The organism is Chitinophaga sp. LS1 (genome assembly GCF_034274695.1).
GTDB lineage: Bacteria > Bacteroidota > Bacteroidia > Chitinophagales > Chitinophagaceae > Chitinophaga.
The window spans coordinates 5,041,327-5,272,012 of record NZ_CP128362.1; the positions used below are offsets into that span (position 1 = coordinate 5,041,327).

Below are 230,686 nucleotides of genomic sequence, written 5' to 3' on the forward strand. Positions count from 1 at the left end.
CTCCGCACTCGTGGCCGTCTGCCTTTCTCTCGCCCCCTTGATCTTACTATTCCCAAAACTATACGTCGCACTCAACGTCGCCGTCCGGTTCTGCCACTGATTATGGATATGAAAATCTACATTCCCATACACCGCTGCTCCCCTGAACTGATCCCCATTCGTTACATCCGTAAAGTTCAACTTCATGTTTAGTTTTTTATCAAACAGCGTCTTCTGCACGCCGCCACCGATTGCATAATACGCTTTGCCTCTCCATACTCCCCACTGAAAAGGCGTACCTCCATACGCATTCACTTCTATCTTCCAGTCCCCCGGCAATGTAAACGTAGATGTCGTTTCAAAATGTGCCCCGACAGCTGAATTCACAATATTCATCCCCGAATCCTTCAGTGCATAGTAATTATAGTTCATGTTCAGGTTATTATTGATACTCCACCACTTTGTTGGATTGACCGGCACTGTCAGGGATACATGCCACCCTTGCCTGTAATCATAGTTCTTGTCATAACTCGTCGTCACTTTGGTGGAATCGTTCTGCTCTAAAAACTCCGATATAAAATTCTCTGTCCTGTCATAACTCAAACTCAATATATACTTCTGCTTAAATGAATACGTCAGCTCCACGATATTCGTAAACTCAGGTTGCAGATAAGGATTGCCCCTGCCATACGTATACCTGTCAGAATAAAATATAAACGGATTCAGATCCTCATACTCCGGCCTGTTGATTCTCCTTGCATACGTCACCCCCAGCTTATGGTCCTTACTAAAAGTATGATCCGCCGAAAAGTTCGGGAAGAAACTCACATAACGCCGCTTCACAACAGAATTGTAAGTCACCGAATTCCCTGCTGACGATGTCCCTTCTACCCGCAAGCCCAGTTGCGCATCTGTACCGTTCTTAAATGATTTCTTAATCAACCCATATGCCGCCAGCACATTCTCCGTATAAATAAAATGATTGCTTTGCGAGAGCGCCGGTATATACTTGCCCCCATATAATGAGTCGTACAGCAGTACGTTGTCTGTCGTGACAAAACTGCCCTTCACACCCGTTTCCAATCTGGTCGTTTTGTTGAAAGGCAGTACTAAATCCCCCTTAATACTTTTGATCGTAATATTGGTCGTCGTGAAGTTCCTGATCGCATGGGGATTCTTATTGAGCGGATCTTCAGGATAGTACATGCTATCATTCAAATACACCCTGCGGTGGTAACCGAATTTCGCATAATCCGCATCTATACTCACTTCTGTACCGAGTGTATCCAACTGACCTTTATAATTTACATTGATGGTATTGGTGTTAAAGTTGTGGTCATTGTTCGTTACCGAATAAAGGGCAGAATCCAATGAGGAATGACCCAATTGATAAATATTCGTTGTATTGAAAATATTACTGCGAAAGAAATTGTTATTTCCATTCAGCAATACTCCCACCGTATGTTTAGGGGTAATGAAATAATCAAACCCTAATTTATACCCGTTACTGATAAAGTTCCTTTTCCCGAACTGGGGGGCCGAAAAGTACTGTGCTTCCTCCTTATTATCTCCATTCACCACCCGTGTGGCCAGGCGCTGGTTATAAAAATGCCTGTCTCCATGATTGTAATTTCCAAAGGCATTGAACTTTTCAGTTCGCCAGTTTAGGTTTAAGCCGGTATTCCAGAATCCATACCGGCCAAAACCTCCACTACCGTTTACGGAGCCGTTGATACCTGTTGCGACTCCTTTTTTTGTTTTAATATTAATAATCCCACTGTTGCCGGCAGCATCATATTTGGCGGAAGGAGAAGTCATGATCTCAATTTGTGAGACCGTTTCTGCCGGCAAACTTTTCAGCAGGTTGGCGAGTTGTTCGCCGCTCAGGTAGGTGAGTTTTCCGTCGAGCATGACGGTGACCCCACCATTTCCTTTTAAGAGTATATTATCATCTTTATCAATCTGTACACCCGGTGCACGGCGCAGTACATCCAATACAGTACTGCCTGCGGCGGCCACGCTGCTTTCTACATTCAATACAGTCGCTCCTTCTTTTCTCTCAATAAAAGGTTTCTGAGCTGTGACGGTCACGCCCTGTAAATTTTTGGAAGAGCTGGACAATGTCATATTTGCAAACTGTATAGCTGTATGTTGGGGATCAATGGAGAAAGCCGGTGTATAAGCTGTTTGGTAACCTACCAGGGAGGACTGTACAAAGTAGTGACCTGTATTGATTTTCTCAAAACTGGCGCTGCCATCTGCTGCACTCAGCTCCCCCTTTACGAGGGTGGAATCTTTCGATTGCCGCAATACGACACTGGCAAATGGCAGGGGTTGCCCTTTCCCGTCAATCACTTTGACGGTGATTTTCCCATTCACATTCTGGGCAAAGCATTCCCTGTTGCCTACGTAGGTAAGCAGAATAAGCAAAATGAGTTTTTTCATAAACAATCAGATCTCTAGTTGATGGCTGTGGTCGTGACCTATGGGTTTAGTCCATTCGTATCCAAAGTTTAGCAGGAACACCGGTAAGATCTTTTGGTCATAACAGTGATCCCTTAGTTGTTGGTCATGTAGGGAACGGCCTTCCAGCGCGATGATGGTAAGCATACCCAGGGTTATAATGGTGAATATGAATACCTTTTTCATATAGGTTGTTTTATAGAAAGACGACGGGGGTGAAAAAAGGTTGCAGGAAGGTCCTTCTTTTTTTTAAAATATCCGGGAGTAAAATGGGCAAAACATCAATTTTCACACAGAATGCCATTTTGTAAGGAATTATTAAAAATTTTAATAAATTTGTATTATTAAAATGTTCAATATATCCTTGAAAACCTATACCCTTATGAATAGATGTCTGATTATTAGCCTGTTAGTGTTCGTAATGGCTTCTTGCAAGAAAGATACGCCGTTTGTAATTGAGGATAACCATTCTTTTGCCAAGGAAAGCCTCGATGTAATTCAAAAGTATTCAACCGGTTCTTTTAAGGTGGCACAAACAATTTATGGTCCCGGGTCAATGCCTTCTTTGCAGGATACTACATTGTATACCAACTTTTACATTCGTATTACGGCTGATTCTCTGATCTGGTCAAAGAATGACACGGTATCTAATTATGCGATGCAATGGATATATGATGTTGAGAAACAGACACAAATTTATTATAGGATGAATTTGAGTGGTGTGGCAGGAGGTGAGTCAGATGATTTTGACTTGCGTCCGTTGGAAACAAAGAATGGTTATCTGGTTTTGTATAACTCCTGGTATAGTGGTACCTGGTATTATCTGGAAAGATTGGATTAATAATATTATCAATAACGAAGGAGCCGTCTCATAAATGATATGAGGCGGCTTTTTATATTAGGCAGATTCCTGTGCCCATAGGCCAGTTTAGCCTTTTCTAATTTTTTATAAAATCGTTCGCTAAACTTCAAATCCTGCATTAATTCTCCGCTCTTACCCGCCTTTTCCATCAAACTCCAGGAGAGGTGATTCGTTTCCCGAATATTGGCTGACGCCCATTTATAAGCTACTTTTGCAACAGAATCATCAGGATTATTGATCAGCAGGATCAGATCGAAATACGCTTCCAGAAAAAAGTTTCCAAAATTAGCAGTTTTCCATTCAGGTATCTTTTCCAGGTACACCGGCAACTGTTGCAGCTTTGACCATGCATTGTCACGGTCATTCAATGCTAAATATAACTTTGCTAATTCATGTAATATAGAAGCCTTTTCCCAGTCAGTTTTCTTAAAATGAAATAATCGCTCATTGGCCCAGATTTGCCCGGCTACATCTCCAGTTTGTTCTTTATAATATTCCAGTTGCTGTAGGTTCTTTTCCGTCCAGTCAGTGATACCGGCCTCCCATTGATCTATTAATGGGACCATGCGTTCCTTCTCATTCATTTCAATGGCCAGCAGGATCTCGTCTTTTATCTCTCTTGTCTCTAATTGATCCGGAAAATATTCACTCCTCCACCTTCTCCATTCCTGCAAATCTTCTTTAGTATACTTGCATTCAGATTCAGTACCAAACCATTCATAAAAGTCATTGGAAAATGCAGGCTGCACTTTTTTTACATATTCATAAGTTTCCCGTATACCGGCTGAAATAATATACTCGCTGTCATACCCACAATACGTATCAAAGTCGGCAAACTTGGCCTGGTAAAATAGTTCCGCATACGCCGGCTGCCGGTAAGTAGAAAGCAAATACGAACACAAATTCAATGACTCGCCAACACCTCCTCCGAAATTTTTCCGGGCTTCAATCTCTGCCTTAAATAACTCCAACAATATAGGTTCGTCTGTTGCCAACCGGTTACTATACTGCATCGCTAATAAGATCTGGTATCGCCTGAAAGAATTCACATCACACGATTTTCCGGCAGCATCATCATCCTTCCCCTCCAGATACAAAAACTCCCCCAAGCCGATCTCATTCGACCTAAGGGAGTTTAATATCTCAATATATTTTCTGATCATTTCAATAATGCCTGTATCGTTACCGGAGACCTTTGCTCCAGCAATACTGTTCTGTTACCAATCAACTCATTCATCACCCCATCCTTATTATACCTCACCGTCAGCAACTCCAACCCCTCATTATAATCAATCTTATACCCCTCATGCAGTGCCTTTATCAACGTTTCTATCTTCTCCGGACTATTATCTATACAACAACTAAAACTAATCGCCGCATTCTGCATCAGGTTAATCTTGATCTTCAATTTATGAAAAAGCTCATAAATATCACTGATCCTATCCTCTGTCACAAACCCAAAATCCTTGGACGTGATTGTCAGCAACACCTGGTTTTTCTTCACCACAATAATAGGAGGGAGCTGTTTCACATCAATATCTTCCCTGATCACCGTGCCCACCAGGTCCTTATTCAAAAAGCTTTTCACATACAAAGGGATCTGCTTATTCTGTAAAGGCTTGATCGTCTTTGGGTGAATCACCTGCGCACCATAATATGCCATTTCAATCACCTCACTAAAGCTAATTTCAGGAATATTGATCGTATTCGGGAATAACTTTGGATCTGCATTTTTCAGTCCTTCCACATCCTTCCAGATCGTTTCACTCTCCGCATTCAGCAGGTTCGCAAACACGGCTGCGGAGTAATCACTCCCCTCACGACCTAATGTCACGCTTTCATTTTCATCCGTACTGCCAATGAAACCCTGTGTTACCACAATATTGGTTTTTTTGAACAGGGGCAGTACCTTTTGCTCTACCTGACGCGCCGTTACTTCCCAGTCGATATTCGCCTCGCGGAAAGTATCGTCTGTTCTGAACACATCGCGCACATCCATCCAGATATTAGGTACTCCTGCCAGGTTGAAGTAAGCGCTTACGATGGCAGTACTGAGCAGTTCACCCAGACTTACCAGCTGGTCGTAATAATAGTCATAAGGGCGGCCAGGTTTCTCGCCCAGCGTCCATTCGGCCTCTGTAAAGAACGTTTGCAGCTGATCAAAAACAGGGTGAGTCCTGTTGCCCAGCAGCTTTTCTGCCACTTCTGTGTGCGACTTTTCGATATTGAAAAGCAACTGTGCCGCAATTTCGCGCTTACGGAGATAAAAGTTTTCGGCTACCTTTTCCAGTTCGTTCGTCGTCTTGCCCATGGCAGAAATAACGATCAGGATCTGTTGATCAGGAAATGACTGAACAATCGCAGCTACTTGTTGGATTCGTTCAATACTTTCTAAACTTGCACCGCCAAATTTGAAAACCTTCATATGTGAGTTTATCTTCCGTTAAAAAAATTCGGGGCAAAGTAAATCAACTTTGAATATGTTTTAAAATTTGTTTCGATGAAAATGACAGTTCCATTAAAATAGGGCGAAATCTGTTACATTAGTGTAACCTTATGCAATGAATATTCACTAATCCATTATAGAATGAGTATCAACAGAAAAGTAATGACACTGGACGAGTTTACAATCCAGGAATTGAGGAATTACCCCGGCGCAACAGGACAGTTATCAGGTTTATTGCGCGATATCGGGTTGGCAGCAAAGCGCGTAAATGTGGAGGTGAATAAGGCTGGAATAGCCGATATCCTGGGCGAGGCCGGCAAGGTTAACATCCAGGGTGAAGATGTGAAAAAGCTGGATGTGTTTGCTAACGACCAGTTTATCAACGCCTTGGGAGGCAGTATTTACTGTGCCGGCGTGGCATCTGAAGAAAATGAAGACTTCATTGCCTTTACCGACGAGTTTTCTAAAGCTTCCAAGTACGTGGTATTGATAGACCCCCTGGATGGTTCCGGCAATATCGACGTAAATGTATCCATCGGTACTATTTTTTCTGTATATCGCCGTCTGACCCCCGTGGGTAGCGTGTGCGAGCTGGAAGACTTCTTACAGCCCGGCTACGAGCAGATCGCGGCAGGTTATATTATCTACGGTTCCTCCACCATGCTGGTTTATGCTACCCGCAGAAGCGTACAGGGCTTTACCCTCGATCCAAGCATCGGCGAGTTCTGCCTGTCACACCCGAACCTGAAATGTCCAACCGAAAGTGACATTTTTTCCGTTAATATCGGTTACTACCACCTTTACGAAACCGGCGTTCGCAAGGCTATCGACTACTGGCTGGCCAAAGACGAGCATGGCAAGATCTACCGCCACCGCTTTGTAGGTTGTATGGTGGCAGAGGTACACAGAACCCTGATCCAGGGCGGTATCTTTATGTATCCGGCCTTTGGAAAATATGCAGGGGGGCGTTTACGTTTATGTTATGAGTGCAACCCGATGTCATTCATTATGGAAAAGGCAGGAGGGGTAGCGATGGCTACTGGCAGACAGCGGTTGCTGGAGCTGAAGCCATCCAAACTGCACCAGCGGGTACCAGTGTTCCTGGGCTCTAAGAACATGATGGAGGTTTGGCAAAGAATAGTGAATAGTTAAAAAAATACTAACATGTAAGTTTTTGGTATAACTATTGCTAAACCAGCATCAGTTATTTTAGTCTAATTACGAATTTCTTTTATTTATTCGAAAACATATGACACGCAAACTTACATTACTGACGCTATTCGGTATCCTGTCGTTGAACCTGTTGGCCTGTACACGTAGTATAACACCGGGAGATTCTACCCGGGTGGATGAGAACAATAAGGATATGCAGCAGGAGATCCTTTACTACACCAACAAATTCAGGGCTTCTCAGGGTAAACCACCGTTATTGCTGGATGCCACGTGTAGCGGGCAGGCGTACAAGCATAGTAAAGCTATGGCAACAGGTGCGACCGCCTTTGGCCACGACGGTTTTGAGCAGCGTGTGGACAACCTGACCACTGTGTTTGGCCGTATACCTGGTGCAGCTGAAAATGTAGCTTATGGTAACCTGGATGCGCAGCAGGTAGTGGATGGCTGGATCAAGAGTCCCGGGCATAGAAAAAATATGCTGGGTGATTTTGACCGGATCGGGATTGGATCCGCACATTCAAGTAGAGATCCAAGGATTATATTCTTTACGCAAGTGTTTATAGTACATAAGGAGGCGCCGGCGCCAAAGAAATAGAGCCGGGTGCAGGCCCTTAGAAATAAAGGCGGCCGCAGGCTATTCACAAAAAAACGCTCTTGCCATAGGCAAGAGCGTTTTTTTTGGTGGTTTGTAGAAAATGAAGGCAGCGAAAGGGAATGCAGATTTTCTCTTTCACAGCAATTTTTTTATCCTAATTTAGTCCTATGGAAAAGAGGAAGATCATAGAAGTAAAGGACCTTGTCAAGAAATACGGTGATTTTACAGCAGTAAATGGTATCAGTTTCGACGTATACGAAAATGAAATATTCGGTCTGCTGGGTACCAACGGTGCCGGAAAATCTACCACCCTCGAGATCATCGAAACCCTCCGCGAAAAGACTTCCGGAAAGGTATTCGTAGATGGAATTGACCTTGACAAAGACCCTGAGAGGATTAAAAAACTCATCGGTGTGCAGCTGCAAAGCTCCGGTTATTACCCCGGTTTAAACCTGGTAGAACTCATCGACCTGTTCTGCGGTCTCTATAACCAGCAAGCCGACGCCAAAGAACTACTCAAACTCTTCAATCTCGAAGATAAAGCGAAAAATAAGTTTAAAGAGCTCTCCGGTGGCCAGAAACAACGTTTCTCCATCGCGACTACGCTCATCAATAAACCCAAGATCATCTTCCTTGACGAACCGACTACCGGTCTCGATCCGCAGGCACGTCGTAATCTGTGGGACCTGATCCTGCAGGTACGCGAACAGGGTACTACCGTGGTGATCACCACGCACTACATGGACGAAGCAGAGATACTCTGTGATCGTTGTGCGATTGTAGACCATGGCCGTATTATTGCACTGGAATCGCCTGATGCGCTGATTGATAAATTAGTTGCGGGCGGATTTGAAAAGAAAAAAGAAGTGAAGAAAGCAAACCTCGAAGATGTGTTTATTCATCTGACAGGAGAGGCGCTGAGAGAGGCGTAATTTAACAAAGGAAATCTTTAATAAGGGGGCTTTAAACAAGGGAAGTCTTTTAATAAAGTAAGCCCTTTAAACAAGGGAAGTCTTTTAATGAAGAAAGTCTTTTAACAAGGGAAGTCTTTTGATAATGAAGTTGTTTAGTCTTTTAATTTTTTACAAAAGAGGACTAAGATTGCGATCCATTGTAATGCTCTCCAGTTAGCCGCTTTTGTTTCAAATCTAATTATTAATGCTTTGAAGCTATCCATCCAGGCATTTGCTTGTTCGATCTTGTAGCGTCTTTTATATAATTGATCATCAAAGTATTGATATGACTCACTGGTTTGCTTGCTATTACGGGAATTGGTAGCGATATTAGCTTCCAATTCCTTTTCCATACAGTATTCTCTGAATTCTCCTCCATCAAATCCTGCATCTGCATTTAAGAACAATCCTTTCGTATTTATTGTAGCCTCTTCGAGGGTGGTTAGCATTTCTTCAAAAGTTGAAACAATATTATAAAGATCATTGTGATTGCCGGATTGTGGCTCGCTTACACTAAGTATCTGGCCTTGATTGTCACTCAAAAACAAACTATTACTCGTTTTGCATGATTTTCGACCCTGATAGCCTACTGCATAGCCTCCTCGCTTCGATGGTGTATGACTTCCATCTAATTGAATCGAAGACAAATCAAGGATTTGGCGATTTTCCTTTAAAAGATTTATCCAGATAAGTTTCCACGATCCATCGCTGCTCCATTTATTAAAGTAGTAATACACGCCTTGCCACGTAATTTCACCATTGGGGAAATATTCTTTAATACTTAATTCTCGCCACTGACAGCCCGTTTTTAACCGTTTTAATATCAAGCTTACTACTTTCACCAAATCCACTTTTGACTTATATCCTCGCTTTCCTATACTTAAATGCGGCAATATCCATTTTCTTATTATACCTTCGCTTATGATTCCCAGGGTAGTATCTTTTGGTTCGCAAAACAAAGATCAACTATTCCTGGGTTTCGTGTTTGTATAAAGACAATTCAATAAAGACTAAACAACTTCAATGAAAGCCTTTTAAACAAGGGAAGCCTTTTAATAAAGTAAGCCCTTTAACAAGGGAAGCCCTTTAATAATGAAAGTCTTTTAATAATCTAAGTATCGCCAACCTTCATCGTCGAAACATCATCATGGAAGATCTCAAATACCCAATCGGCCGGTTCCAGGCCCCATCGCACATCTCTGACCTCCAGTTAAAGAGCTATATCAATGATATCCGCTTTCTGCCATCACTGGTAGAAATAGCTGTGCAGACGCTCGATGCACCCCAACTCTCCACGCCTTACCGCCCCGGTGGCTGGACAGTGGTACAGGTCGTGCATCACCTGGCAGATAGTCATATGAATGCCTACACCCGCTTCAAACTGGCCTTGACAGAAGACAACCCTGTCATCAAGCCATACGACGAAGCCGCCTGGGCCGAACTCCCGGATGTTACAAAAACACCCATCAATATCTCCCTCACCCTGCTCCATTCCCTGCATACCCGCTGGGTTTCCCTGATGGATAACATGACCCCTGAACAATGGGAACGCGTGTTTACCCACCCGGAACATGGTGAAACTTTCTTCCTGAAAAAAGTAGCAGGTACCTATTCCTGGCATGGAAAACACCACCTGGCTCACATCGAAAGGCTGAAAGAACGGAATAACTGGCAATAAACTATAAACTGAATATATGTCTGCATTAGATTGGAAACTGCTTGAATCAAAGTATCTTTTTAAAAGTAACTGGTTAACAGCCCGCGAAGATAAATGCGAGACACCACAAGGCAAGATTGTAACTCCGTACTATGTACTGGAATACAATGACTGGGTGAATTGCGTAGCCCTGGATGATCAGGGGCGGGTGATTATGGTGAAACAATATCGTCATGGTATCCGACAGACTTTGCTGGAAATACCCGGTGGTACCATGGATAACGACGATCCTTCTCCTGAATATGCCATGCGTCGTGAACTGCTGGAAGAAACAGGCTACGGGTTTGATCAGTTGATCAGCTTAGGCAAGATCGCGCCGAACCCTGCGAGTAGTAATAATCTCACGCATATGTTCCTGGCAACAGGAGGGAAGAAGGTACAGGAACAGGATCTGGATGAGAATGAGGAAATTGAAATCGTGCTGCTTGAAATGGAGGAACTGGAAGCGATGCTGAAAGATAATCAATTGCTGCAAAGTCTGCATGTGACCTGCATATTCTATGCATTGTTAAAGTTGAAAGAACTGGCTTTTGTATAATAGAAAGCGCATTGAAATGAAAAGAGCGTGTATCTTCAAAAACAGATACACGCTCTTTTCATTTGAAAATGCTTTTCATTCCCCGTTGGTGAATTCTCTCTTTCATGAATGCTTCCAGAACTCATTTCATAATTATCATTTAAGTATTGATTATCAATTACAAATGCCTATTTGTGAAATGAGTTCTAATTACATTGCTTCGCCGACTATAAAGAAACTACCACATACCAATATCACATCTTCCTCATGCGCATGCTGCTTTGCCGCTGAAAAAGCCTGTTGTACATTCGCATACACCTTGCCTCTCAAACCCGCTGCTGCACCCATCTCTGCCAGCTCATGTTCATCCAGTGCCCTGGGTATCTGTGCCCTTGTAAAATAATAGGTTGCTGCCGGTGGAAACAGTTTTAATACCTTACTCACTTCCTTGTCTTTCACAAAACCTGTCACTATATGCAGGTGTCTGTATGTCATATGTTCCAGCTGACCCATGACCTCACCAATGCCTGCCTCATTATGTCCTACATCAAATACGGTGAGCGGGTTGTGTGCCACCACATCCCATCTGCCTCTCAGGCCGGTTAATTTTTTCACATGGCTCAGGGCGGTTTTTACGCCTTCATCCGGTAGTTCCCAACCTGCCTGTTGCAATACTTTCACGGCACTCAGTACTCCCATGATATTTTTCACCTGGTATTGGCCGCTCAGATCTGGTTTGATATCCCATACCTGTTCACTCTGATGTGGTCTTAATTGCAGATGCAAATGTCCGTTGTGCAAGTCATTATCCTGCACCAGCCAATACTGGTCTGCAAAGGTAATGGGGGCTTCCATGGCTTTTGCCTTATCAATAAATACCTGCTCTACTTCAGTTTGTGTCTGCGCGATTACCACCGGTATATTCGGTTTGATAATGCCTGCTTTTTCACTGGCTATTTCAGGCAGGGTATTGCCCAGCAGGTTCATGTGATCATAGCTGATATTGGTGATCACTGACAATTCGGGCGTGATAATATTTGTGCTATCTAACCGGCCACCAAGGCCTACTTCAATAATGGCGATATCGACCTGTTCCAGTGCAAAATACTGAAATGCCATGGCCACTGTCAGCTCGAAAAAGGAAGGATCAAGTTGTTCAATAGATGGTTGTGTTTGTTGTACAAACTCTACGACAAACTCCTGGTCAATCATCTCACCATTGATACGGATCCGCTCCCTGAAATCCTTCAGGTGCGGAGAGGTATACAATCCGGTCTTGTATCCCGCCTGCTGAAAAATAGCTGCCAGCATATGGCTGGTAGAGCCTTTGCCGTTAGTACCGGCTACGTGAACTGTTTTGAACAGGCGTTGGGGATTGCCCAGTTGTTCGCATAAAGCGATGGTATTATGCAGGTCTTTTCTGAAAGCGCTAGCCCCCACACGGGTGAACATGGGCAGGCGCTCATAAAGGTAGTCCAGAGTTTGTTGGTAGTTCATGCCCAAAATTAAATGAAATTCACATTTCCGAAAAAGTAAAAAAGAGGGCGTATCACAAATAAATGAAACTTCTTAGAACCGCATAAATGGAAACAAGGCTCCATCAGGTGTCAGAATTAAAAAGAGCGTGTACCATTTAAGATACACGCTCTTTTAATTCGGAAATAGATTTCATGCCCGTTGGAGAGTCCCCGTTTTCATGAATTTTTTATTTTGGAAAAATTAACCTTTACTTAGAACTGTGTAGCAGGACAACCCAGCAGTGTCTTACCAAAGTTCATTGGTATCAACCGGATGGCTACGAAACCATCCAGCCTGTTCTTATTCTTCTGGAACAGGTTAGACAACACGGTATTAGAACCAATCGTGAGCGGACCCAGACGGAACCCAGCACCCATATCAAACTGGCTGTGGTTATTGACATCGATTGGAATATACACCCCAAAATTACGGGCATCATATCTTGGCGTCAATGTAAAGTGAGATACCATGTATGTCTTGCTCGCATCGTAGCGACCGCTGTTCAGCGACATTACTGCATTACCATTGATAAAGAAGCGGGCATCGATATTGTAATCGAACGCTACGTTCAATGCAGTTGGCAGGTTCATACGGAACTTTTCGTCGCTGGCAATTGGTGTAAAGTAGTTCTGCAGGCGGCGGTAGTAAGCCTGCCAGCCTTCACCTCTTCTCATTTTGATCTCATTCGGGTTGATATTCGAAGCCACCAGATTGAGGTCTGTATTGGAAGCTACTTTTTTATAAGAGATACCACCGATATCAGTGATACTCACACCCAGTCTCATTTTATAATCATCGCCTTCAGGGTTCCAGTCATTATCACCATAGCCCTGCAATCCATCCATTTCGGCTCTCCACTCATATACCACGCCGAGGTCCATACCTACGCCCCAGTTGCCGGTAAACGGTCTGTAGTTGCTGGTATTGGGCTTTTTCCAGTTGTTGATACCATCATTGTAACCCATTTTCAGGGTACCACTGGTAATATTAGCATCGGTCGTGGAGTTCATATAGAAACTCGCATCTTCTACCTGCACATAACCAGCAGCGATACCATTCAGTACTTTCAGGGTCACACCACCTTTCAGGAGGTGCATGCCATCGTCTTTAATGATCTGAGCGTAGGTAAAGTCATATTCGTTCCACATATGAAAACTCGCATTTGCCAGTTGCATATCAAAACGTTGGCTATTATAACTTGCATTCGGGAAGTTGTTTGCAAAGAAGTTTGCCACGTCGGTACTCATATTACCACCGTTTGCCTGTGCACGCACACGCCATACGAAAGCAATGGATCTCGACTCGTCGATAGAGTAGAGTACGGATGGCATCATGATATCCATATTACCCCATCCAAATTGTTTTCCTGTAGACATGGTATCCAGGAAGTAGTCCCTGTTACGTTTCAGCCTTTCCAGGGAATCTGGTGGATGGAAGATCAGTGACTTTGGAAAGCGTGCATAAGTGTTTCCTAAAGCGGCGCTTACGCCAGCCACATTTACGTCCCATTTGTAGTGCGTACCGGCAGCCATTCCAGGGTTGGATGGTACGCCATAAATCCCGGCATAATGACTATTTGCATACCCGCCCATGTTCATATTCATCTGGGCCTTTGCCTTGTACGGCTCGATTAAAGATATGGCAATGACAGTTGCAAGGCTTAAGACTCGAATTACTCTAAACAGCATATATCTAATTAGTTGGCAGATGGGTTTTTCTCCCTTATAACGCAAAACATACCTATATATTGGCAAGCGCTACAAAAGAATTTCCCATGCAAATATATCTAAATATATTATTGTTATTAAATTATGTTATTATAAATGACGATGAAATGAGCTATTAATAGGCATGCACAAAAAAATCCCTTCCCGGGTATGGGAAGGGATTCATTTTCTATATATAATCTCTTGTTACTGTACTTTAAAGTAGAAGCGGATCACTGCATATTGTACTTCAGGTGCATCGGAATTGGTATTGTATTTCAATTCTTTGGCTGCTCTTTTCGCAATTTCAATCAATCTTGGGTTGTTCAGGGTGGATCCTTTCAGTGAGTGAGATGCATCGATCACATTGCCATTTCTATCAACTTTAATATTGACAGCTACATAACCAGATTCGTCTCCATCGTAAGTGAGGGATGGTTTGCTGATCAGGCTACGACCATTCAGCCGGAAATCAGACTTACCGCCACCTAAACCACCGCCGGTATAACCGCTGGCATTCGGGTCACCATTGATCTGGCCACGATCACCGGGTTTGCCGGTATTACCTTCGCCGGTAGAGTTGTTAGAACCGTTGGCGTTGTTACCACTGTTCTTGCCGGTGAAAGTACCACCACCAAATACGGCTTTCGCTTTTTGTGGTTTTTCTACTGCAACCGGGTTATTTTCAGAAGTTTTCTTGGTCGTTTTAGTAGGCTTGGTATCCAGGTTTTTGGCTACTTCCTTTGGTTTTTCAACCGGTTTTTCCGGTTTGTTCACCTCAGGAGCGTCTTCATTGTCCTGAGTAGCAATATCTTCCTGGGTAGAATTGTCCTGAGTTGGTACCGGCTCGTTCTGAGGGGTAGAAGCATTGGCAGCGTCGGCGCTGGGTGGGTTGGGGTTGAGTGGTTGCTCATCGCCCATACCATCGTCGGAGGTACCGAGGTTCACTTCCATACCCAGGTCCTGGTTAGGGAGTGGGGGTGGTGCGTTGAAACCGCCCAGGATCAATGCTAATAAAACTAATGCATGCACAGCAATAGTGACACCTACTGCTTTTATATTTTTATCGGTATTATTATCGTTCTGTTTTTGCTGCATAGGTCAAAAATAAGATATTTTCTAATACGTATGGGAGGCATTACTTTAAAAACTTCCCCGGTGTAATCCCAAACTTCTTCTTAAATGCCGTATTGAAATGTGCCGGATGCTTATAGCCGATCAGCTCACTGATCTCCGTCACATTTTTCTCCCCACTCAATAACAAGGCTTTCGCCTCTTCCATTCTAATATCAGAAACCATTCCAAATACCGTAGTACCGAATACTTCCTTAAATCCTTTCTTCAGGGTAAACTCATTTGTACCTATCTGCCGGGCCAGATCTATCAGTGAACAGGGGTTGTATAACTGCTTTAAGATGATCTCCTTTGCATGATGCATCTTGTCGATATCTGCTTTTTTTAATGAGCAAAAGTCCTTGCAGTCATGCGTAGAGAACTGCTCCAATTGCATTAATAATAACTCAATCACCTTCGCTTCGAGGTACATTCGTTTAAACAACCCTATCTTCGGACAATCCAGTATCCCCTTAATAATATGCATCATGGCAGGGGGAATAGGCAAATTATGTTTTCCTAACAAAGCCGGCGATTGGTTATGTACCATTTTCATAAACTGCTCAAACGCCTCCTCATCTTCTATGTATTTTTTAAACAGAGACGGCATAAGGTTGATCTCCAGTATCCGCACATTTTCTTTTGCAAATTGAATCTGTCCTTTTATACCCGGTACATAAATGAGGTTATGGCGGTTGTCGCTGAATGTGTAGGTCTGCCCGCCTGATATATCCGTGAACGTGGTGCCGCAGAGATCAAAATGCATCTCGACGGTTTCATAATTACTCTCGAAGAATAACTTTGTATGTTGTTTGAAACGCATATCGCCATAGGCAATATGCATCCCCTCAAAGAAGATCTCTTCGAACACCCCTTCTCCAAATGACTGTGAAATTTTTGTGGTGCGCGATGAAATGGTTGTATTAATATCAAAATAATTTTCGGGGAAATTACTTTCTAAAACCATTTCTGAAAGATCGCCGGCGTTGATGCTGAATTGCATATTTATGAAACTCCGTTAAGTGTAATTTTTATTCCTTCTGGCGTATAAGGCTCTACAGCTGACAAAGCTACTTTTGTTTCCCACAAGTATTCATTCAATTTAGTTAATTAATGTCATAAAATGGTCAGAATTGTATCGTTAGGGCTTTGCCTGTTGCTATTTTCTAATACCTATGCACAAGAGAAAGACACGATGAACCGTGTTGAATTAAAACCAGTCATTATAACGGCAGAAAAGCGTGAAGGCTCTCTGCAAAAAACACCTATATCTGTATCAGCGCTGACGGGGGCGCAGTTAGAAAGATCTAAGACAGTTGAGATGGGAGACCTGCTGCTACAGGTGCCGAATCTGATGGCAATGAATGTAGGGGCACCTACCCTGAGTACGATTTCGATCAGGGGGATTATGACATTCTCTGTAGATCCTGCTGTAGGCGTGTATATCGATGGTATTCCAATGTTTGATGGGTATTCCAGTTCTATCCGGTTGAACGACATCGAACGGATCGAAGTACTACGTGGGCCGCAAAGTACGCTTTATGGTCGTAATGCGCTCGGTGGTATCATCAATATCTTTACCCGTCAGCCGGGCGATACCCTTCGTGGTTTTGCAGAAGCAGGTTTTGGTAAGTATGCCAGTCAGCACTACGGACTAAGTATATCTGGTCCTATTGTAAAACACAAACTGCTTGCAGGGTTCTCTGGTATGTATGATACCCGCAATGGTTATTTTACCAACCTTTATACAAACTCCAAATACGACCGTCCGGAGATATTCGGTGGCAATGCTTATCTGAAGTACCTGGTCAGTGATCGCCTCACATTTACTTTCAATCTGAAAGGGGAGCAGGATAATGTAAGCGGTGCCTTTCCATACGTGTTAGGTGCAGAGAATGCATTGGCCAATCCGTATAAAATAAACCAGAATGGCACTAATCAGGAGACAAGGAAATTGTATACCGGCTCCCTGCTGGCAGAGTATAAAACGCGTGGCGCTACCTTCTCTTCTATTACTGGTTATACTTACCTGCGTGATACTTATAGAAACTACGATGCGGATTATTCTGTCTATGATATGATCACCTATTCAGCCCCGATGAATGACCAAATGACCTGGACGGAGGAACTGAAAGTTGTGACTGCGGCTGACAGAAAACTGCAATTCACCGGTGGACTCTTTGGTTTTATTGACCGTAAACATTCACAGACGGTGTATACTTATGGGGATGACTATGCACTATATGATCCTAATGCACCTTATACGACCAACATTTACGGCGATAAACATATTTATGGTGCTGCTGCATATGCTCACCTCACTTATGCGATTTCTCCAAAGTGGAAGGTATCAGGTGGTTTGCGTTATGATATAGAAAAGAGAGATTTGGTGACCAGTACCGATTATGTAAAAGATGGTAGTGCACCTGTGGTGATCAGTCCTGAGCAAAAACTGAAGGGGGATAATAATGCGTTTTCTCCGAAACTGAGTTTGTCTTATATGCCTGCGAATGATGTGCTGGTGTATGCAACATATTCGAAAGGGTATCGTACAGGTGGTTTTAACCAGTATACAACGGATGTAACGAAGTTAAATTACAAACCAGAGTATACTGACAATTTTGAACTGGGTTTTAAATCAGAATGGTTCCATCACAGGTTGCGTGCGAATGTGGCGGTGTTCTATACTAACTGGCGCGATCAGCAGCAGACGCTGAATCTGCCGGAAACAGCAATTCAGAATGTAGGCAAGATGGAGAATAAAGGTGCTGAGATTGAGTTGACAGGTATTCCTGTGAAAGGGCTGGAAGTGAGTTACAATCTTGGGGTGGTGAGTAGTGAGTTCAAAGCGCTGATACTGCCTGATGAGAATCGTGAGAACAAAGATTATAAGGGGAATAAACAGGTGTTCACGCCTGCATTTACATCCTCACTGGCATTTACTTATACCTATGATTTCGGGCATCGGTGGAGCCTGTTTGTACGTCCTGAGTGGAAGTGGTTAGGTAAACAATATATGACGTATTATAATGACCTGGTGCAAGATCCGTTTAGTCTGGTCAATGCCACGGTGGGCGTGAAGTATGCACAGTTTGAATTGAGTGGATGGGGGAAGAACCTGGGGAATGTAAAATACATTTCTTATGCGTATGCAACGCAGACGAAGGAGAATACGCCGTTGTTGCCGGGGACTCCGCTTACTTACGGTGTGTCACTGAAAACAAGGTTCTAACATGAAGATCGTGTACTACATCCTCAGAGGCTTGCTGGCCCTGCAATTTATTTATGCGGGTATTGAAAAATTATGGTTGCCTTTTCATGCAGACGGCATTCATGGCAGTGCGGATTTTCTGGCGTTTTATTTACTACTGCATCGTACAGGTTATCTCTACTTTGTCGGTTTCTTTCAATTACTATGCGGGTTGTTGTTGGTATTTAAAAAGACATACCTGTTGGCTGCCGTCATGCTGATTCCCTTATTGCTTTGTCTGCTGGCCACGCATGTATTTATATCCGGCAATACCGGTTATATGTGCTACGATACCGTATTACTTGGATTTGATCTATTGTTATTATTTAGCTGCTACAGGCGGCTGCTAAACATCTTTATATAAATTATGCAACTCGAAATAAAAGATCTTCATAAGACGTATGCCAATGGCAAACAGGCTTTGAAAGGCATCTCCCTGACCATTGGTAGGGGAATGTTTGGTCTGCTGGGGCAAAATGGTGCAGGCAAGTCTACACTCATGCGCACCATTGCCACTTTGCAGGAACCGGATAAAGGCAGCATTATGCTGGATGGAATCGATGTTCTGCGAAACCCTGCTGACATGCGAAAAATACTGGGTTATCTGCCACAGGATTTTGGTGTGTACCAGCATATATCTGCTATAGAAATGCTGGATCATATTGCAGAGATGAAAGGCATTTTGCATGCGGGCGACAGGGCAGATATCGTGAATGAATTACTCCTGCGTGTGAACCTGCATCATGTACGTAGAAAAAAACTCGGTACTTATTCCGGAGGGATGAAGCAACGTTTCGGTATCGCGCAGGCGTTGCTTGGCAGTCCGAAAGTGATCATCGTAGATGAACCTACTGCCGGCCTTGATCCATTGGAGCGGAACCGTTTTTATAATTTACTGAGTGAGATAGGGGAGAACACCATCGTCATTCTCTCCACACATATTGTAGAAGATGTGTCAACGCTATGCAATGACATGGCTATTATTGGAGATGGACAGGTGTTGCTGTATGGCAAGCCGGAAGAGATAGAACAGGCGTTGTCTGGTAAGTTGTGGGAGAAGGTGGTGAGCAAAGAGACCTTGCAGGAATATCGTTATGAAGGGATGCAGATCATTTCCAGTCGTTTTCATGCAGGCCGTCTGATCATTACCGTATTGGCAGATGCATCGCCAAATGAAGGTTTTGTCGCAAAGACACCATCGCTGGAAGATGCTTACTTCGAACAGTTAAAATGTTAATTATGTTTAGTACAGTGTTTAAATTCGAAGTCAGGCAGCAGTTCCGCAAGGCGTTTACGTGGATCTTTTTGTTGTTGATGGTGTTGCAGGGCGTATATTATATGCATCATGCGGGGGAGTATTTCAGTGCGGACAAGACTTTTGCAAATGCACCGGCGATATTGTATACCGTGATGGCAGGATTGGGATATATTGGTTTTATTGTCACCGCAATATTAGGTGGGGCGGCTTTGGGCAAGGATCTGGATAGCAGGACTACAGCGTTGTTGTATACGACAGGTGTACGCCAGTCCTCATTTTTTTGGGGTAGATATACGGGGGCGTTGCTGACGTTGTTGTTGTTATATGGAGGGTACCTGGCCGGGATCTTATTGTATAATCTATTGCCGATACCGAATTTGGGTCCTTTTTCGGGAGGGGCTTTTTTGAAAGCGTTGGTATTGATCTTTTTGCCGAATGTGATTGTGTTGTATAGTTTGTGTTTTGCGGTGACTGTGTTTATGCGGAGTAGCAGGGCGGCTTATGGTGTGGCAATGGCAGGGATGCTGCTGATGATATTTGGAGAGACGACTTTTGATAGTGAGCCTAAGGGGACATTGCTGGATCCTACCGGGTTTTCAGTGTTGCATTATCAGTTATTGCATTTATCGCCTGAGGAGAAGAATATGTTTTCACCTGAGTTTGCGGGATTGTTGTTGTATAACCGGTTGATTTGGGGAGGGGTGAGTTTGGTGGCGGTGTTGTTGGGGTATAGGGTGTTTGCATTCAGGAGGTTTGGGGTAGTGAGGCAGGAGAAAGAGAAGAGGGAGCATGAAGGGCTTTCACCACAGTCAGTTTCGATGCATGCACCTGTCAGACATGTAACCACTTCCTTCTCATTAGCGACCGATTGGAAACATACCTTTACCCTTTCATGGCTGGCATTTAAAAGCGTGGTGCGTCCTATTGGATTTAGATTATTTCTCTTCCTCATATTTGTTATTTACATAGGTTATATGGCGGTATGGCAAGAGCAGTATTATTCCGCTGCCCCTACATTGCCCGTGACGGTAGTGATTACCGGTGTAACGGTTCCTTTATCCTTTTACCTGCTGTTGTTTATCATTATTAATACAACAGAATTATTGTTCCGGCAACAGGTTTCCGGTTTCTGGCAGATTGGAGATGCCTTGCCGATCCCTTCATGGGTGAATATTTTATCAAATGTATTTGCTATGTTGGGTGTGGTGATCCTGATGACGTTGTCTCTCCTGCTTTTTGGGATCATTGTACAGGTTTGTAAAGGATATTATCATTTTGAACTGGGTGTATATTTTGATGATCTATTTATCAGGTGGCTGCCTAAATACATTGGTTACATCCTGTTGACAGTCTTTGTAGCAGGTGTAACATCGAACCGGTATGCCACGCACTGGATCTGTATTTTATTTTTGGTGATCAGTACTGTACTCAATGAGATGGAGGTGATAGAACAGAGTCGTTTTAATTTCATCTTCTCACCGGGTAGTGGTATGCATACGGATATGAATGGGATGAGTTTCTTTGGTTTGGCGCATGGTTGGTATATGTTATACTGGTGTGCGTTGGCATTGGCATTGTTTACGATAGGGATGTGGGTATGGCAGCGGGGTACACCGGTATCATTGATTACAAGAATGAGAAGACGTAGACCATCTCCGGTGTTTTTATCCTTGTTTGTAATTGGGATTGGGTTATTCTTTTTTAGCGGAAATAAAATTTATGAAACGGTGAATGTGCAGAATAAGTTTCAGGCAAAATCCGTTTCACGGGCAGAGCAGGCATTTTATGAGAGGATGTATAAAAAATACGAGCATATAGTACAGCCGGAGGTAGAGGAGGTACAACTGGATTTGAACATTTATCCTGCTGATCGCAAACTGGATTATAGTGCGGTGTTGTTATTACGCAATCCATCTAATAGTATGATTGATACACTGCATTTGGAATGGATGGATTTTTCTGCGATAGATGTCATCAGGGGGGCGCGTTTAGTGCAGATGGATAGGGTATTGCGGCATGCGAAGTATGTTTTAGATGTGCCCTTGCAGCCTCATGATTCATTTACATTGGTGGTTAGCGGGCATCAGCAATATGCCGGTTTTACAAATAGTGATCCACAGGCGGGGCTGACGTTTAATGGTAGTTTTATAACAGAGAAGGTGATTCCGCATATTGGTTATGACAAAGATCGTGAATTGATAGCCAATAATTATCGTGAACAATTAGGGTTGGCGAAAATGGTTTCCCGCATTCCGCCGGTGACGGATACTTTTGCGGCAAAGCAGCGTTTTGCATCTACACAGGGTGGTGATATCAGGTATGTGTTCAATATTAGTACAGCGGAAAATCAAACCATTGTTGCACCGGGGGTTTTAGAAAAACAGTGGACTGAAGAGGGGCGAAATCATTATCGTTTTGTATCGGAAGGAATGGCGGTGTATGATTTCAGGATTTTGTCGGCGGCGTATGCGATGGAAAAGGATACCATGAGGATGCAGCAAATGCATCCGCAGAGCCAGCAAATGGATCCAGGGAGTTTGCAAACGCATCCGGTGAACCAGCAAAGAGATACAGTGAAGGTAAGCGGCCATCCGGTAGTGATTGAAGTCTATTATCACCCGGGGCATAGTTACAATATAAGATCTTTGCTGGCCGTAGCCCGTGAAGCATTAGGTACACTGGATACTATTTTAGGCCCTTACCCTTATACCACTTTACGCATCGCCGAAAAACCACATTATAATGAAGAAGCGTATGCTGCAGGTAATATCATGGTATTGCCAGAAAATCATGGCTGGATAGCAGATATTCGCAGACAGGATGATTTGGATTACCTTCGTTTTATTACAACAAAACTGATTGCGGAGCAATATATGCAGCAAGGGAATATCAGTCATACTGCCGGGTATCCTGTGTTGACGCATTCAGTGCCTGGGTATCTGGCATTACAGCAGTTGGCGAAGTATAATGGGAAAGCTTCCTTGCAGCGGCATTTGGGAAAAGATAGAGATAATTACCTGAAAGGCCGTGCGGCAGATCATAATGAAGAACCGTCTTTGTTGGATGCAGATGAAGAAGCGGCGTATGTGTATGATGAGAAAGGAGGCGCGGTGTTGTACCAATTGAGTGAAGTGGTGGGGCCGGATGTGATGAATAGTGTGGTAGCAGAGTTTTTGCAGCTGGCAAAGGGGGCAGGGAAAACGGTGAATGTAATGGATTTTTACCAGTTGTTGGAGGGGAAGGTGTCGGAGAAGGATCGTTCTTTCCTGGATAGAGGTTTTAGGGGGAAAGGAAACTTTAATATGCAATAGGTCATGTAAGGTTTTTATCAGGATAGCAAAGGATCATTCAGTGACCTTTGGATAGCAATAGGTCATGTAGCCATTTTTTGGATAAAAAACTATTAGCAGGTTTCAGCGTAACTCCGCCTTCGCTGGAACCTGCTTTTTTTTTGAAGCAGAACCATTAAAATTCTGATTACCTTTGCGCAGAATTTTGCCCTTTAAAACCGCATTCTCTTGTTCTCTCTTTATAAAAAAGCCTACGCTGGCCTTTCGACCTCCACCTGGATACTGGCTGTTGTACTCCTGATCAATCGCTGTGGTGCGATGGTTATCCCATTTATGACTGTGTACCTCACACAGCAGCTACACTTTTCCGTTCAACAGGCCGGTTTGGTCATGACCTGTTATGGTATAGGTGGCATTGTTGGTGCTTTTAGCGGCGGGCGGTTATCTGACCGGTATGGCTTTTATCCGGTGCAGTTCTGGAGTTTGTTGTTGCAGGGCTTGATCTTTTTAGTTTTGGGGCAGATGCATACACTCCTTCAATTCTGTATTTGTATATTTATCCTGAGTGCGGTGGGCGATGGATTTCGTCCGGCCAACACAGCTGCTACTGCTCATTACAGCAGTCCGGAAAACAGGACAAGGTCTTACTCCCTGAACAGGCTGGCTTCTAACCTGGGTTGGTCCATAGGGCCGGCAGTGGGAGGGATAGTGGCAAGTTATAGTTATCACCTGCTTTTTTGGGTAGATGGGTTGACTTGTGTGGTTGCTATAATCGTGATGCGGTTGATGATTCCGCCGGTACATGTGGCGGTAAAAAGACACGATGGCGAGTCTGCTGGTGCTGAAGGCGAAAGTGTAAACAATGGTAAATCCGGTAGTGTAAACAATGGCAAAATTGACAGTGTTGACAATGGTGAAACTGGACGCATAAACAAAGGTAAACGGGCCCGCGTAAACCAACCTAAACGTGATAGCGTTTACAAAGACAAAATTTACCTTGCTTTTATCGCCCTCAGTATTTTATTTACCACCGGTTTTTTACAACTCTCGACCATGGTGGCTTTATATTTTAAAGAAGTCCTCCACCTGGAAGAAGCACAGATCGGGATGGTCTTAGGCCTCAACGGTCTGCTTGTCGCTGCTATTGAAATGGTGTTGATCTATAAAATTGAAAATATGAAGCACCCACTGGAATTCATGACCCGTGGGGTGGCACTTGCCAGCCTTGCATACCTGAGTTTTAATATCCTGCCTGCAGCAGGTTTTGTAAGCATTGTATTCATCGTTTTATTTACCGCAGGCGAGATGCTGAGTATTCCGTTTATGACAGCCTTCTTTATCAGCAGGAGTGGAGAGCATAACCGCGGACAATATGCGGCATTGTATACCGTATCATTTGCGGTATCCACGATCCTGTCGCCGACTATCGGGTCTGCTACGATCGCCCATTTCGGGTTTAAGGTATGGTGGTATGTAGCAGCAGGTTTTTGTTTGATAGCAGCGGTAGGGTTTAATTTTTTATACCAGAAGGTGACTGCGAAAAAGGGCAGTTATGCGGTGTGAGAGCCTTACATTTTTCATACTTGTTTTGGGTACAAAAAATATAAAAAAAGTTGCTCTTTCCAGGGCAAATCAGACTACTCAAAATTCAAATTTATTTTGAGTGTAGAAAGCAATATTATCGCTTCGGCATAAGCAAAAATCTGCGCTATTCTAACTTTACTTCTCTCACTGTTTCATTCCCGGGCAGATCAACCGCCACGACTATAATTTTACCACCCGGCGGCCGGCTGGCCACCTTGTAATACCAATCCACGCCGTTCCTGCCTACAACAGCGGCGCCTCTTTCCAGTATTTCACCATCCGCATCGAGTACCCGCACGGTCACTTCTGCTACCCTGAATTCATCTTTTGCAGTTACCACTACAGTATCATCTTCGAACCGGATATTCTGCACTTCAGGAGATTTGTAAGCATCCTTTACAGCCATATTATAGGCATTCTGCCCCGGCCCTGCCAATGACTTATAATAAGCCTTAATCTCCGGATCAAGCAGGATCGCCTTTGCATAAGCTGCGGCTACTTTCATCTTATACCGGGCTTCCAGTTGCTTTTTCGTTGGCTTATTCTTTGACGGGCCGCGTTTTTTGGCAATGATAATCTGGTCATTCCGTTCGTAAATCGTGAATTGATTGCCGAGGGTGCCCCGCACGGCATGAAGGAGTAAATTGTCTTTTACAAGCGCCATAACAAACATTTTGAGGTTACAGTAACAAAGGTAAAATCTTCTTCCGGATTATAGTACTACTATAGCACTAATTGAGTACTAATACATCACTAAAAGGGCACTTCAATATCGATTCGATATTGAAGTGCCCTTTTAATGTACTTATGATGTACTTATAGAATTATAGTCATGGTATAGCTTCATTAACTATTTGGAGTAATGCTGATTGACTATGTAGGGTGCAACGCTATTCAGTAAAATTTAGAGTTCATTACTTATCATAGCCGGGAATTGGTAGAAACCACGAATACCCTGTTTACTACTTATTCTGAAAATAAATAATTGAAAGAAATTAACTATCTGATAATTAATCAATTATCACATCAACGTGTTATATGCTGTCAATTTTTTCTACTCTATATTTACATCGTAACCTTGAGTATTGTTGTTGACGTTATATCCCGTTACTGTGAGTAAATACCCGTGAGCGTCAGAATGCGAAAATTTTAATAATCCCGTAATAAAGTAATCAAATACCCATATGTGTGAACTTATTATTCCGTAGCAGTACTGAATAAAATATTCTGTATTCAGTCATTTCATTTATCCATTTAAGAGGGACTAATTAGCTCCTGCATAGCAGGGGGAAGGGGTTTTATTGTTTAAAAATTTAAACATGGGACATTATTTAGTATTTGCATGCCTGCTTGTGTCTGCACACCAGGTCATGGCGCAATCTCCTATGCGCGTAACACCAGATTCCATAAAAGTAACAAATGCAGAAGTCGTTGTTCGTAATGCAACTAAGGATATTCCCGGATATCTGTATAATAACGGAAATGGTACTACGGCTTTTAAAATAACAGGGAAAGCTATTCAGTTTACAGTCGGTAATGCCGGATTCCCTGCTGCGGGCGATTCTATTTATATCAGCAGTGAGCTTGTTAAAAGAAACGTCAAAGTATGGCGTTATGGCCTGTTACAACCTGCCAATAGCTCAAGTGGCGTCAGCATCGATACGCTGGCAGGAAAGGTCATTTTCCGTCCTGCGCTTACGCTAAAGGAAAGAATATATATAGAAGCCTTAAATAGTGTAGATCTCTCTTTATAACATTTGTCATGTGTATGCGAAATAAATTGCTGATAATCCCGTTCCTGCTGCTTTCTATTGCAGCTCTTGCCCAGACTTCACTTAAAGTAGATCCTGACTCTGTCAAGTTTGTTAATACTGAACTTGTATTAAGAAACAATACAAAGGATATAAACGGTTTCCTGTATAATACTGGCAATGGAAAAACCGTATTCCGAAAATTAGGGAAAGGAATACAGTTCCGGGTTGGCGCTACAGGCTTCCCGGTAGCTGGTGACAGTATTTATCAGAATACCGTATTGTCCAACTATTTCCTGAAAGTTTTACGCAACGGGTTACTCCAATACAGAGATACTGCGCAAGGCGTAAAAGTAGATGAAAATACGGGTAAGATTACATTTTACCCCGTACTGCAAACCAATGATGTTATTTATATAGAAGCGCTAACCGGTATAGATTTCTCTCTCAATGGCAGCGCTGCAAATGGTAGTGTAAGTAACACTGACTCGTTAAAATTGAATGCAGGAATATTCGATAACGGGAATAAAACTTTCACGCTTCGCTGGCTTACAAATGCCAAGTCATTATATATTGGGCCAAGAATAGTAGGCATAGGTTCTTCCACTTTGGCCGGATATGGATTGACTGCACCAGACAGGTTAGGCGATAAAATATTAGCATGGCTGACAAACAATACATATGGCGCTGTATGGGAAAACCTCTCTGTAGCAGGCTATTCCAGTACTGATGTGCTGCCTGTTGCTAATGGCGGAGTACTGGGGCATAATATTGAATCCGCTTTAACCTCAAACCCGGATTTTATATTTGTTTCATTGCCTACAAATGATCCATCTGCCGGCATATCTGTTAATCAGAGTATTGCTAATCTGAAGAAAGTAGATTCGCTGGCTATTGCAAAGGGTGTTCCTGTATTCTTTGAAACAACCCAGCCAAGAACTACCTACAACGAAGCCCAGCAGCTCATGCTTAAACAACTGGCCGACAGTATCAGGGCCATCTGGCCCAAGCGTTATGTTGAAGGGTTTAAAGATGTCGTAGACCCTGCTACCACCGCAGCTATTTTGCCACAATATAACAATGGCGATGGTGTACACCTGACAAGCGCCGGTAATCAGTTTATTGCCAATAGCCTATTCGATAGATGGCTGGAATATTTTCAGCCGGTAAAAACTGTAAAAAGATATCTCGTAGATTCATCGTTGGACAAGTCTGCCTGGTCCCAGTTTAAAATAGAAACAGAACCCAATATTGTAAAAAACAACTACGCCCGTTTTAATGATAACAAACAGTATTTCCGGGTCAGGGCTGAGCTAAAGGATGGCACCTATACCTCATATTCCAATGTTGCCACTTTGGATCAGATTAATAATCCTACACTACCCGGTGTGAACGATTACACCTACAGGTTATTGATAGACCTGGGAGGTGATGGTCTGACTACCCTCAATGGCTCTAACCAGGTGGATGGTAAACCAACACCATCACCTGATAATGCCGGCAAATACTGGAATAACTGGTATGGCGTAGGCGGCGTAGCCGGGTTTGCTGATAAATCCGCATTCAATGCATTGAGAACTACTACCAATGAGGCTACTGCCATGAGCGTGCAGATCATTGGATTACCGCAGGGTACATTTGGAACCTCTGATACTAAATCCATCAACTATAACGGTTTCAATGTCGCAGTTGGAGATTATCCATCTCAGGCTGTTTATGACAATATGTTTATTCATTCTTCCGTCAATCCGGATGGGATTATTATGAGAATAAAGGGGCTTGCAAAAAACAATACCTATTATATAAAATTATGGGGTGCCAGACTGGATGATGCGTCTACACCAAGAACATTGCAGGCGAAACTGGGATCCGAAACATGGACCACTGCTCAATCTGTTGATACTAAATATGCCACTACCGGTACAGGTGAATACAGCCGGGCAGTCACCTTTAATTACATCTCCGATCTGGATTCATTAGATATCAATCTCCGCACAGGTGGCACCAGTACATTTGCACACGTTAGTATCGTTGATATTGGCGTAGTTGGCCCATTGCCACTGATTCCCCAGATAAAACTGAGAGATACCAGTACAACCGCCAGTACACTCACTCTTACAGCGAATCCTATTAATGGAGCAAGCATCGCTTCGTTTAACTGGAGCCAGATATCAGGACCTAATACTTCTACAATTGCAGCCACTACCAGCGCTACCGCCAGTATCTCTGGTCTGACCAACGGCACCTTTATTTATAGGGTTACCGGTACTGATACCTCAGGAAAAGTATTGAGCACAGACGCTACTGTGAAAGTATACCCTGATAATGGTGGCAAAAAGACGCTTAGAGTACACTTCAGTAAAACTGCCGTATCCAGCATTCCCGGCTGGTTTAATGTGTATGGCCAGGTGGCTGGTACCCATATCATAGCTACCGATACTGTCACTAACTGGACGATTGATAACGTCAGTGATGCCACCACTTATTGGGCACCATACGCCGGCAATAGCTCATCGAATACAGATGGTTCTACCACAGGCAATAATAGCGGTGTCGTTCCGGATATCGTATTACAGGGCTTATGGTATAACTACAGCCTGAAGTATGCAGCAGGCATGGACAACCTGCTCATTAAAGGTCTGAACCCCAGCAAAACTTATACGATCAAATTGTATGCTTCCCGCAATACCACTGCTTCTGCTCCAAGATATGGTGCATGGAGAGTAAACGGAGGTTCTGAAATACTACAGAACGCTCTTGGAAATACAACAGGAGAAACGACCGTGTCAAGTGTTTCGCCTGATGCCAGTGGTGTGATCAAATTGTCTGTGCATGCACCAACCAGTACCACCTATGGTTCTTTTTCTTACATCAATGGTTTAATCGTTCAGGAGAATTAAATCTTTTCTTATGCATGTGATCCCTAAAGTGGTCAGTCTGCTGGTACTTTTTATTAGTACCTGTGCTATTGCTGCGGATACCTTACCCGATCCATTGAAAGGGGTCGTATTAAAGCAGGCAGTGATGGACTCATTGAATACGAGATATGCTGGTATACATAATCAGTTTGTTCCTGGTAGCCTGCCCTTTAGCCGGTTGGGATTGGACAATCTTCAACCAGGTGCACGTCAGGAATTTATGCAATATCTGAATGCCGGCAATGGGAAGGCTGGCATTAACCGGATGCAACGAATGTTCACTGGTTTTCATGACAGCCTGAAGCTGGCCGGATTTATTGATAATAAACTAAGAGGATTCTATGCCCTCAAACCCCAATCACCCGTACATCTGCCGGGTATACCCCAGAATACACTCAAGGGCATCAGCTGGCAAACGATCTATAGCGATACGACTGCTCTGTTATCTCCCTGGTGGAATGAAGGGATCATCCAGGATCAGGTGACTATAGGAAGTATCCCGGTGCAATTTAATTATTCTACAATTTCTGGTTATAACGACGGACTAAAAGATGCGCAGTTTTTGAAACTGAATTTTGACAAACAGGCCTACCTGGATAAAGTCAATCAACAACTACAGCAATCTTATGACCTCAACAAATATTTCCTTGATGATATCGACATCAAAAGCAGCATTCAATCTTACCTGACCACTCAGCTCTCTGCCTATGATAGTCTGAAAGGGCATATATCTCCTGATCAGGTGATGTTTTTGGATAGTTCACAATTAGTGAATGCATTACAGCATACCCCACAGGCATATCAGGAAAAAGTGATGGCATTGAAACAGCAACTGGGAAATGTGAAAGAAATGAACCAGCTGGCAGGTGCACAAAAAGCAGCACAGCAGCGTATTGCATCTGTATTACAGCATCCTGAAAATGCATCCCGCATAGCACCTGATCTACTTAATATGAGTTCGCTTCAGCGATTTATGATGAGTGTGAAAGAATTGAAAGCGGGAAGCATAGGCACCTTGTCAGATGTATTTATGACAGGGGCAGCCGGTTCCTACCTTAAAAATAACAGGTTTATTATGCTGGCGGCTGGTAAAGCTAACGAATTAGGTATTCAGGATGTGGGCATGCAATCATCTACCGGGAATAGTTCATATGCGATGCAATACCTGCGAATGGGGCGTGGTGATGTTGGCGCTAAACAAACCCATGTCTCCGTACTGAATGCAAATGCAAAAGCCCAGTCGAATAATGGATTTAACACGGCTGTTATCAGCAGGAATGTATTCGTTGGATCCATTTCTAAACAATGTGATCTCGGCAGCCTGGGTAAAATTGATATTGACGTTTCAAAATCCTCCAGCAGTTTTAATGATGCTGCGGCTGTATCAAAATCGGCTGCTTCACATTTTATGGATGACCTCTGGGCAACCGCTTCTATCGGATTGGCATACTCCGGAGATGTGAGCAAATGGGGGCTTTCACAAAAAGTATATATGAACTATTCAGGGTTAGGCTATGTAAATCCCGGTAGCCCCTTTGGCAGCCGGGGCGTACTGCAATATGGTTTGATGTTGCGCCGCAACTGGCTAAAAAACAAAGCCGCCGCCACCATAAGAATGGATATGAGAAACCAGGCAGTTTCGCCCCTGACAGATGACAGGCGCAGGAGTCTGCAATTCTCTGCTGACGCCCGTTATCGTTTTACCCGCAAACTGACTATCAGTATGAACCTGCTACAAAATACACTGCGGGAAAATGGAGTGACCGCATTTCTCAATAGAAAACTTTCCGTCATGTCTCAGGCAAATGGCAAAATAGGCGGCATACCATTTACAAATAATTCTTCTTTAGGCATCCAGCAAATGAATTACCAGGATTTAAAGAGCCTGTTTATAAACCTATCCAGCATGCACACCTTTATGGCAGGACCGGGTATGGTAATAACGAATATCTATTACAACAGAGATGTACATGATGCTGCTATTTATAATAACCTTTTAAATATAGATGCAGGTTATCAATATATACTATGGAAAAAAATCTCCTGTGGCAGTGCGCTTATTTACATGGATAGTAAGGATGTAGTCCGGCAAATAGGATTGCGTCAGCAGGTATCTGCACAGTTATTCAAACGGTGGAGTCTTGCCCTGTCCGCAGATGGCAGAAAGAACCTGACGAATACGCCTGCCAATTTCTACTATGGCAGATTTAATACGACCACCTCTTTGCATTACCAGATAAACTAGCACCATGAAAAGAGTAATATTCACCGCATTGTTTACCTGCTTATGTATAGTCGTAAAGGCACAGCTGACTATTGCCTTTATGCCGGAGGTGCAGGGGCGCACGATCGATGGTGTCTGGAAGGCACGCATTGGCAATAATGGCGCCCGGCAAACAGTTAATCTCAAAATAATAATCACAGAGGCATCCACAGGTACTGTGCTCACCATTCAAACACCACCTTTTGAACTATTACCAGGTGTCAACAATATACCTGCCAGTGCAGCCTATAATGCATCGGTAGCATTCGCCAATAATAAACTGGCTACTGTCATTAGTCAGAGTGGTTTTTTCCCGGCAGGAGACTATGATTATTGTTTTCAGTTATACGAAGGTGTATCTCATAATGGTTCCTTATCAGGCGATCAATGCTTTAACTATAACCTGGAGCCATTCAGCAGTCTGCAACTCATTCAGCCCTATGATGGTGATAAGATATGTGACAAACGCCCGGCCTTTTCCTGGCAACCTCTTATACCAGCTATAAACGGTGTGCAATACAGAATGATCCTTGTAGAAGTGAAAGATGGTCAGCAACCCGTAGAAGCTATCAGGAGCAACCTCGCAATAATTAATCAACGGAACATTCCCATGCCCCTGCAATTATATCCTTCTATAACGAATGAACTGGTGGAAGGAAAGAAATATGCATGGCAGGTAGCCGCTTATAGGAATGATCTAATCCTTGCTGAATCTGAAATATGGGATTTCAATATTGACTGCGAAAAAGATTCTACAAGTACATCCAGAGAAGCATTCAGAAACATAGAAGATTTAGCCAAAGGCAATTTTTATATAGCAAGAGGGGAGTTGCTATTTGCATTTAACAATACTTATGAAGCGACCACTCTTCAATACACTATTCGTTGCCTGACTAAGCCAGAACAACAGGTAACAAAACTGCCAAAGGTAAAAGTAACAAGAGGTAGAAACCAGGTGGTGATTGATCTTTCTGATAATAAATCATTCACTGATAGCTATTTCTACATCATGAATGTGAAGTTGCCTGATGGAGAGGAAAAACAATTAAGGTTTATCTACAAAAATGCAGAATGAGAAATAAAGTGATCATCACAGCCTTGTTGCTGATATGTTGTGCCTGTAAAAAAGGAAAGAAGGAGCTGTTGGTTCAGGAAAAAAATATTAATGGCTTTTCACTGAGCCTGCAGTATTTGCCATCTGATGACAAAGACCTGCTTCGTTTCAGGTTGAATATTAACAACAGTAACGGTTCTCCATTGAAAAATACAGATCATCTCAGGTTCAATTATGGCCTGGATACCCTATTCTCTTTTGTTAATGTAAAAGATACCCTGCACCCGGTAGACGTGATCAGGGTGGCCAATGGGAATATGAACGGGATTGAATACCTGCTGTTATTTAACCGCCCCAATGCTTTTTCCCAGGTAAACTGTGAGTTGGTATTTAAAGACTGGCTTTTTACCAATCAGTTAATGAGTTTCCCATTAGAGGGTAGCGCTATTGCACATGTAGATTCATTCAATCAGCAGATATGATTATCAGCAATACTAGTAGCCGTACGAGAATCGCCTGTTTTTTCCTCGCTTTGCTTTTCATACAGAGCATATACCCCTCTGTTGCATGGGCATTGACCTCTGGTCCTGCACAGCCGGAAGCCAAACAATTTATGCAGGCAGGTACCAGTGATATGGTAGACCTTTCAACAGGTAACTTCAAATATAATATCCCGCTGCTGGACGTTGAGGGGTATCCAATCAATCTCAATTACCAGTCTGGCATTGGGATGGATGACGAAGCCAGCTGGGTGGGTCTGGGGTGGAACCTGAACACAGGAGCGGTGAACAGACAGCTGCGCGGTCTGCCTGATGATAGCTATGGAGACAGTGTGTTGACTTCAAATTATATGAAGCCCAAGATCACGGTGGGTGCGCGGCTGACGGTGCGGGGAGAGCTCTTTGGTAACTCTTCTGTAGGCCTGGAAGGCTCCTTATCTGTCGGTATCTTCAGTGATAACTATACAGGGATAGGCGCAGAAGTGGGTGCTAACGCTGGTCTCAGCCTATCATTGACAAATTCTTCTGCTTATACCCCCGGAATTGGCCTTGGACTGGGTGTGAATTCCAATACATCCGATGGGGTATCGGTAACTCCTTCCGTATCCTTATCATTATCCCACAGAATGGCAGGATATGGTTCCACATCCTCCTCGCTTTCCATGAACCTGGGATATAATACCCGGGAAGGACTGAAATCATTGACATTAGGTTCTTCCTTTTCGTTTAAAGGAAGCAAAGAAGATCAGGACGAGGATGGAAAAGGTCAAAGTGCCAGTATGTATGTAGGAGGTGTTACCAAAAATTATAATACTCCTCCTTTTTATCCTAAATCTGAAATCTCTTTTAAATCCGCCAATTATACATTCAGTGGTGATATTGGTGGCACGGCATGGGGAGTATACGGCGGTGTAGGTGTGACTGGCTACAAAACAAAAAGGGAAGTTAAAAACCAGTTACAATACAACCCGACATATGGGTTTTTATACGCAGAAAAAGGAAAAGATGTACCAGCAGCCATGATGGATTTTATGCGTGAAAAAGATAATCCAGTGGACACATCTATGCATAACCTGGCTTTACCCGTGGCTACTCCTGATCTTTTCTCTTATACCAGTCAGGCTGGTGGTGGACAGATCCGGCTGTACCGGAACCACAGCGGGGTATTCTTTGATAACCGCACGCAGGACGTAACAGACAATACATCTGCCAGTGTGGAATACGGTGCCGGGGCCTATTTTCATGGAGGTGTTTCTATTTATAACCAGGACATCAGCAGCACCAATGGTAAATGGCAGGCAGCAAATGACTTTTTGGCGAAGGGTGACTTTGTACAAAGAAGTAATGTAGGAGAGGAGGAAGCATATTTCAAACATACCGGTGAACAGCAGTTGGAGGATCCGGCATTTTTTAACCGTATCCTGGGAGAAAGAGCTGTCAGCGTACCACTGGATGGGAAGAGTGCACAGGGAAAACTGAGGGACAGTGCAGGGATAGTTACTCCTTCCGCACCTTATAAACGTTCCGGCAGGCAGATCAGAAATGCACCGGTGATGTACCTGACTGCCGGGGAAGCTGCGCAGGCTGCATTGGATAAGAAGATCAGGAATTACGCTTTTAACGTTTATAATAGTTTCGCCACCGCGTCCTGTAGTGAGCTATCGTATACTGAAGAAGAAAGAGTGAACTCATTCAGAAAGGATCATCATATTTCTGAAATGATGATTACCGGTGGTGATGGAAAACGAATGGTATATGGCTTGCCGGTTTATAACAAACAACAGGTGGAATACTCATTTGCCACCAATAAAGATTCACTGCAGGCAGACAAAAATATTGTGAAATTCCCTGTTGAAAAGGGAGAACCAGGTCATGTACCAAAATCCGGAGGGTCATCGCTTACCAATGAATATTTCCATAAAGAAGTGCAGCCCGCTTATGCAACATCCTATTTGTTGACGGCTATCCTGTCTCCTGATTATGTAGATGTAACAGGTGATGGTGTGAGTGAGGATGACAGGGGCACTGCTATAAAGTTTAACTATTCAAAGGTCAATAAGGACTTTCACTGGCGTACCCCCTACGGCACGAGAACGGCCAACTACAACCGTTCGCTCAATGCGGATCCTGATGATGATAAGGCATCTTTTGTATATGGAGAAAAAGAACTGAGATACCTGCACTCCATTGAAACAAAAAATATGATCGCCTATTTTATCACAGCGGACAGAATGGATGCCCTGGGCTGCGATCTGTATGGAAATATGGATACGACTGTCAAACAGAAATACCTGAAAGAGATCAGGCTGTATGCGAGGAGTAATTTGAAAACCCCCGTAAAAACGGTCGTGTTTGAATATGATTCATCTCTGTGTCAGGGCATACCGAATAGTATACATGGCTGGGGAAAACTGACGCTTAAAAAAGTTTATTTCAAATATGCCAGCTCAGGGAAAGGAGAACAGAATGCATATTCCTTTAACTACAACGATGGCCAGACATATGCCTACCTGTCGTCAGACCGCTGGGGAACCTTAAAACCTTCTAACACGAACAGCCTGGATAATTTTTCCGGGTTAGCGAATGATGAATTCCCCTATACTACCCGGGATTCTGCCAGGGCAGCACAAAATGCTTCCATGTGGCATTTGTCTGAAATCAAACTACCATCAGGAGGGGTGATTAAGGTCACTTATGAATCAGATGATTATGCTTATGTACAGAACCGGCGTGCGATGGAAATGGTGAAAATAGCCGGTATGCTGGATGGTGATAATAATGCTACCACCTCACTCCGGGATGCTAAGTTGTTTCAATTAACTGTTCCAAAGATACCGGATGTATCAGTAGCGAATGATCCGGATCTATTAAAGCAGTGGTTTATCAACACATACCTGAATGGTTCTGGTTATCTCTATGCGAAGGTATATGTTAACCTGACAGATGATGTAAATGCAACAACAGAAAATAAGTTTGAGTTCGTACCTGTATATGGAAAGATAGCTTCTGTAAAATTTGACGGAAATACCGCTATCATCGGGATGGAAAATGATACAGAAGGCAACCCTGGTGTTAATCCTTTTATCAGTGCTGCCTGGCAGCGCATGCGGCTGGAGCTGCCGCGTTATGCCTATCCAGGTTATAATAATCGTATCAATGATGACAGACCCGTCACTGCCGCAGTAAAAGCCTTGGGTAATTCCATTAAAAACCTTTCTGAACTATGGGAGAATTTTAATAAGAAAGCTTACCGGAAAAAGTTTGCTGCTAAAATAAACCTGAATAAAAGTTTTGTAAGAATTGCAAAACAGGATAAACCGAAACTGGGAGGTGGTGTTCGTGTAAAGCGGATTAAACTGCAGGACGAATGGGCAGAACAAGCTGCTGCTTATGGGCAGGAATATGAATATACGACTATACAGAATGGTCAGCGCATCAGTAGTGGTGTAGCCTCTTATGAACCGGCTGTGGGGGGTGATGAAAACCCTATGCGTCTGCCGGTAGCATATACCCAGGATGTAAAGTGGGGACTTAATAATTATTTCTACCTGGAAGAACCGATGGGGGAATCTTTCTTCCCGGCGCCCCAGGTGGTATACCGCGAAGTGAAGGTGAAAAGCCTCGGGGCGAATGGTGTGGCAGACGAAGCGAATAAAACCGGTTGGCTAACTTATGAATTCTATACAGCAAAAGAATTCCCGGTTAGAATAGAGCAGACCATGCCGGAACAGGTGCTGAATAATCCTAAAACCTGGGCCAATTTCTTTGGTGGTAAATCTATTTATGAACTGACTATGTCACAGGGCTATGCCATTTTCCTGAATGACATGCATGGGAGGGCTAAGGCAGAAAGAGTGTTCAACCAATCCGGTCAGGAGATCTCCGCTACTGAATATTATTATAATGCTACTGAGGAAGGTGGAACTATGCGCTTATCAAACGTGGTAGATGTTGTTGATGAAACAGGTAAGATCACCAAAGATCAGGTGATTGGACGGGAGATAGAAATGTTTGCAGATATGCGTCAGTCAGAAATGAACAATACAGGTAAGAGTATTAATCTTGGTATAGATGTGATCCCTTTTGGGCCGTGGGTAGTTCCACTTCCGCATTTCCCCTGGTCTAAGAATGATGATTACAGGTTGTTCCGGTCTGCATCCATCGTAAAAACGATCGAGTATACTGGAGTGGTATCAAAAGTAGTGAAGCGAATAAATGGATCAAGTATTACATCAGTGAATGTTTTGTTCGATAAGAATACGGGTGGTCCGGTGGTTACGCAAAGTGAAAATGAGTTCAATGATCCTGTGTATACTACCAATATTCCGGCTTATTGGATGTATAAGCAGATGGGGATGGCTTACCAGAACCTCGGTTTGCTGATGGATAGTTTTACAACCGATGAAAATGCGCTCCCGGGTTCTTCTTATTTGAATTATTTGTCTCCCGGCGATGAACTGATCGATGTAATGACAGGAATGCGTATGTGGGTAGTGAATTCACCAACAAATACTTCCACCGTAAATAAGCTGCGTGTAATAGAGGCTTCCGGCAGAATTGTGAAATACTACCAGGGAACAGTGAAGATATGCCGGTCCGGCTATCGTAACCTGCTGGGGGCATCGGCTGCAGGCATGACCACCTTACAAAACCCGGTTTCAGGGAATGTGTTGAAGATGGTAAGTAATGAAGACCTGTCTGCCTACAAGGTATTAAATGCCTCTGCCATGCTGTATGCAGAGGCGTGGGGACAGGCGGCGGATTGTAATATAAAGAGTTGTCCGGAAGGGTATATAGAGGGACCGAACGGGGATTGTATGTTGCCAGCTACGCCTGCGGCAAGTGGGTTTGATTTTATACCTGGTGATTATTATAAAACCTATGGTATTAAAGGGGCTTATTGGTATGATAGCACCAGTAATAATCAGAAATTGATCCTTAGCGATACCACCTGGAAAAATCGTCTTAAAACGGCTGGTGTGTGGCTAAAACAGGCAAAGGATAATACCTGGTGGGGAATTGAAAAGTGCATTGATGTACCGGTCACAAAGAATTATTACATCGGTCATGCCGGGGATGACCTGATGCGTATTTATGTGGACGGCAGGTTGATCAAGGTGTTTACAGGCGAGGATCAGAATAACCAGCAGATCTGGAATATCCGTCAGGTAAAGTTGCCCGCCGGTAAGCATGTGATCCGCATGGATGCGTTGAACCTGTACTACCAGAAGGCTGCTGCCATGGAGATCTATAATACTGATTCGGCTACATTGCGGGCAGTCAACTCTGCCGCAGCGCTCAATAATATTACTCTTTTCTCTACTAAAAATGCTGCGACTGACAATAACCTGCTGGCATTTTACCTGGATGCTTCAGGCGGAAAAATATCAGTCAATTACAGGTGTTCGAATGGTGCAACGCCTGCCATGTGCGATGGTACGCCCAACTGTGGATTCAAACCTAAGGGTGCATGTCCGGATGGTTATACCAATACGGCAGATGGACAGGCATGTATACCTAACTCCACCACCGTAAGTGCCGATACAGGTTTGCTGGTAGCAGAAGGTAACCAGACGGGTGTTTATTCGAAGGAAGGAGCTGTATTTTATAACGTAGCGGGGACAGAAGATACCCGGCGAAAAAGTTCTATGTGGGGTACCGATAGCTGTCAGATCTATACTTTTTCGAGGGTAGGTCAGGTGACCGGTGCATCGGCAATAGAAGACTCTGTAGAGACCAGTGCTGCGAGATCATCCGGTTATTGTGGTATGTTGAATGCGACAGGTATCTGGTTAAGTAAAGCTTATGACCTGAAGTGGATAGGTGTTGAAGCATGTCTGAAAGTACCGGAAAGCAAATGGTACTATATAGGATATGGGGCGGATAATATGGTGAGGATATATATTGATGGAATGTTGTGGCGGGAAGAGCTGATGGAAAGTGCTACAGATTCAAAACCATTTGTATTGTGGAATGTACGGCCTGTATATCTTTCGGAGGGGCAACATATCATCACCATCGAAGCCTATAATTCGGCTGCTCAGCATGCAGTAGGTGTAGAAGTATATAATAATACGCTGGCGCAGTTGAATACAGACTATCCCAATTTAAACAGGATCTTCTCCACCAATGATCTGCTGACCGGCAAGCCATATAACTCCTATGTGAAAAATGTGAACGGTGTCATCGAAGCCCAGCGGTTCACCTGCTCAGGCGGACCTGTGAGCTTATGTGATAGTGTGGCTGGTTGTCCTGCTATTCCTAATGGCCAGGTACTGAATCCTTATGTAACCGGTTACCTGGGCAACTGGCTTCCCTGGAAGGAAATGGTATGGCTCACCTCCCGCACCGGGCAGGAGTTACCTGCAAATAATGCCGTGAAGGCAGATATACGGAATAATGGGGCCTATCAGCAGTTTAGTGCCTACTGGTTCTATAACAATGGCTGGGGGATGTCTACCAATAATGGGTGGGTCGTATCCAATACAATAGGTTTATATGATGAATACGCACAGGAGCAGGAAACGAAGAATGCACTTGGGATATATAGTGCCGTACGTTTTGGATTTAAATCTTCCCTGCCAGTGGCTGTAGGTGCCAATATGCGACAGCGAGAGATATTTTACGATGGGTTTGATGATTATAAATTCAACGCATCCTGTGTGAATGTGCTGCCCTGTAAGCCGGATGAATTTGATATCCGCAAGGCCCTGGGCGATAATTACGTGAGCCGGCTGGATAGTGTCAATGCGCATAGTGGTAATTATAGCCTGAAATTAAGCAGCCCGATTAACCTGAAAACATATGTATATGCCTACGAGCATACGCCAGGTATTTACCTGAACAATAACCAGTGGGGAGAGTATTTCCGTAAACCAGACGGATGGCTGGGCCTGCGCGGGTTCTGCCCTGTGACCAATCGCCGGTATATTTTCACAGCATGGGTAAGAGATGGACAACCGGCAAGTGCCAGTGCGGGCATTACGCTTACAGTGAATAACAATACAGTCGTCTTTAAAAAGAAAGCTGTAGTGGAAGGCTGGAAACTGGTAGAAGGTAATCTGGAGATTCCCACCTGGGTAGGTACGGGTGATATGGCTGCTGTAGATGTAACACTGAGCGGTGGAGCTAATGTGTCGATAGATGACATCCGCATATTTCCTTATGACGGACAGCTGAAGACTTTCACTTACGATGATAAAAATATGCGGGTGATGGCAGAGTTAGATGAGAATAACTATGCCACCTTCTATGAGTATGATGATGAAGGATCATTGATACGCGTGAAGAAGGAAACCGAGCGTGGTATTATGACTATTAAAGAAAACCGTTCTGCATTAAGAAAAAATTAATTGCTGGATTATGAAGGTAAAAATATTGCTGGTGATTCCTGTATTGATATTGGGGGCTGTTGGTTATGCGGTAATCAGACCGGGTGGTTATGGTATGATTAAACCTGCTACATATGCAGAAAGCAAACCTGTTGCTTCTGATCAGACAGGTGTTTTGCAGGAGCTGAGTACTGTATTACATAAAATGGACACATTGACCGTGCTCACGATAGAGGGAACTATTACGGCGAGGGATCTGGCAGACAGTACGCGGAATATGGAGACGACTTTTTGTTATACCAGAAATGGGCAGGAAGCATATTACCGGGTTGGCCGGCAGGAGATGATCTCATTGCAGAACGCCTATATCGTAGTGGCACATGATATACATAAGGTATTCCTTTCACCACCGAGGGAGGTAGTGAACCCGATGAAATTATCAGTGGGGAAGGAAGCTACCTTACTGGCGGAGGAGGGGTATGCAATCACGCGTAGTGTGAATGAAGCGGGCGTACATATTTCCTTATTAAACCACAGGCATCCTACCTGCCGTGCTTATGATATCACATTTGACAGTACAGGGTGGATAAAGCAGACTTATATGAGAGTGACGGATGAAGCTCATCCTATCGATACCACCAGAGATAAATTTATCGGTATCCGCATCAGTAGTTGTAAACCGGGTGTAGTGCGCAAGGAGTTGCTGAACAGCAACCGTTATATTAAAATCAGCAATGGCCTGGCTGTGGCGCTTTCCGGGTATGAATTAATTAAAGATCGTTAATCTTTTTATATGGGTTCCGCTTTTAAGAAGATCATGTTACTGGCAGTCATGTTATGCACTTTGCACACAGCAAAGGCTTTTACTGCGATTGAATCTTATCAGAACCAGCTGCAGGGAGGTTTAAAGCAGGGAGATGTACTGGAAATAAAAGATGAGAAGTTTTTGAATAGTAATGTTGACTGGACAAAGATACATAACCGTACAGTCACCAATATCATCACCTTTGGATTGTATAGAGAGGGAGGAACTATGCCTGTTTCAGCCTTCAAATGTGAGATAGATCTGAAGGTGGAATATTGGTCGCAGCCCAGTCAGGTGGATCCAATTACGAATGACCATGTGAAATTGCAGGTTACATATACGCCGACGGAGGGAGTTGCTTACAGGGCGACAGATACGTATAAATTCCTGAACGGGTATAAGGTAAGACTTACGGTCAACAGCATCACCAGTGCGGAGTTAGGGACGACATTGCCAACCATATTCCGGTTGATGGGGCAGGTAGTGGTGGAGCGCTCTTACGATTGGGATCTCACCAAAACAATTGTGCCGGTTGCTACAGTAGATACTGCTGCCGTGATGCTTACCTGGGAGAAATATACAGGAGCGGAGGAGTATGACCTGGAATGGACTTTTATCGATGAGTTATCAGATAATGGCAGGTTGCTGGCGCAGCAGGGAAGTAATGTGACTGCTGCTACACTGGCTGGTTTGTTCCGCAATAATGCCACGCGGGTAACGATTCCGCGGGAGTATTTTGAGATTTCACTTATCCATATATCCCAGTATTTACCAGTGAGGATAAGGCCTGTTCAGTATACTGATGACGGATTCAGGCAGGAAGGAGACTGGTTTTACCAGTTGAAACAAGGTGGGGTTGCAGGACCGTCGGTAATATTACTGGATTCTGCCAGGCACCGGTCTGATTTGAACTGGCAGTATAGTGCTGTGTATGCAGAGGGCGGAATGAAGAAGGAGGTGGTCAGTTATTTTGATGGTACGCTTCGTACCCGGCAGACAGTAACGGTCAATAATTCCGATCAGCGGGCAATGATCCAGGAGACCCTGTATGATGAATTTGGGCGTCCGCTGGTGAATATATTGCCGGCACCAATTACACAGAGCAGGTTGAATTATTACCCGGGCATGCATCATGCATTAGGGGGTGGAAACTATACTTATGCAAATGTGTATGGAAATACGACAGACTGTATTCCTGTTCCGGGCAAGATGAGTAATGATTCGGGTGCGGCACGTTATTATTCTCCTTTGAATCCGTTTTTAAGTGACAGTACAAATAAATTTATTCCGGATGCGAATGGGTATCCATTTGCTGTAAATCTTTATACGCCTGATAATACAGGAAGGATGAGTGTGCAGGGGGGAGTAGGAGAGTTGTTTCAGCCGGGCAATAAAGCTACGAAATTATATTATGGGAAACCTGCACAATGGGAATTAGACAGGATGTTTGGCAATGATGTAGGTTATGCATCTCATTACCTGAAAAACATGGTAATGGATGGAAATGGACAGGTAAGTGTCAGTTACCTGAACGCAGCGGGTAAGACGATAGCGACGGCACTGGCGGGTGGGGCGCCTGCTAATTTGGATGGATTACCTTCGAAGCCTGATTCTACCGAAGAGACATTTTCATTAATAGAATCCAGTCAGTATACATTTGATCCTGCAAAGCTGAAGCTGAGTGCAACCACGACCTATTCATCGGCAGTACCTGGTCCTGCTACGCTCAGGTATAATATAGACAAGCTGATAAAAACCTATAGTGAGAGTGGCGTTACAATATGTAGTAACTGTTATTATGACTTAAAGATCCGGGTTACGGACAACTGTAACAGGATCTTGTATGATAGTGCAGGGGCAAGGCCTGTTGGAAGTCTGGTCAGTAATTGTAATGATGTGAATGCTTTGACAGGGGTAATCAATTTGAATTTTGACCAGATCGGCGAGTATTACGTGTCTTTTGAATTAGGGCTGAATGATTCAGCTATCGCTAATTATACGGCTGATTTTATAAAGAGGAATACCAATCTGAAGACGCAGTGGCAGTTTGTACAGCAGGCCTTGCAAAGTCAGGACTTTTCAGGATGTTTTAGCGATTGCAGTACCTGCCTGACATCATTGGGTGCAAAGACAGATTTTACGGCTGCTGTGGTGTCCAGATTAGCACAGAATGGGGTGACGGGTACTGCGATTAATACCTGGTCCAATACATTGTATGATTCGTTGTTGGCACAATGTCAGCGTTTGCAGGTTTCTTGTCAATCATCGCCGTGTGAAGATCTGGAAAATACGTTAAAACTGGATGTAAGTCCGGGAGGGCAGTATGCATTATTTGATGGAGATTCTGCATTGGAAAGAACCATAAATGTATTGTATAATCACTGGCGGGATGAGTTCCCTATAAAGAGTGCGACCAGTAGTGAATATATTGAAGAGCAGTTTGAGATGGAGGATGGTTCGGTGATGTCTCCCTATGATGCGCATTTTACGCTGACGATGTTATTGCGGTATTGGAAGACGGAATGGGCGGCACGGTTTATTAAATATCATCCGGAGTATTGTGCGTTGCGGTTTTGTTATGATAACAGTACGGCGTATCAGTGGGATGATAAGATAAAGCAGGTGCAGACGGTAGCAGGTATTACGGGTGTATTGCCAGCTGCTGTTTATAATAAGAGTAATATCAGTTGGCTGGTAGCGCAGGATACCGCATTTAGTGGTGTGTTAAGTAGTTATAAGACCAGTTTTATAGCAGATCTTACCAATTATAGTAAAAATGTGGTTGGTTTTAATGCCTCGGGATATGCTGTTAAAAATTTACCTGATTATGTAGATTACCTGTTGTATTGTGCGGATAATACAGGGAGTACGAACACAAATAATAACCCGTTACCGAATGCAAATAACTGGTCTTCCTGTTCTCCTGTAACCAGTTGCCGGATAGCAGACCTGGAGTGGCGGATGTATCGTGATAAGTATCTTGAGTTGAAGGAAAGATATTACGCAACAGCGCGGAGCACTTCGGCTTATTGTGGAGGAGTATGTGTGGTAGGCGATACATTGAGTTATGCCATAACCACCTGTCCGGAGTTGTCTGCTTTTAATGTAGAGGCAGGAACTGCTACCTGTGGCACTGATTTACAATCCCTGAAAATTACATACAGTGGTGCGGGGTTGACGAGTGCAGTTACCTTGTCTTTGTATTATCCTGACGAATATGCTGGATTGACACAGGTCGATTCGGTGGCATTTGCAGCTGGTCAGACGGAAGCAGCTATCTGTATTTCGAGTGCCATCAACACGGGTTCCGTTCAGGTGAAGGGAATTTCCTGTCGTCCTGATGACAGTGGAAGTACATTTGATTGTGATGTGGCGAAGAGTTTGTCAAACTTCACGCTGAGCATTCAACGGGATAATACTACCTATGATCCGGCCACAGGTATTGCCAACTGGAATTGTATCATGCATTATTCCGGGCCTGATATTCCGACGGGGGCGAGTGTAACAGCGGGCGTGGAGTTTTCATTTCATGAGAATCCGGGTGCGAAGATTTACAGTTATGTCTTTACAGGTAGTACAAAATCGCTGACGTATGTATTGCAGAGTGTAAGTGATGCGGGAGGAACGATAGAAGGTTCGGGCTGTAGTAATCCTAACCCTGCTACACCTGTCACAAACGATTGTGCGGCTGCCTTAAAAAATAAAGTTTCCCGTATCAACAGTGTTTCTTACAGTACAGCAGGAGTATCAACAGATACGACCGCATTAGCGGCGCAGGTATCAGCAGCGGTTACGCAGTCTGTGAGTGAAAATTGTGAAGCACAGGCGGATTACTGGATGCAACAGTTGGCGGGTTGTTTAAACAACAATGCAGCTTATGCTGTAAAGGCGGATTTGCTGCGTACAAAATTATTGCAGGTATGTAAGGCGGGTGGTGATGTGGATCATCCGAATGGAGCGAGTACAGTACCTGGTGCAGCGCCTTCCGGAGGTTATGTATCCTTTAAAGAGGCGATCAAAGGGGTATTGGGTATTACTTCGCTGGATATGCTTTGTAACCCGTGGTTACTGGATGCACCTTATCCATACAATGTAAAGTTACAGGCGACGAATGTCTCTGTTCAAAAGACAGATAGTAGTATCTGTGCAAGGCTGGCAGCACTGACGCAGGAATATAATAACGCAGCGGGCGGATTTTATCAGTTCCTTGTAAATAAGTTTGGTGCTGCGATGACGCTGACAGAGGCAGAACTTACGAGTTTGCAGAATAGCTGTAACAATTGTCGTTACTTACTGGCGGATGAGATACAGTTGCCCGTGTTTATGGACCCTGGAGCACAGGGTTATGTTAGCGGCTTTGGTTACCAGCAGGGAGTAGCGGCCATGCAATCTGAGATGTCCCTTGATACGACCAGTGCTAATTATGAAAGCATTTATGCCACTTACCTGAATCACCGTTGGGGCTTCACTTTGTCTTATTCAGATTATAAGGATTTTGAGGCAAAGCTGCTGGTGAATTCATCGGCTGTATTAACGAATCAGCCTGTATTTTCTACCGTGAGTCAGGATCCATATAGCTGTATGAAGCAGCTGATCAATCATGCGGCATTAAGTGGGATTGTACTTTATAAAGAATATATAGCAGAAGAAGAGCGGCAGTTCAGGAAAGGGTACATCGCTTATTGCAGCAGTGTGAAGCCCAGGTTGGAACTGACGGCTTTACAGCAATTGTACCATTTTACATTATACTATTATGATCAGGCAGGTAACCTTGTGCGCACGATACCACCGGAGGGAGTACACCTGCTGGATGCGTCTTATCAGCAACAGGTATGGGATGCACGGGATAATGTAGCATCTGCCTGTACGTATAGTGGTCCTGTAGTAGCGGCCAATAAGGATACGATTTTAAACAGGTTAAGTACGGTATTGCAGGCGGGTACCAATTCGGCAATGGAGTGGTGGTTGTATAATCCTGCTATGGACAATAACCAGGTACTGGCAACGACGGGGGGTAATAAATACCTGTTTAATACCTGTATCAGTGGTCGTTATTTGTATATGTCCATTTATACGATGGCACCGGCGGTGGATGGTGCGACTATAGATTTTGCTATATCAAAGCATCTGGTAGCAGATCTGCAGGCGATATTACCGTTACGGCAGTGGACCCATGTGGTATTGCAGGGTCAGGGGTTGAACAGTGGAGACCTGGCGGTGTATGTGAATGGGGTATTGTGTCCATTGAGTGCAGGGCCCCCTGCAGGTGGTTGTGGGTGGACGTTGACGAATACGGGGTCAGGGTTTATCTATCCTGAGAATTTGAGTACGCTGAAGCATTTTCGGTTATACAACAGGTTATTGTCGGGGGCAGAGATAGCGGCGAATGCGGCGGTACCTTGTCTGGGGTTAAGTCCGGCGTATGATACGGTGCTTACAAAGTCGTTAAGTTATTGGGGTCGTTATAATCTGCCTGCTGTTGGAGCAGGGGGCAGTACGGTAGAGATGCAGTTTTCGGCGGTGTATCCGGGGCATACGCTGGCGACGTCTTATGGTTACCAGTCGTTGAATGGTATCACGCAACAGCGTACGCCGGATGCGGGAGTGAGTAGTTACTGGTATGATAGGTTAGGTAGGTTGGTGACGTCGCAGAATGCGGAGCAGGTGGTGGCTGTGAATGGTGGGGCTACAGGGAGGTATAGTTATACAAAGTATGATGCACAGGGGAGAGTGATAGAGGTAGGAGAGAAGAGTGGAGCTAGCCTTACAGGATCAGAGATATTTATGTCTTCTCCGGAGGTATTTTTGGGTGCGGGAAGTGATGCACAGATAACGAGAACATTTTATGATGAGGCGTATGCAGCAGCGGGGTTGAACCAGGAGAACCTGCGTAAGCGTGTGGCGGCCACTACTTACCAGGATGCGGGAAGTACGCCATTGCAGGCGAGCTATTATAGTTACGACCAGATAGGGAATGTAAAGACGTTGTGGCAGCAGGTGCAGGATCTGGGGGTGAAACGGGTAGATTATCAATATGACCTTGTAAGTGGCAAGGTGAATAAGGTTCGTTATCAGCGTGGTGGGGCAGATCGGTTTTATTATAATTATCAGTATGATGCGGAGAACCGGTTGACGAAGGCGGGTAGTGGAATAGATAGTGTATCGGCAGATGGCTGGGAGATTATGAATCCGAAGACAGATGCGGGGTATCGTTATTATCTGCATGGGCCATTGGCAAGGATGGAATTAGGGGATATGGAGCTGGTGCAGGGGGTAGATTATGCGTATACCTTGCAGGGGTGGTTAAAGGGTGTGAATGGGAACTATCTGACAGCAGGTACTGATATGGGTCGTGATGGGGTGATAGGGGGCATAAGAGGGGCAATAGCGCGGGATGCGTATGCATATAGCCTGGATTATTATGCGGGGGATTATAAGGCGATTGTTGATACGAATTCATTAGGTTTGAAATGGGTTGGACAGACGGGGGATGTGATGGGGCGTAATTTGTATAATGGGAATATCAGCAGGAGTACATTAGCACTTTCAAAAATCAATTCCGGGAATCCTGTTGGGTATTCTTACCGGTATGATCAGTTGAACCGTTTGACGGCGATGCGTCAGCATTCGCTGGTTAATGGAGCTGCCAGCTGGAATGTTTTATCTGTTGGTAATGCTTATAAGGAGGATATCAGTTATGACGGGAATGGGAATATATTGCGGTATACGCGGTATGGGAGTGGAGCTGGCGGCAAGCAGTTGCAGATGGATAGTTTGAAGTATGTGTATGCGCGGGATGGTCAGGGGTATTTGAGTAGTAACAGATTAACGCAGGTGTTGGATAGTATTGCGGGTGATCCATATACGGAGGATGTTTCAAGTCAGGGGGTAAATAATTATATTTATGATAATGTTGGTAACCTGATTGCTAATGTTAGGGATAGTGTAGTTACTATAAAGTGGACGGTGTATGGGAAGATAAGTGGGATTACGAAGGGGGATGGGAGTTCTTTGGAATATAGGTATGATGCGGGCGGGAATAGGGTGTATAAGGGTTATACGCATGGCGGAGTGACGGATAAGACATGGTATGTGCGTGATGCGGCGGGGAATGTGCTGGCAGTGTATGGGAATGTTGGAGGAGGGAGTGATCAGTACTGGAAGGAGCAGCATTTGTATGGGAGTAGTAGATTGGGATTGTGGGAGCCGGGATTGGTAGTAGGTGGAGAGGTGGATTCGACATGGAATAAGGTGGGGGTGAGGAGGTATGAGTTGGTGAATCATTTGGGGAATGTGTTGGTGACGGTGAGTGATAAGGGTCTTCCGGAAGGGGATCATTATGTTGCGGAGGTGATGAGTGCGGGGGATTATTATCCTTTTGGAATGGGGATGGGGGATAGGAAGTGGAGTTTAGGAGGGTATAGGTATGGGTTTAATGGGAAGGAGAATGATAATGAGGTGAAGGGGGAAGGGAATCAGATCGATTTTGGTGCGAGAATTTATGATCCTAGGATTGGTAAGTTTTCCTCGTTAGATCCTTACATGAACAAATTTGCGTGGCTCAGTCCCTATTCATATGCGTCAAACAATCCTATTAGGTTCATAGATGAGAATGGCGCCTCTACAGGCACGCCTCCCGGTAGTAAGAAGTATATTTATAATAAGTTGAAGGTTGATCTGACAAAGATGCCAAAGGAGCATACATTAGCTAATGGTAAAATAAAGTATACGCAAACTAGGGCAAATGGTATACTTGATAATCCTTCCTGGTATTGGGATCAGGTTCGTAATAATGATCCATCAATCATCTGGAGTAATTCAAACAAATATGCTTTGGATAATGGTTTATCACCGGTTGCTGATAAAATATTTGTGGACCAGTTTACAGCGTTCAGAGATTTTAAGGGACAAATACTACATATGCACCACCTGAATCAGGAGAACAAGATAGGCATTGCGTTGCCGCAACAATTACATACTGGAAAAGGCTTTACATCTCTTTGGCATAAATTTGGGGCTGCAACCAGTATTTTAGGAATGATGTTAACCGTTTACCAGCAAACATATGGACAGGATCCTTTATTGGTAGGTGATTTAACTGATGCGAAATGGCAAGAAGATGAAATGATGATGGTTGAGGCAGGGCTTGGTCAGAAGGATTATCAACAGGTAGTTCGTTTTGCTCGTGGGAATAATTCCAGAACGGGATCAATGCGTCCAGGGACCGTTGGGATTTATTACGCATCAGAGAGTGAGATGGCCAATTTTCAGTTTTTCAACCTCTCAAAAGCTGATCCAGCAACATTTGTTGTAGGGGGATGGAATGCTTACTATCAGGATGCTTCACAGGCGTCCGCAAAACTTAATAAGACGGTGACACATGCAGTGATATTTTTCCAGCAAAATGGATCAAAAGGGTTTACTCCGGTAAACGTTATCGAAATGGTAAAACCGGAGGAAATGCCGACAAACAAAGTACACAACACATTTACAAATAAATTACAATAGATGGATGCTTTAGCTATAAAAGAGTTTATTTCTATTTATCAGTATGCAGTATTTTCCCAAGTAAGGGCAATATTTGATTCGCTTGAGCCGTCGGACAAGGACGATTTTCCTGAAACATTGATTCGGTATAAGAGGTCGCTTAAAGGAGAAAACAGGGAATGGGGAATGTTTGCCGAACTGGTAGAAAATAGCAACTTTGCAGATTTAATTCAGGTGTTAAGCCATTTTTACTTTATTAAGCCATTATATTTAGAAGACAGGTTTGTATTATTTGGACGTGATAATAATGGAGGGTTTTACATTGGTGCTGATTTATCAAACCGCAAGGTAATTTTAGCTGAAGATATTGATGGAGCATATACATACATTGCTGATAGTGAGAGCGGATTTCTTAATTATCTTCGGATTTATTTGGAATATAAGATTATTCCAAATGAAATAACAAATGATTTTAAGGTTAATAGTATGTTCCTAGGGAAAGTTATTGCCGCAGTTGGAGGAAATGAATATGCCGATTATTACAGATTCGTCTTTCCTACTCAGCGTGAGCCAGAAAGTACTCTTATAAAGCTCCCATTTAAGTTGTGAGGTTTATTAAATTAGATGAATAGATTTGGGATATAATAAATCTACCTTGCCAAAGCCTTATGGGGGGGAGAGTTAGGTTACCGGTGGAAGATGCCCGGTGTTACTATTGCTGTTGCTGATACAGAGACTTTAGACGGGAAGCACTTTAGATTAATTGGTATTAATTCTAGTGTCAAGTCAATATAAAATTGTCGGATAAAGTTTCTTTAGTTTAATACGGGCTTCTTTTGTCGTAAACTGCCAGTTAATGACTGCCTTTTTGCCGTTTCTATATAATTGCCAGGCTTGCACTTCCTCTTTAATTGTTTCTATGTTATCAATTCTCCTGTTTAGACATTGTTTAGTTAAAATATTCAACTCAATTTCAGCCATATTCAGCCAACTGCCATGTTTATGTGTATATATAAATTCGAAACGATCCCATATTCGCTTGGCTTCTGCAGGAGAAAAGGTTTCGTACAAGGCTCCTGGTGAATGCGTAGCCAGGTTATCCATAACTAAAGTTATTTTGGCTGCCTTGGGGTACCACTCGTCGGCTATCTCCTTTATTAATTCAGCCCAATCCTGCTTGGTTTTTCTATCCGTTATCTTTACATATCGTTTGCCTACCAGAGGTTCATTAACCATAAAAATATTGCATACTCCACACCGCTCATATTCATAATCATGTCGTGGAGCCTGGCCTGTTCGCATTTTGACTGGTGTCCTTGTTTCACGAATAAGCTGCTTGGGTGACTCGTCCATACAAACAACGGGATACTTTTCCTATAAGGACGGGTGTATACATCAAGTACTTGTTCCATAGCTGCCACAAACTGACCATTAGCAGTGGGTGGTATTACCCATCCCTTTACTTTCCATGGTTTTAATTCGTTTTTTTTAGCACTTTACGTACTATTTCATAAGATATACTATCCACATACTCCAATTCGACTAACTTATCACCTAATAATCTGAGAGTCCATTTTGCATGGCCCTTCGGTGGTTTGCTGCAACTTAATGCATTTTATCTACTTTGCAACGGGAGATAGGATGTGCTGGCAGTGGAGCAGTCACCTTTTTAGCATATAATCCATCTTCAGAAGGAATGATATAAACAGGTCGCCTGGTTACTTTGATATACCACCGCAAAGGAGAGCAGGCCAGTTGTCGCTGCTCATCTATCCTTACTAATCTGGCGCCTGCAGGTAAAGGATTTACATCCAGCGTGATAATTTCTTCTTCTAACCCTTTAGGCAGATCGTTGCGACCACCTCTTGTTTTAGGGCTAATGACAACAGTATTTCTGATATGTTCGGCAATTACTTTACGGGAACTGATTTGACATACACCATATTCATCTGCATCTAAAATCAGCGTGCCCTGTACAACTTCACCCGGTGTTTCAGTGCTTGTTAGTAGTGGTCTCTTTTCACTTCTTATACCATGGACCCATTTTTTAAGGGCTTTCAGCTCATGTCGACTTCTCTGTAAACTATTTATCAGCTTATGTTGGTTTGTAACATCCTGTTCTAAAGAAACTATTTTCTGCTCCTGGTTTTTAATCAGGTGATCATATTGAGCTAGTTGTTCTCCCTGTTGAAAGATAGTCTGTTCGCCAGCTTCCAGTTGCTCATCTTTCTGTTTCAGTAATTGATGCTGATGACAGATTAGCTGATTCTGTTCAAAAAGGATGGCATCTTTCGTTTCACGATCCTGTTGTAAAAGCAGTAATTGTTCCTGCTGAAAAAGTATCTGCTCCTGTTGCATTGATATCGTATCCTGTAACCCTGCCTGCTGTCTCAGGCAGGCAGTATACAAGGCTTTATATGAAGTGGCAGATTTTTTCATCGCAATATTTACTATAACGAAAAAAGCAGATCATTGTTTTGATCTGCTTCGTGTAATTTCGAAAATAATTCTGTCTATTCTGCAGGAGGGTTTTTATTACCATTATGTCGGTAAAATGTGAGTCCCTTTATCAACGCTATTACTTCTGCTGCACTTAATTTCAGCGGTCCGGAAATAATACCTGGATCAGGAACTTTAAAGCGTCCTTTATCAAGTCTTCGACATAATAAGGTAAATCCGGCTGATTCATGCAACAACAACTTCAGATGCGTAAAATCACGATTCAAAAATACAAACACGTCATTATCTGATATCGGAAGTTGCATAATGTTATTTACAATTCCACAAAGTCCCGCAAATGATTTTCGCATATCTGCAGGCTGGGTATATAAAAAATAACGATGTCGATCTGTCAAAACAATAATAGCACTCATGATATCAACGCTTTTAAATAAGCCGCGCTTACCGGTTGATAAATACGGATACCCCTGAATTCGGCAAATAAACAACCTGTACTTTGCGGAACCTCAACATCCGGAGCAGAAGGGATGAGTTCTATAAAACTACTATTATTTACTCTCCTGTTTAAATATCGCTTGCGCCAATTAAAAAATGTAGCCTGACTGATGCCTTTATCAGCACAAAATGTCTTCATACTAACATTATTCCGATCAAATTGCTCCAACAAAATGATGATCTCCTCAGATGAGTATCTGGAATGGGAAGTCTTTTTCGTTTTACTGTTCATCTTTTTTAGGGCCAAGGTATATCAGTATCGAATCATGGCAGCGACTCCCCTCGTTAGAGGTTTACGATTTTGCTATATCAAAGCATTTGGTGGCAGATCTGCAGGCGATATTACCGTTACGGCAGTGGACCCATGTGGTATTGCAGGGTCAGGGTTTGAACAGTGGAGACCTGGCGGTGTATGTGAATGGGGTATTGTGTCCATTGAGTGCAGGGGCCCCGGCAGGTGGTTGTGGGTGGACGTTGACGAATACGGGGTCAGGGTTTATCTATCCTGAGAATTTGAGTACGCTGAAGCATTTTCGGTTATACAACAGGTTGTTGTCGGGGGCGGAGATAGCGGCGAATGCGGCAGTACCTTGTCTGGGGTTAAGTCCGGCGTATGATACGGTGCTTACAAAGTCGTTAAGTTATTGGGGGCGTTATAATCTGCCTGCTGTTACGGGGGATGGCAGTACGGTAGAGATGCAGTTTTCGGCGGTGTATCCGGGGCATACGTTGGCGACGTCTTATGGTTACCAGTCGTTGAATGGAATAACGCAACAGCGTACGCCGGATGCGGGAGTGAGTAGTTACTGGTATGATAGGTTAGGTAGGTTGGTGACGTCGCAGAATGCGGAGCAGGTGGTGCCTGTGAATGGTGGGGCTACAGGAAGGTATAGTTATACAAAGTATGATGCACAGGGGAGAGTGATAGAGGTAGGAGAGAAGAGTGGAGCTAGCCTTACAGGATCAGAGATATTTATGTCTTCTCCGGAGGTATTTTTGGGTGCGGGAAGTGATGCACAGATAACGAGAACATTTTATGATGAGGCGTATGCAGCAGCGGGGTTGAACCAGGAGAACCTGCGTAAGCGTGTGGCGGCCACTACTTACCAGGATGCGGGAAGTACGCCATTGCAGGCGAGCTATTATAGTTACGACCAGATAGGGAATGTAAAGACGTTGTGGCAGCAGGTGCAGGATCTGGGGGTGAAACGGGTGGATTATCAATATGACCTTGTAAGTGGCAAGGTGAATAAGGTTCGTTATCAGCGTGGTGGGGCAGATCGGTTTTATTATAATTATCAATATGATGCGGAGAACCGGTTGACGAAGGCGGGTAGTGGAATAGATAGTGTATCGGCAGATGGCTGGGAGATTATGAATCCGAAGACAGATGCGGGGTATCGTTATTATCTGCATGGACCGTTGGCAAGGATGGAATTAGGGGATATGGAGCTGGTGCAGGGAGTAGATTATGCGTATACCTTGCAGGGGTGGTTAAAGGGTGTGAATGGGAACTATCTGACAGCAGGTACTGATATGGGTCGTGATGGGGTGATAGGGGGCATAAGAGGGGCAATAGCGCGGGATGCGTATGCATATAGCCTGGATTATTATGCGGGGGATTATAAGGCGATTGTTGATACGAATTCATTAGGTTTGAAATGGGTTGGACAGACGGGGGATGTGATGGGGCGGAATTTGTATAATGGGAATATCAGCAGGAGCACATTAGCGCTTTCAAAAATCAATTCCGGGAATCCTGTTGGGTATTCTTACCGGTATGATCAGTTGAACCGTTTGACGGCGATGCGTCAGCATTCGCTGGTTAATGGGGCTGCCAGCTGGAATGTTTTATCGGTTGGTAATGCTTATAAGGAGGATATCAGTTATGATGGGAATGGGAATATATTGCGGTATACGCGGTATGGGAGTGGGGCGGATGGCAAGCAGTTGCAGATGGATAGTTTGAAGTATGTGTATGCGCGGGATGGTCAGGGGTATTTGAGTAGTAACAGGTTAACACAGGTGTTGGATAGTATTGCGGGTGATCCTTATACGGAGGATGTTTCAAGTCAGGGGGTAAATAATTATATTTATGATAATATTGGTAATTTGATTGCTAATGTTAGGGATAGTATAGTTAATATAAAGTGGACGGTGTATGGGAAGATAAGTGGGATTATGAAGGGGGATGGAAGTTCTTTGGAATATAGGTATGATGCGGGCGGGAATAGGGTGTATAAAGGTTATACGCATGGCGGAGTGACGGATAAGACGTGGTATGTACGTGATGCGGCGGGGAATGTGCTGGCGGTATATGGGAATGTTGGAGGCGGGAGTGATCAGTACTGGAAGGAGCAGCATTTGTATGGGAGTAGTAGATTGGGATTGTGGGAGCCTGGATTGGTAGTAGGTGGAGAAGTGGATTCGACATGGAATAAGGTGGGAGTGAGGAGGTATGAGTTGGTGAATCATTTGGGGAATGTGTTGGTGACGGTGAGTGATAAGGGTCTTCCGGAAGGTGATCATTATGTTGCGGAGGTGATGAGTGCTGGGGATTATTATCCTTTTGGGATGGGGATGGGGGATAGGAAGTGGAGTTTGGGAGGGTATAGGTATGGGTTTAATGGGAAGGAGAATGATAATGAGGTGAAGGGAGAGGGGAATGAGATTGCGTTTGAAGCTCGGGCATATGATTCTCGAGTAGGGAAATTTTTGTCTATTGACCCATTAACCAAGAACTATCCAAATAATTCTCCTTATATTTTTGGGGCTAATAACCCAGTTACTTTTATAGATGCGCTTGGAATGTGGCCTGATTGGCCTGGTTGGCTTAGTTTGCCAGATCATGCTCCTACGAATACGTGGGAATATATGCAAGCCGCATTTTGCGATGCATGCCAATTTGTACAGGAAGGTAGACTTACTGGTTGGACAGAGGCCGGAAGATATAGGCAAGGCGTGGCATATAATGCAACGATGTCCACATTAGCAGGTTCTATAAATGGAAATCTTAGCAATTATAGTTTTGGCCTTTTGAATAGATCAGCGGAGAGCATTGGAATAAATGATGATTACGCTGGTTATTACGATAATGCGACCCTAATAACAACATTATTACATGGTGTATCTGGTGGTACAGGTGCAGCACCCCGAGGAGCCTTTGCTAGTAGCGGAGAGGCTGTTGCTGTCAATGCGGTAAACCTTAAACTTAATTCTTCAACAATTGTATTAGCGGCAGCAATAAAAAATAAGGTGGATGGTACAGCAAGAGAAGAAGCTGAATTTGAGAGCCTGGTAGAACAAAATCCTGATGCACAAATTTGGAGGGAACGATATTTGCGTGATGCAAATGGAAAAATTGTTAAAGATCCTGTTACGGGAACAGGAAGGAGAATTGATTTTAGTGTTGTGATGAAAGATAAAGTGAGTAATTTAGTGGAAGTAACCAGTCTGACAGCTGACAAAACTCTTCAGACGCAAAAAGAAGGACGTATTAGAGCGGTAGGCGGTACATATATTAAAGCACCTGGTAAAAAAGGTATATTATATCCGGTTCAAGATATTGTAACACAATTTAGTAGACGTAAATAATGAAAGATTTTCCAATTGATAAAGCTAGTTGGCACACTCAGAAACCTAGAAATTATGAGTTTGATAGTACCATAATTTATAAGTATTTCCGAAGTATTATTGATTATATGTTTGCAAATGGATTGTTAAATAATCCAATTCTTGTAGCTGATCAGGAGGTTACTGATGATACCCAAATAATGGCGTCTGATTTGACGCCAGAAGGGTTTCAATTTGTAAAGGCAGTTTATGGAAAATGGACAGACAAGGTAGTTGATGGAAAAATTTCTCCGGATGATTATAAATTATTAGATAAGGCATTGAAGAAGATTAGGAAGCCAAAATAGCCGAAGGGTTGACCTGAAAGTTTACAAAACTATTAAACGGTCCCTTTTCCTTAAAATATAAAAAGGGACCGTTTAATAGTTTTGAGACCGTAAAAATTCCTGTGCTAACGGCCTATAATGGTGACTTATCATAATAGGACCCAAACCGGGAAGGCGCTGCTGCCGCACCATTCCCCATCCCGGCAGGGTTTCAAACAATGGGAAGGAGCTTACTAAAAAAAAATCACACTGCCGCTTATCTAAATCGCACCCGTAGTACAACATTAACAGCGTTTCAGCTGGATCCATTATTGTCTGCCTGTGATCCTGACAACGCAGCTTGTACCTATGTGACACCCGCGATCACTATCCCTGCGATCATTCAATGTAATACAAAGGCTGCATGTGCATCCTGTACAACTATCAATGATCTTTATACCAGTTTTAAATCAACCTATCCTTCACTAAAACCAACAAAAGAAGAAGGGGATAGCACCATGCAACAACAGGTGAATTCCCTATTCGCTGCTTACATGAATAACCATACCGGCTTCTCCAAACAGGCATGGGAGTACCTGACATTTATCGGGGATACCTGTACATTATATAGTTCCAAAGACAGCACAGTTTGTGTGAATAATGGCATGTTGCATACGTATGGCAACGATGATAAAGATATGATCCTCGATATGCAGCGGACCCAGGATGACGGGTACATCATGGCTGGTTATACCACTACCGGTAGCGATCAGGAATCTACTCAAAGCGGATTCTGTAGGTAATGTAGTGTGGGCGAAGACATATAAGGCCAATGGCAATGAGTACTTTAACAGGATGAAGCCCACCTTTGACGGTGGTTATATTGCTGTAGGTACGGTTACCAATACGGAAACTGCAGCAAGAGATATGTGGCTTGTGAAGACCAATGATACCGGAAAGGTGGTATGGAGTAAGCGTTTAGGATTTAACACAGCAAATGGAGAAGTAGGTCAGGATGTGATACAGCAAACGGATAGCTCTTATGCCTTTATCGGGAAAACTAATTTTTATGGTAGTTTTACTGATGGAATGATCGGTGTTGTTTCAGCTGAGGGTAGCACTCAATGGATAAAGCAGTTTGGTTATAACAATGGAGACGATGGCTATTCCCTTGTACAGAATGGAGATAAATTAGTAGCTTTTGGGTGTACTTGCTATTTGTCTTATTTCAACAGCGTCCACAAAACTCAACAAGAAGGTGACACATGCTGTAATCTTTTTCCAGCAAAATGGCTCAAAGGGATTTATGCTAGTAAATGTCATAGAAATGGTAAATCCAGAGGAAGTACCTGCTAACAAAGCACACAATACATTTACAAATAAATTACAATAGATGGAGACTTTAGCTAAAACAATAGTCCGGTAAGTTTTCCACAGCGATGCTGTGGAAAATAGATGTAGATAAATAAAAGAGCTTTCCAGCTGATACCAAAATAAAAAAAAGGCAATGAGGAAGTATGACTAGTACCAATCTCAAAGCCTTTGGCAAGGTGAAACACCTTGTTAGTGCAATTTTAAATGAATTGCCCCTAATAACCAAACCTCAATACAAATTTATGATTTCGCTATTTGAGGTCTGGCTATGTTTGCCTGTTCGATATACCATCTCCAATCTTAGCCGTTTTGGTACTTATTGTGAGAAAAGCATCCGATTGCAAATGGAAAAGGAATTTGATTTCGGAGGCTTTAATAGTTCTTTGATTAAGGATAACAGTGGTAAGCATCTCATTGCTGCTTATGACCCAACTTATTTGCCAAAGTCTGGAAAGCATACTCCTGGTCTGGGTAAATTTTGGAGTGGTAAAGATCAAAAAGCTGTTAAAGGTCTTGAGATAGGATGTCTGGCAATAATAGATGTCGATGCCAGAACTGCTTTCCCATTAAAGGTAGTTCAAACTCCTGATAAGACTACACTTGATGAGAAGGGAATGAGTAGGGTTGATCACTACGTGGATGTTATAAAATCAGAAGTGCTGACCTTAAAAAGTATGGTCGATTATTTAGCAGTCGATTCATATTTCATGAAACAAGAGTTTATTTTACCAATATTGAAGGAAGGATTGCATATTGTAACAAAGATGAGATCCGATGCCAATCTGATTTATGTATACAATGGGCCAAGGTCTACAGGACCTGGACGTCCCAGGATACATGGAGATAAAGTTAGTTGTGGCAGTATTGATAAGCGAAAAATCAGGGAATTTGCTGTAGATAATGACGCTGTTTATTATAGTGGTGTAGTTTGGTCTGCTATTCTTAAATGCAAGGTTAGAATTGTATACATAGAAGAAAAGGTCACGGGTAAATATGAAATACTTCTTTGTACGGATATCGAACTAAAACCAGAGTTGATACTCAACTATTATCAACTGCGCTTCCAGATTGAATTTCTTATCCGTGATGCAAAGCAACATGGGGGCTTGGAGGAATGCCAGGCAAGAAGTGAGAAAAAGTTACACTTCCATTTCAATATGGCATTTGCTACTGTGGGTCTGGCCAAAGTGTTATTTTGGATGAAACTACCAGATCAACATAGAGGTGCTTTTTCTATGAGAAATATTAAAATGGCATGGTACAACAGATTTTTAACTGACCGAATTTTCTCAAACTTGCCACTGGACTTGAATTGTAATAAAATAAAAAAGCTATATCAAAAGTGCCTGGATATAGGAAATTTGGCCGCTTAAAACTACCTAACTATTGATAGTAATGACCTGTTTAATTTATTTTCAAAGGAAAATGAGATTACAGGTATTAGAATTAAAGAAAAATTATGGGAACCGGGCGCTCCAGGAAATTGGTTGAATCTTTCAATTAATGCGGACCCTGACTCAATTCTGAATATAGGGTATGTTTGTTCTATAGAGTGGTGTAATAATAATATAAATTTTTTATTGAATAGTGAATTTTTGAATAAGATGAGATATGATGCTAGTCTGATATACTGTTTTTGTTATAATCCAGATGAAGTGAATTGGCTTTCCACAGATGGAACATCCGGAAAAGGTTCAGATGCTCGGAAAATTAGGGGGGTAACCTTTATGGCTGCGCCTAAAATGTGGTTTGGGGAGGGGTATAATCCAATTCTTGAATTAAAAACTATAATGGGCTTTAAGTACTCGAAACCTATTCAATATGATAAAAATGTTTATGTTGAGTTATTTGAATTATATGACTCTTCTTCATTAAAAGAAAATAGAAAAAAGCAAGATGAGTTTTGGAGATTTTTGACTGCCAATAGGGTGCTAAGTAGTTACGAAAAAAATAATTCATTTAATTTTCTAGAATGGGTAAGAAAAAAGAATAAATAAGTAGTATCCTAATGAAGAGACTGTAAAATTTCCTGTGTTAATGGCCTATGGTGGTGAATTATCTCAATAGGTCCCAAAACCGGGGAAGGCGCTGCTGCCGCGACATTCCCCCTTCCCCATCCCGGCAGGGTTTCAAACAATGGGGAAGGAGTTTACACAAAATATTTTACACTCCCCTAATGAACTATTGAATGTCTTTTCAATATCCGGGTTTCTTCAGGGTTGGTGATGAATTTCTCTTAATCAACCTTTAAAATTTAAGATATGAATATGTAACTCAGGAGCCGTGAACTTAGACTGTGTCACAATTGTGATCTCTGGCTTTATTACTACAGAGATGCTGATGTTTTTGTTATGTCCGTTATCTCAACTTTTACAGCACTCTGATCTCTCCCGTTGATGAATATTACACTATAGCAATAACTTTATAATTCTGTGTATTAAACCCACAGTCAAATCCATCCCATCTTTACCTTTTACTATCCCCGGTAGCTCAGGTACTTGATACTACAAGGGGAATAAGTACCTGTTTAATACTTGGATCAGTAGGCGGTATTTGTATATGTCTATTTATACGATGGCACCGGCGGAGGATGGGGCTAATAACTTGGTTACCAATGTCAGGGATAGTATAGTTAATATTAAGTGGACGGTGTATGGGAAGATCAACCGTTTTAACTGGCCCAATATCACCGTATTAGACACTGAATATTGAATATTCTTCACCTTCTATACTTTGGAATGCACAATGCCTTAAAAAGGCATATTGTACAGCATGAGAGAGATTCAAATAAAAATCCCTCGAATCCTTTTTCCGTACGGCAAATCATTAAATTTTTAATTAAATAGTTCGTTTTCTTTAAAATAACGTTCGTTGACGTGGGGCACAAATGCACCCTTTAGTTCTTTACTAGTAGGACAACATATACCCAACATCTTAAGATCAATACGTTTACCCGCTATGAAATCTTTAAGACCCAGACTCATGAGTTTTATATTAACCTAAATACTATTAATTATGAAGAAAAAGTACCTGGCATTTGCATTTGTTATGGCAACATTTGCAGCATGTAAAAAGGATGCCAGCAATCCTGCCCCACAAACCTTAAATTCGTCTACCATTGCCACTCTTGCTAAGAATTTCGACATTGCCGATCCAACAAGGGAAAGTTTGGTGAGTATTGTAAATTTCCTGGATACAGCCTCTGCTGAAGATAGAAAGATATTATATGATCAAATTTATCCAGCGACTGAAACAAATGAAAATAGTAAAATTGCCGATGAAACTGGACCAACTGCCTATGACATAGCAGGAAGCATGCAGCCTCTTGCTAATCCTAATGATGATCCGGATGCATTTTACACAACCGGCCCCGGCCCTTATGGATTTTCAATGCTTTATAACTGGACAGTATTGTCAAGTTCTATATCTACTTATATTATTATGGCAACAGAAAGATGTGAACTCAGTGATGGCGGGCCAACTGTGGACTTATCTATAAGATATGCATTTAATGCCCTGACGCATGCAGGGTCACATATCGTAGGAATTTCAGTCGGCACAAGTTGGACCGAAATTGCATGTGACCAATATAAAGGTAGTTATACAGCTTATTCGACTGTACAAGGAGTTCTCTCAGGCGCTATCTTTGACGTACAAGGTATAGGAACCAGAATTTTCAATGCTGGCGCTGTGATTGTGTCAAATGGTCGTAATTCAGTATTTTATTAATTTCTATGAATACTATTCAATTATTCTTATCCTTAATCTTGTTCTTTCCTTTGTTAGCCAAGGGACAACAGAAGGCCGATAATGGTGTATTTGTTTATACAGTATGGAACAAACACACTGTTACTGGTAAGATGAGTGTATTACTTAGAGATTCGATATTTGTTTATAACAGAATAGGTATTGAAAAGGTAATGAAAAGTGAAGATCTTATTGTCGACAATCGAGTGACAACTTCTTATAGCCTTGAAACATACTACCGAATCAATTTTGACAAACATCAATTTCAAGATATTGGAAAAGATTTAGTCTATAAAAAAGAAGCAGATCTTCCATTCACCGCCCCCAAAATGGGGCTTAATTTCAGACGTAAGCTTTACAATGGTGAAAAGTACACAGCAACTGATACAACTATTAACCACAAACCATGCAAAGTAATCAGGTATGTAGGCAATTCAAATAGTTCGTTGAAAGGTGCCCGTATAACCGTTGTTCTTTCCGATGTAAATAGTAAGGTCGTACACATAATCCCTAACCTTGAAGACACCTTCAATGGCAGACTTATAGGATTTGAAGCTACTGACGATAAGGATGGAAGAATTGTTATAGTTCTGGAACATATACCACAGTTAAGTAACTATTGGAAAAAAGTCATAAGCCAATAGAAAAGTTTTTCACGGGAAGAGTACTTATCGTCTTTGTCATCAAACAAGCTGCGAGATAAAGAAGAGGGGCTGACCAAAAAGGTCGGCCCTTCTCTTTGAAATACCTGTTTAATACCTGTATCAGTGGTCGTTATTTGTATATGTCCATTTATACGATGGCACCGGCGGTGGATGGTGCGACTATAGATTTTGCTATATCAAAGCATTTGGTGGCAGATCTGCAGGCGATATTACCGTTACGGCAGTGGACCCATGTGGTATTGCAGGGTCAGGGGTTGAACAGTGGAGACCTGGCGGTGTATGTGAATGGGGTATTGTGTCCATTGAGTGCAGGGGCCCCGGCAGGTGGTTGTGGGTGGACGTTGACGAATACAGTGTCGGGGGTTATCTATCCTGAGAATTTGAGTACGCTAAAACATTTTCGGTTATACAACAGGCTATTGTCGGGGGCGGAGATAGCGGCGAATGCGGCGGTACTTTGTCTGGGGTTAAGTCCGGCGTATGATTCAGTGTTGAATGGAGCATTGAGTTATTGGGGGCGGTATAATCTACCTACTGGTGGAGCAGCGGGGAGTACGGTGGAGATGCAGTTTACATCTGTGTATCCTTCCCATACGCTGGCGACGTCATATGGTTATCAGTCGTTGAATGGAATAACGCAACAGCGTACGCCGGATGCGGGGGTAAGTAGCTACTATGGTGGTCTAAGGGTATAGGGATTAAATCGACTAATTAAAAGAGAATGCTCCATGGTGCTGGGATCAGATACGTAATAATAACCCATCAATCACTTGGAGTAATTCAAACAAATATGCTATGGATAATGGTTTCTCACCTAAAGCTGATGCCGAATTTGTAAGGCAGTTTCCAGCATTCGAAGCTTTTAAGGGACAAACGTTGGACATACACCATCTAAATCAGGAAAACAAAGTAGGGCTTGCGTTACCACAACAATTACATTGAGGGAAAGGATTTACTTCTCTTTGGCATAAGTTTGGAGGAGCAGTAAGTATTTTAGGCATGATGCTAACAGTTTACCAGCAAACATACGGTCAAGATCCTTTATTGGTAGGTGATTTTACTGATGCTAAATGGCATGAAGATGAGTTGATGATGGTGGAGGTCGGACTTGGTCAGAAGGATTATCAACAAGTGGTTCGTTTCGCTCGTGGTAATAATTCCAGAACTGGATCTATGCGTCCAGGAACTGTCGGAATTTATTACGCATCGGAAAATGAGATGGCAAATTTTCAGTTTTTCAACCTCTCACAAGCTGGTCCAGGGACATTTGTGGTAGGAGGGTGGAATGCCTACTATCAGGATGCCGCGCAGGCGTCCGCAAGACTCAATAAGACAGTGACTCATGCAGTAATATTTTTTCAGCAAAATGGATCAAAAGGGTTTACTCCGGTAAACGTTATCGAAATGATAAAACCGGAGGAAATGCCGACAAACAAAGTACACAACACATTTACAAATAAATTACAATAGATGGATGCATTAGAATTAAAGGAGTTTATTAGTATTTATCAGTATGCAGTATTTTATCAGGTACGAGCAATATTTGATTCGCTTGTGCCTGATGAAAGCGATTTTGGTGAAATTTTAGTTAAGTATAAGATGGAGGGAATGGAAAGAAATGATACTAAAGGAATGTTTGTCCAACTGTTGGAAAATAGCAATTTAGTAGAGGTAATTCAGGTGTTACCACAATTTAGCTTTGAGCAACCATTTTATGTAGAGGACAGGTTTGTATTGTTTGGTCGCGATAGTAATTATAATTTGGATATTGGTTTTGATTTGGTTAGCCGAAAAGTAATTTTGTTCGATGATATGGACAAGTTGTATACCTACATTGCTGATAGTGAGAGCGGATTTCTTAGTTATCTTCGGATTTATCTGGAATATAGGATTATGCCAAATGAAATAAAAAATAAGTATGGAGTTGGCTTGATGTTTAGGGAGAGTGTGGTTACGGCAGTTGGAGGTAATGAATATGCTGATTATTACAGATTTGTATTTCAAAATGATGATCATCCTGAAACGAGTTCAATAAAGTTCCCTTTTAAATTGTAGCATTGCTTCGTTCCAAATTACCACAGTCTGTAAGGCGGGTGATGATATCAATCTTTCCATTGGAGTGAGCACTTGATGCAAAAGGCAAGTATGCTTTCTTGTTTGAAAAAGGTTGGGCACAAACGAAACTATTGGAGCAGGCAGAAAGACAAGTAGCTGCGGCAAAAGGGTTAAGAATTGAATGGCATTTCGCAGAGGAAGATTCAATAGAGATGAACCAATAATATTTAATGACCCTAACACACGAACTTTCATAGTTACAAATTATCATGAAACTGTCCATCGAAGCCATAAATATATAATGTTGGTATTGGAACTATTTTTACATTACTATCAAATTTTTGAAGCTTGGGCTATTGTTTTTTTAAATGAAAATTATAAGAAGATAATTAACCATCCTGAATTTTAATGGACAAGATGAATAACATCTTTATAGAGCTATGGATCTTTAAAATACATCTTGGTAATGTGAGAGACAGCCAACTCAATAAGTAACGGTTTTAGAAATCTATCTATTACAATAGGATTTTTCTTTAACAATAAAGATATATAGGATTCAGATTTAACAATCATGTTCCAGATTATTATTCAATGCCGTTTTTAGCTCCTTTTACCTGGGGTGAAGATATTTCTTTATAATTTTGTATTACGCCCCGTAGTAAGCCGTTTTTAACCTGGTGTATTAAGCCCGGCGTTTAGCATGGCTGTGGAATGAGACGCAAATATATCGGTGAGTTGGGGTTTGTCCCATCAACATCCCGCATGTGAGTATATATAGTCTTTAGCCATCCTGCCCAAAGGCGTATTTATATTATTGTCTCACTTTTAAACCACTATTATGAAAAAGGGTGGAAATCAAAGGAAACTTACCGATCAAAATGTTTTAATGCCTGTAATAGCCCAAGAAATTTGGCATGGATTGCTAATGGAAAGGCGCCAGAAGTTGACGATGTATGGATTGAACAAATCCCACCCATAAAGCATTTTATCAGGATGCTTCAACAGCGTCCGCAAAAATCAACAAGAAGGTGACACATGCTGTAATCTTTCTCCAGCAAAATGGCTCAAAGGGATTTATGCCAGTAAATGTCATAGAAATGGTGAAACCAGAGGAAGCACCTGCTAACAAAGCACACAACACATTTACAAATAAATTACAATAGATGGATGCTTTAGCTATAAAAGAGTTTATTTCTATTTATCAGTATGCAGTATTTTCCCAGGTAAGGGCAATATATGATTCGCTTGTGCCGGATGAAAGCGATTTTGGTGAAATTTTAGTTAAGTATAAGATGGAGGAAATGGAAAGAAATGATACTAAAGGAATATTTGTCGAACTATTGGGAAATAGCAACTTAGTGGATGTAATTCAGGTATTACCCCATTTTCGATTTATAATGCCATTGTATGTGGAGGAACGGTTTGTATTGTTTGGAAGTGATGATAGTTATAATTTTGATATTGGTGTTGATTTGGTTAACCGCAAAGTGATTTTGTTTGATGATATTGAGGGTGAGTATACCTATATAGCTGATAGTGAGATTGGATTCCTTAGTTATCTTAGGATTTACTTGGAATATACGATAATACCTAATGAAATAACAAATGATTTTGGGGTCAATAAGATGTTCAAGGAGAAAGTTATTGCAGCAGTTGGAGGAAATGAATATGCTGACTATTATAGATTCGTTTTTCCTACTCATCGTGAGCCAGAAAGTACTCATATAGAATTACCCTTTAAATTGTAGGCATCTTTAAGCCATACTCAGTTAAGTATATGCAGTTTCAGGAATATATGCATCAAAGGCGGATTTGCTGCGTACAAAATTATTGCAGGTATGTAAGGCGGGTGGTGATGTGGATCATCCGAATGGAGCGAGTACAGTACCTGGTGCAGCGCCTTCCGGCGGTTATGTATCCTTTAAAGAGGCGATCAAAGGGGGATTGGGTATTACTTCGCTGGATATGCTTTGTAACCCGTGGTTAATGGATGCACCTTATCCATACAATGTAAAGTTACAGGCGACGAATGTCTCTGTTCAAAAGACAGATAGTAGTATCTGTGCAAGGCTGGCAGCACTGACGCAGGAATATAATAACGCAGCGGGCGGATTTTATCAGTTCCTTGTAAATAAGTTTGGTGCTGCGATGACGCTGACAGAGGCAGAACTTACGAGTTTGCAGAATAGCTGTAACAATTGTCGTTACTTACTGGCGGATGAGATACAGTTGCCCGTGTTTATGGACCCTGGAGCACAGGGTTATGTTAGCGGTTTTGGTTACCAGCAGGGAGTAGCGGCCATGCAATACACAACGTATTATTATAGATATTCGTGGTCAATTTGTTAGTAAAATTCAACAGATGGCCTTTAAAAGCCAGGTTCTAACTCAAACCAGAACGCCAGGCGTTACAATCGAATTTAAAACTAATTAAATATGAATGCAGAATTTTTAAATATATATTCATTAGATTGGGGCTTTCCGTATTTGGATTATTATAATATTAAAAACAGGAATGCGACAATAATTTTAAATTTTTCATTCTTACAAAATGATTTAGAAGATATATTTCGTTACACATTGAGCCAGGTTTTATGGGCCTTTAAGGATATACCTAAAGGTACGTTGGTTACTGTGCTGTTTGATGTTAGGGGGCAAAATGAAACTAAAGTTGATTTTAAAAAATTGGAGAAGAGATTAATAGAATCTTTATATCTATTGATAGGCAAAGTCAGGTTTTTTATCGTATTTAAATCTTAGTATATGGCAATGTTCAATATTATAGCAAGCATTGATGATACGGCTGATTTTTATGAAATTTTAAGGTCTATTAGTGAAATGCCAAGACGTTTTGTAAACATTTTTCCTGTAGTATCCTCAAATTTGCAAAGTTTTGATGGGGTAGGGATAACTGTTAGTGGTAAGGAATTGGATAATTTATTTAAGATTAAGGAAGAATTGTTTCAAGTTTTGGTTTTTCTTTGGGAAAAGAAATTTATTGTTCGCGAGTTATATAATGGGAAGGTACTTACAAGTGAAACCTATAAAGTTGATTTAGATTATTTTTGGAATTTACCTCACCAATTATAGGTCAATTTTTTCTTTTTTAATAAACGCGAATTGGGTAGAAGTATACCTAAGTTGTTTTTTAAAATATACGGCCTAGTCATCGGGTAGCTACTCCCATTGGTATAGGGAAATATCTGAAGGCTCGTGTCAAAGATGGCATATCACCTTTATGGCACCTGCCGGGACATCCTGATGTATCTTTATTACACACCGCATCAGGTGCGCTTGTAAGGCATGCCGGCCAGGGTGCGGTAAAGGCGAGACATTTTTAATTGCAGTTTTGAATTTCCCCAATTCTGTTGTTCCGATGGTTAATATGAGATTAATAAAAGGAGATATAATTTATTTAATTAAGGGTGTACAATTTGAGAGTCCAAGACAGAATGAAGCTATGGGTGGTAGACAATTTAGTTGTTTACTTTCTGACAATGCTTGCAATCTTGCTTTTGGAGATGTATTGAATCTAGCTAATGACGAATGATGCGCAGATCACGAGGACTTATTATGATGGAGCTGTTGAAAAAAGTATGAAAGCAAATAATATTATGGCGTTCAGAAACATTAAAGACTTAATTGAGTATATAACTTCTAAAAAAATCATGAAGGATGCGATTATAATAACAGATTCAACGTTTGAATTGTCCGACTTTAAAGCCTATGCAAAGAGCTTATTTGAGTTTAAGGAGGCAAATGAATCTGGAATTGAATATTATATTCCCAATGAACAGGAAAGTTATTTTTCCAATGCAGGTTATACAAGATCCTTTAAACAAATATTTCCGAGTTCTTGATACTAAGAACATGTTTAAAATTCCAAACGACTCATTTTAGAAGTATATTAATGAAAGCTACCTGGATGAATGCAACAGATGATTCAGGTAGCCTTTCATGATCCTTATCTAACCTTCTGAAAAAATTCAGCCACGCGAATGATCGTTCAACCTGCCACCTACCGGTTTGTGGAACAAAACCTTTTACTGTCGGCGGTTTCTGAGTTATTTCTATATTCCATTTATAGTACTTTTCAACAGTGTCACTAAATTCACCCCTGTAGGCCATGTCAGTACGAATAAGCTTCATTCTTGAACTATTTTTTTCTATTCTCCACAATAAGTCAAATCCACCTACTGAGTCATGAATATCTGCTGCACTGACACTGATCGCTATTGGTAAGCCCAGACTATCCACCGCCAGGTGCCTTTTTCGTCCATTAATATGCTTTCCGCCATCAATGCCTGTTTCAATATTTATAAATGGACTTTTTTATACTCTGGCTATCAATCGCTGCTGCAGAAGGTGCATAATTTCGGCCCTGCATCATTCGTTCTTTTCTTACAACCTTACTCATAACCTTTTCAAAGAATCCATTTTTCTTCCACTTGTTAAAATAATAGTAAACAATCTGCCAGTAAGGGAATTCGCTGCTTAAATTGCGCCATTGACAACCCGTTCTGCAGATCCATAGAATAGCATTAAATATCTTTCGAAGACAATATTTACGCTTTCTTTTGTCTGTTAATAATTTTTCTATACTTTGCCATTGCGAATCGGTCAATAATGTGTACTTCGGTCTCATAGTTTGTTTCTGGTAAATCCAAACTAATTGATCGATTCGTTTTCAACTAATTTCCCGCCGATTTATTTTTAAACATGTTCTTAGAATATACGATAATTTCAAAAGAAATTAATAGTGACTATTCAGTAAGTTTAATGTTTAGAAACAAAGTTATAGAAGCAGTTGGTGGTAAGAATTATGCTTCTTATTATCGGTTTATTTTTACAGGACCTCCCGGTACCGAGAGCACTCTTATAGAACTACCCTTTAAATTGTAAGTTTCTTAAGCCAAACTCAGTTAAGATATAAAATTTCAGGAATATAGTATTGCTCGAATTACTGGACTATTTTATAAACCAGCAAGAGATAAAAACAGCCTTTTATAAAGCTGAGTATAAATTTTTGTAGGGTTGCTAATATAACTACATATATGGAGCTGTTTTGGCACAGCCGTGTGAGGGTTGTTTAAACAGCACAGCTTATGTTGCAAAGGCGCATTCGCTGCGTACAAAATTATTGCAGGTATGTAAGGCGGGTGGTGATTTGGATCATCCGAATGGAGCGAGTACAGTACCTGGTGCAGCGCCTTCCGGAGGTTATGTATCCTTTAAAGAGGCCATTATAGGCTGTAACAATTGCCGTTACTTACTGGCGGATGAGATACAGTTGCCCGTGTTTATGGATTCTGGAGCACAGGGGTATGTTAGCGGCTTTGTAATCCAATTTCGTATATTGATCCTAAAGGTGATACAGCTGGTTTAGGAGGCTCGAGTACGAGAGATGAGCCAACAGCGGTTGGAAGGCAGGACCCTTTAGGAAGGGCACAGATAATTTGGTCTACCTTCCTATTCCTCCTGATGGGTTACAACTTTTTTCTAATGATTATAGTTATTTATTTAGTTATTATATTACCAATCCTGCGACCGGGCTATGTATCACACGGCAAAACAATTAAGACCTGTTCCTGTACCTTCAGGTACTCGTACACACGATCCATCAAGGGACTTGCCGAAAAAGCCATTTTCTGTTCCTGAAGTATTGCCTCAAATTTTGCCAGAATTTCCGGAATTTTTTCCTGAAGGTATACCACTTTAAATTTTTACGTAAACTATTAATCATGAACTTTGTAAGTTTTATAAATGAATTTATCAATCCAGCTATTCCGAAGTATCATGAACTTCTGATTGAGGATTTTAAAAAGTCATTGCCATATACCGGAATAGTTAATAGATTATTTTATAAAGGTAATTCCCTTGAAGAATTTCTAGATTGGCACAAAAATATGCGACCATTAGGTTTTGATTATATAAAAATAAATAGTAAGGGAAGCTCAATAGGTAGATTTTGCAGAATCGAAGAATTAGATAATATTCAGCATGTATTCAGATATATTAAAGAAGAAGACATTAATAGATTTAATTTCTTTTTAGAAGATGAATATTCTTCATTTGAAGATGCTAAGGCTTCTTTTCCTCGTCCTTATTACTATATAAGAGGTAATTTCGTTGAAATACTTGATGGTATTTTATTTTCTTCCTTATCTGGTTTTACCAGGGATAAACGTCAGTCTTCCTTATTTGAAAAGGTTCTTTTTGAGAATGTTTCACTAATTTTTGATACCAATAGAAACGATATGTATTATAAGGGAATTGAAAGCTATATTTTCCCCGACTTAATTTTTAAAATCAACGGAAAGAAAATTAAAATTAATCTACAAACGGACCTTAAATCCTTAATTTTTCTTAGTAATAAATCATTTATGTTTTTTTATGACCAGATTGCTATTATTAGTAAGGCACTGAATGGTGTTGTTATTGGTGATTTCAATAGAGATGAACCAATAATATTTAATGATCCTAACACACGAACTTTCATAGTTACAAATTATCATGAAACTGTCCATCGAAGCCATAAATATATAATGTTGGTATTGGAACTATTTTTACATTACTATCAAATTTTTGAAGCTTGGGCTTTTGTTTTTTTAAATGAAAATTATAAGAAGATAATTAACCATCCGGAATTTTAATGGACAAGATGAATAACATCTTTATAGAGCTATGTTTGCCGTAAACGATAAACATTCCTGAAATACAGGTTGCAGACCCGCATTCTACAATAAAAGAGCAACTTTTTAGTAACATATTATACCCTTTGCAAACTCTATTTCCATACAAGGCATATCTATATTCTAAAGAATTCATCATTCTAATAATAAAAACATCCCCGTATCATAATTTTGCAAATGGTAGCTCATTCAACATATCATATACTTTATAAGATGTTGTATATTTTGTTAAATACTTAAAATTCCAACTTACGGAAGATATTTTAGTCCCAATATCATCATCTAGCCCCTCAAATAAAAAATCAAAATTATCAGGCCATTTGATTGATCTTAATAATTCAACATGCAACGCAGGATCAAACAAAGTGAAATTCGGCCATTCCGGGAATCTATTACTTTCTGCACTGCTATCCAAAATACGACAAGAAGCCAAATCACATTTTGAAAAATCACAATTAACAATATCACCTATTCTCTTCTCGTCATCCCGAACAAAATAGGATGGCCAATTTCCAAAATCATTGCCTGATAACTGCCCCTCAAAAGAACAGCTATCAAAGAAACAGTCAGCCCAGCAATAATTTGTGAATCTTTTTTTGAATATTAATTTTGAATTAATAAAGGAAAGATTGCGCGTGACTAAGAATTTGGAGGTTACATTAATAGTAATATTACAATTTTTAAAAATAGTTTCTCTTAGATACTCCCCATTTATTAGACAGCAATAGGTGGGTTATTAATTAAAGAATCAAATCTATTACTACTATTATAAACTTTCTCTTTTTTTGTTACTTTTTTTCTCTTTGTGAATTGCTGTGAATATGTGGATAACTTATCAGCAGCGCCATAAACATCAGCAGGAGTAACATATCCAAGGCTTTGATGTTTTCGTTCCCAATTATAGAATTCCACATACCTGTGAATTCCTTTGTATAATTCCAGCGTGCTGTCGTAAGCATTGAGATAGATGTTCTCGTATTTGATGCTACGCCAAAACCTTTCAATACAAATATTATCTGTAGCTCTTCCAACACCGTCCATGCTGAATTTGATCTCAGCATTTAATACCGCTGAGGTGAATTCCTCACTGGTAAACTATAATACTCCCCAAAAATCGGACAGTAAGTTTAAGTGGAAAAACATCTTAAATTTACGATATGAACAAGGGAAGAAGAAAGTTCAATGCAGCATTTAAAGCGAAGGTAGCAGTAGAAGCCTTAAAAGAACAACTCACACTTGCAGAGCTGGCTGAGAAGTATGATTTACATCCCACTCAGATAACGGAGTGGAAGAAACAGCTGTTATCAGGCTCTGAACAGGTATTTGATCAGGGTAAGAAAGCTGATTCTGAAGCAACAGATCACCAGGAAGAAAAGGATGAACTATATAAGCAAATCGGTCAACTCAAGGTAGAGAATGACTGGTTGAAAAAAAAATCTGAACAGGTCTATGGGAAGAACTGGAAGGATGGCTATAGTAAGCAAGGATGATACGGAGCTTAGCATTGTACGTCAATGTCAATTGCTTGAAGTATCCCGTAGCAGTCATTATCATGAGCCTAAAGGAGAGAGCAAACAAAATCTGGAGCTGATGGCTCAGATTGATCGTCTCCACCTTGAACATCCTTATTTCGGGGCTGTTCGGATGGCCAAACATTTGAGTACAGATGATCTGGTTGTCAATGTGAAGCGGATTAGGCGCCTGATGCGAAAAATGGATATTTCGGCCATATATCCGGTTCCCAATACGAGCGAGGCATATAAATACCACCAAAATGTAATCGGCAGATAACAATGCAGAGTTTTCGGCAGATATAAATACAGAGTTTTCGGCAACAATGGTACATTATTTTCGGCAGCAATGATACCTAAAAAACGGCAGCAATACTGCAGAGTGAGGTAAATGTATTATTTATTTGTTTGTAAGCTCAAAAATTGTTTTCCTATTTTCCAGTCTGAAGCTTTTTCCTGTTAGATTTATTACTTCACACTGGAATAATAATCTGTCCAGTAAGGCGGTTGCCAGTACCTCATCATTGAGCATAGTAGCCCATTCTGCGGGGTTCTTATTGGTAGTGATGATAAAGGCTGTTTTTTCATAGGTACTGTTGAAAAAATTAAAAAATGAGACAGCATGATTTTTTTCAATAGGAAACGACATCAGGTCATCTATAACGATTAAATGGGCTTTGGATAATCTCTTATATTCAATCTTAGCGGAAGCAGAAAAATCTTTCATTTTGAACATGTTGATAAGTCCCTCCATATCCCTGAAGTAGGCTTTGTATCCCTTTTGCACCGCATCTGCACAAAGACCTGCGGCCAGCATGGATTTACCCGTTCCAGAGGGCCCCGTAAGAAGAATATTATAAACCTGATCAAGCCAGTTAAGCTCTCTAAGCTGATTTAAGCGAGCCTTAGACAATCCGCTATCATTCTTGCACTGGAACAGGTTTAAGTCGCTGGATCGGGGTAATTGTGCTGTTTTAAGACGTTTTTGAGTATCATTATAATCGCGGTGTACCGCTTCGGTTTTTAACAGGTTAACGGTGTATTCCAGATAACCAATACCAGCTGCTTCCGCAGCTGATACCAGTTGATCGATTTGGTTATAAATCCCGCCCAACCTAAACTGGTGGCAATACTGTTTAATTGTTTGTTTCTTTTCCATGATTGATTTTTATTTTGTGTATACATAAAATATGCTTGCGTAAGTCGTCCGGACAGAGATTCAAGATTGTTTGCTAAAAAGATCTATGTAATCTTCGATTGAACTTTTAGCAGGTTCTGCTAAAGCTACAGGGGGTAATTCTCCATTTAATGGATTCATCTGGATAGACTGATAATTAAGGATGGATGTTGCTCTTCTTACTTTCAACTGCTGTTCTACGATAGATTTGAAGTCGTTGGCACTTTGAATATTATTGTTCAAACAATATGTCAATGCTTCGCCAACACTCACTTTGTCCGAAATATCAATAGTGTCCCTGAACAACAGCACCTGGTCTCTTATATAACGTGGTTTCACTTCTCGTATGGTCTCTAAAAATTGTCTACCCCGATTTGCATCGTCTTCCAAAAAACCGCAGACTTCATTAATCAACTTGTCAATCTTAACGGTTTTATCTCTTCTGTGGTCAGTATTTAGTACTTTCTGTCCTTTGCCAACAGCGATCATATGTTTGCATAATATATCCCCCTGTAAGTTGGATATAATCAGGTAAATATGCATATCAACACCCACTACTACGGCAGTTCCTTTTCCTTTAAAAGTACCCAGTGGTAACGAATAAAAATTACTTTTATAAGAGATGGTGTTATCCTTACGGACCATGTAAATTTCAGGACTGGTAGTTTGTATAAACTCTGGTAAAGCGCTCAGGTATGGTTGTTCTTTCAGCCATTCTTCATTAGGAAGTAACTTTGTTGTTCCATGAGGCATATTGTTTCCTGTGCGGTTTAGCCACTGTAAAGCCTCTTCATTTAAATTTTCTATATCGATAAAGCATCTGTTATACAGAAAATTTCTTTTAACGTATTTGACAACGCTTTCAATTTTCCCCTTACTTTCCGGGTCGGATTTTCGACAGAAATGTAGCTCAAAAGGTCTTTCTCTGGTATATGCCCGGAATGCATCTGTAAGAAGGATATCTCCTATGTTTTCATCTGCTATGAAGACCTTATCCTGATCGTAGACTAGTTGTTCCGGGATGCCCTTAAAGAAGGAAAATGCCTGTTCATGGCCCATAATAGCCAATTCAGTCGTGAAAGGCCTACCAATAAACCAGATATATTTATAACGGGATCGGGATAGTTGAATGGCGATAAAATATATCTTTACCCTTTTACCAGTTCCATTGCGGAGATTATATTCTCCAAAGTCAGCCTGGGCCTGCTTCCCATAAGGAGACTCTTCCAACATTTCATATTCTCTAAGCGGTTTGATATAAGGCAGATTATATTTGCGACGTACCCACATTACAAAATCAAACATGGTCCTAATGGCTGTCTTAGGAAACTCAGGGAAGTTCTCTTTGAGCCAGTCATGCATTTGAGCGGATGATGTATCCTGGTATTTCTCCAGCTTTTCCCTAACAAAAGATTCGTAAACAGACAATCCTCTTTGACGTTGTGCTCTTTTCTCTATAAACAGGTTGTATTCTTCCAGGGTCATGGACAGATAAGACTTTACCGTCCGCCAGTTAATACCAATAGTACTGCTAATTTTGGCTATTGAAAAGCCTTGTTCGTGTAGTTCTTTAATACTCTGATACATCATAATTTTCTTTAAATAAGCATTCATCATGACAGGAAACTTAAGTTCCCTGCTAATGTGGCATTCTTCTCCGGGAAGGATGAGAAAACCTCTGCATTATTGCTGCCGAAAATTATGTATCGTTGTTGCCGTTTCTTCGGCAGCATTGCTGCCGAAAACTCTGCAGGCTTATTCGCCGAAAATTGTGTAGTTGTAATTGCCGATTACACAAAAGTATCCATACCTGCTAAAGGGGCTTAATATTGACAGGAACAACCAGGTTTGGAGCATGGATATCACTTACATTCCGATGGCGAAAGGTTTTATGTATCTGTGTGCGATTATAGACTGGCATAGCCGGTATTTGCTATCCTGACGCTAGTGGCATCCTGACGCTAAGTAATACCATGACTGTTGATTTCTGCCTGGAAGCCCTTCAAAAGGCCGTTTCCATCTATGGCACTCCTGAGATCCTAAACACAGATCAGGGAAGCCAGTTTACCAGTGAGGAATTCACCTCAGCGGTATTAAATGCTGAGATCAAATTCAGCATGGACGGTGTTGGAAGAGCTACAGATAATATTTGTATTGAAAGGTTTTGGCGTAGCATCAAATACGAGAACATCTATCTCAATGCTTACGACAGCACGCTGGAATTATACAAAGGAATTCACAGGTATGTGGAATTCTATAATTGGGAACGAAAACATCAAAGCCTTGGATATGTTACTCCTGCTGATGTTTATGGCGCTGCTGATAAGTTATCCACATATTCACAGCAATTCACAAAGAGAAAAAAAGTAACAAAAAAAGAGAAAGTTTATAATAGTAGTAATAGATTTGATTCTTTAATTAATAACCCACCTATTGCTGTCTAATAAATGGGGAGTATCTAAAACTGGCTTCCCTGATCTGTGTTTAGGATCTCAGGAGTGCCATAGATGGAAACGGCCTTTTGAAGGGCTTCCAGGCAGAAATCAACAGTCATGGTATTACTTAGCGTCCAGGATAGCAAATACCGGCTATGCCAGTCTATAATCGCACACAGATACATAAAACCTTTCGCCATCGGAATGTAAGTGATATCCATGCTCCAAACCTGGTTGTTCCTGTCAATATTAAGCCCCTTTAGCAGGTATGGATACTTTTGGTGGTATTTATATGCCTCGCTCGTATTGGGAACCGGATATATGGCCGAAATATCCATTTTTCGCATCAGGCGCCTAATCCGCTTCACATTGACAACCAGATCATCTGTACTCAAATGTTTGGCCATCCGAACAGCCCCGAAATAAGGATGTTCAAGGTGGAGACGATCAATCTGAGCCATCAGCTCCAGATTTTGTTTGCTCTCTCCTTTAGGCTCATGATAATGACTGCTACGGGATACTTCAAGCAATTGACATTGACGTACAATGCTAAGCTCCGTATCATCCTTGCTTACTATAGCCATCCTTCCAGTTCTTCCCATAGACCTGTTCAGATTTTTTTTTCAACCAGTCATTCTCTACCTTGAGTTGACCGATTTGCTTATATAGTTCATCCTTTTCTTCCTGGTGATCTGTTGCTTCAGAATCAGCTTTCTTACCCTGATCAAATACCTGTTCAGAGCCTGATAACAGCTGTTTCTTCCACTCCGTTATCTGAGTGGGATGTAAATCATACTTCTCAGCCAGCTCTGCAAGTGTGAGTTGTTCTTTTAAGGCTTCTACTGCTACCTTCGCTTTAAATGCTGCATTGAACTTTCTTCTTCCCTTGTTCATATCGTAAATTTAAGATGTTTTTCCACTTAAACTTACTGTCCGATTTTTGGGGAGTATTATACTCCCCAATAGGAGCTATTGTCTATAATAATCTTTTCCCCCTCAACTAAAGTATAATCAAATGGCACCATAATTTATTAAAAAAGTAATTAAACGCTCCCAATTTAAGAATAAATCCCGTGGCCTCCACTTTAAAGTAACATCAAAGATTACCTATTCAATAACAAGTAATTGTATCTCCTCTTTCAATTATAATATTAATAATGTCATTTGATAGTGTATAATTGTCAGGCAACTTAAGACCCAGCATTTTACTCGTTATGTATTCTATATATCTTTTTTCGCCTTTACTTATGATAAATATCTTTCCCGCATTTAAACCAATGTGAAATTGTAAGTCATCTGGTATTAATATTTGAGGATACTTTTTCAAATAAAAAGAGTAATAACTCGGCCATATCCAAAGCCCATCTGTATAAATAATATTAGGGCCGATTAATTCCCCATCTTCATCGTATAAATTGGATATATAACGAACTATCGAAACTCCACTTTCTAGATAATTACAAATTTCAAATAACTTTTCTTTATCAAGCAAACTATCAGAAAAAAGAGAATTTATTTTTCTAGAGCATGCAATATGCGGATCATGAATTTGCAAAAAACCGACAGCATTCATATTTCATATTAAGGTTTAAATATTTTAAAAACACCTCGTGGAACTATAGGTTTACCTAACTGAAACCAAGAACCAGGATACCCTACAAACATCGGCCTTGTAGGTGCCACAACCATTCCTTGAGACATTGTAGACAATCGTTGAGCAGCTCCCCCTTCTAATGAACCGGACCAACAGGACATCAACCGAATACGAGTACCTGGTTGATAGCCATCAGCAAGCATTTTCGAATACAACTCTTCAACACTCATTCGTTGACCATTAAAAATTAACTCTTCTCAATTCTTAGCTCCATGTACTACGACATCGAACCATCCTTTTCTAGATGGCAAATTAGCCATACTTTCCAAAACTATTTCATCATTTCCGTAACCTGCTAACAATTTACTGCTAGTAGAAAAATCGACCTCCGAAGCAACTTGAACCGATGCAGTGCCTGTCAAATCTAAATATTTTGTTGCACGATATGCTTTGAAAATTTTTAAAACCGGAGGCAAAAGGAACAAAATAAGATTTAAGAGGAAAATATTCCGCTCTACCAGAAGCCTTAAGTTCTTGAGTCTTCCCTGCTTGATCTACATAATGAGAATTTCAATAATTGGATGTTTCGTCTAAAGTATGATTGCCAATAATTGAACCTGTTTCAAGACGACCATCTGGTCTAAAAGACTGATTTGTATTATTAATTACGTATTCGCCATTTTCTCCCCGTGTAGCATAATTATAGTTAACATGTAATTTCCCAAACCACATATTTCTAACCTCTCCACCATATTCTTTAGTATAAGCTTGAGCAGGCCTTCTTTCTGCAGCAGTGGGACCCCAAAGTCCAAAAAACAACGCCCCATTTGGATCGACATTGATAAGAGGATTATATCCAACGATGCTATAATCACTAATGAATGGTCTGGACACTGGATCTGGATTTCATTGCCTACCTATCCTAGAATCATATTCCCAAAACTGTATAACTATTACCCTCTATGTTAACTTCTTTACTTTTTTCCTGTCCATTATTAATGTTGATATGCACTATGTAGCTATGAATCCTTTAACACCATTACTTGGAAGATTTGGAGCTGGGCTTAAAATTGATTTAAAAAGTTATTTTGTTATTATTGGAGGGGAAAAGGAGATACTAAGGTCCGTTTTACCGGCGTCGTAAAAGGAGATGATTATCCTAACACCGAATTCTTTGTTAAGGATGTTAAGGGAAACCCTTTGGCATTAGGTTTTGATGTTCGCGGTGATTCACCATTTAACCTCGGAGGAGGGCCAAGTGAAACACTATTCCGTTTTGATATAGAAGTGGATCTAAATAAAGACGGCTCATTAGGGAATACTGTCAGATTTAAAGATGAGAAAGGAACATCACATTCAATGACTTTGAAAGAATGGAATGATAAATACTTAAATGCTGATGTAAATCGAAAAAAAGAATAACTATGCGACAATTGCGTACCTTAATTTTATTTTTTCTATTAAGTTCCTGCCGTACGGAAAAAGAAATGCATATCATTCCGCGTGGATATGTTGGTTGGGTTGTTATCGCTTTTAAACAAAAGGTTGGCGTAAATATTGCACTAAAAAATGGATTTAGAGTGTATGAAATACCTGAGAACGGAGTTTTAAAGGTGAAAGAAGACTCAAATGATGGTGTATTTGAAGAGTCAGATATATTGTTTCTTCAATGTAAAGGAGATAATTCTTATGACACTTTGAAGTTTTTTACAGGGTGGATAACGGAAAACAGGTTTAAGAAACAACGTATTGAATTGGAGCCATCTAAAGTAATAGTTCAGGCTCCAGGTGTATTGGGGGGTGAGGCAGTAAACAACTCAGGAGGGTACTTTTATTTTGTTGGCCAAATCAAAGATTCTATGTTCGCCGAGAAAAGCTATGAAGCATTCCTGATTAAAGCAAATAATATAATCAAATAGCATGATGAAAAATTGCTGGCTGGAAGTTAGATAAAAAGAAGCCAACCAATTAATTGAAATAGATAGAAAAGTCTAAGTTTTGTGCTATTGGTTTTTGTTTTAATAAAAATACTGACACGGATGATTTCTTTAGCATTGGATTTCGTGATTCAGATTCTGTTTGTATTGATAAGATAATAGGAAAAGTGATAGTTTGTTTCTGAGGATCAACTACTTATTCTTCTGTTCCTAACACGAATTTTAGTGAGGTTACATTAAGTCTTGATTACTTGATGGCAAATAATTTGGTAGAGTGTCAGAGAACTAATAGGGAGCGCAAGCAATGTATATGGAGGGGTTAGGCACTGAGGGAAGTATTCTTGTAGATAATGTCGCATCTCGACCTCAAATATTGGAAGCGGCAATTCATCACATGCAAAGAATCAAATATGTTGGAGAATATGTGCAAGATGTTTTAAGCAAAGCTCGGTTAGAAATTGAATCTCAAGACCATTTGCTTAAAATTGGAAAGAAAGAGGGGGCTGAATCAGAAATGGCTGAAATACAAAAGGTTAAGGAGATTTGGCAGAAATTTTATAATACATTAAAGGGAGCTACAAAAAGTGAATGAAATTATGGAAGTTATAGTTTCGCAGGCTTTTCAAACAAGCCTTGGTCTAATTGCAGTTTTGAACTTCCCCAATTCTGTTGTTCCGATGGTTAATATGAGATTAATAAAAGGAGATATAATTTATTTAATTAAGGGTGTGCAATTTGAAAGTCCAAGACAGAATGAAGCTATGGGTGGTAGACAATTTAGTTGTTTACTTTCTGACAATGCTTGCAATCTTGCTTTTGGAGATGTATTGAATCTAGCTGATGACGAATGATGCGCAGATCACTAGGACTTATTATGATGGAGTTGTTGAAAAAAGTATGAAAGCAAATAATATTATGGCGTTCACAAACATTAAAGACTTAATTGAGCCATAACTCCTAAAAAATAAATAAAAATCATGAAGGATGCGATTATAATAACAGATTCAACGTTTGAATTATCCGACTTTAAGGCCTATGCAAAGCGCTTATTTGAGTTTAAGGAGGCAAATGAATCTAAAATTGAATATTATATTCCCTATGAACAGGAAAGTTATTTTTCCATATCAAAAGATAACAGTATGTTCGATCTGATGGAACCCTATGAAAAAAAAATAATAGCGTCTGAATTTGAAACGTTTAATATTTTTGCATGCCTATTTTACGACTTTCGTTATGTACAAAGTTTAGTGGCATCTATTCCATCTGAAAGAAAGATTTTTATTGATAATGACCACGGAACAATTATGCGAAAGGAAGACTTTTTGAGTCTTAATTCTTATGAGGAGTTTATTAAAGGATTTGAATGAAGGGCTTAGTTTGTATGTTTAATTATGCACAAGACGGTGAATTTGAAATTCTCTTCACAGGTTACTATTCGTATACAGGTTGTGTAACCCCAAAATATAAACTACTGGGGTGTAATTGCCCCTTTTTTATTTTTTAACTCTACGTTTTTCCAGAGCAACTCTGATGAAAAATTAAACTTAGAACATGACATTAAGAGATATCATTATTAATATATCCGACATAGATGGGACTTTAACTATCTATATGTTAGATTTATTCAATCCTGAATCAGATGTAGTTCTCATTGAGCAAGATCAGGCAGATAATAATTTAAAAATAGTTAATGGACAAGAGTATCATTATTTGCTTGAAGTCTTTTTGGCTAAGGAAATTATCGAAGATTTTGTTGTTACACAAGGCCGAGAACCCTCAACGGAAGAAGCTCTTAAATGGGTATATGATTACGGTATTAAGGATGGATGATGTTGTCGTAAGGGAAAATCACACTTGCTTTTTATATTCAAATAAATTTCATTGCATTGCTTGTAGAAGTGCCAACCTTACATAAGCCAGTTATGCAGGGAGGATTATAGCCCTCTGTTAGATACGATTATACCAAGAATGAAATACTAGGGAAGTTTAATTCAAATATTCTTACTTCTGAAAATATACAAAATCCTACGTGCAATCTCCCGTTATCCTCTCCATCGGCAGATTAAACCCCATACTGCCAATCCTTTTAATGTCCTTATGTTGTACTTATGGCAGGATCGTTATAGCTTCACCGGCGTTACCAAAACTCCCTATATACGCACTAATCCGCTTTTCAGTTTTCCTTTTTGCCCCTTTTAAAACAATAACATTTTATTGAAAACCAGCCAATTATATCCCCCGTAGATAAAGGTGTTAACAATCCTAATTAAAAATTTCAATTATGAAAAAACTGGCACTGTTTGCAATGATCGCCTTTGCAACAATCATTACATCTACATCTCAGGCGCAGGAGAAAACAGTTATGGTAGGAGGTGCTGCCATGTATCCTTCTAAAAATATCATCGAAAATGCTGTTAATTCAAAAGATCATACTACGCTGGTCGCCGCTGTAAAAGCTGCTGGTCTTGTACAAACACTGCAGGGTGCAGGTCCTTTCACCGTTTTCGCACCTACTAATAAGGCTTTTGACAAATTGCCAAAAGGTACTGTCGAAACATTGCTTAAACCAGAAAACAAATCCATGCTGCAGGGGGTACTCACTTACCATGTTGTAGCCGGAAATCTGGATAGTAAAGCGATTGCAGAGCTGATTAAAAAAGGGAATGGCAAAGCTGAATTAACAACCGTGCAGGGTGGAAAATTATGGCTCTGGATGGAAGGTGGTAAACTGATGATCAAAGATGAAAAAGGTGATGTGGCAAAAGTAACGATTAAGGATGTTCATCAGAGCAATGGAGTGATTCATGTGGTTGATCAGGTATTGATGCACAAATAATCGCTTCGGACATTTACTCAAAACAAAAGAGCTTGTATCAAAAAAGATACAAGCCCCTTTGTTTTAAATATTCTTAATACACCATATCCATATAATATAAAACATTTTCAAACGGGAAACCAATAATTGAATTTGCCAATTTAGTAAGAAATGATCGTAGTGATAAGGCCGCAGTAACATTTGCCCAATACCTTGCTGCTTTGTCGTGGAATTTAATTTATATTTGTTTACATGAATAAGTATCCAATAGGCTTACAGGATTTTAGAAAAATAAGAAAGGAGGGGTTTATATATATAGATAAAACTCAACCAATCTATAATCTGATAGATTCAGGAAATTATTATTTCCTGAGTCGTCCAAGGCGTTTTGGAAAATCACTATTACTATCTACTATTAAGGAGATCTTCAATGGGAACAAAGAGCTTTTTGAAGGCCTGTGGATACATGATAAATGGAATTGGGAACAAAAGCATCCTGTAATACATCTCAGGTATAGTCAGATTGATTATAAGGGACTCGGGTTGGTAGAAGCGATTAGTAAAGAGCTCGACTTTTTAGCATCAGAATTTGGCATTCAGTTAAGTGAAGAAAGTATTGCATTGAAATTCAGGGAACTGATCAGGAAAGTCGCTAAGAATGGCCGGGTGGTGATCCTGATTGATGAATATGATAAACCCATTACAGACTATCTGGAAGATCTGGAACAAGTGGAGAAGCACAGGGCCGTGTTTAAAAGTTTTTATTCTGTATTAAAAGACGCCGACGAATATATCCGTTTGTTACTTATCACAGGGGTAAGCCGTTTTCCAAAGGTGAGTATTTTCTCTGATTTAAATAATCTTAATGATATTACGATCCATCGTAACTATGCCACTATTGTTGGTATTACTCAGCAGGAACTTGAGAAAGCCTTTGCAGAAGAGATAGCTGATATACAGACACAGCAGCCTGATTTATTAAGCAAATTAAAGCTATGGTACAATGGATATGCCTGGCATCAGGATGCTGATCGGGTTTATAATCCTTTTTCGGTTTTGAAATATATGGATGGCCGTGATTTTAGAAATTACTGGTTTCAAACGGGGACACCTACCTGGTTAGTAAACTTAATGAAGCATAATAGAGAGTTTAACCTTGAAAATATTGAAATTGGGGAAAATGCATTGAGCAATTTTAATGTTGAAAATATTGCTACTGTACCTGTTTTGTTCCAGACAGGTTATCTGACTATTAAAAATTATAATGACACATTTTATGAGTTAAAATATCCCAATAAGGAAGTCGAGGATAGTTTAAATGATGCTTTACTGAGCGCTTACAGAAATGTATATCCTGGTCATGACTCGATGGCGGTTACAAATGATTTGGGCAAAGCATTGAAGAATAATGATATCCCCCGAATGATAAAAGCACTCGATGTACTTTTATCCACCATCCCATATGATCATTGGAAAGCAGAAAGCGAATCTATTTTTCACATCATTGTTCATCTCTCCTTTAAACGCTTAGGTCTTGATGTCCGTAGCGAAGTACATAGCGCTACCGGAAGGTGCGATGTACTGGTTTTTACCGATCAATATATTTTTGCTGTAGAACTGAAGCTGAATGGCAATGCACAGGGTGCAATTGATCAGATTGTAGAGAAGGGATATCTTCGTTCTTACGAGTTGGATCCAAGAAAGAAAATAGCTGTCGGTATTAATTTCTCAGCTGAGAAAAGAGCCGTATCAGAATTTCTTGTTAAAGAATTAAAATAACTAAAAGAGCTTGTATCTTATCCTGATACAAGCTCTTTTAATTCAAATATTCTTCCAACTAAAAATGTGCAAAATCCTGCGTGTAATCTCCCGTTATCCTCTCCATCGGCGGGTTAAAATACCCATACTTCAAATGCGGGAACTCTTCATGTATCAAATCCTGCAATTGCTTCACACCCAAACACTGACCTGGGTCGGTAATTCCTAATCTTCCGAGATACCAATCCGGATCAATATTGAAATTCCTCCACTGTATCATCTTCAGATTCGTATCCCTGATCAGCTTCCGCAGCGCCTCATATTCATCCTCACTATCCGTCATTCCTGGAAACACAAAGTAGTTAATTGAAGTCCATCCATTAAACTCGTTCACCACTTTCAAACTCTCCACGATATCTTCGAACTGATAATTATTTGGTCTGTAATAAGGCGTATAATACTTCTCCTGCGCAGAATTCAAACTCACACGAATACTATTCAACCCCACCTTACACAACTCTCTCACTGCATCCGGCTTACTACCATTCGTATTGATATTGATACTACCCTTCGAAGTATGTTTCCTCATCTCAATGATCGACTCACGGATCGTCTCCCACATCAGCAACGGCTCTCCTTCACAACCCTGTCCGAAAGACACGATCGGGAAAGGCGCTGTTTCCAGGTGCGGTACGGTGAATTCTACAATCTCTTCCGCTGTCGGCTTAAACCGCAAACGATCCTGTGTAGAAACAATCGTTTCCTCTTCCGGCTGGAACGAAATACAACCAATACAATTGGCATTGCAAGCCGGTGATGAAGGAATCGGACATTCCCAACGACCCATAAAATAATTACGCGCCGCAGGACAATGATACGTCAGCGCACAATTATCAGCCAGGTGTTTTACCAGTCTGTTATGCGGATATGCCTGGATCAGGTCTTTTACTCCCTGCTTTACTTTCTTCTCATCAAAACCACCACATTCCTGTCTGATATCATCTTCAATTCTCACTGCCGGTACATAAAACTTCCCATCCAGCCAACCTACTGCTGTATAGCAGAACAATGGCAGGGTAGGAGCATCCGGCATGGTCTCATATGCCGCTATATAAAATCCTGTATGCGCAGGGGGAATAAAGGCAGCTACCGCCCATCCTTTATCGCACAACTGCATCTCGCCGGTTTCGGCATTCAATCCAATTCCACGGCGACCAGGCAATTCATACAATGACCCGCCTTCCGGCAGTTCTATCCATTCGTCCAGTTCTATAGGCCATGCATCCCAGCCACTACGGCCGGTGGTAAGCATGGTTGTATCTTCGAAAATATTCCCCTGACCGTCGGAATATAAAATGTACGGCGACTGTTTTAACATACTGAGTTGTGATTAAAGCCTGCTCTTAAAAAATGCATTCATTTCAGCTTCTTTATCTGCACCGGGTTCATCCAAAACTTCCAGTTGCAGTACTTTGTTGTCTTTAAAGTCTAAAGTGAGCAGGTCGTTGCGCAAAATTAAGTTATTCAGGCGGCTCCAGCTAATCACCTTTTCTGAAAAGGTGGTAGGCAGGATAGCGCCATTGATATCTACTTTAATATAGGAAGGCATGAAAATCTTGTATTCAGCATAACCAATGTACGCTGTGGCAATACCTGTGAGGAACAGGAAACCGGCTACCAGCGGCTGCATATGGGTTAGCACATACAAACACCCTGTCAGACAGGCAAATGCCTGTACAGTACGTGCAAGACTATTGGCAGACTGTATATTCTTAAACCTCCTCATCATAAAAGGGAAGACAAGACTACCAATGCCGAGCAGGAAAAAGAATCCTGCCACCGCCCAGTTGGGATCCGGCCTGTTGTAAATACCGATGGTAATTAATAAGAAAAGTATGCCGATGAGACCATGCATAGCTGGCTGCAACCGCAAGCGGGTCATGGCATTGGGATGTAAGATCCTTATTTTATAAGATTGCATGTGTGAAATTACTTGTTATAAAAGCCCGCTGGTATAAAAGTATGCTGGCATTCCTTGTTATGAAGGCATGCTAGTATTATTTGTTATAAAAGTATGCTGGCATTCCTTGTTATAAAGGCACGCTAACATCACTTATTATGAAGCCCGCTAACATTATTTGTTATAAAAGTATGCTAACATTCCTTGTTATGAAGGCACGCTAACATCACTTATTATGAAGCCCGCTAACATTACTTATGATGAAAACCCCGCTGGCATTACTTATTATCCGGATGCACCATCAAATTACATAATTTAAAAAGCACTCTCGCACCCACATTCGCATCCCACTCTTCATGCGCGCTGCTTACCTCACTCAGATCAAACCCAATCAGCTTACGACCACTCGCCAGGATCTTTGCAAAGAGATAATAAATCTGCTCGCACTCAAAACCTCCCGGCACCGGCGTACCCGTATGCGGACACAACTTAGGATCCAGACCATCTATATCAAAACTGATATACACCTGTTGCGGCAACCGGTCCACCACTTCATTCGCAATCGTCGCCCAGTTCCCCCCTTCGTACTGATGGTGTTTGATATCCCTGTCAAAGAAAGTATTGACCCTTTCTTTATTATTCTCAATGTATTGCAGTTCTTCTTCGCAGTAATCACGTATACCTAGTTGAACGAGTTTCGTCACGGCTGGTACTTCGTTCAGCACATTGTACATAATAGATGCATGGGAGTACTGGAAACCCTCGTAACCATTGCGCAAATCGCAATGCGCATCGATCTGCAGAATACCGAATTCACCTTTCTCTTCCGCCAGCGCTTTAATATAGCCAAGCGGAGTTGAGTGATCTCCACCTACAAGGCCTACGAGCTTGCCTTGTTCCAGTAAGGATTTGGTTTGGCTATATACCCACTCGTTCATGAGCGCAGTACCTTTATTTACGTCTACGAGCGTCTTTTTCAGAAATTCATTTTCGGAAATATCGCCACCTTCTATGAGGAATTTGAGGTAGAGCTCAGCTTCTTTGCGGAGGTAATCGCTACGGAGCAACATATGCTTGTCCGGGTCGCGCATGTAAAAGCCTTTTCTCCACCCTTCTTTTACATCAGGATCCAGGAGGTCGATCTGTAACGACGCTTTACAGATTTGTTCAGGCCCTCTTGCAGTACCGTGACAGTAGGAAACCGTCACCTCCCATGGAATAGGGAGTAAGACGAGTGATGCATCCTCTTCAGTGGTTGGTAAACCAAAGATATTATTGGATACCAGGCTGACAGAATTAGGATCAAAGTTGGATAAATCCGCCATGATTATGAAGTTCTTATACTAATTTTCGGCGCAAAGATAGTACTTTATATATAAAGCGGTATTGCACAGCGTGGCCCCGAAATGAATACACAAAGGCAGAGCCGGCTTTTATGATAAATATCATGTTCCCTTTCATGTAAAAATTCCACTTTCAAACCTCATTTTGCCGTAATTTTGCGCATCGAAGTGTGAATGATGCGCATTGATGGATAAAAAAACACATTAAGGGGAAGCTTAAGATCTATTACGATATGAAGAAGTCTAATATTGTTTTATTGGTGTTGATTGCTGTAGCAATTGGGGTGATTGTAACAGTGGCCGGTGATTTCAGCACCTATGAAACATTCGCCACAGCTCGTCAGAAAGAAGGAAAAGAGTTCCAGGTGATCGGAAAACTGGATACCACCAAAACTATGCTGTATGATCCTGCAAAGGATGCTAACCTGTTTACCTTTTATGTACAGGACAAATCCGGTGAAGTCTGCAAAGTAATTTATTTCGGTACTAAACCCACTGACTTCGAAAAAGCAGAAAGCGTCGTGCTGACTGGCAAAATGATCAAAGATGGTGAATTTCATTGTGGCAAGATCCTTATGAAGTGCCCGTCTAAATATAAAAATGACCAGGTAGCGGTTGGCAACAAAGTATAAGTCATTCGCTTTATAATATTAAAATAGTAGTTAATGGCCCGCACCGTCGGGCTATTTCTTCATTCTAGCACCAATTATCTTGAAGACGACATATATAGGAGAGCATTTATTGCCAGGGCAGTTTGGACATTTTTTTGCAGTTCTGGCGTTCGTAGCCTCGATAGTGGCCACTGCCAGCTATTGGGTGAGCGTACGTACCGACGATGAGGTAAAGAAGCGTTCCTGGAAGCTGCAGGGCCGTTGGGCATTTATCATTCAGGCAGCATCCGTATTTGCCGTATTTGCTTGCCTGTATTATGCATTGTACAACCACTTTTTTGAATATAAATATGTATGGCGCAACTCAAGCCGTGATCTTCCTGTTAGTTTGCTGTTGTCCAGTTTCTGGTCTGACCAGGAAGGTAGTTTTATGCTCTGGTCTATCTGGCAAAGCATACTGGGTCTCGTACTGATCCGTACCACTAAAAAGTGGGAAGCGCCTGTGATGACCATGCTCTCATTTGCACAGGTTTGTCTGGGCAGTATGCTGATCGGTATCTTCATTTTAGATTACAAAGTGGGTAGCAACCCGTTCCTGTTGTTGCGTCATGCAGCGGAAAACCAGGGGCTGCCATGGGTAAGTAGTCCCAACTACCTCAACTTTATCAAAGATGGTAATGGTCTGAACCTGTCCCTGCAGAACTACTGGATGGTGATTCACCCGCCGATATTGTTCCTGGGTTTTGCTTCTACAGTTGTACCTTTTGCTTTTGCCTTTGCAGGTCTGTGGACCCGGGAATACAAAGAATGGATCAAACCTGCCCTGCCATGGGCCTTGTTCAGCGCTGCTGCACTGGGTCTTGGTATTATGATGGGTGCTGCATGGGCGTATGAGTCGCTGACATTTGGTGGTTACTGGGCATGGGATCCGGTAGAAAATGCCTCCCTGGTGCCATGGCTCACGCTGGTAGCGGGTATTCACACCCTGCTGGCCTTTAAGTCATCCGGCCATGCGCTAAAAGCGACCTTCTTTTTCTTCTTTATTACCTTTATTTTAATACTGTACTCTACCTTCCTGACCCGTAGCGGTGTATTGGGCGATACTTCTGTACACTCCTTTACGGACCTGGGTATGAGCGGACAACTGGCCTTCTTCCTCTTTGCGTTCATTCCGGCTTTTGCCATGCTGATCGCGCGCAGGAAAGAGATCCCGACCATTCACAAGGAAGAAAGTACTTATTCCCGCGAGTTCTGGCTCTTTATCGGTTCCCTGATCCTGATGATTGCCGCTATCCAGATCACTTTTACCACTTCGATCCCGGTGTGGAACAAGCTGATTAACAACCTGGGTATCAAGAAACTCCTCCACCTTACAAATGATATTGCACCTCCTGCGGATGGTGTATTCCATTATAATAAGATCCAGATCTGGGTGGCGATCGTGATCGGTATACTCACCGCTGTCGTGCAGTTCCTGAAATACAAGGATACGCCGAGAGGGGAGTTTACCCGTAAACTGATGATCCCGACAGCATTGGCACTGGTTGCGACCGTGCTTTCCGGCTGGCTGGGCAAAGTAAACTACGATGCTTACGGTGCGGGTTTCCTGATGGCGATCTACCTGATGATGTTTGCGAGTTTCTATGCGATCATTGCGAACATCGCTTACATCTGGATCGGTCAGAAAGGTAAGCTGAAGGCGGCAGGTGCTTCTGTGGCACATATCGGTTTTGGTATGGTGCTGCTGGGTATCGTGATCACTTCGTCCAAGAAAGAAACCATTTCAATCGACAGGATGAAAATGCTGGATGGCGGTTTCTTTGGTGCCAACAGTAAGGAGAATCCACGTGAGAACCTGATGCTGCCACGTAATTTCCCTGTGCAGATGGGAGATTACCACGTCACCTACGCAGGCGACTCCTTGCCGGCGGGCGAATCGAAGACATTCTACCTGGTAAGGTACGATCGTAAAGATCCTGCTACCGGTAAAACACTGGAAGCCTTTACCTTACATCCGGATGCGTTCCTGAGCAACAAGGGAGAAGCGACATTGACACCAAACCCGGATTCAAAACATTATTGGAACAAGGATATCTTTACTTATATTACAGCTGTTCCTTTGAAAGAAGATGACAGCGATACGGCGACTTATCAGCCGCATGTGGTAGCACAGGGTGATTCTATCTTCTTCTCCAACGGGTACATGGTGATGGAAGGCCTTGATCCTCAGCCAACCAGCCGTAATTATGCTGCTGAGCCAAATGACCTGGCTGTGGGTGCAACCCTGAAAGTGTATACCAAGAACAATGACCAGTACAACCTGAAGCCGATTTACCTGATCCGCGACAGTAGTTACGAATATAATATCCCGGATACCGTGGCACCACTGTCACTCTATGTTCGCTTTAGTAAGATCCTGCCAAAGGATAAAAAGGTAGAACTGGAAGTAAAAGAATCCACCGTTTTCAGGGATTACATAGTGATGAAAGCCTTCATCTTCCCATTCATCAATGTATTGTGGATAGGGGTGATCGTAACGGTGATCGGATTCATTATGAGTATGTTCCAGCGCTTGCGTCAAAACAAAGAAAAGCCAGCTATAAAGAAACCTTTGACAAAAGAAAAGGTAGTTTAATAGTCTGACGATATAAATGAATTGATACAGGTAATAATCCCGGTTATTACCTGTATTGTTTTTTAATAATAATTCACTCTCCATGAATAGCAGATGGCTGCGCGTTTCTCTTATGATCCTTACGTCTTTGGTGCTGGTATATTACCTGGGGCCAAGGCCTGCTGTGCCGGTGTATGATCCAAAGTTTCCGCAGGTACCGGACAATGTTGCGGAGCTGGACAAATACGTTCGTCAGAAAGAGGCACAGCATAAACTGAAGCCGGATAATGAGGCGAGGATCGTGTGGCGTGATTCCCTGCATGAGAAAACGGAATATGCGGTGGTGTACCTTCATGGTTTTTCGGCCAGTCAGGGAGAGGGGAACCCGGTGCACCTGGATTTTGCAAAGCGATATGGTTGTAATCTATACCTGTCCAGACTGGATGCACATGGACTGGATACGACAGAGCCATTGCTGACCATGACAGCGACGGGGTTATGGAAGGATGCCAAGGAAGCGTTGGCGATAGGGAAGGCATTGGGGGAGAAGGTGATCCTGATGGGTACATCTACAGGTGGTACGCTGGCATTGGAGCTGGCGGCGACGTATCCGAATGATGTGTATGCGGTGATAAATATGTCACCAAATATTGAGATTAATAATGACATGGCTTTTTTGACGAATAATCCGTGGGGATTACAGTTGTCGAGGATTGTGATGAATGGGAATTATAGTGAGTCGAATGATAAAGATTCGCTGCGGGCGCAGTATTGGTATACGCGATACAGGCTGGAAGCGGTAGGGGAGTTGCAGGGATTGCTGGAAACGACGATGGTGCCGGCTACGTTCAGGAAGATAAAGCAGCCGGTATTGAATTTATATTATTATAAGGACCAGAGACACCAGGATCCGACGGTGAAGGTGAGTGCGATATTGAGAATGGAGAATTGGCTGGGTACGGCGGATAGTTTGAAGGAGGCGGTGGCGATACCGGAGGCGGGGAGTCATGTGATTGGGTGTTATATGACATCGCATGATGTGATGGGGGTGGAGAGGGCGATCAATGAGTTTGCGCAGCGGAAGTTGAAGATGGATACAGTGATGCAGAAGGCAGATAATTGAGTTTAACGCAGGGCGGATGATGGAGAAAGTGCTGAGGGTGGATAATTGAGTTTGTTTTGAGATCTGTGGATGCAGGGAATTGAACTTACTGCCGGCCACAGGCCTGTTTTGCGGAAGGAGAAAGCCGGAAATATCATAAAAGATTAATATCAGTTCCTATTGATATTTACCTTAACTTTAGCAAAGTATTAGGAATACTTTAAGAAATGGGTCGTTCAATATCCGCATTCTTCATTGTTATCATGCTTTGCCTCTTTAGTCGTGTAGGGGTCTTTGCTCAGACCAAACACGGTCTGGATAGTATCCCTGTCAGTGCTATTATAGTCAATGGCGACACCATTCCAAGCATTACTCTCCGCATAGTAGAAGTTATCGATAAATTACCGAAGAAGTTCCGTAAACAGCGAGAAGCGTGGACGCGTCTGCGCAACGCGGTGTATGTAACTTATCCCTATGCAGTGCAGGCTTCCAGGATTCTGAAAGATGTGAATAGCAGACTGGCTGCTTTGCATGACAAAAAGGATCGGAAGGCTTACCTGGCAAGTGTAGAGAAACAGATGAAGGCGCAGTTCGGCGATAAGCTGGAGAATTTGTCTATTTATCAGGGGCGTATATTAATGAAGTTGATAAACAGGCAGACTGGTCAGAACTGTTATGAGATCATTAAGGAATTGAAAGGAGGGTTTTCTGCACGGATGTGGCAAACGGTGGCTTTCTTTTTTGGGGGAAATTTGAAGAGTGAGTATGATTTGGATGAAGATAAGGATATAGAGGCGATTGTGCAGGAGATAGAGATTTATAGGGGATCGAGGGCGTCTAATTAAGAGAGCGTAGGGATTATAGCCAGATAGCTTCAATCCGGTATTCCGGGCCTATCATTGATGACTTTAGTGGATTAACCCAATGGCTCTCAGCCTATATTTAACAAGACATTGAAGCGGCGGTTGCCGCTTTTTTTATAACTTTCACACATGCGATTCAAAATTATTTTAGGCGGCCTCCTGCTTTGGAGTGCCGCAACCATGGCCCAGGACAGCGTATTGTACATTGTTGACAGTGTAGAGGCGACGAATGGCCTTGAGCAACTTACACCCGACAAGATCGCCCTTATTAATATTGTGAAAAGCCCGATTTTACAGGCGCAGTATGGCGCTAAAGCGGCGAATGGGATCATGTATATTGAGACCAAGCCATTTGCACGCAGGCGGTATAATCGGTTATTTACCAGTTTGTCACCTGCTTTTGAGGCGGCGATTAAGAAATATGGGGATGATAGTAAATTCCAGTACATACTGGATGGTACTAAGATAGATGACAACTCGGTGAATATGTTGGCGGCGCTGGAAAGGAAAAATATTACCAGCCTGGTAGTGGTGGATGGAGACGCGCTGAAGAAGACGTATGATGTGAAGGATAGGAAAGTGGGGGTGATCATTACATCGAAATAAAACGATATGAAACCTTGTTGTGGGGCGGGTACTCACAAATAATATAAACATCCATAATATGGAAGAGGCAGGTATTTATCTCAGAATGGATGTTTTTCTCTATTTAAAATAAGCATCCTATACGAAAGGAACAGGTGTTCTATTAGAATGGATGTTTTTCTCCATTAAAATATGCATCTTTTATACGAAAGGAACAGGTATTCCTATTAAAATGGATGGTTTTCTCCGTTTAAAATATGCATCTTTTATACGAAAGGATCACATATTCCTCTCAGGAAGGATGTTTTTCTCCATTAGGGTTATATTTGCACCCGAAAGGAAAGAATTCAAGATGAAATTAGACATATTAGCAATAGTTGCGCATCCCGATGATGTGGAGCTGGCTTGTGCAGGTGCCCTCATGGTACACGCGGCACAGGGAATGAAAGTAGGCGTACTGGACCTGACAAAAGGAGAATTGGGTACGCGGGGCACTCCCGAAACCCGTGCCGCAGAGGCGGCAGATTCTTCCAGAATAATGGGACTGGATGTAAGAGAAAACCTGGGATTGCCGGATGGCTTTTTCAGAAATGACACAGAAGAGCAATTGCAGGTGATCGCGATGATCAGGAAATATCGCCCTGAAATAGTGCTGACGAATGCCCGTGAGGACCGTCATCCGGATCATGGACGTGCGGCGGTGCTGGTGGCAGATAGTTGCTTTTTATCTGGTCTGAGGAGAATAGAGACAACATTAGATGGACAAGAGCAGGAAGCCTGGCGCCCAAAACAGGTATTCCATATGCTGCAGAATAAAATAGAAAACCCTGATTTTGTGATAGATATCTCTGCTGTAATAGAGCGGAAGAAGGAAGCGATCAGAAGTTTTAAGACACAGTTTTTAGCCCCGGCGGCGGACAATGAGCCTGCTACTTATATTTCTTCACCTGCGTTTTTTGAGAATATTATCAGCCGTGACAGGTCATTTGGCCAACTGGTTGGGGTAGAATATGCAGAAGGATTTACGACAGATAAAATGCTGGGAATCAAGAGCTTTAATGACCTTATTGGAAATGTAACCTGAAGTAGGGAAGCCTGGAAATGACCAATTTTGAGGAACGTGTTGTAGAACTGGGGTGCATAAAACACACTGTTCCTTTGCCATATATAAATAACGAAGGAACAGCTATTTTATATTATTAAAAAGATTGGAATAATTAAGGGCAATAAAACTCTGTTTCCCGATCTGGGAATAGAAAATGGTATGAGTACGGTACACCGTTGCTCTTCAAACATTAGATGAACAGATCTTGAGTGGCATCAAATTCATCATGTTTACTGAAACTGTTTTTAATGAACGGAATCAGAGCAAGGCCTATCGTAATTATCACTAAGAGTACATTTTTCGCTTTCATATCCTGTCGTTTTATTGTAAATGGATGAGTATACTTATATAACTAAATAACGTGCCAAAAAGTTACGTTTCCTTTCGAAAAACGTTAAGAAAGTATTAAACAGGGGAAAAAGTGAAACAAGAATTGAATTTCATCAATGCTGTACAGGCGCACTGAAGTATATAGACTTTTTCAATAACCTATTAGGAAAAATCTATTTGACTAATTATGAATAGACAGTGACCTTTGCACCGGAAATTTGACCGCAGGTAGAAATAGTAACCAACAATATAAATAATCATCAAGTACATGAAGAATGCAACTTTGTCTCTGGGTGCACAGTTCCCTGAGTTTAAGAAAACGGCAGTAGTATCTATCGAGAAAGGAAAAGAGTTTTACGAACTGAGTTCAGAGGAGCTGAAAGCTTCCGGCAAATGGTTAGTGATGTTCTGGTGGCCTAAAGATTTCACTTTTGTATGTCCTACAGAAATCGCTGAGTTCAACAAAGCTCACCAGGATTTCGTAGACCGTGATGCGATCCTGATCGGTGCTTCTACCGACAGTGAGTTTGTACACGCAGCATGGAGAAGAGATCACGAAGATCTGCGTGGTCTTCAGTTCCCAATGCTTGCTGACACCAGCAAATCTCTGGCTACAGAATTAGGTATCCTGGAAGAAAATGAAAAAGTTGCTTACCGTGCTACTTTCATCGTTGATCCTCAAGGTATTGTACGTTGGGTATCCCTGTATGACCTGAACGTAGGTCGTAATGTGAAGGAAGTACTGCGCGTACTGGATGCACTGCAGACAGACGAGCTGTGCCCTTGTAACTGGGAAAAAGGTCAGGCTACCCTGAACGCATAATTTTTTATTTCGAGGTCCATAGTCAGCGCCTTTAAGGTTGTCCGGCTATGGACTTTTTCTTACCCGTAACTTTGTAATATTATATATATGTTCGCAACATCCAATCAGGATACAGCTGTGCAGTTGCTGCAGGCAGTGGGATTGACCGAGAGTGCATTATCTACCAGTTTACATGCATTAGCCAATTCAGACGCAAGATATCTGAAAGATTTGAAGATAAATGTGACGAATGGTCTGAATTCCATCAACTTAACCAAGAAGGAAGCTTACCTGATCGGTTTGTCAGTAGCGGTAAATGAAAAGAATGCAGCGTTGCATGCAGCATTTGAAAAGCTGGCAGTAGCAGAAGGTGCGAATGATAAAGAGGTGGCAGAAGTGATCAGCTGTACCAGTCTGCTGGTAGCTAATAATGTATATTACCGTTTCCGTCACTTTGTGAAGAAAGAGTTCTATACTACCCAGCCAGCAGGTATCCGTATGAGTATCATGGCGAACCCAATTTTAGGAAAAGAATTCTTCGAATTGATAAGTTTAGTAGTTTCTGCTTTGAACGGATGTGAAATGTGTGTATCTTCGCATGAAGAAGCACTGATAAAACACGGCACCACCCAAAACCGTATCTTAGATGCAGTTAGGCTGGGCGCGGTTTTGAGAAGTTTAATCGTGTTACTGTAAGTGATAGGTTTCTTACCGGGAAAGATCTTACCGAAAGAACAATAATCCTGAAATTCGTCATTGCCATGGGCATTTCGGAGGGATGAATGGCCTGCCGACAGTTGATGTGGATAAATTTTTCAAGGTGCGGAAGTCTGGTTAAATACTGTTGTAAAACAGGACGGGGCTAACCATCGAAGGTAGCAGGTATTGTCCGCCATAAGGCTGTACCCGAATACTGGCTGAAGAGGAAAGCTATTGAAGTACTGCCGAAAGGTGGTCATTTAATCAGGTTTTTAAGGTGTGGATAATTAATATTTATTTGCGCGATGCGCTTGTAAGTAATTGAGGACCACCGCTTAATGTTGAAAAACATTACAATAAAATACTTTTATTCATTAATCACGGAATGTGATAGTTTGCAAATTCAAAATAATTTGCGACTTTTGCAGTCCAAAATTTTTCTATCATGGCAAGAGTATGTCAGGTGACAGGAAAGAAGCCTATTACGGGTCACCATGTTTCCTTCTCTAACATTAAGACTAAGAGAAGATTTCTGCCTAACCTGCAGAAAAAACGTTTTTTCCTGGCGGAAGAGGATCGCTGGATATCTTTGAAAGTTTCTGCTGATGCGTTAAGAACCATCAACAAAAACGGTTTGTATGCAGTAGTTAAAGAATTGCGTGCAGCTGGACAAACAATCTAATCGTAAGCATTCAACTTAATTTGTATACAAAATGGCAAAAAAAGGTAACAGGGTGCAAGTAATACTGGAGTGCACAGAACACAAAACTTCTGGTCAGCCAGGTACTTCCCGCTACATCAGCACCAAGAATAAAAAGAACACTCCTGAGCGTCTGGAGTTGAAAAAGTACAATCCTATTTTAAGGAAAGTAACTGTACACAAAGAAATCAAATAATTGATCGTTAATGTTAGTAGTTAATCGTTTATCCTATTGATGCGATTGGCAATTGACTGGATAGATTTTTGACAATTCACTTAACTTTTAAGTAAAAAATATTATGGCAAAAGCAGCTTCCAAGAACTCGAAAGTAAAAGATGCTAAAGCAGCCGCTGAATCCAAGGTTTGGACTAAGGTAATCAAGGCGGTACGTTCTCCGAAAACTGGTGCATATACCTTTAAAGAGGCTATCGTGCACAAGGATAAGGTTCAGGAGTACATGGCTAAGTAATTCGGCTTTACTAAACTATATTTAAAGCTGTCTCGTTCAAAAACGGGGCAGCTTTTTTTGATTTATATAATATAATAGGACAGGTCTGTACGGATTTAATAAAATAGGACCGTCTGTACTGGCAGAATAGGAGGAGTGAGTTCAATCAGGCACTGAATGATACGAGGGGGAGTTCGGGTTTGAAAGGGGAGATTTACTTCGGGATTGATTCTATAGAAGAGATTTTGGGTTTAAGTTTGATCACTGAAACGGAGGATTCAATTTTGGAGCCGATCGTTCTATTCAATTCAAATGAACCCCGCCAAAACGACCGCTTTCAACGGTTATAATACTATTTTATTACCCAGCTCCACATTTTTCAGTAAATTGGCGCTGTATTTTATATTTCATCCACATTTGTTCAGTCCGTCGCGGTAAAAAACAGACAGCTATGAGTTTTTTCAATAAGCTTTTTTCAAGAGAAAAGAAGGAAAGCCTGGATCAGGGATTACAAAAGACAAAAGAAAGTTTCTTAAACAAGCTTGGTCGTGCCATCGCCGGAAAATCTTCCGTTGATACCGAAGTCCTCGATAACCTCGAGGAAGCCCTCGTATCTGCAGATGTAGGCGTGGATACCACTGTACAGATCATCGATAGGATCGAAAAAAGAGTATCTAAAGATAAATACCTGGGTACCGGAGAACTGAACAAGATCCTGCAGGAAGAAATCGCCAGTCTCCTGGTCGATGCACCTGACAGCGGTTTTCGTGACTTCGATACCCCTGCCGGCAAAAAGCCTTATGTTATTATGGTCGTAGGCGTAAATGGTGTTGGTAAAACTACCACCATCGGTAAACTCGCTTACAACTTCAAGAAAGCCGGCAAAACCGTCATGCTCGGTGCGGCAGATACCTTCCGCGCAGCAGCAGTAGACCAGCTTACGATCTGGAGCGACCGCGTAGGCGTGCAAATCGTAAAGCAGGCCATGGGCTCCGATCCGGGAGCAGTTGCCTTCGATACCGTACAGAGCGGTGCTGCCAAAGATGTAGATGTGATCATTATAGATACAGCCGGCCGTTTGCACAATAAAGCCCACCTGATGGATGAGCTGAGCAAGATCAAACGCGTAATGAAGAAAGTACTGCCTGAAGCCCCCCACGAAGTACTGCTGGTATTGGATGGTTCTACCGGTCAGAATGCACTGGAACAGGCCAAACACTTTACCGCTGCTACCGAAGTAACTGCCCTGGCCATCACCAAACTGGACGGTACTGCTAAAGGTGGGGTGGTACTTGCCATCGCAAACCAGTTTAAAATTCCTGTTAAATATATTGGTATCGGCGAGAAGATGGAAGATCTGCAAGTCTTTAATAAAGTAGAATTTGTAGACTCCCTATTTAACATTTAAACACTGATGCAGCATAGCACTAAATAAACGCCCTGTAACAATTGCGGGGCTTTTTATATATCCAAAAAAAATACAATTTCTGACAATAGGTTCACTAAATAGACGTTTATACGTAAATGAGAATTGACAATTCGTAATTAATTAATTACCTTTGCAATTCTTTGAACAAATATAACCCCCACTAAGGCTCATAGTCACTAAACAGCAAGTCTCGCTGTTCTCTTCAGTTTCGTGTCTGGATGTCTTCGTGGCGGTAATCAGACAAGCCATCTGCTTGTTTGCCCGATAAAAAATTATTCGCGCTTGAAGACAAAAACTTTAAAGAAAGATAAGGTTAATATTATTACGCTTGGATGTTCCAAGAACATGGTAGATTCTGAGGTACTCAGCGGACAGCTGCTTGCCAATGAAATTGATGTGGTACACGAGAGTGCTAAAAAAGATCATAATATCGTAGTGGTGAACACCTGCGGTTTTATCGACAAAGCAAAAGAGGAATCCATCAATACCATTCTTGAACAGGTAGAACTGAAACAAGGCGGTCGTCTCGACAAGGTCTATGTGACCGGTTGTCTCAGTGAACGTTATCGTGGGGATCTTGAATCAGAAATTCCAGGTGTGGATGCCTGGTTCGGTACCATGGAGCTGCCGCTCATCCTCAAGAAATTTGACGCTGATTATAAAGCAGAACTGCTCGGCGAAAGATTGTTGAGTACACCTACACATTATGCCTATCTGAAAATTGCAGAAGGTTGTAACCGTACCTGCTCATTCTGTGCGATTCCTTTAATGCGCGGTGGACACGTGTCCAAGCCTATGGAAGCGATCATTACAGAAGCAGAGAAACTGGTGAACTCCGGTGTGAAGGAGATCATGCTCATTGCACAGGAACTGACTTATTATGGTCTGGATCTGTATAAGCAACGTAAATTGGCAGATTTATTGCGTGCTTTGGCGAATGTAAAAGGATTGGAGTGGATCCGCCTTCACTATGCTTACCCGCACAAATTTCCAATGGAAATATTGGATGTAATGAAGGAGTTCCCGAACATCTGTAATTACATCGATATGCCGCTTCAACACGCTGCTGACAATATGTTGAAATCCATGAAGCGCCAGATCACCCGCGTGGAAATGGAAGAATTGGTAACAGCTATCAGGGAAAAAGTTCCCGGCATTGCACTCCGTACTACACTGATCACCGGCTATCCCGGTGAAACGCTGGAAGATGTGGAAGAACTCAAAGCCTTTCTCGAAAAGATGCGTTTCGACAGGGTAGGGGTCTTTACCTACAGCCATGAAGAAGGTACCAGTGCCTATGACCTGGAAGATGATATCCCGGCAGAAGAAAAAGAACGCAGAGCACAGGAGATCATGGAAGTACAACAGGAAATCTCTCTCGAAAAAAATCAGGAGATGGTTGGAAAGATCTACCGCGTGATTGTCGACAAAAGAGAATCAGGCCGTTATCTGGCACGTACTGAATTCGATTCGGTAGAAGTAGATAATGAAGTAATTATTAACACTAACAAGCGCCTGAAATCCGGTGAATTTGTCAACGTAAGAATTACGAAGGCTTACGATTATGACCTGGAAGGTGAACTTGTATAAGTGTACATCCAACGCAGGTATGAATGCGTAAGTTTTGTTCATAGAAACAACAGGAAAAGTAACCCAGTGCATAGAATTCACTGGGATGATATACCAGGGCTCCCGACGGAGCCTGATCAAAGCAAATCAATGATAACATTTGAAACATTAGGCTTACAAGAGCCCCTTTTAAAAGGAATCCAGGACCTCGGATTCGTAGCGCCTACACCAATACAGGAAAAAGCTATTCCTGTTCTATTGGGCGGAGATAGAGACTTCGTAGGTTTAGCCCAGACGGGCACAGGTAAGACGGCAGCATTTGGCCTGCCTTTGTTACAACAGATAGATATTAAACAGCGTCACCCTCAGGGGCTTATATTATGCCCTACCCGTGAACTATGCCTGCAAATCACCAATGACCTGAAGAACTTCAGCAAGCACCTGGGAGATGTAAGCATCGTAGCGGTATATGGCGGTTCCAGCATTGTACAGCAATTGCGCGACCTGAAGAGAGGCGTACACATCGTGATAGCTACTCCTGGTCGTTTGCTGGATATTATTGACCGTAAAGCGGTTAATTTCACAAACGTACGTTATGTTGTACTGGATGAAGCAGATGAAATGCTGAACATGGGTTTCCAGGAAGACATCAACAGTATTCTTTCCAACACTCCTGAAGGAAAAACCACCTGGTTGTTCTCCGCTACTATGCCACAGGAAGTACGCCGTATCGCTCAGAAATACATGACCGATCCGTTCGAACTGACTGTAGGTAACAAGAACAGCGGTAATGTCAACATCGAGCACGAATACTACATCGTACGTCCCCGCGAAAAATATGCGGCGCTGAAACGTATCGTGGATTTCAACCCTGAGATCTTCGGTATCATCTTCACCCGTACTAAAATAGAATCACAGGAAATCGCAGAATCACTGATTCGTGATGGTTACAACGCCGATGCTCTGCACGGTGACCTGACCCAGCAACAGCGTGATAAAGTGATGAAGCGCTTCCGCGAAAAATCACTGCAGGTACTGGTAGCAACTGACGTTGCTGCACGTGGTATCGACGTTGACAACGTAACACACGTTATCAACTACGAACTGCCTGATGACGTAGAAAACTACACGCACCGTTCCGGTCGTACCGCACGTGCCGGTAAATCAGGTATATCTATCGCTATCATCAGCAGCCGTGACATCGGTAAAATCCGTCAGATCGAACGTGTGATCGGTAAGAAATTTGTGAAGGCAGAAGTGCCAGATGGTTTTGCAGTATGTGAAAAACAACTGTTTGGCCTGGTGCATAAAGTTCACGCCGTAATTGTAAACGAAGAACAGATTGAACCATACCTGGAACGTATATATGAAGAGTTCCAGAACATGAGCAAAGAAGAGATCATCAAACGTTTCGCTTCTCTTGAGTTCAACCAGTTCCTGGAATACTACCAGGATGCACCTGATCTGAACGTGAAGGAAGAAAAACGTACTTTCGAAGCTGGTGCTGAACGTGGTGCACGTGGTACTGGTAAATTCACCCGTCTGTTTATCAACCTGGGTTCAGTAGATGACTTTACCCGTGGCGATATGCTGCGCTACCTGTGCGATACCAGTGGCGTACGTGGTAACAAGATCGGTCGTATTGATCTGAAAGGTGTTTACTCCTTCTTTGAAGTAGAAAACGATGTAGTAGATAAATTCCAGGAGACTTTCAAGAAAGCTGATTACAATGGTCGCAGCGTGAGAATTGAAATGTCACAGGATGGTGATCGTCGCAGAAGCGGTGGCCCGGGTGGCGGAGGTCGTAGCCGTGAAGACGGTGGTGGCAAACGTCGTTGGGAAGGTAGCGGTAGCGGCAGTGGAGCAGGTTCACGCCCAGGATATAAGAAGAGATATTAATCGACTTAAATGAATATTAGAATCCCGTCTCGTTATTACACGAGATGGGATTTTTGTTTTTAGGAAGGAAGCCTTCGCCGGATTTTATTATGGCCGGATAGTTGATGATATGATCACGATTGGGCTTCCAAATTCAAAATTTGAACTATCTTGTATCCACAGTCCTTTCCCGGTTTATGACTAAAGAAAACACGCATCAATTACAGCCCGTAGAGCCCTTTTCACTCTTTTCTGAACAAGATATTACATTGTTTCAGGAGGGCAAACACCCGCATCTTTATGAAAAATTTGGCTCCCATCAAACCACGTTTCAGGGGGTGAATGGTACGTATTTCGCAGTTTGGGCCCCAAATGCGACGTACTTGTCCGTGATAGGAGACTTCAATGACTGGGACCAGCATCGTCACCATTTGTACCCCCGATGGGACAAATCGGGGATTTGGGAAGGATTCATTCCGCAGGTAGAAGCAGGGGTATGCTACAAATATTTTATCCGGTCCAATTCGGGGGAGGAACTCCGCAAAGGGGATCCTTATGCTAACTACTGGGAACTGCGTCCCAAGACGGCATCTATTACCTGGGAGCTGGATTACAAGTGGAACGACAGCAGCTGGATGGAGACACGGAGTCAGCACAATAGTCTGCAGAGTCCATATTCAGTGTACGAATTGCATTTGGGTAGCTGGCAGCGGCCAGATCCGAATGACCACGAGGTATTTTACAATTACGGTGAAATAGCCGCAAAATTGATCCCATATGTACAGGAAATGGGTTTTACCCATGTGGAACTGATGCCGGTAATGGAACACCCTTTTGACGGTTCATGGGGATATCAGGGAACGGGGTATTATGCACCTACTTCCCGATATGGTACACCGCAGGAATTCATGGCATTTATAGATGCGTTTCACCAGGCAGGTATCGGTGTGATCCTGGATTGGGTGCCTTCGCATTTTCCATATGATGAGCATGGGTTGTTCCGTTTTGACGGCAGTCATACGTATGAATATGCTGATATGCGGAAAGGTTTTCATCCTGACTGGAACAGTTACATCTTCAACTATGCGCGCAATGAAGTGCGGTCTTTCTTATTGAGCAATGCCATATTCTGGCTTGATAAATTTCATGCAGACGGATTACGTGTGGATGCTGTTGCGTCTATGATACATTTGAATTATTCACGCGAAGCAGGTGCATGGGAACCCAATGAGCATGGGGGAGAGGGGAACCTGGAAGCGATTTCTTTTCTGAAGAATATGAATGCCACCATTTATTCACTCTTTCCGGATGTGCAGACGATCGCTGAGGAGTCTACTTCTTTTTACGGGGTGTCAAGACCCGTGTTCATGGGTGGATTAGGATTTGGGATGAAGTGGATGATGGGCTGGATGAATGATACGCTGGCGTTTTTTAAACGGGATCCTTACTACAGGAAGTTTCATCAGGATCAGCTTACATTTAGTATCGCCTATGCATTTACGGAGAACTTTATGTTGCCATTGAGTCATGATGAAGTAGTGCATGGAAAATCGCCGATGTTGTATAAGATGCCGGGTGATGACTGGCAGAAATTTGCGAACCTGCGTTTGATGTATAGTTATATGTTTACGCATCCGGGTACGAAGTTGTTGTTTATGGGTGATGAGTTTGGGCAAACATCGGAGTGGAATTATAAATCCCAGCTGGACTGGCATTTGATGGAACATCCGTCACATCAGGGTTTGAAAGGATTTGTAAAGGCATTGAATCATTTGTATAAGACAGAGCCGGCATTGTACATCAAGCAGTTTGAGTATTATGGATTTGAGTGGGTGAATGTGTCGGACTATGATAATAGTGTGTTGTCATATTTAAGAAAAGGCAAAGAGGATTCGGATAATATATTAGTCGTATTAAATATGACGCCGATAGCGAGAGAGAATTATTTGCTGGGGATAAATGAAGGAGGCAGCTGGAAAGAGATATTGAATAGTGATGCGCCAGCGTTTTTTGGCAGTGGAGTCGTTAATACCGCTGTGGTGAAAGCAACAGAGCAGGCGTATAATGGAAAAGATTATACACTGTTGTTACGACTGCCGCCATTGGGGGCTGCCATATTCAAAAAAGTATAGATGTTATTCGTATTGATAAAGTTAGTAGTCCTTTCCATTTGGGAAGGACTTTTTTATGGGTCAATGTTTGCGACAAAATCCCTGAATTCCGCGATGAATCCCCATCAGGAAGAGTACTAAATTGCACACAGAATTAAAAACCACTCTTCGTAAAAAATTGAATGATAGTTTATTGAGAAGTATATGAGCAATAATTATACGCTGTTAAACTTTTGTTTATTTTTTCGATCTAAAGTAAGCTTACTGAAAGCAGTAAATATCGTGCAAGTCTGTAGTAGGAGGCTTTATCTTTATTATTAAAACCAAAAAAAACCATTCTTTTATGAAGACCTATCTCCGCACTTCCGGATGGGGGCTAGCCACGTTAGTATTGTTGGCTGTAGTCGTGTATTCCTGTAAAAAGGATAACTCCAGTTCATCCACAGGCCTCGGCGCAAACCAACAAAGACTGAACATTTTCCTGGCAGATGATCCGGGTAGCCGCTTTGACAATGTATTTCTGGACATCAAATCAATTCAGGTATTAGTAGACACCTGCGACGGTGCAAATGGCAAAGGGAAAGGTGATAACAATGGCGGAGACGACGACTGGGGTAATGATTACAACCGTTGCCACTGGGGAGAAGACAAAAACGACCGTGATGATTCCTGCAAAGTATGGGATTCTCTGGCGATCTCTCCTGGTGTGTACGATATACTCACCCTGCGTAACGGTGCCGATACTTTACTCTCTGAAGGTGTAGTGCCTGTGGGTAAAGTAAGGAGAATTCAGATCAACCTGGGTGCGAACAGCTACGTTGTAAAAGACAGCGTACAGTATCCGCTGAAGGCTGCAAATGGCCAGGTGAAACTGGTAGTGAATATCCGTCCTGAAGAATGGGAAGAATACCAGAGCGGTAACTACCGTCTGTGGCTGGACTTTGATGTAGATCGTTCTATCGTTCAAACTGGTAATGGTAAGTTTGTACTGCGTCCGGTAATCCACGTATTCCTGGTATCTGAAACAGGTAGTATTTCTGGTAAAGTAACTCCTTATGATGCTTATCCGGTACTGACTGTGTACAATGATACAGATACGGCTTATGCTTTACCATGGAAGAGTGGTGAGTGGAAGATCAGGGGGCTGAACACAGGTACTTACAATGTGTATGTAAATGCATCAAATGGATATGCTGATACTACAATCACTGGTGTTAAGATTGAGATCGGTAAGAATACATCAGTAGATGCGATTAAACTGAGTAAGTAGTATAGAAAAAGGATATAAGGACTAAGACACACCATCATAAAATGGGAGGCTATATCGTTATTGATATAGCCTTTCTTTTTTGGGAAAAATTGTAGCTTTCACCTTCTGCGAAAGCTACAATTTTTCGTAGATGGGCCTGTGGTGCTGAAAGGACGGTCGTTTTAAATAAAACAACCCCGACCCCTTGTGCGTAGCAAATGCACTCAAAGACTAGATATATTAAAAATTACTAACTTGTGCAAAATACTTCTGAATGAGAAAACTCCTCGCATTTTCTGTACTACAACTGTTATGCTTTATTGTCTATTCGCAGGGCTTCACTATTAAACTAAACAAAAAAGACGACCAAAAACGTAAGCAGGGCGAATGGTCCGAAGAAGTTGCCGCCACCCGTGGCGAAGACGGCTACACCTGGGAAGGTTCCTATGTAGACGACCGTAAGGAAGGGCTCTGGAAAAAATACGCGCCATCTGGTGCTATTATCGCAGAGGAAACTTTCAAACACAATGCACTGAATGGTCCGGCCCGTTATTTTTATCTGAATGGTCTGGTAAGTGCGGAAGGTAATTTTGTAGCTAAAGACGTGGATGACACGGTAGAAAGCTACAGAGTGATCGATCCTGTTACCCAGGAAGAAAAATTCGAAGAGATCAAAAGGAATGCGACTTCACTGCGCGATGGTCTGTGGAAGATCTATGATGAAGATGGGAATATGGTGAAAGAATATTACAAAAGGGGAGAGCCGGTAAGTGCTGAGGAACTGGATACCATTACGAATAAGGTACCAAAAAAACTCCCGGCGCAACCTTCTCAGTTACCACATCAGTCAGGGAATAAAAAGCACTAAATTTTCCAGTTCATCATACCTTATTGAGCAAAGGGACAAAAAGCACTAATCATCTTTCCTGCTTAGCGCACCTTCCCAACCAGGGTGCCGGAAGAAAGCACGATTATTAAACCAGGCAATCCAACAGGTCACAACTACTACTGCTTCAAACGAACCAGCTGTCACATCTTCAAAGAAATGCTGACTGAGGTACATTCTGGAATAAGCTACCAGTACTGCCAGCAGAAAGTAAATATACCCATACCACTTGCGGGGACTAATGAAAGTCAACACCACTGCTGTGGTGAATGCGCATACTGTATGTCCTGACGGAAAACTGAAATGATTCGAGAGCACTTCTACATCTGGTACATAATAAATAGCATGAGGTGAATCGGTGAAATACAATTTTGGTCGTGGAGCACCCACGATATATTTCAAAGGGAAATTTATCAAACTGGTCAGCAGGTAACTGCTGGCCAGTAATAAACTATATCGGTATCTTACAAATAACAGGATCAATACGATTGAAAAAGCAGTAGTAGCCCCACCCATTTCTGTTACATATTTGAAAAGCACATCTCCAGCCGGGAAGTGCAATCCATTAATGAAAAAGTATATTTCTTCTCTTGTGAAAATTATCTTGAGTGTGAGGGCAATGGTGAATAAAACTGAATAGGGGATGAGGAAGAAGCGTAATTGGCGAATGGTAGATTTCATAATGGGGATAAAAGTAATAAAAATCCTAATAAGAAGGATCCTGCCAATAAGGATACTCTAAGGGATTCAGCTAACAATGGATCTGCTAAAGATATTACGCTACAAAGTAAATCTTCTCAGCTGTCGCAGGCCGCTATATGTAGAACTTCTCCCCCACATAAAAAAGGGATTACCGCAATGTGTGATCCACATTTCAGGCAATCCCTCATTTTGGGAAAAACATCAAGAACTTTCAGGGCAAACCGTTACTCAGCGTTCTGTTGCTGCTGTGCTTTTTTTCTTTTATTGTGCGCTGCTTCTCCGCCTTTCTTACCTATTTCGGCCATATGCTGTCTGTTCCGGCTTACTGCAACACCGCCTTTACGGCCGGCTTCGCGTGCTTCAGCAGAATTAAACTCATGGGCTACCCCCTGCGCATGCGCAGCACGACCGCCTTTACTGGCTATCGCCCGCTGCATGGATGCATCCATAGAGGCAAAACCCCGTTTATCTTTTCGACTTGGAGTTTCTGATTTGGGTTTGTCTTCTGCTTCAGAATTGTGACCCTGGTGAGCATTACTTCCATGTTGCTCATGTCCATGATTGTGCTCGTGCGAATGCTCCCTTTCGAGTTTTTCTTGTTCCTGGGTGAAGTGATTGTTTTGTTCTGCAGCCATAAGAAATGAATTTTGAAAGGTTTAATAATGGGTTCCGTTTAACATCAGATAATAAAACATATTCTCTGTCATAGAAGGCACAACTATTATGCCGCGTATTTATAACCCATTGTAATACAGTGTTACACATACTATTTCAACATATCTCACACCAGAAACCGTGGAGTATGCTTAACAATGTGTAGCAAATGTGCCCTTATTCCAAACAATTTGTTAAGGGAAAGGTTGTGATAACAAGCGAAAACCCATTTCATAACTTCTTATTAACTAAATATTCTTCGTTCAATGTTGAGCGTTCCGTTCATTTTGTTCATTTTGATATGAGTGTTTGTGTATACGTTATAACGTGTTAATTTTGATTAACTCTAAAGTTGGCATAGGTTATGAAAAGGCACTAAGATCTCAATCTACAGTGCCCTTTTTTTTAGATCAAATGGGTTTAAAACTACAAATCCCAAATTCTTCATACATGAGAATTTGGGATTTGTAGTTTGTATAAATGATGTTCCTGTTATCGTATCACAAGCGTCTCAAATTTACGTTCTGCTATTATCTTGAACACACCACCGGTTGCATTGGCAACAGAGAGTTTCACTGCCTTGCCATCTATGATATATTCCTTTGGTTTAAATGGTAAACCATGTATATAAATATGATGCTTTTTGTAAGCGGCATCGTAATTACCAAAGAAACGTTTCCTCAACTCAAATTGCTGTTTGGTTGACACCTGTTTGAAACGAATATTGTTGTACTGACCGTTCTTATAACCATAGTGATCGCCGGCGTCTTCGTAGAGTACGCTGTTGGTGATCTGATCGCTATAATACACGTGCAGGATCATCTCTTCCGCATCGCGCTGTTCTACATACTGGATTTTGTTATAATGAGGAATTACGGCCCCTGCTTTTACAAACAGTGGCATCTCTTCCAGCGGGGTTGCCACTTTCACAGATTGTTTACCGTTGAAAAGCTGGTCATTCCAGTAGTAATACCATTGTCCTGCGGGCAGGTACACTTCTTTTTCCTTCATACCTTTTTCGCTCACATGACTGATGAGCAGGTTATCGCCCAGCATGAATTCATGTGTACGGTCATGTGTTTCTTTGTCATGCTGATCTACGAAAGCCAGCGGACGCATCATCGGTGTTCCGTTCACACTATATTGCCAGAAGGTTGTATACAGGTAAGGTAATAACTGGTAGCGCAGCTGAATAAACTTCTTCGCCACTTCTTCATATTCACCGCCAAAGCTCCATGGTTCCTGGTCAAAACCGGTTTCATTGCTGGCAGAGTGGGTACGCATCAGCGGATGGAATACCGCTAATTGTATCCAGCGTACATACAGTTCACCATCCGGCTCACCGATAAATCCACCGATATCGCTGCCGACAAAGGAAATACCGGATACGGCCAGTCGCTGTGCCTGTATGGTAGCCAGCCACAGGTGATCCCAGCTGCTCACATTATCTCCCGTCCACAGGGAGGTCCAGCGTTGTGCACCGGCATAGCAGGAACGGCTTATTACAAACGGACGGTGTGGCATGAGGTATTTGCGCATACCTGCTTCCGTCGATTTACTCATGAGGTGACCGTAAATGTTGTGTGCCTTACGATGACTCACTGCCTCGCCGTCGTAGTCATGGCGCACGTCTTCAGGGAAGGTGCCCATTTCAAAAACGGCAGGTTCGTTCATATCATTCCACACACCGCGTACGCCAGTGTCTACCAGGCCTTTGAACAGGCTGGCCCACCACTTTCTCACTTCAGGATTGGTATAGTCCGGGAATACGCATTTGCCGGGCCATACATCGCCTTCCATGAGTGCGCCATCGGCCCGCTTACAGAAATAATCTTTTTGAATACCCTGCTGATAAATAGCATAGTCAGGATCTACCTTTATACCCGGATCGATGATGACCACTATCTTGAAGCCCATTGCAGACAAATCTTTGATCAGTCCTACCGGTTCAGGAAATCCTTCCTTGCTCCATGTAAAACAGCGGAAGCCTTCCATGTAATCGATGTCAAGATGGATCACATCACAGGGAATTTCGCGTTTACGGAATTCAGCGGCAATCTCTCTGACGCGTTTATCAGGATAGTAGCTCCAGCGACATTGCTGGTAGCCCAAAGCCCACATGGGCGGAAGGTCTGGCGTACCGGTAATCTTTGTATATCCTTCGGCTACCTGTAGTAATTCAGGTCCGTAAATGAAGTAGTAATTCATTTCACCACCCCTGGCCCAGAAGCTGGTTGTGTTCTCACGTTCCTTCCCAAAGTCGAAGATAGTACGGAAGGTATTGTCGAAGAAAATACCATAGCCAATGCCCTGGTGCAGGCCGTAGTAAAACGGAATGTTCCTGTACAGCGGATCAGTGTCTTTCTGATAGCCATAGGCATCGGTTCCGAAGTTTTCTACGCGTTTGCCATGCATGTTCAGATCGGTGGGCTTATCGCCCATGCCATAGAAGCATTCGCCTTCCTGTATCTGCTTGCTACAGTATACGATCTTACCCCCTTTCTGCAGGTAATACTGCCAGTGGAAGCCCATTTCGTCCTGATTGATAATGCGGCCTTCCGAGTCGGTGATGGTGAGGCGCAGGTCATCGCGGTTGATGTAAATGCGCAGGATATCTGTATAGAGTTCAAAGTTTTCTTCGAATTCCCTCAGTCCAAAGTTGACAGGTGTTTCTTCCAATCGGTCGCTTACCGCGTACGAGAAATCACGTTGAAACTTTCCATCAGCAGCATAGCGGAACCGGATGATCTTATCTGATATGATCCTTACTTCCAGGATTGTCTCCGACGTATAAAAATAGAAGTAGTTACCTTCTTTTTTCCACTCTTTAATGGTATCCGGATAGTGCTTGACCGAATACTTACCAGATGAGGTCGTTACTTGCATAGTTCGCTTTTATTAATACCATTCTCTTTCCCTATCGATGCCTAAATTAGGCAAAAATATATTGTTATAACAGTGTTTCGATTTTATATCATTCGACGCTGATTATCCGTCGTTTACCCGTAAAAATAACACATTGGCGAAAATTCACATACAAGTAAAGCATTCCCGGATTATCTTTCCCTTCTGAATAATATACTTTTTGCTTTAACCTATTTTTCGGGGGTGTTTTTCAATACCCCTTTTTTATTTAAAGCTGAATCATTCCCAGTTTACGGCTACCCGCCAGCCAGATCTTCTTTCCATCGGGCGATACGCCAGCCACATGAAATCCCTGTTCACTGATCTTTTGCCAATGTACACCACCATCCCTTGAAATATCTGTACCAGAAGTACCGGTCGCAATAAATATATTTCCTTTCACATACACAACACAGGAGCGGTAACCGGCAGGAGGTGCAGGAGAGACGGTCCAGGTTTTACCATCATCAGTGGTGTACACACAATTATTAGTGGTGTCTTTATCGTGCTGATAATCACCACCTACGATCACCCCTGTTTTGCCATCTGGTTTGAAAGCCAGTGAAAATGCACCTTTGCTGGGACTACCCTGCGTAATAGGTAGTAATACTGGTTTTTGGCTGCCATCGCCGGGAATAAACCGGCTTACCTGTCCCCCGGTAATAATACCACCTTTTTCATTCGCACATACTGCTACATTGGTACCACTGGCGGCAAAGATGGCTTCGCCGGGTTCCGCCATTAATAGATGCATGGGGCGCGTCCAGGTTTTACCCCTGTCTTCAGTGGTGATAACGGCAAATTTATTGTCTGGTGGCATAGGATCACCAATCGCAAATCCGGCTGAGTCATTCAGGAATGCGATATCATCAAAAAAAATGCCTTTTGAAGTATCCTCATATGCTGTCTCCCACGATTTGCCACCATCGTTGGTCAGCATCACATGGGCAGGAGAACCGGCGTTTAAAAGTAGCGCCCGCTGACTGCTGAATGCATGTAAACTACGCCAGTCGGCACTATCATGATTTGGGACCTTCATCCATTGCCAATGTTTGCCTCCATCAGTGGTCAAACCAGCCTGTCCGCCGGTGCCCGACACCCACACAACGGAGTCATTTACCACCGATAATCCCCTGATACTGGCTATGGGCGGGATTTCAAGTAGTTTAATGGCAGGCTGTTGCTGTGCATAGGCAGAAAAAATGTGGATAAAGAATACAGAATGTAGTAGCAGTAAGGATTTGCTGAATTTTTGCATGGGTTATTATTGACTGTTCAGGCAAGAAAATTACAAAATCATTAGAAAGTGTGTAGCAGATTTATATATTTGCAAGCACTGCGTTTTTTTGGACACAGTTTTAACATGCATTACTAACCTCTATTAATCTATAATATTGTCATTGCAACGGGCGGCGCAGATAACGAGGACTATTTTATTGTTTTTCCTATGCACCTTACCAGTGACTGTGTTGCATGCACAGGAAAAGCCTTATATATTCGACTCTTACGGGGTGAATGAAGGGCTTTCTCAAAATTCTGTGTACGACATATTGGAGGATAATCAGGGATTTATGTGGATTGCTACGCACGACGGTGTAAACCGTTTTGATGGCTATGTGTTCAACGAATACCGGTATAACCCAAGTTCCCGCGAGATAGCGGGGCAGGGAAAGGGTAATCTGGGTACCCGGTCTAACACCGGTGGGCGTGCCCTCATCAACCGCTTCGCCCTGAAAGGTTACAAAGGTTACTCCCTGTACCGCAATGCCCGGCATCAGCTTATACTCACTCACAATTACGGCATCAGCGTATACGACGAATACCGCAACAGTTTTGAAAACGTACTGGAAGATACCACCCTGGCCAACAGTGCCGAGGGGGATTCAGGCAGAAAGTTCAAGATCCTGGGTGAGGATACCACCCTCAATGCGCTCTATGTATGGCGCCCATCCAAAGGCTTGTATGTGCTCGACGACAAAACATACGCCATCAGACGACTGATCCTGTACCCACCTGCTATGATACGCAAAGGGTTGTCGGCAACTGCCGTGATAAAAGATGGCAACAATATATGGATGAACTTTGAGGCGGGCGAACTGATGGCCATGAATACCAAAACACTCCGCGTTACTACTTACTGTTTACCCGGCATTACCACTCACCCTGTAATACGTAGCCTGAATAGCGATACCCTCATCATTGCATCGCAGGGACACGTGGTTATCTTCAACAAGAAACTGAATAAATATACAGATCTCACCTTTGATCAGCACGATGAAAAAGATATCTCCTTCGTACCGCTCTGTATGGAGCTCGATCAGCATGGCAATGTGTGGATAGGCGGTACAGACGGTATCATCGTTTATAATATTAAACGCAACGAAATCATAAATCACATCGTTACTTTCAATGGCTCTGAAACCCGGAGCTGGAATGTAGTGGCCTACCTGTACCGCGATGCGAGCGACAATATGTGGGTAGGTACAGATGGCGATGGAATAAAAAAATATTCTCCTAACAAGAAGGTGTTTAACCTGTACCGCTCACCCTTTATCACGCACAATATGGTAAGGGCCGTGTACAAACATGACGACGGCAAACTCTATGTAGGCCTCATGCACGACGGATTGGACATCTACGAGAAAGGAGGGAAGTGGCTGGAACGTATTCCGGCTGATGATGGAAAGAACAACGTATTTCCTGCCAAGAACCTGAATGCCATTTGCCGGGAAGATTTTGAACACCTGTGGTTCCATTTCTCTGACATGTACATCGGTTTGTTCAATGTACATACTCATCGTTTTGAAAATCTCACACCAGCAGTAAAAGCACTGGGCATGCCCAACCAGGAAGATATCTATCCTTTCCTGTTCAAGCGCAATACCGGCGAGATTTACTTCAACTACGGCAGTTATCTGCTACAGTTAGTGCAGGTGGGTAAAACCTACAAAGCATCGATCATACACGAATTTCCAGATGAAGTACTCACTACATATTTTGAAGATTTTCTGGGCAATAAATACGTAGGTACCAAGGTAGCGGTGTATGTGAAAAAAGCGGATAGTCCGGGTTGGGAAAAGATGGCGTTACCAGCTGGTACGATAGTGAAATCAATCAATAAGAATGCACACAAACAGTTGCTGGTAGCGACTTCCAAAGGACTGTTCGTGATGGATGAAAAGAACCGGATCATTCAGCATTACAATAGTTACACCTTCCCTTCACTGGTAAATGATTATTTCTACGGTGTACTACTCGATGATAAAGACCGTATTTGGGTGAGTCATAACAAAGGTCTGTCGCAGATCAACCAGGTTACCGACGAGATCACTACTTACAATTACGAAGACGGTCTGCAATCAAACGAATTCAACACCGGTGCATTTTATAAATCTACAGATGGGGAGTTGTTCTTTGGAGGTATCCGGGGTGTAAACGGGTTTTATCCGAAGGATTTCAGGAACAACCCTTCCAAACCGAAAGTAGTGATCATGCGCATGGAGGTACTGGATAAACCGTACGAATCCGATACGGCATTGTCATTGCTGCGAAGGATCGAATTGCCCTACAACCACAATACCATCGCGATAGAATTCGTACCACTGGAATTTACTAATCCATTGAAGAACAAGGTGCAGTATAAACTGGATGGTGCGGACGAAGACTGGGTACAGGCGGGGGCCTTTAGAATGGCACGCTATACAAACCTGCGGCCGGGTACATATACTTTCAATGTAAGAGCGTCTAACAACGACGACATATGGAACAGTACGCCGACCTCGCTGGAAATTGTGATCCGTATTCCGTTCTGGCAATCGCTGTGGTTCCGGTTCCTGTTGTTATTGTTGTTGCTGGGTGTGGCGTATTATTTCTCGACGCTCTATCTCGACTACAAGATCCGGCATGAGAAACTAAAACTGGAAAAAGAGCAGGCGGTAGACCAGGAGCGTGCGCGTATATCGAGTGATATGCATGATGACCTGGGATCCGGCTTGTCCACAATAAGACTACTCAGCGAAATTGCGAAGCGCAAGATCCAGGATCCTACTCAGACGAGGGAGATAGAGCGGATATCGGAAGCGGCAGGTGAGCTGGTGGACAAAATGAGTGAAATAATCTGGGCGATGAATTCTTCAAATGATTCTTTAGAGAATTTGATCGCATATATGCGTAGCTTTGCAGCTGACTTTCTGGAACATGCGCATATCACGCATCAGTTTTATATTCCGGAAAGTATACCCAATATCAAGTTGAGTGGCGGAACCCGGCGGAATATCTACCTTGCTGTAAAGGAATCCTTGCATAATGTGGTGAAACATGCACAGGCTACAGAAGTAGTGATACAAATAGAAATGCATAAGAACATGACCATTATGCTAAAAGATAATGGTAAGGGCTTTGATCAGGAGAAAGTGAGATTGTTTGGAAACGGGCTGAAAAACATCCAGAAAAGGATGGCGGCGGTAGGCGGGTCTGCTGATATCTCATCGGATAATGGTACCAGAGTTTTCCTGGATATACCATTAATTTAAGTCTATATTTGCAAATTGGTTTGACCTCATACAAAAATAATAACAACTGATATAAATGACTGTATACTCTAAGAAGAAATCGCAGGATAATATGGATATTATTTCTGTGGCGATTGTTGAAGATAACCATGATATTCGTACAGCCATGGAACTATTAATCAATGGCTCTGATGGTTATGCGTGTATTGGTGCCTTCAATAATGCGGAGACGGCCGTTGAACAGATCCCCAATTTGTTACCCAATGTAGTACTGATGGATTTTAACCTGCCTGGCGGGATGAATGGTATTGAGTGCATTGCGCGGCTGAAGAATGAATACCCCGATATGCACTTTATGATGCTGACGGTATACGAGGATGATGACAAGATCTTCCAGGCATTGGAAGCAGGTGCAAGCGGGTATATTTTGAAAAAAACACCTCCGGGTGAATTACTGGAAGCAATCAGGGACCTGCATGAAGGTGGTTCTCCAATGAGTTCCCAGATTGCCAGAAGGGTGGTCGCTTACTTCCAGAAGCAGGCGAAGCCAAATCCGGCTTTGGAGGCATTGACTTCCAGAGAAAAGGAGATCCTGGATCAGTTGAGCAAAGGATTCCTGTATAAGGAAATTGCGAGTAATTTATTCATTAGCATTGAAACGGTGAGAAGGCACGTGCATAATATTTACGAAAAGTTGCATGTGAGAAGTAGAACGGATGCCGTGAATAAGTATTACAACAGATAAAATTCCGGCCCCCCAGGGGTGGGCTTTAAAAAAAAGCCGGATCGCGAAGCGGTCCGGCTTTTTTTAATGAGATGATTAAATTGTTACGCACGTAAATTCTTGCGCATAAGGTGCACAGACAGCACTACTGCTGCAATTGCTATACATGCCAGTCTAAATAAAAGATTGGTTTTCATAGGAAAATTGGAATAAAGATTAGGAGATAAAACAAAACTATCTCATCATCTGCCAGGAGTCGAACTTCTGAATCAGCTTGATGAAAGTATCGCTTAAACGGTTCATGGAGCGCTGCTCCTTATTTACCAGGTAAGTTACCACGAGTGCTGCGGCAAAAATAGTTATCACAAGGATAAAAAAGAGTGTTTTCATAGATTAGGACATAGGTGTTAAGACAAAATACGTTACTTCGTAAATATAGAAAATTTACTCATGTAAAGATAATGCGCTGAGTAACATTTAAGTGTAATTTTGCGTGGGTTTTTGTGAAAAATACCGGAAAGCAGGGAGGAAAATCGTAATGTGAGATGCCGGTTTACCACTTAATTCATCATATTGTATAATTTCCACTTGGGATCATACGACGAAACCTTTATTTTTGCCCGCAACCGGATTTTGCTAAAAGTTTTAGTAATATTGCTCCCGGTCAGGGAATTACCCCATTTTGAACTGTAAATTGGAATTTCTATATATTATGGCTAACACGGATAAGAAAGATCTAGCAGCATCAGCCTATACCGAAGACTCCATTCGTTCGCTCGACTGGCGTGAACACATCCGACTTCGTCCGGGTATGTATATCGGTAAGCTGGGAGATGGTTCCAGTATGGACGATGGCATCTATATTTTGCTGAAAGAGGTGGTGGATAACTGTATTGACGAGCACACAATGGGCTTCGGCAAGCAGGTGGATATTAAAGTGACAGAACATAATGTGACGATCCGCGATTTCGGACGTGGTATTCCGCTCGGGAAGGTGGTGGATGTGGTGAGTAAGATCAACACCGGCGCCAAGTACGATAGCAAGGCCTTCCAGAAATCTGTAGGTCTGAACGGGGTGGGTACCAAAGCGGTGAACGCTCTTTCCAATTACTTCCGCGTAGAATCCATCCGCGATGGCCGCTCCAAAGTAGCGGAATTCGAGCGGGGCATACTCACCAAAGAATACAAGGAAGCCCCTACCAAAGAACCCAATGGTACACTGGTAACCTTCATCCCCGATGATTCCGTATTCCGCAACTACCGTTATATCCCTGAGTTCCTGGAAAACCAGATGTGGAACTATTGTTTCCTGAATGCGGGTCTTACCATCAACTTCAATGATAAAAAATACGTCTCCAAAAATGGATTACTGGACCTGCTGCAGCGCAAAACCAATGAGGATGAGCTGCGGTACCCAATCATTCATTTAAGAGGTGAGGATATAGAAGTAGCCATCACCCACGCCAGCCAGTACGGAGAGGAATATTACTCCTTCGTAAACGGGCAGCACACGACGCAGGGTGGTACGCACCTGGCGGCTTTCCGTGAGGCTTTTGTAAAGACCGTGAGGGACTTTTATAAGAAAGACTACGAAGCGACGGACATTCGTACCTCTATCTGTGCGGCGATTTCCCTAAGGGTACAGGAGCCGGTGTTCGAATCACAGACCAAGACAAAACTGGGTTCCCTCACCGTATACGAGAACGGTCCTTCTATGAAGGCTTTCGTGCTTGACTTCTTCTCCAAACACCTGGACGACTTCCTGCACAAGAACCCTGCTACTGCCGACGCTCTGAAGCGTCGTATCGAGCAGAGTGAACGTGAACGTAAAGAATTGGCAGGTATTAAGAAACTGGCAAACGAAAGAGCCAAGAAAGCAAACCTGCATAACCGCAAGCTGCGTGACTGCCGCCTGCACTTCAATGACGAAGTTCCAACAAGAGATAAAGGCGACCTGGAAAGTAAACGACTGAACACTACCATCTTCATTACAGAGGGTGATAGTGCCAGCGGTTCCATTACCAAGTCCCGCAATGTGGAAACACAAGCCGTATTCAGTCTTCGTGGTAAGCCACTGAACAGTTTTGGTCTGACCAAGAAGATCGTGTACGAAAATGAAGAGTTCAACCTGCTTCAGCACGCGCTCAACATTGAAGAAGGACTGGAAGGCCTGCGTTACAACAGGATCGTGGTGGCTACCGATGCCGATGTGGATGGTATGCACATCCGTTTGTTGCTGCTCACCTTCTTCCTGCAGTTCTTCCCTGATCTGGTAAAGAACGGTCACCTGTACATTCTGGACACACCCTTGTTCCGTGTACGTAACAAGCAGACCACTATTTATTGCTACACAGAAGAAGAGAAACAAAAAGCAATCAAAAAGCTGGGCAACAAGCCGGAAATTACCCGATTCAAAGGTCTGGGAGAGATCTCTCCTGAGGAATTCGGTACTTTCATCAGTGATGATATGAAGGTGGAACCGGTGATCCTGTCCAAGGACACACATATCCAGAAACTGCTGGAATACTATATGGGCAAAAACACCCAGACAAGACAGGAATTTATTATTGGTAACCTCAGGTACGAAAAGGACCTGATTGAAGAAGCAGAATAAAAGACTGAATGGAAACTGTGCATATCGTATTTGGTGAACCATCCGTAGCTCCGATACAAGGTGCGTTTGAACTGGATGAGCAACTGAAGGGAGACATCCTGTATTTTGAGGATGATCTGTCCATCGGCCCCCTGTTCATACTTGATACAAAAGATGGACAGGCTGGTCGCCGTCAATGGTGGAACCAGCTGGCCGGGGTAGAGGCACCTGCAGCGCCGGTTTTACTGGAAGCAGATCCTGCAACACCGCCGGTGGAAGAAGTAAGTCCTGACCCGGAAAAATTCAAAGAACTGAAAGCCCGTCTTAAAGCTGATGCTGAACTACAGGTATGGATCTGGGCCGGACAGAATGCCCGCGACGTAAGCGGCTATTTCTGGCTGGTGAGCCAGTTGTACGATTTTGCTGGCCGTATCTTCATCATCTATCTCAATAACCTGCCTTTCCTGAATGAAAAAGGAGGCGTATTCTATCCCACCCACCTGCATCAGATCCTCCCTAAGGAATTCCTGAAAGCAAAGAAACTGGCGAGGGCTATATCCCTGGCAGAGTTCGAACTGGATGGCGATGAATGGAGCCGCCTGATGAACGAGAACGCGGGCATCCGGCTGCTGGAAGGAGGCAAAAAACTGAGAGGGGAACCAGCATCTTTTTATGATAAAGACTTGCTGGCGGCAAGTAATGCAGAGTTCCAGAAAGCGAATAAGGTCATCAACCAGGTAACTGGTAAAATGAAATATCCTATCATGGACCAATACCTGGGCTGGCGTATGAAAGAACTGGTGAAACAGGGAAAACTGGAAAGCAAAGGCGAACTGAAAGCAAGCAAAGACTTCGAAGTTAAACTGGTATAATCATGATCAAAGTAACGCCGGTAGAACTGGTCGGTGCCGACGAGAGAGGGAGTAACCACGTATGGTCCAGTGACCGTACAGGCGAAATGATACTTTGCTATCGCAAGGCTGGCAGCAGCAGCGGACAGCATTATCATGAAGGCAAAAGCGCCCACAAGAATCCTGAAATATTGTACCTCCTGACCGGAGAAGCCAGCATTCACTGGTGTCCATTAGGCGGCGACAGCATTCAGACCATCAGGGCCATTGCACCCGCCAGAATAGAAGTACCTATCCTGGTATGGCATCAGTTGGTAGCCGATACCGACTGCTGCTTTATCGAAATGAACTCTATGGATGATGTGCGCAAAGATTCCGTGCGGATATGGAGAGACGAATTTGAAAAGATGATCAACAAATAGATTATGAGCGACATCGATAATACACAACCAACGGACGAATCCTTACATAACATTACCCACATCGGGGGAATGTATGAAAGCTGGTTCCTGGATTACGCTTCGTATGTAATATTGGAGCGTGCTGTACCCAGCGTGGAAGATGGATTAAAGCCAGTACAACGTCGTATCCTTCATGCTATGAAGGAACTGGATGACGGACGCTTCAACAAAGTGGCGAACATCATCGGTACTACCATGCAGTTTCACCCACATGGGGATGCTTCTATTGGAGATGCCATTGTGAACATGGGGCAGAAAGACCTGTTGATCGAAACACAGGGTAACTGGGGCGATGTACGCACCGGCGACGATGCAGCGGCACCCCGTTACATCGAGGCGCGTTTATCCAAATTTGCACTGGATGTAGCCTTCAATCCCAAAACAACCTCATGGCAGGTAAGTTATGACGGCCGTAAGAACGAGCCGCTGGCACTGCCTATGAAGTTCCCGATGCTGCTGGCACAGGGAGCAGAAGGTATCGCTGTGGGCTTGTCTACCAAGATCCTGCCGCACAACTTCAACGAACTGATTGATGCTTCTATAAAATACCTGCGTGGCAGAAAGTTCGATCTGTATCCCGACTTCATTACCGGCGGTATGATCGACGTGGCGAACTACAACGACGGTAAACGTGGTGGTAAGGTACGCGTACGTGCGCACATAGAAGAGAAAGATAAAAAGACCCTCCTCATCAAGGACGTCCCTTATGGGGTGACCACAACGGCCCTGATGGAATCCATCGTAAAGGCGAACGATACCGGCAAGATCAAGATCAAGAAAGTGGTAGATAATACCGCGAAGGATGTTGAAATTGAGGTACAACTGGCACCGGGTATTTCTCCTGATATCACCATCGATGCGCTGTATGCGTTCACGGATTGTGAGATCTCTGTTTCTCCCAATGCCTGCGTGATCGTAGAAGATAAACCCCGCTTTATCACCGTATCGGATCTTTTAAGATACTCTGCGGAGTTTACCAAAGATCTGCTGAAACGAGAGCTGGAAATCAGGCTGTCGGAGTTGCAGGAGAAATGGCACTACACCTCCCTGGAAAAGATCTTCTTCGAAAAGCAGATCTACAAGGAGCTGGAAGAGAAGCATAAGGACTGGGATGCCGTGATCGCAGCGATCGACAAGCGCTTTGTTCCTTATAAAAAGAACCTGAAAAGGGATATCACGCGCGAAGATATCGTGAAACTGACTGAGAAGCCGGTACGCCGTATTTACCGTCTCGATATCAATGAACTGAATGAACAAATCAAAGCGATCGATGCCGATATCAAACAGGTAAAACATGACCTGGCGAACCTGACAGACTTCACTGTATCTTACTACGAAGGTCTGCTGAAGAAGTATGGTAAAGGCCGTGAGCGTATCACCGAAATCAAAACCTTCGATACCATCCAGGTACAGCAGGTGGCGATGGCGAATACCAAGATCTATGTGAATCGTGCAGAAGGTTTCGTGGGTACTTCGCTTAAAAAGGACGAATTTATAGCAGATTGTTCTGACCTTGACAACCTCATTATTTTCCGTAAGGATGGTAAGATGCTGGTGACCAAGGTAGCAGATAAGACCTTTGTAGGGAAGGATATTATTCATATCGATATCTTCCGTAAGGGCGACGAGCGTACTACTTACAACATGATCTATGTGGATGGTAAGTCTGGTATCAGTTACGCGAAGCGCTTTAATGTGACAGGTATTACACTGAATAAAGAATATGACCTGACTACGAAGGGAGAGAAGAATTCCAAGGTGCATTACTTTACTGCGAATCCAAATGGAGAAGCGGAAGTGGTGAGCATCCGTCTGAGCCCGAACTGTGCGGCGAGGAACAAAGAGTTTGACCTGTTCTTTGAGACGATTGCGATAAAGGGGCGTAACTCAATGGGTAACCAGGTGACGAAGTACCCGATCCGTACAGTGAAGTTCAAGGAAGCCGGTGTGTCTACATTAGCAGGGCTGAAGCTCTGGTATGATGACCAGGTAGGCAGATTGAATACAGAGGAGAGAGGGGTGTATATTGGTTCATTTGAAGGGGAAGATAAGGTGTTTGTGGCGTTTAAGAATGGTACATATGAGTTGACGAATTTTGAGTTGACGAACAGGTATGATCCGAATGAACTGGTGTATATAGAGAAGTTCAATCCTGAGAAGATAGTGTCAGCGATTTACTTTGATGCAGATAAGAAGCAGTTTAATGCGAAGCGCTTTAAGATTGAAACGCAGACGCTGAATAATAAGTTCCTGTTTATAAAAGAAGGTCAGGGGAATTATCTGGAGATGATCACTACGCATTCAGAGCCGGTGATATTACTTAAAACTGGTAAGAAGCGGAGTCCGGAGGAAGAGGAGATAGATCTGGCGGAATTTGTAGAGGTGACCGGGTGGAAGACCGTAGGTACGAGGATTGCGGGAGATGATTTGATCAGTGCTGAATTGGCGAGTGAAGAAGAGGAGCCGGATGAGGGGAATGGGAATCCACAGGGAGAGTTATTTTAAGGAAATTGAATAAGCTTTAGTAAGCTGAATTTCGTGAACTGAATTTTGTAAGCTGGCCGCAGGCCAGCTTACAAAATTCAGCGAATAACCAAACTAAAAAGCTTTTGCTGTAGGCAAAAGCTTTTTAGTTTGGTTATTCGCCATTTGGGGGCTATCCATAAATCACAATACTCGTGGGTTGTAAGGCGCTTTTTTCATTTGCCTTCAGGGAATTTTCATGATTCCCCGAGTCTAATATTTTATTCCATTCTTCTTTGAAGGTAGGCAACTCATATTCTAAGGTCTCATCGGAAAGATTGAATAAGCATAACAAATGCTCCAAGCCATTTCTACTCTGCCGATGCAATACATACCCTTTTTCTCCTATCAGCTGCACAAACAAATCATCCTTACTGGTATTCTGCAAAATCTCATTATCCCGTCTTAATTGTATCAATTTCTTATGCCATTCTAATAGCTCTTTATATTTACCCTGCTTCCTTTTTCCCCAATCCAGCTTTGACTGAATAAACGTTTCCTCAGATTGTGGATCAGGAAACATCTCGCCTTCTTTCAAAAATGACTCAAATTCTTTTTTCCGACCTTCCTGAATTCCTTTAATATGTTCCTCTTCCTTATAACTTACAAAAAAGAAAAATGGATTATCCTCTCCATATTCCTCCCCCATAAACAACATGGGTACATACGGTGATAAAAAGATCGCTGCCGCCGCTATTTTCAATCTTGCCTGATCAATGAGTACTGATAATCTTTCTCCTTTCACTCTATTCCCAACCTGGTCATGATTCTGGTTAAACACTACAAAATGTTCTCCTGTAATACCCGCAGAGCTACGCCCATACCGCCGTTTCCTGAACTGCACATATTCTCCTGTATGCACGAATCCATCTTTATATGCCTTCGCTAATTGTTCTAATTTATTAAAATCCGCATACCGGGATTGCCCTGCTTTGTCCAATAGTACGTACAGTATATGATGAAAGTCATCCAGCCACTGGGCATCTAATCCCATACCCCCATCGCAGGGGCTTTTCATTATATTCGGTGAATTCAGATCGCTCTCGCCAATGAGGTAGTATTTCCGCCCGGTAGTAGCTTCTAATTCTTTCACCTTATCATGGATCACCTCCCACAACGTCACCGCACTATTGTCAAAAATACAATGCACCGCATCCAGTCTTAAACCATCAATATGATACTGCTGAAACCAATGGATTACATTATTCGCAAAATATCCCTTAGGACCGTCAGAATAAGCCCCATCGAAATTTATAGCACTACCCCAGGGAATAGCATAGATCTCCGAAAAATAAGGCCCAAAATGGTCAAAATAGTTGCCTTCCCCACCCAGGTGATTGTACACCACATCCAACAACACGGCGATACCCCGTTGATGACAGGCATCCACTAATTTTTTCAATCCTTCCGGTCCGCCATAAGAATGATGCACGGCATACTGATACACCCCATCATACCCCCAGTTCCGCTCACCGGGAAACTGACACACGGGCATTAGTTCCAGTGCATTGATGCCGGTCTCTTTCAGGTCGTCCAGGTAAGGAATGATCCCTTCAAAGGTGCCTTCCGGAGAAAAGGTGCCTACATGCAATTCATATAAAATCAGGTCCTTAAAAGGCAAGCCATGCCATTGCAGATCCTGCCACTGATACGCATCGTGATCCACCACAGCAGAAGGTCCAAAGATATCCTGTGGTTGCCAGCCGGAAGCGGGGTCGGGGAGATCTTTTTCATCGATATTATAAAAATAGGTAGCGCCGGGAGGAACATTTTCTACCGTAATAGTAAAATATCCTTCCGCGTCCTTAGTCATTGCCATGGACCTGTCATCCGGGGTGATAAGATGAAGTGTGACCTGCTCTTTTTCCGGTGCCCATACGCAAAAAGTACATGTATTATCCGGCTTGTAAAAAGCCCCTGTGTTTTTCATATCGCGGCAAACTTATGCAGGACTATAAGAAAAGATTATGCCGTGTTATAGTTTGGCAGAAATGTTGTTCCGATGATGAGAACCTAAATCGGATCTTATGGACAAAAAATGGTGGCAGACAGGTATTATCTACCAGGTATATCCCCGTAGTTATCAGGATAGCAATGGCGATGGCGTCGGAGATCTGAAAGGCATTCTGCAAAGACTGGATTACCTGCAGTGGCTGGGTATAAACGCAGTGTGGCTTTCACCTATTTATCCTTCTCCGATGGCGGATTTTGGATATGATATTTCCGATTACACAGGTATCCATCCATTGTTTGGCAATATGGCAGACTTCGATCACTTACTGGCCGAAGTACACAAGCGGGGTATGAAGTTACTGCTGGACCTGGTACCGAATCATACATCAGACCAGCATCCCTGGTTCCAGGAATCCCGCTCCAGCAGAGATAATCCGAAACGTGACTGGTACATATGGCATGACCCACAGCCAGATGGCGGAGCACCGAACAACTGGCTGAGTATGTTTGGTGGCATTGCGTGGGAGTGGGACCACACTACCCAGCAGTATTATTATCATGCATTCTTAAAAGAACAGCCCGATCTGAACTGGCGCAATCCCCAAGTGCAACAGGCGATGTTTGATGTGATGCGGTTTTGGCTGAAGAAGGGGGTAGATGGATTCAGGGTAGATGTGATGTGGCATATGATCAAAGATGCACAGTTTCGTAACAATCCGATTGATCCAAATTATGAACCGCATATGAGCACTTACTCGCAGTTGCTACCCGTGTATTCAACAGATCAGCAGGAAGTACACGAACTGGTGCACCAAATGCGGTCGGTGATGGAAGAGATCGATGATGAGCGGGTGATGATCGGCGAAATTTATTTGCCCATACATCAGTTAGTCACTTATTATGGCAGTGATAATAAGGGGGCGCATCTGCCATTTAATTTTCAGTTGCTCACACTTCCCTGGCAGGCGTTGCAGATCGCTTCGGCCATTGATCAGTACGAAGGGGCTTTGCCTGAAAATGGTTGGCCGAACTGGGTATTGAGCAACCATGATCAACACAGGATAGCGAGTAGGGTAGGGACACAACAGGCACGGGTAGCAGCGATGCTATTACTGACATTGCGTGGTACGCCTACGATCTATTATGGTGATGAAATAGCAATGCGCAACGTAGCGATACCAATTAATGAAGTGGTAGATCCGCAGGGATTGAATATGCCTGATAAGAACCTAAGCAGGGATCCATCGCGAACGCCGATGCAGTGGGATAATTCAGTTCATGCAGGATTTACAGCTGGCAAGCCCTGGCTAAGATTGTCGAAGATCTTTCACAGGGATAATGTAGAGATGCAGCAGCATGATGTTTATTCTATGCTGACATTGCACAGGGAATTGATCACATTAAGAGCCAATGAACCGGCATTGGCAGCAGGGAGATATGTACCTGTGTTTGCTGATAACCAGATGCTGGCATATATAAGAGAAGCAGCAGATGCAGATACGTTTTTAATGGTATTAAATCTGACACATTTGCCTTGTTATTTCAGACCCCCTGATTTTAGTTTTTCTGGTAAGGTGGAAATATCTACAATACCGGAATCTGAAGGAATTCAATTGAGTGATACGATTAGTTTGGATGGAGATGAAGGTTTAATAATCAGGTTAGATAAAAAGTAGTTGTTTCAAAATAAATACGCCTTCCCGGAATTACTTCAAGGATGAACGATCTCCATCAGGAACCCGAATAAACCTTCATGAAAGAGGTAATTCACCAACGGGGAATGAAAACCATTTTCAGAAAAAGGAGCGTGTATCAAAAGTAAGATACGCGCTCTATTCATTCGGATACCTGATGGAGCCAGGTTTCCATTTATGCAGTTCTAAGGAGGTTCATTTGTTTTTGATACATCCTGCTTTTTATTCGGATACCTGATGGAGCCAGGTTTCCATTTATGCAGTTCTAAGGAGGTTCATTTGTTTTTGATACATCCTGCTTTTTATTCGGATACCTAATAGTGCCAGGTAGTATAGAAATAAAGTTCCCGAAATGAATGTAATCTGCTGATAATGAATGCTATATTTTCATGAGATATATAGACAGTTTATGAGGGAAATTCCCTTCCTTTGCATTGCTTTAATCAGCACATACCAATGTTTGACGAACATTCACAGCATCTGCGTAAATTTTTGATTGCTATCAACTACAAGGGTCAGGCTTATTTTACGGTTCATGGCATGGATTTCACCGTTACAGATGTGAATATTAATAGTAGTAAGGTATTACTCACCGGGCAGGATAAATGGTGTTTTTTCCGTACCAAAACGGAACTGGCTGCCTATATAGCGCAGGCGGATCATCTGTGGGATGCGGACAATATGAAGGAATGGGCCAAAGGGCTGGATGAGCTTTCAAAAGTGAACGCAGAGATCGACCTGGATTTTATGCTGACAGCGAAGGACGATATTGATGATTACTATGAATTGTATAATACTATCACCTTTGTTGAAGATTTTGCGGAACAGATCGATGATGAAACTATGTATGCCCTGACCCTGGGAAGCTCCACAGTCCGGGAATTCTTCGATGCCGCTGCGGACTATTTTCTCTGGAAAGACGGTGATAAGGAAATGCTGGCCATCAGGGGACCCCGTTTACTCCTGGCTATCAATAATATTTATAAGGAATTAGAAAAATGGATTGAAGTGTAATAACATGTATATACAATAATAATTTATGTAACGCTGCAATACCCATGGACATAATTATCCATTACATTCGTTCTGTTCCCACGTTTAAAAAAAAAATCGTTGTTATGCCCGATCAAATTATAATCAGCCGCGAAGATGCCATGACTTTACTAGCCTGGCAAAAGCTCCTCACTATGCATCCTGAAAAAAGAAAGGACATCGTCGCAGAAATATTAATTGAATCAGATAAAGCAGATGAAGAAATCGAAGATGCACATGTAGATGGTGCTGAATATAATCATGATATCGTTGATTATCTCAGGTCTGGATTACTCAATGTTACCAATGAATTTATAGAAGAAGATCTCAAAGAGTTATATCATCATGATATAGGGATTGAGGGTGAGCCACTGATATATGAACCCTGCCCTTGTTGTGGATATCGTACTGTAGAAGAATCTGCTGGTTATGATGTATGTCCTAATTGTTATTGGGAAGATGATGGCAATGATGATCCAACTAAATATAGTTCCGTTAATCACTTAACCCTGCAACAGGGAAGAGATAATTTTAAACAGATGGGGGCCTCTGATCCGGCTTATATTGACATCGTGAACAAGCATCCGAACAAGTACCTGAAAGCTTAACCCAGACTACCTTTTCATACATCAGTCAGCTAATTCGGTTTGGAAATGGCATCCTGTTTGTTATTAGAACGTTAAAACAGTTTTAAAACAAGGAGGGACACATGAAAAAGGTAGTTTTATTAATGGCCTTAACAGCATTTTCAGTTGTTACATTTGCGCAAACGCGATCAGAAGAGGTAACCAGTAAGAATTCATGGCTGAAGGTAGGTGTCAATGCAGGCGTGCCTTTTGGTAATCTGTCGAAGACGAGCAATTTTACATTGGGCGCTGAATTGAAAGGACAGGTAATGTCTACAAATCATGTTGGTTTAGGTTTGACGACAGGGTATAATCATTTCTTCCCGAAGGATGGGTTTAATAATTTCGGGACAGTTCCATTAGGCTTATTCGTTAGGTACTATCCAAAGAGTCATGGATTCTTTGCGGGTACAGATGTTGGGTATAGCTTTGTGACAGGTGTGGATGGTGCTACTGGTGGCGTGTATGTGAGGCCTCAGTTAGGGTATCATAATTATAGCTGGAACTTGTTTGCATTTTATAATGGGATATTCAGGAGTGAGGAGAATGGAAGTAGTATGCAGTATGCCGGGGTAGGTGCGACTTATAATATTCATTTTCACAAGAGAAAATAACGAAAGAAAAAGGTCTGCCGAAGGCAGGCCTTTTTCTTTCGTACAGGTATTTTTTAATCCACTGATTATAAGCCGCCGTTGCATCTGCTAAATGCGCATTTGCATAACTCACCACCATCCGCTTCAAAATTCCATCCCTTAAAACAGCCACTACTCACTAATTACTCAATTATTCATACATTTGCGTTACCCGAAAGTCTGCATTGTTAAACCAATAAATATAAAAATGAACAAAACCATTCTGGCATCTGTATTCTCGATTGCAATCTTTTTCGCAGCCTGCAAAAGCAAAACTACATCTGAAAACGCGGACAGCAGTGCGACCACTACTACCACCACCCCTTCAGAAGAAAAAGCTACGCCAGCTAACGAGCCTAAATCTTATACTGTCACTTTCAGTCCGGATACCGCTTTCCTGGGCAAAAAGAAAGAAGCATTCATAAGACTGAAAAACGGCAAAGCTGTAGAGCTGTACGACAATGAAGGTAAAGTGACCGGTACAGAACTCACTTATGAAATTGAACTCACCAACAAGAATAAAGTTGGAGAAAGCAGTGTATTCATTAATCCAAACGACTTCCGTCTTACACTGGACAATGGTACCAACATCACGCACGATAACTACCATTCTGTATCTGCTGATGCGGAATCTACAAAATCATCTGAAGAGAATAAATTCAGACTGCCTGCCGGCACTAAGCCAAAGACGCTGAATCTCTTCCTCGATGAAACAAGAGTAAGTGTAGGAGTGGAAATGAAATAGCCCGAAAGGGAAATCATTCAAAAGGAGATCACGCAAAGTGAAATCACCCGGAAAATGAAATCACTCAAAGTCAACTAACTCATAAAAGGGCTGTTTTTGAATAAAGACAGCCCTTTTACTTTTTCCGCATTCGTAAGTACCTTCCCAAACTCCCCACAGATAATCGTTTTAACAAATTTTTAAACTTTTCCCGATTGCGTAAATTCTCCCCGATTCCGGGCTGTAATTTTGCGTAAATTTTTTTGCATGTCAGGAATGTTTAGGATCACACTACTTCTTATACTATTTTGCTTTCCAATTGTACTATTTGCACAATATAGCGGCGCCATTACCGGCCGCATTACCACCTTCGATGGCCAACCAATTGAACTGGTTTCAGTTTCTATCGTTGAATTACAGAAAGGTACCCTTACTGACAACGATGGTAATTATAAAATAGAAGACATCAATCCTGGTACTTACACCCTAAGGATCCAGCTCCTTGGTGCTGCACAAAAAGAATTCAGTGTGGCAGTGACTCCCGGCCGGCCGGCTGTACTTGATTACCAGTTATCCAAAGAAAATATCCAGGTTTTACAGGAAGTGCGCGTAATCGGGAATGTCAATAAGTTCTCCAGGAAAGAAAGCTACTACGTAAGCCGTCTTCCCCTGAAGAACCTCGAGAACCCACAAGTTTACAACGTGGTGCCAAAGGAACTGATCGTAGAACAGATGTCCGTAGACCTGGGTAGCATATCCAAAAACGTACCCGGTGCGGGTATTCCCATGATTGCTAATCAGGGTCGTGTTACCTTCCGCCAGCGCGGTTTTGAAACAGAACCCAATGCGCGTAACGGTGTAGCTGGTGCAGCTTTCGCCACCCTGGATCCTGTGAACCTGGAAAGGGTAGAAGCTATCAAAGGCCCGTCTGCCACCCTGTTCGGTACCAATATCTCCAGCAGCTACGGTGGTTTGTACAACCGGGTTACCAAGAAGCCTTTCAACGGTTTTGGTGGTGAGGTTTCCTTTACCGGAGGTAGCTGGAACTACAACCGTCTAACCGTAGATGTCAATACACCCGTTAATAAAGAGAAAACAATGCTCTTCCGTCTGAATGGTGCTACTACCTTCCAGAAGAGTTTCCAGGATATGGGCTTTACTAATAACCTGAGCCTGGCGCCAAGTTTCTCTTACCAGATCACGGATCGTCTTTCCCTGCTGTTAGATGTGGAATTTGGGCAGGAAAAAGGTACTTCTGTAGTTCGGTTCAACCCTTACACAGGTGGCGGTAAAACGCTCTCTATTGCCGATATGAAGTTCCCTTACAAGCGACTCTTCCTGAGCAATGAACTGGCTTACCAGACACAGATGATGAACATCTTCGCCCAGATCAACTATAAGATCTCCGATCACTGGACCTCTCAAACCGTGGTATCCCGTGCCCGTTCTTCCATCAATGGGTATATCAATGCGCTGAATGGTCGTACGGATTCTACCCTGCGTGCCAGTGTGATTTCGGGTTATACTACCTTCATCGCTACTGATATTCAGCAGAATTTTATAGGTGATTTCCGCATCGGTAAATTCCGCAACCGTATGGTAGTGGGCTTAGACTATTATAGTAACAGCAACTCTTTTGACAGAACGACTGTGGCAGGACCCACTATTAATTTCCAGCATCCGGGTGCCAACTATCGCCTTAGTAAATCCAAAGTCGATTCATTAGTGGCAGTGGCTACCGGTACCGCTATCCGTAACGAAAACAATGGTGATAATAGCTATGCAGCATATGCTTCTGATGTGTTCAATATCACAAAGAACCTGATGGCCATGGTGAGTCTGCGTGTAGATTACTATCGTGCACAGGGTACGCATAGCATTGTATACGACACCACTGCTGCGGGTACCAATTATCACCAGACAGCCCTGTCACCAAAACTGGGTCTGGTGTATGAAGTGCTGAAAGATAAGGTGTCCGTATTTGGAAGCTATATGAATGGCTTCTTCCATGAAACCGGTACTGACTATGCGGGCAATGCATTCAAACCGGAAGAAGGTAACCAACTGGAAGGCGGTGTGAAAGTGGATGTATGGCAGCATAAACTGGTAGGTACTTTGAGCTACTACGATATCCAGGTGAAGAATGTGATCATTACCGATCTGGAGCATGATGGTTACAGCAAACAGAATGGTACACAACGTAGCAAGGGGCTGGAAGCTGAGATCACTGTAAACCCGGTTAAAGGGTTGAACATCGTGGCAGGTTATGCATATAACGATAGTAAATATACAAAGTCTGATAGTGCTACACTGGGTTTAAGACCAGCATTATCCGGTCCTCCTAATATGTGGAACTTCTGGGCGAGCTATCATATTTCCAGTGGTAAACTGAATGGGCTTGGATTTGGTTTTGGTGGTAATGGTGGCGATATGTCTTATCAGACAAACACACGCACTACCAAAATTACCATTCCTTCTTATGTGATGCTGGATGCATCAGTGTTTTATGAGAGATCTAAGTATCGTATTGGTGTGAAGGTAGATAACCTGACCAGCCAGAAAGCATGGTCTGTAAGGTTGACACCGCAACCACCGACAAGGGTGTTGGGTAGTTTCGCATTAAAATTCTAAATAAAAGGGGGAGTCTCGAAGCCATGTTTCCTTTTTCAAACATAAGAACTCAAAACTTCAAGACGCCCCTTTTTTATTCGGGTACCTGATGGGGAGAATTCTCATGGCCTTCCTGTTACTCAGGATATATCCCCATTTTCAAAGAAAATGGTTTTCATCCCCCGTTGGTGAATTCCCTCTTTCATGAATGTTTCTTATAATAAGAATAATTACATCGATATCTGACTTTATTATCATCAATCTCCCCAAAATAGACCTTTAGCGTCACGGTTTCACCCACCTTACCACTACCTTCAATCTCCAGCCAATACCCATGCGCCATGCTCAAAAGTGGCATTACAATCTCCACGATAACATCGATTACTTTTTTCATCATAGAACTTATATATACCTTTGTACCATAATATTAAACCAATATTCATGAAAAACGTTGTACTTGCCAGTACTTCTACCCTTTACGGTGAAAAATACCTTCAGTACCTCCTCCCGGTCATGCAGGAACTCTTTGCCGGTATCGATGAAATCATCTTCATTCCTTACGCCCGTCCAGGTGGCATCTCGCACGATGAATACACTGCCCGGGCTAGCGATGGCCTCGCCACTATCGGCATCCATGTAAAGGGGCTTCATACTTTCGCAGATCCTGCACAGGCTATCCGCGAAGCCAAAGGCTTCTTCACAGGTGGCGGCAATACCTTCGTCCTGGTAAAACAACTGCATGAGCTCAAATTAATGAACCTGCTCAGCGATGTTGTCTCCAAAGGCACACCTTATATCGGCGCAAGTGCCGGCAGCAATATCGGTGGTGTGAATATGCAAACGACGAACGATATGCCGATTGTATATCCGCCCAGTTTCCATACCATGGGTTTAATGCCGTACAATTTAAACCCGCACTACCAGGAACCAACTCCCGGTGTTCCTCACATGGGTGAAACCAGAGAAACCCGTATACTCGAATTTCATACCCAGCAATCTATTCCAGTGATCGGTCTGCGCGAAGGCAGTTGGATACGTATCAAAGGAAATGAAATCCGCCTTGAAGGCTCCATGCCTGCAAAAATATTCGAACAGGGTAAATCACCTTACGAATTATCAGCAGGCAGTGACATTAAAATCTAAATATGATACTTAATATACGTTCCCTTCGCAGGCAGATCAAAGCACAGCGATACAAGGATATTCCTGTTACGCTTAGCCTGCTGTTTATTCCTATGGCATTGTCCTTACTGATCACGGAAGAGATCAACACCGCATGCATCCTGTTATCTGCATTCATAGCGGTTTACGCAGCTGGTGCACTCGCGATAAAAAAGCGAAGACCATTGTTTTTCAGGCCGCTTCTCATTGCAGCCGCAATACTATTCGTGATTGTTTTAGAAAAGATCATTTAAGCAGAAAGAGGGTGAACTCAAAAGTTAGATACACCCTCTTTTCATTCGGATACCTGATGCAGCCAGCGCCCATTTTAAGCGATTTTCAGGGGGCATTTATTTATAATACACCCTCTTTTTAATATTTTTTTATCACAGTCTAATTATCTTTTCGCTTATTTAACATTATGTTTTGTTAATTCTAAAAAGTTTACTTAAGTTTAACACATCATACTTATTTACTTCCTCTGAAACACCTTCTCCATCTAACCTTTTTCCTGTAGAGTTTTATCTCCATTTTATCCTAGCTGTAATCGTTGCGAAAGACATGTGAATATTTGAACGAACAATGAACATGAAAGAAGGGCAATCACTTATTAAATGTAACAAGGAGAACTTAGCTGTGTAATACCTACACTAATGGAATAATAATTTCCAAAATCTTAATTCGCTGCATGTTCCACGTGCAGTAAACAGGAAGCTATTATCAAAAAAAACAATTCACCCGCATGTCATGCATGTGGTAATGGGGAACTATTTTCAAAATCAAAATGAACTGCATGTAACACGTGTAGTAAGAGGGGAATTATTTTCATAAACAATTTAAACTACATGCCTCGCATGTAGTAAAGGGGATCCTTATATCAAATAGAATAAAATTCAGGCTGTGTCTATAACACAGCAGGGGGAAGTTTTTTGCTTTAACACACTCTATATTATCAACAAAAATTAGCAACTCAATGCAAAGATCGTTTATTGTATGTACGGTCCTGTTTCTGCTATGCGCTTTCGGAGCCATTGCACAGGAAAAGAAAACAGTTTCGGGGTCTGTACAGGATGAAAAAGGCAACCCACTTGTGGGTGTAAGCGTGCAGGAAAAGGGTACCAGCAATGGTGCAAGTACCGGCGACGGCGGAAAGTTTTCATTGAAAGTCGCTCCCGGCGCTACATTGATCTTCTCGTACATTGGTTATCTGAAGCAGGAAGTAGCTGCATCTGCAGCATCTTCTGTACAAATGGCACCCGATCAGACAGGCCTCAATGAAGTAGTGGTTACCGCTATGGGTATTAAAAGAGAAGCACGTGCACTCGGTTATGCTGTAAGCACCGTCAGTTCGAAAGAACTTACCAAGACGGGATCGACCAACTTTGCTTCTGCACTTTATGGTAAAGCAGCCGGTGTGAAGATCGTATCTGCTCCCGGTGGTGCTGGTAGTGCAGTATCCATACAGGTAAGAGGTGTCTCTTCCTATGGGATGAATACACAACCTTTGTATGTAGTAGATGGTATCCCTATCCGTAACTTCAACACGCTGACTTCCCAGTCATGGGGTACGACCAACAGTCGTATTGATGGAAACGGTGCACTTGACATCAACCCGGAAGATATCGAAAGTCTTACGATATTGAAAGGCGCTAGTGCATCTGCTCTCTACGGTTCTGAAGCCACCAACGGTGTTGTGGTAATTACCACCAAAAAAGGTAGCAAAAGCAGGGGCCTTGGTGTAGATATCAATTACACCTATAACCTTGAGAACATTGCGAACAGTCCTGACTACCAGAACGAATATGGTCCGGGCTACGATGCGCAGACCAACGTAGGGAATGGTATTGCTGACTACGAAGGCTGGGTGACCGATTCGGATGGTTCTACGCATCCTTACTATCGTTCTTACGCACAGTTTGGTCCTAAGTTCGACAACAGCTCAGTGAAGTACTGGGATGGTTCTACCCGTACCTATAAGGCCAACAAAAATAACTACAAAGAATTTTATCAGCAGGGTTATAACTCTAACGTGAATATAGCATTGTCAAATGCCAGCGAGAATGGTAATTATCGTATGTCTTATACCCGTACCGATTATAAAAGTATTATGCCAGGTAGCAACCTGAATAAAAACAACTTTAACTTTAACGGTACACTCAAGCTGAATAAAAAAGTGTCAGTGGATCTCGTATCTACCTACAACAATAATTTTACCCATAACCGGGCCTATGCGATGAGTAACATTTTCGGTTCATATGGCGGTTTCTTCAGCCGTATGGATGATATGGGTACGTATTACAACAAGTACAAAACATCTAACGGGTATAAATATGTAACGTACAACAACAGTAACTATGATCAGGATGAGAAGTTAGCTTACAACATACGTGCTACCAACCTGCTGGACTACCTGTATACCAATCTGCGTAACAGTTATGATGAAACACAAAATCGCTTCATCAACAGTATCACGCTGAATGTAAGCCTGCTGGACAACCTGAAATTCCGCGGTCGCATCGGTGGTGACTATACCGGCTGGAGCGCTGCTGATAAAGAACATAATACACAGCCGGCATCGGTGGGTTATACAGGGGCATATTCTTTGGAAACACGTAATAACAACGTGACATATGGTGATGTCCTGTTGACGTATAATCCTAAAATTAATAAAGACTTTGACCTCTCTGCCACAGGTGGTGCTTCCGGTAGAAAACAGACTTATACTTACCAGAAAACTTCGACAGCAGATGGTCTGGTAAATGAGAACTGGTTCAGCCTGAGCAACTCTGCCAGCACTGTTACTGCTTCTTCCGCAAGAGCCACGCAGTTGGATGTGGCGGCTTTCGGTATGCTTAACCTGAGCTATAGGAGTTTCCTTTATTTAGAAGCTACCGGTCGCTATGAAGGTACTTCTACATTGCCATCCGATGTAAACTCTTATTTTTATCCCTCCGTGAATGCAGGTTTTGTATTTTCTGATGTGGTTAAAATGCCTTCCTGGATGAACTATGGAAAGTTGAGGGCATCTTATGGACTGGTGGGTAACCATCCTGCTATTTATGCTGCGAATGTGGCTTACAACCAATACTCACTGGCATACGATGGTGCGACTATTCTTTATCAGCAGCCTAATGCTTCCGGGTTTGGTAATGAAAATATCGTATCCGAACAGAAACGTGAGGCGGAAATCGGCCTGGAAACCAGGTTCCTTGATGGTAAAATCGGCCTGGACCTGAGTTATTACAATAACAAGGTCAATAAACAAATACTTACGGCAAGTACAGCTCCTTCCAGTGGTGCCACATCAGCACTGGTAAATGCAGGTAGTATTTCCAACTACGGTGTGGAAGCTGCCATCAGTGCCACTCCAATAGAAACAAAGAATTTCCGCTGGAGTACCCGTTTCAACTTCGCAATCAACAGGAACAAGCTGACTGAATTGGGTAGTGGTCTTACCAGTCTTACGAATGATGTTGAAGGTGGTGGTTACCTGATCCTGCGCTCTGAAATAGGCGATGCGCTGGGTAATATTTATGTGCACCCGATGACGTCTGATGCCAGTGGTAACAAAGTGGTAAGTGATGATGGTTACTACACCGTAGATGCCAATTCTTACAAATACGTTGGTAACATTATGCCAAAGGTAGTGGGTGGTTTCTCAAACACTATCAGCTATAAAGATTTTACATTAGACTTCACACTCGATTACCGCTTTGGTGGCAAGCTGGTATCTATCCCTACTTACTACCAGGTCGGCGCAGGTATGTTTAAGAGCACCCTGAAGTACAGAGATGCAGCACATGGTGGTATCAGTTATGTTGCGAATGATGATGCAACTGCTGATTACACTGCCAGCGAAAGTGGTGAACGTCATGATGGTTTGATCCTGAATGGGGTAACCTCTACCGGTGCTACCAACACCAAGGTAATTACTGCGGCCGCGTATTACGAGAATACATACAACTGGCGTACAGATGGTGATTATTCTGCTGCAGTATATAATAATAGTTATATCAAAGTTCGTGAAGTAGCATTTTCCTACAGCATGCCTAAAAAAGTCACACAGCGTCTGCATGTACAACAATTACAGGTGTCACTGATAGGTCGCAACCTGTTTTACCTGTACAAGTCGCTGCCTTATGGTTTAGATCCTGAAGTGGCAGTAGGTTCCAGCTGGGTGAACCAGGGGGTTGACAACGGTACTGCCGGTCCTACCCGTAGTCTCGGTGCCAGCTTACGTGCGCGCTTCTAATTTTAATTGCTAAACTATTTGCCTAAATCAGATCACAAATGAAACGTCTATTCATCAATATTGCTTTCCTTACATTACTTGCGGGTACTTTCAGTTCCTGTAAGAAACAGTTGGAAGAGAATTACGCGAACCCGGAGTTGACCACCACCGGCTCCATGGGTAAATTGCTTTCGGGTATGTTCTTAAACAAAAGGATCCATCCTTCTTACTGGGACGGGTATACCTTTATTATGCCTTATACGGCCGGGTATGCACAGACTGCGGCTATTGATCCCACTGCCCAGATGTATATTCCATCTACGACATACACTGAAAACCGTTGGGTAGATTTTTACGATGGTGCTACCGGTACTGATTACAACTATTCCGGTCCCGGTATCATGAGCAATTATCGTGAAATGCAGGCTGCTTATAATGAATTGTCTTCCTCACAACAGGAATTACAACAGGTATTCCTGAAGTGTGCAGAGGTGATCGTTTATGACCAGGCGTCACAGATGATAGACCTTTGGGGAGATATACCTTTTTCAGAGGCCAATTCCCTGAACTCAACAAAGTCGCTCAGTTATGCAGCATTCGATGATGCCGCCAGCCTGTACGACACGATGATTACAAACCTGAAAGTGCTCAATACATACTTTGATACCGCTTCCCTTACTACTGCCATTACGACAGAATTGGCAAAACAGGACCTTATGTTTTCCGGGGATCTAACCAAATGGCAGCGTTATGCAAATTCATTGCGCCTGCGTTTGCTGATGAGGATATCCAATTATGATGAGTCGACTGCAAAATCAGAAGTCACTACCATGCTGGCAGATGCAGGTACATATCCAATGATTTCTGCCAATGATTACAATGCGGTGGTCTGGATGAGCCCAAGTGCTTTAAAGAGTGATTTATATGATGTGTTCAGCGGTTACCCATACGCACCTGCTTACCTGCTGGATACGCTGATGGTCGCAAATGGTGATCCGCGTACAGATGTGTTCTGGGATGCAGATGGTACGAATGGTTTCAAAGGATTCCCATCCACTGGTACATCTACAGAATACGAAGCAGGTGGCTATGCTACATATGATTCTGCAACTTTCTTTTACAACTATAATATTCCGGCCGTGCTGATGACCGCTGCAGAAGTGAGCTTCCTGAAAGCAGAAGCAGATGAAAGATGGAGTCTCGGAACAGCGCAGACTGACTATGAAACTGGTATTACTCAGTCTACCGCTTTCTATTATAGTATCAATAGCAAAATGGTGCTGAAGAGTGGTGACTGGACTGCGCTGACTGCACCTACAACTGCTACCATCAGTACTTACCTGCTGCAGAGCGATATTGCCTACAGCGGTACCACTACAGAAAAGCTGGCCAAGATCTACACGCAGAAATGGATGAACTTCTTTATTCTGCAATCGGGCCAGGCATGGGCAGAGTACAGAAGAACCGGTTATCCGGTGCTGAGCTTTGCTACATCCACTTCTTCCAGTGGTAGTACACCTCCAACCCGCCTACTTTATCCGTCTTCGGAACAACTGTATAACAGTGCTAACTATTCTGCGGTATCTGGTAAAGATACCAGGGATACGAAGATCTTCTGGGATGTTAATTAGATAAGTAGAGATAAGTGTTTAGTCAAACGGGATGTATCTTCTGGTACATCCCTATTTTTTTTATTTTAAGTGATTTTATTTTCCCCCCTTTAATTCTCACATCTTGTCTTCAGCACCTGCAATATATTCCCCTGTATATCCTTCATTATCCACTGCGCCCACACACTCGCATAAAAATTTAATGTCGTATTCAACTTGAAATGACTATACAAATGCACCCTGTAATAATCCTTCCCCAACTGCTCTAACTCATACGTTCCATTCAGCACATCAAAAAAATCTCCGCCTATCACAATATGTTCATCCATCGTAGTGGAAGGAATCTCATAAGGATTTGCCTTTATCGTAAACACCATTTTCTGCTGCGCTACATACTCCGTTACCGTTTCATGAAACACTAATCCTCCTGTAAATATCGCTTCACGAACGCCGCCTACACCTGTATAATCCAGCTCCGCTTTTACAGGTCTTGGAAAATCCAGCATCTTTGTCAGCCACCCTTTATCCTGCGAAGCAGGGATCTCCCTCACCCTCGTTACATTCTCCCAGATCTTTCCTGCCGGTGCATGAATATCAATATGCGTATCTGCTTTATACCTGCCCGGGATCGCCCCGATCAGGTGCTCCACAGGTGCTACTACAAATGGTAATAACACCAATACCAGCGACACCTGCAATTTGTTTTTATCTCTCAGTTTATAATGCCTCGCAATCAATCCCCCAATAGAACTCAAAGCCAGAAACAATGGCATCGCCATGACCCAGCATCCCCAACCTTCCGTTTTAAACAGCAACGTGATTATCATAAAAACAGTCACTGTCAACCACGGCATCAATGCACTATAAATTTTACTCAATACATCTTCTCTTTTGGAAACAAAAACCGTCAAAGCCCCCATACCCATCGGTACCCCAAAGAGGAACCCGATCGTCATCAATCCCCATAACCCTTCCATAGTTCCGGAACTGAAAATAAAATGAGATAGTATCGCTACACAAACAGGTACAAGAATAACCGCTACTACCCGCAATGCATTTTTTATCATATAGGTATAATTTCTAAAACATAAATATAATCCAATCTTTATTTTCTCAAAGAATCGATTTATAATTGTTCTAATGACAATTATATTTTAAATTCACCCTGAAATTACCCGTTATAGAAAAAAATATTCTGACTAATAGTAGCACTGTACGTAGTTAAACCGATGATTTATACGAACTAAAACCCGGTTGCATCAGCATGCAAGGGCCCTTGCCATGCTGTTCAACATTCACCTCACATTTCCACTTAAACGTAAAAAAAGACGTTATGAAATTGCTTTACGCTTTTTTAGCGTTGCTGCTGCTCGTTTACGAACGGGCATACCCTCAGCAGCACGATCTGCAAACCTTTAACGGCATTGTCACAGATTCTGCCAATAACCCGATTCCCGGTGCCACCATAGCCGTCAAAAATGGTAACAAAGGCGTCGTGACCAAACCTGATGGCACCTTTTCACTATCTGCCATTCCCGGAAGCGTGGTGACCGTCAGTATCATCGGTTACCAGACCCGCGAAGTCACCCTCTCAGGCAACAGCCGTATCCAGATCTCCATGACCTCCCTGGCCAGTAACCTGACCGACATCGTCGTAGTGGGATATGGTGTGCAGCGCAAGGCATCTGTTACAGGGGCCGTAAGTACCCTGAAATCGGACGATCTGGTACGTACCCCTGCCACTACTACCTCCAGCGCTTTGGTGGGAAAAATGCCCGGTATTACGGCCAGAGCTGCCGACTCCCGTCCCGGTAATGGTACTTCTATCCAGATCCGTAACCTCGGGAACCCACTTTTTGTGATAGATGGGGTCCCTTACACCGGTAGCACCACTACCACTGCCTTCGGTTATACCACCGGCTCCGGTCAGGATATCTTTAACAACCTGGGACTGGATGATATCGAAAACATCACCATCCTCAAAGATGCTTCCGCCTCTATCTACGGTCTCCGCGCCTCCAACGGGGTCGTTCTTGTAACCACCAAAAAGGGCCGCAAAAACGACCAGCCGAACATTAACATGAGCGCTTACTATGGCTTCCAGAACTTTACCCGCTACCCACATCCTGCCAATGCCGGTCAGTATGTACGCGCACTGGTGGAATCCGAACAGAACCTGGGCCGTGATCCTTCATTGCTTTACACAAAAGACGAACTGGCAAAATGGGAGGCCGGTAAAGAAAAAGGCTACAAAAGCTATGACTACTACAAAGAAGTACTACGGCCCAATGTTCCGCAGTATTACCTGAGTGCCAACGCATCCGGTGGAGGTCCCCGCAATAGCTACTATATGTCCGTAAGCCGCCTCAAACAGGAAGCTGTGATCAAAGACTACAACTACGAGCGTACCAACCTGCAGGCCAACCTCGAAAGCAGCCTGGCAAAAGGTCTCAAAGTAGGTACCCAGATCAGTGGCCGCCTTGAAAAACGACACAATGTAGGCGTACCAGGTCTGGACGACTTCTTCAACCCATTCCTCAGTATCTTCAGCATGTGGCCCACCGAAAGTCCTTATGCGAACGATAACCCGAAATACATCAACCAGACCCACAACGTAAATGTGAACCCTGCCACCTACAAAGACGACATCACTGGTTATGTAGACGAATGGTGGCGTGGCATGAACGTAAACCTGAACGCCCAGTACGACTTCGATTTCGGTCTCACTGTAAAAGGCATCTACTCTTACAACTACATGAACGAAGAATTCGACGGCTTTGAATATACCTGGGACGCTTACAAATACGACGCGACCAACGACAGCTATTATACTGAAGCCGGTTTTGGTAACCAGAACCCATGGCGTGAAAGACACAAGCGAAACGTGATCTCCCGCTATGCTCAGTTCCAGCTTAGTTACAACCGCAGGTTCGGGGATCACAATATATCTGCTGTAGGTGCGTACGAGCTTTCTGACTACGATAACTCTTATTACGTAGTACATACTATTCCAACTAACAACTATGTGCCTACACAATACCTCGTGGAAGAAGACTATCTCTCCGACGAATGGTCGCTGGAAGCAAGAGCCGGTTACATCGGTCGTATCAACTACGATTACAAATCCAAATACCTCGTGGAGGTACTGGGTCGCTACGATGGTTCTTACATCTATGCGCAGGGCCACCGCTGGGGTTTCTTCCCGGGTATATCCCTTGGCTGGCGCGTAACACAGGAGTCTTTCCTGAAAAAAGACTGGCTGAATGACCTGAAGCTGAGAGTGTCCTATGGTGAAACAGGTAGCGAAATCGGGTTCTCCGATGGCAGCGCGCCGACTTCATTTGGTTACCTCGCAGGTTATAACTTTAATCAGGGTGGTTCTGTCCTGAACAGTAGCTATGTAATCGGTTTGCGCCCCCGTGGTTTACCTGTGACGGAGCTGTCATGGGTAAAGAACAGAACCTGGAACGCCGGTTTTGATTTCACAGTTTTGAATAATAAAATGAACGGTCAGTTCGACGTATTCGAACGCCGCCGCACAGGTCTGCCTGCTGCCCGCTACGACGTACTGTTGCCAAGCGAAGTAGGGTATACTTTACCCAACGCCAACCTGAATGCAGACGCCACCCGTGGTATAGAAGGTATGGTGACCTACATGGGCCAGCGTGGCAAGGTGAATTACAGCATTGGTGTCAATGCCACCTTTGCGCGTTTGAGAAGTCTGCATACGTACAAACCCCGATTTGGCAACGGTTGGGATGAATACCGTAACTCTATCGAAAACAGGTGGGCGAATGAAACCTGGGGTTATCACGTAACCGGCCGCTTCAACTCTGAAGACGAAATCAAAAACTATGGTATTGATAATGACGGACAAGGGAACCGTACCGAACTACCCGGCGATTTCAAATACGAAGATGTAAACGGCGATAAGATCATCAATGGCATGGACCAGCGTCCTATTGGCTATGCGCAGGGTGCACAGCCTTACATGAGCTTTGGGCTGAATGCCAGTATCGGTTACAAAGGGTTCACATTGAGAATGGATCTGGCAGGAGCTGCTATGCAGTCTTTTCTGCGTGACTGGGAACTGCGCTATCCATTCCAGAACAATGGTTCTTCTCCCGCATACATGCTGGCCAACCGCTGGCACAGGACCGATCCATACGATAACAGCAGTGCATGGGTAAGTGGTAAATACCCCGCTATCCGCAAGGACAATACCACACACGTGAACTACCAGGTAAACGATTTCTGGATTACGAACGTACACTACCTGCGCCTGAAGAACCTGGAACTGGCATACAATTTCTCCAAAACCCTCGTGAAGAAAATGGGGCTTTCTGCACTGCGTGTGTATGTAAATGGTACTAACCTGTTTTCATTTGACAATGTAAAGGAGTTTGAAATTGATCCTGAAATCAGTTCTTCCAATGGCCTGGTTTATCCGCAACAACGCTTGTACAATTTCGGCTTTAACGTGTCATTCTAAAAATGAATGAACTAAAGGTAAAATTAATTCCACCTGCGGTTGCGAAGCAACCTTTAAAAATCGTTGTATGAAAAAACTCTTTATACTCCTCCTCTTTCTGCTCTCCACCAGCTGTATGAAAGACTGGCTGGACCGGGAACCCCGCACCATCCTTTCCGACCAGCAGGTATGGAACGATCCTAAACAGATCGTAGCCCTCCTCGCGAATTTTTACGATCGGCTGCCTGCCGAATCAGGGCTTGTAGATGTCAATGACGGCTCCGATGGCCGCCTGTTCCAGTGGCGTGATATGGCCAACTTTGACGATGCCATGTGGAGTGGCCAGTCCAACGAAGATGGCCGTAACAACATCACCTCTTATAACTACAACAGCTGGTATCTCTGGAACTACACCTTTATCCGCGACCTCAATCTCGCATTGGAGAACATTGCCACTTACGGTGTAAACCTCACAGACGACCAGAAAAAACAATATAGCGCTGAACTCCGTTTTCTCCGTGCTTTCAATTACTTTGAATTAGTAAAAAGAATGGGAGGAGTGCCACTCATCACCACCCAACTCATCTACGACTACAGCGGCAATGTATCTAACCTGCAGCAGCCTCGCGCAAAGGAATCAGAAGTATACGACTTCATTGCCAGCGAAGTAGATGCAATTAAAAATGACCTTGGCAATGATGGCAGCGCTTCCCGCGCTAACAAATATACAGCGCTGGCATTGAAAAGCAGGGCGATGCTGTACGCTGGTTCCATCGCTAAGTACAATGGTCTCATGGCTGCACCCATCAGCACCCCTAATGGCGAAGTAGGCATTCCGGCTGCTATGGCGAACAACTATTACCAGCAGTCACTCGCCGCTTCACAGGAGATTATAAACAGTGGCGCTTATACTTTGTACAGGAACAATCCTGATGCAGGGGAGAACTTCTTCGAAGCAGTGACAAAGAAGGCATCCAACAAAGAAGTGATCTTTGTAAAAGATTATCTCCTGCCTACCCGCAAGCACGTGTTCTCTTATGACAATATCGCCCGTGGTATCCGTGAAGACAACCTCGGTTCGTCCTCCATAACACCCTCATTAAACCTTGTGGAAAGCTACGAATACTTAGATGGTACCAGCGGGGCATTAAAAATCCGCACTGCGGACAACAGTGATTTTATTTACTATGACAATGTGCAGGATATCTTTGCCAACAAAGACGCCCGCCTATATGGTACCATCATCTATCCCGGCACCACTTTCAAAGGCTTACAACTATCTATTCAGGCAGGTGTAATGGCATGGAACGATACCCGCAACGCCTACGATATCGTAGAAGGTAGCGACCTTGGCACCACTTACACAGATGGTAAATTGCTGACTGGCACCTCCGGCCCTCACCGCTCTATACAGGAAGTCTCCAACACGGGTTTCTACCTGAAAAAGTTCATTGATCCGAATGATAAAACCAGTACCCGTGGTGTACAGAGTGATGTATGGTGGGTATGGTTCAGACTCGGGGAAGTCTATCTCAATGCAACAGAAGCCGCCTTTGAATTAGGTCAGACCGGCATAGCGTTGAATTATATCAATACCCTGCGCGAACGCGCCGGTTTCCCTGCGAACAGCGTGACAGTGTTAACGAATGAACGCATCCGCAATGAGCGGAGAGTAGAACTGGCTTTCGAAGACCACCGGTTATGGGACCTGAAGCGATGGCGTATTGCAGACAAGGTATGGAATGGCAGCACATCCAGTGCCGATGCTATGATCTATGCGTTGTATCCTTATAGGGTGATCCGTCCCGGAAATGCACACGATGGCAAGTATGTGTTTGTAAAAATGGTAGCGCCCCGTTTCCGCGCACCCCGCTTCTTCCAGCTGGGTAATTACTACACTGCCATTGACCAGTCTGTACTGAACAATAATCCTAAGATTATTAAAAATCCATTCCACTAAACGTTATGAGATACTTATTGCTCACATCCCTGGTGCTGATATTCGCAGCAGGATGTAAAAAAGATAACTTCGAAAAGCCAAAGTCTACACTCACCGGCCGTGTTGTGTATGATAAAAATGCAATTGGGGTACGTTCCAATGGCGTACAGGTAGAGCTGTGGCAGCATGGATATGAATTGTTTTCGAAGATCCCTGTATATGTAGGACAGGATGGGGCTTTTTCTGCTATATTATTTGATGGTGATTATAAATTAGTATTGCGGCAGGGGAATGGCCCCTGGCTGGATGATGCGGATTCGCTTGATGTAAAGGTGAATGGATCTGCGAGTGTAGATATTTCTGTGAATCCTTATTTCATTATCAGCAATGCGACATTTACAAAAAGTGGTACGTTGCTCACAGCGACTGTATCCATACAACAGATCAACAATAATCTGCCACTGGAATCAGTGAATCTTTATATTGGAAATACCAATATTGTAGACCAGGTGAACAACATCAAAAGCACGGCTGTAACGCCTGATATATCAGGGCCGGTCACGATACAAGTGACCTTGCCTGCGGATGCGGCGTATTATGCAAGGGTAGGGGTGAAGACGGCTGGTGTGGCAGAACAGGTGTATTCTGAAGTGAAAAAAGTAGAATAAAAGCATTCATGAAAGAGGGAATTCACCAACCGGGGATGAAAACCATTTTCAAAGAAAAAGAGGGCATAAATAAATAATTAAAACCTCTGAGAATCGCATAAATAGAAACCTGGCTCCATTAGCTATCTGAATAAAAAGAGCGTGTATCTTTCTTTTGATACACGCCCTTTTTTGAATAAATAACGATCTTATTTTACCAATAGCACCGTTCCTTTTATCTGAGCATTGCCAGCTTTGATGTAGTATACATAAGCACCCGGTTTCGCATTCGCACCATCCCATCCAAAAGACTTATCATTCGGCACACCCTGATGTCTTTCAAACACTTTATTCCCCCACCTGTCAAAGATCAGGAAGTCGTCAATAGCAATAATATCTTTAGAACCAATGATATAAAATACATCATTCACACCATCCCCGTTGGGACTAAAGGCATTTGGCATGGAGAACAGATCCTTCACGGACGTATGTACATACATAGAAGCCGTATCCGTGCAGAAATATTCATTCTTAATAGCCAGCGTATAGATCACTGACGATACAGCATGTACAGTAGGGTAGAGGCAATTCGTACAGGATAATCCTTCTGTCGGTGTCCAGGCTAGCGTAGCTGGCAATTCGCCGCCTGTGAGCATCGGGGATAGTTGTATATCCTGGAATCGGCCTACTTCCAGTACATGTGGTTCAAAACCCACTGTAAATGGAGAAGTATATGCCGCATCGCTGTTATTGGTATAGTCTGTCTCTTTTAATAAAGCATTCGCATTCACCACCGCAGTTAACTCTCCGCTGAATGGCGTACTTACTACCTGCGTGTAAGTATGACAGCTACCTGCTGTAGCAGCGTCTTTATAAAACAATGGTTTTAATAAGGAATCGCCATCATAGAAGGATACGGTCAGGTCTTTCGGAATACTGTCATAGCCATTGCCGGTGCAGATCTCAAAGGTGACGATGGTATGGGTATTGTCATAACATTTCACATCAGAAATGGTCATGGTCAGATCAGGAGGTATTAATCGCACAATACCTGATACAGATAAATTACAACCGTAAGCGTTTGTCATAATAGCATATATACCGGCACTGTCCCTGACGGTGATGGTAGGTGTAGCCGTTGTAGCGCCCAACAGGCTATTTGCACCTTCCGTACGCCATGCATAAGTCGCAGCTGTAAAGTTACTCACAGCAGTATTCAACGTATACGAAGCTCCCCGCATCACCGTCGTATCCGCAGGCAGCATACTACCAGCCGGCAATGTATATGTACCAGTGGTCGTATTATTGGTCGTATCTGTTTCTGCCCATGTACCTGTATTCACTTTTATACTGAAAGGAGAAACGCCTTTTAAAGTTACATGATAGGTTTCACAGGCATCTGCACTATACGCAGCAATGGTATAGTTATTCCCAATCACCAAACCATTTCCATCATAAAAGCTCAGGTTTAGATCCTGTGGTACATTTCCCGCAGTGTAGTTATTACACACTTCAAATGTGATATACATACTATCATTCCGGGCGCATTCTGTGCTCAGTACATTGGCAGTATAGTCATCTACAGGGGCAATGTGTATGGTGGTAAATGTGGTATCATAACAATTGTTCTCATTCGTCACTTTCACTCTTTGCTGATACAACGTATCCTTACGATATGGTGCTGTGAAAGTAGTGGTCGTACAATTATCACAACTTACATATGTAGTGGGTGTCCATGTTACAGTATTGATCGCCCCACCAGATACTACTGCTGGTGTCAGGTCAATGGTCTCCGCGGGTGTCATGGCAATATCGGCGGGCGTGAGCTGGATCCTGAACCGGTAATTAGTCATCATGGCGGTGTTCGTACCAAATTTAGCAATCAGGGTATCCGCATATGCATTCAGGATAAATGTTTCCAGGTAAGATGCGCATTTACCTTTCAGATCGTAAGGCAATAAATAAACACCAATGGAATCATGCGTGCCGTTATACAAAGTAATAAGCGTACCCTTTGGAATTGTCTGATAACCGAAGTTGTAGAAGTATAAAGAGATCTGTAACTGCGTCTGATTATAACATGCCACACTGTTCAGGTACACATGTCCATCAGCGGTAGGATCATCGACTACAATCGTTACGTAGTTGGTCGTATCATAGCAACTGCCATCAGTCGCAATGAGTCTTACCTGGTAAGTGCCCGGTGTCTGAAACACATAAGTCAGATCCTCAGTGGTCGCAACTTCCGTTTCACCGGCGCCCAGTTTTATTCTCCATGAATAGCTGCTGGCATTGATAGAACGATTTGTAAACAACACACTATCCAGTTCTACACCTGCTTTGGAAGCGATCTTTCTTTTATCAGGATAAAAGCGGGCAGTCACCCCACAACTGACCTGTAGTATATCCTGCATGCTGCTAAAACAACCGGAGGCATCGTATGCACGCAATACGACCACATAGCTTTTCTTCTCTGTTACAGGTAGACTGAAGCTGGCACCCGTACTCACCACCACATTATCTACCAGCCACTGATAGGTAGTTGCGCCTGTAGAAGTATTTGTAAAATTCACGGTACTCCCCATCAAAGGGTAATCCGCATCCTTCGTAAAACCCGTTACAGCAGCAGTAGCGCAAGGTGGGTTACACAACGTACTGCCAATCATCCCCGGCAGACTGCTCCCGATAAAATCACGCATACGCTGTGCCTGTCCTTCTGTAAAAGACATGACACAACCCGTACCGCCACCATAGTCCATAAAGTTATCCGGCAGGTCCGGTACATCAGTTGTAAACCCGGATAACGTGTCGGTACTACATGAATTCTCGGGATTGCTACAGGGGAATCCACCATTGATAGATTTATCTGGTGGCGTATCGCACACCATATCTCCATCTGTGGTACAATCATCATTTTTACAATCCTGGTTAGCAAAAGTGTGAATGAGGCTGAGGTAGTGCCCCATTTCGTGCGCCACGAGGTCTACTCCCAATCCAGATACCACTACATCGCCACCAGCACTGGCATAGCCGGCCATGTGCATGCGGGTCCAGGCGCCGCATTCAAATGTCTGCAGAAACTCGGATTTGATGCCGGATACGACCCAGATATTGATATAGCGGCTACCATCCCATTTACCAAGGGCGGTAAGCGCATCTCCTTCCATATCCGCGTCAAAATCAGAGAGATAAGACTTTGTACGTAATATCCCGGTGGTAGCGCCGCCATCAGGGTCAGTTTTGGCAAGGCAAAATTGTATACGGGTATCCGTTCTTGCTCCTGCAAATGCCCCGGTTTTGCCATAGGCATCGTTCAGTGCCGCGAGGGCATCTGTTACATCCTGGTCCGTAATGGAAGCGGGATCTTCATTGATGATATGAAAAACGACGGGCAATGTATAATCCGCCGCAGCTAACCTGTTAGTATTCATTAGGATAGCATGATTGGTCTTCTTTTCTTTTTGTCTGAAAGCGGTGCTTTGGCGCCATGTATTCATCATCATATCCGTACCACATGAACGGGGATTGATAGATAACCATCTGGCTGTGAGAGAAGGTTGTCCAACTACCTGAGGAACTGGATATTGTGCTCTTAGAGATATGGCGTACAACAGGCAGATACAGGATAGCAGGCACCTTCGCAGGTTTTTCGTAGGCATAGGTTCTTAGTCGTGGTTATGATCGATAAAGATAAACAGAAATTCTCCTTGCTATGTCAATTATAATATATTATTTTTATTCAAAATGCCGGCTGATGGACCTTGAAATACTGAAGCAAGAGTTACTAACCAGGTGGAAACATGCATTTAATGAGCTATCCCTTCTACCCGAATATAAAGCGAAGATCCTGACCGAGAAGTATGTGCCTGGATTCAGATATGATCTGAAAGACTATGGAACCCAGGCATTTATGCTGCCTGAAGGGAAAATATTCCCCGAAGCCCGTGCCAGAGAGATCAATGATTATCATTTTTATGGATTTGGAGAAGATGGAAAGCCCGTTTATACTGCATTTCGCCATGTGGTGAATAATATAAACTGGGAAGGATATTATTCTTATAGTGACAATGTTGTCGAGTATGTTGAATATTGCATTACAGAACATACACAAATACCTTCCTGTATAAAACGAATGCTTTACAAAGATGGCAGAAAGGTAGGTTGGCAATCCCTCCTCGTCAATACCCGGGGCAGTGCCAATAACTACAGCGGAATGAGTGCAGATGACATGATCACTGATATGTTGGAAGATCATTATTCCCTCTTTATCAGCATAGAAGAATACAACTGGGAGAATGACCGTATCCTCACTGCCGACGGCCTCGGTATGGCCCCCGGACACGGTGAGTACCAATATCGTCAGGATTATACGTACACACCCGATGGTCAGCTGGACGCAATCAGGGCCGTTTGCGAAACGGGTACTGAGCGGCTCACCTGGGTCAGACCGGATGATACCCTGAACGTACATGCACTGGAAGAAGAAGTGGCCGAAAAGCTCGCTGAAGCCATCGTAGATACGCTTACTGCATCCCGGATCGAAACACCGCTATCCCTGCTGGAAATCAACTACCACGAAATAGCTGAATATATTCCCTCTCTTTCTCCACGCTCACAGGCTTTTACTACTGAAATCTCCCGCCGTCACCAGGACGAAGACATCTTTGATCTGATCTTTTTATCGACAGAGATGGATCACCCGTATATGCCTATTCGTACGGAGAAATTTGAACGGCCTTTCAAGCAGTTCATGCAGATCATAGAGCGCGAAGAGAAGTGGGAAATAGCCGCCGGCATGCTGCGCAAAGTAGCGTGGTTGCTCACGACAAATAAGTTGTACAACCGCCTGCCGGTGAGTGATGACTTTGCAGCGTATGCGATTGACTGGGAATCAGATATGGAGGAGTTTGAGAGAATTTTGAGGGAATGCGGAGTGGTACCGGATGTAATATCATCCTGGCAGGAAAAAGGGTGGTTGTAATTTTTAAGCGTTAAAGTATGCGTCGAGAATGTCTTCCATTAACCCGGTCGTCAATGGTTTGTTTCTAAACCCGGATACATCAGGATGACTTATAGCCCGTTTATGATCATCGGGGTTCATAGACGTAGTGAGCATCACTACGACTACCTGTCCTTTTTCCTTATCGCCCAGTTTGTTGTATTCATCGAGAAATTCCCAGCCATTCAGGGCAGGCATATTAATGTCCAGCAAAATGAGGTCAGGCTGACCCTGTGTAGTTTCTTTGCAGGCTTTCAGGTAATCCAGTGCTTCCGCACCATTCCATGCCACATGCACATGGTTCGCACAATCCATTTTTTTAATCACCATTTGGCTGATGAAATTGGTGGCTTCATCGTCTTCAACTAATAGGATGGAATGTAATTTTCTGTTCATGTGGTTTATGCTGAAATTGTAAAATAAAATTGACTCCCTACGCCTGGTGTGGAGGTAAGCCAGATCTCGCCTCCGTGGAGGGAAACGATCTTTTTACAGTGAGCCAGTCCAATGCCTGTGCCTTCGTATTGGAGTTTATTGTGCAGGCGTTGAAAGATCTCAAATACCTTTTCCTGATAACGAGGTGCGATGCCGATCCCATTGTCTGAAAACATGAATTCGTATTCATGTTCTCTTTTTACACAGGTAATGCGGATCACAGGAGGCACATCCTGCTGTCTGAACTTAATTGCATTACTCAACAGATTTTGAAATAATAATTTCAGTTCTATTGGGTAGGCATGAACGATAGGTAAGTTTTCCATAATCACCTGTGCCTTGCTCTCGTGTATGGCTGTGCGCAAATCGTCTACTACCGTCAGGATGATCTGGTTACAATCTACAGCCTCCTTCTGCTTCACATTGCCGATACGTGAGTAGTCCAGCAGGGCTTTGATCAGGTCACTCATGCGATTACTTGACTGGCGGATAAAGCGAAGGTAGTTGTCCGCAGTTTCATCCAGTTTGCCGGTATATTCCGTGGCCACCAGTTCTACCAATGTGCTGATGGAGCGTAATGGTTCCTGCATATCATGGGAGGCGATGTAGGTAAATTGTTCCAGCTCCCGGTTTTCCACTTCCAGTTTACGAAGGTATAACTGGGTCTGGTCTTCCATCTGTTTCCGCGCGGTGAGGTCGCGGGTAATTTTGATAAACCCGGTTAACGCACCTTCATTATTGCGAAGGGCAGTGATGGTCACACTACTCCAGAACAGGGTACCGTCTTTATGCACCCGGTAGTCTTCGTTTTGAACGCGACCATCCTGGATAGCGGTGGATAAGAGCATTTCAGGTATACACTCAGCTCTGGCAGCTGGTGTGTAAAACATCCTGAAATTTTTGCCTGTGATTTCCTGTGCGGTGTACCCTTTGATACGTTCCGCACCCTTGTTCCAGGTCAGGATATTTCCATCAGGATCGAGGGTGATGATCCCATAGTCCTGGATTTCTCCCACCAGGCTGGAATATGATTCCTGTGATAACTTTAATAGTTTTTCGGTGGCAGCGAGTTTATTTTCTACTTCTCTGAGCCGCTCGCCTAGTGTGGTAATACTATTCCTCAACAGGTCCATACTCAGATCATCTCCTTCAAGGAGATCCTTTTCGGCTTGTTTAGAATGAATATATCGCAGTAGTAATTCGTACAATTCGGCTTTGCTCTGCCTGATCTCTTGCTCCATTGCCCCGGTTTTTTTTTTAAGCGTCATAATGGCCTGAAAAAGGTAAAACCGGTTACAGACATAAATATCTGCAACCGGCTATTCTCATAACCACTCTTCTGGGGGGATGTTTAAATCAAAAAGTTCACAAAAATGCAAAATGAAAATGTGCCTTTTTGTACAAAGCTGTTGCAAATAGGTATAGACACTGCAAGTAAGATTCACACGACTATTTCCAGATATTAAATTGGTAATGAATTCGTTAATTTGTCACTTAATGTATTGTCGCCATATCGGCAGCGCTTGTAAAAGTCCCTTTATTCCAATATATCTGCTTAGACAGATATAGATATTTTTTAATAATGAAAGTATATACGGAAGTGTCAAAAAAATGGATTTAAATTCAAAAAAATATATTTGCAAAAAGTAAGCTTATGGAAATAGCAGGACCGGATCCGGAGATTTTTAAACAGTTGGTAACGATGAGAATGCCTTTTGGAAAGTATAAGGATGTATTGCTGTGCGATTTGCCGGTGTCTTACCTGGAGTGGTTTAATCGGGAAGGATGGCCGAAGGGAAAGCTGGGGATGTTGCTAAGTACGATGTACGAGATCAGGCTGAATGGGTTGATGGATCTGTTAAAGCCTTTGAGAGGCGGTACTCTCAAAGGCTGATTATTTTTATATAGCTTTAAAGACCACAATGCCATTGTGACCTCCAAAACCAAAGGTATTACTCATTGCGACGTTTACCTTTTTCTTTACTGCACTACCTAATATGATATTGAGTCCTGCCGGAATAGCAGGGTCAAGTTCAGTCGTATTGATGGTAGGTGGGATCACTCCATTTTTGATACTTAATATAGAAGCAATTGCTTCGATAGCACCCGCAGCACCCAAAAGGTGACCGGTCATAGACTTGGTGGCACTGATGGCGACAGATGGTTCAAGCAGCCTGGTAATGGCCGCAATTTCACTTAGGTCCCCTACGGGTGTACTGGTCGCGTGTGCGTTCAGATAATCTACCTGAGAGGGGTTTAAACCACCATCTTCCAGCGCTCTTTTCATTGCTTCGTAGGCACCCAGTCCCTGCGGGTGTGTAGCGGTCATATGGTAGGCATCAGCAGTCATGGCAGCACCGGCTACTTCTGCATAGATGTGTGCACCTCTCGCTACCGCATGTTCGTATTCTTCCAGTACCAGTGCACCGGCGCCTTCACCCATCACGAATCCATCTCTGCCTGTATCAAATGGTCTGCTTGCATGGGCAGGATCACCGTTGCGCTGCGACATAGCTTTCATGGCACAGAATCCACCTACGGAAGCCTCCGTAATCGGCGCTTCAGAACCACCGGTGATGATCACTTTGGCCTTGCCCCAGCGAATGTAATTGAGTGCATCCATGATGGCCGTATTGCTGGTAGAACAGGCAGATACGGTGGTATAGTTGATCCCCATTAACCCGAAGCGGATTGAGATCATACCCGATGCCATGTTCGCAATTAATTTTGGCACAAAGAAAGGATTGAAACGCGGCTGGAAATTATTCTCCACATATTCTTTTACCTGTTCTTCGAAGGTCTGCATACCACCCTGACCAGAACCCCAGATCACCCCTGTATCGAAGGGGTTCATGGTGGCAAAGTCAATGCCTGAATCGTCTACCGCCTGTTGGGCGGCAATGAGTGCGTATTGGGTAAACGGATCCGTTTTCCTGATATCATTCTTATCTAAATATTGTAAAGGATCATAGTCCTTGATCTCGCAGGCGAATTGCGTTCGAAACTTACTGGCGTCGAATTTTGTGATCATCGCAGCGCCGCTTTTGCCCGCCAGCAAATTGTCCCAGAAGGCTTTCACGTGATTCCCGATAGGCGTGATCGCGCCTAAGCCGGTGATTACTACTCTTTTCATAAAATATCGTCTAATAATTGTTTGCTGATTTTTTCAAATGCGGTTTCTCCCATAACACGGCTGAGGAGGAGAGAAGCGAGCAGGTTGGAAACGATTAATAATGCCCGGTCCCCGGCGGTGCCTTTGAAGTGAAAGATACCCTTTTTTTGTCCGTTTTCGAGACATTCTGTAACCCAGGTTATGACAGAAGCACTGAATTGTCGCAGGCGCGCCTGCATATTTTCAGGCAGCGTATTGTAATCTGGGGATAGGGATCCCATGATACAGACCATGTGGGAATTGCATTTGTTTTCGAAAGAGGCAATGAGGTGGCGTAGCTGCTTATCTTCCGGCAGGGCTTCCCAATTGGCAATTCCGGTATTCATCCAGGTGATTTCCTGGTCAATGACGGCCATGCCAAGGTCGGCCTTGGTGGGGAAATAGTAGTGAACTGCGGCATTCTTAATGGCCAGCGGATCGGATATGTCTTTGTAACTGAAGGCGTTAAAGCCTTTTGTTTTGATCAGCTGGTCAGCCAGGTCGACTATTTTTTCTTTGGTGTCCTGCATGGGAGCAAAGGTACTTACTTATTAGTAAGTAAACAAATGGCAATAGCAAAGTCATAGTAAAGCTATAGTGTAGCTTCGATATAATAACGTCACTATAAGGACACTATAACGTCACTATAAGGGCACTTCAATATCCAAGGGATAATGAGGTGCCCTTATAGTGACCTTTTGGTAGCGAAGTTGTAGCGAAGCTACACCGAAGCTTTGCCGGCTTGGCACCCTGTTTGACGCCTATTCCAAAAAGCAAATCATGGTACAAAAAGAAGTCATTAAATCATTAGAAGAGCTCCTCACAGGCAGTCATGCCCATATCTCATTCGAAGATGCCGTCAACGGGGTACCTGAAAAAATAAGAGGAGTCGTACCGGAAAATATGCCTTACAGCATCTGGCAACTGGTAGAACACATTCGCATTGCCCAATGGGATATATTAGAGTTCTCAAAAAATCCAGGTCACCAGTCCCCACCCTGGCCAGAAGGTTACTGGCCCAGGGAGCCGGCGCCCAAAGACGACGAAGCCTGGAAGCACAGCATCACCCAGATCAAAAAGGATTGTGCAGAATTTATTAAATTGCTCAAACGACCTGATGCAGATCTTTTCGAGCCCTTTACGCATGGAGATGGGCAACACCTCTTCCGCGAAGCACTGCTGATTGCTGATCATAACAGTTACCATACCGGCGAAATTGTGGCTGTGAGAAGAATGCTGGGGGCGTGGAAATAAATAAATACCATGGACATCGCTAACCTAAGGGCAGATACACCCGGCTGCCAGACCAAAGTACACTTTAATAATTCCGGCGCTGCTTTACCACCTTACCCGGTATTGCAGGCCATGCAGGATTATCTTGCTGAAGAAGCTAATTGTGGAGGTTATGAAACGGCGGCAGCTAATGCAACTGCCCTCAACCGTTTTTATCTGGCCGCAGGAAGATTGCTGAATGCTTCTGCGAAGAATATTGCATTTACCAGCAGCGCGACAAACAGTTTTGCGCGGGCGCTTTCGTGCATTCCATTTAAAAAGAGAGATGTGGTGGTGATTGCCAATGAAGATTATGCGAGTAACCAGTTGCAGTTCCTCTCGCTGGAAGAGCGGTTTGGAATAGAGCTGGTACGTGCACATAGTATGCCGGAAGGTGGTGTGGATGTGGATCACATGGCATCATTAATTCGTGATAGAAATCCCAGGCTCGTGTCACTCACACACGTTCCTTCAAATACCGGTTTAATCCAGCCTGTGGCGGAAATAGGAAAAGTATGCCGTGAACTGGACATACCTTATCTCGTAGATGCGTGTCAGTCAGCCGGACAATTACCATTGGATGTAGAAGAGATGGGGTGTGATTTTCTTTGTGCTACGCTGCGTAAATACCTGCGTGGACCAAGGGGTGCGGGATTTTTATATGTGTCTGACAGGATATTGCATAAACCCTGGTATCCGTTGTTTTTAGATATGTATGCAGCTACCTGGACGGATGATGATACCTTCATTCCGGCATCGGATGCAAAACGCTTTCAGGACTGGGAGCAATCTTATGCATTGATAGCAGGTGGTTATGCCGCTGTACATTATGCCAATGAAATCGGGTTACAAAATATTGCGGACCGGAATAAATACCTGTGCGGGTTATTGCGTCCACGGCTGGAATCCCTGCCGGGTGTAACGTTGTTAGATAAAGGAAAGGAACTGGCCAGTATCATCACCCTGTCTGCACCTGTCAGTGATCCGCAATGGCTGTTGACTTCACTGCGTGAGCGAAATATAAATACAGCCATTAGTGTGACATCCAGTGCGTTGATCGATTTTAAATCAAAGGGCGTGAACTGGGCGCTGCGCATATCCCCGCATTATTACAATACGGAAGATGAAATTGATATTTTGCTGGATGCGCTGGAATCATTATTTGCAAATCCATAAGGGAGGCATCCACCAAAAAGAAACGGGGATGTATCATAAATAACTGGAGGGCCATGAGAATGGCATGTACGAAAATTCTCTCCATCTGGTAGGTACCCGAATAAAACATTCATGAAAGATGGAATTCTCCAACGTGGAATGAAAACATTTTCAAAGAAAAGGGGGCGTCTCGAATTTCTGAGACGCCCCCTTTTCTTTTTGAATTTATTTTACGCCTGCCATAAACTATCTACAAACCAACCTTTCCTGTCCGTAAAGTGCGCGATGGGCTCAAAGCCAGCCTGTATAGCCAGTTTCTCTGATTCATCCAGACTATACTTCTGTGAGATCTCCATATAGATCGTTTCGTGCTTTTTAAACTCAATCGTCTTATTTAAGATATGCACTTCCTGATCCTCCAAACTCACAAGATAACTCTTGCAGGCGCCTGTACCCGGATCGTAAGTAGGATAGTGGTCGAATTTTGACAGGTCAAAATCCGCCTCCATTTCCCTGTTAATCCTGGTGAGGAGGTTCAGGTTGAACTCGCGCGTAATACCTTCTGAATCATTGTACGCATTCAGAATAATCTGCGGATGCTTCTTCAGATCGAAACCTGTGAGCAACATATCGCGGGGTTGTAAATAATTGCGCAGCTGGCGGCAGAACTTACGGGTTTCTGCAGGGGTGAAGTTGCCGATATTGCCACCCATACATAGTACGACTTTAGGTCTTGCCGATAGCGTCTGTACCATACGCAGCATCTCGAAATATTCACCGTGCAGCCCATGTACCTGCAACCCCGGTAAGCGCTCAGGTAGGTTTTGCTCCAGTTGACTGATCACATTTGCACTTATGTCAATGGGGTAGTAAGTGAAAGAGTGATCTATATGTAGTAATTCCTGTAAGAGGTGTACGGACTTGGTCGCATCGCCTGCACCCAGTTCTACAACATCGAAAGTATCTGTGAGCGATGCAATCAGCGCACTGATCTGCGCGGATTGTTCCTGCATAATTTCCATCTCACAATTCGTCGGGTAGTATGCCGGACAAGCCATGATACGCTGAAAGATGCGGTCTCCGTTGTCATCATAAAAATACTTAGCGTCGAGATATTTATCTTTTGCATTCAATCCCTGCAGTACATCACGATGAAAAACGGGCAATTGTTCCAGCTTCGGGGTCAATACAGTGAAAGCATTCATTACAGAGGTGGTAGCCATAATGTAAACTTAATTGTTGAATGAGAATTATTTAGCTAATCTGATGCCAGTATATTGCCATCTCAGTGGCGGATGGAAAAAATTTCGGTAAGTGATCCGGCTATGTCCCGGTGGAGTGGCTACAGAGCCGCCTCTCAGTACCATCTGGCTCACCATGAACTTTCCGTTATATTCGCCGATAGCGCCGGGTGCTTTTACAAAACCGGGGTAAGGAAGATACGCACTTTCTGTCCATTCCCATCTTTCTCCCCACGCCAGTTGCGGTGCGGCGGCTTCCCATTCATTTTCTGTAGGAAGGCGCAATCCTTTCCATGCCGCGAAAGCAGCGGCTTCGTAATAACTGATATGCGCCAGTGGCATGCTGGGGTCAATGGCCCTGAATCCTTTTAAAGTGTAATTCATCCAGTCACCATCTACTTCATGCCAGTAAAGCGGGGCGTTGATCTTATTGGTTTTTACCCAGTCCCATCCCTCGGCGTGCCAGTGACGGAAGTCCGTGTAACCGCCAGCCTTCATGAATTCCAGGTATTCAGCGTTCGTGACAAGCGCACTGCTGATACTAAATTCTTCCAGGTACACCTTGTGTCTGTTCAGTTCGTTGTCAAAGCAGAAACCTTCGCCGGTATAACCGATTTCGTAGATACCTGCCGGGAAAGCAATGAAATGACTGCTGGCCACCGGCTGTTCTTTGAAATTGTAGTCCTCCTGGTAAGCGGGGAACAAAGGATTGTGCCCTAAGATATATTTTATATCAGTGACAAGTAATTCCTGGTGCTGTTCTTCATGATTTAAACCTAAAGTGATCAGTGCGTGTAATTCTTTGGATATATCCTGTGCGAGTAATTTACCCATTTCTTTATCTACGTATTCCCTATAACGGTATACATCCGCCACACCTGGTCTGCTAAGATTTCCCCGATCTGTACGAATAACTCTCGCACCTACGGATTCATAGTAGCTATTAAATACAAAGTTGTAATCAGCATTAAATACCTGGTAGCCGTTTAAATTTGGCTGTAATACAAATGTTTCAAAGAACCAGGTAGTATGGCCTAAATGCCACTTGGGCGGACTTACATCTACCACTGGTTGTACCACATAATCCTCTGTTTGTAAAGGCGCGCATATGCTCACAGATCTTTGGCGCACGGTGTCGAAAGCTTGCTTTAATTCCATTGTAAGTATTTTGTCAGGTCGCTGATAGTCTTAATTTTTAAAGCACTGGCCTGTTGTCTGCGCATCATTAATGCATACGTATTATTGAATCCAACAGGTGCCAGCCATTTGATATGATAGCGTTGTTGAAAGGCCGCTGCCACGTAGTCGTAAACTTTATCAGCCTGTCCATCCAATGAATCGAGGGTAGACGGAGGTGCCTGTAAGATGACGAGCAGACCGGTACCGGTATATTCCGGGTACAGGTCAATCTGTGCATTGGTGAGTGCTTCAAAGCAGATCTTTGTACCTCCCAGACCGGTCATTGTTTCTACATGCAGATCAGTAAAACCTTCAACCAGTAATTTGTACATATTTGCGAGGATGTAGCCGTCACCAAAGATCTTGGCGCCAATGCGGATCGTACCTTTTGTACCCGTTCCGGGTGATCGCAGCAAGTGGTGGGCATCGAGAAACTCCTTAGCAACAACAGCCGGGGACTGTTTTAAAATATCTACCCGGTAATTCAAGGCCGTCATGATACTATCATTAATTGTACCAGACAGTTTATCGAGGGCCGGGGCCAGTTCGGGGTATTTGTCAAGCACGTCCTGTCTCACAATTGGTGCGGCGTAATACGGCGGAAATATGTGTTTGTCATCCTGTAATACCTGGAGGTCATACGCTTTTACACGGCCATCGGTACTGCTGCCGCTGATTACGTCTACCTTTTTGTCGTAAGCGGCTTTGTACATGATCATATCGCTGATTACCACCGTGCGAATTTTTAATCCATAGATCTTTTTTAAACCTACATCTCCATCATTCCGCCCCATGAATTCCGGGGTAAAGCCTGCGAGCAATTTAGAACCATAAAAGTCAGGGAGCAGGTAAAAAGAAGATAGCACCAATATCAGCAGCGGCAGCAGGAACACCTTGCGGAATTTGATGCGGGAGAGGCCCCAGTCGAATAAGATAGCGAGCAAGGCAGCAGGAATGGCACCAGCCAGGATCATGTTCGTGTTGTTGAGCGCGATACCACCGAAAATGAATTCCCCTAAGCCACCGGCAGCAATGTAGGCAGCGAGGGTGGCGACACCCACATTGATCACGGTAGCGGTTCTTACACCCGCCAGTATCACAGGCATGGCGAGTGGTAGTTGTACTTTAAATAATAATTGACGGGCGCTCATACCGATACCGGTCGCCGCTTCGATAACGGAGGGATCCACCTGTATGATCCCTGTATAAGTATTGCGTACAATGGGCAATAGCGCATACAAAAATAACGCGACGATGGCAGGTAAAGGGCCAATCCCTAACAGGGGAATCATGAAGCCTAAAAGGGCTATACTGGGGATGGTTTGTAATACTCCTGCAATGCCCAATACGGCACCTGCCATTTTAGGCCTTCGGGTGATGAGGATACCCAGGGGCACACCAATCACAACGGCGATCAACAAAGAGATAAAGGTAAGGCCGATATGTTGCAGGGTTTGTTCCAGTATTTTGCCGGATTCCTGCTGTAGAAAGTCAATAAAGCTGTTAGCTGGTTCCATGCATATGTTTAGATTGCCTGTACTGGTCTACGGCATCCAGCAGTGTATTGCGGGGCATGCCGGCGGCGATGGCGTCCCATATGGTCAGGGTATCATTGCCATTGATTGGCGCTAACCATGGCCGGATGTCGGCGATAGTGAGTGCTTTCAGTTCCAGTATAAAGCGGTGTTCATCAAAAAAGGCTTTGACAAAGTCATTAGCGGGTGAAAATAAGAGTTCGGCGGGTGTGCCGGTTTGCTGTACTTTGCCTTTGTCCATGAGGCAGATTTGCGTGCCCAGTTCAAAGGCTTCCTGCACATCATGGGTGACCATGATGATGGTTTTAGATTGTATTTCGTCGAGTGCGCGAAATTCTTTTCTTACGCTGGCGCGGGTCACGGGATCAAGTGCTCCAAAAGGTTCGTCCATGAGCAATACGGGTGGGTCTGCGGCGAGTGCGCGGGCCAGACCTACACGTTGTTGCTGTCCGCCACTAAGTTGTTGCGGATATGCATGGAGAAAATCGGAAACAGGGAGATGGAGTTTTTCCATCAATGCCGCTACTCTCGATGCGATACGACCTGCATCCCACCTGAGCAGACGGGGTACCACGCCGATGTTTTCACCTACGGTGTAATGGGGGAAGAGACCGTGATATTGGAGTACGTAACCGATGCCTCTTCTCAGGGATTCCAGTCGTTGGGATAATACGGATTGACCGTTTACAAAAATATTCCCGCTGTCTGGCAATAACAGGCGGTTGATCATTCTGAGTGTGGTAGTTTTCCCACTTCCACTGGTGCCCAGCAGAATAAGTGTTTCTCCTGCATTCACTTCGAATGATACAGCAGAAACGGCTGGCTTACCGTTGAGGAATGACTTGCTCACATTTTCCAGTTTGATCATATGGGGATGAAATTACTCATATTGTTTTTAGGAACAGGGGAATCTTTGATTTGTACAAATTGTTCCGTAATAAGTACAATTACTTTGTGATGCTCATGAAAAGATTGTTCAATGATTCTGTGTACAGTGGATGCGCAAAGATCATTTCCCGGATCTGTGTAGCGGTCATGCCTGCCATCATGGCGATTTGTAGTACGCTCATGATTTCACCGCCGTTATGGCCTAAGATTGCGGCGCCTAATATCCTGCCTGTTGACTTTTCGACCACTGCTTTCATAAAACCATCTGTGTGTCCTGTTTCAATAGCGCGGGCTACTTTAGACATATCCAGACAGGCTACCTGGATATCGAGACCCTGTTCGCGTGCTTCCTTTTCTGTTAGCCCAATTCTGCCTAATTGCGGATCGGTAAATACGCAATAGGGGACAGGTCTGCCAATAGTGGTTTCGTTCTTTTTTTCGACTAGATTTTTGAGCAGAATGAGATGATCATTGTAGGAAATATGTGTAAATGCCGGGCCACCTTTTACATCTCCAAGGGCATAGATGCCAGGTACAGAAGTTTCCAGTTTTTCATTCACAGGAATAAAGCCTTTTTCGTCGGTAGTGATGCCGGTCGTATCTAGGTGTAATTCCTTTGTCTGCGGTGTACGGCCGGATGCAACGAGAATATGAGAGCCGGTGACGGTGGTACTTTCACCATTGGCATTCAGTACGATCCTCACGGCATCGCCGGCGCCTTCAATTTGTTTGATAGTTGCACCTGTATGTACTTTGATGCCAGCCCCTTCCATGATCTTTTTCATGGCGGCAGACACATCTTCATCTTCTCTTTTCAGCAAAGTAGAGCGTTCGATGATCGTGACCTGACAACCAAACCGGCGGAACATTTGTCCGAATTCCAAACCAATGTAACTGCCACCCAGTACGATGAGGTGGGAGGGAAGGGTTTGCAGATCCAGTAAAGTCGTATTAGTAAGATAGGGTACCTGATTTAGGCCGGGAATATCCGGGATCTTTGGGGAGGTACCGGTATTGATAAAGATATGATCGGCTGTAATGGTTTCGGAGCTGCCTGTTCTGAGTTTTACATCCACTGTTTTGGGGCCGTTAAAGCTGGCAGTGCCATAGTAGATAGTGACCCCATCCGTATTTTCCAGCCCTTTGGTAGCCCCGCCTCTGAAGGAGGTGACAATCTCATTCTTGCGGGTGATGATTTTTTCAAAATCGAGTTGAAAACCGGACACAGTGATCCCCCATTGCCTGCTGTTGGCCACAGTATGTGCTGCTTCGGCACAGGCAATCATTGCTTTTGTGGGAGTGCATCCATCATTAATGCAGGTACCGCCTATCCATCGTTTTTCTATAATGGCTGTTTTCCAGCCTGCCTTTGCCAGTTTTTTTGCCAGGGGAACTCCCCCCTGACCAGAACCAATGACGATCGCATCAAATTTTTGCATTCCCGGGTTTTTAGTAAGTAGGATCAATGGGTTACCGTAACACTTCTACACCTTTCCAGAAGGCGATGTAACCTTTTATGTTGTTTGCAGCATCTTTGGGAGCTGGGTAATACCAGGCTGCGTCTTTGTTTACTTTTCCATCCACGGTTACATCATAGTAGGATGCTTCTCCTTTCCATGGACAGATTGTGTGGGTCTTGCTGGGACTTAGCATTTCCTGTTTTACGGCTTCGGGAGGAAAGTAGTGATTATGTTCGACTATCACAGTTTTTTCGCTTTCTGCTATTACTTCCTTTTGCCAGATTGCTTTCATCGTGTTGTCGTTTAAGGCGTTATAAATACGTGGACAAATTTTATACCATTGAAATGAGTGCTTCCTTTCTTTGCGCGATAATGATTCTTCCTTGATTAATGTCAGTCTTCATTTATAAAAAGTGGAGACAGAAGGTAGGGAATTTTTTTTAAAAAGGACTTGTCTGATTGAAACTATTTCCTTTACTTTGTATTTCAAAGTGAAAGGTGTTTCACCAGATTGGCCATGGCCGATTTTTTTAGCCTTATAAGCTTTGAAATACAAAGTACTTTATGATATGACAAATAAGCAATATTTTCAATTCATGTTCCGGGATGAGCGCCTTTGGGTGGGTTTACTCCTTATTCCTGTTACCCTTGGATTCTACTTTTTTCCTGGGATGGTTCAAAGCCAGTCGGAGGACACATTTCCCCTATTTCTGTTAATTTATGTGTCCGTTTTGTTGTATTTCGTGTTTTTATGGGGGAAGGGTGGATTTAAAAAGGGGAGAAGGAGCCGCAATGCATTTGCAGTGTACCTGACCTTGTGCCTCATCAGTTGTTTTGCGTTGAACAAATGCATGGAAATTTTCGCAGTTTCTACTGACTGGTGGGCGATTACATTGGGAGTGTGTTGCATCAACAATATTGCCTATGGTTTTAAAGAGGGATTTCCTCCTGTGGTGAGAACCATTATGGCATTCATACTGGGTGTTTCTACCTGTTGTTTTTTATACCTTATGTTCTGTATGTTGCCCACCTGTATCATTGGCGCTATTGGTATGATTGTATTTGGTATTGGGGGGCATGTGTTCATCCCGCTGTTGTTTTTGATCTATACTTATAACCTGGTATCTGCCTGTGTCTGGTTCAGGCGTACATACCGGTATGCCTACCTGGCTGGTATCGGGAGCGTGGTGGCACTGATCATTGTATATACTATGCTGTGGAAAAACGCTGTTTCTGCCATTGATGATGCTTATCTCAGGACAGACAATGAAGACCTGCCAGCATGGGAAAATGTAGCGCGCAAGACACCTGGTAATGCGATGACAGAGAGGGTGTTGAAGGCAGGGATCGTATACCAGACAGGGAACGATGCTTTTGGTGACTGGAGTTTCTTTGATATGCCCAGGAGAAGAAGCTTTTATGATGCCGAGCAATTGCAGGATCCGCTGCTGGTGATCGCCTCCCTGACGGGCACTGCCTATATACCGGAAACAGAGGCGGCCCAGGTACTGACCGCTATGTACGACAGCCGTCAGGAAACACAGGAACGGCTGTGGAGCGGCGATAAACTCTCTACTATTCAGGTACGTACCAATGCGAATATCTGGCCTTCGCTGCACATGGCGTATACAGAGAAAACGATCAATGTTTTCAACGCGGAGATGAGTAGAAATAGCTGGAATAACCAGGAGGCTATTTACACTTTTCACTTGCCCGAAGGAGGTGTCGTGACTTCCCTTTCCCTCTGGATAAATGGCAAGGAAGAAAAAGGTATTCTAACTACCAAAGAAAAAGCGGCGGAGGCGTATGAAAAAATTGTGGGTCATGAATACCGTGATCCCAGCGTGGTACACTGGCAGGAAGGGAATACGGTGACGGTACGTGTGTTTCCTGTGGAAGGGCAATCCGGCAGACAGGTTAAAATCGGTATCACGACGCCGTTGTTACAACAGGGCAAGCGACTGGTGTACCAGAATATCTGGTTCCAGGGGCCGGATGCAGGCAGTGCCCGTGAAGATGTAAACATCAACTTCCAGGAGACACCGGTAGGCGTGGAATTGCCCGGAATGTTCAGTCGTACGAAGAATACTTTTTCCAGCGTAGGCCCTTATGAAGCAGACTGGCAATTATCTGTGATCGATCCCGGCATACGGAGTAACCGTTTTAGTGCCAATGGGAAGTCATTCTTTGTAGCGCCTTACAAACAAGAATTGAGTGGTGCTGATATCAAAACTATTTACCTCGATATTAACCAGTCATGGACGGAAGAAGAATTTAAAGAAATATTAAATCTGCACTATCCCGTAAAGGTGTATATCGATAATCAATGGCATACAGCCACTGGTGAGAACTTTGGGCGACTGGTCAAAGACCGGTACAGTTTATTTCCTGTATACAATGTACCTGATCGTGCATCCGCATTGGTCATTACGAAGGGAAATGTGATGTCTCCCAATTTGGGTGATCTGGCAGGAAGTGTATTCAGTGAACAAATAAAGACGTCATTAAAAATACCTGGGAAAATGCAATTGTTTAATCTTGGTGGCGAGCTGTCTCCTTACCTGCGTACACTGAAAGAATACCGTTTCTTCCGGTATGCGGATGGAGATGTAAAAGAGCTGGCGCAATGGCTGCCGCAGCACCAGTTTCCCAGAGATATAGAGAATGATAACCGTGTAGTGATAGCACCCGCAGGTGTGACGATCAATATGGATGATCAGACGGGGGTAAGCAATGCGCCTGATCACCTGATGCGCTTATTTGCTTACAACCACATCATGCAGAAAATGGGGCCGCAAAAAATGTCGGACAGTGAGATCATTGCCACTGCAAAAGAATCTTATATCGTGACCCCGGCCTCCAGTCTGATCGTACTGGAAACACAAGCAGATTATGACCGTTTCGATATACATGATGACGCCAACAGTCTGAAGAACGCTTCCCTAAAAGGCAAAGGGGCGGTGCCTGAACCGCATGAGTGGGCTTTGATCATAATAGGGTTAGTATGTATCGTTTGGTTTAAAAAGAAACGCGCTGTAGCAATATGAGGATCCTTATACCTGTGTACCTTGTCCTGTTCCTTGTAGGGCTGCAGCACTTTGTGGATTGGCAGTCTGCCGGTTTCCTGCTGGGACTGGCAGCGCTGCCCTTCACGACCGAATTCGATCAAACAAAAAAGGGAAGCCAGCGATATTTTTATATCTCTATTGGCTTGTTCGCATTGTTTCTACTGGTGCCGGTGCATACATTTTATTATCTGGCATTGATCACAGCAGTTGTATTTTGTTTGGAGATGTATGTGGGAAGGATTAATCTGCTGCCTATGCTGGTAATGATCTGTATGTCGCCGGTATTCCGGTTCTGGGCGGACCTGTTTACATTTCCCATTCGTTTGCAACTGACCGCGCTGGCGGGGAGTGTGGTGATGGGGGCAAAAGTAGAGGGGAATATCATTAGCTGTGGTGGACAGGATTTCTCCGTAGATCCCGCTTGTATGGGTTTGCAGATGACGGTGACTGCTATGTTGTGTGGAATGATCATTATAGGAGGATTCCAGAAAAAGTATAGAAAATATCTATCGGTGGGCATGACCCTTGGGGTATTGAGTGTAGCGTTTGGATTGAATGTAATAGGCAATTTAATACGGATCATTTGTCTCGTACAGTTTAAAATAATGCCGGATACCCCGTCGCATGAGGCGGTAGGAGTGATGTCATTAGTAGGTTATGTTATAGTGCCTTTTGTTTTTTTCAGCAGGTATATGATCATGCGGTTTGGTACTCCGGTTGTGGTAGAGAAGAAAATATACCGGATTGTACCTACTGGTCCTTTATTGTTACGGAATGGTATATTGCTGGCGTGCATGATCTATGGCTGTTATGTAAACCTGCGTCCGCGGCCTGTGGTAGCGCATGCATTGCCTGTGAAGACCGCAGGGTATATCGTGAAGAATTTACCTGATGATGTTACGCAGTTAATGAGTAAGGATGCGTTGGTGTATGTGAAATTTATTCCTTCCTATTATTATTCAGAGCATCATCCTATGATCTGTTGGAAGGGGAGTGGGTATACATTTGAAAAGGTACAGGAGCAGGTATGGGATGGCAGGTCTGTTTATACTGCCTTGTTGGTGGAGGGGAATACAAAACTATATACCGCCTGGTGGTACGATAATGGAAAGCATCGTACGAACAGCCAGCTGACCTGGCGATGGGATGTGTTTACAGGGGCAAGACCTTATTCATTAATTAATGTCACCGCATCCGACGAGGCGACCTTAAGAAAGGTAATAAAGACATTTGCCCCTGCGTCAGGAGTTGGAGGTGAAGGCTACGCATGTTTTATATCCGCTGTTGACAAGAAATTCGCTGTTGAAAGATTTTGCGGATCATCCGAAAGGGAAGGCGGTGTATGCGAAATTAATGGAGGGAATGGGAACCATGTTTGGTGGGGGAGAAAGTAAGGAGCCGCTCACGCCTGCATAGGAGGAAGCGAAAAAGAAAATGCAGGCGATGATGGTGGCGATATTGAATGAAATGCCGGTAAGCAAGTTGGTAACGATGGGAGGAGGGAAGTTTACAGAAGAAATGCTGGATGCGATGTTGAAGCAGGTACAGTAACAAAGAGGCTTATTATGGTAGAGAGCGGTGATTTGGTTTTGGCCTTCTGCCAAAACCAAATCACCGCAAAGCGAAAAAAGACTTTTGCCGAAGGCAAAAGTCTTTTTTTTGCTGTTTAAATCGGCTGTTTAAATTTGAACAGTTTTAAGGATTCTGTGTTATATAATACTTATCTCATCGTTCCAAAATATATGAAAGCAACCAGTTCTACCCAGCGCGAAGCCGAAAGATTGAATATACTGGCTGGCTATCACATTCTTGACTCTCATCCTGAAGAGGAATTCGACCGGCTTACCACCCTCGCTGCCCTCATCTGCAATACCTCCGCCGCCTGCATCTCCTTCCCCGATCAGGACCGCCAATGGCTCAAATCAGCTATCGGACTGAATTTCAGAGAAGTGCCCCGCGAATGGTCCTTCACAGAAGAGATCCTCCGCACCAACAGCTATGTAGAAAAGCCCGACATTGGCGAAGGCAATTTCTTCCGCTTTTTCTCCGGCTACCCCATTCGCGATCCCAAAGGCATCATCCTCGGCGCCCTCTGTGTCATGGACGAACAACCCCGTCAGTTGCAAGAGAGCCAGCGCCATGCACTTGAACTCATGGCGAACGAAATTATGACCCTCATCCTGAACCGCCGTCAGAAAGAAGAAGTCTATTATTTAGAAAAACTTTTCCTTCTCTCAGACAACCTTGTTGGTCTCGCTACCTCCGCCGGTGTGTTCAAAAAGGTCAACCTTGCCTACACCCACATCTTCGGTTATTCACCAGAAGAAATGCTGCAAAAGAACATCCTGGAAATGATCCATCCCGATGACCAGGCAGCCTCCCTGGTCGAAACCAGCAATATGATCGCCGGTAAATCTACCATCGCCTTCGAGAACCGTCTCCGTACCAAATCAGGTGAATGGCGCACCATCTCGTGGATGGCCACCGCCGAACCCGATACCCAGGATATTTTCAGCATAGGCCGTGACATCACCGAAGAACGCAGAAAGGAACAGTTGCTCAGCGAAAGCGAACGCAACTTCCGCACTTTCTTCGAAAACTCCCCAGGTCTCATGTGCACCCATGATTTGCAGGGATATTTCCTCACTGTAAACGAAGCCGGTGCAGCAGGATTGGGGTATACCCTCGACGAACTGGTGGGTGCCAGCCTGTTCGATATTGCACCGAAGGAACTGCACCATGAGGTGCGTGCATACCTGGAGCAGATCAAAAAATCAGGCAAACTAAACGGGTTGATGAAAGTGCTGAAGAAAGACGGCACACGCATTATTCTTCATTACAATAACGTACTGGTAGACCAATACGTCATCTCTAACGCTGCGGACATTACTATCCATTATCAGCTGGAAAAAGACCTGAAGCGCTCCACCGAAATGCTGGAACGTACGAATAAAGTAGCACGTATCGGCGCCTGGGAAATAGACATGCATAATGGAAACGTATTCTGGTCTGACGTAACCCGAGAAATACTGGAAGTAGCCCCTGATGAACCTGCCCGTTTTTCCAACGGTATGCGTTTTTACAAAGAGGGCGAAAACCGCCAGCGTATGCAGGCCGCACTGGCAGAGACCATCGCCACGGGCAATTCGTTCAACCTGGAACTGGAAATCGTGACCGAAAAAGGCAATGACCGGTGGGTACGCAGTCGCGGCAGTGCGCAGTTTGAAAACGGTCAATGCAAGCGACTCTTTGGCACCCTGCAGGACATCACAGAAAAGAAACTCGCGGAGATAGAACTCAAAACCCAGAAATTGCGGCTCTCTACCTTTGTGGAACACGCTCCTGCGGCAGTGGCCATGTTCGACAAGGAAATGCGGTATATTGCCGTGAGCCGTCGCTGGCTGGAAGAATTTCAGATACAGGGGCAGCCCGTACTGGGCATCTCTCACTACGAGGTATTCCCCAATATATCAGATCATTGGAAAAAGATCCATGCCAGTGCACAGTCAGGCGAAGTACTCAGGGAAGAACATGATGTATGGCGCCCCGAAGGCTGGAACCATGATCAGTACCTGCGTTGGGAAGTAAGACCCTGGTTTCAGTACGATGGCAAAATTGGCGGTATTATGATGTTCACACAGGATATTACTGAAGCTTATCTGCAGCAGGAAGAATATAAACAGGCAAAAATACAGGCCGAACAGGCGAATATTGCAAAGTCGGAATTTTTGGCTAATATGAGCCATGAGATCAGGACCCCGTTAAATGGCGTTATCGGCTTCACAGACCTTGTTTTAAAGACACAACTTACAGAGTCTCAGAACCAGTACTTATCGATCGTAAATCAGTCTGCAAATGCCCTTTTAAGCATTATCAATGATATCCTCGACTTCTCAAAGATCGAAGCGGGCAAACTGGAACTGGATATTGGCAAATGTGATCTCTACGAATTCTGTAGTCAGGCGAGTGATATCATCAGTTACCAGGCGCAGAACAAAGGGTTGGAATTGTTACTGAATGTCTCCTCCAATCTGCCCCGTTTTGTATACATAGATGAAGTACGCCTGAAACAGATCCTTGTGAACCTGATGGGGAATGCCGTGAAATTTACCCCAGCGGGTGAGATCGAGTTGAAAGTGACGCAACTGGACAGGGATGACCTTTTCCGTTTTGAAGTACGTGATACGGGTATTGGTATCCGGCCAGAGAAGGCGCATAAGATCTTTGAAGCGTTTTTACAGGAAGACGTTTCCACCACAAAAAAATATGGTGGTACGGGGTTGGGTCTCACCATCTCGAACAAGTTACTCGCATTGATGGGCAGTACCCTGCAGCTGGAAAGTAAACCGGGCAAAGGGAGCCGTTTCTTCTTTGACATCTCTGTAAAAACAGAAGATGGTGAACGCATTCACTGGGAGAACATCGACATGGTCAAAAATGTATTGATCGTAGATGACAATGACAACAACCGTGTGATCCTGAGAGAAATGCTCTTCCTGAAAGGGATCAGTTTTGTAGAAGCAAAAAATGGTTTTGAAGCGCTGGAGATCCTCTCAAAGAAAAATCACTTCGACGTAGTGCTCATGGATTATCACATGCCTTTTATGGATGGTATTGAGACCATTGAAAAGATCAGGAAAAATATAGACGCCGATCCCCGGCAGAAAATAATCTTACTGCATAGTTCCTCAGATGATGAAAGGATCATCAAAGCCTGTGAGCGCCTGCAGGTACAACAACGTCTTGTAAAACCCATTAAAATGCAGGAGATGTACAACGCCCTGTCCCGTTTATTCAAAAAAGAAATGATCATACCTGTTACTACTGAAAACACCGCACAGAGTGCGAGGGGGGATGGTTTTAATGTGCTCGTGGTAGAAGATAACCCGATCAATATGTTTCTCGCCACGACTATTATTCATCGCATCGCACCCGCAGCTGTGATCCATGAAGCGAATAATGGTAAAGAGGCATTAGCAATTTTGAGTCATATCATGCCGGACATTATTCTCATGGACATCCAGATGCCGGAGATGAATGGTTATGAAGCCAGCAAACTGATTCGCACGGATTATCCTGGTTTCAGGGTGCCTATTATTGCGCTGACAGCAGGCAATGTAATGGGTGAGCGGGAGAAATGTATAGAAGCGGGTATGGACGATTTTATGGCAAAACCTTTTGTAGAAAATACCATGGTGGCGATGTTCAATAAGTGGTTGCGGTTGGATAAACCACATGAGCCGGAAGAGCTGGAAGATAAAGCGGAGGTATTAGATGAAGAATATTTAAAAACGTACCTGGGTGATGATGATCCGGCGTTTATGAAAGAGATCCTATCACTGACAGTCAAGGAATTTAATAAACTGATGGCGGAGTTTGACAGTGTATTGACAGGCGAAAATGTGCTTACTTTAAATGGCTGGGGGCATAAACTACGTGGGGTGGCACTGACAGTGGGGTTGATGGATCTGGCATTGCTGGCGGAGCAGATTGAAGGTGTGAAAAATATACAGCCGGAGGCCTTACAGGAATTGGCAATAGAAGCCAAAGAAAAGATCAGTAAGGCGATCCGGCTGATAGAAAATTATATTGATACGGCGCTTAGTCTACACTCGTAATGAAGTTATTGAACAGCTTCACATATTCCTCTTTTACTTTTTGATCAGTATCATTGAAGAAGTATGCGGTGAAACCTCTTTCCAGAGGTTGTGACTGTGTATTGGCCAGTTGGAGTGGTCTGGCGGCAACGGCGCCGATTAAGCTGTTTTTATAAAACACCAGTACAACCCTATACAGTGGAGACGGATCATCCACGGAATTATCATAGTTCTGATATTCGAGGAATGGTGCATTTATACCTGTATTTTCCAGCTGGAACTGTTTGATAAACGGTTGCATATCAGGCAGCAATCTGCCACTGTGAGTACGCAGGTAGTCTGCGAGTGCTGTTTCGATCACAGAGCCCGGTTTGATATCTTTCTTTTGAACATAACCAAAGAAAAACCCTGTCAGTTCTCCATGCATATTTTCGCCGGTGGTGACCAGGTGAAGGTCATCCAGTGCTTTGCCGACGACTTTGCCTGCGAGGGTGAGGGCCTGACCTTTTTTGATGATCATACTCTTTTCCTGAGCAGCATTGACAGCGATTTCAATGCTGGTTTCCGACCAGCCGTTCTTAGGCATGGTGGCATCCAGCAGAACGTTGTCATTCAGGGATACGAGGGGCTTTCCGTCGATGGTATCTAAAAGGGTGACGGTGCCATTGGTCCTTTCCGCGATAATTTTATCAGGAAGAGGACTGGACGTGGAACTGGCAGACTGTTCGTTTACGGTAAGGGAGCTGTCTGCATCAGGTAAGGGCTTTTTCGCATTTTCTGCACAGCTGCACAGGAGGCCGATGAGCAGAAATGGTAAATACTTTCGCATGATGATGTTTTGTAAGACCGGCGCAAAGGTAATCAATTTCGGGTTCTTTTCATTTTTGAAGGGGGACCGCAGTATCTGGTGCAAGGGGCTTCATTTGACGAAGCATCCCGGTAATCTTTTTCAATGGATATAGGTTGTTTGTCCCTATAACTAAGATAGCATAACTTTGCCAAATGCATTTGTTTATAAAAAACATGGTTTGTAACCGCTGTATTATGGTGGTGAGCCAGGAACTGGAAAAGCTGCACATCCCCTTCAATAGCATCTTGCTGGGGGAAGTGAGCACCAGGGAGGCGCCTGCACCGGAACAACTGAAGGTACTGAGCGGTAACCTGAAAGAACTGGGTTTTGAACTGCTGGACGATAAAAAGAATGCGCTGGTGGAGAAGATCAAAACCACTATTATCAACCTTATTCACGGCAAGGATAATGATACCTTAAATACCAAACTGTCTGTATTTCTGCAGGATAGCATCGGGGTAGAATACCATTACCTGTCCACCGCCTTTAGTACAAGTGAAGGACTGACGATAGAAAAGTACGTGATCCTCCAACGCATTGAAAGAGTGAAAGAACTGCTGCAATACGACGAGATGAACCTGAGTGAAATCGCTGACAACCTGGGTTATAGCAGCGTACAGCACCTCAGCCAGCAGTTTAAGAAAATTACGGGTATGACGCCCAGCGCCTACCGCCAGCTGAAAGAGAACAGCCGCAAGCCACTGGATCAGGTGTAATAATTATATACATTTTATACCTGATCATATAACAGCCCTTCCCTTTGTCCTTGGTAGCTTTGTACCATGGGACACCTAATAAAAGAAACCTTCCCCGTTCTGGAAATGAGTTGTGCTGCCTGTGCAGTAAGCATTACTTCCATGCTGCACTCTGTACCCGGGGTGCAGGAGGCAATTGTTAACTACGCCAACCAGACAGCCCTCGTGACCTATGACGCAGATCAGGTAACCCCTGAAACCATGCGTAACTCCCTTCGTAGCGTAGGATACGACCTCGTCATTGAAACCCATAACAGGGAAGAAATACAACAGCAGGCACAACAAAGTCATTACCAGGCTTTGAAGACCCGTACTATTATTGCGATCATATTATCGTTGCCAGTAGTGGTGATCGGCATGTTCTTTATGAATATTCCTTATGCTAACTGGATCATGTGTGTATTGTCCACGCCGGTGATATTCTGGCTTGGAAAAGGTTTTTTTGTGAACGCCTGGAAACAGGCCCGGCATGGGAAATCCAATATGGATACATTGGTCGCGCTGAGTACAGGTATAGCCTGGATCTTCAGTGTATTTAATACAATCAATCCGCACTTCTGGATGGCCAGAGGATTGCATGCACATGTGTATTTCGAAGCAGCGGCAGTGGTGATAGCATTTGTATCATTGGGGAAATTACTGGAAGAAAAAGCGAAATCAAATACTTCTTCTGCATTGAAGAAACTGATGGGCTTACAACCTAAGACAGTGCTTGTAATGAGACACAATGAGCAGGTTGAAGTACCGCTGGAAGCCGTGCAGGTAAATGATACCATACTGGTGAAACCCGGTAATCGTATTCCTGTGGATGGAGTGGTAGTAGAAGGCGGGTCTTATGTAGATGAAAGTATGATCAGTGGAGAACCTGTACCTGTATTGAAAGAGAAAGGCAAGCAGGTATTTGCAGGCACTATCAATCAGCAGGGTAGTTTTCAGTTCAAAGCAGAGAAGGTAGGTGCGGATACCGTATTGGCACAGATCATTCGCGTGGTGCAGGAAGCACAGGGTAGTAAGGCACCCGTGCAGCAGTTGGTTGATAAGATTGCGGGGATATTTGTGCCAGTGGTGATTGGTATAGCTGTGGTAACATTTGGCATCTGGATGGTGGCAGGTGATTTTACACATGGATTATTGGCAGCAGTAACAGTATTGGTCATTGCATGCCCTTGCGCATTAGGATTAGCGACGCCTACAGCGATTATGGTAGGAATTGGCCGCGGTGCGGATAATAATATTCTCATCAGGGATGCAGAGAGTCTGGAAAAAGGATATAAGACGAATGTAGTGTTGCTGGATAAAACCGGGACGATTACAGAAGGGAAACCTACGGTAGAAAGTATAAATGTTGATGTGGCTTTGCTGCCTGTATTGTTAGCGATGGAGTTGCAATCTGAACATCCCTTGGCACTGGCAGTCGTGCATCATTTGCAGGAGGATAATATTCAGCCTGTACAACTTTCGCAAATAGAAAGTATTACCGGTAAAGGTATTGTAGCTTCTTATAATGGTCACCGTTACCTGGCAGGGAATGCAGCGTTGTTGAATGCGCATGGTATAAAAACAGATAGGAGTGGGACTATTATCATGGCAGAGGATGATAAAATCGTAGGCTATATCAATATCTCCGATAAAATAAGACCAACTTCCGCAGCTGCAATCACTCAGTTAAAACAACAAGGCATCACTGTCTACATGCTCACCGGTGATAATGAAAAAACAGCAGCAGCTGTGGCTCAGTCAGTAGGCATTGAACATTACAAAGCAGGAATGCTCCCGGCAGATAAAGCGGCGTTTGTAAAATCATTGCAGTCGCAGGGAAAGATAGTGGCCATGGCAGGAGACGGTATCAATGACAGTCAGGCACTGGCACAGGCAGATGTCAGTATCGCGATGGGGAAGGGTTCAGATATTGCGATGGATGTGGCGAAGATGACCCTCATTACAGCCGATTTAAAGGCCATTCCCAAGGCTTTGGCTTTGTCAGGGCTAACAGTGCGTACTATCAGACAAAATCTCTTCTGGGCCTTTATTTACAATATTATTGGTATTCCGCTGGCTGCCGGCATCCTGTATCCCGTTAATGGGTTTTTATTAGACCCTATGATCGCAGGTGCTGCCATGGCTTTAAGCTCTGTTTCAGTAGTCAGTAACAGTTTAAGATTAAAATGGATTAAATTATAAATACTATGAAATTCAAGACAAATATTAAATGCGATGCGTGTGTGGCGAAAGTAACACCTTATTTAGACGCATCACCAGCGAAGGATGCATGGAAAGTAGATACGAGCACACCTGATAAAATACTAACAGTGAATGATAATAAAGGATTATCCGCGGCTGATGTAATCAGGCAGGTGGAAGCTGCAGGGTACAAGGCCAGCGAGATTTAATAAAAACGGATTTTTATGGAAAGCCGCTTCTGCCAAAGGTATGAGCGGCTTTCTTTTTTGCGTGTATGAAAATTTAACAAATAATTTATAACCCTACTTGTTTTGTAGAGTATTTAATTATCTTTGTCCCCGTGAAGTTGTAACCTTAACCTCCTCTTTACTGTAGTAACTGATCGCTTAACTAGTAAACAAAGTACAATGAAGAAACTGTTGTTATGTAGCGCGGTATTGGGTTTTGCCTTAACAGGATATGCTCAGACAGCTGCACCTAAGCCAACCAAAGAAGTAAAATATGAGAATCCTGCCGCCGACAGCAGAGGGTACCTTGTTAAAGTAGGCGATCAGGCTCCTGATGATTTTGAATTGGTATTGACCGATGGTAAAAAAACTACGCTCAAAGAATTGCGTGGTAAAGTAGTGGTACTTCAATTCACCGCCAGCTGGTGTAGTGTATGCCGCAAAGAAATGCCCCATCTGGAAACAGAAGTATGGCAGGCCAATAAAAATAAAGATTTTGTTTTAATAGGCGTGGACAGAGATGAACCTTTGGAAAAGGTCTCGAAGTTTCATGATGACATGAGCATCTCGTACCCGCTGGCGCTCGATCCCGGCGCAGCTATCTTCCGCCGCTATGCCGACAAAAACGCAGGCGTGACAAGGAATATCGTCATTGACAGAACAGGGAAAATAATATACTTAACAAGATTGTATGATGAAAAAGAATTTGCAGCCATGCTGTCTGTAATCAATGAGCAATTAAGCCACTAAGCTTCTCAACATTTTATTTATTAATTCAACCAACCAGTACACAGGGCGAACACTGTGTGCTCAGGACTTTATTACCTCCTATCAAGCAAAGAAACAATGAAACAAATCGTAAGCGCATTACTGCTGCTATCCCTTTACCTTGGCGCAGCTGCACAGTCACGCCGCATCACCGGTAAAGTTACAGCGAAGGACAACGATTCCCCTATCCCCGGCGTATCTGTAAAAACAACCGGTAAGGCTATTGGCGTACAAACCGATGGTCAGGGTAACTTCTCTATCGAAATACCTGAAGGTGTTACTTCGCTGGAATTCACCTACATCGGTTACCAGAAAATAATTTTACCCATTAGTGGAAATACTGTCAATGCCAAACTGGAATCTACTGCCAGCGGTCTGAATGAAGTGGTGGTAGTAGGTTATGGTACACAGACAAAAAGAGAATTTACCGGTGCTGCTGCACGCATCTCCGGTGCACTCGTGAAAGATGCACCTGTGCAGAGTTTTGACCAGGCCCTCTCCGGTCGGGCTGCAGGTGTGAGTATCGCATCGCCAAACGGTGTGCTGAATAACCCGCCTGTGATCCGTATCCGTGGTGTGAACTCTATCTCCCTCAGTTCTTATCCGCTGGTAGTGATCGATGGGATTGCTGTTAATACCGGCAACATCTCTACCAGTACTTCTGTGCCTAACAACCCGCTGAGTGATATCGATCCTGCAGACATAGAGTCTATCGATGTACTGAAAGATGCGGCATCTACCTCCATCTACGGTTCCCGTGCTGCTGGCGGCGTACTCCTCATCACTACCAGGAGAGGTAAGGAAGGGAAAGCTAAAGTAATATACGATGCATGGGGTAGCTCAACAAAAGCAGCCCGTCTGCCTAAACTGCTGGATGCAACCGGTTACATGAAATACAAAAACGAAGCGGTATACAATTCGAAAGTATTGGGTGGTAATGAAAACAATAGCAGCGTAGCTTCCGAATTGTTCTTCCCTAACTATAATGCAGATGGCTCTCTGGTGAATACTAACTGGTACGATTATATCTATCGCACTGCCTATTCTCAGAACCATAACATCAGCGTATCTGGTGGTAACAAAACAACAAATTATTATTTATCCGCCAACTATTCTAACCAACAGGGTTTTGTGGTAGATAATGAATTCAAACGTAAGTCACTTCGTTTCAATGTTGACCATGAAGTAACCAAATGGTTCAAGATCAAAGCTGGTGGTGCATACAATACATCATTCAACCAATCTCAGAACACAGGTTCCCTGCCTAACAGTACCTTCCTGCTCATCGGTGCTGCACGTCTTGCCACTGCACTGGCACCCAACGTGTCTGTGTATAATGCCGACGGTAGTTACAACCTGAGCTCAACAGGTACGTTAGGTATGGGCAACAACCAGGTGACCAACACCCTGTGGAATGCAAAAGCATTGTTCGACCTGAGTAGCTATACGACAGAGAACGATCGCTTTACAGGAAATATAGGTGCAACCATTAAGTTGCCGTATCACTTTGAACTGAATACTACGTATGCGATGGACAGGCTGAGAACTGAAAATAATACGTGGTTAAGTTCTCAACTGGGATCTTCCGGTTATTCTGTAGGGGGTTCTGCTACCAATGTGAGCGCACTGCGTAATAACTGGGACTGGGCGAGCACTTTGGGTTTCAATAACAAATACCGTAAGCACCACGTGACTGCATTATTGGGTTATGATGTTCAGAAATTCGAGACTACTTCCTGGGGTGCTTATGCCACTGTAGCGGCAGACAATTTCTTTACTAACTACGAAGGTAGTTACAGCACCGTAACAGCAAGCGGCAATAGTAAAAGTGAAAAAGCATTCATCTCTTACTTCTCCCGTGTGACTTACGACTTTAATAACAAGTACTTCCTGACTGCCAACTTCCGCCGCGATGGTAACTCTGCACTGGGTGCCAACAGCAAGTTCGGTAACTTCGGTGGTGTGAGCGCGGGCTGGCTGTTATCTGAAGAAGGATTCTTCAAAAACCTGCACATCGAAAATATTGTAAACAATGTGAAACTGCGTGCCAGCTGGGGTCGTGTAGGTAATGGTAATGTGACCAACGACTATGCCAGCCAGAGCCTGTACAGTGCTTCGCTGTATGGTAGTGCCGCTACCTGGTACCTGAGTCAGGCCGGTAACCCTGATCTGTCCTGGGAAACCAGTAAACAAACTAACCTGGGTCTGGATCTGGGTCTGCTGAATAACAGGATCCAGGTAGAAGGTACATGGTTCAACAACGATGTAAATGGTCTGATCCTGAGTGCACCACAATCTGCATCCAAAGGTATCCCTGACAATGCCATCCTCATGAACGTAGGTGCTATGTATAACCGTGGCTGGGAACTGGGTGTAACAGCCAGCGTGATCCGCAAGGAAAATTTCAGCTGGGATGCAAGCTTCAACTATACACACATCAAGAATAAAGTAACAGCACTGGCAACAGGTAACTCAGACATCATCGGCTATACTCACACTTCGTCCGAAGCAAGTAACGTAACACGTGTAGGCTACTCTGTTGGTAGCCTGTATGGTGCCAAAACGGCTGGTGTGAATCCTGAAAACGGGCGTCGTATCTTCATCAACAAAGCAGGTGAGAAAGTACAGTACAGTGCTACAGTCGCTTCCGGCGAGAGTAACTGGACTTACCTGGATGGTACCACGGCTACTGCGATTTCTGCCAGCGACTACTACCTGCTGGGCAATGCATTGCCAAAATGGTATGGTGGTCTGAGTAATACTTTCCGTTACAAGAACTTTGATCTGGGTATCAACCTGACTTACGCAGGTGGTAACTATGTAATGAACGGTACCAAAGCCACCCTGAGAGATCAGCGTTTCTATAACAACTATACAGACATTTCCAAACGCTGGACGACTGTAGGTCAGAAAACCGACATCCCTCGTCTGGTATACAATGACCAGATCTCCAATGGTTCTTCTTACCCGATTTCAGCGAACGTAGAGAAAGGTGATTTTCTCCGTTTGCAAAGTCTGACGCTGGGTTACCGTGTACCGGGCCGCGTATTTGGAACTTCAGGAATCAGCAGTGCACGTATATATGCTTCCGGCAACAACCTGTTCCTGCTTACTGGTTATACAGGTACAGATCCTGAATCAAGCAGCAATGGTAACTCCAATACCACACCGGGTATTGAGAAGAACGCAGTGGGTCAGGGAAGAACTTTCACAGTGGGTATTAACGTAGGATTTTAATGTAAAACAAATCAGGAAAATGAAAAAAATATATCAATATATAGGTTTGGGTGTGATACTGGCTTTCTCCTCCTGCAGTGAGAAAGAATTGCTGGATACCGTGCCTTCAACATCTATCAGCGACGCAAATTCATTTGGTTCTGCTTCCCGTATCCTGGGTCTGGTGAATGGTGCTTACGATGCTGTGAAAGGCGCCTCTTTATACGGCGGCCGTTACCTGCTGTACTGCGATGTAAGAGGAGAAGAGTTCATCAACGTGACTGCGAATTCATACACGGCGTATGAGAGCTGGAACAATAGCTACAACTCCGGTTCCAACGATATCAATAATCTTTGGTCACAGGCATATACTGCCATCAACGACGCGAATATCATTATCGCGGGGCTGGCTACCAGCACCGGTGTGATCTCTGACACGCTGAATACGCAATATACTGCAGAAGCGAAGTACATCCGTGCATTGTGCTATTTCAGTCTGGTAACGGTGTATGCTACGCCTTACAACTCGGATCAGGGTGCATCCAAAGGTTTGCCACTGCGCCTTCAGGCAGAAACCGATGGTGACAATAATGACCTGGCACGTAGCACAGTAGCAGAAGTGTATACCCAGATCTTATCAGACCTGGATTCAGCAGAAGCGAATCTGCCTGACAGTTATTCCTCAGATCTGCTGAATACCACCCGTGCACATAAGAGTACTGCGATTGCCCTGAAGACAAGGGTGTACCTGACTATGAATAATTTTGCGAAAGTTGTTGAAGAAGCCGCGAAGATTGTACCACAGACGAGTGCTCCGTTTAGTACTACCAGTTATGGTGTGAAGCATGCATTGCAGTCCGATATCACAACATTGTTCGGTACGACTTATACGACAACCGAGTCCATCTTCTCTATGCCAATGACATCTTCTGATTCGTATTCAGGCCAGTCTGCCATTGGTTATATTTATAATGCCAATTCAGAGTACTATCTGAACCCGGATGGTATTTTAGGCAATGCACAATGGGGTAGCAGCGATAAGCGCAGAAGCTTGTTACGTGTAGCATCCAGTTTATATTACCTGAAGAAATATGCAAAGGCATCTCCATATATCGATTACATTCCGGTGATCCGTTATTCAGAGGTTTTGCTGAATTATGCAGAAGCTGCGGCACAGACAGGCAATCTTACACTGGCTGCAAATCTGCTGAAGGCGGTGCATGCGCGTAGTGATGCGAGCTATACATTTGCAGATGCGGATATAGCGACCGCTTCAGCACTGGTATCTACTATTGCCATCGAGAGAAGGATTGAATTGTTGGGCGAAGGTTTCAGATCAGGTGATCTGCTGAGAAACCTGCAAACGATCCCTGCAAAGGGTAGCAGCAGTCTGCAGGCAAATGCGGTAGCCCCAACTGCTTCCAATTACATTTTCCCGGCACCCAATAATGAGCTGACAACAAATAAGCTTTATTAATAAAGTTTGGCCTTGTATTTGCTGTTATATAATAATAACGAATGAAATGCGTTTTATAACCGGACAGTAAACCCAGGATCATGCTTAGAAGATCTGCCTGGAAGAAATTTAAACAACCTGCCAATATCCTAATATCTTTTAGTTTATTGGCAGGTTTTGTGTTTTTGGGCACTGGCTGTGCCTCAAGTCGTGGTGGAAACTACGAACCCCCACGTCTCGGTGCAGAGTACCGTTTTGAGGATGGTATGCGCAAAGAAAAGCATCCCCAGTATTTATTCAGCAACAAGGAAAGAAAGGAAATGATAAAAATGGGATTGCCTGCGGGCGCCCAGAATGAGGCTGTAGGTGGTGCCACACTTCCTTCAGCTACGAACCAGTTACCTCCCGAAGTCAGGAAAGATAGTATTCCTCCAAAAGATTCCGTGTACAAAGTTTTGCCTCAGTAGTAACTTTTTTTTAAGGAGCTACGTTTAACTCATGTAAATATCTATTTATGTGCAAATCCGGTTTGTTCCTATTTATGAATCCCGGCAATTGACTACCCATTGAGCGGTTTGCACCATTTCCTTAATATGTCCAATTATGAAAAACACATTTTATTTGTTTGCTTACTATTTGTAAGCAGGACAACCTTGGGACAATCAGAATTAATCAGCTTTGGTCCGTATGTAGAAAGATTGTATAACGACTGCCAGATCTCAGGTCATTCCTATATCGGCTTAGGCAGATGCAGGATTTCATCTTGTTAAACTATGAAACAGCTATTTTACTTTTTTGCCGTCCTGTTTTTTATCACTGCCTCCGCTTTGGGGCAGTCTAAGAAATTGTCTTACGGACCTTATGTAGAAGCCCTTATTAACCAGGGGAAACTGCCTGCAGCTTCTAAAGTTGGCACAGGGGTCGGTGTCGGCATGAATGTAAAATTATTGACCGGGTGGAGTTTTACGGCATCTGCAGGATATGTGTGTTTTAAAGGAAACAGTACGCAGAAAAATTCTACCGTTGCAGACTACCAGGTCATTCCTGTTCGTTTGGGAGTAGCATACAAACTACCCATGCCGGCGGTGTACATCAAAGTAGAAACGGGAACTGCTACGGCCATTGGTCATGGCACAAAGGTCATTCTCACCCCGGGATTGGGTGTTCATTTAAAATCATTGGATGTGGAGGCGAAGTATGAGACCTGGATACAGGAGAATACGAATAGCGCAATAGGGGTAAAAGCCGCATATTCCTTCTGACATTAATTTACTATGAATTACTTACATTTGTGAGAATTTTAAAATATCCGTATGATAAAAACCATTCAAATTTCATTATTACTGGCACTCTTTTGTGTGATTGGTACCCAGTCCCAGGCACAGTTAAAGAGATTCAGCATTGGCCCCTATGTAGAAACAGGTGTTCCTACAGGTGACTTCAAAGATACCCACAACGCTGGATGGGGTGGTGGTCTGAATGCAGACATCAAGCTGATTGCTGGTTTGGGTGTAACTGGTTCTGCTGGTTACATGCGTTTTTCCGGTAAGTCTTTTGACTATAGTGCAGTTGACGGTCCGGTAGGTAAATATTCTGCTCTGCAGGCTTTTCCGGTAAGAGTAGGGGTGAAGTATAAATTCTCTATTCCATTACTGTATGTAAAGGTAGAAGGTGGTACTGCTACTTACGTAGGTGACTATGATGGTACTGCTGCTCTTTTTGCACCAGGAGTGGGTATTCGTTTCCTCGGTCTTGATGTGGAGGCGAAATATGAGAGCTGGTTTAAGGATGGAGACCATTTAGGTTTCTTTGGTCTGAAAGCCGGTTATAATTTCTAGTATTCAGGCAGTTTGTTATTTATTTATAGAGGGCCTCCGGAAGTATCCGGGGGCTTTTTTTATGGGCAATAAAAGGCAGTATTGAAAAAGAATTTTCAAATGTAAAAGGAAACCATTCCTTCAGGGCGATAGTCCATTAACAGATCATCAATCCAATAAAACAGATCTTGTTTGCTGCCACAGGCCAATTTCCCCAAAAAAAGAAGCCCCCTGAATTTATCAGGAGGCTTCAAGGTTTCCGTTTGAATAAGAAAAATCTTTCCGGTCAATAATAATGTACCGGCATGTTCACTGTACTGCTACTGTTTAGGTTGTTTCTTATGCTTTTTTGCAGTAGTATCAGCAACTTGCTTGCCTGTAGTGTCGGCTTTGGCAGATGAAGTATCACCTACTGATTTAAATGCAACAGTGTCTTTTACAGACATTGCTGTATCCAGTCTGTGAGCAAATGCGGCAGTGTCTGCTTTTGCACTGGTAGTGTCACTTTTCAGCGTGAAGCTGGCAGTGTCTTTCATCATTGCAGTAGCCAGGGTGTCTTTACCGAAAGCAGTGTCTGCTTTGGCAAAAGCCGCAGTGTCACGGAAGTTGGCAGTGTCAGCTTTGAAGCTGAAAGCTGTGTCTTTCATCAGCGCAGTATCAGCTTTGAAAAAAGATGCGGTGTCGCGGAAATTTGCAGCAGTATCAGCTTTGAACAGGTATGCTGTGTCACTCATCATAGCGGTATCCGCTTTGAAAAAGCTCGCAGTGTCTGCTTTAAACAAATTTGCTGTGTCATTCGCCATCGCAGTGTCTCTTACATAGCTGGCTGTGTCGGTGCTGAAGTTAGCAGTGTCTCTCGCAAAGCTGGCAGTATCTGCTTTGAAAAAGCTCGCAGTGTCTGCTGACATAATGGTGTCGGCCGCGTTACCGCTGTTAGACATAACATTCTTTGCATTCACATTGGCCAGAACAAAAGCGCCAAAACCTGCCATAAGGCCGAAACGGATTAATTGCTTCTTCATGGTTTTTCAATTTTAATTGGTTAAATAAAAAATCAATAAATGATGGTTGATGAGTAAATAACCAAAACGGTGCAAGAATCTTCTAAGAAAATGTTAAAGACAATTCGTTTTTATATAATATATTGAAAAACAGATACTTGTGTTGTTTTCTTATTTGAGTAGTTTTTCCAATCCCATTAAACTTTACTAAAGAAAGTAAGTCCGCACTGCGGGGAAACTGTAGATATGAAGTAACAAGACCGGGTATACGTTTTCATACTGGGAATAGTAAGCTTAAAAAAGAAGCATGTTTACTGGCTAAATTTTTTAAACTCGTTAAATTAATATCATAATATCTTGTTAAGAAAGTCTACTTTTACTTTTATATCTGTGAATGTGACATCGTAAAAAAGTGTTCCTATTAATAATGTACACCACTTGAATGTAATGCCAGCGAACAGTGTGTAAGCTTCCTTGATATTATAATTACGTTTTTCCAAAATCCAACTACTTACTTTGCTATGAGGTACAAACCATTGGGCAAGCTATGCTTCCTTCTATTCATTTCGTGCCTGCTAACCACGGCGGCACTCGCACAGCGTACCATCTCCGGGATGGTCAAAGATGCCAGCGATAGCAGCGGCCTCCCTGGTGTAAACATCACAGTGCCGGGCACCACATCCGGCACCATTACTGATGCCAAAGGCCATTTCTCTTTGCAGGTCCCTGAATCCGCAAAAAGTCTGACTTTCTCGTTTATGGGTTATACCCAGCAAACAATCACTATCGGCACCCAGATCACGTTTGCTGTATCACTGCAATCCACTTCCAAAGGCCTGGGTGAAGTAGTTGTAGTCGGTTATGGTACACAAAACCGTCGCGATGTAACAGGTACCATATCGTCCATCAAAGGTTCCGATATCAAAAACCTGCCTGTCAGCGACGCCGCACAGGCTATACAGGGTAAAGTACCCGGTGTAGACATTGTGCGTTCCGATGGTTCCCCAGGTACTGAACCGAGTATTCGTATCCGGGGTACAGGTACTATCAACAATGCGGAACCACTTATTATTATAGATGGTGTGCCCGCTACCGGCATGAGCGATGTGAGTCCGAATGACATCGCCTCTATGGAAATCCTGAAAGACGCTTCCAGCTCCGCTATCTACGGTACCCGCGCTGCAAACGGTGTGGTGATCATCACCACGAAGAGAGGAGGCTATGGCGAGAAAACCCACGCTACCGTGAATGTTTATAAAGGTACTTCCAACGCACGCCGTTACATTCCATTACTCACCGCTCCTGAACTCGTACAGCTGAAACAGGAACGTTATACCAACGATGGTGTGGCCATCAACTCCCTTTGGCAGGATCCTTACTATGCGGTACAGCGTACCGACTGGCAAAGAGCACTGATCGGCACCGGTTCCACTACGAATGCAGATGTGAACCTGCGTGGCGGTAGCGCTGTTTCAAACTACCTTTTCAGCGCTGGTTATTACGATGAAAAAGGGATGATCGAAAATACCTTCTTCAAGCGTTATAGTTTCCGTATTAACTCCGAACATAAACTCGGTAGTCGTGTGAAAGTAGGAGAGAACCTTCAGCTTACTTACCGCAATGCCAAAGGCTTTGATACGTATTCTTCGCAAACAGGTCTGATCTTCAGCGCACTTCGCTTTAACCCTGCTATTCCTGTAAGAAACGATGATGGCAGCTATGGTACAGCGAAGGCCAGCAACGAGCTGGGGGACATTAACAACCCTGTATTCACTGTTGAAAATATCGATGCCTGGAGCAAGACCTATCGTGTACTCGCCAGTGTTTATGGTGAAGTACAGATCATAGATGGCCTCTCCTTACGTGTGAACGGCGGTTACGATGGCAACATCTACCAGCAATATAGCTTCACCCCTGCCATTCTCGATCAGACCCGCGTGAGCGCAAACGCTGACCTGTGGCAACGTACCGAATCCAATGGTACCGCATTGGGCGAAGCCTTCCTGACGTACAACAAGACTTTCAATAACGTTCACCAGGTGACAATGACTGGTGGTTACTCTATTCAAAAAACACAGGGCAACTACTTCCGTGCAGAGCGCTGGGGTTATACCGACGAATCCGCGGATCAGCGTGTGCTTGACAACGGTACTACTGTATACAATGCTTCCGGTAACTACAATCCGGAGAGCGCCATTGCCTCCGGCTTCCTGCGTGCGTTCTATGGTTATAAAGGTAAATACCTCTTCACCGGTACTTTCCGTGCTGATGGTTCCAGCCGTTTCCCGAAAAACCAGCGCTGGGGTTATTTCCCGGCTTTCTCACTGGGGTGGCGCGTGAGCGATGAAGCTTTCTTCAAAGACAACGTCGGCTTCATGAGCAACCTGAAAATCACCGGTGGCTGGGGGCAGTTGGGTAACCAGAACGTAACCGACTACCAATACCTCGCGATAATAACCAAGGACCGTAAATACTCCTTCGGTGGTAATGCTACAACAGGTATCTGGAACAGTTCTCTCGCCAACCCTAACATTACCTGGGAAAAGGCAGAGATGACCAATATCAGCGCCGAAATGGGCTTCTTTAAAAACGCCCTGAATGCCACTGTGACCTGGTTCAACAAGAATACCCGCGACATGCTGGTACCTTATCCTGAACTGGATGTACATGGTACAAGTACAATTCCTGATCAGAACATTGGTCAGATGAGCAACAAAGGATGGGAAATTGAATTGAGCTACCGTGGTGGCAAACAGGCCGTGCATTATAATGTAGGTGTGAATGCATCCTTCATTAAGAACCGCGTGACCCGTCTGTACTCCGGTACCTATATCAGCTCTACGCCTTATGGCCGTCAGGCACAGGAAATTTCCCGTACCTACGAAGGACAGCCGATTGCTTCCTTTTATGGCTGGAAGACGAATGGTATCTATCAGAACCAGACTGCTATTGACAACGATGCGAATGTGGCGAATGATAATAACAGGGCCGATATCAAACCCGGTGATGTACGTTTCGTAGATATCAACGGTGATGGCAAGATCGACGAAAATGACCGCACTAACCTGGGTGATCCTAACCCACGTATGACTTACGGAATACAAGCTGGTATTGAATATAAAGGCTTTGATCTGAGTGCAAACTTTGCAGGTGTAGCAGGTGTGAAACTGTATAATGCTGACAGAATGCAAGGGCTGGATCCTACCTACTCATACAACATGTATGCAGAAGCAATGGGCCGCTGGCATGGTGAAGGTACCAGCAACAGTATGCCACGCATGTCTCTTGTAGATGCCAATCAGAACGCACGTACATCAGATCGTTTTGTAGAAAGTGGTAATTATTTCTCTCTGAGAAATATCACCCTCGGCTATACGATTCCTTCTCATGTATGGGGCAAATCAGGGATTTCTGATATCAGGATCTATGCTACTGGTCAGAATGTGTTCATGATCACCAAATACAAAGGACTGAATCCTGAGCTGGGTTATGCTTCCGCTTCAGGTGGAGATGGTAACCTCATGCGCGGTGTAGACGTGGCTACTTACCCACAGGCCCGTGTATTCACTTTTGGTGCAACCATGAATTTCTAAACAAGCAAAACGAATTAAGCAATGAAACGAATGAAATATTTGCTGCTGTGTGTACCTGCGTTCTTTGCCTGTAACAAGGAATTGGATGTAGAGAAAAAAGGTAGCTATACAACGGCCAACTACTGGCGCAATCAATCTGACGCAGTAGATGGCATCACTGGTATCTATAATATTTTACTGGAAGAAGACTTTACGGGCTTTGGTGAGTTTGTATACGACAACTGTTCTGACGATCAGTATCGTGCGGGGGATCATCCTGAACTGGCAGACCTTGAAGCCTTTACATACGATGCTTCCAATGCTGCTGTGAAAGCACCCTGGAAGTGGAAGTACGAAATGCTGAACAGATCAAACAGTGCCCTGCTGTATATTCCAGATATTACCAGTATTGATACAGATATCAAAAACCGTTGTTTAGGTGAAGCGCATTTCTTCCGTGCATACGCTTACTGGCGCCTTGCTTTGATCTATGGTGATGTACCTATGATCATGGAAGAAGATATCAAAAACGGTACTTACAATAAGGCAAAATCTACTATCGACGAAGTGCATGCACAGATCGAAGCAGACCTGAAAGCAGCGGCGATCTTATTGCCTGAGAGTTACGATGCATCGCAGGCAGGTCGGGTGAGCAAAGGTACGGCATGGGGTTTACTGGCAAAACTGTATCTCTATGAGAATGATTTTGCAAATACTATTTTGTATGGTGATAGCGTGATCACAAATTCAAATTACGCCTTGCAGTCTACCTATGCGGCGAACTTTACACCTGCTACCAGCAATAACAGTGAGATGTTGTTTAACGTACAGACACTGGATGGATGGGGGTATTCTGACTTCATCACTTATCATGCACCACGTGCATGGGGCGGATGGGATTTCTTTGAGCCCGTGCAGGGATTACTGGATGAATTTGAAGTGGGTGATCCACGAAAGGATGTATGTATTATGAAGCCGGGAGATGTGATAAATATTGGTACAGGTAATGCCACTTATACTGCATCTTTGTCATCAACAGGGTATCATTATAACAAGTTCTGCGCATGGACGAGCACAGGTGGTTTGAACTATTCTTTCAAATATCCTTTGATGCGTACATCAGACATTTATTTGTGTGTGGCAGAAGCAAAGATCCGTCAGACCGGCACTGGTGCCGGTGATGCGGAAATCAATGCAATTCGTAGCCGGGTAGGTTTAACAAGCGTATCCAATGCAGGTATGACTGCGTTAATGCATGAGAGAAGGGTAGAGCTGTGTGGAGAGAATGAACGTCACCAGGATCTGATGCGTTGGGATAAGGCGGGTATCATTGATATCACGACAATTTACAATCAGCCTAAGTTAACGTCTTCTGGAGCTGTGATTCAGGCAGCGCGTACATTTACAAGACCTAAGAATTACTATTTCCCATTACCACAATCAGAGATTGATAAGAGTAATGGTGTGCTGGTACAGAATTCAAATTTTTAATAATGTAAAAAGGAGCTGTGTTTTACAGCTCCTTTTTTAGGCATTGAAAATAATTGTCAAAAGTACACACAAAAATTCCTTTTTAAAACCTATATTGGGCTTCTGAATAATTCCTGGTTATGCGATACAAACTTCATCGCTGTCTTACAGCGCTATTATTGTCCGGAACAATTTCCGTGGCTCAGACGCTTACCGTCAAAGTAAACACACCGCAACACACTGTTCAACCCACCATGTGGGGGATCTTTTTCGAAGACATTAACTTCTCGGCAGACGGCGGCATTTATGCTGAACTGGTCAAAAACCGCTCGTTTGAATTTGCCCAGCCTTTACAGGGATGGAAAGTGATCAAAGAAGCCAATAACGGCAAAGTCCTGATCGTAAACCGTGCCCCTGAAAATGCAGCCAATCCACGCTATGCTCACATTACTGTTGCTGGCAACTTCGGCCTTTTCAATGAAGGTTTCCGTGGCATGGGCTTTAAAAAAGGAGAAACGTACAACTTCTCTGTGCTGGCTGGTAATACTAATGGCGACCTTACAATTAAGGTAGTCCTCCTCAATGACAAAGGTGCTCCTATTGGCACTGCTACTATAGGCACTCCCGGTAAAGACTGGAAAAACTACGCTGCAAGCATTACAGCCAGTGAAACCGTGTCCAAAGGCGGGCTGCAGGTTTTCTTCGAAGGCAACGGCACCATAGATGCGGATATGCTCTCCCTCTTCCCGGCTAATACCTGGAAACAGCGTCCCGGTGGTCTCCGTACCGATCTGGTACAACTGCTGGCTGACCTCCATCCCGGTTTTGTCCGTTTCCCCGGTGGCTGTATCGTGGAAGGTAAGGACCTGGTGAACCGTTACCAATGGAAAAAGACAGTAGGACCTATCGAAGAACGTACCCTGATCGTGAACCGCTGGAATACAGAATTCCCATACCGCGCTCCGGGTGATTACTATCAAAGCTATGGGCTTGGGTTCTTTGAATACTTCCAGCTTTCTGAGGACATCGGCGCCGAGCCACTGCCTATTCTGAACTGCGGCATGGCCTGTCAGTTCAATACCGGCGAAGTGGCGGCAGATGACGATGTACCTGCTTATATCCAGGACGCCCTTGACCTGATCGAATTTGCCAATGCCGGCACCGATACAAAGTGGGGAAAACTGAGGGCCGATATGGGGCATCCCAGGCCTTTTAACCTGAAAATGATCGGGGTGGGTAATGAACAATGGGATAGCCAGTACATAGCCCGTTATAAAATGTGGGAAACCGTGCTGAAGACCAAACACCCTGAGATCAAACTGGTATCCAGTGTAGGCCCGTCTCCGGACGATGAGCGTTTTCATTATGGCTGGTCCCAGCTGAAAGGTTCCAAAGCAGACCTGGTAGACGAACATTATTATATGGCGCCAGACTGGTTCCTGCAGAATGCTTCCCGCTACGATAATTACGATCGTAAAGCGCCCCATATCTTTGCAGGGGAATATGCAGCCCACATCAGGGATAAGGAGAAAGACCAGCCTGAAAGCCGCAATACCTGGGGTAGTGCCCTGGCAGAAGCAGCATTTATGACCGGTCTTGAAAGAAATGCGGATGTGGTGAACATGGCTTCCTACGCACCGCTGCTGGCTCACGTGGACGCATGGCAATGGCGCCCTGACCTGATCTGGTTCGACAACCTGCGATCTATAGGTACGCCCAATTATTACGTACAGAAGCTATTTGCCAACTACAAAGGCACCAACACTGTTCCTGTTACAGAAAATGGGAAGGCCCTCACTGGGCAGGACAGCATCTACGGCAGTGCTACCATTGACGCAGCTAAACACCAGCTGTTGCTGAAAGTGGTGAATGCTTCCTCAGCTGCCCGTCCTTATAAGATCCAGCTGGATGGTGCTACGACCACCAAAGAGGCAGCCTTACAACAGATCCTTACCGCGACGGACAAACTGGCTATCAATACTTTGGACCAACCGTCACTGGTAGCTCCGTTGCAGCAAAAGCTGACTGTTACAAAAAACAGTGCCAGCGTAACCCTGCAACCGGCCTCTGTGAACGTTTTCGTGATCCCATACAAGTAATAAAATACTGTTCCCATTCAGCCTATTTTTCTGCCGGTGGTAGAAAAATAGGCTTTTGCATTTTTAAATGAACAGCATGGCACGTTTTTTAGTTAAATTAGTAACGGATGAGTATCTGTCTTGAAATGTTCCTTTATGTTCAACAAACTCATAATCTTTTGTTTCTTTGTTTGTAAGTGTGCTCCTATACAGGCACAGGACTCCCTTCCACGGTGGAGCCTCCAGACCTGCCTTGATTATGCTAAAACGCATAATATCACACTGAATAGTTTACGTCTGAGCCGCAGTATTTCTGAACAGGACCTCTTGTTATCCCGGTCAGCAGTATTGCCCGGCGTATCGGCCTCCCTAGCACCTGCTGTGACCTATTCCAAGGTGACAGACTCGAATGGCGACCTCAGATCCCGGGTAACTACCTCGGGTACTACGGCCGCCAGTGCTTCCGTTACACTATACAATGGTGGGTATCTCAGAAATGATATTAAGCAAAAGCAGTTGCTGGTGCAGGTGGCGGGTCTGGACCTGGCGGCTTCGGAAAATGATATTACCCTGAGCATTACGCAGGCCTACCTGAATATTCTGCTGGCAAAGGAGAACATTGTGTATGTCAGAGATGTAGTAGCAACGTCGGAGGCCCAGGTAAAACAGGAGCAACAGTTCTATGATGCGGGTACGGTGGCACTGAAGGACCTTATCCAGTTGCAGGCGCAATTAGCCAATGATAAATATACACTGGTAGCGGCGGAGAATACTCACCGTCAAAATATGCTGACGTTAAAGCAAATATTGCAATTGCCACCGGATACGGGTTTTGCCGTGCTGGAACCGGATACAATCATGTCTAATCCTGTGTTGACCACTTTGTCAGAAGCAAGGCAAACAGCATTGGATAATCGTCCTGAAGTGAAAAGCAGTGAGCTGAGTGTGGAATCGGCTAAAATAGGGGTACTGAAAGCCCGTGCGGGTTATCTGCCTACATTGTCAGCAGGAGCAGGGATAGGGACCAGTTATACAGATAATAGCTACTATTCTTTCATGCGGCAGATGGACAATAATTTCTACCAGCAAATAGGCGTGACGCTCTCCGTGCCCATCTTCAGCAAGCGGGCGAACAAGGTAAATGAAGCGGTGGCAAAACTGGAAGTGGGGCAGGCGGAACTCACCCTGCAGAATACACGTACTACCTTATCTTACGACGTGGAGCAGGCTTATATCAATGTGCTCAATGCCCAGTCACAATATGATGCGGCTGTTGAGCAATTGCGGTATACACAGGAAGCCTACCGCATAGCGAATGAGCAATTGAAGATCGGCGCTACCAATACGACGGAAGTGCTGGTGCAGAAAAATCTCTACATACAGGCGTTACAGTCTTATATACAGGCTAAGTATAGTTCCGCGCTGTATATCAGAATCTATGATTTCTACAGGGGAGTACCTGTTACATTGTAAAATTTGTATAAACTGATATAGGATGAATAAAAAGGTCCTTATAATTATATTGATCGTGGTGGCTGTATTAGCCGTATGGTTTTTCTTTTTTAGAAAGAAAGAGATGCCGGTGTTCATTGAAACGGAAAAGCCGAAATACGGTCATATATATACGAGCGTCACAGCGACTGGATATGTGCAGCCAGTAGATACTGTAGCAGTAGGTACGCAGGTATCTGGTACGCTCAAGTACATTTATGCTGACTTTAATTCGCAGGTGAAGAAGGGCCAATTGATCGCTGAGCTGGACAAGGTATTGTTGCAGGCAGAAGTGGATCGGAACAAAGGTAATCTGGCCAGTTCGCAGAGTCAGTTGATCTATGAAGAAGCACAGTTCAAAAGAGAAGAACAACTATATAATGTAGGTGCGGTGAGCAAAGCAGACTATGACAATGCGAAGTACCTGTACCAGGCGGCGAAAGCAAGTGTGGAAAGTGCTCGGGCATCGTTGGCGACTGCGAAGCGGAACTTATTCTTTACAGAAATTTATTCACCGATTGACGGAGTCGTTTTGAGCCGTTCTGTGAGTGTAGGACAGACAGTGGCAGCAAGTTTTAGCACGCCTACGTTGTTTATATTAGCGAAAGATATTACGAAGATGCAGGTGCAGGCCAATGTGGATGAGGCGGATATAGGGAATGTAAAAGATAGTCAGCGTGTATCCTTTACGGTAGATGCGTTCCTGGAGGATGAATTTTCCGGCAAGGTAGAAGAGATACGCTTGAAACCTTCGGTGTCTTCAAATGTGGTTACATATACCACGATTATCAGTGCGCCGAATGAAGATATGAAATTGAAGCCGGGTATGACGGCAACGGTAACTATTTATACGGCAGAAAAGTATCATGCGTTATTGGTTCCTGCAAAGGCGTTGATGTTTAAGCCAGATTCAGCGATGTCAAAGAAATTTACAGTGGTGAGTATAGCACCTGCGGCGGCCGAGAAGCATAAGTCATCAAAGCCTGTAACGGGAGGGGCGCAGGATACAGTGAGGAGGCAGCATGCGGATACGTCGAAAGTAACGACTACTTATGTGTGGGTGAGACAGGGAGATTCGTTGGTGCAGAGAAAGGTGATTATTGGGTTGAATGATAATACGCATGCAGAGGTAATTTCAGGGTTGACAGAAAATGATGATGTGATAACGGCAATGACGCAGGAGGCGGAGAGTAAGGGGACAAAGACTTCAGGTTCTGGTAGTAGTCCGTTTATGCCGCAGCGGAGAAAACGATGATTTAATATCTTTCATTAACAGACGGTTGATGACTGTTTTTTCGATTCATTTGCAGGCGGGTTTTCGTCTGTTCCATTCATTTTAAACGATGAGCAAAAAGATACTGGAAATACAACAAATAAAAAGGGAGTTCCGCATGGGCACAGAAATTGTTCGAGCGCTCAAAGGCGTCACCTTCGATGTGTTTGCGGGGGAGTTCATCACCATCATGGGAAGCAGTGGCTCCGGTAAAACAACTTTACTAAACATACTGGGTTGTCTTGACAAACCTACAGAAGGCACATACTTACTGGATGGTGTAAACATCGGACAACTTTCCCGGAATGAACTGGCGCAGCTACGCAATCGTAAAATAGGGTTTGTGTTTCAGTCTTACAACCTGCTTCCGCGTACATCTGCATTGGAAAATGTAGAACTGCCTTTGCTGTACAATATGGAGATCAGTCATGAGGATCGTCGTAAGAAAGCCATACATTCACTGGAAGCGGTGAAATTGGCAGAGCGCATGGACCATACGCCCAATCAGCTATCTGGTGGACAACAGCAGCGTGTGGCCATAGCCCGTGCGCTGGTAAATGAACCTGTGATGATATTAGCGGATGAAGCGACGGGAAACCTGGATACGCGAACATCCTACGAGATTATGGCCCTTATGCAGGAGCTAAACAGGGAGCAGGGCAAAACAATTGTCTTCGTTACCCACGAACCGGACATTGCTGCATTTAGTAGCCGTACGGTCATGTTGCGTGATGGGAAAGTGGTGAAAGATACAAAGAATGAAAATGTAAGATCAGCAAAGGAAGCATTGGCTTCGCTGCCGGTCTCAGATGATTATTAACATATGAATGTATTAAACCTCATCAGGATTGCTTTCAAAGCCCTGCTCCGCAATAAGCTGCGGGCTTTTTTGACCATGCTGGGTATTATCATCGGTGTGGCGGCTGTGATAGCTATGGTGGCGATTGGACAGGGGAGTAAAGAGAGCATTCAGTCCCAGTTATCCAGCATGGGATCCAATATGATCACTATTCTGCCCAGCAGCAATGTGGCTGGTGGGGCCAGGCTGGGAGGGACCTCAGTAAATACCCTGACTATTGATGATGTGAAGGCCATCCGTAAGCAGGCGGAAAATGTAAGTGCGGTATCGCCAGCAGCAAATAGCAGCGGACAATCGATCAATGGCGCGCTGAACTGGCCGACTACTATTTATGGCGTGAGTCCGTCTTATTTAGATATTCGTCAATGGGCCCTGAAGGACGGTATACCTTTCAGTGAAGAAGATGTCCGTGCATCAGCAAAAGTGTGTTTATTAGGTCAGACGGTAGTAACTAATTTATTCCCCAGTGGCGATAATCCTATTGGGAAAATCATTCGCTTTAATAATATTCCTTTTCAGGTAATAGGTGTGCTGGAAGCCAAGGGACAGAGCTCCTTCGGGCAGGATCAGGACGATGCGATCATTGCGCCGTATACGACTGTGCAGAAGAGGATATTAGCGTCTATTTATTTTCGAACCATCTATGCATCGGCGGTGAATGAAAGTGCTTCGGATGCGGCGACAGATGAGATCACGAGTATACTTCGCAAACAGCATCGACTGCGTGCAGCAGATGAGGACGATTTTCAGGTGCGCACGATGGCGGAGTTGATCGCTACATTGAGTTCTACGAGCAATTTGCTGACTATATTATTGACGGCGATAGCCGGTATTTCGTTGGTGATAGGAGGTATTGGGATTATGAATATCATGTATGTGTCAGTGACGGAGCGTACGAGGGAGATAGGGTTGAGGATGTCAATAGGCGCGAGAGGGATTGATATATTGATGCAGTTTTTGATAGAAGCGATTATGATTAGTATAACGGGAGGGATAATTGGGGTGGTATTAGGGATCACTTCTGCGAAGTTGATAACGATATTTTTGTCCTGGCCAACGTTGGTGTCGGAGTCGTCAATAGTGTTGTCATTTTTGGTGTGTGCGGCTACGGGGGTATTTTTTGGATATTATCCGGCACAGAAGGCATCGAGGTTGGATCCGATAGAGGCGTTGAGGTATGAGTAGGGGATAACATTGGGTTGATCATTATCCTGCAATTTTTGTTGCAGTATAAATAAATTATTTTATCATGAGAGTAAAGTATGAAGAGCTTAAACAGGTTTTTATAGAGAAATTGATTGACCTTGGTTTTGACACTGCAAAGGCCGGCATTGTAGCCGGTATCTTTGCTGATAACAGCCGTGACGGTGTCTATTCCCACGGATTAAACCGTTTTCCTGTATTTGCGCAATTGATAAAAGATGGCCTCGTAGACCCCAATGCCACTCCGGAAATGGTTGAGAAACATGGTCTGATTGAAACATGGGAAGGATACAATGGTGCTGGTATGTTCAATGCCACTGTATGTATGGATCGGGGAATCGAACTGGCTAAACAATACGGTGTCGGTATTGTAGGCATCCGGAATACCAACCACTGGATGCGTGGAGGTACTTACGGCTGGCAGGCAGCCCAGGCAGATTGTATAGGTATTTGTTTTACCAATGCAATGGGTAGCATGCCGCCCTGGGGAGGTACAGTTCCCCGCCTTGGCAATAACCCATTAGTAATAGCTGTACCCCGCCCTGAACACCCAATTGTGCTGGATATGGCCATGTCTCAGTATTCTTATGGCAAGATGCAGGAGTATGAATTGAAACAAAAAGAACTACCATTCGAAGGAGGATATGACAGTAATGGAGCACTTACAAAGGACCCTGCAGAGATAAGGAAAACAAAGAGAGCATTACCTATTGGTTTATGGAAAGGTTCCGGATTGGCCCTCATGTTGGATGTGTTATTAGGAGCCCTGACCGGGGGACGCTCTGTAGAGCAGATTACAGCTAGTGGAAAGGAGTTTGGCGTGTCACAATGTTTCATTGCGATTCATAAACCTGATTTCCATGAAAGTTTGATAGCGGGTATCTTAGAATATACCAAATCTGAAAATCCAGATCAGATTAGTTTTCCGGGAGAGAATACTTATAAGACAAGAATGGAAAATTTACTGGAAGGTATTCCAGTGAATGAGGAAATGTGGAAGCAGGTAAAATCTATTTAAGTGAGATTGGAATCGGGTTTTCTTCTGAAATATATCTAAGCCCAATTCCAGCATTGGTCACATGGCTCTATTTTGTTCAAAAGTAAAATTGAATTACCTACATAGAAATTAATCAAACGATATTGAGTTTAATATCCTACAAAAACTTTCTTAGATCGCAATCCTTTCTGCGAATAGTAACTTACTATATAGAGGCCACTGCTGAACGAAGGTCCCAGGTCGTGATAACCTTTGCCTGATAATTGTTGACGCAGGATTACCTGTCCGGACATATTACTTAACATAATACCGGCTTTATCTCCTGAAGCAAGGTCCACGTATACGTATATTTTGCGACCGGCACTGTACACGTTAAATGTATCAGTCGCATTTTCTTCGGATGGAGAAAGGTCTTTCAGACTAAATACCAGCGAGAAGCGGTCGTTGTATTTTCCTGTTTCAATGAGTTGGCGATAACTGGGGTTACGTTGCAGGTCCTGGGTAATATTTGTTTTTTCATCGTGCAGATAAATGTGCAGACCGGAAGGTATTCTCTCAAGGTCCTGTACTTTAAACGTAATCCATCCTGACCTTTGCGTGATCAATCCTAACGGTATCCTGCTGGAGCTATCCTGCACATAAGGAAGGGCATGGATAGATAGTTTTGTCGTATCGGATAATGAATAGAGATTAGGCACCAAAGGATCTGTATTGATCAGTTTAAGCGCATCCATTTCAGGGTCCGTTGAAAGGGTAGCGGAATGATCAAAATAGATAACAGTTGCATCTTCCGGCATAGCTTCATCTGCAAAGGATGCATTGAGGCGAAGTAATGGAACAGTTGATGGTGCATCCCTGTGATAGTTAGGCGTCAGGTTGTTTACCCTGGCGGTGTTATTAACAGCAAAAGATGCGGTAACAGGATAGGTGCCATTGCTTACATGGACAAAGAATCCCTGCATGGCAGGAATGATATTATTGGCTATGCCATCGCTGGAAATTCCATTGATATAAGTGGAGTAAGTACCGGTATATTGGTTGGTAGTACCGGCATTGAAATAATAAAGCGCGTTATCAATGTTTGTTTTTGTCCATCCCCCCGAAGCGTTCCAGTCGACCGGAGAAGGGTAGGGATTTCCTGCCAGGTTAAAACCGAGTGTGTACGGCTGGTTATGGTTGTATATTGTTGGCGAGGTAATGGTACCATTATTCACCACGCCTGTCATATCAATTGTTTTAGGCGATGAAGAACTGCCAAAGTTGGCAGAATATCCCACCATGGGTGTGAGTATGCTCGTAGCCGTTGTATAGACAGTATATCCTGAGGAAGCCTGGTTCTCTACGTACTTATAAAAAGTAGGGAAGGTGGCGGCCAGATTCAGGTCATTAGCAAATTCATTCACTGTTGCAGCTGTGAAAGGGGAGCTGACATATTTATAACCAAAACCGGAAGCCAGATAGCGTTGCATGGTTACGTTGCCTGTTACAGAACCTGATCCACTGCCATCTATCAACGCTGTTTGCGTAGCTGTGGACAGGAGGGTAAGGAAACCACCTGTGCTGAACTGACCGGTAGTGGCTTTTAATACGTCGGAGACCTTCAACGTACCGCCTAATGTTACGCCTGCACTATTGTTTGTTGTAAGGTTTTTGATCAGGTTACCTGCAAATGCGGCCGCAGGTATTGTTTGTGCCGTGATGCCTATAAGTTCGATGCTGCCATTGCTGGTAGTGAAAGTACCGCTATTTGTAATAGTACCTGCTATCTGCATGGCGCCACCATTGACAGTGACGGAAGCACCGTTTTGTATAGTAATGCTTTGTACGGTAGCTGTGCCAGTGGTTATCACCGGGTAATTGGTTAAACTGGAAGGAATAATCGCATCAGTGGTAATGAGCGGAGCAAAACCGGTTGACCAGTTCCCGTTAAGATACCAGTCGGTGCTTGTTGCGCCTGTCCAGGTAGCGCTGTTTACCAGTTCACCTACAGCAATATCTCCAACGAAGCTGAGTCCTGTTCCCTGTATAGACGTTGAAAGAGGAGAAATCGTAGTAGGTAAAGACCATGAAGATCCATTATAACTGGCCACCTTAAAGTTTGCGGTAGTAGCTTCCGCATCTACGTCTGCAGCTACCCAGTTAACTGTAACAGATGCCGTTGTGAAAACAGTAGCGTTGTTGGTAAATGACCAGTAGCGGTTTACACTTTTGATGGTGTTAAGACCTGAAGTACCGATGTTGGGATGATCCGGAGTGGTGGTTACAGCGCTGAGATTGCCGGAATTGGTAACACTGGCATAAAGGACTGTAGCCGGTGTATAAGAAGTATTATCGCCTATTTCAAAAGTGCGGGATACAGCAGAGCCGGTAGCTATATTTTTCTGTAATTTTCCATTTACCCATCCGGTACCCTGTGCGGCCCCTATGACGCTGCCACCTGCTGGAATTATTACTCGAAAACTGCTGCCTGTTTGTATGTTACCTGCGCTGAATTTAAGTATCCCGTTTGTTGTTAAATTAGAGGCAAGTGTAATAGGATTCGTCGTTTTATTAACGGTGAGATTATTGAATGCTCCTGTGGAGTTGATACTTTGCGGTGCTGGTCCGTTAAAGACAAAGGTATTTCCTGTGTTGGTAAAAGTACCACTTGTCATATTCCAGTTGCCATTGATGGTATCTGCAAACGTTCCCGGAACAAAGGTGCCATTGGTGAGGGTGAGGTCACTTAATATATATAAAGCAGCAGTAGCTGTTTTAGTACCGGTGGTTGAAATGGTGAGATAGCCATATGGTGTAGCAGAAGATACTGTTTGCGTACTTCCGTTATATTCTACGCTGCTTAACGTATCGAATGCATATGTGGTGAAGGTGGGCAATGAATTTGTACCACCTATTTTAAAAAATGAGTTGTCGTCAATGCTGAATGTTCCGCCACCGGGGTCCTGGGTGATGGTAAATGTAGCGGCATCCAGTATGCCGCTGTGAATATGCAGATCTGTTACAGCTGTTATGTTTTTTGCCAGCGTAGTAGTAGCGCCTGTATTTTTGCTGATGGCAATCTGTGCCAAATCAAAAGAAGCGGCTGTTCCGCTTATTACAGAAGGAGTGGAACCAGTCATTGTGAGGGTTCCTATGGTAGCATCAAAACTATTATTATTGGTAAAGTTATGAGATACGTTAAAATCACTATTGGCCATGAGGGTGCCTGAGATTGTCAGATCATAGAAGGTTGTTCCAGGGCTGCCGGTAAGTTGTGCGTTGGTACCACTCAGCGTAAACAGGGAGGTGCCGCCATTTAATGTACCATCACTTTCCATATCTCCTGCCACGGTAAAAGTATTGCTGCCCGCGTTAAAAACAGCATTATTCGCTATCAGGAAGTCGCCTGTTATATTCCAGTTGGCTGCTGGTGTTACCCCGTTGATATTGGTGACGTTTATATTATTTAAAGCGGTAGGTGTACCTGTAACAGTTATAGCGCCTGAGCCCCCGAATATAACGGTACCAGTGCTTGAAAAACTAGTGCCTGCCAGTTTGATAGTCTGTGTTGCGGAAGGAGTGAAATTTATTGTACCACTGCTGGTGACGGTACCATTATTGGTAAAGCTTCCCAGGATATTATGTGTAGGAGCTCCTCCATTAAACGTAGCGCCGCTGCTGATGTTGAATGCAATGGCTACGGTCCAGTTTACGCTGGGATTTATCCCCGCAGTATTATTGATGTTGAGTGTTGCAAATATGGGAGCGCTGGTAGAGTTCAGTACAGGAGAAACATTCCCGTTAAAATTGATGATACCGCTTGAGTTCGAGGTAATGGCATTTAAGAGGCGGATGGTTTGCACACTGGTTCCTGCGAATGTAGTGGTACCGTTACTTATTAATGAGCCACTGTTGGTCAGGTCTCCGCTTATTGTTGCCTGACCTGAACCCCCATCGAAGGAGCCGGTGGAAGTAATGTTTAACAGACCATTGTAGGTGATATCGCTTCCACTTACAGCATAACTGCCATAAATAGTTAACCTGTTAAAGGTGGTATTACCTGTAATGGTCTTAGTGGTTCCATTCAGGATGACAGTGCCTGTACCGGAAGTAAAGGTACCGCTGTTGACCCAGTTACCGCCCAGGTTTATGGTATTGCTATTTGCGTCGAATGTAGCACCGCTGTTGATGGTGAGGTTACCGTTCACTGTAAGAGGACCCGTTAATGTTTTAGTGCCGCTGTTACTGAATATAATGGTGCCCACAATTATCGGAGGTATAGTTTGTGCAACGGTACCATTAAAGTGTATAACACTGGTATTGCCCACTATATAAGTATTGAAGTTTGCCGGTACATTATTAGCCCCACTGAGCAGCAGTGTTGTTCCATTGGCAGCCGTAAGTGTACCACCGACAGAACTTCTGTTAATAGTAAATGTTGTAATATTCAATGTACCGGCGCTAAATAATACATTACCATTAATTGTTAAATTCCCGGAAAGTGTGGCCGTACTGCCTGGTTTGTTAATCGTAAAATTATTAAATGTAGTGGCAGAAACGGTTTGTGGACCACTGCCATTGAGTAAAATGGTACCGCTTAATGATAGGAATGTACCACTGTTATTCCAATTGCCGCCTACAGTAGTGGTGACGCCATCACCATTCAGGGTGGCGCCTGAGGCAATATTTACATCCCCGGTTATAGTGGAGGAGGCGTTGATATCCAGTTCACCTGCTGTGACGGTAACATTACCATTCACATTAGCCGGGGAATTGATAGCTGCGATACCAGCTGTTTTATTCACGGCAAGATTGTTGTAAGTGACTCCTGCCACGGTTTGTGCCACACTGCCATTATAAGTAACAGTGCTGGTAGAAGGGGTGAAGGTGCCGCTGGTGTAATTAAAGTCATCGCCTATATTCAAGGCCCCCGCCCCTGATATGGTCACATTGGCACCGCCTGATTCTGTCAGCGAACCTGCAATAGTAGTGGTCCCTGTTCCCATGTTAAGATTGATTGCATGGCTTGTTGTTCCATCACTGAGCGTGAGATCTCCGTTTACGGTAATATTCTGGTTATTGGCATTGATAGTATGTATGGCATTGGCTGACCATGTACCGGTGATATTTCCCTGTGTGGTTAAAGAACCACCGCTATTTAATGTAAGCGTGACTGCCTGCACGCTTCCAAACGTGATACTTTTAGCTACGGCTGCACTGGTAGCAATAACGGGTTGATTGGTAAAGGCGGCTGTGCCTATCTCCACGATATCTGTGGCCGCTGGTGGTTTTGAAGGTGTGCCCTGTACGGTTGTCCAGTTGCCTGCTGTAAACCAGTCACTGCTCACAGAGCCGTTCCACCGCACCAGGCTTATATTATCAGAGAGTGTCCAGCGGTTACTTACGTCCAGTAATAAGGTTTGTTCAACGTAATTAGAGGTGGTACTGTTAGTCGTTTTGCCGGATACACCCCATGATAACCCATTATAATGCCATAGCTGGCTGGAAGATTCATTATTACCATTCAGTTCAACATCTTCGTAGTGTAACCGGAGTGTAGCCAGGGATACAACCGTACCTGTTAATTGAATATTATATACCCGGTTAATAGACCCTCCAAATGGGAAATCACTGATCGATCCTTTGGTGACCGTTACGGTAACAGCAGTAAGCAATAAGTTCACCCCTGCAAATGTGATGGTATTATTAGGTCCTTCAAATGCATAGGATGTGCCTGATGTAAAACTATGTGTGTGTTTTATTGTACCTATTATGATACCGTTTCCGCTACGGTTTGTTGTAATATTGATAGTATTGCTGCCGGTTTGCATGCCACCACTGGTCATATTCAGGGTAGCTGCATCCACATTACTGAGGATAGTTACCTGGTTGGAAGTAGCAGATTTGTTGATGGTAAGTGTATTGAAAGTAGTAGCACCGTTGATAGTAACATCTGTAGTACCTGTAAGCGAAACGGTGCTGGTTGATGCGGTAAATGTACCTGTTGTCGTCCAGTTCCCTAGTACAGTATGTGAAAATGAGGACGCATTAAAAGTGGTGGATGCTGCAATTGTAAGATCACCGTTTACCGTGATCGCGCCCCCGGCTGTTTTAGTACTGCCATTAGATAATATGAGATTTCCATAATTGCCTGCCGTAACGGTTTGTGCACCACTGCCATTATAGTTGACCGTATTGGGAGTGGAGGTCGTCGCGTTTAAGGTACCGGCAGTTATTGTATAAGCGCCGGCAATACCAAGTACGGCGTTAGTGGATAATTGCAGTGAAGTACCATTCAGTGTTACATTAAACAGGTTGGCTGTTCCGTTGAGTGTACAGGTACCCGTAAAGGTAGCTGTACCTGCACTGGCAGTGAAACTGCCGCTTATGTTTATGGAATTATTCACTGAAAAATTGTTGGTGGTGGTAATGGTACCTGGAACAGATAATGCGCTGAATGTGATCGTACCACCTCCTGCAATGGTTTTAGCAGTGCCGCTCATGGTAACAGTGTTGCTGTTGTTTGTAAAACTACCGGAGACGGATAAATTACCTGTTACTGTAATACTGCTGGTAGAGACTACAGTCCCGGAAATGGTGAGGTTATCAAATATAAGACCTGTACCTGTAATTGTTTTTGTTGTACCGGATAGTGTGAATGTACCTCCGACGGCATGTGTAAATGATCCTGCCCCTGTGGTAGCAAGGTTGCCGGTTACGGTGATATTGCTGGTAGCGGCAGCGGTAATATTGGAGGCATTAAGAGAAAGGTTATTGAAATTATGTGTGCCTGTACCACTGATGGAAGAACCGGCCCCTGTCATATTAACCGTACTGGTATTTCCTGTGAAAGTGCCGTTATTTACCCAGTTACCGAAAACATTATGTGTGAAGCTGCTGCCGTTGAAAGTAGTGGAAGCGCCTATTGTTATGTTACCGCTTATTGTAATATTCGATGCTGCTGTAAAGCTCACTGATGTGCCGGCCCCGATCGTACTTGTGAGGTTACCTACTACTGTAAAGTCGGTGGCAGGCATTGTTTTTAGGGCGGCCCCGCTGGATGAGGACAATGTCAGGTTACCGTATGTCATTGTCGCAACGCTTTGATTGGTACCTGAATATTCTACTGTGCTGGTTAAGCTAAGGGAGTTGGTACTGTAATTAGCCGGAAAGGTAGTGGTACCACCTAATTTCAATGTGGCGCCATTGGATACAGTCAGCGTACCGCCTGCAACAGTGGTACCCCTGTTAGCTGTGAAAGTAGAAAGGTCCAGTGTACCTGCGCTTACAGTAATGTTTCCTGCAGTAGCAGTAGCGGAATTCAATGCGTTTAAGTTCCCACCGGCAGTTTTTGTCCCGGATCCACTTATTCTGAGCGTGGAATAGGTAAGTGATTGCAAGACAGTTTGATTCACCAGGGTAGCGCTGTAGTCAACGGTTGATCCTGCGGAGAGCGTAACGGTTCCGGATTGTGCGTAATTGCCTGCAAAAGTGGATGCATTCACCTTTAGTATACCTGATGCACCCACGGCTAATGTGGTGGCTCCTGATATGACGAAAGGAGTGGCATTTTCTGCGGGGATGAATGTGCCGTTCACGGCAAAAGTGGTGGTGATAGAAGTGTTTATATTCAATGTAACGGTACTGCCTGCGTTCACAGTTACCTTTCTGAAAGTAGAAGAAACAGTGCCGCTTATTGACTGGGTAGTGCCTGCAAATGTTACTTTTGAATTAGTACCCAAAGTAGAATAGATACCGTTGTTAACCCAGTTACCCTTAACAGTAAGGGTAACGTTTCCCTGGTTGATCCTTCCGCTGGAAGCAATGGTGAAGTTACCGGCCACGGTCAGACTTTTATTCTGCGTCAGCACAGGTGTTCCTGTACCAGCACCAATAGTGAGTGATTTACAGGCAGCAGAAACGTTTACAGTAGGCTGGAAGGGACCTGTAAAACTGGCATCCCCAATCACTGCATCAACAGTAGCTGTAGGTACACCGGCAGTCCAGTTACTGGCATTATTCCACGAAGTACTGCTGGCACCTGTCCAGCTTGTCTGGCCCATAGTGAAGAGAGGCAAAAGCAAAAGGGCTGACAATAATATTTTTCTATGAATGCGCATATGCTTTGCTATTAATGCTCTTTGTGATCACGGATCTTAGAGGTGGTAAACTCAAGTCCATCTATTACATCTCCATCCCTGTTGTTTGTTATCTGGAAAGGAATCGTCAGTGGAGTGACTTTCATTCTCAGGTTATGTACCTGCTGTTTATCCAGTTCAGCAATATATTTGCCGGGTGTTAATCCTATGAAATTGAAATATCCATCTGACTCTGTCTGAATACATGCTGCCTGTGAGCCATCCTCTCTCAGGATACAAACTTTCATACGCGCCAGGCCTTTCTTCTCATCGTTACTGCCTATCTGGTATACATAACCGGCTACTTCTCCTATAATGGAAACAGGTACCTCAATCAATCTCAATTGGTTAGGTTCTATCATTACACTGATCACGGGTTTCTTTATCTGCCAGGCTATATTTTCAAAACTGTTACGTTCCAGCTGGATGAAATAGTTTTCATAGGCTTCCATTTCTGTGATACGTACCGTGGTATCACGCAGATCATGGAAAACCCTGCCTCCATTGGAATTTATTCTAAGGCCGCATACTCTTGGTTCACCAGCGTCTCTTTTTCCATTGCCGTTCAGATCGAGGAAGGGGAGGAGCACCACGCCTCCGGTACCTACACGGCTACGGCTGGAAGCACTGGTATAGCCGGTTTCACCGTTATGCATCAGGCTTCCCCTGGCAGATTGTACCAATGATGTTACGCCGCTGCTGCGTAGTGCGGAGAAGCCGATCTGTGAAAATGAAAAGTCATATCGTAGACCGATCGTGATATTACTGACGTTATTTCTGAAGTTTTTTTCAAAAGAGGCATTGACATATCCATTGCGGAAAAAATATTTTCCTACTTCGCATCTTGCCGTCATCACTCTGTGTGCATTATATTCATATTGCACCTGTGGGGTAACAATTAATTGTCCGGGCAGGCGGAAGGCTAATGCAAGGTTACTGTACACGAATGCTTTTTCTTTTGGCAGAAAAACAGCATAGGTGGTGAAGTTGGTGCCTACCTTGTACAGCGAGCCGGATAACAGCCAGTCTACCGTAGTATAATTGCTTTGAGGTAAAATGATCTGGTCGAGTGTAATCCTGGTGAACAATGAAAATGTGCGATTCAAAAAAGGTTTGGATATGACTACTTTCCGCTCTTCCCGGTAGTTATAGATAATTGCTTTCTGATTTTTCGCATAGCGTGTGTAATCAAGGTCCAGCTGAAGGTTGGATGGCAGCCGGTAACTCAATATCCCTCTTGTTCTCACACCATGTGTATACTCACCAGAAAATAACATAGTAGGCGTTATCCGCAGGGATGTATTTGCAAATGGCATTATTTTCTTTCCGTTTGAAACTGAGGAGAGGTATTCAATACCACCACCTAAGGTTATTCGGCGTGTAAGACCATAGTTCATTTGTACACGCGAGAACCGGCTGTGTAAACTATCCTGAACAATGCCTCCGCTGGCTGTATATTCAAATTCATGTAAGGGAAGAAAATTAAAAGGTATACTGATATTTTCTTCGCTGGTACGTTCTTCTCCCCAGGGGCCATAAAAACGGAGTTTCAGGATAGAGTTCCCATATACCAGGGGTACCTGGAAAGTAAAAAATCCGGATGCATCGGCGGTGATGTAATCTACAAGGGCGTCGTTTACATATAGTTCAACTGTCCAGCCGGGGCCGGTGAAATTACTTAAGGTAAAGGATCCGAATGAACGGCGGAAGGAGGTAGAAGTATTTGTAAATTGAAATCCTACTACCGGATCAAAGATAGAAGAGGTAGACTGTGTAAAAATCTTTCCTGCAATGATCTGCCGTAATGCACGGTGATCATTGTTTACATAACGCCAGCGGTAATATTGCTGCCGCTCGTCAAATGGTCTTACTGCATTACTATCATGGCTGTAGCGTTGTTGCTGACGGGCATAATCATTATAATTAAGAGATACGGTCGCTTCTCCGCCGGCTAGGGTTGCACCCATGGACAGATTCAGCCAGGTATTTTTCACACCTGGTAGTTGTTGCGTGGCCACCACCGACCAGTCGGCAACACCAAACTGAAACAGGGGATAACGGCGTTGGATAACCGTATCTGCTTTCACCTTGCCTCTCAGACGGTTAATATTCCGGCGCATCAGTTCCTGTTTCATTTCACGGATGGCGGGTAATTCCACTTTTGTATTCAGTGATATGGAGAGATTACGGAAATTGAATTTACAGTCCAACCCAAACACTTTACTGAAGTAATTAACTTCCAGATAAAGGCTGGTTTCTGTCAGTACAAAATCATTCTTATGGAGGTTAAATACTTTACCCTGGTAATGAATCCGTTTATTGACTTTATCTATCAGGAAAGGGGCATTTTCATTAATAAAATATCCGTAAACGCTATCCATGCCAGGGGATATATTATTCCTGATCTTTAAAAAATTGAATACGTCTGTAATGGAGAGGTATACGGAATCATTATTGATAACACTGGAAACTTCCTGTCCTCCAAGGCCCGGAACTACCAGGAATACGGATGTTTCATAAAATGGAGGATCATCTTCTTCTCCGATCGCATGAGCCGTGGGAAGAGCTGTGAGTAACAATAACAGAACACACAATGTCATACGCAGGGTGTCGCGAATGATTTTGGTGTTGCTGTTATTGGTTAATATCATTTTTTATTGCTGTATAAATGTGACCGAAAAGGTACCGCTATACGACCCTGTCGGATTTGCGAGTGGAACACCTACTATGAGTGTGCCACCTATCCTTACCTGTGTTCGTGCAGGGGAGGTAGCGGTGGCAACGAATGGAGAACCTGTACTGGATGTGCCTATATGCATGGATAATGTTCCCCCGTTGCTGCCTGTGAGCGTTGCATCCGAACCGTTCATGATCGTAATGAGGGTACCGGGATTAGCATCTACTTCAAATATGGCAGGAGAAAATGGAAAGCCCAGATTAGCCTGTATGATGCTGCCTGTTACAACTCTTGAGCCATCAGGATAAATAGTAACAGTGCCGCCTGTCGGTCCCTGAAAGAAAGCTCCAAAAATGAGTCCCTGTGCAGGATTAACGTAAATGGAAATAGGCCGTGGAGGCGGCTCCTGTGCATGTACTGATAGTTGTGCAAAAAACAGACATGTTAATACACCTACCAGCGTATTCATTATGTTACTTCCGGATGGAATTTTACGAATCATCGTTTGAGGTGTATGGTCTATTCTGCTTTATTTTAATTCGAGTTCGGTTTGCGCAAGTTCCGATGCTGGTGTGTTATCTGTCTTAGTGTTGTATATTACCTGTAATCTGCCTTTATGAAAATTAATCTCTGCTTTATTATCAAGCTTCATATGAAAATGGCGTTTTGTATTTGGAGTATAAATGGCCAGCCCGTTTACTGCACCTGCTTTTGTTATTTTTCCCTGCGGAGAAATATAATTGACCGTAATGTCCCCGTATACTGAAAAGTTACCAGTACGGGTAAATGACATATTCAATTGATAAGGGATACTGTCATCCATTGCCAGGTCTGAGATAGTCACTTTTGTAGTAGAGGCGCCTATCCTTATAATGACAGGAATAGTAATACCAAAAACAGGGATTAGTTTTACTGATATTCCTGCGGAATCCATTGCTGGTATCTGCTCACCTAAAGGGTTTTCATGAGGTACAGCCCGGAAATAAATATGAGAGCGGTATTCACCTGCTGTTAACTGATTGGTTTTGATCGTTTGTATTTTTACTAATTGAGCTTCACCAGGCGCCAGTATAACAGTACGTGGAAAATAGCGCAGATTACTACTGGCGAAATGTTGTCCCGAATCAGGTTCATTGATCTTGTCAAATGTCCCATCTTCATTCATCCTAATTTCCATGAAAGAGATAAGATATTTTGCACTGTCCTTCCCTGTATTAGCCAGGTTCAGTTCCTGCATTTTCTTTTGTCCTTCAAAGACCACTCTCACGGGTGTAATTAACAGGTTTCCCTGTGCTATTGTTTTTATTGGTAAGACCCAGGCAATAATAATTATAAGTAGAATGGATTTCATAAATAAATTAATTGGAAATCAATGTCGTTTAGTTAAGCTCCGTTAGGAGCAACGTGTTTGTAGCATATAATAATATTCTCTTTAATTGACCCCTGCTGAGTCTGTGTTTTGTTATTTTATGCACGTTTTCTTCAAACACCGGGCTCCTAACGGCGCTTATTATGTATTGTTACGAGCATTATATATGCTTAACTAAACGATATTGAATTAAAGTACTGAGTACGGTATCTGTACCGTAACCGGTATAGGTTGATATGGTTAGTTATAATTTACAGTTACATCAAAAGGGGTATCTGAAACATACACACCTGATGGTTGTGCAGCACCAACATTCAGCGTGGCGCCAACATTCAGTGTTTGTTCTCCTGCAGTTAATTGACCACCGGCTCCTGATGGTGTACTGGTAAACAGTGTTACTGTCATAGTATTAGCGCCGCTGCTGATAGTATGAGCTGAAGAAGGTAATGTAACCGTGTAAGTGTAAGCTCCGGTACCACTTACAGTAAAGGAGGCTGCAGATACTGTTCCGGTAGTGGTTGGAAGGGTAACTCCATTTGTTCTGGTACGTCCGCCAGCAGGTGATAATACCACGGTACCACCCGTAGTGGATTGAACGGCAACATTGCCAAAGTTCATATCAACATCTTTCGTAATGCTGATAGGTGTAACAATGGTGGCGGTAGCTGTGGCAGAGGCAGTTTCCTGGGCATGCACACCGGTAGCTATACCAGCCACCATAAAAGTGGTAAGGATAAGTTTGTTTTTCATGTTGTTTTGATTTTTCTATATGTTGAGAAATAATAACTCATGGGGAAGTACATGATTATTCATCACCTGGTTGAGGGGCCTCATTAGATTTATTACTGTGGATTATTTATGAATATAGGCTTGATTAACATTCTCATGTAGGTAAAAGAATGCATTCGCGGAACATTGGTTATTGCATAATCAGACAATGCATATTACAAATATTTTCCAATATATAAAAAAACTTTGTTGATAGTCAATGCTTAAGCACGCTCCAATAGTAGCCGTAATTCGAATAAACATTAAATGGAATTTTGATTATTTATTTTATAATGTCTCCTTTGGCAAAATGTAATTCGGTTCGTTGATCAAATTTCCCTAAATTTTAATGTCTTTAATTTTTATTATCTATATGCCCATTTGACTTTGCTAGCTGATTCAAACAAATTCCTCAGCTTACAGTTGTTTTTCGAACTAGACAAATAATTACATTTGTATAATGTACTTCAGCCTGGTATCTTATCAGTCATTAATTCAGCAAGCTTCCATGAACAAACTTCTCATTTTCGCACTTTCCTATTGCAGCTTCTCTGTTCTTGCCCACCACTCTGCCTTTGCCCAGAACAAGGTCATCGTTTTTCAAACTGACTTTGGTCTTAAAGATGGGGCCGTTGCTGAAATGAAGGGTGTCGCTATCGGGGTATCTCCGGCGCTTCAGTTATTTGACCTTACGCATGAGATCCCTGCTTACAACATATGGGAGGCAGCCTACCGTTTACAGCAAACGGCTCCTTACTGGCCTGCAGGTACTGTATTCGTCTCTGTGGTAGACCCCGGTGTGGGTTCTGCCCGAAAATCGGTGGTATTAAAAACAAAGAGCGGCCATTTCTTTGTCACTCCTGATAATGGTACCCTTACCCTCGTAGCAAAACAACTGGGTATTGCCGCTATTCGAGAAATTGATGAATCCCGTAATCGCCGTCAGCACTCTGGCGAATCTTACACTTTCCATGGCAGGGATGTATACGCCTACACCGCTGCCCGCCTGGCTTCCGGCACGATCACCTTTGAACAGGTAGGGTCTCAACTACCAGATAGCGTGGTACGTATCCCTTTCCAGGAGCCTGTTTACAGGAATCATGTCATTAGCGGTAATATTCCTGTACTGGATATTCAGTATGGAAACATCTGGACCAATATTGACGGTGCTACTTTTAATCAATTGAAATTACATACAGGCGATACCCTGCATGTGAAAATTTTCCATGGTGATGCATTAGTATACACCGGAGATATGCCTTACGTTACTACATTTTCCGCAGTTCCGGATGGCTCGCCACTGGCTTATCTCAATAGCCTTCTAAATGTATCGTTTGCATTGAACATGGAAAGCTTTTCTTTAAGATACCACATTTATAGTGGACCCGATTGGAAAGTAGAAATTAGTTCAAAAAATGGATAAGCATAAAAATTGCTAAAAAGGAATGAACAGAATGAATAAACTTTTTATCGCACTTTTTTGCTTAATTTCACGGTCATTCAAAACATTAAAAAATCAGCTCATCGTAGCACCAGCTTATGCCACAACCGGATCATACCAATGACCTGTTTCACCTGGCGGCAAATTATATAAACGAAACAAACCGTCATATCTTTCTGACCGGAAAAGCCGGAACGGGTAAAACAACTTTTCTCAAATACATCAGAGAAAACACATCTAAAAATACTGTCGTTGTTGCGCCTACCGGCGTAGCAGCTATCAATGCGGGAGGTGTGACCATGCACTCCTTTTTTCAACTGCCCTTTGGCCCATATGTCCCTTCAGGTGCACACCTGTTCGGCGTAGATAATGGCGTAACGGATACGCATGCTCTTTTCAGGAATATCCGTTTCAATTATGAAAAAAAGGAACTGATCAAGGAAATGGAACTCCTCATCATTGATGAGGTCAGCATGGTGCGCTCCGATACACTGGACGCCATTGACGCTATTCTACGTCACTTCCGTAACCAGCCACTGGTACCATTCGGCGGTGTGCAGGTACTATATATAGGGGATCTGTTTCAGTTGCCACCCGTGATGCCGGACGATCAATGGCAGTTACTGAAAGGACACTATGAAAGCGTGTTCTTCTTTCATGCACGTGTCTTGCAACAGGCACCGCCAATATATATCGAACTGAAGAAGATCTACAGGCAGAATGAACGTACTTTCATTGATATACTCAATGGCGTGCGTAACTGTACGCTTGACTGGGAAGGGATTACAACCCTGAATGAACGCTATGATCCGCAGTTTACCGGAGAAGGTGATCAGTATATCGTACTCACTACACACAACCGCCGTGCAGATGAAATCAATGCCGCACGACTAGCAAATATGCCAGGGGAGATCTATCGCTTCACTGGTGAAATAAAAGGAGATTTCAGTGATAAGGCGCTACCTACAGATATGCTTTTGCAAATCAAACCCGGTGCACAGGTGATGTTTATCAAAAATGACCTGGCAGAGCCACGTCGTTATTTCAATGGTAAACTAGCTACTGTAGAACGTGTGATCGATGATAATAAAATTGTAGTCGTACTGGCCGGCAGTAATGAAACACTGGTGCTGGAAAAGGAGACCTGGCGTAATATCCGGTACTCAATGAATAAAACAGAAGGTACTGTTGAGGAAGAAGAAGTTGGCAGTTTTACGCAATACCCTATCCGGTTAGCGTGGGCCATTACCATTCATAAAAGTCAGGGTCTGACCTTCGAAAAAGCAATTATTGATGCCGGCAATGCATTTGCCCCCGGGCAGGTTTATGTGGCGCTCAGCCGTTGTACTTCACTGGAAGGCCTTGTACTCAATACCCGGATTCATCCCGGCGCAATCCGTACGGATGAAAAGGTACTGGATTATTCTAACAGGGAAACTGAAGTAGGCCGCCTCTTTGCTAACCTGGAAAAGGAGAAACTGGTGTTTTGGGCGGCACAGCTAATAAAGCTATTCAGTGCGGGAAAAATTGCATCTGAACTACAATTACACGCTATCTGGCTAAGAGATAAGAAGATGAATGGAATGGAGAGTGCCCTCACCCTGAGCCGTAACCTGCAACTAAAAGCGACGCAGCTACAGGATGTAGGGAACCGCTTCCGGACGCAGTTAGAACCTTTGCTGGATCAATTGCTGACTGATGGGGATACTACATTGCTAAGGGAAAGAGTGACCAAGGCCGTGGCTTATTTTACGCAGGATATGTATGAAGGACTTATTCAGCCTATCCGACGGGAATTGGAACTGGTAAAGGATATTCCAAAGATTAAGAAATATACAGCCCAGCTGATGATGCTGGAAGAGTTCCTGTGGAACCGGTTGTTTAGATTCGTAAATGCCAGTTATGGTGATTTGCGTTTTAGCGAAGGACTACCGGATTATGCAGCGATGCGTACGCCTGCAAAGGAAAAGGAAAAAGAAAAGGCAAAAAAACGGGAAACAGGTGGTAGTCGCAGAGATTCCGTAGAGATGTTCCAGGCAGGGCAGTCATTAGCAGATATTGCAACAGCCAGAAATCTGGCCGTGAGTACTATTGAAAGCCACCTGGCTGATGCTATCGGGCAGGGAGAGCTGGAACTGAAACAGGTACTTAGTGAGGAAAAGATTCAACTGATCCTGCCTTTGGTAAAGGAAATGGGCGTGACGGCATCTGCACCTGTTAAAGCGAGATTGGGAGATAATGTAAGCTGGGGCGAAGTTAGAGCTGTGCAACAGTATTGGAAGAAGGTAACTGAGAAAGAATAAATAACAGGCATTAACGTTCTTAGGGCTTGCTATATGCACCAAGCCCTAAGAACGTTAATTTTTTAAACACACAATCATTATTATTCCTTAATTTTGGAACGATAATTCTAAAATATATGTCAGACAGGAAAATAAGACTCAGTGTACTAGATCAATCTCCCATCCGCAGAGGCTCCAACGCAGTTGAAGCCCTCCAGGAATCCATACAATTAGCCAAACTGGCGGACCGCCTCGGCTTTACCCGCTACTGGCTTTCCGAACACCACAACACCCGCGCACTCGCCGGTGCCGCGCCTGAAATACTCATCGCCCGCCTGGCAGCTGCTACCAAATACATCCGCCTTGGCTCCGGTGGCGTTATGCTACCCAACCACAGCACCCTGAAAGTTGCGGAAAACTTCCGTCTGCTGGAAGCCCTCTATCCCAACCGTATTGACCTCGGTATAGGCCGTGCTCCCGGTGGCGACCGCCTCACCGCACATGTACTCAATCCTTCCAACAGCTTCGAACCCAGAGAGTTCGTACAGCAAATTCACGATCTTGAAGGCTACCTCACCGATAGCGATGCCCTTGGCACCGTTCACGAAAAGGTAAAAGCCATCCCCCATATCGACACCTTCCCCGGTTTGTGGATGTTGACCAGCAGTGGGGAAAGTGGACTCCTCGCTGCAAGGCAGGGTTGGGCTTTATCCTTTGCTCACTTTATCTACCCGGTAGGTGGTCCGCAGGCAGTGAGGACTTACCGCGACCGTTTCCAGCCTTCTACCTTCCTTGCTCAACCGGAAGCCAACGTGGGTATCTTCGTTTTCTGCGCTGATACTCAGGAGAAAGCAGATGAACTACAAGCTATGATGGACTACCGTCTTCTCAGTCTTGAAAAGGGCAAATTTGACGTTTATCCCACCTGGGAAGAGGTGAGAGATTATGAATATACCGATATGGAATGGCAACGCGTGATGGCCAACAGAGCCCGTATGATTTCAGGTACACCTTCAAATGTGAAAATGAAATTGACGAAGTTGGCCGATGATTATCAGGTAGATGAGATTGTCATTGCCACTATGGCCGACAAAGCTGAGGACCGTTTCCGTTCATATGAGCTGCTAGCAGAACAATTCCAACTCGAAACCAGGAATACTGATTAAAAAAAAATAATACATAATACGCGTATTATCCGGTATACTTGTTGTAGTATGTCGGGTGGCTCCTATATCAGATGCCAGGTAGAATTTAAACGTACTGCTCACACGCATGGAAAAGCAATTAGAAACTGGCAACTTCAGGGAGAATAATAATGAAGAATGGATGCGCTTTGCACTCCTGTCAGCCGGATTGGGTACCTGGAACATGGACCCTTTGAAAAAGGAAGTAAAATGGGACGATCGCTGCAGGGAACTGTTTGGGTTTCCGGAAGAGCATGTGATTGAATACCAGGACGTCCTGAAATACATTCATCCTGATGATAAAAACAGGGTTGATCAGGCAGTCACCAATGCTTTACAACCCGAAAGCGGCGGAGACTATTTCGCCCGGTTTCGTACCATCGGTGCGCAGGATAAAAAGGTTCGCTGGCTTGATTGTAAGGGAAAATCCTATTTTCATCCCGATGGCACTGCCTACCGCTTTGCAGGCACCGCACAGGATATTACGAAAGAAATCGAAGACTGGGAAAGGGAAGAGCTGATGATAGCCCTTGTCGAAAACAGCCCTGACTACATGGCCGCTGCCGATAACCAGGGACGCTTTTTCTATATGAATACCGCTGGCAAAAGGTTGGTTGGTATTTCTGATGAATTGGATATTACTACACTTGTCAATAAAGACCTTTTTCACCCTGCTGATTTCCAGTTCATGGGTGAAGAAGTATATACTCACCTCCTCGCAGGTAGAAAATGGTCCGGCAATATTCATGTCCAGCATATGGTGACGAAAGAGCGCATACCTTGTTATGCCGACTTTATCGCCATCCAGGATGCAGGGTCTGACAAGATTATTGGCCGCGGGGCCACTCTCCGCGATCTGCGACCTGCCCTGAAGGCAAAACAGGAGCAACAGAAGTTACTGGCCCTGTTAGAAAACAGCCGCGATTTTGTGAGCCTCTCCGATGAAGAAGGCATCGTTTCTTATGTAAACCCTGCCGGACTTCAACTCGTTGGATTAGATAGCCTGGAAGATGCGAAAAGGTTCAATACCGACTTTCTCTTCCCGGAAGTGATGGAGGCCATTATGCAGGAAATCAATACAGCTGTACTTGAAAAAGGACACTGGTCCGGCGAATTGAACTACCGTCATTTTAAAACCGGAGAAGCGATTCCGGTATCTGTGACTACTATGCGTGTGCTGGACACTGTAACCGGGGTCTCACAAGGTAAAGCCACTATTTCCCGCGATCTTCGACAGGAAAAGGTGATTCGCCAGCAACAGATTGAAAATAAGGTAGAACTTGAGCGCATGGTAGAAATGCGCACCAGCGAGCTAAAAAAGGCCAATATCGACCTGAATATTGTGAACCAGAACCTGGAGCAGTTTGCTTATGTGGCAAGCCATGATCTGCAGGAGCCGCTGCGTAAGATCAATATGTTCTCTGCACTCCTGCAGGATAAATACCAGGACCAGCTGAACGAAACCGGTATGCGCAATCTCGGTATCATCCGGAATGCCGCTACCCGCATGACTACACTGATCCAGGACCTGCTGGCCTTTTCACGGGTATCCCGCCAGGATCACCTGTTCGAAGCCGTAGATCTACATAAAACCATCCAGCAGGTAGTCGCTGACCTCGATATACTTATTCAGCAAAAGGATGCCATGATTGAGATGGATGCCCTATGCACCGTACAGGGTATTCCGTTGCACATGACACAGCTTTTTCATAACCTCCTGAGCAATGCACTGAAATTTACCCAGCTGGATAAACAACCGGTTATAAAGATCCGCAGCCGTCATTTATCCGACCTGGAAGTAGCGGAACATCCGCAGCTGCAGAATGGAATGCCATACTGCGAGATCCGGGTAACTGATAACGGTATTGGTTTTGCACCTACCTATGCGAAAAAGATCTTTGTAATTTTCCAGCGTCTGCACGGAAGAGGCGAATATGAAGGCAGCGGTATCGGACTGGCCCTATGTCAGAAAATCGTGACCGCGCATCATGGAGTGATCTATGCGGAGTCAGAAGAGGGGAAGGGAGCTACATTTATTGTGATCTTACCAGTTTTTACCAGTTGATAGCCAGCGAATTCGGGCTTTCTGCTCATATATTACATATTTATTATAAAATATTCATATTTTTGTAATAAATAATAGATCCTTTCCTATGAAGAAACTTTTGCTGCCGGTTTTAATGATCGCGATTGCAATCTCAGCCTGTACTAAAGAAGGGGCTACAGAGGGTGGTACAGACAATAATACCGATACTACCGTAACAACAACCCCGGTTACCGGAGCTGACAGCGTTGTCACCTTCCAGGATGTTAACATTGGTTGGAGCCCCAATAGCAGTAATTACGGACGTGTATTCTCATCCTACACAGGAACTGTTTATTTAGACAATGCGATTCCTGATACGATGGGTAAATATATTGACCTTGCGTTCAATTATCTCGGAACAATTCAGATGAATTTCCTGAGTCCTGATGATGCTTCTTTTGATCTGGATATTACAGGTGCAAAGACGTCGCTGGTGCGCAATTATGTACCTGCTGATACCTTTGCAGTATCTGCTTTTGATACTCTGACACATGCGGTGACTTTAAAGAAGCTGTATGTGACAAATGATGAAAATACTTTTGGCGCGACTGATCTGCCACTACTGGTGTTCTTTAAGAATGGAAACGGGAAAAAGGGGATTGTGAAGGTAAAGAGCCTGGCTTCAGATCATATTATCGCTGATGTGAAGGTACAATACTAACAGACGTATATACGAAAAAGCGCTTTTGCCGAAAGGCAAAAGCGCTTTTTTATTTTATGTAAAATGTAACCCTTTACTATTGACTATACCGTGGATGAATATGCGGTGCATTTCATGTAATAGTGAATTGTCGTGATAAACAGCCTGTACCTGATAGTAATATAACCTTGTCAGCAAGAATTTATCTATGTCGGGTTTATAGATGTTTTCTGATAACCCTCTTTCTATATTACGCACCACAAAAGGGAAGATTTCTGAGTCACGAAAATATGACAACCTCAACCATTGTTCCGTATAATCATTCTGTAATTCAGCGATAACCGTGGGAGTAAGCATAGCAAGCGTATCTTCTATAAAGGTGAAATAAGTTTGCAATTCAATCACTGCATTAAAGGAAAATGAAGGGATCATGCGCAAATGCTTTCCGCTCTTACTTATCCATTCGGCAAGGATGTCGCGTATCAGCGCTTCTTTGCTTTCAAAATAAGTATAGAATTCTCGTTTTTTTATCTGACAATGACTACTGATAGTATCTATGGTAGTCGCCTGTAATCCATGCGTAGCTAATACCCTGGAAGCAATTGTCATGATCCGTATCATTTCCTTTTTCATTAGATATGTGTATTATAAACTACCTATTGCTTTTTTATAACTGGCTTCATTGATTTTGTATTCCACCTTTGCATCAATGAGACTGCTGTATGCCTGTTGCCAGATGACCTGTGCTTCCTGCACATCTTTGCCAGTGATGGTACCAGCTGCAAAGCGGTCAGTGGCGAGTTTCAGGTTCTCATCTGCCTGTTGCAAGGAGAGTAAAGAGAGATTTACCTTGCGGGAAGATTGATTCAGTGCAAGGTATGCCTGTTGTATTTCCAGATCTACCAGTTCTTTCGTGTCAATGAGTTGTTGCTCCTGTGCAGCAAGTTTCAGGGTTTGTTCTTTGACTTTACCGGACTTTTTACCCCAGTCAAAAATGGGCACGCTGATGCTGGCTATTCCAAAATAGGAGCCCATGAAATCACTGCCATCTTTGAGATTGATGCCTTTGCCGGCGGTGGCAAGACCACTGAAACCAACACCTATAGTGGGGAGTGACTCTGCCTTCAGGAGTTGCTTTTGCAGTTGACCTGCTTCGATCGCCTGATTTAATAAGAGGATCTCCGGTCTTTTATCACTTCCATTACTTTGTAAAGATTGTGTCTGAAAATCGCCTGAGATACTGTCTGCAATGATAAAGCTTGTGTTGCCTGCCATACCGGTGAGTTGTGCAAGACGTAATTTAGCGAGTACCAGGCCGTCTTCTGCTTTGGTAATGTTGAGTTCCGCTTCATTCAGGTTGACATCCACTCTTAACAGGTCATTCTTGTAAATGAGACCTGCATCATAAGAGTTTTGCAAATCCTGGTGGAGTACTTTCAGCATGTCTCTGAAGCGGTTGGCGAGTATGATCTTTTCCTGCACCTGTATCACCTGCCAGTAGGCAGTTTCTACATTGAGTAATACCTGCGAGCTGGTGAGCACACGTTGTGTTTCTTTGATCTCTACGCCTTTGTTGGCAGCAGCTTTGCCTGTCCTGATCTTACCACCCGCATAGATGGCTTCTGAAGCGGTCACCATGGCACTACCGAAATAATCCGGGATCAAACCATTGAATGCACCTCCGATTGGTTTGCCCAGGTAAACGCCTGTGACAGAGCCGTCTATAGTAGGATATGCATTTGCAGCAACTGATTTTGCGGCTGCTTTGGCGGCATCTATTTCGTATTGTGCCGCTTTCATTTGCCTGTTTTGTTCCAGTGCCATTTTGCGGGCATCTGTCAGCGAAAGTGTGACTGATTGCGCATGCAAAAAGAACGGACTACAAATCAAGACTATTATCATTAAGGCCGTTTTGGCTGGTTTGTATTGAATATCAGGTGTGCCTGTCGTCTCGTGCGGATGACGTACGAATAAATAATATAAGACCGGTATGACGAATAATGTCAGTACCATAGATACGATCAATCCTGAAGCCAATACACTCCCTAATGGCGCCCATAGTGGTGACTTACCTACAATCATTGGAACGACACCGATCGCTGCTGCTGCTGAGGTCAGGAATATCGGGCGCATACGGCGTTTTGCGGCGGCGAGTGCAGCGGCCTTAATGCTATAGTGGTGATCTCGTACTAATTCATCTGCATAATCTACGAGGATGATACCATTTCTTACAACGATTCCAATAAGACTGATAATACCCATGAAGGCAGTCATACCCATAGGATTACCGGTAATGTATAGTCCTAAAAAAGCGCCTAATAAACTCAATGGGAAAGTAGCAAGAATGATTAGTGTCTTGCCAAAAGTTTTAAACTGAAAGAGCAGTGTAAGCAATATCAATAATAGACTTGTGCCTAATGCTAAACCCATGCCTGGTGCATTCTCTGCGGATGATTCTGCATCACCACCATATTCGATATGCACGCCATCCGGGAGTGATAATTTTGCAATAGCTGGTTGTACTTTCTTTAAAATATCGGACGCCCTTATCCCACGTTGTGCTTCGGAGAGTACTGTGAGTGTACGTAATCCGTTCCTATGTGCAATGACACCGGTGTGCCAGGAAGGCCCGATGTCAGCTACCTGTTTTAGCAGAACTTTATTGATATGCAGATTACCCAGGTCACTGAAATTCGTTCTGTTGGCAGTATCTAACCGAAGATAAACCTGTATGGGTTTATCGCCTTCCCATAATTGTGTCACAGCAAAGCCTTTCAGACCTGCTCCCATGGTTTGGGTAATGGCCTGATTTGGTATACCAAGACGGGCAGCATCATCCTCTTTTATCTTCAGACTGATGCCAAGATAATCATCTTCATAATCGGAGCGTACCCAGTTCGTGCCTTCAGCCTGTTGTAAGATATCTTTTACCTGTTCTGCTACTTTTTTCTGATCATTCAGATTCTCTCCTACAATACGTACCGCAATAGGAGAACCTTCCTGCATGCTTAACTGACGCAGACGTACATAACCATCCGGAAGATATTTATCGAAGATGGGCAGGTATTTTGCCACCAATTCATTTGTCGCTTCACTGCTCACTGTATTGATGAAGACCTGTGCAAAATTGCGTCTTGGCATCTCTGGTGCATAGGTCACATTGAAACGGGGAGAGCTGGTGCCAATAAAGCTGGCGGTATTCACTACGCGACTATCTTTCTTCAGTTCTGCTTCGACGGCCTTCACCACCTTTTCTGTTTCTTCCAGAGAGGTGCCATTGGGCATCCAGATCTCTGCATTGAATTGTTTGCTTTCACTCAGCGGGAAGAATTCCTGGCTGACTTTACTTGCTAATACCAGTGCCAACACCAGCGCCAGTACAGCAATAGATACAGTGATCTTAGGGAAGCGGAAGGCGATTTCAATTCCTTTATTGAAAGTCTCCTGCAATCTGTCTAAAAGACTACGTTTATTACTCCTGTTGCTCATCTTATGCTTTAATCCCTGTTTGATAAAAACATAACAGGTATACGGCGTCACAAGCAAAGCCACTGCCATAGAGGTAATGAGTGCGACAGCTACTGTTACCGGCAGTGCAGCGATAAAGTCTTTTGCGATACCAAACATAAAAATCGCCAGTGGTGCGAATGCAAACACGATCGCCAGTGTAGCCGTAAAGATAGGCAAAGACAACTGCTTTGCTGCCTGCCAGGCCGCCGTCCATGGAGTAATATCTTCGTCGAGTTTTTCAATGTAATTGTCTACTACCACAATGGCATTATCCACCACCATACCCAATACAATGATCAGTGCAGCCAGTGTAACCTGGTGCAATTCAATACCCATAATATTGATGATACCAAATGTGATCAGGATGGAAATAGGCGCTGCAACCGAAGCTACAGCTGCTACACGGAATGGCAGAAGTAGCATTACAACGAGTATTACAGAACCGATGGCCAATCCAAATTCACGCATGAAGTGTTTGATACTTTCATCCACTACTTCAGGTTGATTGACGATGGTGTTGATCTGGATGTCATCAGGTAATTTGGATTTGACAGCGGCCAGCTTTTTTTCTACGGTATGTCCAAACTGCACGATATTATTACCGGGCTGCATTTCGATGGCCAGCATCAATACACGGTCATTACCTACACGAATGTATGAAGAGGGTTCTTCGTACCTGCGGGTGATGGTCGCTACATCTTTCAGTCTTACGACAGTGCCTGTAGGTGTGGTATAGATGATCTGTTCAGCAATATCTTTCTCTGTTTTGTACTGGCTATTTGTAAATACCGGAATTGTATTGGAATTGACAGTTACTTCTCCAGAATAACCGGTCACGTTCTCCATTTGCAGTGTGCGTACAATAGTGGACAGATCAAAGCCGTATTGTTGCAACTGTTCATCATTCACAGTGACATAAATCTGTTGTTGCTGTCCACCGGAACGATTGATCTTGGAGACTTCGGGAATAACTTTCAGACCATCTTCTATTTTATCCATGTACTTCTCCAGTTCTGCATAGGTGCGGATAGGAGAGGAGACGGTAATAATCTGTGCCGTTACATCGCCGAAGTTGCTGTTGACTACAGGGCCAATTACGCCTGAAGGAATATTTGATCTGAGTGTTGTATTAAGGCCGTGTTGTAAAGTGCTCCAGAACTTCTTACGGTCTTTTACTTCGGTATGCAGGTTGACTGTGATGAATACCTGTCCGTCTTTCGTTTGTGAAGTTGTTTTCTTCTTATCTATTTCTTCGTAGGAAAAAAGAAATTGTTCGATTTTATTCGTTACCTGTTTCTCCATTTGCACTTCGTCGGCACCCGGATAGAAGGCATACACCATGGCGACAGGCATATCGATCTTTGGATTTTCCGAACGGGGCATATTCAGGAGGGCATAGAGTCCCAGCAGGAGCAGCATACCCATGGCTACCAACGTCACCTGCTTATATTTCATGGCAGCTTCAATAAAGCTGATTCTTTGTCTTTTCATTTAGCCTTGTTTAAATGATTATTCAACCGTCACGGTGCTTCCATCTTTGAGGTGTGATTGTCCGTTTGTGATCAGCTGATCGCCTTCCTGTAAACCGTTGGTGATGATCACTTCATTGCTGCCGGTGAGCAGCCCTGCGGTGATCCTTTTGCGGATGGCCTTGTGTTGTTCATTGGCGATGTATACATAAGTGAGGTCATCTGCATCTCTGACAATGGCGGTAGCAGGAATGGAAATGGTGTTGACGGTTTTGCCTGTATTGATAAATACAGCAGTGAGCATGCCGGGTAACAGCCGGTTGTTGCTATTGGCCAGTTTTATTTTGATGGTATATGTCCGGGAAACAGCATCGGCTTGTGGATTAATGATGGTGATCCTGCCGGGAATGGTGTCTTCAAGGGTTGGAATGTATACTTTGGCATCCATCCCATTGCGGATAGCGCCTACTTCTGTTTCGGGTACAGTGATCTTTGCGGTGACAATATCAGTTTTGATAATTGTGAATGCAGGAATACCGGGAGCGGCGGTACTACCTTTTTCTATCTTACGGGCAGTGATAATGCCGGAAATGGGTGCGTATAATTTACTATCGGCAATGTGTTTGGCGTTGATACTTTTGTTGGCTTGTGCCTGTGCGAGTTTAGATTTTATTTCGATATAATCTTTGGCGGGCAGACTTCCTTTCTGATAAAGGTCATTGAGACGTCGGTACATGTCTTCAGCCTGGTCCAGGGAGGCATTTGCAATAGCCAGTGCATTGTTGTATTCAGTGGCATCGATACTGGCCAGCAGTTGTCCCTGTTGCACATGGTCGCCTTCCTGCACACTGATGTTATTAATGGTACCAGCTACCGCAAAACCGATGTCGGCGGTGTTGTCAGCTTCGATGGTGCCGGAATAACTTAACTGCTGAGGAAGCGGATCCTTTTGAATGCGGATGGTTTTTACTTTAACCGGATCGGACTGTGGTTGCTTATCGGCTTTGGTGCCACAGCCAGCCATCAGGGTAACCATTAGAAATAATGATGCCTGCCTTACAATCAATGTCATAAAATTGGTAATTGAAAATTGAACAGATGATTTCACATGGCAAAGGTGGATGTATTAAAGCGGAGAAAAAGGTTAGAATATCGGTAAAAATGGTCTGAATGTCGGTTCAGTATTTATAGTAGAAATAAATAACAAGGCCGGAATATGATTATTCCGGCCATTCCTTAAACCTACAACTGTTACACTGTGTTGTAACACTAATCTTTAGTATTTTCGTTGGATCTGTCTGTACTCTTTAGGAGAGTGGCCGACGAATCGTTTGAAGTATTTTCCGAAGAAGGACTGATCACTAAAGTTCAGTTCTTCTGCTATTTGAAGGATACTGAGTGTCGTGTCGCTAAGCATGCGTTTGGCTTCGAGTATCACAAAGTGATCAATAATTTCTCCTGCTGTTTTTCCGCTGATTTCTTTAACGGTTTCAGTCAGGTATTTAGGGGTTACATGCAGCAGTTCTGCAAATGCCTGTACATTGCGTTGTTGTCTGAAATGCTGTTGAACATGCGAGGTAAATGCCATGACAAGATTTTCTTTGCGGGAAAAGTCGGCGTGGTTGATCCTTGCATACTTCTGTCCCATACCGCCCAGTTCGTACAGTAGGCTGGCGAAGGCATGATAGAAGAGTTCCTTACCGTAGGTATGAGTATTGTATTCTTCAGTACGATGCAGGAGCAAATTGAAGGTGTTGGCAATAGTGTTAGCATCTTTATCTTCCAGTTGCCAGTGAGGACAATATTTCGTACTAAAGTAGTTCATAAGATCGAGTAGCTTATCTGCGAAGATCTTGCCCATGAAATCGATGGTGGCGGAGAGACCGCAGAGTATGGCATTGTCATCCATTGCAATCACCTGCTTCAGTGCGTGTGGTGTGGCGAGCAGGAGGCTGTTAGGCTCCATAATATGTTCTTCGAGGTTGATGGAGATAGTGAGTGTACCTTTAACAACGAGAATGATGCCCAGGAAGTCAGACCGGAAATTGTTCCGCAATGCAGGGATGTCCATGAACCGGAGATTGCAGTTGACCGCAAAACCGGGTACGGTTGACTTCAAGTCAATTTCTGCATCCTGCACGAGTTCTGAATGTTTGTAAACATTCGCTCCCTGTTTTTTACCTGCCATGCTTCATAATTGTGGTCTTTGAATCCGGATGTAAAGTTCTGATTATAAATTTAAACCAAAAGGTTCAATAGTCGGCAAAACTGGTCTAAAAGTCGGTTTGATTCCGGTTAATTTTCATTGTCTGATTGACAATTAAAAATAATATGCCTACCTTGTTTTGAATCCATGTTTAAATAAATGAAACGGTCTCGCTTTACAATCATGCTGCTCATGACGGCTGCCTTTGCCCATGCCCAGCAGCGCATTACAATTGATGTCAACAAAAAGGCGCAGGTAATAGATAATATAGGTTCTTCCGGTGCCTGGTTTTCGGAGGGGATAGGTAAATACTGGCCGCCGGAGGTACGGGAGCAGATGGCCCGTTGGCTTTTTAGTAAGGGACTTAATAAGGATGGTTCGCCGGAGGGGATCGGGCTTTCCAGCTGGCGGTTTAATATTGGTGGTGGTACGGCGGAGCAGGGGGACAGTAGTGGAATAAAGGATTTCAGGAAGCGTGCGGAGTGTTTTTTGAAACCGGATGGCACCTATGACTGGTCTAAGCAGTCAGGATATCTTTGGTTTACGAAAAAGGCGAAGGATTATGGCGTAGAAACATTAATTGCATTCTCGAATACGCCACCGGTATGGATGAACCAGAATGGGTTGGGGTATAAGACAGAGAAGGATCATCGGTCTAATCTGAAGCTAGATCAGTATGATGCGTATGCTGCATTTTTAACGAATGTGTGGCAGCATTTTGATAAGGAAGGATTGCATTTTGATTATATCAGTCCAGTGAATGAACCACAGTGGGATTGGAGTCATCCTTATGGGGATGCGGATCAGGAAGGTACTGCGTGGACGAATAGTGAGGTGGTAAGAATTGCGGGGGCGTTGGATACTGCACTCAATAAGGTGAGGGCCAAAACGAAGATATTACTTTCCGAAGCCGGACATCTGGAATATCTGTATGCGCAGCAAGGGACGGCTTCGCATCAGATACAGGCATTGAAAGCCGGTGGTGTTTACAAGCTTTCTCATGTACCGGCTATTATTGGTGGGCATAGTTATTTTACAGATAAGGGAGATAGCAGCAGGAGAGCGATTCGTAAGCATGTGGCAGATACGGCATCCAAATATGGTCTGCAGTACTGGCAAACGGAGTATTCCATGTTGGCGGATGGATACAAAGATGGGCATGATGGGCCGCGTACAGCCATGGATTGTGCGTTGTTCCTTGCGAAAGTGATGCATGATGATTTTGTATATGGAAATGCTGCGGCATGGCAGTTTTGGAATAGCTGGGAGCCGGGAAAGTCTGATATGGATACGAGGTATTATCTGGTGGCATTGCATCCGAAGGATAAAACGTATAAAGATGGTACGGTGACGGCGGTAAAGAATTTGTGGGCGCTGGGACAGTATAGCAGATTCGTAAGGCCGGGAATGCAGAGAGTGATGGCGGAGAGCAGGGATGAGGATGTGTTGGTGAGTGCATTTGTAAGTAAGAAGCAGGTGGTGTTGGTGTGTGTGAACTATGGGGAGAAGGCTGTTGTAGTGAATATGGAGGTGAAGGGAAGAAAGGTAAAGAAGGTGAGGTATTATGAAACCAGTAAGGAAGAGGATATGAAATTGCATGAAGTTCGTTCAGGGAATGAACAGATTGAACTGAAGGAGAGGAGTGTGGTGACGGTGGTGATGGAGTAGAAAGAGTAGTAGATATTTGGAGGCTCGTAAAACCTTGTTTTACGAGCCTTGTTTTTGAGTAAAAGGGTGAGTAGTGGAGGGTTTGGAAGGAATGAACAAGGAATGAACAGGAAAGTAATTGGGGGAAGATATAGATTTGGAGGATGAACTTAGAGAAGTATTTATTCGAAGCCAACGAAGACCGGACAACGTTCACATTTGAAAGCCTGGGGCCAAATGGGACGATTAGCAAGACGATCAAATACTTTGAAATAGGACGGCTACCTGATGGAACTCCTATTCTGAATTTAGGATTTGGTGATGCTGATGATAGTCCGAATGAATTTAATGATAGCATTACTTCAAATAATGGAGATAGAAGTAAGGTTTTAGCAACGGTAGCAAATACTATTTTCAATATTTTCAGCCATTGGGGTAATGCAGTAATTCTTGTTATAGGAGGAACACCCGCCAGAAATAGATTATATCAAATGGGCATAAATGCAAACAAAGCGGAAATTGACTCTCATTTTGATATACTAGGCAGAACTCCCATGGGCTGGGAGTATTTCAAAAAAGGGGTAAATTATACGGCATTTATGGCCAAAAAGAAAAACTATAAAATTGAATAACATGACTAAGCAAGTACCACTTACCTGGGAGGAATATTGTAGTAAATTCCCCAAACCGGGCATTTTAATAATGACCCCGGAACAAGAAGCAGCTATTAACAATAGCCCTTATTTTAAAGAGAAAAATGAAAGGGCCATACGTATTCTGAAGGAACATCCACTCCCCTGGGGTGAAATCATTTGGAAAGATTAATCTCCCTTCAAGAACCAACCAATACCCCCCATTAGCACATTTAAACCAATGCGCTAATGGGGTTTTTATTCTCGTCCTTCCTCCCCAATAGGAATGTATAGGACAGTTGCCCCAACCCCATTCCCTACATTTGAAAAATCAGATAGTGTAGCCACTATTCAAATTCCACAGTTAAACTAGATAAAAACCACAATTCCACTATTTATGCAAGCTATTCTTGGTGTATTTTTTCATTTCATCGGAGGCTTTGCCTCGGGCAGTTTTTACATCCCATTTAAAAAAGTTAAAAACTGGGCCTGGGAAAGTTACTGGATAGTAGGCGGATTCTTTTCCTGGCTGATCGTGCCCTTCCTCGCAGCATGGATCACCATCCCCGACTTCCTTAGCATCATCCGCGCGACTGACGGCACTACACTATTCTGGACCTATCTGATGGGCGTATTATGGGGCATCGGCGGTCTCACCTTCGGTCTCACCATGCGCTACCTGGGAATGTCTCTTGGTATGTCTGTAGCCCTCGGCTACACTTCTGCTTTCGGCGCATTGATCCCGCCTATTTACAGGGATCTCTTCACCAGCGACACCGCCCATACTTTTTCTTCCATGATTCATCACATCAGCGGACAACTCGTCCTTGCCGGTGTGGCCGTTTGTTTACTCGGTATTGCCATCTGCGGGAAAGCCGGGATGATGAAAGAAAATGAACTGTCAGATGATCAGAAGAAAGAGAGCATATCTGAGTTCAATCTGAAAAAAGGATTGATCGTAGGTACAGTATCAGGTATCCTCAGCGCCTGTTTCAACTTCGGTATCGAAGCAGGAAAACCAATGGCTGCCATTGCGATCCAGCAGGGGTGCAACCCGCTCTTTCAGAATAATGTCATCTTCGTGGTGCTGCTCTGGGGCGGTTTAACTACCAACCTGTTCTGGTGTTTGCTGCTGAATGCACGTAATAAAACCTTCAGCGATTATACCAATAAGAAAACGCCACTGGCAGGCAATTATTTCTTTGCTGCTATTGCCGGTACGACCTGGTTCTTCCAGTTCTTTTTCTATGGAATGGGTGAGAGCAAACTGGGAAATGGCGCCAGTTCATGGATATTGCATATGGCATTTATCATTATGATTTCCAGCCTGTGGGGAATTACATTGAAAGAATGGAAAGGCGTGAGTTCGGCGACGTTTAAAACTATACTGGCAGGTGTATTGACGATTATGATTTCAGTGTTGCTGGTGGGTTATGGTAATTCGCTAGGATAAAAAATCAAGACAAAAATATTTAAACATACATACATGATTCAGTCTGTAAATTTCAAGCACGTAAGCTACTTATGGGATGAGGAAAAGGCCGCCGCAATGGCCGGTGACGAAGTAGGCCTGTTAATCTACCGCTCTAACCTCCTGGGCGCAGATCTTCGCTTAACAAACTATGGCGGTGGTAATACTTCCTGCAAAGCCATGGCCAAAGACCCGCTTACCGGAAAACAAACAGAAGTGATGTGGGTAAAAGGCTCGGGTGGTGACCTAGGCACCCTCAAACGTAGCGGACTCGCCGCTTTGTACGTAGACCGCCTGCACAGCCTCGAAAATATTTACAATGGCATTCAGATGGAAGATGAAATGGTTGAACTCTTCAACCACTGCATTTACGACCTGAAATCCAAAGCTCCTTCTATCGATACTCCCCTGCATGGCTTCCTGCCATTCAAACATATCGATCACCTGCATCCGGATGCTGCCATCGCTATCGCTGCGGCCAAAGATGGTGAACGTATCACACGGGAACTCTTTAACGGCACCATCGGTTGGGTGCCCTGGCAGCGCCCTGGCTTCGACCTCGGCCTGCAACTCCGCCAATGTTTGCAGGAGAACCCGGGTATCCGGGGCATCATGCTCGGCTCTCACGGTCTCTTCACCTGGGGTGATACCGCCTACGAAAGCTATATCAATACCCTCGAAGTAATAGAGCGCTGCGCTTCTTACCTCGAAGATAATTATAACAAAAAACGCCCCGTATTCGGTGGCGCTAAAAGTGCTCCTGCTGCTCCTGAAGTACGTAAAAAACAAGCCGCTGCACTGGCGCCTGTTTTACGTGGACTTTGCTCCGGCCATACCCGTATGATCGGGCACTTTACCGATGATCCACGTGTATTGGAGTTTATTAATTCCAACGACCTCGATCGACTGGCGCCATTGGGTACCAGCTGTCCTGACCACTTCCTGCGTACTAAAATCAGTCCGCTGGTGCTGGACCTGGACCCACTGGCATCACTCGATGACGTAGCTACTGTGAAACAACAACTGGCGCCTGCATTTGCAGCTTACCGCCAGATGTATACTGAATACTACAATACCTGCCGTCATGATAACAGCCCTGCACTGCGTGATCCGAATCCGGTAGTGATCCTCTATTCTGGTATCGGTATGTTTACTTTTTCAAAAGATAAACAAACTGCCCGCGTAGCTGCTGAATTTTATATCAACGCTATCAACGTAATGAAAGGCGCAGAAGCTATTTCTGAATACACCGCCTTACCCCGTCAGGAAGCATTTGATATAGAATACTGGTTGCTCGAAGAAGCAAAACTGCAACGTATGCCTAAGCCGAAAGCTTTATCTGGTCGCATTGCCCTGGTAACAGGTAGCGCTGGTGGTATCGGTAAAGCAATCGCTAAGAAATTCGCTGACGAAGGCGCATGCGTTGTCATCAATGACAACGATGCCGGCCGTCTTGAAAAAGCAAAAGTCGAATTCCAGAAACAATATGGTCCCGATGTATTTGCTGCAGCTATACTCGACGTGACTAAATCTGCTGATATCAATGAAGCATTCGCTGTAGGCGCCCTGGCATTTGGTGGGGTAGACCTCGTAGTGAACTGTGCGGGTCTGTCTATCTCCAAACCACTGGAAGCACATACCGAAAAAGACTGGGATCTGCTGTATGATGTATTGGTAAAAGGTCAGTTCCTCGTCACGCAGGCTGGCGTAGCAATCATGCGTAAACAGGATATGGGTGGCGATGTGCTGAACATCGTAAGCAAAAACGCCCTCATGAGTGGTCCTAACAACGCGGGGTATGGTTCTGCGAAAGCTGCACAGCTGCACCTGAGCCGCCTCAATGCCGCTGAATTAGGAAAAGACAATATCCGCGTAAACGTCATCAACCCTGATGCTGTGATCGCTGATAGTAAAATATGGGAAGGTGATTGGGCTGCAGGTCGTGCCAAAGCTTATGGCATCTCTGTAGAAGAACTGCCTGGTTACTACGCAAAACGTACCCTGCTCAATCAGATCATATTACCTGAGGATATTGCCAACGCCTGCTTCGCACTGACTGGTGGCTTGCTGAACAAGTCAACCGGAAACGTGGTGAACGTGGATGGTGGTGTGGCGACAGCCTTTGTAAGATAAACAACCCCGGCAAGGCTTGCAAAGCAATATGCAGGCCTTGCCTATCCGGCATATTTTCGTTAAATTGAATCACGCGCAAAATTCTGGTTATGAATATCGAAAAATTCCACATTTCTGATTTTAACGACGCCCGCAAACAAGCCCACGATCGCAATTTTCAGCATATCTCTGAAAAAGTCAACCATCTCAATGAGGT

The 230,686-nt window shown here is 43.7% G+C and carries 177 protein-coding genes and 2 pseudogenes (2 of these 179 running past the window's edge); 122 read left to right on the plus strand and 57 right to left on the minus strand.

Annotation, left to right across the window (positions count from 1 at the left end; all coding sequences use genetic code 11):
- Together QQL36_RS20795 and QQL36_RS20800 are read right to left on the minus strand one after the other, a co-directional pair.
- Window positions 1-2,424, minus strand: the 5' portion of a protein-coding gene (locus QQL36_RS20795) for an outer membrane beta-barrel protein (protein WP_321566649.1). The gene continues 21 nt to the left of window position 1, outside the view; the window shows 2,424 of its 2,445 coding nt (coding positions 1-2,424); its start codon is at window positions 2,422-2,424; the stop codon falls past the left edge of the window.
- Window positions 2,425-2,430: 6 nt separating this feature from the next.
- Window positions 2,431-2,628, minus strand: coding sequence for a hypothetical protein (locus QQL36_RS20800; protein ID WP_083728719.1), 198 nt, complete (start codon window positions 2,626-2,628; stop codon window positions 2,431-2,433).
- A gap of 196 nt (window positions 2,629-2,824) precedes the next feature.
- Between QQL36_RS20800 and QQL36_RS20805 the strand changes: the two genes are divergently transcribed.
- Window positions 2,825-3,283, plus strand: coding sequence for a hypothetical protein (locus QQL36_RS20805; protein WP_143709055.1), 459 nt, complete (start codon window positions 2,825-2,827; stop codon window positions 3,281-3,283).
- A gap of 8 nt (window positions 3,284-3,291) precedes the next feature.
- Here QQL36_RS20805 and QQL36_RS20810 read toward each other — a convergent pair whose 3' ends face one another.
- Both QQL36_RS20810 and QQL36_RS20815 read right to left on the minus strand, forming a co-directional pair.
- Window positions 3,292-4,467, minus strand: a complete 1,176-nt coding sequence (locus tag QQL36_RS20810) for a hypothetical protein (protein ID WP_321566650.1) — start codon at window positions 4,465-4,467, stop codon at window positions 3,292-3,294.
- The gene (locus QQL36_RS20815) at window positions 4,464-5,729 is read right to left on the minus strand and encodes an aspartate kinase (RefSeq protein WP_083728714.1); all 1,266 of its coding nucleotides are present in this window, start codon (window positions 5,727-5,729) and stop codon (window positions 4,464-4,466) included. The genes QQL36_RS20810 and QQL36_RS20815 overlap by 4 nt, the downstream gene beginning before the upstream one ends.
- Before the next feature lie 162 nt (window positions 5,730-5,891).
- On the opposite strand from QQL36_RS20815, the gene fbp reads away from it, so the two are divergent.
- The 3 genes from fbp to QQL36_RS20830 all read left to right on the plus strand — a co-directional run bounded on the left by fbp (window position 5,892) and on the right by QQL36_RS20830 (window position 8,450).
- Window positions 5,892-6,902 (plus strand): class 1 fructose-bisphosphatase, encoded by a 1,011-nt coding sequence (fbp, locus tag QQL36_RS20820; protein ID WP_179091284.1) that lies wholly within the window; start codon window positions 5,892-5,894, stop codon window positions 6,900-6,902.
- Between the two features lie 97 nt (window positions 6,903-6,999).
- Window positions 7,000-7,518, plus strand: coding sequence for a CAP domain-containing protein (locus QQL36_RS20825; protein ID WP_083728712.1), 519 nt, complete (start codon window positions 7,000-7,002; stop codon window positions 7,516-7,518).
- Between the two features lie 167 nt (window positions 7,519-7,685).
- Window positions 7,686-8,450, plus strand: coding sequence for an ABC transporter ATP-binding protein (locus QQL36_RS20830; protein ID WP_321566651.1), 765 nt, complete (start codon window positions 7,686-7,688; stop codon window positions 8,448-8,450).
- A gap of 134 nt (window positions 8,451-8,584) precedes the next feature.
- On the opposite strand, the gene QQL36_RS20835 is transcribed toward QQL36_RS20830, so the two are convergent.
- Window positions 8,585-9,430: a transposase gene (locus QQL36_RS20835; protein WP_220388919.1), complete on the minus strand. Its 846-nt coding sequence runs from the start codon at window positions 9,428-9,430 to the stop codon at window positions 8,585-8,587.
- A gap of 188 nt (window positions 9,431-9,618) precedes the next feature.
- Here QQL36_RS20835 and QQL36_RS20840 point away from each other — a divergent pair, with 188 nt between their 5' ends.
- Both QQL36_RS20840 and QQL36_RS20845 read left to right on the plus strand, forming a co-directional pair.
- Window positions 9,619-10,149, plus strand: a complete 531-nt coding sequence (locus QQL36_RS20840; protein WP_220388838.1) for a YfiT family bacillithiol transferase — start codon at window positions 9,619-9,621, stop codon at window positions 10,147-10,149.
- Between the two features lie 16 nt (window positions 10,150-10,165).
- Entirely contained in the window at window positions 10,166-10,726 is a 561-nt protein-coding gene (locus QQL36_RS20845) for an NUDIX hydrolase (protein WP_321566652.1), read from the plus strand.
- A gap of 189 nt (window positions 10,727-10,915) precedes the next feature.
- Here QQL36_RS20845 and QQL36_RS20850 read toward each other — a convergent pair whose 3' ends face one another.
- The 4 genes from QQL36_RS20850 to QQL36_RS20865 form a co-directional block, all read right to left on the minus strand.
- Window positions 10,916-12,202: a bifunctional folylpolyglutamate synthase/dihydrofolate synthase gene (locus QQL36_RS20850; RefSeq protein ID WP_083728705.1), complete on the minus strand. Its 1,287-nt coding sequence runs from the start codon at window positions 12,200-12,202 to the stop codon at window positions 10,916-10,918.
- 233 nt (window positions 12,203-12,435) lie between these two features.
- Entirely contained in the window at window positions 12,436-13,911 is a 1,476-nt protein-coding gene (locus tag QQL36_RS20855; protein ID WP_321566653.1) for a DUF5723 family protein, read from the minus strand.
- Between the two features lie 225 nt (window positions 13,912-14,136).
- Window positions 14,137-15,027: an energy transducer TonB gene (locus QQL36_RS20860; protein ID WP_083727825.1), complete on the minus strand. Its 891-nt coding sequence runs from the start codon at window positions 15,025-15,027 to the stop codon at window positions 14,137-14,139.
- A gap of 40 nt (window positions 15,028-15,067) precedes the next feature.
- Entirely contained in the window at window positions 15,068-16,045 is a 978-nt protein-coding gene (locus QQL36_RS20865) for an AraC family transcriptional regulator (protein ID WP_321566654.1), read from the minus strand.
- Between the two features lie 120 nt (window positions 16,046-16,165).
- On the opposite strand from QQL36_RS20865, the gene QQL36_RS20870 reads away from it, so the two are divergent.
- From QQL36_RS20870 to QQL36_RS20890, 5 genes are all read left to right on the plus strand, one after another.
- Window positions 16,166-18,274, plus strand: a complete 2,109-nt coding sequence (locus tag QQL36_RS20870) for a TonB-dependent receptor (RefSeq protein WP_321566655.1) — start codon at window positions 16,166-16,168, stop codon at window positions 18,272-18,274.
- Between the two features lies 1 nt (window position 18,275).
- Window positions 18,276-18,656: a DoxX family membrane protein gene (locus tag QQL36_RS20875; protein WP_321566656.1), complete on the plus strand. Its 381-nt coding sequence runs from the start codon at window positions 18,276-18,278 to the stop codon at window positions 18,654-18,656.
- Window positions 18,657-18,659: 3 nt separating this feature from the next.
- Window positions 18,660-19,529 carry an ABC transporter ATP-binding protein gene (locus QQL36_RS20880; RefSeq protein ID WP_321566657.1) on the plus strand — a complete coding sequence of 290 codons (870 nt, stop codon included), beginning with the start codon at window positions 18,660-18,662 and terminating at the stop codon, window positions 19,527-19,529.
- Window positions 19,530-19,531: 2 nt separating this feature from the next.
- Window positions 19,532-22,861: a hypothetical protein gene (locus QQL36_RS20885; protein WP_321566658.1), complete on the plus strand. Its 3,330-nt coding sequence runs from the start codon at window positions 19,532-19,534 to the stop codon at window positions 22,859-22,861.
- A 207-nt stretch (window positions 22,862-23,068) separates the two neighbouring features.
- Window positions 23,069-24,403, plus strand: coding sequence for an MFS transporter (locus tag QQL36_RS20890; RefSeq protein ID WP_321566659.1), 1,335 nt, complete (start codon window positions 23,069-23,071; stop codon window positions 24,401-24,403).
- 145 nt (window positions 24,404-24,548) lie between these two features.
- On the opposite strand, the gene QQL36_RS20895 is transcribed toward QQL36_RS20890, so the two are convergent.
- Complete coding sequence (locus tag QQL36_RS20895; protein ID WP_321566660.1) at window positions 24,549-25,088, minus strand: hypothetical protein; 540 nt, start codon at window positions 25,086-25,088, stop codon at window positions 24,549-24,551.
- Between the two features lie 655 nt (window positions 25,089-25,743).
- Here QQL36_RS20895 and QQL36_RS20900 point away from each other — a divergent pair.
- From QQL36_RS20900 to QQL36_RS20940, 9 genes are read left to right on the plus strand one after another with little or no spacing between them, the layout of a single operon-like run.
- The gene (locus QQL36_RS20900) at window positions 25,744-26,178 is read left to right on the plus strand and encodes a hypothetical protein (RefSeq protein ID WP_321566661.1); all 435 of its coding nucleotides are present in this window, start codon (window positions 25,744-25,746) and stop codon (window positions 26,176-26,178) included.
- A gap of 14 nt (window positions 26,179-26,192) precedes the next feature.
- On the plus strand, window positions 26,193-29,075 hold the full coding sequence (locus QQL36_RS20905; RefSeq protein ID WP_321566662.1) for an SGNH/GDSL hydrolase family protein: 2,883 nt from the start codon (window positions 26,193-26,195) through the stop codon (window positions 29,073-29,075).
- 10 nt (window positions 29,076-29,085) lie between these two features.
- Window positions 29,086-31,338: a hypothetical protein gene (locus QQL36_RS20910; RefSeq protein WP_321566663.1), complete on the plus strand. Its 2,253-nt coding sequence runs from the start codon at window positions 29,086-29,088 to the stop codon at window positions 31,336-31,338.
- A 4-nt stretch (window positions 31,339-31,342) separates the two neighbouring features.
- A complete protein-coding gene (locus QQL36_RS20915; protein ID WP_083727811.1) occupies window positions 31,343-32,431 on the plus strand; it encodes a hypothetical protein in 1,089 nt (362 codons plus the stop codon).
- Window positions 32,428-32,892, plus strand: coding sequence for a hypothetical protein (locus tag QQL36_RS20920; RefSeq protein ID WP_083727809.1), 465 nt, complete (start codon window positions 32,428-32,430; stop codon window positions 32,890-32,892). Before QQL36_RS20915 ends, QQL36_RS20920 begins: the two co-directional genes overlap by 4 nt.
- Window positions 32,889-40,262 (plus strand): hypothetical protein, encoded by a 7,374-nt coding sequence (locus tag QQL36_RS20925; RefSeq protein WP_321566664.1) that lies wholly within the window; start codon window positions 32,889-32,891, stop codon window positions 40,260-40,262. Before QQL36_RS20920 ends, QQL36_RS20925 begins: the two co-directional genes overlap by 4 nt.
- Before the next feature lie 10 nt (window positions 40,263-40,272).
- Complete coding sequence (locus QQL36_RS20930; protein WP_083727805.1) at window positions 40,273-41,025, plus strand: hypothetical protein; 753 nt, start codon at window positions 40,273-40,275, stop codon at window positions 41,023-41,025.
- 9 nt (window positions 41,026-41,034) lie between these two features.
- Window positions 41,035-49,554, plus strand: coding sequence for an RHS repeat-associated core domain-containing protein (locus tag QQL36_RS20935; RefSeq protein WP_321566665.1), 8,520 nt, complete (start codon window positions 41,035-41,037; stop codon window positions 49,552-49,554).
- Complete coding sequence (locus tag QQL36_RS20940) at window positions 49,555-50,142, plus strand: hypothetical protein (protein ID WP_321566666.1); 588 nt, start codon at window positions 49,555-49,557, stop codon at window positions 50,140-50,142. It begins immediately after the preceding gene.
- A 177-nt stretch (window positions 50,143-50,319) separates the two neighbouring features.
- On the opposite strand, the pseudogene QQL36_RS20945 reads toward QQL36_RS20940, so the two are convergent.
- The 4 genes and pseudogenes from QQL36_RS20945 to tnpA form a co-directional block, all read right to left on the minus strand.
- Window positions 50,320-51,145 (minus strand): annotated as a pseudogene (locus tag QQL36_RS20945) (IS630 family transposase); the annotation flags it as partial.
- Window positions 51,139-51,972 (minus strand): hypothetical protein, encoded by an 834-nt coding sequence (locus QQL36_RS20950; RefSeq protein ID WP_083727801.1) that lies wholly within the window; start codon window positions 51,970-51,972, stop codon window positions 51,139-51,141. The pseudogene QQL36_RS20945 and the gene QQL36_RS20950, both read right to left, overlap by 7 nt.
- Window positions 51,973-52,046: 74 nt before the next feature.
- On the minus strand, window positions 52,047-52,406 hold the full coding sequence (gene tnpB, locus QQL36_RS20955) for an IS66 family insertion sequence element accessory protein TnpB (RefSeq protein WP_083727799.1): 360 nt from the start codon (window positions 52,404-52,406) through the stop codon (window positions 52,047-52,049).
- On the minus strand, window positions 52,403-52,720 hold the full coding sequence (gene tnpA, locus QQL36_RS20960; RefSeq protein ID WP_143709051.1) for an IS66 family insertion sequence element accessory protein TnpA: 318 nt from the start codon (window positions 52,718-52,720) through the stop codon (window positions 52,403-52,405). The genes tnpB and tnpA overlap by 4 nt, the downstream gene beginning before the upstream one ends.
- Between tnpA and QQL36_RS20965 the strand changes: the two genes are divergently transcribed.
- The 17 genes and pseudogenes from QQL36_RS20965 (at window position 52,678) to QQL36_RS21040 (ending at window position 68,067) form a co-directional block, all read left to right on the plus strand.
- Window positions 52,678-56,082 carry an RHS repeat-associated core domain-containing protein gene (locus QQL36_RS20965; RefSeq protein WP_321566667.1) on the plus strand — a complete coding sequence of 1,135 codons (3,405 nt, stop codon included), beginning with the start codon at window positions 52,678-52,680 and terminating at the stop codon, window positions 56,080-56,082. The genes tnpA and QQL36_RS20965 overlap by 43 nt on opposite strands.
- Window positions 56,082-56,408, plus strand: a complete 327-nt coding sequence (locus QQL36_RS20970) for a hypothetical protein (protein WP_083727793.1) — start codon at window positions 56,082-56,084, stop codon at window positions 56,406-56,408. The genes QQL36_RS20965 and QQL36_RS20970 overlap by 1 nt, the downstream gene beginning before the upstream one ends.
- Before the next feature lie 197 nt (window positions 56,409-56,605).
- Complete coding sequence (locus QQL36_RS20975) at window positions 56,606-57,169, plus strand: hypothetical protein (RefSeq protein WP_083727791.1); 564 nt, start codon at window positions 56,606-56,608, stop codon at window positions 57,167-57,169.
- Complete coding sequence (locus QQL36_RS20980) at window positions 57,093-57,722, plus strand: hypothetical protein (RefSeq protein ID WP_179091280.1); 630 nt, start codon at window positions 57,093-57,095, stop codon at window positions 57,720-57,722. Before QQL36_RS20975 ends, QQL36_RS20980 begins: the two co-directional genes overlap by 77 nt.
- Window positions 57,723-57,883: 161 nt before the next feature.
- Window positions 57,884-59,113, plus strand: a complete 1,230-nt coding sequence (locus tag QQL36_RS20985; protein ID WP_321566410.1) for a transposase — start codon at window positions 57,884-57,886, stop codon at window positions 59,111-59,113.
- A gap of 231 nt (window positions 59,114-59,344) precedes the next feature.
- Window positions 59,345-59,737 (plus strand): hypothetical protein, encoded by a 393-nt coding sequence (locus tag QQL36_RS20990; protein WP_321566668.1) that lies wholly within the window; start codon window positions 59,345-59,347, stop codon window positions 59,735-59,737.
- A 1,018-nt stretch (window positions 59,738-60,755) separates the two neighbouring features.
- Entirely contained in the window at window positions 60,756-61,469 is a 714-nt protein-coding gene (locus tag QQL36_RS20995) for a hypothetical protein (protein WP_321566669.1), read from the plus strand.
- A 5-nt stretch (window positions 61,470-61,474) separates the two neighbouring features.
- Window positions 61,475-62,131: a hypothetical protein gene (locus QQL36_RS21000; RefSeq protein WP_083730284.1), complete on the plus strand. Its 657-nt coding sequence runs from the start codon at window positions 61,475-61,477 to the stop codon at window positions 62,129-62,131.
- A gap of 95 nt (window positions 62,132-62,226) precedes the next feature.
- Window positions 62,227-62,847 carry a LamG domain-containing protein gene (locus QQL36_RS21005; RefSeq protein ID WP_143709172.1) on the plus strand — a complete coding sequence of 207 codons (621 nt, stop codon included), beginning with the start codon at window positions 62,227-62,229 and terminating at the stop codon, window positions 62,845-62,847.
- 46 nt (window positions 62,848-62,893) lie between these two features.
- A pseudogene (locus tag QQL36_RS35730) lies at window positions 62,894-63,094 on the plus strand (hypothetical protein); the annotation flags it as partial.
- Between the two features lie 57 nt (window positions 63,095-63,151).
- The gene (locus tag QQL36_RS21010) at window positions 63,152-63,622 is read left to right on the plus strand and encodes a hypothetical protein (protein WP_083730286.1); all 471 of its coding nucleotides are present in this window, start codon (window positions 63,152-63,154) and stop codon (window positions 63,620-63,622) included.
- Window positions 63,623-64,207, plus strand: coding sequence for a hypothetical protein (locus QQL36_RS21015; protein ID WP_083730287.1), 585 nt, complete (start codon window positions 63,623-63,625; stop codon window positions 64,205-64,207).
- A gap of 1,163 nt (window positions 64,208-65,370) precedes the next feature.
- Window positions 65,371-65,955, plus strand: a complete 585-nt coding sequence (locus QQL36_RS21020) for a hypothetical protein (RefSeq protein ID WP_321566670.1) — start codon at window positions 65,371-65,373, stop codon at window positions 65,953-65,955.
- 64 nt (window positions 65,956-66,019) lie between these two features.
- Entirely contained in the window at window positions 66,020-66,556 is a 537-nt protein-coding gene (locus QQL36_RS21025; RefSeq protein WP_321566671.1) for a hypothetical protein, read from the plus strand.
- An 87-nt stretch (window positions 66,557-66,643) separates the two neighbouring features.
- Window positions 66,644-66,967, plus strand: coding sequence for a hypothetical protein (locus QQL36_RS21030; RefSeq protein ID WP_321566672.1), 324 nt, complete (start codon window positions 66,644-66,646; stop codon window positions 66,965-66,967).
- A 3-nt stretch (window positions 66,968-66,970) separates the two neighbouring features.
- The gene (locus tag QQL36_RS21035; RefSeq protein ID WP_083730291.1) at window positions 66,971-67,297 is read left to right on the plus strand and encodes a hypothetical protein; all 327 of its coding nucleotides are present in this window, start codon (window positions 66,971-66,973) and stop codon (window positions 67,295-67,297) included.
- A gap of 449 nt (window positions 67,298-67,746) precedes the next feature.
- Entirely contained in the window at window positions 67,747-68,067 is a 321-nt protein-coding gene (locus QQL36_RS21040) for a hypothetical protein (protein ID WP_321566673.1), read from the plus strand.
- 31 nt (window positions 68,068-68,098) lie between these two features.
- Here QQL36_RS21040 and QQL36_RS35735 read toward each other — a convergent pair whose 3' ends face one another.
- Both QQL36_RS35735 and QQL36_RS21045 read right to left on the minus strand, forming a co-directional pair.
- Window positions 68,099-68,527: a transposase gene (locus tag QQL36_RS35735; protein ID WP_415751078.1), complete on the minus strand. Its 429-nt coding sequence runs from the start codon at window positions 68,525-68,527 to the stop codon at window positions 68,099-68,101.
- Entirely contained in the window at window positions 68,517-68,852 is a 336-nt protein-coding gene (locus QQL36_RS21045) for a transposase (protein ID WP_321566674.1), read from the minus strand. Before QQL36_RS21045 ends, QQL36_RS35735 begins: the two co-directional genes overlap by 11 nt.
- A gap of 420 nt (window positions 68,853-69,272) precedes the next feature.
- Here QQL36_RS21045 and QQL36_RS21050 point away from each other — a divergent pair, with 420 nt between their 5' ends.
- Both QQL36_RS21050 and QQL36_RS21055 read left to right on the plus strand, forming a co-directional pair.
- Window positions 69,273-69,593, plus strand: coding sequence for a hypothetical protein (locus tag QQL36_RS21050; RefSeq protein WP_083730485.1), 321 nt, complete (start codon window positions 69,273-69,275; stop codon window positions 69,591-69,593).
- A gap of 355 nt (window positions 69,594-69,948) precedes the next feature.
- Entirely contained in the window at window positions 69,949-70,860 is a 912-nt protein-coding gene (locus QQL36_RS21055) for a hypothetical protein (RefSeq protein ID WP_321566675.1), read from the plus strand.
- Window positions 70,861-71,613: 753 nt separating this feature from the next.
- Here the strand turns inward: QQL36_RS21055 and QQL36_RS21060 are convergent.
- Entirely contained in the window at window positions 71,614-71,952 is a 339-nt protein-coding gene (locus tag QQL36_RS21060) for an integrase core domain-containing protein (RefSeq protein WP_321570556.1), read from the minus strand.
- Between the two features lie 104 nt (window positions 71,953-72,056).
- On the opposite strand from QQL36_RS21060, the gene QQL36_RS21065 reads away from it, so the two are divergent.
- Both QQL36_RS21065 and QQL36_RS21070 read left to right on the plus strand, forming a co-directional pair.
- Complete coding sequence (locus tag QQL36_RS21065; protein ID WP_321566443.1) at window positions 72,057-72,389, plus strand: transposase; 333 nt, start codon at window positions 72,057-72,059, stop codon at window positions 72,387-72,389.
- On the plus strand, window positions 72,349-72,690 hold the full coding sequence (locus QQL36_RS21070) for an IS3 family transposase (protein ID WP_321566676.1): 342 nt from the start codon (window positions 72,349-72,351) through the stop codon (window positions 72,688-72,690). The genes QQL36_RS21065 and QQL36_RS21070 overlap by 41 nt, the downstream gene beginning before the upstream one ends.
- A gap of 120 nt (window positions 72,691-72,810) precedes the next feature.
- Here the strand turns inward: QQL36_RS21070 and istB are convergent, their stop codons facing one another.
- The gene (gene istB, locus QQL36_RS21075; protein ID WP_321566677.1) at window positions 72,811-73,569 is read right to left on the minus strand and encodes an IS21-like element helper ATPase IstB; all 759 of its coding nucleotides are present in this window, start codon (window positions 73,567-73,569) and stop codon (window positions 72,811-72,813) included.
- Between the two features lie 60 nt (window positions 73,570-73,629).
- Window positions 73,630-75,204: an IS21 family transposase gene (istA, locus tag QQL36_RS21080; RefSeq protein ID WP_321566678.1), complete on the minus strand. Its 1,575-nt coding sequence runs from the start codon at window positions 75,202-75,204 to the stop codon at window positions 73,630-73,632.
- Between the two features lie 166 nt (window positions 75,205-75,370).
- Between istA and QQL36_RS35740 the strand changes: the two genes are divergently transcribed.
- Both QQL36_RS35740 and QQL36_RS21085 read left to right on the plus strand, forming a co-directional pair.
- Window positions 75,371-75,529, plus strand: coding sequence for a DDE-type integrase/transposase/recombinase (locus tag QQL36_RS35740; protein WP_415751034.1), 159 nt, complete (start codon window positions 75,371-75,373; stop codon window positions 75,527-75,529).
- Window positions 75,530-75,542: 13 nt separating this feature from the next.
- Window positions 75,543-76,031, plus strand: coding sequence for a transposase (locus QQL36_RS21085; protein ID WP_415751079.1), 489 nt, complete (start codon window positions 75,543-75,545; stop codon window positions 76,029-76,031).
- Between the two features lie 14 nt (window positions 76,032-76,045).
- Here QQL36_RS21085 and QQL36_RS21090 read toward each other — a convergent pair whose 3' ends face one another.
- The 5 genes from QQL36_RS21090 to QQL36_RS21110 all read right to left on the minus strand — a co-directional run bounded on the left by QQL36_RS21090 (window position 76,046) and on the right by QQL36_RS21110 (window position 78,510).
- Window positions 76,046-76,624 carry a DDE-type integrase/transposase/recombinase gene (locus tag QQL36_RS21090; RefSeq protein WP_321566679.1) on the minus strand — a complete coding sequence of 193 codons (579 nt, stop codon included), beginning with the start codon at window positions 76,622-76,624 and terminating at the stop codon, window positions 76,046-76,048.
- Window positions 76,584-76,916, minus strand: coding sequence for a transposase (locus QQL36_RS21095; RefSeq protein ID WP_321566443.1), 333 nt, complete (start codon window positions 76,914-76,916; stop codon window positions 76,584-76,586). Before QQL36_RS21095 ends, QQL36_RS21090 begins: the two co-directional genes overlap by 41 nt.
- A 217-nt stretch (window positions 76,917-77,133) precedes the next feature.
- Window positions 77,134-77,595 carry a hypothetical protein gene (locus tag QQL36_RS21100; RefSeq protein WP_083729021.1) on the minus strand — a complete coding sequence of 154 codons (462 nt, stop codon included), beginning with the start codon at window positions 77,593-77,595 and terminating at the stop codon, window positions 77,134-77,136.
- Window positions 77,596-77,603: 8 nt separating this feature from the next.
- The gene (locus QQL36_RS21105; RefSeq protein ID WP_083729019.1) at window positions 77,604-77,846 is read right to left on the minus strand and encodes a hypothetical protein; all 243 of its coding nucleotides are present in this window, start codon (window positions 77,844-77,846) and stop codon (window positions 77,604-77,606) included.
- A 340-nt stretch (window positions 77,847-78,186) separates the two neighbouring features.
- Window positions 78,187-78,510, minus strand: a complete 324-nt coding sequence (locus QQL36_RS21110; protein WP_143709066.1) for a hypothetical protein — start codon at window positions 78,508-78,510, stop codon at window positions 78,187-78,189.
- Between the two features lie 306 nt (window positions 78,511-78,816).
- On the opposite strand from QQL36_RS21110, the gene QQL36_RS21115 reads away from it, so the two are divergent.
- The 8 genes from QQL36_RS21115 (at window position 78,817) to QQL36_RS21150 (ending at window position 84,147) form a co-directional block, all read left to right on the plus strand.
- Window positions 78,817-79,038 carry a hypothetical protein gene (locus QQL36_RS21115; protein WP_083729015.1) on the plus strand — a complete coding sequence of 74 codons (222 nt, stop codon included), beginning with the start codon at window positions 78,817-78,819 and terminating at the stop codon, window positions 79,036-79,038.
- 2 nt (window positions 79,039-79,040) lie between these two features.
- A complete protein-coding gene (locus QQL36_RS21120; RefSeq protein ID WP_321566680.1) occupies window positions 79,041-79,535 on the plus strand; it encodes a DUF6843 domain-containing protein in 495 nt (164 codons plus the stop codon).
- A gap of 328 nt (window positions 79,536-79,863) precedes the next feature.
- Window positions 79,864-80,145, plus strand: coding sequence for a hypothetical protein (locus QQL36_RS21125; RefSeq protein ID WP_321566681.1), 282 nt, complete (start codon window positions 79,864-79,866; stop codon window positions 80,143-80,145).
- A gap of 4 nt (window positions 80,146-80,149) precedes the next feature.
- Complete coding sequence (locus QQL36_RS21130) at window positions 80,150-80,404, plus strand: hypothetical protein (RefSeq protein ID WP_321566682.1); 255 nt, start codon at window positions 80,150-80,152, stop codon at window positions 80,402-80,404.
- A 126-nt stretch (window positions 80,405-80,530) separates the two neighbouring features.
- Window positions 80,531-80,920, plus strand: a complete 390-nt coding sequence (locus QQL36_RS21135; protein ID WP_321566683.1) for a hypothetical protein — start codon at window positions 80,531-80,533, stop codon at window positions 80,918-80,920.
- Window positions 80,921-81,104: 184 nt separating this feature from the next.
- Window positions 81,105-81,383: a hypothetical protein gene (locus tag QQL36_RS21140; protein ID WP_321566684.1), complete on the plus strand. Its 279-nt coding sequence runs from the start codon at window positions 81,105-81,107 to the stop codon at window positions 81,381-81,383.
- Between the two features lie 451 nt (window positions 81,384-81,834).
- Complete coding sequence (locus QQL36_RS21145; protein WP_321566685.1) at window positions 81,835-82,389, plus strand: fasciclin domain-containing protein; 555 nt, start codon at window positions 81,835-81,837, stop codon at window positions 82,387-82,389.
- 231 nt (window positions 82,390-82,620) lie between these two features.
- Window positions 82,621-84,147 (plus strand): ATP-binding protein, encoded by a 1,527-nt coding sequence (locus QQL36_RS21150; RefSeq protein WP_321566686.1) that lies wholly within the window; start codon window positions 82,621-82,623, stop codon window positions 84,145-84,147.
- Window positions 84,148-84,205: 58 nt separating this feature from the next.
- Here the strand turns inward: QQL36_RS21150 and QQL36_RS21155 are convergent, their stop codons facing one another.
- From QQL36_RS21155 to QQL36_RS21165, 3 genes are all read right to left on the minus strand, one after another.
- Window positions 84,206-85,504 (minus strand): radical SAM protein, encoded by a 1,299-nt coding sequence (locus tag QQL36_RS21155; RefSeq protein ID WP_083729002.1) that lies wholly within the window; start codon window positions 85,502-85,504, stop codon window positions 84,206-84,208.
- A gap of 12 nt (window positions 85,505-85,516) precedes the next feature.
- Window positions 85,517-86,107, minus strand: coding sequence for a hypothetical protein (locus QQL36_RS21160; protein ID WP_083729000.1), 591 nt, complete (start codon window positions 86,105-86,107; stop codon window positions 85,517-85,519).
- A 257-nt stretch (window positions 86,108-86,364) separates the two neighbouring features.
- Window positions 86,365-87,411 carry an agmatinase family protein gene (locus QQL36_RS21165; protein WP_083728998.1) on the minus strand — a complete coding sequence of 349 codons (1,047 nt, stop codon included), beginning with the start codon at window positions 87,409-87,411 and terminating at the stop codon, window positions 86,365-86,367.
- Window positions 87,412-87,662: 251 nt separating this feature from the next.
- On the opposite strand from QQL36_RS21165, the gene QQL36_RS21170 reads away from it, so the two are divergent.
- The 17 genes from QQL36_RS21170 (at window position 87,663) to QQL36_RS21250 (ending at window position 106,393) form a co-directional block, all read left to right on the plus strand.
- Complete coding sequence (locus tag QQL36_RS21170; protein ID WP_083728996.1) at window positions 87,663-88,061, plus strand: cytochrome c maturation protein CcmE; 399 nt, start codon at window positions 87,663-87,665, stop codon at window positions 88,059-88,061.
- Window positions 88,062-88,140: 79 nt separating this feature from the next.
- Window positions 88,141-90,675 carry a cytochrome c biogenesis protein CcsA gene (ccsA, locus tag QQL36_RS21175; RefSeq protein WP_321566687.1) on the plus strand — a complete coding sequence of 845 codons (2,535 nt, stop codon included), beginning with the start codon at window positions 88,141-88,143 and terminating at the stop codon, window positions 90,673-90,675.
- A gap of 82 nt (window positions 90,676-90,757) precedes the next feature.
- The gene (locus QQL36_RS21180) at window positions 90,758-91,777 is read left to right on the plus strand and encodes an alpha/beta hydrolase (RefSeq protein WP_321566688.1); all 1,020 of its coding nucleotides are present in this window, start codon (window positions 90,758-90,760) and stop codon (window positions 91,775-91,777) included.
- Window positions 91,778-91,983: 206 nt separating this feature from the next.
- The gene (locus QQL36_RS21185; RefSeq protein WP_083728990.1) at window positions 91,984-92,601 is read left to right on the plus strand and encodes a DUF4294 domain-containing protein; all 618 of its coding nucleotides are present in this window, start codon (window positions 91,984-91,986) and stop codon (window positions 92,599-92,601) included.
- A gap of 147 nt (window positions 92,602-92,748) precedes the next feature.
- On the plus strand, window positions 92,749-93,225 hold the full coding sequence (locus QQL36_RS21190) for a hypothetical protein (protein WP_321566689.1): 477 nt from the start codon (window positions 92,749-92,751) through the stop codon (window positions 93,223-93,225).
- Between the two features lie 331 nt (window positions 93,226-93,556).
- The gene (gene bshB1, locus QQL36_RS21195) at window positions 93,557-94,288 is read left to right on the plus strand and encodes a bacillithiol biosynthesis deacetylase BshB1 (protein WP_321566690.1); all 732 of its coding nucleotides are present in this window, start codon (window positions 93,557-93,559) and stop codon (window positions 94,286-94,288) included.
- A gap of 619 nt (window positions 94,289-94,907) precedes the next feature.
- Window positions 94,908-95,462: a peroxiredoxin gene (locus QQL36_RS21200; RefSeq protein ID WP_321566691.1), complete on the plus strand. Its 555-nt coding sequence runs from the start codon at window positions 94,908-94,910 to the stop codon at window positions 95,460-95,462.
- An 87-nt stretch (window positions 95,463-95,549) separates the two neighbouring features.
- On the plus strand, window positions 95,550-96,137 hold the full coding sequence (locus QQL36_RS21205) for a carboxymuconolactone decarboxylase family protein (RefSeq protein ID WP_083728984.1): 588 nt from the start codon (window positions 95,550-95,552) through the stop codon (window positions 96,135-96,137).
- A 448-nt stretch (window positions 96,138-96,585) separates the two neighbouring features.
- The gene (gene rpmB / locus QQL36_RS21210; RefSeq protein ID WP_072357217.1) at window positions 96,586-96,822 is read left to right on the plus strand and encodes a 50S ribosomal protein L28; all 237 of its coding nucleotides are present in this window, start codon (window positions 96,586-96,588) and stop codon (window positions 96,820-96,822) included.
- A gap of 31 nt (window positions 96,823-96,853) precedes the next feature.
- Window positions 96,854-97,036: a 50S ribosomal protein L33 gene (gene rpmG, locus QQL36_RS21215; RefSeq protein WP_012790733.1), complete on the plus strand. Its 183-nt coding sequence runs from the start codon at window positions 96,854-96,856 to the stop codon at window positions 97,034-97,036.
- A 103-nt stretch (window positions 97,037-97,139) separates the two neighbouring features.
- Window positions 97,140-97,310 (plus strand): DUF4295 family protein, encoded by a 171-nt coding sequence (locus tag QQL36_RS21220; RefSeq protein ID WP_072357218.1) that lies wholly within the window; start codon window positions 97,140-97,142, stop codon window positions 97,308-97,310.
- A gap of 430 nt (window positions 97,311-97,740) precedes the next feature.
- Entirely contained in the window at window positions 97,741-98,697 is a 957-nt protein-coding gene (gene ftsY, locus QQL36_RS21225) for a signal recognition particle-docking protein FtsY (RefSeq protein WP_083728982.1), read from the plus strand.
- A gap of 303 nt (window positions 98,698-99,000) precedes the next feature.
- Window positions 99,001-100,308, plus strand: a complete 1,308-nt coding sequence (gene rimO / locus QQL36_RS21230; RefSeq protein ID WP_321566692.1) for a 30S ribosomal protein S12 methylthiotransferase RimO — start codon at window positions 99,001-99,003, stop codon at window positions 100,306-100,308.
- A gap of 129 nt (window positions 100,309-100,437) precedes the next feature.
- On the plus strand, window positions 100,438-102,186 hold the full coding sequence (locus QQL36_RS21235) for a DEAD/DEAH box helicase (RefSeq protein WP_083729031.1): 1,749 nt from the start codon (window positions 100,438-100,440) through the stop codon (window positions 102,184-102,186).
- A 176-nt stretch (window positions 102,187-102,362) separates the two neighbouring features.
- Window positions 102,363-104,297 carry a 1,4-alpha-glucan branching protein GlgB gene (glgB, locus tag QQL36_RS21240; protein WP_083728978.1) on the plus strand — a complete coding sequence of 645 codons (1,935 nt, stop codon included), beginning with the start codon at window positions 102,363-102,365 and terminating at the stop codon, window positions 104,295-104,297.
- A 322-nt stretch (window positions 104,298-104,619) separates the two neighbouring features.
- The gene (locus QQL36_RS21245; RefSeq protein WP_083728976.1) at window positions 104,620-105,546 is read left to right on the plus strand and encodes a DUF4382 domain-containing protein; all 927 of its coding nucleotides are present in this window, start codon (window positions 104,620-104,622) and stop codon (window positions 105,544-105,546) included.
- 253 nt (window positions 105,547-105,799) lie between these two features.
- Window positions 105,800-106,393 carry a toxin-antitoxin system YwqK family antitoxin gene (locus tag QQL36_RS21250; RefSeq protein WP_083728974.1) on the plus strand — a complete coding sequence of 198 codons (594 nt, stop codon included), beginning with the start codon at window positions 105,800-105,802 and terminating at the stop codon, window positions 106,391-106,393.
- 45 nt (window positions 106,394-106,438) lie between these two features.
- On the opposite strand, the gene QQL36_RS21255 is transcribed toward QQL36_RS21250, so the two are convergent.
- From QQL36_RS21255 to QQL36_RS21270, 4 genes are all read right to left on the minus strand, one after another.
- Window positions 106,439-107,092 carry a phosphatase PAP2 family protein gene (locus QQL36_RS21255; protein ID WP_083728972.1) on the minus strand — a complete coding sequence of 218 codons (654 nt, stop codon included), beginning with the start codon at window positions 107,090-107,092 and terminating at the stop codon, window positions 106,439-106,441.
- Between the two features lie 245 nt (window positions 107,093-107,337).
- A complete protein-coding gene (locus QQL36_RS21260) occupies window positions 107,338-107,748 on the minus strand; it encodes a KGG domain-containing protein (protein WP_321566693.1) in 411 nt (136 codons plus the stop codon).
- Window positions 107,749-108,259: 511 nt separating this feature from the next.
- Window positions 108,260-110,653 carry a glycoside hydrolase family 31 protein gene (locus QQL36_RS21265; protein ID WP_083728970.1) on the minus strand — a complete coding sequence of 798 codons (2,394 nt, stop codon included), beginning with the start codon at window positions 110,651-110,653 and terminating at the stop codon, window positions 108,260-108,262.
- Window positions 110,654-110,900: 247 nt separating this feature from the next.
- Entirely contained in the window at window positions 110,901-111,929 is a 1,029-nt protein-coding gene (locus tag QQL36_RS21270) for a WD40/YVTN/BNR-like repeat-containing protein (RefSeq protein ID WP_083728968.1), read from the minus strand.
- Window positions 111,930-112,065: 136 nt separating this feature from the next.
- On the opposite strand from QQL36_RS21270, the gene QQL36_RS21275 reads away from it, so the two are divergent.
- Window positions 112,066-115,203, plus strand: a complete 3,138-nt coding sequence (locus QQL36_RS21275) for a sensor histidine kinase (RefSeq protein ID WP_083728966.1) — start codon at window positions 112,066-112,068, stop codon at window positions 115,201-115,203.
- Between the two features lie 55 nt (window positions 115,204-115,258).
- Window positions 115,259-115,927, plus strand: a complete 669-nt coding sequence (locus QQL36_RS21280) for a response regulator transcription factor (RefSeq protein ID WP_083571340.1) — start codon at window positions 115,259-115,261, stop codon at window positions 115,925-115,927.
- A gap of 213 nt (window positions 115,928-116,140) precedes the next feature.
- Here QQL36_RS21280 and QQL36_RS21285 read toward each other — a convergent pair whose 3' ends face one another.
- Complete coding sequence (locus QQL36_RS21285) at window positions 116,141-116,296, minus strand: hypothetical protein (RefSeq protein WP_179091291.1); 156 nt, start codon at window positions 116,294-116,296, stop codon at window positions 116,141-116,143.
- A 322-nt stretch (window positions 116,297-116,618) separates the two neighbouring features.
- On the opposite strand from QQL36_RS21285, the gene QQL36_RS21290 reads away from it, so the two are divergent.
- From QQL36_RS21290 to QQL36_RS21305, 4 genes are read left to right on the plus strand one after another with little or no spacing between them, the layout of a single operon-like run.
- On the plus strand, window positions 116,619-118,520 hold the full coding sequence (locus QQL36_RS21290) for a DNA topoisomerase IV subunit B (RefSeq protein ID WP_083728963.1): 1,902 nt from the start codon (window positions 116,619-116,621) through the stop codon (window positions 118,518-118,520).
- 8 nt (window positions 118,521-118,528) lie between these two features.
- On the plus strand, window positions 118,529-119,371 hold the full coding sequence (locus QQL36_RS21295; RefSeq protein ID WP_321566694.1) for a DUF1835 domain-containing protein: 843 nt from the start codon (window positions 118,529-118,531) through the stop codon (window positions 119,369-119,371).
- A gap of 2 nt (window positions 119,372-119,373) precedes the next feature.
- Entirely contained in the window at window positions 119,374-119,772 is a 399-nt protein-coding gene (locus QQL36_RS21300; RefSeq protein WP_083728959.1) for a hypothetical protein, read from the plus strand.
- 3 nt (window positions 119,773-119,775) lie between these two features.
- Window positions 119,776-122,316 (plus strand): DNA gyrase/topoisomerase IV subunit A, encoded by a 2,541-nt coding sequence (locus tag QQL36_RS21305; RefSeq protein ID WP_083728957.1) that lies wholly within the window; start codon window positions 119,776-119,778, stop codon window positions 122,314-122,316.
- A 151-nt stretch (window positions 122,317-122,467) separates the two neighbouring features.
- Here the strand turns inward: QQL36_RS21305 and treZ are convergent, their stop codons facing one another.
- Window positions 122,468-124,264, minus strand: a complete 1,797-nt coding sequence (gene treZ, locus QQL36_RS21310; protein WP_321566695.1) for a malto-oligosyltrehalose trehalohydrolase — start codon at window positions 124,262-124,264, stop codon at window positions 122,468-122,470.
- A 97-nt stretch (window positions 124,265-124,361) separates the two neighbouring features.
- Between treZ and QQL36_RS21315 the strand changes: the two genes are divergently transcribed.
- The 6 genes from QQL36_RS21315 to QQL36_RS21340 all read left to right on the plus strand — a co-directional run bounded on the left by QQL36_RS21315 (window position 124,362) and on the right by QQL36_RS21340 (window position 131,626).
- Entirely contained in the window at window positions 124,362-125,963 is a 1,602-nt protein-coding gene (locus tag QQL36_RS21315; RefSeq protein ID WP_083728955.1) for an alpha-amylase family glycosyl hydrolase, read from the plus strand.
- A 474-nt stretch (window positions 125,964-126,437) separates the two neighbouring features.
- Window positions 126,438-126,995, plus strand: coding sequence for a hypothetical protein (locus QQL36_RS21320; protein WP_083728953.1), 558 nt, complete (start codon window positions 126,438-126,440; stop codon window positions 126,993-126,995).
- Window positions 126,996-127,099: 104 nt separating this feature from the next.
- Window positions 127,100-127,621: a CPCC family cysteine-rich protein gene (locus QQL36_RS21325; protein WP_220388844.1), complete on the plus strand. Its 522-nt coding sequence runs from the start codon at window positions 127,100-127,102 to the stop codon at window positions 127,619-127,621.
- A 101-nt stretch (window positions 127,622-127,722) separates the two neighbouring features.
- Window positions 127,723-128,253, plus strand: coding sequence for a hypothetical protein (locus tag QQL36_RS21330; RefSeq protein WP_321566696.1), 531 nt, complete (start codon window positions 127,723-127,725; stop codon window positions 128,251-128,253).
- A 226-nt stretch (window positions 128,254-128,479) separates the two neighbouring features.
- Entirely contained in the window at window positions 128,480-129,016 is a 537-nt protein-coding gene (locus QQL36_RS21335; RefSeq protein ID WP_321566697.1) for a hypothetical protein, read from the plus strand.
- Between the two features lie 246 nt (window positions 129,017-129,262).
- Window positions 129,263-131,626, plus strand: a complete 2,364-nt coding sequence (locus QQL36_RS21340) for a TonB-dependent receptor (protein WP_321566698.1) — start codon at window positions 129,263-129,265, stop codon at window positions 131,624-131,626.
- 181 nt (window positions 131,627-131,807) lie between these two features.
- Here QQL36_RS21340 and QQL36_RS21345 read toward each other — a convergent pair whose 3' ends face one another.
- Entirely contained in the window at window positions 131,808-132,002 is a 195-nt protein-coding gene (locus tag QQL36_RS21345) for a hypothetical protein (protein ID WP_321566699.1), read from the minus strand.
- 44 nt (window positions 132,003-132,046) lie between these two features.
- Here QQL36_RS21345 and pepE point away from each other — a divergent pair, with 44 nt between their 5' ends.
- From pepE to QQL36_RS21365, 4 genes are all read left to right on the plus strand, one after another.
- The gene (pepE, locus tag QQL36_RS21350) at window positions 132,047-132,748 is read left to right on the plus strand and encodes a dipeptidase PepE (RefSeq protein WP_321566700.1); all 702 of its coding nucleotides are present in this window, start codon (window positions 132,047-132,049) and stop codon (window positions 132,746-132,748) included.
- A 2-nt stretch (window positions 132,749-132,750) separates the two neighbouring features.
- A complete protein-coding gene (locus QQL36_RS21355; RefSeq protein ID WP_083730425.1) occupies window positions 132,751-133,020 on the plus strand; it encodes a hypothetical protein in 270 nt (89 codons plus the stop codon).
- A gap of 719 nt (window positions 133,021-133,739) precedes the next feature.
- Window positions 133,740-137,018 (plus strand): SusC/RagA family TonB-linked outer membrane protein, encoded by a 3,279-nt coding sequence (locus QQL36_RS21360; RefSeq protein WP_321566701.1) that lies wholly within the window; start codon window positions 133,740-133,742, stop codon window positions 137,016-137,018.
- A 38-nt stretch (window positions 137,019-137,056) separates the two neighbouring features.
- Entirely contained in the window at window positions 137,057-138,628 is a 1,572-nt protein-coding gene (locus QQL36_RS21365) for a SusD/RagB family nutrient-binding outer membrane lipoprotein (RefSeq protein ID WP_321566702.1), read from the plus strand.
- Window positions 138,629-138,717: 89 nt separating this feature from the next.
- On the opposite strand, the gene QQL36_RS21370 is transcribed toward QQL36_RS21365, so the two are convergent.
- Window positions 138,718-139,674 (minus strand): SRPBCC family protein, encoded by a 957-nt coding sequence (locus QQL36_RS21370; RefSeq protein WP_321566703.1) that lies wholly within the window; start codon window positions 139,672-139,674, stop codon window positions 138,718-138,720.
- Window positions 139,675-139,940: 266 nt separating this feature from the next.
- Here QQL36_RS21370 and QQL36_RS21375 point away from each other — a divergent pair, with 266 nt between their 5' ends.
- From QQL36_RS21375 to QQL36_RS21385, 3 genes are all read left to right on the plus strand, one after another.
- A complete protein-coding gene (locus tag QQL36_RS21375; RefSeq protein ID WP_321566704.1) occupies window positions 139,941-143,099 on the plus strand; it encodes a TonB-dependent receptor in 3,159 nt (1,052 codons plus the stop codon).
- Between the two features lie 67 nt (window positions 143,100-143,166).
- Complete coding sequence (locus QQL36_RS21380) at window positions 143,167-145,038, plus strand: RagB/SusD family nutrient uptake outer membrane protein (protein ID WP_083722898.1); 1,872 nt, start codon at window positions 143,167-143,169, stop codon at window positions 145,036-145,038.
- Between the two features lie 5 nt (window positions 145,039-145,043).
- Entirely contained in the window at window positions 145,044-145,685 is a 642-nt protein-coding gene (locus QQL36_RS21385; RefSeq protein ID WP_083722897.1) for a DUF3823 domain-containing protein, read from the plus strand.
- Window positions 145,686-145,873: 188 nt separating this feature from the next.
- On the opposite strand, the gene QQL36_RS21390 is transcribed toward QQL36_RS21385, so the two are convergent.
- Window positions 145,874-149,323: a gliding motility-associated C-terminal domain-containing protein gene (locus QQL36_RS21390; RefSeq protein ID WP_321566705.1), complete on the minus strand. Its 3,450-nt coding sequence runs from the start codon at window positions 149,321-149,323 to the stop codon at window positions 145,874-145,876.
- 95 nt (window positions 149,324-149,418) lie between these two features.
- On the opposite strand from QQL36_RS21390, the gene QQL36_RS21395 reads away from it, so the two are divergent.
- Window positions 149,419-150,645, plus strand: a complete 1,227-nt coding sequence (locus QQL36_RS21395; RefSeq protein WP_321566706.1) for a hypothetical protein — start codon at window positions 149,419-149,421, stop codon at window positions 150,643-150,645.
- A gap of 3 nt (window positions 150,646-150,648) precedes the next feature.
- Here the strand turns inward: QQL36_RS21395 and QQL36_RS21400 are convergent, their stop codons facing one another.
- Window positions 150,649-151,059, minus strand: coding sequence for a response regulator (locus QQL36_RS21400; RefSeq protein ID WP_083722894.1), 411 nt, complete (start codon window positions 151,057-151,059; stop codon window positions 150,649-150,651).
- Window positions 151,060-151,064: 5 nt separating this feature from the next.
- Window positions 151,065-152,339 (minus strand): sensor histidine kinase, encoded by a 1,275-nt coding sequence (locus QQL36_RS21405; protein ID WP_321566707.1) that lies wholly within the window; start codon window positions 152,337-152,339, stop codon window positions 151,065-151,067.
- 413 nt (window positions 152,340-152,752) lie between these two features.
- Here QQL36_RS21405 and QQL36_RS21410 point away from each other — a divergent pair, with 413 nt between their 5' ends.
- Window positions 152,753-152,992 carry a DUF3820 family protein gene (locus QQL36_RS21410; RefSeq protein ID WP_083722893.1) on the plus strand — a complete coding sequence of 80 codons (240 nt, stop codon included), beginning with the start codon at window positions 152,753-152,755 and terminating at the stop codon, window positions 152,990-152,992.
- Between the two features lie 6 nt (window positions 152,993-152,998).
- Here QQL36_RS21410 and fabF read toward each other — a convergent pair whose 3' ends face one another.
- Window positions 152,999-154,231: a beta-ketoacyl-ACP synthase II gene (gene fabF / locus QQL36_RS21415; RefSeq protein ID WP_083722892.1), complete on the minus strand. Its 1,233-nt coding sequence runs from the start codon at window positions 154,229-154,231 to the stop codon at window positions 152,999-153,001.
- Window positions 154,228-154,779 (minus strand): TetR/AcrR family transcriptional regulator, encoded by a 552-nt coding sequence (locus QQL36_RS21420; protein WP_321566708.1) that lies wholly within the window; start codon window positions 154,777-154,779, stop codon window positions 154,228-154,230. Before QQL36_RS21420 ends, fabF begins: the two co-directional genes overlap by 4 nt.
- A gap of 250 nt (window positions 154,780-155,029) precedes the next feature.
- Between QQL36_RS21420 and QQL36_RS21425 the strand changes: the two genes are divergently transcribed.
- Window positions 155,030-155,503 (plus strand): DinB family protein, encoded by a 474-nt coding sequence (locus QQL36_RS21425; RefSeq protein ID WP_083722890.1) that lies wholly within the window; start codon window positions 155,030-155,032, stop codon window positions 155,501-155,503.
- A 9-nt stretch (window positions 155,504-155,512) separates the two neighbouring features.
- The gene (locus QQL36_RS21430) at window positions 155,513-156,697 is read left to right on the plus strand and encodes an aminotransferase class V-fold PLP-dependent enzyme (RefSeq protein ID WP_083722889.1); all 1,185 of its coding nucleotides are present in this window, start codon (window positions 155,513-155,515) and stop codon (window positions 156,695-156,697) included.
- A gap of 209 nt (window positions 156,698-156,906) precedes the next feature.
- On the opposite strand, the gene QQL36_RS21435 is transcribed toward QQL36_RS21430, so the two are convergent.
- The 6 genes from QQL36_RS21435 to QQL36_RS21460 form a co-directional block, all read right to left on the minus strand.
- A complete protein-coding gene (locus tag QQL36_RS21435) occupies window positions 156,907-157,899 on the minus strand; it encodes an L-histidine N(alpha)-methyltransferase (protein WP_321566709.1) in 993 nt (330 codons plus the stop codon).
- Window positions 157,900-157,926: 27 nt separating this feature from the next.
- Window positions 157,927-159,075: an ergothioneine biosynthesis protein EgtB gene (gene egtB / locus QQL36_RS21440; protein WP_321566710.1), complete on the minus strand. Its 1,149-nt coding sequence runs from the start codon at window positions 159,073-159,075 to the stop codon at window positions 157,927-157,929.
- Complete coding sequence (locus QQL36_RS21445) at window positions 159,066-160,613, minus strand: ABC transporter permease/substrate-binding protein (RefSeq protein WP_321566711.1); 1,548 nt, start codon at window positions 160,611-160,613, stop codon at window positions 159,066-159,068. The genes egtB and QQL36_RS21445 overlap by 10 nt, the downstream gene beginning before the upstream one ends.
- Window positions 160,600-161,499, minus strand: coding sequence for an ABC transporter ATP-binding protein (locus QQL36_RS21450; protein ID WP_321566712.1), 900 nt, complete (start codon window positions 161,497-161,499; stop codon window positions 160,600-160,602). The genes QQL36_RS21445 and QQL36_RS21450 overlap by 14 nt, the downstream gene beginning before the upstream one ends.
- Before the next feature lie 79 nt (window positions 161,500-161,578).
- Window positions 161,579-162,958, minus strand: a complete 1,380-nt coding sequence (locus tag QQL36_RS21455) for a mercuric reductase (RefSeq protein WP_321566713.1) — start codon at window positions 162,956-162,958, stop codon at window positions 161,579-161,581.
- Between the two features lie 31 nt (window positions 162,959-162,989).
- Entirely contained in the window at window positions 162,990-163,271 is a 282-nt protein-coding gene (locus QQL36_RS21460; RefSeq protein WP_083722883.1) for a DUF427 domain-containing protein, read from the minus strand.
- 304 nt (window positions 163,272-163,575) lie between these two features.
- Between QQL36_RS21460 and QQL36_RS21465 the strand changes: the two genes are divergently transcribed.
- From QQL36_RS21465 to QQL36_RS21475, 3 genes are all read left to right on the plus strand, one after another.
- Window positions 163,576-166,026 carry an XrtN system VIT domain-containing protein gene (locus QQL36_RS21465; RefSeq protein WP_321570557.1) on the plus strand — a complete coding sequence of 817 codons (2,451 nt, stop codon included), beginning with the start codon at window positions 163,576-163,578 and terminating at the stop codon, window positions 166,024-166,026.
- On the plus strand, window positions 166,023-167,441 hold the full coding sequence (xrtN, locus tag QQL36_RS21470; RefSeq protein ID WP_321566714.1) for an exosortase N: 1,419 nt from the start codon (window positions 166,023-166,025) through the stop codon (window positions 167,439-167,441). Before QQL36_RS21465 ends, xrtN begins: the two co-directional genes overlap by 4 nt.
- Window positions 167,442-167,789: 348 nt before the next feature.
- The gene (locus tag QQL36_RS21475; RefSeq protein ID WP_321566715.1) at window positions 167,790-171,665 is read left to right on the plus strand and encodes a PAS domain S-box protein; all 3,876 of its coding nucleotides are present in this window, start codon (window positions 167,790-167,792) and stop codon (window positions 171,663-171,665) included.
- Here QQL36_RS21475 and QQL36_RS21480 read toward each other — a convergent pair.
- On the minus strand, window positions 171,649-172,473 hold the full coding sequence (locus QQL36_RS21480) for a hypothetical protein (RefSeq protein WP_321566716.1): 825 nt from the start codon (window positions 172,471-172,473) through the stop codon (window positions 171,649-171,651). The genes QQL36_RS21475 and QQL36_RS21480 overlap by 17 nt on opposite strands.
- Before the next feature lie 194 nt (window positions 172,474-172,667).
- Between QQL36_RS21480 and QQL36_RS21485 the strand changes: the two genes are divergently transcribed.
- The 9 genes from QQL36_RS21485 (at window position 172,668) to QQL36_RS21525 (ending at window position 182,935) form a co-directional block, all read left to right on the plus strand.
- Window positions 172,668-173,210, plus strand: coding sequence for an AraC family transcriptional regulator (locus QQL36_RS21485; protein WP_321566717.1), 543 nt, complete (start codon window positions 172,668-172,670; stop codon window positions 173,208-173,210).
- 66 nt (window positions 173,211-173,276) lie between these two features.
- Window positions 173,277-175,430 carry a heavy metal translocating P-type ATPase gene (locus tag QQL36_RS21490; protein ID WP_321566718.1) on the plus strand — a complete coding sequence of 718 codons (2,154 nt, stop codon included), beginning with the start codon at window positions 173,277-173,279 and terminating at the stop codon, window positions 175,428-175,430.
- Window positions 175,431-175,435: 5 nt separating this feature from the next.
- Window positions 175,436-175,639 (plus strand): heavy-metal-associated domain-containing protein, encoded by a 204-nt coding sequence (locus QQL36_RS21495; protein WP_083722877.1) that lies wholly within the window; start codon window positions 175,436-175,438, stop codon window positions 175,637-175,639.
- Window positions 175,640-175,837: 198 nt separating this feature from the next.
- Window positions 175,838-176,407 (plus strand): peroxiredoxin family protein, encoded by a 570-nt coding sequence (locus QQL36_RS21500; protein WP_083722876.1) that lies wholly within the window; start codon window positions 175,838-175,840, stop codon window positions 176,405-176,407.
- Between the two features lie 96 nt (window positions 176,408-176,503).
- Complete coding sequence (locus QQL36_RS21505) at window positions 176,504-179,662, plus strand: SusC/RagA family TonB-linked outer membrane protein (RefSeq protein WP_321566719.1); 3,159 nt, start codon at window positions 176,504-176,506, stop codon at window positions 179,660-179,662.
- Window positions 179,663-179,681: 19 nt separating this feature from the next.
- Entirely contained in the window at window positions 179,682-181,118 is a 1,437-nt protein-coding gene (locus QQL36_RS21510; protein WP_083722874.1) for a RagB/SusD family nutrient uptake outer membrane protein, read from the plus strand.
- A gap of 80 nt (window positions 181,119-181,198) precedes the next feature.
- Window positions 181,199-181,564 carry a hypothetical protein gene (locus QQL36_RS21515; protein ID WP_083722873.1) on the plus strand — a complete coding sequence of 122 codons (366 nt, stop codon included), beginning with the start codon at window positions 181,199-181,201 and terminating at the stop codon, window positions 181,562-181,564.
- Window positions 181,565-181,870: 306 nt separating this feature from the next.
- Window positions 181,871-182,359, plus strand: a complete 489-nt coding sequence (locus QQL36_RS21520; RefSeq protein ID WP_083722872.1) for a hypothetical protein — start codon at window positions 181,871-181,873, stop codon at window positions 182,357-182,359.
- Window positions 182,360-182,410: 51 nt separating this feature from the next.
- Window positions 182,411-182,935, plus strand: a complete 525-nt coding sequence (locus QQL36_RS21525; RefSeq protein WP_083722871.1) for an outer membrane beta-barrel protein — start codon at window positions 182,411-182,413, stop codon at window positions 182,933-182,935.
- 299 nt (window positions 182,936-183,234) lie between these two features.
- Here QQL36_RS21525 and QQL36_RS21530 read toward each other — a convergent pair whose 3' ends face one another.
- Window positions 183,235-183,936: a hypothetical protein gene (locus QQL36_RS21530; RefSeq protein ID WP_083722870.1), complete on the minus strand. Its 702-nt coding sequence runs from the start codon at window positions 183,934-183,936 to the stop codon at window positions 183,235-183,237.
- Between the two features lie 500 nt (window positions 183,937-184,436).
- On the opposite strand from QQL36_RS21530, the gene QQL36_RS21535 reads away from it, so the two are divergent.
- From QQL36_RS21535 to yiaK, 8 genes are all read left to right on the plus strand, one after another.
- Window positions 184,437-187,508 (plus strand): TonB-dependent receptor, encoded by a 3,072-nt coding sequence (locus QQL36_RS21535; protein ID WP_321566720.1) that lies wholly within the window; start codon window positions 184,437-184,439, stop codon window positions 187,506-187,508.
- Window positions 187,509-187,529: 21 nt separating this feature from the next.
- Complete coding sequence (locus QQL36_RS21540; protein ID WP_083722868.1) at window positions 187,530-188,978, plus strand: RagB/SusD family nutrient uptake outer membrane protein; 1,449 nt, start codon at window positions 187,530-187,532, stop codon at window positions 188,976-188,978.
- A gap of 119 nt (window positions 188,979-189,097) precedes the next feature.
- Complete coding sequence (locus tag QQL36_RS21545; protein ID WP_321566721.1) at window positions 189,098-191,056, plus strand: alpha-L-arabinofuranosidase C-terminal domain-containing protein; 1,959 nt, start codon at window positions 189,098-189,100, stop codon at window positions 191,054-191,056.
- 135 nt (window positions 191,057-191,191) lie between these two features.
- Window positions 191,192-192,508: a TolC family protein gene (locus QQL36_RS21550; protein WP_083722866.1), complete on the plus strand. Its 1,317-nt coding sequence runs from the start codon at window positions 191,192-191,194 to the stop codon at window positions 192,506-192,508.
- Between the two features lie 22 nt (window positions 192,509-192,530).
- Window positions 192,531-193,781, plus strand: a complete 1,251-nt coding sequence (locus QQL36_RS21555) for an efflux RND transporter periplasmic adaptor subunit (protein WP_321566722.1) — start codon at window positions 192,531-192,533, stop codon at window positions 193,779-193,781.
- Between the two features lie 88 nt (window positions 193,782-193,869).
- Window positions 193,870-194,619 carry an ABC transporter ATP-binding protein gene (locus QQL36_RS21560; RefSeq protein WP_083722864.1) on the plus strand — a complete coding sequence of 250 codons (750 nt, stop codon included), beginning with the start codon at window positions 193,870-193,872 and terminating at the stop codon, window positions 194,617-194,619.
- A 3-nt stretch (window positions 194,620-194,622) separates the two neighbouring features.
- The gene (locus QQL36_RS21565) at window positions 194,623-195,843 is read left to right on the plus strand and encodes an ABC transporter permease (RefSeq protein ID WP_321566723.1); all 1,221 of its coding nucleotides are present in this window, start codon (window positions 194,623-194,625) and stop codon (window positions 195,841-195,843) included.
- Window positions 195,844-195,907: 64 nt separating this feature from the next.
- The gene (gene yiaK, locus QQL36_RS21570) at window positions 195,908-196,879 is read left to right on the plus strand and encodes a 3-dehydro-L-gulonate 2-dehydrogenase (protein ID WP_083722863.1); all 972 of its coding nucleotides are present in this window, start codon (window positions 195,908-195,910) and stop codon (window positions 196,877-196,879) included.
- 128 nt (window positions 196,880-197,007) lie between these two features.
- On the opposite strand, the gene QQL36_RS21575 is transcribed toward yiaK, so the two are convergent.
- From QQL36_RS21575 to QQL36_RS21595, 5 genes are all read right to left on the minus strand, one after another.
- A complete protein-coding gene (locus tag QQL36_RS21575) occupies window positions 197,008-204,957 on the minus strand; it encodes a hypothetical protein (protein ID WP_321566724.1) in 7,950 nt (2,649 codons plus the stop codon).
- Between the two features lie 11 nt (window positions 204,958-204,968).
- A complete protein-coding gene (locus QQL36_RS21580; RefSeq protein ID WP_321566725.1) occupies window positions 204,969-207,626 on the minus strand; it encodes a hypothetical protein in 2,658 nt (885 codons plus the stop codon).
- A gap of 3 nt (window positions 207,627-207,629) precedes the next feature.
- Complete coding sequence (locus tag QQL36_RS21585; RefSeq protein ID WP_321566726.1) at window positions 207,630-208,154, minus strand: DUF4402 domain-containing protein; 525 nt, start codon at window positions 208,152-208,154, stop codon at window positions 207,630-207,632.
- A 27-nt stretch (window positions 208,155-208,181) separates the two neighbouring features.
- On the minus strand, window positions 208,182-209,003 hold the full coding sequence (locus QQL36_RS21590) for a molecular chaperone (RefSeq protein WP_083722859.1): 822 nt from the start codon (window positions 209,001-209,003) through the stop codon (window positions 208,182-208,184).
- Window positions 209,004-209,261: 258 nt separating this feature from the next.
- Entirely contained in the window at window positions 209,262-209,771 is a 510-nt protein-coding gene (locus QQL36_RS21595; protein WP_083722858.1) for a DUF4402 domain-containing protein, read from the minus strand.
- 526 nt (window positions 209,772-210,297) lie between these two features.
- Here QQL36_RS21595 and QQL36_RS21600 point away from each other — a divergent pair.
- From QQL36_RS21600 to QQL36_RS21620, 5 genes are all read left to right on the plus strand, one after another.
- Entirely contained in the window at window positions 210,298-211,212 is a 915-nt protein-coding gene (locus QQL36_RS21600) for an S-adenosyl-l-methionine hydroxide adenosyltransferase family protein (protein WP_083722903.1), read from the plus strand.
- A gap of 116 nt (window positions 211,213-211,328) precedes the next feature.
- Complete coding sequence (locus QQL36_RS21605) at window positions 211,329-213,533, plus strand: helix-turn-helix domain-containing protein (protein ID WP_083722857.1); 2,205 nt, start codon at window positions 211,329-211,331, stop codon at window positions 213,531-213,533.
- A 116-nt stretch (window positions 213,534-213,649) separates the two neighbouring features.
- Window positions 213,650-214,678, plus strand: coding sequence for an LLM class flavin-dependent oxidoreductase (locus QQL36_RS21610; RefSeq protein ID WP_083722856.1), 1,029 nt, complete (start codon window positions 213,650-213,652; stop codon window positions 214,676-214,678).
- 106 nt (window positions 214,679-214,784) lie between these two features.
- Complete coding sequence (locus QQL36_RS21615) at window positions 214,785-216,761, plus strand: PAS domain S-box protein (protein WP_321566727.1); 1,977 nt, start codon at window positions 214,785-214,787, stop codon at window positions 216,759-216,761.
- An 88-nt stretch (window positions 216,762-216,849) separates the two neighbouring features.
- Window positions 216,850-217,443, plus strand: coding sequence for a hypothetical protein (locus QQL36_RS21620; RefSeq protein ID WP_321566728.1), 594 nt, complete (start codon window positions 216,850-216,852; stop codon window positions 217,441-217,443).
- 54 nt (window positions 217,444-217,497) lie between these two features.
- Here QQL36_RS21620 and QQL36_RS21625 read toward each other — a convergent pair whose 3' ends face one another.
- From QQL36_RS21625 to QQL36_RS21640, 4 genes are all read right to left on the minus strand, one after another.
- A complete protein-coding gene (locus QQL36_RS21625; protein ID WP_083722853.1) occupies window positions 217,498-218,055 on the minus strand; it encodes a TetR/AcrR family transcriptional regulator in 558 nt (185 codons plus the stop codon).
- 12 nt (window positions 218,056-218,067) lie between these two features.
- Complete coding sequence (locus QQL36_RS21630) at window positions 218,068-222,423, minus strand: efflux RND transporter permease subunit (RefSeq protein WP_321566729.1); 4,356 nt, start codon at window positions 222,421-222,423, stop codon at window positions 218,068-218,070.
- Window positions 222,424-222,441: 18 nt separating this feature from the next.
- Window positions 222,442-223,473: an efflux RND transporter periplasmic adaptor subunit gene (locus tag QQL36_RS21635; RefSeq protein ID WP_321566730.1), complete on the minus strand. Its 1,032-nt coding sequence runs from the start codon at window positions 223,471-223,473 to the stop codon at window positions 222,442-222,444.
- 204 nt (window positions 223,474-223,677) lie between these two features.
- On the minus strand, window positions 223,678-224,589 hold the full coding sequence (locus QQL36_RS21640) for a helix-turn-helix domain-containing protein (RefSeq protein WP_083722850.1): 912 nt from the start codon (window positions 224,587-224,589) through the stop codon (window positions 223,678-223,680).
- A 177-nt stretch (window positions 224,590-224,766) separates the two neighbouring features.
- On the opposite strand from QQL36_RS21640, the gene QQL36_RS21645 reads away from it, so the two are divergent.
- From QQL36_RS21645 to QQL36_RS21670, 6 genes are all read left to right on the plus strand, one after another.
- Window positions 224,767-226,275 (plus strand): glycoside hydrolase, encoded by a 1,509-nt coding sequence (locus QQL36_RS21645; protein WP_083722849.1) that lies wholly within the window; start codon window positions 224,767-224,769, stop codon window positions 226,273-226,275.
- Between the two features lie 143 nt (window positions 226,276-226,418).
- Window positions 226,419-226,886, plus strand: coding sequence for a DUF6934 family protein (locus tag QQL36_RS21650; RefSeq protein WP_083722848.1), 468 nt, complete (start codon window positions 226,419-226,421; stop codon window positions 226,884-226,886).
- A gap of 1 nt (window position 226,887) precedes the next feature.
- On the plus strand, window positions 226,888-227,079 hold the full coding sequence (locus QQL36_RS21655) for a hypothetical protein (protein ID WP_083722847.1): 192 nt from the start codon (window positions 226,888-226,890) through the stop codon (window positions 227,077-227,079).
- A 204-nt stretch (window positions 227,080-227,283) separates the two neighbouring features.
- Complete coding sequence (gene rhaT, locus QQL36_RS21660) at window positions 227,284-228,339, plus strand: L-rhamnose/proton symporter RhaT (RefSeq protein ID WP_083722846.1); 1,056 nt, start codon at window positions 227,284-227,286, stop codon at window positions 228,337-228,339.
- Between the two features lie 33 nt (window positions 228,340-228,372).
- Complete coding sequence (locus tag QQL36_RS21665; RefSeq protein WP_321566731.1) at window positions 228,373-230,490, plus strand: bifunctional aldolase/short-chain dehydrogenase; 2,118 nt, start codon at window positions 228,373-228,375, stop codon at window positions 230,488-230,490.
- Window positions 230,491-230,579: 89 nt separating this feature from the next.
- On the plus strand, window positions 230,580-230,686 hold the start of the coding sequence (locus QQL36_RS21670; protein ID WP_321566732.1) for a TIM barrel protein. The gene runs 1,168 nt beyond the window's last position; 107 of the gene's 1,275 nt are visible here — the first part of the coding sequence; its start codon is at window positions 230,580-230,582; its stop codon lies off the right edge, out of view.

Excerpts from the sequence above, each read along its gene's own strand:
- QQL36_RS20800 (WP_083728719.1), bottom strand. The coding sequence starts at position 2,628 with ATGAAAAAGGTATTCATATTCACCATTATAACCCTGGGTATGCTTACC.
- QQL36_RS20805 (WP_143709055.1), top strand. The coding sequence starts at position 2,825 with ATGAATAGATGTCTGATTATTAGCCTGTTAGTGTTCGTAATGGCTTCT.
- QQL36_RS20810 (WP_321566650.1), bottom strand. The coding sequence starts at position 4,467 with ATGATCAGAAAATATATTGAGATATTAAACTCCCTTAGGTCGAATGAG.
- QQL36_RS20815 (WP_083728714.1), bottom strand. The coding sequence starts at position 5,729 with ATGAAGGTTTTCAAATTTGGCGGTGCAAGTTTAGAAAGTATTGAACGA.
- fbp (WP_179091284.1), top strand. The coding sequence starts at position 5,892 with ATGAGTATCAACAGAAAAGTAATGACACTGGACGAGTTTACAATCCAG.
- QQL36_RS20825 (WP_083728712.1), top strand. The coding sequence starts at position 7,000 with ATGACACGCAAACTTACATTACTGACGCTATTCGGTATCCTGTCGTTG.
- QQL36_RS20830 (WP_321566651.1), top strand. The coding sequence starts at position 7,686 with ATGGAAAAGAGGAAGATCATAGAAGTAAAGGACCTTGTCAAGAAATAC.
- QQL36_RS20840 (WP_220388838.1), top strand. The coding sequence starts at position 9,619 with ATGGAAGATCTCAAATACCCAATCGGCCGGTTCCAGGCCCCATCGCAC.
- QQL36_RS20845 (WP_321566652.1), top strand. The coding sequence starts at position 10,166 with ATGTCTGCATTAGATTGGAAACTGCTTGAATCAAAGTATCTTTTTAAA.
- QQL36_RS20850 (WP_083728705.1), bottom strand. The coding sequence starts at position 12,202 with ATGAACTACCAACAAACTCTGGACTACCTTTATGAGCGCCTGCCCATG.
- QQL36_RS20855 (WP_321566653.1), bottom strand. The coding sequence starts at position 13,911 with ATGCTGTTTAGAGTAATTCGAGTCTTAAGCCTTGCAACTGTCATTGCC.
- QQL36_RS20860 (WP_083727825.1), bottom strand. The coding sequence starts at position 15,027 with ATGCAGCAAAAACAGAACGATAATAATACCGATAAAAATATAAAAGCA.
- QQL36_RS20865 (WP_321566654.1), bottom strand. The coding sequence starts at position 16,045 with ATGCAATTCAGCATCAACGCCGGCGATCTTTCAGAAATGGTTTTAGAA.
- QQL36_RS20870 (WP_321566655.1), top strand. The coding sequence starts at position 16,166 with ATGGTCAGAATTGTATCGTTAGGGCTTTGCCTGTTGCTATTTTCTAAT.
- QQL36_RS20875 (WP_321566656.1), top strand. The coding sequence starts at position 18,276 with ATGAAGATCGTGTACTACATCCTCAGAGGCTTGCTGGCCCTGCAATTT.
- QQL36_RS20880 (WP_321566657.1), top strand. The coding sequence starts at position 18,660 with ATGCAACTCGAAATAAAAGATCTTCATAAGACGTATGCCAATGGCAAA.
- QQL36_RS20885 (WP_321566658.1), top strand. The coding sequence starts at position 19,532 with ATGTTTAGTACAGTGTTTAAATTCGAAGTCAGGCAGCAGTTCCGCAAG.
- QQL36_RS20895 (WP_321566660.1), bottom strand. The coding sequence starts at position 25,088 with ATGGCGCTTGTAAAAGACAATTTACTCCTTCATGCCGTGCGGGGCACC.
- QQL36_RS20900 (WP_321566661.1), top strand. The coding sequence starts at position 25,744 with ATGGGACATTATTTAGTATTTGCATGCCTGCTTGTGTCTGCACACCAG.
- QQL36_RS20905 (WP_321566662.1), top strand. The coding sequence starts at position 26,193 with ATGCGAAATAAATTGCTGATAATCCCGTTCCTGCTGCTTTCTATTGCA.
- QQL36_RS20910 (WP_321566663.1), top strand. The coding sequence starts at position 29,086 with ATGCATGTGATCCCTAAAGTGGTCAGTCTGCTGGTACTTTTTATTAGT.
- QQL36_RS20915 (WP_083727811.1), top strand. The coding sequence starts at position 31,343 with ATGAAAAGAGTAATATTCACCGCATTGTTTACCTGCTTATGTATAGTC.
- QQL36_RS20920 (WP_083727809.1), top strand. The coding sequence starts at position 32,428 with ATGAGAAATAAAGTGATCATCACAGCCTTGTTGCTGATATGTTGTGCC.
- QQL36_RS20925 (WP_321566664.1), top strand. The coding sequence starts at position 32,889 with ATGATTATCAGCAATACTAGTAGCCGTACGAGAATCGCCTGTTTTTTC.
- QQL36_RS20930 (WP_083727805.1), top strand. The coding sequence starts at position 40,273 with ATGAAGGTAAAAATATTGCTGGTGATTCCTGTATTGATATTGGGGGCT.
- QQL36_RS20935 (WP_321566665.1), top strand. The coding sequence starts at position 41,035 with ATGGGTTCCGCTTTTAAGAAGATCATGTTACTGGCAGTCATGTTATGC.
- QQL36_RS20940 (WP_321566666.1), top strand. The coding sequence starts at position 49,555 with ATGGATGCTTTAGCTATAAAAGAGTTTATTTCTATTTATCAGTATGCA.
- QQL36_RS20950 (WP_083727801.1), bottom strand. The coding sequence starts at position 51,972 with ATGAAAAAATCTGCCACTTCATATAAAGCCTTGTATACTGCCTGCCTG.
- tnpB (WP_083727799.1), bottom strand. The coding sequence starts at position 52,406 with ATGAGTGCTATTATTGTTTTGACAGATCGACATCGTTATTTTTTATAT.
- QQL36_RS20965 (WP_321566667.1), top strand. The coding sequence starts at position 52,678 with ATGAGTATCTGGAATGGGAAGTCTTTTTCGTTTTACTGTTCATCTTTT.
- tnpA (WP_143709051.1), bottom strand. The coding sequence starts at position 52,720 with ATGAACAGTAAAACGAAAAAGACTTCCCATTCCAGATACTCATCTGAG.
- QQL36_RS20970 (WP_083727793.1), top strand. The coding sequence starts at position 56,082 with ATGAAAGATTTTCCAATTGATAAAGCTAGTTGGCACACTCAGAAACCT.
- QQL36_RS20975 (WP_083727791.1), top strand. The coding sequence starts at position 56,606 with ATGGGAAGGAGCTTACTAAAAAAAAATCACACTGCCGCTTATCTAAAT.
- QQL36_RS20980 (WP_179091280.1), top strand. The coding sequence starts at position 57,093 with ATGACGGGTACATCATGGCTGGTTATACCACTACCGGTAGCGATCAGG.
- QQL36_RS20985 (WP_321566410.1), top strand. The coding sequence starts at position 57,884 with ATGACTAGTACCAATCTCAAAGCCTTTGGCAAGGTGAAACACCTTGTT.
- QQL36_RS20990 (WP_321566668.1), top strand. The coding sequence starts at position 59,345 with ATGAGATATGATGCTAGTCTGATATACTGTTTTTGTTATAATCCAGAT.
- QQL36_RS20995 (WP_321566669.1), top strand. The coding sequence starts at position 60,756 with ATGAAGAAAAAGTACCTGGCATTTGCATTTGTTATGGCAACATTTGCA.
- QQL36_RS21000 (WP_083730284.1), top strand. The coding sequence starts at position 61,475 with ATGAATACTATTCAATTATTCTTATCCTTAATCTTGTTCTTTCCTTTG.
- QQL36_RS21010 (WP_083730286.1), top strand. The coding sequence starts at position 63,152 with ATGATGCTAACAGTTTACCAGCAAACATACGGTCAAGATCCTTTATTG.
- QQL36_RS21015 (WP_083730287.1), top strand. The coding sequence starts at position 63,623 with ATGGATGCATTAGAATTAAAGGAGTTTATTAGTATTTATCAGTATGCA.
- QQL36_RS21020 (WP_321566670.1), top strand. The coding sequence starts at position 65,371 with ATGGATGCTTTAGCTATAAAAGAGTTTATTTCTATTTATCAGTATGCA.
- QQL36_RS21030 (WP_321566672.1), top strand. The coding sequence starts at position 66,644 with ATGAATGCAGAATTTTTAAATATATATTCATTAGATTGGGGCTTTCCG.
- QQL36_RS21035 (WP_083730291.1), top strand. The coding sequence starts at position 66,971 with ATGGCAATGTTCAATATTATAGCAAGCATTGATGATACGGCTGATTTT.
- QQL36_RS21040 (WP_321566673.1), top strand. The coding sequence starts at position 67,747 with ATGACGAATGATGCGCAGATCACGAGGACTTATTATGATGGAGCTGTT.
- QQL36_RS21045 (WP_321566674.1), bottom strand. The coding sequence starts at position 68,852 with ATGAGACCGAAGTACACATTATTGACCGATTCGCAATGGCAAAGTATA.
- QQL36_RS21055 (WP_321566675.1), top strand. The coding sequence starts at position 69,949 with ATGAACTTTGTAAGTTTTATAAATGAATTTATCAATCCAGCTATTCCG.
- QQL36_RS21065 (WP_321566443.1), top strand. The coding sequence starts at position 72,057 with ATGAACAAGGGAAGAAGAAAGTTCAATGCAGCATTTAAAGCGAAGGTA.
- QQL36_RS21070 (WP_321566676.1), top strand. The coding sequence starts at position 72,349 with ATGGGAAGAACTGGAAGGATGGCTATAGTAAGCAAGGATGATACGGAG.
- istB (WP_321566677.1), bottom strand. The coding sequence starts at position 73,569 with ATGGAAAAGAAACAAACAATTAAACAGTATTGCCACCAGTTTAGGTTG.
- istA (WP_321566678.1), bottom strand. The coding sequence starts at position 75,204 with ATGATGAATGCTTATTTAAAGAAAATTATGATGTATCAGAGTATTAAA.
- QQL36_RS21090 (WP_321566679.1), bottom strand. The coding sequence starts at position 76,624 with ATGGGAAGAACTGGAAGGATGGCTATAGTAAGCAAGGATGATACGGAG.
- QQL36_RS21095 (WP_321566443.1), bottom strand. The coding sequence starts at position 76,916 with ATGAACAAGGGAAGAAGAAAGTTCAATGCAGCATTTAAAGCGAAGGTA.
- QQL36_RS21100 (WP_083729021.1), bottom strand. The coding sequence starts at position 77,595 with ATGAATGCTGTCGGTTTTTTGCAAATTCATGATCCGCATATTGCATGC.
- QQL36_RS21105 (WP_083729019.1), bottom strand. The coding sequence starts at position 77,846 with ATGAGTGTTGAAGAGTTGTATTCGAAAATGCTTGCTGATGGCTATCAA.
- QQL36_RS21120 (WP_321566680.1), top strand. The coding sequence starts at position 79,041 with ATGCGACAATTGCGTACCTTAATTTTATTTTTTCTATTAAGTTCCTGC.
- QQL36_RS21125 (WP_321566681.1), top strand. The coding sequence starts at position 79,864 with ATGGAGGGGTTAGGCACTGAGGGAAGTATTCTTGTAGATAATGTCGCA.
- QQL36_RS21130 (WP_321566682.1), top strand. The coding sequence starts at position 80,150 with ATGGAAGTTATAGTTTCGCAGGCTTTTCAAACAAGCCTTGGTCTAATT.
- QQL36_RS21135 (WP_321566683.1), top strand. The coding sequence starts at position 80,531 with ATGAAGGATGCGATTATAATAACAGATTCAACGTTTGAATTATCCGAC.
- QQL36_RS21140 (WP_321566684.1), top strand. The coding sequence starts at position 81,105 with ATGACATTAAGAGATATCATTATTAATATATCCGACATAGATGGGACT.
- QQL36_RS21145 (WP_321566685.1), top strand. The coding sequence starts at position 81,835 with ATGAAAAAACTGGCACTGTTTGCAATGATCGCCTTTGCAACAATCATT.
- QQL36_RS21150 (WP_321566686.1), top strand. The coding sequence starts at position 82,621 with ATGAATAAGTATCCAATAGGCTTACAGGATTTTAGAAAAATAAGAAAG.
- QQL36_RS21155 (WP_083729002.1), bottom strand. The coding sequence starts at position 85,504 with ATGTTAAAACAGTCGCCGTACATTTTATATTCCGACGGTCAGGGGAAT.
- QQL36_RS21160 (WP_083729000.1), bottom strand. The coding sequence starts at position 86,107 with ATGCAATCTTATAAAATAAGGATCTTACATCCCAATGCCATGACCCGC.
- QQL36_RS21165 (WP_083728998.1), bottom strand. The coding sequence starts at position 87,411 with ATGGCGGATTTATCCAACTTTGATCCTAATTCTGTCAGCCTGGTATCC.
- QQL36_RS21170 (WP_083728996.1), top strand. The coding sequence starts at position 87,663 with ATGAAGAAGTCTAATATTGTTTTATTGGTGTTGATTGCTGTAGCAATT.
- QQL36_RS21180 (WP_321566688.1), top strand. The coding sequence starts at position 90,758 with ATGAATAGCAGATGGCTGCGCGTTTCTCTTATGATCCTTACGTCTTTG.
- QQL36_RS21185 (WP_083728990.1), top strand. The coding sequence starts at position 91,984 with ATGGGTCGTTCAATATCCGCATTCTTCATTGTTATCATGCTTTGCCTC.
- QQL36_RS21190 (WP_321566689.1), top strand. The coding sequence starts at position 92,749 with ATGCGATTCAAAATTATTTTAGGCGGCCTCCTGCTTTGGAGTGCCGCA.
- bshB1 (WP_321566690.1), top strand. The coding sequence starts at position 93,557 with ATGAAATTAGACATATTAGCAATAGTTGCGCATCCCGATGATGTGGAG.
- QQL36_RS21200 (WP_321566691.1), top strand. The coding sequence starts at position 94,908 with ATGAAGAATGCAACTTTGTCTCTGGGTGCACAGTTCCCTGAGTTTAAG.
- QQL36_RS21205 (WP_083728984.1), top strand. The coding sequence starts at position 95,550 with ATGTTCGCAACATCCAATCAGGATACAGCTGTGCAGTTGCTGCAGGCA.
- rpmB (WP_072357217.1), top strand. The coding sequence starts at position 96,586 with ATGGCAAGAGTATGTCAGGTGACAGGAAAGAAGCCTATTACGGGTCAC.
- rpmG (WP_012790733.1), top strand. The coding sequence starts at position 96,854 with ATGGCAAAAAAAGGTAACAGGGTGCAAGTAATACTGGAGTGCACAGAA.
- QQL36_RS21220 (WP_072357218.1), top strand. The coding sequence starts at position 97,140 with ATGGCAAAAGCAGCTTCCAAGAACTCGAAAGTAAAAGATGCTAAAGCA.
- ftsY (WP_083728982.1), top strand. The coding sequence starts at position 97,741 with ATGAGTTTTTTCAATAAGCTTTTTTCAAGAGAAAAGAAGGAAAGCCTG.
- QQL36_RS21235 (WP_083729031.1), top strand. The coding sequence starts at position 100,438 with ATGATAACATTTGAAACATTAGGCTTACAAGAGCCCCTTTTAAAAGGA.
- glgB (WP_083728978.1), top strand. The coding sequence starts at position 102,363 with ATGACTAAAGAAAACACGCATCAATTACAGCCCGTAGAGCCCTTTTCA.
- QQL36_RS21245 (WP_083728976.1), top strand. The coding sequence starts at position 104,620 with ATGAAGACCTATCTCCGCACTTCCGGATGGGGGCTAGCCACGTTAGTA.
- QQL36_RS21250 (WP_083728974.1), top strand. The coding sequence starts at position 105,800 with ATGAGAAAACTCCTCGCATTTTCTGTACTACAACTGTTATGCTTTATT.
- QQL36_RS21255 (WP_083728972.1), bottom strand. The coding sequence starts at position 107,092 with ATGAAATCTACCATTCGCCAATTACGCTTCTTCCTCATCCCCTATTCA.
- QQL36_RS21260 (WP_321566693.1), bottom strand. The coding sequence starts at position 107,748 with ATGGCTGCAGAACAAAACAATCACTTCACCCAGGAACAAGAAAAACTC.
- QQL36_RS21265 (WP_083728970.1), bottom strand. The coding sequence starts at position 110,653 with ATGCAAGTAACGACCTCATCTGGTAAGTATTCGGTCAAGCACTATCCG.
- QQL36_RS21270 (WP_083728968.1), bottom strand. The coding sequence starts at position 111,929 with ATGCAAAAATTCAGCAAATCCTTACTGCTACTACATTCTGTATTCTTT.
- QQL36_RS21280 (WP_083571340.1), top strand. The coding sequence starts at position 115,259 with ATGACTGTATACTCTAAGAAGAAATCGCAGGATAATATGGATATTATT.
- QQL36_RS21285 (WP_179091291.1), bottom strand. The coding sequence starts at position 116,296 with ATGAAAACACTCTTTTTTATCCTTGTGATAACTATTTTTGCCGCAGCA.
- QQL36_RS21290 (WP_083728963.1), top strand. The coding sequence starts at position 116,619 with ATGGCTAACACGGATAAGAAAGATCTAGCAGCATCAGCCTATACCGAA.
- QQL36_RS21295 (WP_321566694.1), top strand. The coding sequence starts at position 118,529 with ATGGAAACTGTGCATATCGTATTTGGTGAACCATCCGTAGCTCCGATA.
- QQL36_RS21300 (WP_083728959.1), top strand. The coding sequence starts at position 119,374 with ATGATCAAAGTAACGCCGGTAGAACTGGTCGGTGCCGACGAGAGAGGG.
- QQL36_RS21305 (WP_083728957.1), top strand. The coding sequence starts at position 119,776 with ATGAGCGACATCGATAATACACAACCAACGGACGAATCCTTACATAAC.
- treZ (WP_321566695.1), bottom strand. The coding sequence starts at position 124,264 with ATGAAAAACACAGGGGCTTTTTACAAGCCGGATAATACATGTACTTTT.
- QQL36_RS21315 (WP_083728955.1), top strand. The coding sequence starts at position 124,362 with ATGGACAAAAAATGGTGGCAGACAGGTATTATCTACCAGGTATATCCC.
- QQL36_RS21320 (WP_083728953.1), top strand. The coding sequence starts at position 126,438 with ATGTTTGACGAACATTCACAGCATCTGCGTAAATTTTTGATTGCTATC.
- QQL36_RS21325 (WP_220388844.1), top strand. The coding sequence starts at position 127,100 with ATGCCCGATCAAATTATAATCAGCCGCGAAGATGCCATGACTTTACTA.
- QQL36_RS21330 (WP_321566696.1), top strand. The coding sequence starts at position 127,723 with ATGAAAAAGGTAGTTTTATTAATGGCCTTAACAGCATTTTCAGTTGTT.
- QQL36_RS21335 (WP_321566697.1), top strand. The coding sequence starts at position 128,480 with ATGAACAAAACCATTCTGGCATCTGTATTCTCGATTGCAATCTTTTTC.
- QQL36_RS21340 (WP_321566698.1), top strand. The coding sequence starts at position 129,263 with ATGTCAGGAATGTTTAGGATCACACTACTTCTTATACTATTTTGCTTT.
- QQL36_RS21345 (WP_321566699.1), bottom strand. The coding sequence starts at position 132,002 with ATGATGAAAAAAGTAATCGATGTTATCGTGGAGATTGTAATGCCACTT.
- pepE (WP_321566700.1), top strand. The coding sequence starts at position 132,047 with ATGAAAAACGTTGTACTTGCCAGTACTTCTACCCTTTACGGTGAAAAA.
- QQL36_RS21355 (WP_083730425.1), top strand. The coding sequence starts at position 132,751 with ATGATACTTAATATACGTTCCCTTCGCAGGCAGATCAAAGCACAGCGA.
- QQL36_RS21360 (WP_321566701.1), top strand. The coding sequence starts at position 133,740 with ATGCAAAGATCGTTTATTGTATGTACGGTCCTGTTTCTGCTATGCGCT.
- QQL36_RS21365 (WP_321566702.1), top strand. The coding sequence starts at position 137,057 with ATGAAACGTCTATTCATCAATATTGCTTTCCTTACATTACTTGCGGGT.
- QQL36_RS21370 (WP_321566703.1), bottom strand. The coding sequence starts at position 139,674 with ATGATAAAAAATGCATTGCGGGTAGTAGCGGTTATTCTTGTACCTGTT.
- QQL36_RS21375 (WP_321566704.1), top strand. The coding sequence starts at position 139,941 with ATGAAATTGCTTTACGCTTTTTTAGCGTTGCTGCTGCTCGTTTACGAA.
- QQL36_RS21380 (WP_083722898.1), top strand. The coding sequence starts at position 143,167 with ATGAAAAAACTCTTTATACTCCTCCTCTTTCTGCTCTCCACCAGCTGT.
- QQL36_RS21385 (WP_083722897.1), top strand. The coding sequence starts at position 145,044 with ATGAGATACTTATTGCTCACATCCCTGGTGCTGATATTCGCAGCAGGA.
- QQL36_RS21390 (WP_321566705.1), bottom strand. The coding sequence starts at position 149,323 with ATGCCTACGAAAAACCTGCGAAGGTGCCTGCTATCCTGTATCTGCCTG.
- QQL36_RS21395 (WP_321566706.1), top strand. The coding sequence starts at position 149,419 with ATGGACCTTGAAATACTGAAGCAAGAGTTACTAACCAGGTGGAAACAT.
- QQL36_RS21400 (WP_083722894.1), bottom strand. The coding sequence starts at position 151,059 with ATGAACAGAAAATTACATTCCATCCTATTAGTTGAAGACGATGAAGCC.
- QQL36_RS21405 (WP_321566707.1), bottom strand. The coding sequence starts at position 152,339 with ATGGAGCAAGAGATCAGGCAGAGCAAAGCCGAATTGTACGAATTACTA.
- QQL36_RS21410 (WP_083722893.1), top strand. The coding sequence starts at position 152,753 with ATGGAAATAGCAGGACCGGATCCGGAGATTTTTAAACAGTTGGTAACG.
- fabF (WP_083722892.1), bottom strand. The coding sequence starts at position 154,231 with ATGAAAAGAGTAGTAATCACCGGCTTAGGCGCGATCACGCCTATCGGG.
- QQL36_RS21420 (WP_321566708.1), bottom strand. The coding sequence starts at position 154,779 with ATGCAGGACACCAAAGAAAAAATAGTCGACCTGGCTGACCAGCTGATC.
- QQL36_RS21425 (WP_083722890.1), top strand. The coding sequence starts at position 155,030 with ATGGTACAAAAAGAAGTCATTAAATCATTAGAAGAGCTCCTCACAGGC.
- QQL36_RS21430 (WP_083722889.1), top strand. The coding sequence starts at position 155,513 with ATGGACATCGCTAACCTAAGGGCAGATACACCCGGCTGCCAGACCAAA.
- QQL36_RS21435 (WP_321566709.1), bottom strand. The coding sequence starts at position 157,899 with ATGGCTACCACCTCTGTAATGAATGCTTTCACTGTATTGACCCCGAAG.
- egtB (WP_321566710.1), bottom strand. The coding sequence starts at position 159,075 with ATGGAATTAAAGCAAGCTTTCGACACCGTGCGCCAAAGATCTGTGAGC.
- QQL36_RS21445 (WP_321566711.1), bottom strand. The coding sequence starts at position 160,613 with ATGGAACCAGCTAACAGCTTTATTGACTTTCTACAGCAGGAATCCGGC.
- QQL36_RS21450 (WP_321566712.1), bottom strand. The coding sequence starts at position 161,499 with ATGATCAAACTGGAAAATGTGAGCAAGTCATTCCTCAACGGTAAGCCA.
- QQL36_RS21455 (WP_321566713.1), bottom strand. The coding sequence starts at position 162,958 with ATGCAAAAATTTGATGCGATCGTCATTGGTTCTGGTCAGGGGGGAGTT.
- QQL36_RS21460 (WP_083722883.1), bottom strand. The coding sequence starts at position 163,271 with ATGAAAGCAATCTGGCAAAAGGAAGTAATAGCAGAAAGCGAAAAAACT.
- QQL36_RS21465 (WP_321570557.1), top strand. The coding sequence starts at position 163,576 with ATGTTCCGGGATGAGCGCCTTTGGGTGGGTTTACTCCTTATTCCTGTT.
- xrtN (WP_321566714.1), top strand. The coding sequence starts at position 166,023 with ATGAGGATCCTTATACCTGTGTACCTTGTCCTGTTCCTTGTAGGGCTG.
- QQL36_RS21475 (WP_321566715.1), top strand. The coding sequence starts at position 167,790 with ATGAAAGCAACCAGTTCTACCCAGCGCGAAGCCGAAAGATTGAATATA.
- QQL36_RS21480 (WP_321566716.1), bottom strand. The coding sequence starts at position 172,473 with ATGCGAAAGTATTTACCATTTCTGCTCATCGGCCTCCTGTGCAGCTGT.
- QQL36_RS21485 (WP_321566717.1), top strand. The coding sequence starts at position 172,668 with ATGGTTTGTAACCGCTGTATTATGGTGGTGAGCCAGGAACTGGAAAAG.
- QQL36_RS21490 (WP_321566718.1), top strand. The coding sequence starts at position 173,277 with ATGGGACACCTAATAAAAGAAACCTTCCCCGTTCTGGAAATGAGTTGT.
- QQL36_RS21495 (WP_083722877.1), top strand. The coding sequence starts at position 175,436 with ATGAAATTCAAGACAAATATTAAATGCGATGCGTGTGTGGCGAAAGTA.
- QQL36_RS21500 (WP_083722876.1), top strand. The coding sequence starts at position 175,838 with ATGAAGAAACTGTTGTTATGTAGCGCGGTATTGGGTTTTGCCTTAACA.
- QQL36_RS21505 (WP_321566719.1), top strand. The coding sequence starts at position 176,504 with ATGAAACAAATCGTAAGCGCATTACTGCTGCTATCCCTTTACCTTGGC.
- QQL36_RS21510 (WP_083722874.1), top strand. The coding sequence starts at position 179,682 with ATGAAAAAAATATATCAATATATAGGTTTGGGTGTGATACTGGCTTTC.
- QQL36_RS21515 (WP_083722873.1), top strand. The coding sequence starts at position 181,199 with ATGCTTAGAAGATCTGCCTGGAAGAAATTTAAACAACCTGCCAATATC.
- QQL36_RS21520 (WP_083722872.1), top strand. The coding sequence starts at position 181,871 with ATGAAACAGCTATTTTACTTTTTTGCCGTCCTGTTTTTTATCACTGCC.
- QQL36_RS21525 (WP_083722871.1), top strand. The coding sequence starts at position 182,411 with ATGATAAAAACCATTCAAATTTCATTATTACTGGCACTCTTTTGTGTG.
- QQL36_RS21530 (WP_083722870.1), bottom strand. The coding sequence starts at position 183,936 with ATGAAGAAGCAATTAATCCGTTTCGGCCTTATGGCAGGTTTTGGCGCT.
- QQL36_RS21535 (WP_321566720.1), top strand. The coding sequence starts at position 184,437 with ATGAGGTACAAACCATTGGGCAAGCTATGCTTCCTTCTATTCATTTCG.
- QQL36_RS21540 (WP_083722868.1), top strand. The coding sequence starts at position 187,530 with ATGAAACGAATGAAATATTTGCTGCTGTGTGTACCTGCGTTCTTTGCC.
- QQL36_RS21545 (WP_321566721.1), top strand. The coding sequence starts at position 189,098 with ATGCGATACAAACTTCATCGCTGTCTTACAGCGCTATTATTGTCCGGA.
- QQL36_RS21550 (WP_083722866.1), top strand. The coding sequence starts at position 191,192 with ATGTTCAACAAACTCATAATCTTTTGTTTCTTTGTTTGTAAGTGTGCT.
- QQL36_RS21555 (WP_321566722.1), top strand. The coding sequence starts at position 192,531 with ATGAATAAAAAGGTCCTTATAATTATATTGATCGTGGTGGCTGTATTA.
- QQL36_RS21560 (WP_083722864.1), top strand. The coding sequence starts at position 193,870 with ATGAGCAAAAAGATACTGGAAATACAACAAATAAAAAGGGAGTTCCGC.
- QQL36_RS21565 (WP_321566723.1), top strand. The coding sequence starts at position 194,623 with ATGAATGTATTAAACCTCATCAGGATTGCTTTCAAAGCCCTGCTCCGC.
- yiaK (WP_083722863.1), top strand. The coding sequence starts at position 195,908 with ATGAGAGTAAAGTATGAAGAGCTTAAACAGGTTTTTATAGAGAAATTG.
- QQL36_RS21575 (WP_321566724.1), bottom strand. The coding sequence starts at position 204,957 with ATGCGCATTCATAGAAAAATATTATTGTCAGCCCTTTTGCTTTTGCCT.
- QQL36_RS21580 (WP_321566725.1), bottom strand. The coding sequence starts at position 207,626 with ATGATATTAACCAATAACAGCAACACCAAAATCATTCGCGACACCCTG.
- QQL36_RS21585 (WP_321566726.1), bottom strand. The coding sequence starts at position 208,154 with ATGATTCGTAAAATTCCATCCGGAAGTAACATAATGAATACGCTGGTA.
- QQL36_RS21590 (WP_083722859.1), bottom strand. The coding sequence starts at position 209,003 with ATGAAATCCATTCTACTTATAATTATTATTGCCTGGGTCTTACCAATA.
- QQL36_RS21595 (WP_083722858.1), bottom strand. The coding sequence starts at position 209,771 with ATGAAAAACAAACTTATCCTTACCACTTTTATGGTGGCTGGTATAGCT.
- QQL36_RS21600 (WP_083722903.1), top strand. The coding sequence starts at position 210,298 with ATGAACAAACTTCTCATTTTCGCACTTTCCTATTGCAGCTTCTCTGTT.
- QQL36_RS21605 (WP_083722857.1), top strand. The coding sequence starts at position 211,329 with ATGCCACAACCGGATCATACCAATGACCTGTTTCACCTGGCGGCAAAT.
- QQL36_RS21610 (WP_083722856.1), top strand. The coding sequence starts at position 213,650 with ATGTCAGACAGGAAAATAAGACTCAGTGTACTAGATCAATCTCCCATC.
- QQL36_RS21615 (WP_321566727.1), top strand. The coding sequence starts at position 214,785 with ATGGAAAAGCAATTAGAAACTGGCAACTTCAGGGAGAATAATAATGAA.
- QQL36_RS21620 (WP_321566728.1), top strand. The coding sequence starts at position 216,850 with ATGAAGAAACTTTTGCTGCCGGTTTTAATGATCGCGATTGCAATCTCA.
- QQL36_RS21625 (WP_083722853.1), bottom strand. The coding sequence starts at position 218,055 with ATGAAAAAGGAAATGATACGGATCATGACAATTGCTTCCAGGGTATTA.
- QQL36_RS21630 (WP_321566729.1), bottom strand. The coding sequence starts at position 222,423 with ATGAAAAGACAAAGAATCAGCTTTATTGAAGCTGCCATGAAATATAAG.
- QQL36_RS21635 (WP_321566730.1), bottom strand. The coding sequence starts at position 223,473 with ATGACATTGATTGTAAGGCAGGCATCATTATTTCTAATGGTTACCCTG.
- QQL36_RS21640 (WP_083722850.1), bottom strand. The coding sequence starts at position 224,589 with ATGGCAGGTAAAAAACAGGGAGCGAATGTTTACAAACATTCAGAACTC.
- QQL36_RS21645 (WP_083722849.1), top strand. The coding sequence starts at position 224,767 with ATGAAACGGTCTCGCTTTACAATCATGCTGCTCATGACGGCTGCCTTT.
- QQL36_RS21650 (WP_083722848.1), top strand. The coding sequence starts at position 226,419 with ATGAACTTAGAGAAGTATTTATTCGAAGCCAACGAAGACCGGACAACG.
- QQL36_RS21655 (WP_083722847.1), top strand. The coding sequence starts at position 226,888 with ATGACTAAGCAAGTACCACTTACCTGGGAGGAATATTGTAGTAAATTC.
- rhaT (WP_083722846.1), top strand. The coding sequence starts at position 227,284 with ATGCAAGCTATTCTTGGTGTATTTTTTCATTTCATCGGAGGCTTTGCC.
- QQL36_RS21665 (WP_321566731.1), top strand. The coding sequence starts at position 228,373 with ATGATTCAGTCTGTAAATTTCAAGCACGTAAGCTACTTATGGGATGAG.